Source organism: Curtobacterium sp. NPDC092190 (genome assembly GCF_044755625.1).
Classification (GTDB): domain Bacteria; phylum Actinomycetota; class Actinomycetes; order Actinomycetales; family Microbacteriaceae; genus Curtobacterium.
Genome location: NZ_JBIVRJ010000002.1, coordinates 1 through 227014, shown reverse-complemented (window position 1 = coordinate 227014; position 227014 = coordinate 1). Strand labels below are relative to the sequence as shown.

Genomic DNA, 227014 nt, shown 5'->3' with positions numbered 1-227014 from the left:
CCGCACCGTCGTCACCGAGTCGTCGTGCCAGCTCGGCGGGGGCGATCCGCGGCGGCTCCGCGACCGCCGACGCCGCGGGACGGACCGATCCCGGGCCGCGACGCAGGACGCTCTCGGTCCAGCGCCACCGACGGGCGTCCACCGTGAGCACCCGGCCGAGCAGCGGCTCGCCGAGCCCGGCGACCAGGGCGGTGACCTGCGCCGCCATCACCGCGCCCACTGCGCCGCACAGGGCGGGCAGCACGCCGTCCGCGGCGCAGGAGCCCTCGTCCGGCAGCGCCTCGGGGTGGAGGTCGTGGAAGTCGACCGGGTCGGCGGCGGCGTCGTGGAAGACCGAGACCTGTCCGTCGTAGCCGAGCGCGGTGCCCCAGACGAAGGGCACGCCCGCCGCGGCGCACGCGTCGGAGACGGCACGGGTGACCTCGACGCTGTCCGCCGCGTCGACCACCACGTCGTGGTCGGCGACGTGCTCGGGGCGGAAGCGCTCGGTCAGGGCGACGACCTCGACGACGGCGTCGACGCCGCGCACCCGGTCGGCTGCGCGCGCCGCCTTCGAGCGCCCCACGTCGGCGGCAGCGAACAGCGTCTGTCGCGCCAGGTTCGACGTGTCCACCGTGTCGTGGTCGACGATCGTGATCCGGCCGAGCCCGGAGCCGGCCAGGTACGTCAGGACGGGTGCGCCGAGCCCGCCCGCTCCGACGACGAGGACCCGGGCGCCGGCGAGCGCGTCGAGCGCCGCCTGCCCGGCACCGTCGAGCGCGGCCGTGCGCGAGGTGCTCCGCCGCCGGGCGGCGAGCGCTGCGGGGTCGGGCGTGGCTGGGTCGGGCGTGGCTGGGTCGGACACGGCGGGGTCGGACACGGCGGGGTCGGGCGTGGCGGGGTCGGGCGTGGTCACCGTGCGCGCTCCGGCTGCTCCGGCACCTCGACGGTGACCATCGTGGCCTTGACGGACGCGACCGCGACGGAACCGACCTCGAGCCCGAGGTCGCGGACGGCCTCGGCGGTCATCAGGGACACCACGCGGTTCGGGCCGGCCTGCAGCTCCACCTGGGCGACCACCCCCTCGACGACCAGGTCGGTGACGATGCCGACGAAGCGGTTCCGCGCCGAGCTGCGGACACCGGACGGGTCGTCGAGCCCGGCGTCACGACCGCGGACGTACGCGGCGAGGTCCCGCCCCTCGACCACCGTGCGGCCGGACGGGTCCTCGGAACGGGGCAGCGTGCCGGCGTCGACCAGGCGCCGGACGGTGTCGTCGCTGACGCCCAGGTACCGCGCGGCGTCTCGGATGCGGAGTGTCGTCATGGTGTCCGTGACCCTACGGCATGGCGAACTCTCACGGAGGGGACAGCGGTACGGGGCACGCGCCCAGCCGTGCGCGCTACCGTCGCGGGCGTGACTGCACCACAGACCGGCACCATCCACGTCCCCGCATCCGCCGGGGTCGCGCCGGTCCGTACCCGCCTGCGGTCCGCGTCGACGGCCCTGCGCATCGCAGCCGTCCGGACCCCGGAGCTCACCGTGGGCGCGCTCGGCGTCGTCACGGGTGCGCTCTTCGCCTGGGTACCCTCGGTCTGGTACGACGAGGCCGCGACGGTCACCAGCGCCACGCGCAGCTGGCCGCAGCTCTGGGCCGAACTCCACACCGTGGACGCGGTGCACGGGCTGTACTACGCACTCATCCACGCCTGGTTCTGGCTCGTGGGGTACACGCCGTTCACCCTCCGCTTCCCGAGTGCACTCGCCATCGGCGTCACCGCCGGGCTCGTCGTCGCACTCGGACGCCGTCTGGGTGGTCGTCGGCTCGGCATCGTCGCCGGGCTCGTGTTCCTCGCGATCCCCCGCGTGCAGTGGGCCGGGTCCGAGGGCCGCCCCTACGCCACCGTCACGACCCTGGCCGTCGCACTGACGCTCGTCGGCATCACGGCCGTCCGACGCACCCGGTCCGGCGCGACGCGGGCGTCGAGCATGCGCTGGTGGACCGCCTACGGGCTGCTCGCGGTCCTGGCCGTCTGCTTCAACGTGTACCTCGCGCTCGCCGTGGTCGCTCACGCGGCAGCCCTGGCCTGGACGTGGCTGGCCGAGCGCCGGTCGCGCACGTGGACCCGGCGGTCGGGCACCGGTGACCCGCTCGCGGGCCGCGTCGTCCTCGTCCGCTGGGTCATCGCCGCCGCAGCTGCCGCGCTCCTCGCGTCGCCGCTCGTGCTCGAGGTCACGGAGCAGTCCAAGCAGGTCGCGTGGATCTCGGGCATCACGCAGCGCACGCCGCGCCAGGTGTTCGCCACCTCGTGGTTCGGCGGGATCGACTCGTACGCCGCGGTCGCGTGGACGCTCCTCGTCATCGGTGTCGTCGTGTCCCTGGTCGCCGCACACCGCCGCGTCCCCACCGTCCGCGCGCTCCTCCGGGCGCAGGCGGTCCGGATCGCCCTGCCGCTGGCGCTGCTGCCGACCGGGGCACTCCTCGCCGCGACGGCACTCGGCAAGCACCTCTACTCCCCCAAGTACGCATCGCTGAGCATGCCGTTCGTCGCGCTCCTCATCGCGCTCGCGATCACCGCCCTGCGGCGGAAGGCCCTGATCGCCGCGCTGCTCGCGCTCTTCCTCGTCATCAGCGTCCCGAGCGCGATCGACGTCAAGACGCCCCGGTCGAAGCAGGAGTCGACCTGGGCGAACGCCGCGTCGATCATCGCCGCCGAGCGTGGGGCGAACACCGGTGCCAACGAGGGCGTGGTCTTCGGCAGCGTCTACGGGCACCCGACGTCCACCGCGGAGATCATCCGCGTCTCCTACCCCTGGGCGTTCACCGGGATGACCGACCTGGGCATCCGGAAGAACGGCGCCGAGACGGGCGTGCTCTGGAACGAGAACGGCGACCTGGCGTCGACGATCCCGGCACGCCTCGGTGACATCGACACCGTGTGGTTCGTCGGCGGCACCCCGAAGGCTCGCAACATCCAGCCGGAGACGACCGAGGTGCTCGCCGAGCACGGCTTCCACGTCGAGCAGAAGTGGCGGACCGGTCGGGTCGTCATCACGGAGTTCGTCCGCGACTGAGCCCCGACGGCACCGTAGGTCCGGTGGTCAGTCGGCACCGCGGGTCCGGTGGTCAGTGCACGACGCGGGCACCGTGCACCGGGCCGGTCGCCCGGAGCGCGACGAGCCCGGAGGCGCTGAGCTCGACCTGCACCTCGAGCGCAGCATCGCGGTCGGCGACCAGGAACGCGACCGTCGGGCCGCTCCCCGAGACGATGCCCGCGAGCGCGCCGGCCTTCTCCCCCACCTCGATCGTCGCCGCGAGCCCCGGCTGCAGCCGCATCGCGGGTGCCTGCAGGTCGTTGTGCAGGCAGTCCGCGAGCAGGTCCGCGTCGCCGGCACGGAGCGCCTGGAGCACGTTCGCCTCGACGACGGGGGTCGTGGGAGCCGGGCGGATGTCGGCCCGGTAGCGCTCCCGGTGCTCGTCGAGCGCCCGGTAGACAGCAGGGGTGGAGAGACCGTCCTCGCTGAGCGCGAGGACCCAGTGGAACTCCCCCTTGGCGAGCGCCGGGCTCAGCTCGTCGCCGCGACCCGTCCCCACGGCGGTGCCGCCGGCGAAGGCGAACGGGACGTCCGCGCCGAGTCGGGCCGCGAGCCGCAGCAGCTCGTCCCGCCCGAGGGCGGTGCCCCAGAGGGTGTCGCACGCGAGCAGGGTCGCCGCGGCGTCGGCCGATCCCCCGCCCATCCCGCCGGCGACGGGGACCTGCTTGTCGATGGTGAGCCGGACGCCGCCCCGGTGCCCGGCGGCCTCGGCCACGAGACGCGCGGCGCGGATCGCCAGGTTCGAGTCGTCGGTCGGGACCGCACTGGTGTCGATCGGTCCCGTGAAGCGCACGGAGAAGTCGTCGGCCGCTTCCGCGGTGACGTCCTCGTACAGCGACACCGCCTGGTACGCGGTCGCCACGTCGTGGTAGCCGTCGTCCTGCAGCGCGCCGACGGACAGGAACACGTTGATCTTGCCGGGAGCGCGCACCCGCACGCGGGTCGGTGCGGCCAGCGAGGTCATGCGTCCAACCTATCCTCCCCGCGCCGGGCCGCGGACTACGCCGAGGTCCCCGCCGCCACGAACCCGCGAGCCAGGTCGGCCAGGATGTCGTCCACGTGCTCCAGACCGATCGACAGGCGGATCATGCCCTCCCCGACGCCGGCGGCCGCGCGTTGCTGCGGGGTCATCTGCACGTGGGTCGTCGACGCGGGGTGCACGACGAGCGACCGGACGTCGCCCAGGTTCGACACGTGGTCGAAGAGCTCGAGCGCGGCGACGAACCGGCGACCGGCAGCGACCCCACCGGCGAGGTCGAACGCCAGCACGGCCGACGGCCCCTTCGGCACGTAGCGCTGCTGCAGGTGGTGCCACGGCGACGAGGGCAGCCCGGCGTAGTGCACGTGCTCGACCTGCGCGTGTCCGTCCAACCACGAGGCGACCGCGGCCGCGTTCGCCACGTGCCGGTCCATGCGCAGCGACAGCGTCTGGATGCCCTGCAGGACGAGGAAGGCGTTGAACGGAGCGATCGCGGGGCCGAGGTCGGCGGACAGCTTCGACCGGGTGCGCTGGATGAACGCGCGGCGGCCGAACTTCTCGGCGAAGGCCGTCCCGGCGAACCCGGACTGCTCGACCGTCGTGAGCTGCGGGTACTTCTCCGCCTGCGCCGCCCAGTCGAAGTTCCCGCCGTCGACGATGATCCCGGCGACGGCGCTGCCGTGGCCGGCGAGGTACTTCGTCGCCGAGTGCACGACGATGTCCGCGCCGTGCTCGATCGGTCGCACGAGGTACGGCGTCGCGATGGTGTTGTCGACGATGAGCGGCACCCCCGCGTCGTGCGCGACACCGGCGACCCCCGCGAAGTCCAACACGTCGCCGCGCGGGTTCGGGATGCTCTCGCCGAAGAACGCCCGCGTCTCCGGACGGACCGCGGCGCGCCACTCGTCGAGGTCCGTCGGGTCATGCACGAAGGTGAACGTGATGCCGAGGTCGCTCAGCGTCGAGTGGAAGAGCGTGTAGGTCGCACCGTAGAGCGACGCCGACGAGACGACGTGGGCGCCCGCCCGCGCGACGCCGAGCACCGCCAGCGAGGTCGCCGCCTGACCGGACGCCAGCGCCAGTGCTCCGACCCCGCCCTCGAGGTCCGCGACGCGTCGCTCCAGGGCCGCCGCAGACGGGTTGTTGACGCGTGTGTAGGTGTGTCCAGGTGCGTCGAGCATGAAGCGCGCCGCCGCGTCCTCGCCCGAGGGGTACACGAAGGCCGCGCTCTGCGCGATCGGGGGCACGTTCGCCCCGAAGCCCGGGTCGGCCGTGAAGCCGGCCCGGATCTGCCGCGTCTCGAACGCCCAGTCGTCCTCGGCCGCCATCAGGCGACCGGCTCGGCGGGGACGGCGGCGCGGACGAGCGGGATGACCTGCTCGCCGAAGCGCTCCATCTCCTCGGCCTGCGGCGAGAACTGCAGCAGGAGCGTGTCGACGCCGGCGTCCTCGAACTCGCGGATGCGGTCGGCGACCTGCTGCGGCGTACCGACGAACCCGGGGCGCAGACCGCGGTTCGACACCGAGTAGTCCTCGAGCGACGGCACGTGCTCGAGCTGCGACTTCGAGATGAAGTCCTGGTACGACTCGTACGCCTTCCCGTGGCGGACGTCGGTGATGCGGGCCAGCTCGGCCTGCGCCTCCTCCTCGGTCTCGCGGACGATCACGTACGCGGCCATGCCGAACGCCTCGAACGGTGCGGCGCCGGCGTCCTCGCGGCGACGCTTCATCTCGTCGATCTTCGTGCGGAGCTCGTCGACGGTGCCGCCGTGCGTCAGGTACGCGTCGGCGAAGCGGGTGATCGAGCTCTTGCCCGCCTCGCTCTCGCCGCCGGCGTAGATGCGCGGGGTGACCCGCGGCTTCGGCTCGAGGTGCGTGTTCTGCACGTCGTAGTACTCGCCCGTGAACGAGAACGGCGTCTCGGCCCAGAGGCCCTTGAGGATCGCGACGAACTCCTCGGTGCGCGCGTACCGGTCGTCGTGCTCGGAGAAGATGCCACCGTACTGGCGGGCTTCCTCCGCCCACCAGGCGCTCACGACGTTGAACGTGAAGCGACCACAGGAGATCTCGTCGATGGTCGCGGCCTGCTTCGCCGTCACCGCCGGCAGGTGGTAGCCCGGACGCATCGCGGCCATGATCTCGAGCCGCTCGGTCGTCGCGGCCAGGGCGGCCGCGAGCGCCCACGCCTCGAGGCTCGGCGCGGCCGTCCCCTTGATGTCGTTGAGGTTGAGCTCCGGCACGAGCGTCAGGTCGAAGCCGATCCGCTCGGCACGCTGCGCCAGCCGCTTCACGTAGTCGAAGGTGACGGGCATGTCCTCGTCCTCGACGTTGCGCAGCCAGCCGCCGAAGAGCGGGGTCCAGTATCCGAATCGCACGAGTGGTTCCTCAGGTGTGTCGTGACGGCCGGGAGGCGCGGGGCGGGCCCGCCACGAGCCTCCAGGCCGGTGGGTGGTGTCGTCTCAGGCCGTGGTCGCCGACGTGGCGTACGCCTGCTCGAGGAGCGCGCCGGTGAAGCGCGCGATCGCGCGCGGACCGGAGACCGGCGCGACCGCCTCGACGGCGGGGTTGTAGTTCGTGTTCGTGTTCACGTCGTAGACGACCGTGCGGCCGTCCGTGGTCTCCATGAACTCGACACCCGCGACCTGGATGCGCTGGTCGGCGAGGAACGTCCGGAGCTGCTGCACGAGCGGGTGGTGGGCCGTGACCTCGTCACGGATGCTGAAGGCGGCCGGTGCCCCGGTGCCGGTCGTCTCGGCGCCGGGCACGTCGCAGACGGCGCCGGCGATGGCCTGGGGCACCTCGCACGCGTCGGCCGGGCAGAGCTCGAAGCTGCCGGCGCTCGTGTCGACACGGACCGCGTAGACGAACTCGCCGCCGACGAACTCGGCTCGGGTGATGAAGGGCTCGCGGGCGGTCAGGAGCTCCTGGAGCAGCGTGATGCCGTCGACGGGGGCCTCGAACTCGGGGCTGTCGACGTACGCGTCGAACTCGGCGAGGGTGTCGAAACGGCGGACGCCGAGGCCCTTGCCGCCCTGGTTGTGCTTCGTGATGAAGGGGACGTCCTGCCCGTCCGTGAAGGTCCGCGCGGCGTCCTGCAGGGCGGCCGACCCGAAGACCGCGGTCGTGCGGGGCACGTCGAAGCCGGCGTCCCGGAGGAGCCCGTGCTGGGCGACCTTCGACACCTCGAGCTCGAGCACGTGGCTGCCGTTCACGACCGTCGCACCGGAGCGCTCGAGCCAGCCGAGCAGCGCGCGGGCGTACTCCTTGCTGTGCTCGTTGCCGCGGGTGTGGCTCGACGCGGACATCCGCGACCAGTAGACGCCCGGAGCCGGCTCGGCGGTCAGGTCGATGCTGCCCAGGGCACCGCCGTCGGTGAGCAGGAGTTCCTCGACCGGCACCCCTTCTGCCGCGAAGGCAGCGGCGAACGGCGGGAACCACTCGGGGTTCTCGTGGATGACGTACACGCGCGGAGTTGTCACCGGGCCACCCTAGGCACGCTCCCCCTGGGGGTGCCAGGTGTGTGACGCGGGATTGCGGCGTGCGTCCGCGCGCGGTCGCCTCGTGCCATCGCGGCGGGGTCACCTCGTGCCGGAGCGCCGGGTGTGCGAGGGTGGAACGCATGTCCTACCCCGCGTACGAGGAGACCGTCCGTCCCGGCCGTGTGATGACCGTCGTGGGGTGGGCCGTGATCGCGACCGCGGTCGGGATCGCGACGCTCGTGCTCGCGGTGCCGGCGGGGTGGCAGGACCAGCCGCCGTCGGCGTCGGACGTCGGCGTGCTGGTGGTCACCCTCGCCGTCACGGTCGCGCTCGGCATCGGGATGATGACCATGCGGATGACGGTGCGGGTCGACGAGGTGCTCGAGGTCCGTGTCCGCCCCTGGTGGTACCGGCGGCGCGTCGCCCCCGAGCAGATCACGTCGGCCGAGGTCGTGCACATGACGGGTGGCAACTCCGGCGGGCTCGGCATCCGGCTCGTCCCCGGCGGCACGGCGGTGCTGCTCGACGGCGGACCCGGCGTGCAGGTCGCGATCCGCGGGGCGCGGTCGCTGCGGTTCCGGTGCAACGACCCCGAAGCCGTCGTCGAGGCCCTGCGGGCACGGGGTGCGTCGGCGGACTGAGGATCAGCGCGCGACGCGGTCGGCGCCGAACTGCTGCGTGCCGACGACGCCGAGGAGCTCGAGCTTCTGCGCGTCCTCGCTCCCCGCGGGCGCGGTGAACAACAGGAGCGCCTGCGCCTGGTCGTCCGTGTGGAGCACCTGGCAGTCGACGGTGATCCGGCCGAGCTCGGGCTGCACGATGGTCTTGTCGTCCGACCAGCGGGTCGCGACCTCGTGGCGTTCCCAGAGCTCCCGGAACTGCGGGCTGCGGCGCTGCAGTTCGGCGACGAGCTCCGTCGCCCGACGGTCGCTCGGCCCCGCGAGCCCGACGGCCGCGCGGAGCGACGCGACCACGACCCGACCGAGCCGTTCGTGCTGTTCGGGCGCGTACTTCGCCTGCTCCGTCCCCGAGACGAACCAGCGCCACGCCTGGTAGCGCTCGTTGCCCGGCAGGTCGACGGATCCGCCGAGCAGTGCCCGAGCGAGCCGGTTCTCGACGAGCGTCTCACCGAGGTGGCTCACGACGATCGCCGGGGTGTCCTCGAGCCGGTCGAGCACGCGCAGGATCGCGGGGTCCACGTGGTCCGCGCGGTGCATCCGGACCGGCGCCGTGTGCCCGGCGAGGTGGAACAGGTGGTCGCGTTCGTCGAGGCTGCACCGGAGGGCCCGGGCGATCGCCGCGACCATCTGCTCCGACGGCTGCGGGCCCCGCTGCTGCTCGAGCCGCGTGTAGTAGTCGACGCTCATCCCGGCGAGTGCGGCGACCTCCTCGCGACGGAGTCCGGGGGTCCGCCGACGGTGACCGCTGCCGAGGCCGACGTCCTCGGGGCGCAGCAGCTCGCGGCGGCGGCGCAGGAAGTCGGCGAGCGTGGGGCGGTCCATGCCCCCATCGTGCCGTCTCGGCCGGAGCGGAGCCAGGGACCGCCGGTCCCCCGATGCCCGCGCCCTGGAGGAGCCCCGGGCGCAGGAGCATCGTGGTCGGCATGGACACCACGAACAGCACCGTCTTCATCTCCGGCGCGACCTCGGGCCTCGGGCTCGCCCTCGCGCAGCGCCTGCAGGCCGCCGGCAGCACCGTCGTCATCGGCGGCCGCCGCCAGGACCGCCTGGACGCCCTCGCCGCCGAGCACGGCTTCGGTACCGTCGCGATCGACGTCGCCGACGCGGACTCCATCGCGAGCGCGGCAGCGGACGTGACGGCCCGCTGGCCGGAGCTCGACACCGTCGTCACGATGTCGGGCATCATGCGCAACGAGGACCTGCGCGACCCCGGACACATCGACGACGCACTCGCGACCGTCCAGACCAACCTGGTCGGGACGATCCGGCTCATCGACGCCTTCCTGCCGCACCTGCTCTCCCGGCCGGCGGCGACGCTGATCACGGTGTCGTCCGGTCTGGCCTTCGTCCCGCTGACCGCGACCCCGACCTACAGCGCCACGAAGGCCGCGGTGCACTCGTACACGCAGGCGCTCCGGCAGCAGCTCGTCGGCAGCTCGGTGGCGGTGCTGGAGCTCGCCCCGCCGGCCGTGCAGACGGACCTGATGGGTGGCGCCGACTTCGGCGGGATGCCCCTCGACGCCTTCACGGACGAGGTGATGGGTCTGCTCGACTCCGGTGCCGCGCCGGAGATCCTCGTGCAGGACGTCCAGCCGCTGCGCTGGGCCGAGCGCGACGGGACGCACCAGCAGATCCTCGAGGCGATGGCCGGCCGCGGCCACTGAGCCACGCACCACGGGCGGATCAGCCCCGGGCGAGGAGACGTGTGCACGTCGACCGTCAGACCGGGGTCGGGGTCGGGGCCGGTGCGGGCACCGGCGCCGGCGGGAGCACGCTGCTCCGTCAGTCGACCTCGCCGGCGGCGCGCCGACGCCGGATCCGCGCGTCGAGCCCCCGGTTCAACGCCCAGAGCCCCAGCACGATGGCGGTGACGAGGAGCGACTCGGCCAGCGTCCGGTCCAGCGGTCCACGGAGCACCCAGAAGGCGCCCCCGGCCAGGACGGCGACCATCGCGACGGTGCCGATGGAGCTCCTCGCAGCCCGCGGCTCGGCCCCGGTGGACGCCCCGTCCTCGTCCTCGTCCGCGAGCTGGTTGAACCAGAGTCCCCACGCCGCCAGGCCTGCTCCGAACAGGGCGGCTGCCCACGCAGCATCGTCGCCGGCGTCACGGACGATGGCGACGACGGCGAGGACCGCGACGAGTGCACCGCCCGCGAGGAAGAAGAGCGTGATCGCCAGGGCGAGGCGTGAGGTCGGAGCGTGCACGCGGTCAGCCTAGGGCTCCGTCGCCGACACGACGATCACCGGGCCGGAGCAGTGACCCGACCGCCTGCCGTCAGGCGGCGGCGAGGACCGTCCGTCCGAGGCGCACGAAGTCGTCCGGCGACAGCGCCTCACCCCGAGCGGTCGGGTCGAGACCGGCCGCGGTCAGCAGCTCCGACGCACGGGCGCTGGACCCCAGGACCCCGGACAGGCTCTGCCGGAGCATCTTCCGGCGCTGCTGGAACGCCCCGTCGACGAGCTCGAAGACCTGCGCCCGCAGCGTCTCGTCCCCCGGGCGCTCACGACGGTCGAACCCGACGAGCACGCTGTCGACGTTCGGCACCGGCCAGAAGACCTGGCGGCTGATCTGCCCGGCGGTCGACCACGACCCGTACCAGGCGGCCTTGACGCTCGGCGCCCCGTAGACCTTGCTGCCCGGCCCGGCGGCGATGCGGTGACCGACCTCGGCCTGCACCATGACGAGCACCCGCTCGATGGTCGGGAAGGTCGCGAGCAGGTGCAGCAGCACGGGGACGGAGACGTTGTACGGCAGGTTCGCCACGACGTGCGTCGGGGCCTCGGGCAGTTCGTCGGCGGTCACCGCGAGCGCGTCCTGGTGCACGACCCGCAGGCGCGCGCCCGGCTGCATCGCCGCGACGGTCGCGGGCAGCTGGGCTGCGAGCCGACCGTCGATCTCCACCGCGGTGACGGACGCGCCGGTCTCGGTCAGCCCGAGGGTCAGGGAGCCGAGCCCCGGTCCGATCTCGAGCACGCGGGAGTCCGACGTGACCCGGCCGGCCGAGACGATGCGGCGCACGGTGTTGGCGTCGTGCACGAAGTTCTGGCCGAGCTTCTTCGTCGGGGTGACGTCGAGCTTGGCGGCGAGGTCCCGGATCTCCGCCGGGCCGAGCAGTGCGCCCACGACTACTGGTCCACCGTGACGGGCTCGGCGTCCCACGCACCGTAGACGAGCTCGGTCGTCGAGGCGATCTGCGCCGCGAGCATCGACGGGTCGGTACCGAGGGTCTCGGCCATCGACCGGAGCGTGAGCGGGATCAGGTACGGCGCGTTCGGCCGCCCGCGGTACGGCGTCGGCGTGAGGAACGGGGCGTCCGTCTCGATCATGACCAGGTGCCGCGGCGCGACCTGCAGGGCGTCTCGGAGCGACTGGGCGTTCTTGAACGTGACGGTTCCGGCGAAGGACATGTACCAGCCGCGCTCGGCGCAGAGCCGGGCGAGGTCGGGACCGCCGGAGAAGCAGTGGAAGACGGTCTTCTCGGGAGCGCCGACGCGGTCGAGCACCTCGACCACGGCCTCGTGCGCGTCACGGTCGTGGATCGTCAGCGCGAGGTCGTGCTCCTTCGCGATGCGGATGTGCTCCTCGAACGAGCGGACCTGTGCCGCGCGGCCGTCCTCGCCGGTGCGGAAGAAGTCGAGACCGGTCTCGCCGATCGCCCGGACGCGGGGCAGCGCCGCGAGCCGCTCGATGCCGGCGAGGTGCTCGTCGAGCAGCCCCTGCTCGTCGAGCACGGGCGCCTCGTTCGGGTGCAGCGCGACGGCGGCGAGCACACGGGGCTCACGCGCGGCGATCTGCGCCGACCACTCCGACGTCGCCAGGTCGGTGCCGACCTGCACGACGCCGCGGACCCCGACGCTCGACGCACGGTCGAGGTGCTCGCGGTAGTCGAGCGGACCGTCGCCGCCCTCACCGACGCCGTCGGCGATCTCCATGTGCGTGTGGTTGTCGTACACCGGCACCACGAGCGCCTGCGGCAGCGGTGGGTAGCTCAGGTCGCGCTTCGAGCCGCCGGACGCCCCCTCGCCACGCGCCCGGACGTGCGAGCCGTCCGCCGCGTCGGTCACGCTGCGCCCTGCTCGGGCTGCTGCTCGATGCGCGGGAACAGGCCGGACCCGAGCGGCACGACGGTTGCGGCGCCCTGCCACTCGTAGGCGCGGTCAACGCGCTGCTCGGTCACCGATCCGCCGGCACCGATCGACGCCCAGAGCTTCTCCGTCGCCTTCGGCATCACCGGGGACACGAGGACGTTCACGGTGCCGAGGCCGCGGAGCGCCGTCGCGAGGACGGTGCCGAGACGCTCGCGCGCCGACTCGTCCTTCGCCAGCGCCCAGGGCTCCTGCTCGGTGATGTACCCGTTCAGCGCGTCGACGAGCTCCCACACGGCGGCGATCGCCTCGTGCGGCGCGAAGGCCTCGACCGCGGCGTCCGCACGCTCGGTGACGGACACCGCGAGCGCGTCGATCGCCTCGTCCGACGGGGTCAGCTCGCCGCGCGACGGCACGGCACCGTCGAAGTACTTCTGCAGCATCGCGACGAGACGCGAGGCAAGGTTGCCGAAGCCGTTGGCGAGGTCGGCCGAGTACCGGGCGGAGATGTCCTCCCAGCTGAAGTTGCCGTCCTGCCCGAAGGTGATCGCGCGGAGGAAGTAGTAGCGGAAGGCATCCGAGCCGAAGGTGTCGGTGATCTCCGACGGCGCGATGCCGGTGAGCTTCGACTTCGACATCTTCTCGCCGCCGACGAGCAGCCAGCCGTGACCGAACACGCGCTCCGGCACGGGGAGGCCCGCCGCCATGAGCATGGCGGGCCAGATCACCGCGTGGAAGCGGGCGATGTCCTTGCCCACGACGTGCACGCTCGGCCAGAGGCGCTGGAACGCCTCGTCGTCGTCCGACCCGTAGCCGAGGGCGGTGACGTAGTTGAGCAGGGCGTCGAACCACACGTAGAGCACGTGGTCGTGGTCCCAGGGGATCGTGATGCCCCAGTCGAAGCTCGAGCGCGAGATCGACAGGTCGCGCAGGCCCTGCTTCACGAAGGAGACGATCTCGTTGCGGACGCTCTCGGGCTGGATGAACTGCGGGTTCGACTCGTACAGGTCGAGCAGGCGCTGCTCGAAGTCGCTCATGCGGAAGAAGTAGTTGCGCTCGGCGAGGACCTCGACGGGGATCGAGTGGATCGCGCAGACCTGCTGGCCCTCGTAGGGACCGGTGCCGGGCACGAGGTCGCTCGGCTGCTTGTACTCCTCGCACCCGACGCAGTAGAAGCCCTCGAACTCGCCGGCGTAGATGTAGCCGTCGTCGTACAGCTTCTGCAGGAACGCGGTCACGCCGCGCTCGTGCCGTTCGTCGGTCGTGCGGATGAAGTCGTCGTTCGCCACGTCGACCGTGTCGAGCAGCGGCTTCCACGCGTCGGTGACGAGCCGGTCGGCCCACTCCTTCGGGGACACGTCGTTCGCGCTGGCGGTCCGGAGGATCTTCTGGCCGTGCTCGTCGGTCCCCGTGAGCAGCCAGGCGTCGTCGCCCCGCTGCCGGTGCCACCGTGCCATGAAGTCCGCGGCGACCTCGGTGTAGGCGTGCCCGATGTGGGGCACGTCGTTCACGTAGAAGATCGGCGTGGTGATGCTGAACGAGGACCCGTCGGACATGCGGACCATCCTACGGGCGGGCCGGAGCCGCGTGACGCGCCCCGCGCGCCGCCTGTGGAGAACCGGACGGGAGGCGGGTGGCGGGCCCGCCCCGCGCCTCCAGACCGACTGTGGTCGGCCCTACCGCGCGGCGAGCGCGCCCTCGTACAGGTCGCGCTTCGACAGGCCGGTCGCGTCCGCGACCGCCGCGGCGGCCTCCTTCATGCGCGACCCGGCGGCGACCCGCTCGAGCACGAGCCGCACACCGTCCTCGATGCTCGTCACGTCGAGCGCGCCGGTCGAGCCCTCGACGACCACGCAGATCTCACCGCGCACCCCGTCGGCGGCCCAGGCGGCGAGCGCGGCGAGCGAGTCGCGGCGGACCTCCTCGTGCAGCTTCGTGAGCTCGCGGCACACGACCGCGCGGCGGTCGTCCCCGAACCCCGCGGCCATGTCGGCGAGCGTGTCGGCGAGCCGGTGCGGTGACTCGAAGAACACCATCGTCCGCTGCTCACCGGCCAGGGACGCGAAGAGACGACGGCGCTCCCCCGCCTTGCGGGTCGGGAAGCCCTCGAAGCTGAACCGGTCGGTCGGCAGGCCCGACACGGCGAGCGCCATGAGCACCGCGGACGGCCCGGGCAGGGCGGTGACGGTCACCCCGGCGGCCGCCGCGGCCTCCACGAGGGGGAAGCCCGGGTCGCTGATCGCGGGCATGCCCGCGTCGGTGAGGACCACCACGTCCTCGTCGCGGGCGAGCTCGACCACCTCGGCGGCCTTCGCGCGCTCGTTGTGCTCGTGGAGGGCGATCAGGCGCGGGCGGTTCTCGATGCCGAGCGCACGCATCAGGTGGATCGCGGTCCGGGTGTCCTCGGCGGCCACCACGCTCGCGTTCGAGAGGGTCTCGACGAGACGACGAGACGCGTCGCCGAGGTTGCCGATGGGCGTTGCTGCGAGGACGATCACCTCCCCATTCTGGTGCCAGGTCCGCCGTGGCGGCGATCCGTAGGATGCAGGCGATGACCAGCGAGCTGACCGACGACCGCACCGCCCTCGTCGACGGACCGGCCGGCTCCCGCCTCGACGACTGGTGGGGTCGGGTCCTCTCGACGTCGCGGCGGGTCGCCGTGTGGCGCTGGACGGGTCCGATCGCGGTGACGCTGCTGGCGGCCGTGCTCCGTCTGGTGGGACTCGGACACCCGCACTCGCTCGTGTTCGACGAGACGTACTACGTCAAGGACGGCTGGTCGATCGTGCACCTCGGCTACGAGGGCACCTGGCCGGCGAACTCCTCCGACGACGGCGCCCCGACGACCGACCAGCGCTTCGCGGACGGCGAGACCGACCTGTACTCGAGGGCGGCGGAGTTCATCGCGCACCCGCCGCTCGGGAAGTACCTGATCGGCCTCGGGATGCTGCTGTTCGGCGCCGACAGCTCGTTCGGGTGGCGGTTCACGGTCGCCGTGCTCGGCACCGCGACCGTGTTCCTGACCGCGGTCATCGCCCGCTCGCTGTTCCGCTCGACCGCGATCGGGACGCTCGCCGGCTTCCTGCTCGCGATCGACGGGCAGGCGATCGTGCTGTCGCGCGTGACGCTGCTCGACGGCATCCTGACGTTCTTCGTCGTGCTCGGCGCGGGTGCGCTGCTGCTCGACCGGAGGTGGACGCAGCGGCGGCTCGACGACTGGGTCCACCGCCGCGTGGACGGCGGCGGCGACACGCTCTGGGGGCCGGTGCTGGTCCGGCGGCCGTGGCTCGTCGCGATGGGCGTCGCCCTCGGTCTGGCGTCCGCGACGAAGTGGTCCGGCCTCTACTTCCTGGCGTTCTTCGCCCTGTACTCCGTGCTGAGCGACATGGTGATGCGCCGCCGGGCGGGCGTGACGTTCTGGTCCTCGAGCGCCTTCCTGCAGCAGGCGCCGGTGACGTTCCTGCTCACCGTGCCGGTCGCTGCCGTGACCTACCTGGCGTCGTGGACGGGGTGGTTCCGGACCTCCGGTGGGTGGGACCGGAACTGGATCGCCTCCGGCGGCGAGCGGTGGACGGGACTGCTCGCGTGGGTGCCGGACCCGTTCCAGAACTGGTGGCACTACCAGTCGGAGATCTACGGCTTCAACATCGGCCTGCACACCCCGCACTCGTACCAGGCGAACCCGCTGCTGTGGCTCGTCATGCAGCGCCCCACGTCGATGTACTACGTCGGGACGAACCACGGGCAGGAAGGCTGCTGGGCGGACCGCTGCGGCGAGGCGATCACCGGCATCGCGAACCCGTTCGTCTGGTACGCCTCGGTGATCGCGGCGGTCGCGCTGCTCGTGCTCTTCGTGCTGCGGCGCCGGTGGGAGTACGGCTTCGTGCTCATCGGTGTCGCGGGCGGGTACCTGCCCTGGCTGCTGTACACCGACCGCACGGTGTTCCAGTTCTACACGGTGGCGTTCGAGCCGTTCCTCGTCATCGCCCTGGCTGCGGCGATCGGACTCGTCGCCGGATCTCGGACCGACCCGCGGCCGCGGCGGACCCGGGCGTTGGTCTGGATCGGCGTGTACCTCGGTGTCGTCGTGCTCGCGTCGGTGTACTGGTACCCGATGTGGACCGGCTTGCAGATGCCGTGGGACTTCGTCCGGTCGCACTACTGGTTGCCGAGCTGGCTGTAGCGGTGCTGCCGAGCTGGCTGGAGCGGTGCTGCCGAGCTGGCTGGAGCGGTCCGGCCCTGGGGACGCGACCGCGCGGGACGCCGGTGGCGGCCGACCCGCTGTCGGCACGGAGGCGCGGTGCCCGACGGCCACGTGCCTCCCGTCCGGCGGGTGTCGCGTCCGGCGACCGTCAGGGCTGGCCGTGCAGGGCGCGCTCGATGGCGGCGCGGTCGAGCGGGGCACCGACCATGGGGTCGGTGGTGCCGCCGGGCAGCACGCCCTCGAGCACGACCTCGGCGTAGCGGCGCCAGGCGTCGGGGTCGTGAGCGCGTGTGGCGTCCGCGACGGCGCCGACCATCGTCGTGAGCATCGGCAGGTCGGCGTAGCTGAACCCGGCCCGCACCACCCCGGACGCCGCCGCTCGCTCGATGATGGTCGCGACCTGGCGCTCGAGCCGGTCCCGCTCGTGCACGATCGACGGCCGCGCCTTCCCCGCGCGGACGATGGCGTCCGCCAGGGCACGGTCGCGCGCGCGGAACTCGAACACGCCCGTCAGGTAGACGCGGAGGGCCTCGCGCGGATCGGTCTCCTGCGCGGCTCGGGCGGCGGCGGCGTTCATCGCCTCGAACTTGGTGGCGAGCAACGCCTCGATCAGGGCGTCCTTGTCGGCGAACCGGCGGTAGACGGTGCCGACGCCGACCCCGGCCTCGTGCGCGATGTCGTTCAACGTGACCGACAGGCCCCGCTCGGCGAAGCACCGGCGCGCGGTCTGCAGGATCAGCTCGCGGTTGCGCGCGGCGTCGGCGCGCAGAGGGCGCTCGAGGTCGTGCGCGGTGTCGGTGGTGCTCACGACGTCGACGGTAGTTGACGATTCTGGGAACAAACGGATGCGGTGGCTCCGTTTCGGTCTACACTCGACACAAACGGATGCACCACATCCGGTTCCACCTCCTCGCGAAGCGCTCGACGGCGCGTGCTCCGCCACCTCCACCCTTCTCCGAAGGAGGCTGCCGTGACGGCAGAACAGACCGTGCCGACCCCGACCGGGTCGGCACCGACGACGACCGGCCGTGCTGCCGGCACCACGACCGGCTCCGGCTCCGGCTCCGACAGGCCGAACCACCGCTGGATCGCACTGGCGGTCATCGCCCTCGCCCAGCTCATGGTCGTGCTCGACGCGACCATCGTGAACATCGCCCTCCCCTCGGCGCAGGCCGATCTCGGCTTCGGCACCGACCAGCGGCAGTGGATCGTCACCGCGTACTCGCTCGCGTTCGGCTCCCTGCTCCTGCTCGGCGGTCGCCTCGGTGACCTGTTCGGCCGGAAGACCACCTTCATCGTCGGCCTGGTCGGGTTCGCCCTGGCCTCGGTGCTCGGTGGTCTCGCCGACTCGTTCGGCCTGCTCGTCGCCGCCCGCGCACTGCAGGGCGTCTTCGGTGCCCTGCTCGCCCCCTCGGCGCTCGGCATGCTCACCACGACCTTCCGCGATCCGAAGGAACGCGGCCGGGCGTTCGGCATCTTCGGGTCCATCGCCGGCTCGGGTGCGGCGATCGGCCTGCTGCTCGGCGGCGTGCTCACCGAGTACGCGTCCTGGCGCTGGTGCCTCTACGTGAACGTCGTGTTCGCGGTCCTCGGGGTCATCGGTGCGCTCGTGTTCATGGCGAAGCCGCCGAAGGTCGAGCGTCCGCGCATCGACGTGGCCGGTGTGCTGACGATCACCGCGGGCCTGGTCGGCATCGTCTACGGCTTCTCGAACGCCGAGTCGAACGGTTGGGACGCCCCGCTCACCATCGTCATGCTCGCCGCGGGCGTCCTGCTCGTCGCCGCGTTCGTGGTCATCGAGACCCGCGTCGCGCACCCGCTCCTGCCGCTGCGCGTCGTCCTCGACCGCGACCGCGGCGGTGCCTTCATCGCGATCGGCCTCGTGGCGATCGGCATGTTCGGCATCTTCCTGTTCCTGACGTACTACCTCGAGCAGACCCTCGGCTTCAGTTCGCTGCAGACCGGTCTGGCGTTCCTGCCGATGCCGCTGTCGATCATGGTGTCGGCGACGCAGATCGGCGGGCGGCTGCTCCCCCGCGTCGGCCCGAAGGTCCTGATCTTCGCGGGCGGACTCGTCGCGGCGACCGGGCTCCTGCTGCTGCTCCGCACCGACGTCGACAGCACCTACGCGGGCACCGTCCTGCCGGCGCTGATCGTCATCGGTCTCGGCATGGGCACGATCTTCTCGTCCGCGATGAACACCGCGACGACCGGTGTCGCACGGGCGGACGCCGGCGTGGCCTCGGCGACGGTCAACACCATGCAGCAGATCGGCGGCTCGATCGGCACCGCCCTGCTCTCGACGATCTTCGCCGACGTCGTGAAGGACAGCCTGTCGGGCCTCTCGGCAGCACCGACGAAGCTGCAGCAGGCCCAGGCGGTGATCGACGGGTACCACGTCGCCTTCGGCATCTCGGCCGGGGTGCTCGTGCTCGTCGCCCTCGCAGGCGGGCTGCTCATCAACCGGCAGTCGGTGCGACTCGCGAAGCTCGAGCGCGCGGCGTCCGCGACCACGGGCAGCATCCCGGCAGCGGCGCACTAGCCGCCCCGCTCCCGCTACCCGAGCCGCTCCGCTCCGCGCCCGGTCCGCCCTGCCCTGCTCTGCCCCCGCTCTGCGACATCCCACGCGTCGATCGACGCGTGGGATGTCGTGTCCCCGGGGCCGGCCGAAGGAACGACCGACCCCGGCCGTTCCGGTGCGCACGGATTCGGCACACCCCGTGGTCCGGACAGCGGCGTTGCGCACTGTGTCGGTCCTCCTGCGGCACATCAGTGGCCCCGGTTACCCTGAGCGCCATGGCCCCCGTCCTGACCTCGCCGCTCGTGTCGACGCAGTGGCTCGCCGACCACATCGGTGCCGACGATCTCGTCGTCCTCGATGCCTCGGTGCACACCACCGGGGTCGGCACGGCGATGCACTGGCAGGCCGCCCGCGACGCGTACGAGCAGCACGGGCACGTACCGGGCGCCCGGTACGCCGACCTGGTCGACGACTTCTCGACGCCCGACGCGGACGTGCCCTTCACCCGCCCGACGGCGGAGCGTTTCGAGTCCGCCGCGAGTGGACTGGGCGTGACCAACGGCTCGACCGTGGTGGTCTACGACGACAGCGTCGGTGAGTGGGCGGCACGGCTCTGGTGGATCTTCCGGGCGTTCGGCTTCGACGACGTCGCGGTGCTCGACGGTGGGTTCACCAAGTGGCGGGACGAGGGACGACCCGTCCGCGTCGGACCGCTCCGTGGCAGCACCCGGTCGCCGTCCGCCGAGCCGTTCCTGGCCGGCGAGGAACGTCCCGTGTGGGCCGACCACGACCGTGTCCTGCGCGCCGTCCGCGGCGAGGAGCCCGCGGCGGTCGTCCTGGCGGCTCCCCCGTCGGCGCTGGGATCCGACCACCCCGGCGTGGTCCCCGGCAGCACGGCGATCACCACGGACGACGTGGTCGACCCCGACACCAACACCCTCCGCCGCGGCCCGGCACTCGCCGAGGTGTTCGCGCCGGTGCTCGACGCCGACGAGATCGTGACGTACTGCGGCGTCGGCAGCGCGGCCTGCGTCGACGCGCTCGCCCTGACGGTGCTCGGGCACGACCAGGTGAAGGTCTACGACGGCTCGCTCGCCGAGTGGTGGCGCCTCGAGCCGGAGCTGCTCGCGTCCTGACGCCACAACGTCGGCCACGCCGACCGCGCTGGCCGGGCCGACCGGGCTGGCCGGGCTGGCCGGGCGTCCGGGCCGTCCCCGCGGCACTAGCGTTGGCGCATGAGCACCAGACGCGCGGTCGTCCTCGGCGGTACCGGCGGGATCGGGTCGGCGGTGGTCCGAGACCTCCTCGACGTCTCCGGCCGCGGTGGCGACGACTGGCAGATCGACGTCGTGGCACGACACGGCGGTCCCGCAGCCGATGCGCTGACGGCGGCCGGCGCCTCCTTCGTGGCCGGTGACCGCCGCGACACGAGCGTGCTCCGCGAACTCCTGCGTCCCGGCGCCGACCTGCTCGTCGACACCGTGGGCGCGACCCGTGACGACGCCCTGCAGCTGCGACCGTTCCTCGACGACGTCGGCTCGACGGTGTTCGTGTCCTCGAAGGCGGTCTACGTCGACGACCGAGGGCGCCACGCGAACTCGGTCGGACGGCCGGTGTTCGGCGGCGCGGTCACGGAGCTCCAGCCGACCGTCGTCGCGGGCGACGGCGACCCGACCTCGCGCGAGGGCTACGGCGCCGCGAAGGTCGCCGCCGAACAGGTCCTGCTCGACCACGGCGCTCCCGTCACCGTGCTGCGCCCCTCGAAGGTGTACGGCGTCGGGATCGGCCGCCCCCGGGAGTGGTTCGTGGTGCGTCGCGCGCTCGACGGCCGGGAGCGGATCCTGCTCGCGGACCACGGACGCGGGGTCGACCACACGACGGCGGCGAGCGGGATCGCTTCGCTCGTGCGCCTCGTCGCCGACGCTCCGGACCGCCGGATCCTCAACGTGGCCGACGAGACCGCGCCCGACGTGCTGGAGATCGTGCGGACCGTGGCCGGGCTCGTCGACCACCGCTTCGACGAGGTCCTGCTCGACGAGGACGCCCCCGCCTTCGTCGGGACGACCCCGTGGAGCTCGCCGTCGCCGTTCGTCCTCGACACGACGGCGGCACGGGCGCTCGGCTGGCAGCCCCCGCGGTACGCCGAGGCGGTGCGGCCCGAGGTCGACTGGCTGCTCGAGACCGCGCACGCCGTGCCGGCCGGCGGCGACGTCCCCTGGGCGGAGGACCCGTTCTGGGAGCGGATGTTCGACTACGGCCCGGAGGACGCCGCCCTCGTGCTGCTCTCGCTCGGCAGGGGCTGAGCCGGTGCCCCGCTCGGAGGTCCTGTTCGTCGGCGGGCGTTCGGGCGTCGGCAAGTCGACCGCGGCCGAGGCGCTCCACGACCTGCTGGTGGCTGCCGACGTCCCGCATGCGGTCATCGAGGGCGACCTCCTGGACCTCGCGCACCCGGCTCCGCACGTGGCGCACCCCGCCGTCCGGCTCGCCGAGCGGAACCTGCGCGCGATGTGGGCGGCGTACCGCGAGCTCGGGCACCACCGGCTCGTCTTCACGAACACCGTGTCCGTGCTCGAGCACGAGCGGCTCGCCGCCGCGATGGGCGACGACCCGGTCGTCACCGCGGTCCTGCTCCGCGCCTCCGACGCCACCACCGCCGGTCGTCTGGCCCGGCGGGCGGGCGGCACGGTCCCGCATGCGCAGCTCGCCCACAGCACGGCGACGGCCGGGACGCTCGACTCGGCCGTCGCGGACACGGTCGCCCGGGTGGACACCGACGGCAGGTCTCCGCTCGAGATCGCACGACGGCTCGCGTCGCTCACGGGCTGGCTGCCCGGCTGACCGCCGGCCCGGGAACGGTGTCCCGGACTCCACGGCCCGCGCCTGTGGACGAGCACGACCTGTCCACCGGCCGCCGGATCGTCAGCACCGTCCAGCGCCCGCGGGGCAGGCTGGACGCATGAACGACAACCGGCTCGGAACGTCCGTCAGCCCGTACCTCCGTCTGCACGCCGACAACCCGGTGGACTGGCGGGAGTGGGGACCCGACGCGTTCGCCGAGGCACGGGAGCGCGACGTCCCGGTGCTCGTCTCGGTCGGGTACGCCACGTGCCACTGGTGTCACGTCATGGCGCGCGAGAGCTTCTCCGACCCCGAGATCGGCGAGCTGCTCCGTCGCGACTTCGTCGCCGTCAAGGTCGACCGAGAAGAGCGTCCCGACGTGGACGCCAGCCTCATGGCCTCCGCGAGCGCCTTCACGCAGCAGCTCGGGTGGCCGCTGACCGCGTTCACGACGCCCGAGGGGCGGGTGTTCTTCGCGGGGACCTACTACCCGCCGACCCCGGTCGGCCAGGTCGGGTCGTTCCGCCAGGTCCTCACGGCGGTGCTCGATGCCTGGACCCAGCGGCGGCACGAGGTGGACGCGAACGCGAGCGCGATCGCCGCGGCGATCGCGCAGGGGGCGCAGGCGGACGCCACCGCCCAGGGTGGCGAGCCGTCCGACGCAGACACGCCGCGCCTCCCGTCCGTCGACGCGATCCGCTCCGTGACCGCGCAGCTCGTCTCGGCGGAGGACACCACGTACGGCGGCTTCGGCGGTGCACCGAAGTTCCCGAGCGCGCCGCTCCTCGAGTTCCTCTCCGACGTCGCGGCCGACGGTGACGCCGCCGCACGCGGGTTGCTCGAGCGGAGCCTCCGGGCGATCCGGACGACCGAGCTGACGGACGCCGACGGCGGCGTGTTCCGGTACGCGACCAAGCGCGACTGGAGCGTGCCGCACTACGAACGGATGCTCTACGACAACGCGGGGCTGCTCGCGGTCGCCGGGGCCGAGCAGGCACGGGGCATCGCCGACTTCCTGCGCGACACGCTGCAACGGCCCGACGGCGCCTTCGTCGCGGCGCAGGACAGCGAGTCGACCATCGACGGGCGACGCGTCGAGGGCGACTGGTACCGGCTGCCACTCGACGAGCGCGGACAGTTCGACCCACCGCCCCTCGACGACCAGGTGCTGACGGGGTGGAACGGCCTCGCGATCCGCGGGCTCGCGCGTGCTGCGGCCCGGAGCGGTGACGACGAGTGCACCGCCCTCGCGCAGGGTGCCGCCGACGCGATCCTGGCCGCCCACGTGCGCGACGGACACGTGGTGGTCCGGTCGAGCACCGCCCACGGCACGTCTGCGGCGCCTCCCACGATCGAGGATGTCGGACTGCTCGCCGAGGGGCTGCTCGAGCTCGCGCTGCTCACCGGCGAGGTCCGGTACGCCGAGACGGCACGCGCGCTCGTCGACGACGGCCTCGCCGGTCGCTTCGAGGCTGATCCGGTCCTGCGGGCAGCCGGCACGACGACGGGTGAGCAGCCGCAGACGGCACTGCGGTCCGGCACCGTCGCACTGGCGGCGACCGCGGCGACACTGGCCGCACTCACCGGTGACCGGGCACTCCGGGACGCCGCGACGCGGCTCGTCGCCGACCGTGCACGCACCGGTACCGAGCGGCCGCTCGGCCACGCCGACGCCCTCGGGGTCGCGCTCGCCCTGCAGCGTCCCTCGCGTGAGGTCGTCGTCGTGTCCGGCCGCGACGACCCGATGCGGTGGACCGGCCTCGCCGCCCGCCGGCCGGGCACCGTGGTCGCGACCGTGACCCCGGACCAGGCGCGGGCGTGGGCCGCCGCCGGGTTCTCGCTGTTCGCCGGGCGGGACAGCGCAGCACCAGCCGCCTACGTCTGCCACGACCACGTCTGTGCGTTGCCGGCCCGGAGCGACGCCGCGCTCGCCGAGCAGCTCCGCTGACGACAGCCGCCGCACGGACCGCTATCCTGGAATGCTCATGTCTGCCACGCCCGTCATCACGTACCCGCCCGAACTGCCGGTGTCGCAGCGGCGGGACGACATCGCCGCCGCGATCCGTGACCACCAGGTCGTCATCGTCGCCGGTGCCACGGGCTCGGGCAAGACGACGCAGCTGCCGAAGATCTGCCTGGAGCTCGGCCGCGAGTCGATCGGGCACACCCAGCCCCGCCGGATCGCCGCCCGCACCATCGCCGAGCGCGTGTCCGAGGAGCTCGGCAGCGAGCTGGGCGACCTGGTCGGCTACCAGGTGCGGTTCACCGACAAGGTGAGCGGGAACACCCGGATCAAGCTCATGACCGACGGGATCCTCCTCAACGAGATCCACTTCGACCGTGACCTGGAGCGCTACGACACGATCATCATCGACGAGGCCCACGAGCGCTCGCTGACGATCGACTTCCTGCTCGGGTACCTGAAGCGGCTGCTCCCCCGGCGCCCCGACCTCAAGGTCATCATCACGAGTGCGACGATCGACCCGGAGTCGTTCTCGCAGCACTTCGGCGGCGCACCGATCATCGAGGTGTCCGGCCGGACGTACCCGGTCGAGATCCGCTACCGGCCGCTCGTCGCCGACGACGCCGCGGACGGTGACACCGGTGCGGACGAGGGCGACGACACCGACCCACGGACCGACGACAGCGGTGGCCGCGGTGGGAGCGCGGACGACCGCGACGTGCTCCAGGGCATCACCGACGCGCTCGACGAACTCGCGCGCGAGGACCCGGGCGACGTCCTCGTGTTCCTGTCGGGCGAGAACGAGATCCGTGACGCGCAGGAGGCGATCGAGGGCAAGCGCTACCCGGGCACCGAGGTCCTGCCGCTCTACGGCCGACTCTCCGCCGCCGACCAGCACCGCGTGTTCGAGCGCCGGACCACCCCGGGTGTCCGTCGCCGCGTCGTCCTCGCCACGAACGTGGCGGAGACCTCCCTGACGGTGCCGGGCATCAAGTACGTGATCGACACCGGCACCGCCCGCATCTCCCGGTACTCCCCGCGGGCGAAGGTGCAGCGGCTGCCGATCGAGGCGATCAGCCAGGCGAGCGCGAACCAGCGCTCCGGACGCGCGGGTCGCACCAGCGCGGGCATCGCGGTCCGGCTCTACTCCGAGGACGACTTCACGCGCCGTCCGGAGTTCACCGACCCCGAGATCCTCCGCACGAACCTCGCGGCGGTCATCCTGCAGATGATCTCCCTCGGCTTCGGCGACATCGAACGCTTCCCGTTCCTGCAGCCGCCGGACTCCCGGGGCGTCAAGGACGGCCTCGACCTGCTGCGGGAGCTCCGCGCGGTCGACCGCGACGGCCGGATCACCAAGTCGGGCCGACAGCTCACCCGGTTGCCGATCGACCCGCGGCTCGGCCGGATGGTGCTCGAGGCCGGTCGCCAGGGCGTCGGGCGCGAGGTCATCGCGATCGTCAGCGCCCTGAGCATCCAGGACCCACGTGAACGACCGCTCGAGAAGCGTGCCCACGCCGACCAGCTGCACGCCCGGTTCGCCGATCCGACGAGCGACTTCCTCACCCTGCTCAACCTCTGGAACCACATCGAGGACAAGCAGGAGGAGCTGTCGTCGAGCGCGTTCCGTCGCCTGTGCAAGGCCGAGTTCCTCAACTACTTGCGGATCCGCGAGTGGCAGGACCTGTACCGGCAGCTGTCCCGCGCCGCGAAGCAGGTCGACGTGCGGGTGGGCCAGTCGCGCTCCGAGGACGGCGACGCGGTGCACCGTTCGCTGCTCGCCGGGCTCCTCAGCCAGATCGGGCTGCGGGACAAGGAGAAGCGCGACTACCTCGGCGCGCGCAACGTCCGGTTCGTGGTGTTCCCGGGCAGCGTCCTCGCGAAGAAGCAGCCCGACGCCGTGATGGCCGCCGAGCTCGTCGAGACGAGTCGCCTGTTCGCCCGGACCGTCGGCCGGATCGACCCCGCGTGGGTGGAGCCGCTCGCCGGTGACCTGCTCAAGCGCACCTACGGCGAGCCGCACTGGGAGAAGAAGCAGGGCGCGGTCGTGGCGTACGAGCGCGTGACGCTGTTCGGTGTCCCGATCGTGCAGCGTCGCGGCGTGCAGTACGGGCGCGTCGACCCCGAGCACTCGCGCGAGCTGTTCATCCGCCACGCTCTCGTCGAGGGCGAGTGGGACGCGCAGCAGGCCTTCGACCGCGCGAACCGGAAGCTCCGCCGCGAGCTCGAGCAGCTCGAGGAGCGCACCCGCCGTCGCGACATCCTGTTCGACGACGAGCGTGTGTACGAGTTCTACGACGCACGGATCCCTGCGGACGTCGCCACCACGCGCGACTTCGAGGGGTGGTGGCGGACGACCCGTCGTGAGCAGCCGGACCTGCTCACGATGCGGCGGCAGGACCTGCTCGACGAGGACGCCGCCGAGGCCGCCCAGGACGAGCAGGAGTACCCGACGCAGTGGCGTTCCGGTGACCAGCGCCTGGCGATCAAGTACCGCTTCGAGCCGGGCGCGCAGGACGACGGCGTCAGCGTGCAGGTGCCGCTCGCGCTGCTCCCCCGCATGCGCGAGGAGGGCTTCGACTGGCAGGTCCGTGGCCTGCGGAAGGAGCTCGTCACCGCACTCATCAAGTCGCTGCCGAAGCAGATCCGGAAGAACGTCGTCCCCGCTGCCGACTGGGCCGAGAAGATCGTCGCCGAACTACCCGACGACGCTCCGATCGAGCCGACGGAGTCCTTCCGCGCGACCCTCGCCGCGGCGATCCAGCGGATGACGTACGTGCCGGTGACCGAGGCCGACTTCGACCTGTCCCGGGTGCCGGCGCACCTGCTGCCCACCTGGGCGGTCGTCGACGAGCGCGGCCGTCGGGTCGAGTCCGGCAAGGACCTCGCGGCCCTGCAGACGAAGCTGAAGGACCGGACGCAGCAGAGCGTCGCCTCCGCGACGGCGAGGGCAGCGGCCCGGCCGGGAGGCGCGGCGCGCGTCGCCGGGGCCTCCTCCGGCACGCAGGTGGAACGCTCCGGCCTCACCGCCTGGCCGTCCGACGACCTGCCGCAGGTCCTCGACACGAAGCAGGCCGGTGGCGTGATCCGTGCCTACCCGTCGCTGGTCGAGGAGGGCGACGGCCCCAAGGCGACGGTCGGTGTCCGCCTCCTGGCGACGCCCGGTGACCGCACTGTGAACATGCCCGCCGGCGTCCGTCGGCTCGTCATGCACGCCGTGCCCTCGCCGGTGTCGTACGTGCAGTCGCACCTCACGGCGCAGGAGAAGCTCGCGCTGGCCGCGAGCCCGTACGCGTCGACCGCGGCGCTGTTCGACGACGTGCTGGCCGCCGTCGTGGACGCGGGCATCCGACGCACCCACCCCGACGGCCTGGTCTTCACGAAGGCCGACTTCGAGACGGTCCGCGATGCCGTGTCCGCCACCGTCGTCGACACGATGTTCACCGCCGTGTCCGAGGTCGCCGCCGTGCTCACCGCGCAGCGGGCGGCCGACAAGGCGATGAAGCAGGCGAACTCGATGGCGCTCCTGCCGGCGCTGACCGACATGCGCCAGCAGGTGGAGCGCCTGGTCTTCCCGGGCTTCGTCGCCGTCGCCGGGCTCGACCGGCTCCGGCGGATCCGGGTGTACCTGCGGGGTGTCGAGGCCCGCGTGCAGAAGCTCCTGCAGAACCCCGGCCGTGACGCCACGTGGATGCGCGAGGTCACGGTCGCCACCGACCGCTACACCGACGCCGGTGGCGTGTTCCCGCCGTCGGTCGGGGCCCACGCCGAGCTCGTGCACGCACGGTGGATGCTCGAGGAGTTCCGCCTCAGCCTGTTCGCCCAGGAGCTCGGCACCGCCGAGACGGTCTCGCTGCAGCGGATCACGAAGACCCTGGCAGCCGCCCGCTGACGGGGCTCAGCCGACGCCCGTGGCGTCGGGGGCGTCGGGGGCCTGGTCCGCGAGGGCCAGCCCCTCGACCACGGTGACGTTCGGCAGCGCCGCCAGGGTCCGCCCGGGCAGGAACACCTTCGCCCCGCGGAGCCCGGCGCCGACGACGACCTCCGGAGCACCGAGCACGCGGGCATCGACGTACACCGGCCAGTCCGCGGGCAACCCGATCGGGGTGATCCCGCCGTACTCCATGCCGGTCAGCTCGACCGCCTGGTCCATCGGCGCGAAGCTCGCCTTGCGCACGTCCAGCAGCTTCTTCACGACCCGGTTCACGTCGAGCTTCGTCGACGCGAGCACCACGCACGCCGCGTGGCGGACCTCGTCGCCGCGCTTCCCCGCGACGACGATGCAGTTTGCGCCGCCCTCGAGCGGGTAGCCGTACGCCTCGGAGAACGCTGCGGTGTCAGCGAGGGCCGGGTCGATCGGCGCCGCCTGGATCGTCGACAGCAGGTCGCTCGGCAGTGCGACGAGCGCCTGGGCGACGGGGATCGCGAGGAACCCGGTGGCGACGAGGGCAGGGGAACGATCGAGCGTCGGCATGCCCCGAGCCTAGGGAGCAGCCGACGGACGGGCGATCAGGCGGTCAGGCGCGCTCGTCGATCGACCGGGCTCCCGGCACGGGCGGCGCCGGGTCGTCCGAAGCCTCCGGGTCGTCCGCCCGTGCCCACTTCACCGTCCACCGGACCAGCGGCTGCACGCGGTCCCACGCCGCGGCGATGTCGTCGAGGGAGCTCTCCAGCGGCAGGTGCACGAGCGCCGCGTAGTGCTGCATCCGGAGCAGGTCGATCCGCGGGTGGTCCACGTCGTACCCGCGCGGGGCGGTCTTCAGCGGCGGTCCGGCCAGCTCGTACCCGGCACCGGTCAGTTCGTCGAGCTCACGCTGCAGCGCGGCCGCGGCCTGCGGGTGCTCGTCGATGGTGGTGCGCGCTGCCCGCAGCTGTGCGCGGGACGGTTCGTAGAGTCCACCGCCGACCTGCAACCCGTCCGCTCCGGCACTGAGGTACGTGCCGCCCGCGGTGAGACCGGTGTCCTCGCGGTAGGGCCGCTCGTCCGGCGTGAAGCGCAGGTCGCGGTGCTGCCGGAGCACCCGTCCGGCACCGTAGCGGTGCTCGGCCTCGTGCAGGAGCGCCTCCATCGGCTCCTGCACGTGCCGTTCCCAGTCGTCGCGGTGCTCCTCGAACCACGACTTCTCGTTGTGCGCGGCGAGCCCGCGGAAGAACGTCGCGAGCGCTGGTGAGAACGGCGTCGAGGGCATGCACCACTGAACCGCCGTCCGGTGCACGCGCGTCGGGAGTCCGGGGGACGAGACTGGCCGGGTGGACCGACTCCGACCGATCGACCTCGACCAGTGGCCCCGCGCCGAGCACTTCGCGCACTACCGGCGGGAGCCCTGTGCGTGGGAGATGACCGTGGAGGTCGACGTCACCGCCTTCGTCGACGCCGCCCGGGCCGCCGGCGCGAAGACGTACCCGTCGCAGATCTGGGTGCTCGCGACGGTCGTGAACCGGCACGACGAGTTCCGGATGCAGCTCACCGAGGAGGGCCGGCCCGCGGTGTGGGACGTGGTGCACCCGACCTTCACCGTCTTCCACCCCGACACCGAGACCTTCTCGGTGCTCGTCACCGAGTACGACCCCGACGCACGGGCGTTCCACGACGCCGTGGTCGCCACGACCGAGCGGTACCGCGACGACCACCGCATGTTCCCGCAGGGCACCGGTCGCACCGACCTCTTCGACGTCTCGACGCTCCCCCGCACGTCGTTCACCGGCTTCGCGCTGCACTTGACGGGCGCCGAGGACCACCTGGCGCCCGTGATCACGCTCGGACGCTACCGGCAGGTGGACGGACGCACCCGCATGCCGATGGCGCTCCGGATCAACCACGCGGCGGTGGACGGCTTCCACGCCTCGCGCTTCGTCACCGAGGTCGAGGAGCTCTTCGCCGACCCGTCCTGGCTCGGCTGACCAGCACCGCGATCCGATCGTCCCCGTCCCCCGGACGCACACCCGACGAGCACCGACCGGGAGCACCGTGGCCGGCATGCACGACGACGAACTCACCGCCCTCGCGGTCGCCCGCGCCCTCGACAACGTCCACGACGGTGGCAAGCCCTTCGCCTGCCTGATCGTCCGCGACGGCGAGGTCGTGGTCGAGGCCGTCAACCACGTCGCCCAGACCGGCGACCCGACCGCGCACGCCGAGATCCGCGCGATCCGCGCCGCCGCCGAGCAGGGCATCACCGACCTCACCGGCCACGAGGTGTTCGTCACCGCGTACCCGTGCCCGATGTGCCTCGGCGCGCTGTACTACGCCCAGCCGGACCGCGTGGTCTTCGCCGCGACGCGGGAGCAGGAGGGCGAGCACTACGAGGACGGCAACCGCCTGATGACGCTCGCCACCTTCTACGACGAGTACGCGAAGCCCGTCGCGGAGCGCGCCCTGCCGAGCGAGCAGGGCCGGGTCGACGACCCGACGGCCCCGTTCCGCGAGTGGACCGCCCGCCACCCGTCCTGACCGGACGCCCGCCCGTCCACGCGCGCGACGCGACCGTACGACGGGTCGTCGCCACGCGACGCGCGTGACCCGGTGACGGACGGGAGGCCCGTGGCGACGCCGCCACGGGCCTCCCGTCCGGCACGGATCGCGACCCGGCTGCCGTGGCCGGGCCTTCAGGGAGCCGGCGTCAGCCGGTAGAGCACCTGCGGGCGGCCTCGACGGCCGTACCGGTGCGCCAGGTCGATGGCGCCCGTCGCGACGAGGTGGTCGAGGTACCGGCGGGCGGTGGCCCGCGAGGTGCCCGTCGCTGCCGCGACCTCGTCGACCGAGCGGGCGACCACGGGGTCGAGCGCCGTCACGACCCGACCGAGCGTGGTGGCGCTGACGCCCTTCGGGAGGGCGTCCTCGGGCGCTCGCGTCGCCGTGCGGTCGGGTCCGACCACGCGCACCGATCCGGTGGCGAGCAGCCGGTCGACGTCGCCCTGCCCCATCGGGACGTCGCGCTGCGCGTCCTCGCGGGACCGACGTTCGGCCGCGTAGGCGCGGAGCCGGTCCTGCAGGGCCTCGCGGTCGAACGGCTTCAGCAGGTACCCGACCGGGTGCGCGGCGAGCGCCTGCCGGACGGTGACCTGATCGCGGGACGAGCTGACGACCAGCACGTCGGTGTCGTCGACGCCAGCGACGTGCATGCGGTGCAGGACCTCGATGCCGCTGACGTCGGGCAGGCGCATGTCGAGCAGCACGAGGTCGACCCCGCGCTCCACGGATGCCAGCGCGGCGCCGCCGGACGCGACCGCCCCGACGACGGCGAACCCCTCGGTCGCGGCCACCCACCGGGTGTGGAGTGCGCGAGCGCCGGCGTCGTCGTCGACCACGAGCACGCGGAGCGCCGCCGTCACGACCCCGCCGCCATCTCGACGTCGAGTCGGGCACCGCCGAGCGCTGCCGACCGTCCGACGACCACGGATCCGCCGCGGTCGGTGGCGGTGCGTCGGACGAGTGCCAGGCCGATGCCGCGCCCGAGGCCGCTCTCGTCGGTCTTCGACGACCACCCGCGGGTCAGCACGCGGTGCGCGTCGGTCGGGTCGATGCCCGGTCCGTCGTCCTCGACCGTCACCGTCACACGCCCGTCATGCGAGCCGATGGTGCAGCTGACGGTGGCCGCCCCGGCCTCGGCGGCGTTCCGGCACAGGTTGGCGAGGACGAGCAGCACCGCGTCGTCGAGCACGACGTCGTCGGCGATCCGCAGGTCGAGCGTGGTCCCGGCCACGGCGAGCTCCGAGCGCACCGCCGCGACCGACGCCGTCGCCACCGCACCGCGGCGCGGCGACCCGGCGCCGCCGCCGCTGGTCAACCCGGGTGCCACGGCGTCGATGTAGGCCATCGCGTCCTCGTCGTCCCCCTGTTCGACCAGTCCGCGCACCACGTGCAGACGGGTGCCGAACTCGTGTGCCTGCTCGCGCAGCGCCTCGGTCGTCCACCGGACCTGCCGGCTCTCCGCGTCGACCGCGTCGGCTCGGCGGAGCCGTCGGGCGATCACGAGTGAGAGGAGCACGCTCGCGAGCGTCGCCGCGACGAGCGCGCCGGTGCTCCACGGGAGCAGGGTGCCGAGGGCCCGTTCCCGGTCCGCCGCGATGGTGGACTCGAGCACGCCGACCGCCACGACGCCGACGACCTCGCCCTCCGCGCCGACGACGGGCACCTTCGCACGCAGGGTCGTCCCGGTCGGGCCGGTCTCGGTGCCGACGAACTCCGCACCGCGGAGCACGGGCGCGATCGTCGTCTCGACGGGCTCACCGCGTTCCGCCGGGTCCGGGTGGGTGATCCGCACGCCGTCGTCGTCGGTGACCACGACGTACGAGACGCCGGCGGCACCCTCGACGAGCGTCGCGATCGGTTGCAGTGCCGCGGTGGCGGAGGCGAGGTCGTCGGCGTCGGCGGGCGCCCCGGGTGTGCCCCGGTCGGCGACCGACGCCACCGCGTCCCGCACCTCGGGCAGGTCGGCCAGGCTCGACGCGACGCCGGACACCTGGTCGACCACGGACGTGCGGATGGCGCGCTCCTGCACCACGGCCGCGACCCCGGTCGTGACACCCGTCGCCGCGAGCACGATGACGCTCGGCAGCGCGAGCACCGCGGTCCGCCGCAACCGCCCGAGACGAGCCCTGGTCACCGTGGCGTCCCCCTTCGGCCGCGACGCCGTGAGCGTCAATGAGCACATCTCCGCCGCCGGGTGCTCGCCCGGTCGGCGGCTGCCATCGTACTTCTCGACCTGCGGCACGACGACGTGCGCAGGAGGGAGCCAGCAATGCCAGAGCAACCAGTGCAGCCGGAGCAACCAGTGCCCGCGGAGCAACCAGTGCCGGAGCAGCCGACGACGGGGACGCCGGGTCCGCCGCGTGCCCGTCGCCCCGTCGCACGCGTGGTCGGGACAGCCGTCGCCGCGGTGTCCATCGCGGTCGCGGCCTTCGGCTCGGTGACGTCGGCAGCGGCCGGAGGCGACCCGACCCGGTCGGTGACCCTCGTGGCACCGGCGGCGGCCGGCGGCGGTTGGGACGGCGTCGCACGGTCCATGCAGCAGGCGCAGCGCGCGAACGGCATCGTCAACTCCGTCCAGGTGGTCAACATGCCGGGCGCCGGTGGCACCATCGCGCTCGGGAACGTCGCTCGGCTCGCCGGACAGACGGACACGCTGCTCGTCGGCGGGACGGGGCTCCTCGCGGCCGAGATCCAGTTCGGTTCCGCGGTCACCCACGACGACATCACGCCGCTCGCGGTCACCGTCGAGGAGTACGACGTCATCGTCGTCCCCGCCGACTCGCCGTACGAGACGCTCGACGACCTCGTCAGCGCCTGGCGCGAGCGCCCCGGCTCGGTGCCGTGGACGGGCGGCGGCTCGTTCGACCAGCTCGTCGTCACCGACCTCGCCGTCTCGGCCGGGATCGACCCGAAGGACACGAACTACATCCCGTCGGACGGCGGTGGCGAGGCCATCCAGGCGCTCCTCAACGGCACGGCGGCGGCGGCCTCGGGCGGGTACCCGGACAACATCGACCAGATCGAGTCCGGTCGTCTGCGCGCACTCGCGCTCGTCGCGGCGGAGCCGGTCGAGGGCATCGACATCCCCACCGCGGTCGAGCAGGGGCACGACGTCACGCTGACGAACTGGCGCGAGATCGCTGCACCGGGCGGACTCGACGACGAGCAGCGGGCGCAGCTGACCGACATCGTGCTGGACACGCTCGACACCCCCGAGTGGGCGGACGCCATGGAGCGGTACCACTGGACCGAGCGGATCATCACGGGTGACGAGCTCGACGCGTTCATCGACGAGGAGCGCGAGCGCATCACCGGGCTGTACGAGGAGCTGGGCCGATGACCCGTCCGAGCAACCCCACGTCGTCCTCCGCGGTCGTCGGACAGCGGCTCACGCTGCGGGCCGACCCCGGCCGCGTCGCCGCGGTGGCGAAGGAGCTGACCACCCCGGCGCTCTTCACCGCCTTCGCGGTCTACCTCGTCGTCGGCATCGTCACGATGGAGGTCCCCGACGGAACCGCGTTCCCCGGGCCCGCGGTGTTCCCCGGTATCGTCGCCGCCGCACTCCTGCTGCTGGCCGCCCTGCTGGTCGTCCGGTCCGTCCGGGCTGCGCGCGGCCGACGGGTCGGGTCCGACGGCACACCGTCGGAGGCCCGCACCGACACCGCCGTCCGCGCCGACGCGCACACCGCCGACACTGGAACGACCGGCACCTCGGTCGAGCAGCGCTCGGTCCGCGTCGACTGGCGCTCCCTGGCCTGGGTGGTCCTGTCCTTCGCCGCCTTCGCCCTGCTGCTCGGCGTGCTCGGGTGGATCGTCGGTGCCGGACTGCTCTTCCTCGGTGTCGCGAAGGGGCTCGGCGCCCCGGGGTGGCTGCGTCCGCTCGTCGTCGGTCTGACGGTGAGCGCGATCAGCTACATCGCCTTCGACATGCTGCTCGACCTGTCGCTGCCCTCGGGCATCGTCGGATGGGAGTACTGACGTGGACGTGCTCGGTCTCCTCGGTGACGGCTTCGCCGGCGCCCTGACCCCCGCCAACCTGCTCTGGGTCGTCGTCGGGTGCCTCCTCGGCACCGCGGTCGGCGTCCTCCCCGGCCTCGGCTCGTCGATGGCGGTGGCGCTGCTGCTGCCCGTGACGTTCTCGCTCGACCCGACCGCGGCGTTCATCATGTTCGCCGGCGTCTACTTCGGCGGGCTCTTCGGTGACTCCACCATGGGCATCCTGATGAACACGCCGGGCCAGGCCTCGGCCATCGCCTCGACGTTCGAGGGCCACAAGATGGCGCTGAACGGACGAGCGGCCCAGGCGCTCGCGACGGCCGCGATCGGCGCGTTCGTCGGCGGCATGATCGCCTCGGTCCTGGTCGTGTTCCTCGCACCGGCGCTCGCGTCGTTCTCGTCGAGCTTCGGACCCGCTGAGTTCTTCGCCCTGGCACTGTTCGCGTTCGTCACGACGTCGTCGGTCGTCACCGACGACGCACTGAAGGGCCTCGGCTCGCTGTGCCTCGGCCTCGGCATCGCGGTGATCGGCGTCGACGGCATCTCGGGTGCGCCGCGCTTCACGATGGGCGTGCCCGAGCTCTTCGACGGCATCTCGCTCGTCACGGTGACGGTCGCGGTCCTCGCGCTCGGCGAGGTCATCTACGTCGCGTGCCTGGCCCGACACCTGAAGGACGGCCGGATGGTGCAGGCGACCGGACGCCCGTGGCTCTCGAAGCGGGAACTGCGCGAGGCGGCGCCCGCCTGGCTGCGGGGCACCGCGATCGGGCTGCCCTTCGGCGTCGTGCCCGCCGGCGGGTCGGAGATCCCGACCTTCCTGGCGTTCGGGCTCGAGAAGCGTCTCGACGCCCGCCGGAAGGACCCGCAGTTCGGCACGGGTGCGATCCGCGGGCTGGCGGCACCCGAGGCAGCCGGCAACTCCACGACCGGCATGGCGATGGGTGCGCTGCTGTCCCTCGGCCTGCCGGTGTCGGCGACCGCCGCGATCATGCTCGCCGCGTTCCGCCAGTACGGCCTGCAGCCGGGTCCGCTGCTCTTCGACCGGTCCCCCGACCTGGTCTGGGCGCTGCTGGCGTCGTTCTTCATCGCGATGGTGGTGCTGCTCGTCATCAACCTCCCGTTCGCGATGCTGTGGGCGAAGCTGCTGCGGATCCCGCGGGCGTACCTCTACGCGGGCATCGCCGTCTTCTGCGGGCTCGGCATCTACGCGACGAGCGGTTCGGTCTTCGACCTGCTCATGCTGCTCGGCATCGGTCTCGTCGGGTTCCTCATGCGGGCCCTCGACATCCCGCTCGCACCGCTCATCATCGGGATGGTGCTCGGTCCGCTCGCCGAGACGAGCCTGCGGGACGCGGCGCTGAGCGCCGACGGGGACTTCTCGGTGCTGGTGGCCGGCCCCATCCCGATCGTGCTCTACGCGGTGCTGGCGGTCGTGGTCGCGGTCACGGTGACCGGCCGCGTCCGCGCCCGCCGTGCGGCACGGCGCGAGCTGGTCGACGCGTAGCCACGACCGAGCGTCGCCGGCCCGCGGCGCGCGGTCCGGGTCGGACCCGCCCCGTGTCGGACGGGAGGCACGGGGCGGGTCCTGCACCGCACCTCCCGTCCGTCACCGCGACGGACGGGAGGCACGTGGCGGCACCGCAACGCGCCTCCCGTCTTCCGGGTGGCGCGCTACGCTCGTCCCGATGCGCGCGACCGTGCGGGACGTGGCGGCCCTCGCCGGGGTCTCCCCGAAGACCGTCTCCAACGTGGTGAACGGCGGCGTGCCCGTGCGGCCGGCGACACGGGAGCGGGTCGAGCGCGCGGTCGCCGAGCTCGGCTACGTGCCGAACCTGTCCGCGCGCGGCCTGCGCAACGGACGCTCCGGCGCGATCGCCCTGACGCTGCCCGAGCTCGGCAGCGCCTACTCGGCCGAGCTCGCCCAGTGGTTCGTCGAACTCGCCCGCGAGCGCGGCTGGACGGTGCAGCTCGACCAGACCGGACACGACCCGGGACGTGAGCGGGACCTCGTCTCCCGGGCCCGGGCCCACCTGGTGGACGGCCTCGTGCTCAACCCGGTGTCGCTCAGCGCGAGCGTCCTGGCCGAGACCGAGGGGCTCCCGCCGACCGTCGTCATCGGCGAGGTCGAACCGGAGCACGTCGACCAGGTGCACGTGGACAGCCGCCGCGCCGCACGCGAGGTCACGACCCACCTGCTCGACCGCGGGCACCGTCGGATCGCGGTCGTCGGGGCCGCCCGTCCGACGGACGCCACCGCCACGAGCGAGCTGCGCGACCAGGGTCACGCGGATGCGCTCGGCGCGGTCGGCCTCGAGGTCGACCGCGCCCTGCGCGTGCCGCTGCCGACGTGGTCGACGAGTGCGGCGGCGACGGGGTTCGCGACCTGGCTGGACGCGCACCCGCTGCCGGACGCGGTGTTCGCGTACACGGACTCGATCGCCTTCGGCGTGCTGCACGTCCTGGCGGCACGGGGTGTCCACGTGCCGGAGCAGGTCAGCGTGGTGGGGTTCGACGACGTCGACGCCGCAGCCTTCGCGATCCCGGCGCTGACGACGGTGTCGTTCGACCGGCGGGCCTTCGCCACGGCGGCACTCGACCTGCTCACCCGACGCATCGCCGACCCGACGGCCGCTCCGGAGACCGTCGTCGTGCCGCACCGGATCGTCGAGCGCGCGAGCGTCGCCGCCCGCTGACCAGCCGGCAGCCGTCGCGCGCCCGTCGCGCGGCCGTCGCGGTGCAGTGCCGGACCGTCCGTCGCGGTGCCGGGTCGTCCGGCCGCCAGGTGGTGCGAAGTGCGCCCGCGCAACGAGGAGCACCTCGCGCCACGTGATTGCGTGGTTCGACGTGCTTCCGGTCGTGCGAGCGCACAGCGGCTGCACGCGAGCACACGCCGCCATCCCGACCGTCCGTCGCGGTGCTGGACCGTCCTGTCGACAGACCCGGGTACCGTGCGCCGCATGAGTGCCGACGACCCCGCGATGCCCGTGCTGACCGCGACCGTCCTGCAGTCCCCCGACCCGGTGCGCCTCGCGCGGTTCTGGGGTGCGCTGACCGGGTGGACCGTGCACGAGGACGGTCCGACCTGGCTCCGGGTGCGCCCGGCCGACGGCGGGGTCGGGCTCTCGGTGCAGTACGACGACGCCTACGAGGCACCGACCTGGCCCCCGGTCACGGGGACGCAGGGCATGCAGCTGCACCTCGACCTGCAGGTGGAGGACCTCCACGCCGCGACCGCCCGCGCGCTCGAGCTCGGTGCGACCGAGGCGGACTTCCAGCCCCAGGACGACGTGCGGGTGCTCCTCGACCCCGACGGGCACCCCTTCTGCCTGTTCCTGCCCGGCGCCTGACCGCGGCGGCAGCGGCGCGGCACGGCCCCGAGACTCGGCCAGGCGGACGAGACTCGCGGGCCCCGGGGACGAAAGTGTCCGTCAGCGCGAGTCTCGCGCACGGCCGCCGCAGGAACCGCTCGCGGCTCAGCCCGCTGTGCCCGGGCCCGCGGCCGCGTCGAGCACGACCTCGCGGGTCTGCTGCGCGCCGAGGATCCGGAAGTGCCCGCCGACGGGCACCCGCACGTTCGTGGCCCCGGCGAGCTCGCTGCCTCCCGGGATGAGCGTGTCGAAGACCCCGTACACGGACGTGATCCGGGCGTTCACGGCGAGGTCGCGTCCGAGCGCTGCGAGCACCGGGTCCGCCGCACGGAAGGCCCGCAGGTGCGGCACGGGCGCCAGTCGCGCGTACACGGACCCGCCGAACGGCGTCGACACCGCCACCATCCGGTCGATGCGCTCCCCCTCGGGCAGGGTCATCGCGTACTTGCCGATCAGGCCGCCCTTGCTGTGCGCGACGACCAGCACCCCGCGGAGGTCGTGCTCGTCGAGGTACGCCAGCACCTCGCGCGCCGACTCCGGCACGGGACGCAGGTTGTGCCGCAGGACGGGCAGCACGTGCACCGGGTGCCCGGCGTCGTGCAGGGCGTCCATCAGCGGGCGCATGAAGTGCCAGGTCTCGTAGACGCCGGGCACGACGACGACCGGCTGGCCGTCACCGGTCCGGTAGTCATCGGCGGTCGTCGGTCCGGTGCTCCGCAGCTGCCACCGCGCGGCGTACCACCAGTCGAGGGCGGCCCACCAGGCACGACGCAGCAGCGGCACACGGCCGGGAGGCACGGCCGCCGTCCCCGACGCCGCTCCCGCCCCCGGGGTGGTCCGGTCCGTCACCGTGCCGGCCCCGTCGTGGTGTCACCGGTCGACGGGCCACCGGTCGACGGGCCACCGGCTGCGAGGTCCTCGACGGTCTGCACCCGCCGGAACTCGTCGACCAGCCGCGCGAACGCGACGGGCTGCCGGTCCTGCACGTGGTGACCGCCGGGGAGCTCGACCAGGACACCCCGACGCGCTGCGGCCGCGAGCGCAGCAGCCCAGTCCCGTCGCCCGATCGGGTCGCGGTCGCCGCGCACGACGAGCACCGGCTGCGGGAGCTCCGGGACGGTGTCCTCGAGCCGGTAGCGGAGCATCGGTCGGAGCTGCCGGACGTACTGTCGCAGGCTCCGCAGGTAGTCGGTGAGCACGACGAGGTTCATCCGCGGGTCCTCGACGAGGCAGTCGCGTCCGAGGTCCGTCGCCTGCTGCAGCAGCGTCCGCCGCGCCGGGTCCACGACGGGCCCGACCAGGACGACCGCGGTCACCGTCTCGGCGTGCCGACGGGCTGCCTCGACGACGACCTGGGTGCCCATCGACTGGCCGACGAGCACGAGGTCCCCGACGCCGCGCGACCGGACGGCTCCGACCACCAGGTCGCCGAGCTCCTGCAGGTCGAGCGGGCGGCCTGCCGGGGGGAGCCCGCCGAAACCCGGCAGGTCGACCGCGATCGTGCGGTGGGTACGGGCGAGGTGGCGCTGCGTCCGGTCGAAGGAGCGGTGCGACATGCCGATGCCGTGCACGAGGACGACCGTCGGCGCGAGCGTGTCGTGCAGCCGCCCGGCCGGCGCGAGGCTCCGGAGCCGCACGGACAGCCCACCGACCTCGAAGGACTCCACCCGTGCGCGCACGGTGCGAACCTACCCGGCGCTCCCCGGCGCGGGATCAGCCTGATCGGCACGCATCTCTCGACGCGGGGTCGCGGCGGCCCTATGCTCCGCAGCATGCGCAAGGTGACCTCGGGGCTGTTCGCATCGGTCGACGGTGTGGTGCAGGACCCGTACGAGTTCCAGTACGACTCGTTCGACGCCGAGCTCGGGACCGCCATGACGGCGTGGATGGAGCGGACCGAGACGGTGTTGCTCGGCAAGCAGAGCTACCTGGAGTGGTCCGAGTGGTGGCCCCGGCACGAGGACGACCCGTTCGGCCGGTGGATCAACCCGATCGAGAAGCACGTCGCGTCGACCACCCTCGGTGACGACATGACGTGGCAGAACGCGCACCGGATCCAGGGCGACGTCGACGACTTCGTCCGCGACCTCAAGGCCGGCGAGGGCGGCGACGTCGCGGTCACCGGCAGCGTCACGCTGGTGCGCCACCTGCTGTTCGCCGGACTCCTCGACGAGCTGCAGCTCATGGTGCACCCGGCGATCGCCGGCGCCGGGCGGCGACTCTTCGAACCGACGGACCCGCCCACCCGCCTGCGCCTGGTGCAGAGCGTGGTGACCAGCAAGGGGAACGTGCTGAGCACCTACGCGCCGTTCGACGCCTGACGGCGGCGGGGCGTGCCTCCAGGCCGGACCGCGGGACCGCTCCATCGGCAGCCGGACGGGCAGGTGGACGGACGGGTGCCGAGACCGGCGTACCCTTCTGGGTGGCCGTCGACCGCACCACCCTGGAGAACACCATGTCCGAGGACACCCGCCCGCACGTCGTCATCGTCGGGGGTGGCTTCGCGGGGATCGCGGCCATGCGTGAACTCGCCGACGCGGACGTCCGGGTGACGCTCGTCGACCGCCACGTCTACAACATGTTCCAGCCGCTCATGTACCAGGTCGCCACCGGCGGCCTGAACGCGGGCGACGTGACGTACTTCCTGCGGAGCCTGCGGGCGAAGCAGTCGAACGCCGACTTCCGGCACGGACTGCTCACCGGCATCGACACCGAGCACCGCATCGCTGAGATGTCGGACGGCGAGCACCTGCACTACGACTGGCTGATCCTGGCGAACGGCGTCAACACGAGCTACTTCGGCACCCCCGGTGCGTACGAGTACGCCTACTCGATGTACTCCCGCTCGCAGGCACTCCGCATCCGCGACGAGCTGTTCACCCGCCTCGAGCAGGCCGCGGCCCAGCAGGGTCCTGACGAGATCCGCGTGGTGATCGTCGGCGGCGGCGCGACCGGCGTGGAGATGGCCGGCGCCCTCGCGGAACTCCGCGACCAGGCGCTCGTCGGCGCCTACCCGGAGATCGAGCGCGGCAACATCTCCATCACGCTGGTGCACCGCAGCGGCGAGCTGCTCAAGCCGTTCGCCCCGCGCCTCCGTCGGTACGCGGCCAAGGTCCTCCGGAAGCGAGGGGTCGTGCTCCGCCTGGACACGGGCGTCGCCGAGGTCAAGGAGGACGGGGTCGTCACCGCCTCGGGCGAGTTCATCCCCGCGTCGCAGGTCATCTGGGCCACCGGGGTCGCGGCGCACAAGGAGGTCTCCGGCTGGGGCCTCCCGCAGACCCACGGCGGTCGCATCCAGGTGAACGACGACCTCAGCGTCAAGGGCGTGGAGCGGATCTTCTCGGCCGGTGACATCGCGGCGCAGGACGACGCGCTCGCGCAGCTCGCCCAGCCCGCACTGCAGGGCGGCAAGCACGTCGCGCGCCAGGTGGTGCGGCTGCTCGACGGGAAGCCGACCGAGCACTTCAAGTACTTCGACAAGGGCACGATGGCGACCATCGGGACGAACGCCGCGGTGGCGCAGCTGCGCGGCGGCATCACGATGGTCGGCCCCGTGGCGTGGCTGGCGTGGGTCGCGGTGCACATCGCCTCGCTGCTCGGCAACGGCAACCGGCTGTCGACGCTCTCGCACTTCTTCGTCCGCTACCTGTGGTTCATGCGGAAGCGCTCGATCCCGATCGTCGGGGACGTCCGGCCGGTGCGCCCGAACGGCGACCGCGAGCCCGAGCCCTGGCAGATGCAGAAGGCCGAGTAGCGCCGCCGCGGGCCGGGCCGGGCCGGGCCGGCCCGCCGGCGCCGAGACTCGGCCCCGCGGACAGTTTCGCGGCGGTTGCGTCGCGAAACTGTCCGCTGTGCCGAGTCTCGCCACCGTGGTGACGAGCGCGGCGGGCGCGGCCGTCAGCGAGCGGCGGCGTGTGCGTACGCCCCTGCGGCGATGTCCTCGAGCAGGGACGGCCCGACGGGCTCCCACCCGAGCAACTCCTGCGTCGCGGTCGACGACGCCGACATCTCCGCGCTGAAGAACCCGCCGATGAACCCGAAGTGCGCCGACGCGTCCGACGGGTCGATGCTCGTGACCGGCAGCCCGAGCGCGTCGCCGATCGCTGCGGCGATCTCCCGCGTGGGGATCCCCTCCTCGGCGACGGCGTGCAACCGTGCGCCCGCGGGGGCCTGCTCGAGACCGAGTCGCACCATGCGGGCGGCGTCGTCCACGTGCACGGCCGCCCAGCGGTTGCTGCCGTCACCGACGTGGCCGGACACCCCGCGCTCGAGCGCGACCCCGGCCAGGTACGCGACGAAGCCGTGGTCGCCGACGCCGTGCGTGGTCGGGCTGAACCGCGCAGCGATCGCGCGGACCCCCTGGTCGACGAAGTCGAGCGCCCGGTTCTCGCTGCCACCGCGGGGGCTGTCCACGCCCGTGAAGGGAGACGGGTCCCGCTCCTCGGCGGGACGACCCGGAGCCAGGGCGGCGACCCCGGATGCCACCACGAACGGGCGGTCCGTGCCGACGAGGGCGTTCGCGAGGGTCTCGACGGCGGCGCGCTCGGTGGCGTTCGTCGCAGCCTGGTCGGACCAGTCGTGCTTGTTCGCGAGGTGCAGGACCCCCTCGGCACCGGCCGCACCCCGGGCGAGCGCCCCGAGGTCGTCGAGGTCGCCGCGCAGGACCGTGACGCCCTTCGTCTCGAGCGCCGCGGCCGCCGCGTCGGAGCGCGCGAGGCCGGTGACGTCGTGCCCGGCGGCGAGCAGGTCGTCGACGGTGTGGGAGCCGATCCATCCGGAGGCCCCGGTGACGAACACGTGCATGAGTGGTCCCTTTGTGGGGTGTCCGCGGCTTGATGTCACGGACTGGCATCACCGTAGCACTCGATGTCAGCGACTGTCATCAGTAGGATCGTCCCATGGCACGATGGCGATCGGGCACCCGGGAACGACTGCAGGCGACCGCACTGCAGCGCTTCGCCGAGCACGGCTACGACGAGACGACCGTCGCCGAGATCGCCGCGGCGGCCGAGGTCACCGAGCGCACCTTCTACCGGCACTTCGCCGACAAGCGCGAGGTGCTGTTCGCCGGGCAGGACGACTTCACCGGCATGTTCACCGACCCGATCGCCCAGGCCCCCGGGGGGACACCCGCCCTCGCCCTGGTCGGTCGCGCGCTCGACTCCGCGGCCGCGTTCTTCCCCGACGACCGTCGCGCGTGGTCCAGGGCCCGACAGCAGGTCATCGACGCCGTCCCCGCACTGGGCGAGCGGGAGCTCGGCAAGCTCGCGACCCTGAAGGTCCACCTGGGCGGCGCACTGCGCGCACACGGGATCGACGAGCCGGCGGCCACGATCGCCGCAGAGACGGCGGTCACGGTGTTCCACCTGTCCTTCACGCAGTGGATCGCGGACGGCGAGGACCGCGACTTCGCGACGATCGTGCACGAGCGGCTGGACGCACTGACCCGGATCCTGCACCCCGGATCTTGAGCGTGCTCTTACCCGGACAGGGCAAGCTCGTCGTCATCCGTTCGAACGATCCTCACAGGGAGGAACCGTGGCGACGAACACCCTCGCCCCCGAGCACGCCCACGCGGTCGACCGCAGCACACCGGTCGGCCGTGGGATCCGTGCTGCCCGGCCGACGCCGCCACCGCCGCTGACCCGCCGCGCTCCGGCCCTCGACGGGCTCCGGACGATCGCCATCGCCATGGTGATCCTGTACCACCTGCACGTGCCGCAGTTCGAGGGCGGCTTCATCGGCGTCACCGTGTTCTTCGCCCTGTCCGGGTTCCTCATCACGACGCTGCTGCTCGGCGAGCACCGGAAGACCGGACGCATCCGTCTCGGGACCTTCTGGCTGAAGCGTCTGCTCCGGCTCTACCCGGCCCTCGTCGCTCTCGTCGTGGTCGGGCTGCTCCTGTGGAACTGGGTCGGTGACTACAAGGGCGCCTCGTTCAGCCCCGGCGAGGCCGCGTTCATCGCACTGACCTACACCGGCAACCTCTTCCGATCCTTCTGGGACACCACGCAGGGCGTCTTCGCGCACACGTGGTCGCTGTCGATGGAGGAGCAGTTCTACCTGGTGTGGCCGCCCGTCCTGGTGCTCCTCTTCCTGGTCCGCTCCCGTCGACGCTGGCTCGTCCTCGGGCTCGGCGCGGTGATCGTGACGTGCTCGGTCGTCGCCGGCCTGGTGTACGCGAAGCCGAACAGCGGCGCGACGCCCGACGTCTACTTCTCCCCCGTGCTCGGGGTCGTCCCGCTGGCGACCGGCTGCCTGCTCGCGCTGCTGCTCGACGACGAGCGCATCCGCACGTGGGCCGCCGGGGTCGCCGGGCACGTCGCGACCTGGGCCGGGATCGTCCTGCTCGCCGGGACCATGCTGTGGATCGGCGACGACTGGGCGCAGCACGCCTGGACCTTCAGCGTCGTGCTGCCGCTCACGGGCGTCGTCTCCGCGGTGCTCATCGGCGGGCTCGTGTCGGTGCGGTCGCCGCTGTCGGCCGCACTCGCCTGGTCGCCGGTCTCGTGGTTCGGTCGGCGCGTGTCGTACGCCGCGTACCTCTGGCACCCGCTCGTCATCGCGCTCCTCGACCCCTTCGCCGTCGGGCCGTGGGGCAAGGTGCTCATGATCGCGGGCGCCGTCGTCGTGGCGGTCGGCGCCGCGTACGCCGTCGAGGTCCCCGTCGAGAAGGCACAGAAGCGCTTCCGCGAGGCCCGTCGGCTCGCCGCCGAGGACCGCGCCGAACGCGCACGCGTCACCACCTGACGACGTCGGCGAGCGTCCGCCGACGTGACGCACCGTCGGACGGGAGGCCCGTGGCGCGCCCGCCACGCGCCTCCCGTCCGACGACGCCTGGGTGGGTCGCCGCGACCGGTCCGTAGGCTCGCCTCCGTGACCACGGAACGCGTCGACGTGCTCGTCGTCGGGGGCGGGCCCGTCGGCCTGTTCGCCGCTGCGCTCCTCGAGCGGGCGGGCGTCACGGTCGCCGTCTGGGAGCGGCGCGACACCGAGCCGACGGGCTCGCGCGCGATCGGGATCCACCCGCCGTCGCTCGACGCCTTCGCCGCGATCGGCCTGGACACCGCGGTGCTCGCCGAGGCGGTGCTCGTCCGCACGGGCGTGGCCCGGAGTCGCGGACGGGAACTCGGGGCGCTGTCGTTCGACCGTGCCTCCGCGACGCACCCGTACGTCGCGACGCTCGACCAGCACCGCACCGAGGCGCTGCTGCGCGACCGGCTCGCGTCCGGGACGCTGCGGACGGGCACGACGGTGACCGCCCTGTCCCGCCGCGTCGGGGACGTCGTGGCGCACGGTGTCGGACCCGACGGTGCCCCGGTCGTCGTCGAGGCGGCCTTCGTCGTCGGCGCGGACGGCGCCCGGAGCGCGGTGCGGGACCTGGTCGGCATCGCGACCTCGGGCCGCGACTACCGCGACCGGTACGTGATGGGCGACTTCGCCGACCCCGAACCCGAGCAGGCCCGGTCGTCAGCACTGGTCGACGTCGGACCGGAGGGGGTCGTCGAGTCGTTCCCGCTGCCGGGTGGCAGGCGGCGGTACGTCGCCCTCGTGCCGGACGACCGCACCGCACCGGCCGGTGGCGAACCGGACCCGGACGCCGCCGCCCGCCTCGCCGCGATCGTCGCGGGACGCACCGGTGCCCGGCCCGACCCGGCGACGTGCACGATGACGAGCGGCTTCCGGGTGCGGCGGCGGGAGGCGTCGCACGTCGGTGTCGGACGGGTGGTGCTCGTCGGGGACGCCGCGCACGAGATCAGTCCGATCGGCGGCCAGGGCATGAACCTCGGCTGGCTCGACGCCGCCGCGCTCGCGCCACTGCTCGCCGAGGCCGTCCGTTCAGGCACGGACGGGCCGTGGCAGGAGTCCGCGAACGGGTACGCCGTCGGGCGGCAGGCCGCGGCGCGGCGGGCTGCTCGGCAGGCGGAACTGAACATGGCGCTCGGGCGTCCCACGGGCGTGCTCGGGTCGGTGGGGCGGGAGGCGCTGCTCCGCACCGTGCTCGCGCTGCCGAGCGCCGACGGGCTCGCCGGGGTCTACGCGATGCGGTGGGCCTGAGTCAGCCGGTGCCGATGCCGTTTCCGGTGCCAGTGCCGGTCCCGGTGCCGGTGCCGGTGCCAGTGCCTGTGCCGGTCCCGGTGCCGCTTCCGGTGCCGTCAGGCGATCAGTCGGGCGCCGGCGACGCCGAGCTCGACGACGAGGACGAGCGAGGACGCGATGACCAGGCGGAACAGTGCCCGCGTCGGACGACCGGCGAACACGAGGCGGATCCCGACCACCGCGAGCACGACGACCACGAGGGCTCCGACGACCGCCAGGACCGTCCCGGCCGTGCCGACGCCTCCGCCGGCGACCTGGCCGCCGAGCACCAGCGCCGCCGCGACGACGAGCGACCCGAACGCCAGCGTCCCCGCGCCCCGGAGCCCCAGCCGGTGGGGGAACCCACGGACGCCGGTCGCCTCGTCGTCGAGCAGGTCCGGCAGCACGTTGGTGCAGTGGATCGCGACACCGAAGACCGCTCCGGTGGCGATCGCCCACCACGCCGGCCACGAACCGTCGCCCCCGGCAGCGACGGACACGACCGGCAGCAGCCCGAACGCCACCACGAACGGCACGACGGACCAGACCGTCCGCTTCAGTCCGGCGTCGTAGGCCCAGCCGGCCGCGACGAGGACGACGTGGGCCACCGCGGCGACCGGGCCCAGGGCGAGCGACAGGAGCACGGCGACACCCGCGGTCGTCACGGCCGCGGTCCGGACGGTCCCGACGGGGATCAGTCCGCGGGCGACGGGCTTGTCACTGCGGCCGACGGCCCGGTCGCGGTCGGCGTCGATCCAGTCGTTGGCGAGGCCGATCGACAGCTGCCCGGCCACGACGGCGAGCGCCACGAGCACGACGAGCCACCACGGGTGCCCGACGGCCGCGGCGATCACCGCGGCGAGGACCGTCACCGTGACCGTCGGTCCGGGGTGTGACGACGCGAACAGCAGGCGGACGGTCGAGGGCCGGCGGGTGTCGCTCACACCGGCGAGCGTACGGACCGGTGGCTGCGCGAGTGCGACGACGGCCACGGCCCGCGCCGCACCGGGTGTCGATGCGACGCGGACCGTGCGGCGGTCAGGCCGCCGGGATCAGGCCGTTCGGGTTCAGCACGTACTTCGTCGCGGCACCCTTGTCGAACTCCTCGTACCCGCGAGGGGCCTCGTCGAGTCCGATCGGCTTCGCGTTGACGTTCTTCGCGATGCTCGTGCGGTCGTGCAGGATCGCCATCATCAGCTGCCGGTTGTACTTCATCACCGGGCACTGCCCCGTGGTGAAGGACAGCGACTTGGCCCACCCGGTGCCGAGGCTGAGCGACAGGGCGCCCTTCTTCGCGGCCTCGTCGACGCCGCCCGGGTCACCCGTGACGTAGAGCCCGGGGATGCCGAGTGCGCCGCCGGCGGCCGTGACGTCCATCAGGGAGTTGAGCACGGTGGCCGGGGCCTCGTGTCCGGCACCGGAGCCGTGCCCCTTCGCCTCGAAGCCCACGGCGTCGATGCCGCAGTCCACGAGGGGTTCACCGAGGATCTGGTCGATCTGGTCGGCCGGGTCGCCCTTCGTCAGGTCGACCGTCTCGCACCCGAAGCTGCGCGCCTGCGCCAGCCGGTCGGCGTTCATGTCCCCGACGATGACGACGCTCGCACCGAGCAGGAACGCGCCCGTCGCGGCGGCGAGACCCACCGGCCCGGCGCCGGCGACGTAGACCGTCGAGCCGACCTCGACCCCGGCGGTCACCGCACCGTGGAAGCCGGTCGGGAAGATGTCGGAGAGCATCGCGAGGTCGAGGACCTTCTCGAGGGCCTGGTCGCGGTCCGGGAACTTCAGCAGGTTCCAGTCGGCGTAGGGCACGAGCACGTACTCGGCCTGGCCGCCGACCCAGCCGCCCATGTCGACGTAGCCGTAGGCGCTGCCCGGGCGGTCCGGGTTCACGTTGAGGCAGATGCCGGTCTTCCGCTCCTTGCAGTTCCGGCACCGCCCGCAGGCGATGTTGAACGGGACGGAGACGATGTCCCCCACCTTGATGAACTCGACGTCCGGACCGACCTCGACGACCTCACCGGTGATCTCGTGCCCGAGCACGAGGTCCGTCGGAGCGGTCGTGCGGCCGCGGACCATGTGCTGGTCGCTGCCGCAGATGTTCGTCGCCACGGTGCGCAGGATCGCGCCGTGGTTCACCTTGCGTCCGACGTTCGCCGGGTTCACCCCGGGTCCGTCCTTGAGCTCGAACGTCGGGTAGTCGGTGTCGATGACCTCGACCTTCCCGGGTCCCTTGTACGCGACTGCGTGGTTGCTCGCCATGTGATCCTCCTCGATCGGTCGGCGGCGGCACGTGCGGGGAGCGCGCAGCACTGCAGTGCGCTCCTCGTCCCGTCGAGGGGCCGTCTCCGTCGACGGGTGATCCGGACTGTACCGCCCGTGTCCGAGGGCGACAAGGACGGTGCGCGACTACCGGATGACCACTCGTCGCGCACGTGCCAGGATGGCGCCGTGGGGTGGGACGACAGCGGGCTGAGCCCGGCGCAGGCGGCGTTCGTCGCGCAGGTGCTCCCCGGGGCGTCGATGGTGGCGGACGAGTCGTGGGGCCTCCTCGACACCCGGGTGCTCCACGTCCGGAACGGTGCCGGGGAGCACACCGTGAAGGCGTCCGGACCGGAGAACACGCACTTCCCGCGGGAGCTGACGGCGCACCGGCAGTGGACCGGGGCGCTCCTCCGTGGTGACGACACGGGCCGTCTGGTCGCCGCGGACGCCGAGAGCCGTGTGCTCGTGCTGGAGCGGGTCCCCGGGCACCTCGCGCTCGGGACCCCCGACGAGACCGCTGCGACCGTGCACCGACAGGCAGGCACGATCCTCCGCCGGCTCCACGACCAGGCGGCCCGCACCGATGCGGAGTACCTGACGGCCGAGACCGCGAAGGCACTCCGCTCCCTCGACGCCCCGCACCGCGTCGATCCGCAGCTCGAGGACCGCGCGCGGACGCTGCTCCGGTCGTCGACCCCGCGCGCCGCGACCCTGGTGCCGACGCACGGCGACTGGCACCCCCGGAACTGGATCGTGCAGGACGGCCGACTGCGTGCGATCGACTTCGGTCGCTTCGGGTTCCGCCCGGCCGCAGCGGACCTCACCCGCCTGGCGGTCCTGCACTGGGAGGACTCCCCCGAGCTCGAGCACGCGTTCTTCGCGGGCTACGGGTCCGATCCTCGTGACACCGACGACTGGCGCTGGCTCCAGCTGCGTGAGGCGGTCGGGACGGCCGTGTGGGCCTTCACGGTGCACGACGAGCGCTCCGAACGACAGGGGCACCGGATGCTCGAGAACGCCCTCGCCGCCTTCTGACCCGCCCGAGGTTCAGGCGGACGTTCCGGCGAGGGACCTCCGGTACCAGCGGTCGGAGTACGGCTCGTCGTTGAACGGCTCGACCCGCCGGTAGCCGAGCCGCTCGTACAACGCACAGGCCTCGGAGAGCTCCCCGCGGGTGTCGAGCTGGACCGTGCCGACGCCCCGCTCCGCGCACGCCCGCTCGGCGGCGCGGACCATGCGTCTCCCGATGCCCCGCCCGCGGGCCTCGCCCACGGTGAACACCTTGGTCAGTTCGGCGACGTCCCCGCGGAAGCGCGCGCCGGCACACGCGACCGGTCCCCCGTCGTCGAGGGCGACGAGGAGCACACCGGTCGTGCCCGTGAGGTCGTCGGAGGGCTCGTCGTGGAGTGCCTGGTCGACCTCGTCCTCCGTCGCGGGCCGGCCGTACCACCGCGAGGCGACCTCGGAGGTGTACCGGCGGAGGATGCGCACGGCAGCGGGCGCACCGGGGAGCACGGTCTCGATCGTCAGCACGGGGCGAGCGTACTGCCGCGGGTGAGCGCGCCGAGTCCTCCCGGGCGTACCGGGTGGTTCCTCGCCGGTCCTGGTGCGCCCGGCCGTTCCGGGCGTACCTGGTCGATCCGGGCGTACCTGGTCGTTCGTTCCCACCAGGTACGCCCGGTTCCACCTTCCATCGCAGCCGCTCTGGGAAGGAACGGGCAGCGCCCCGCCCACGCCCCCGCCCGAGCGACGTCAAGCGGCGGCTGCAGCCCGCGGGGCGCTCCGCCGCCGGCCGCCCAGGACCCCGGACGCCAGCGCGATCCCGAGCAGCACGACGAGCCCACCCACGGGCTCGTTCCACCGCAGCGGCTCGCCGAGCACGAGGACCCCGAGTCCCACCCCGACGACCGGCGTCAGGTACGTCACCGTCGAGGCCCGCCCGGCGCCCCACGCCCCGACCAACCGCGTGTTCCACGCGTACGCCAGCCCCGTGCCCACCGCGCCGAGCCCGACCATCGCGGCCACGATCCTCCAGTCCAGCTGCACCGGACCGGTCGCGATGACGGGCGCGACCAGCAGCATGAGCAGCGCCGCCAGCGTGAGCTGCACGGTCGCGACGGTGGTCGGGTCCTGCCCGCCGCCGACGCCGAAGCGGCGGAGCCACGCCAGACCGATGCCGTACGAGGCGGTCATGCCGAGCAGGGCCAGCTGCCCCGGCACGGTGGCGAGCACGGCCGGGTCGCCGATCAGGTCCCACGGTCCGACGAGCACCAGCACCCCCAGGACCCCGAGGGCGATCCCGCCGAGCTGTCGCCGACCCAGCCGCTCGGAGGGCACCAGCACGGCGAGCGCCAGCAGCGTCATGATCGGTGTCGTCGCGTTGTAGATGCTCGCCAGACCCGACGGCACCGTCTGCTCGGCCCACGCCATGAGCGACGAGGGCACCGCGTTCAGGAACACCGCGACGACGAGCAGGTGCCCCCAGACGCGCGGCTCGCGCGGCCACCGCCGTCGGGTGACGAGCAGCACGACGACGAGCGTGACCGCCCCGAGCACGGTGCGGACGGTCGCGACCTGCTGCGGTGCGAGGCCCTCGAGCCCGATCTTCGCGAAGAAGAAGCTCGAACCCCAGGTGAGGGCGACCAGGACGTAGAGGAGGGCGTTCACGAGCGCTAGCATCGGCCACGTCCGGCACATGTGTCGAACGACTGACCTGCATGACTGCATGAAGGACACGCATGACCCTCTCGATCCCGCAGCTCCGCGCCTTCGTCGCCACCGTGGACGCCGGCTCCTTCACGGGTGCGGCCACCACCCTCGGCGTCGGTCAGTCCGCCGTCTCGCACGCCGTCGCAGGGCTCGAACGCGAGGTCGGCGGGCCCGTGGTCCGGCGCGGCGGCGCCGCGGTCGCCACCCCGCTCGGCGACCGCATGCTGGCCCACGCCCGCAGCGTGCTCGCCTCGGTCGACGCCCTGGAGGCCGTGGTGCGGCCCGCCACGATCCGCGGCACCGTGCGCCTCGCCGCCGTCCCGACCGTCTGCCAGGGCCTGCTACCGCGGCTCCGCGAGCTGTGGGCAGTGACGCTGCCGGACGTCGACGTGCAGGTCTACGAGGGTGACGACGACGAGATGGCCGAGTGGCTCGAGGGCGGCACCGTGGACGCCGCCGTGCTCGTCGACCCGGTGCCGGCACCCCACGGGGGCGTGGTCGTCGCGCGGGACGAGATGGGCGCGGTCGTCCGGCGCGACCACCCGCTCGCGTCGAGTACTGCGCTGACGCTCGACGACCTGCACGAGGACTGGCTGGTCGCCGGCGGCGGAGGCTGCGAGCACCAGATCCAACGGATGCACGAGCTCGCCGGGCAACCGTTCCGCTGGGCACACCGCGTGCGGGAGATGAGCACGATGTTCGGGATGATCCAGCGGGGCGAGGGGGTGTCGATCGTCCCGACGCTCGGACGGGTGATGCTGCCGGACGACCTGGTGATGCTGCCCGTGGAGCCGCGGTACGTGCGGACACTCGTGCTCAGCGGACCCGGCTCGCGGCCGTGGCACCCGTTGGCCCGGGCCCTCGTCGAGGCGGTGTGACCCCGGCCGCCGCCGTTTGTCCGACCTTCGGCCGATCCGGCGCGGGTGCCGGGGTTCCTAGGCTCGGAGCCGTGACCTCGACCGTGCTCCGTCCCGTGCCCCTCGGCCGACGCGTGTGGGCGCAGTCGTGGCGACTCGTGCTCGCGGCACTCGTCGGGCTCACCGCGTTCAGCGCGATCTGGTCGACCCTCGACACCACACGGTGGAGCGAGGCCCGGCTCGGTGCGGCGTTGCTCGTCGACCTCGCCGTCGGGCTCACCGCGCTCGTCCTGGTCCCCTTCCGGCACCGGGCGCCACTGCTCGTCGGCGTGCTCGTCATCGCCGGCAGCACCGTGTCCACCTTCGCGGTCGGCGCGGCCGTCCTCGCGCTGGTCTCGCTCGTCACCCGGCGGCGCCCGGCCGAGATCGCGATCGGGAGTGCGGCGTTCGTGGCCGCCTCGATGTTCGGTGAGGGGCTGTACCCGATCGAGGACGCCACGCCCCTGTGGCAGGTGCTCGTCGCGGCCGTCGTGCTCACCGCCCTGCTCGTCGCGATCGGCATCGCGATCGGGCAGCGGCGGGCCCTGCTCGACGGGTTGCGCGAACGGGCCGCCCTGCTCGAGCGCGACCAGCAGCTCCGCGAGGACCGCGCCCGGGAGCAGGAGCGGGCGCACCTGGCCCGCGAGATGCACGACGTGCTGGGACACCGGCTGTCGCTCGTCGCCCTGCACGCCGGGGCGCTCGAGTACCGCGGCCGGTCGCTGTCGCCCGACGAGACGGTCGAGGCCGCCGGGGTCGTCCGGGCCGAGGCGCACTCCGCACTCACCGAGCTCCGCGACGTGCTCGGCGTGCTGCGGGAACCCGGGGACACCGCCGCGCTCGCCGGAGCCGCTCCCCCGCAGCCGACCCTGCGCGACCTCCCCGTGCTGCTCGATGAGGCGCGGTCCTCGGGCGCCGTGGTGTCGGCGACCGTCGACGAGGCCGTCACCGCCGCGCCGGACACCGTCGGGCGGCACGCCTACCGGGTGGTGCAGGAGGCGCTGACGAACGCCCGCCGACACGCTCCGGGGCAGCCCGTCACCGTCACGGTCGACGTGCGCCACGGTCCGGCGCTGCGCGTGCGGGTGGGCAACCCGACGGTGGGAGCCGCGAGCACCGGCGACGGCGCTCCCGGCGGTCACGGCCTGCGGGGCCTGGCGGAACGGGCCCGGCTCGTCGGTGGGACCTTCACGGCCGGTCGCGACGACGACGGCACCCACGTGGTCGAGGCGGTGCTCCCGTGGACGGTGTGAGCGCACCGATCCGGGTCGTCCTCGTCGACGACGACCACCTCGTCCGGGCCGGGCTCCGACTGCTCCTGAGCGGCGACGACGGCATCGAGGTCGTCGGCGAGGCCGGCGACGGACTCGAGGCCGAGGGCGTGATCGCCTCCGCAGCACCCGACGTCGTGCTCATGGACATCCGGATGCCCCGCTGCGACGGCCTCGTCGCCACCGAACGGGAGCTCCGGAAGCAGCCGGAGCTGGCCGTGCTCGTCCTGACCACCTTCCAGGACGACGACCTCGTGCTCGGAGCGCTGCAGCGGGGCGCCCGGGGCTTCCTGCTCAAGGACACCCCGCCGCACGACCTCGTCCACGCGGTCCGGACGGTCGCCGCCGGGCGGTCGATCCTGTCGCCGTCGGTGCTCGACCGCGTCATCGCCGTCGCGGCGAGCGCCCCGACCGGGACGGGACGTGGGACGGCCGCCGTCGCGACCGCCACGGCCGACGGGGCCGCCGAGCGCGCGCTCCTGGCGAGCCTGACCGACCGCGAGACCGAGGTCGCCCTCGCCGTGGCCGCCGGAGCCTCGAACGCACAGATCGCCGCGGACCTGTTCGTGAGCCTGGCGACCGTGAAGACCCACGTGGGGCACGTGTACGAGAAGTTCGGCGTCGAGAACCGGGTGCAGCTCGCCCTGGTCGTGCACGCCGCCCGTCGCGGAGCCTGAACACTCGTCGAGCACCCTCGGCAGGATGGACCGGTGCCCGAGATCCACGTGAAGACGTTCCGCGACCCCGACGAGGCGACCGCCGAGGCCGCCGGACTGGCCTGGCTCGCCGAGGCCGAGGAGACGGGCGGCACCCGGATCGCCCGCGTGCTCGACCACCCGGAGCCGACCGTGCTCCACCTCGAGCAGATCCGGGACGGCAGCCCGACGCGGGCGCAGGCCGAGCGCTTCGGTCGCTCGCTCGCGCGCACCCACGCCGCCGGTGCCGACCACTGGGGTGCACCCTCGCCCGGGTTCCCGACCCGCGGCGGCCTGCGGATGGGCCGGTCGCGGACGCCGTTCACGAGTGCCGCCGACGCACCGGCCACCTGGGGCGCGTTCTTCGCCGAGTACCGCATCCGGGACTTCGTGCAGCGCATCGTCGACCGCGGTGGCTTCGACGCTGCCGAGGCCGCGGTGTTCGACCGCGTGGCCGACCGGCTCGAGGACGGCACGCTCGGCTCCCCGCAGCCCCGGCTCGTCGGCGACGCTCCGGCGCGCATCCACGGCGACCTCTGGGCGGGGAACGTCCTGTGGCCCACGGGCTCCTCGGAACCGACCGGTGCGGCGCTCATCGACGCAACGCCGCACGGCGGGCACGCGGAGACCGACCTGGCACTGCTGGCGCTGTTCGGACTCCCCCGGCTCGAGACGGTGCTCGCCGGGTACGACGCCGAGTCCCGCTTGGCGGACGGCTGGCAGGAGCGCGTCGAGCTCCACCAGCTCGCACCGCTGCTGCTGCACGTGTTCCTGTTCGGCGGCTCGTACACCGACCACGCGTTGCGCGCCGCCCGCCGGTACGCCTGACGCCGCGGGGCGTCCACAGCGGCGGGGACGCAGGTGTGTCACCTACGCTGGCGCGATGGCGGTGGAGCAGACGGGTGGCCCGGTCCTCGCGTTGTTCGACGTGGACAACACGCTCGTGCACGGCGCGAGCGCCTTCCACCTGGTCCGTGGCCTCCGGGCCGCCGGACTGATCACCTTGCGCGACATCGTCAGCGCCGGGTGGAAGCACGCGCGGTTCAAGGTGCGCGGGGAGGACGACCGGCACCTCGCCGCGGCGCAGACCCGCGGGCTCGAGGTCATCACCGGCATCACCGTCACCGACATGGCCCGGTTGGCCGACGACGTGTGGGAGCGCCACACGGAACCGAGCGTCTGGCCGGAGACCGCCGCGCTCGCGCGGGAGCACCTCGCGAAGGGCCACCAGGTCTGGCTCGTCACCGCGACGCCGACGTTCCTCGCCGACGTGATCGCGCGGAGCCTCGGCCTGACCGGTGCCCTGGGCAGCGTGTTCGAGGTGCAGGACGGCGTGTACACGGGCCGCCTCGACGGGGCGTTCCTGCACGGCGAACAGAAGGCCGTCGCCGCCCGGGCGCTCCTGGCGAGGACCGGTGCCGACCCCGCGATCTGCTGGGCCTACTCGGACTCGCGGCACGACATCCCGCTCCTCTCGCTCGTCGGGAACCCCGTCGTGGTGAACCCGGACCAACAGCTCGCGACACACGCGCGCACCGCTGGGTGGCCGTCGATGCGGCTGCAGCGCGCGAGCATCCGCCAGGCCCGCCGACGGGTCCGCCGCGAGGCCGCCTCCGGCACCGGTACCGCTACCGACACCGGCACCGGCACCGGCACCGGCACCGTGCAGCGCTCTTAGGGAGCACCGAGGGAACACATCGGATCGGCCGACCCGGACCGGCGATCGTCGTCGACATGACCACCTACCCGACCCCCGCGACCGACCGTCCGGGCCGCGCCCACCCCGGTGGGAGCACCGCCGCCCGGGTCCGTCGACGCCAGCCCCTCGTCCGCCTGTTCGCCGGCGAGCGCGAGGACGCCCGCTGGCTCCGCCCGGCGTTCTGGGCGCTCCTCGTCCTCACCGCCGTCGTGTACCTGTGGGACCTCAGCATCTCCGGGTACGCGAACAGCTTCTACGCTGCCGCCGTGCAGGCCGGCACGAAGTCCTGGGAGGCGTTCTTCTTCGGTTCCCTCGACTCGTCGAACTTCATCACCGTCGACAAGCCCCCGGCCTCGCTGTGGGTGATGGTGCTGTCCGCCCGGGTGTTCGGCTTCTCGTCGACCAGCCTGCTGCTCCCCCAGGCGCTCATGGCCGTCGGCTCCGTCGCCCTGGTGTGGGGCACGGTCCGGCGGACCCTCGCCCGCCTCGGTGCGACGGCCGCGAACGTCGGTGCGCTGCTCGCCGGCTTCGTCGTCGCCGCGACCCCGGCCGCCGCGCTGATGTTCCGCTTCGACAACCCGGACGCGCTCCTCGTCCTGCTCATGACCGCGGGCGCGTACTGCACCGTCCGGGCGCTCCCGAGGGGCAGCTGGCGGTGGATCGCCCTCGCCGGTGTCGCCCTCGGCTTCGCGTTCCTGACGAAGATGCTGCAGGGCCTGCTCGTCCTGCCGGCGTTCGGCCTCGTGTACCTGTTCGCCGCACGCACGAGCTGGGGCCGGCGCGCGATCGGCCTCGGCATCGCCGCGGTCTCGCTCGTCGTGTCCGCGGGATGGTGGGTGGTCGCCGTGGCGCTCTGGCCCGCGGAGGCGCGCCCGTACATCGGTGGGTCGACCGACGACACGGTCCTCGACCTGGTGTTCGGCTACAACGGCCTCGGCCGGATCCTCGGCGGCTCGGGCAACGGCGGCGGCGGGGGCGGCACGGGCGGAGGCGGCACCGCGGGCTCGTCGTTCGGCGGTGCGACCGGGTTGGACCGCCTGTTCTCGTCCGAGATGGGCCTCGAGATCTCCTGGCTCCTGCCCGCCGCGCTCGTCGCGCTCGTCCTCGGCCTGGTGGTCGTCGGTCGTCGGCACCTCGCCGATCCGGCACGCGCCGGTCTGGTGCTGTGGGGCGGCTGGCTGATCGTCACCGGTCTGGTCTTCTCGTTCATGTCCGGCACGATCCACCCGTACTACACGGTCGCGCTCGCCCCGGCGATCGCCGGCCTGGTCGGCACCGGTGGTGCGCTCCTCTGGCACGCCCGCGAGCGTGTCACCGGTCGCCTCGGCCTCGCCGCGATGGTCGGCGGGACGGCGTTCTGGAGCTGGTGCCTGCTGAACGAGGACCCGACCTGGCTGCCCTGGCTCCGATGGGTGGTGCTCGTCGGTGGGCTCCTGTCCGCCGCGGCGATCGTCGTCGGCAGCGTGCCCACCCTCCGGAAGGCCGTCACCGTCGGCGTCCTCGCGGGCACCCTGTTCGGGCTGACCGGCACGACCGCGTACGCGCTCGCCACGACGACCGTCGCGCACTCCGGGTCCATCCCGAGCGTCGGCCCGGCGGGCAGGGGCTCCGGTGGGACGGGCGGCTTCCCAGGTGGCGGTGGACAGCCGGGAGGCGCGGGAGGCCCCGGCGGGTCGACTGACGGCACGCAGACGGACGGCTCGCAGGACGGTGGCGGCCCGGGCGGGCAGGGCACGCAGCAGGACGGGACGGACGGCTCCCGGCAGGGCCCGGGCAGCGGCGGGCAAGCGCCGACCGGCTCGGCTCCTGCGGGGACGGGCGACGGCGTCCCGACGATGCCGGGCAGTTCCGGCTCCGGCTCCGCGACCTCGGAGGACGGTACCCCGACCGGCGGCGGCGGCGGGATGGGCGGTGGCGGTGTGACGACGTCGTCGGCACTGACGAAGCTGCTCGCCGCCTCGGACGCGAAGTGGTCGGCCGCGGTGAACGGCTCGCAGTCGGCCGCGCAGCTCGAGCTCGACACCGACACCGCCGTGATGGCCATCGGCGGCTGGTCGAGCGACCCCGCGCCGACCCTGGCCGAGTTCCAGGCCTGGGTCGCGGCCGGTGACGTCGGCTACTACGTGTCCTCGGGCTCCGGCGGCGGGATGGGTGGCGGCTCGTCGACCGCGAGCGCGATCCAGGAGTGGGTCGCCGCGCACTACGAGGCGACGACCGTCGGCGGCCAGACCGTCTACGACCTGAGCGCGACGAAGTGACGGCATCGACGTGACCGACGACGAGGACACGGCGGTGGCTAGGCTCCGGTGCATGGCGGACCGACCACTCCGACGCACCGACGGCAACCCCGTCCGGGTCCTCGTCGTCGACGACGAGCACGCGCTCGCCGATGCCGTCGCCCTCGCGTTCGAGGGCGACGGCTGGGCCGTGCGGGCCGTGCACCGCGGACGGGACGTGCTCTTCGCGGCGCGGGAGTTCCTGCCCGACGTGGTCGTGCTCGACGTGATGCTGCCGGACATCGACGGCTTCGAGGTGCTCGAGCGGCTCCGGGACGCACGGGACCCCGTGCGGGTGCTGTTCCTCACCGCCCGGGACGCCCCCGAGGACCGGCTCGCCGGACTCACCTGCGGCGGCGACGACTACCTGACGAAGCCCTTCGGCATCGACGAGCTGCTCGTCCGTGCCCGCATCCTGGCCCGGACCGCACCGCAGGTGGTCGCGGCACCGGGGTCGTCCGCGGTCGTGGTCGGCGACCTCCGGCTCGACGAGGAGGACCGCTCGGTGCTGCGCGACGGCGAGCCGATCGAGCTCACACCGACCGAGTACGAGCTCCTCCGCCACCTCGCCCGGAACGCGAACCGGGTGCTGTCCCGCGAGCAGATCCTGGCGAGCGTGTGGGGCATGGACTTCGGCACGTCGTCGAACCTCGTCGACATGTACGTCTCGTACCTGCGGCGGAAGCTCGACGCCGGACACGAGCCGATGCTGCAGACGGTCCGGGGTGCCGGTTACGTGCTGCGGCCGACGACGTGAGCCGTCCGGACGGGGCGGGGCGTGCCTCCCGGCCGGTGCGCACCCCGTCGCTGCGCTGGCGGATCGTCGGAGCCGTGGCGCTGCTGCTCGTCGCGACGAACGTCGTCGTCGGCGCGGTGACCGTGATCGCGTACCGCGAGTACCTGGTCGGGCGGCTCGACGCGGAGCTGGCGACGGCGGCGGGACGGACCCCGGGCGGGCAGCCGCCGTCCGGACCGCCCCCGGAGTCCTCGGGCGGTCAGCAGGACCCGGACAACCGGTTCATCGGGGCGCCGGGGCAGGCGGCCGACACCGTCGTGGCGGTCCTGCGCGACGGTGCAGCCGTGCTCGCCGGGTACACGGACGGTGCCGGTGCGCAGCACGGTCTCAGCCGAGCGCAGGAGGCCGTGCTCGCGGACGTCGCACCGGATGCGACCCCCACGACGGTCTCGCTGGGGTCGCTCGGGGCGTACCGGGCGCAGGCGGTCACCCGCGGCGGCGACGTCTTCGTGACGGCGCTGCCCCTCGGGGACCTGCGCGCGTCGGTCGTCCGACTCGTCGTCGTCATCGGGAGCACCACGCTGCTCGCACTCCTCGTCGCGGCGTGGGCGCTGACCCTGGCCGTCCGACGATCGCTGCGTCCGCTCGAGCGGGTCGCCTCCGTCGCGTCGAGCGTCACCGCACTGGACCTCGAACGCGGCGACGCCGACATCGCCGCCCGGGTGCCCTCCGCGGACCTCGTGGTCAGCCGCGAGGTCGAACAGGTCGGCACCGCGCTCAACCGGCTGCTCGGCCACGTCGGCCGCGCACTGACCGTCCGACGGGACGCCGAGCGGGGCATGCGCACCTTCGTCGCCGACGCCTCACACGAGCTGCGCACGCCGATCGCGACCGTCCGCGCCTACGCCGAGCTGTCGGCCGGTTCGCAGGACGTCGCAGCGCTGCAGCGGAACGCCGAACGGATCGGCCGCGAGGCGGTGCGGATGGGCGACCTGGTCGAAGAGCTCCTGCTGCTCGCCCGGCTCGACGCCGCCACACACGACGGCGCGGCGCCCGACGCAGCGACACACGACGGCGCGGCGCCCGACGGCCCGGCGCCCGACGCCGCGGCCCTCGCCGCCCGGCCCGGGACGGTGCACGAGGAGGTCGACCTCACCGCCACGGTGCTCGAGGCCGTGATGGACGCACGAGCCACCGCACCCGACCACCGGTGGACGCTGCAGCTCGCCGACGACCACCCGCTGACGGTGTCCGGCGACCCGGGGCAGCTGCGGCGCGCCGTCACGAACCTGCTCGCGAACGCGAGGACGCACACCCCGGCGGGGACGACCGTCGTGGTGTCGCTGCAACGGGTCCCGCGCACCGGGGGCGGCGAGGCCGCGACGGGTGGGCTCGCTCGGCTGGTCGTGGCGAACGACGGACCCCCGATCGACGCCGAGGTCCTGCCGGTGCTGTTCGACCGCTTCACCCGGGGCTCGTCGTCCCGCTCGCGGGAGCACGGGACGAGCGGCCTCGGACTGGCGATCGTCCGCGCGGTCGTGGCCGCACACGGTGGGAGCGTCCGGGTCGTGTCGGAGCCGGGACGGACCGCGTTCACGGTCGACCTGCCGGAGGCCGGCAACCGATCCGACGCCTGACGATCCCGGTGCACGATCCCCACGGACCGCGAACCAGGATCGTCACGCGTACCTGCTCCCGCTTCCTCGTCTGCCACGGGTACGCTGCGGGCACCGGCGGAAGGGGAACGCGATGGACCAGCGACACGGCGACCTGCGGGACGGCGACCTGCGCAGCGGCGACCTGCGGGACGGTGACCCGCGCGGGACGGACCAGCGGTTCACCCGCCTGCCGGAGCGTGCCCGACCCGAGGACCTGGTCGTCGAGGTCCCGGCGTTCGAGGACGACCGACCCCAGCCCGAACCCGAGCCGCCGGCCGCCGCCCCCGAGCTCGTCGCCGCGACCCGCTTCGCGCAGACCTCGCACGCGATGCCGACGATCCGGCGGACGCAGACGCGCGCGGGGCTCTGGATCGCGGGCGTGCCGATCGCGGCGCTCGCCGTCGTCGCGATCGTGCAGATCGTGCTCGGCGTCACCGGCTTAGCCCTCCGACCGCTTCTTAGGGGCACCACAGGGTGCTGCTGCGGTCCGCATCGACGCGCTGCCGAGCCTGGGCGGCATGACGGAAGCAGCCACCCCCCACGACAGCAGCACCCCGCTCGACAGCAGCACCGCGCTCGACATCGACATCGTCGTGCCCTGCCACGACGAGCAGGGCACGCTCGCCGCCCACGTCCGACGTCTGCACCACTTCTGCCGGACGTCGTTGCCGCACACCTGGCGCATCACGATCGCCGACAACGCCTCGACCGACGACACCGGGCGCATCGCCGACGACCTCGCCGCGATGCTGCCCGAGGTGCACGCCGTCCACCTGCCGCTCAAGGGTCGCGGCCGTGCCCTCAAGGCGGTCTGGGCAGCGTCCCCGGCCGCCGTGCTCGTCTACGTGGACGAGGACCTGTCGACCGACCTCGCGGCGCTCGAACCGCTCGTCGCACCGCTGCTCTCCGGCCACTCCGACGTGGCGATCGGCACGCGGCTCGCGGGGTCCTCCCGGGTCGTGCGCGGCGGCAAGCGCGAGTTCATCTCCCGCTCGTACAACCTGCTCCTCCGGAGCACGATGGGCGTGTCGTTCTCCGACGCCCAGTGCGGGTTCAAGGCGATCACCCGCCAGGCCGCCGACCACCTGCTGCCCCTCTGCGAGGACGACGCGTGGTTCTTCGACACCGAGCTCCTGGTGCTCGCCGAGCACGCGGGGCTGCGCGTCCACGAGGTCCCGGTCGACTGGGTCGACGACGTGGACTCCTCGGTGCACATCGCGTCGACCGCAGCCGAGGACCTCAAGGGCATGTGGCGCGTTTCCCGCGGGCTCGCGACCGGACGCATCCCGATCGACCCGGTGTACGACGCCATCGGCCGGCAGCCCTTCACGACACCGCACCTGGGGATCGTCGGACAGCTCCTGCGGTTCGGGACCATCGGCGTGCTGTCCACGGTCGCCTTCGCACTGCTCTACGCGCTGTTCCGTCCCGCGATCGGTGCGCAGACGGCGGACTTCCTCGCGCTCCTCGTCACCGCGATCGGCAACACCGCACTGAACCGCCGTTTCACCTTCGGTGTCCGAGGGCGGGCGGGGGCCGGTGTCCACCACGTGCAGGGACTCGTCGTGTTCGGCATCGCCTGGGCGATCACCGCCGGGTCGCTCGTCCTGCTGCACACGACCGTGCCCGGGGCGTCGCACGGCGCCGAGGTCCTGGTGCTCACCGGCGCGAACCTCGTCGCGACCCTGGTGCGCTTCGTCCTCTTCAAGGCGTGGGTGTTCCGCACGCGGCGGCGTCCCGTGCTCGTGCGCCCCGGCGGCCCCACGGCAGCCGTCGCCGACGCTGCCGGCCCGCTCGCGACGACGGCGACCGCCGCGTCGGCGGCCCGGCGAGTCGACGAGCCGGCGGCCTGAGCCGCCGCAGCAGGCGGCGCGGCACGGCGCTCGCGGCACGCGGCACGCGGCACGGCGCTCGCGGCACAACCGGAAGCACGTCGCGCCACGGGATCCCGTGGCGCGAGGTGCTTCCGGTTGTGCGCAAGCAGACAGAACCGCGGGAGCAGAACGGCACCGGCACCGAGACCGGCACCGGCACCGGAACCGGCCGCGCACCGGACGGGAGGCGCGTGGCCGGACCGCCGCGCGCCTCCCGTCCGGCCGGTCTGTTGCACCCGCGGTATACCAAGCCGTAGCATCGGCTCACCGCACCACCCCCACACAGGGCCACGACCGCCACCACCGGTCCGCCCGCGGCGAGCGCTCCACCGATGCAGCCCTGGCCGTCCGCTGCCGGCTGAGCCCCACTGGACCCGCACGTGAACCCCTCCCCCTTCGGTCTGTACGACCCTGCCCGCGAGTCGAGCGACTGCGGCGTCGGCTTCATCACCCGTCTCGACGGGGTGCCGACCCACGACGTCATCGTCCGCGGCGACGAAGCGCTCTGCTCGATCCCGCACCGGGGCGGCAAGTCCGCCGAGGGCGTCGGTGACGGCGCCGGCGTGAGCATCGACCTGTCGGTGGAGTTCTTCAGCGCGATCACCGGCGAGGAGCTCGTCGCCGGGCACTTCGGCGTCGCGAACTGCTTCGTGCCGGCCGACCCCGACGAGCGTGCCGCCGCCGTGCAGACCGTGACCGACGCGATCGAGCACGAGGGCTTCACGCTGCTGCTCGTCCGCGACGTCCCCGTCGACCACTCGGTCGCCCGTCCCGAGGCCGAGCAGTACCAGCTGCCGATCGTGCAGTGGGTGTTCCGCGCGCCCGAGGGGTGGTCCCGCACCGACGTCGACGCCGCGGCGAACCGCGCCCTGCTCGCCGTCGAGCGCGTGTCCTACACGCAGGCGGCCGAGGCCCGTGCCCCGCACGCCGCGCTCTACCCGCTGTCGCTCAGTGCCCGCACGCAGATCCTCAAGGGCCGACTGAACTCGGGCGAGGTGATCTCGTACTTCCGCGACCTCACGGACCCGCGGCACTCGGTGCGCACGCTCTACTTCCACACGCGGTTCTCGACGAACACCGAGCCGCACCCGACCATGGCGCAGCCGTTCCGGTTGATGGCGCACAACGGTGAGCTCAACACCGACCGGAAGAACCGGCTGTCGGACGAGGCACTCGCCGCCGCCCGCACCCGCAGCATCGTCCGGCCTCCCGGACAGTCGGACTCGAGCCGGCTCGACCAGACCCTGCAGAGCCGCGTGTTCGACGACGGGCTCGAGATCGTCGAGGCCGTCGTCACGCTCATGCCGCCGGCGTGGGAGAACGACCGCACCCTGACGGCCGACGTCCGGGACATGCTCGAGTACTTCTCGCTGTACGAGGAGAAGAACGACGGCCCGGCTGCCGTGATCTTCAGCGACGGCGACGTCGTCGGCGCGCGGCTCGACCGACTGGGGCTCCGTCCTCTGCGGACCGTGCAGACGGACGAGTACCTCATGGTGGCGTCCGAGTCCGGCCAGGTGACGTTCCCGGCCGACGAGGTCGTGCACCGCGGTCGCATCGAGGCCGGCGGCATGCTCGTCGTCGACCACCGCACCGGGTCGGTGATGCGCACGGACGAGGTCCTGCGGATGCTCGCCGCCCGTCGCGACTACGGGACGCTGCTCGACGCCGCCCGCGTGCACCTCGACGACCTGCCGGCGCCGGCCTACGACCGCGGCACCAGCACGCTGGGCTACGACGGCGACCTGTCGCTCGCGGGCCGCTACGTGGCGTACTCGCTGAACCAGGAGAGCTTCCGGTTCATGCTCGACCCGATGCTCGCCACCGGCTCGGAGCGCATCTCGGCGATGGGCTACGGCAACGCCATCAACGCGCTGAGCGACACCGAGGGCGGCATGGCGAAGTACTTCTCGCAGCGCTTCGCCCAGGTGACGAACCCGCCGCTCGACTCGATCCGCGAGGCCGACGGCATGTCGATGCGGGTCGCCCTCGGCAGCAAGCCGGACGGTACGGGCAGCGCGTCCGGCACGTCGAGCCGGCAGATCGTCGTGGACTCCCCCGTCCTCGGGCACCTCGACATGGTCCGCCTGCGTGACCAGACGATCGTGCCGCTCGAACGGTTCGACATGCTCTACGTGCCGGTCGTCGACGACGAGCAGGCGAACGCGGACGCCGTCCGTACCGCGACCGAACGGCTCGCCGGTGCCGTCGTGGCCTTCGCCGAGCGCCAGGGCGGGATCGCGGTCCTGACCGACCGCTCGGTGTCGTCGACGCACGCACCCCTCCCCGTGATCCTCGCCGTCGCCGCCGTCAACCAGCGGCTCATCGAGACCGGTCTGCGCCTGCGGGTGTCCGTGGTCGCCGAGTCCGGCCAGCTGCCGTCCTCGCACCACGTGGCCACCGCCCTGGGCTTCGGGGCCTCGGCCGTGTACAGCCTGTCCGCCCGGCTCCGCGCGGAGGAGAAGTACCCCGCCGCCCCCGCACCCGCCGGCCAGCTCACCGAGACGGATGCCGCCCTCAAGCGCTTCCGCAAGGCGGCCGAGAAGGCGCTGGCGAAGACGATGGGCCGCGTCGGCCTGTGCACCGCCGAGAGCTACATCGGCGGCGAGTTCTTCGAGCCGAACTACCTCGACACCGGCGACGACCTGTTCGCCCGGGTCTTCCCGCACATGGCCGCTCCGGTCGGCGGTGTCGGCTTCGCCCGCATCGCCCAGGCGTCCACCGAGTGGCACGAGCGCGCGCGCTCGGTCGCCACCGAGGGCCAGGTCCCCCTGCTCGGCCTGTTCAAGGAGCGGTCGGACGGCGCCGGACACTCGTTCGGCGTCGCGAGCGTCCGCGGCTTCGGCGGCATGACCGAGGAGCGCCCGGCCTTCGAGCGCTCCGGTGACTCCGACGCGCTGCGGCTGCTCACGCTCCGGCAGCTCGACGACTCGTTCGGCATCTCGGACACGGCGTACCGGAACACCGGCTACGACCGGCTGAGCGACGCCGAGATCGACGCGCACCGCATCACGCCGGGCTACGTCACGTTCCTGCAGACCACGCACGACGAGCGTTCCCGCCGCCCGGCGGCCCTGCGCGACGTGCTCGCCCTGCCCGCCGACGTCACCGGCATCGACGAGGCGTCGGACTTCGCGCGCGAGCTCGGCCGCTTCTCGACCACCGGGAACGCGAGCATCACGGTGCGCGGGCTGTCCGGCTCGCGGTCTTCCTCGGAGGACGCCCTGCCGGGAGGCACGTCCCGCTTCACCCTGCGGCTCACCTCGACGGGGCCCACGGGCGCACTGCGCCACCGGGCCCTCGCGGACGGGCTCGCCCTGCTGCACCCCGGCACGGTCGACGTCGACGTCGTCGCCGACGACCAGGTGACGCTGCGCGCCACCGGTGCGGCCGCCGACCTGCTCGGCCTGCTGCAGCAGGCACCGGCGAGCGTCGACGTGGCCGAGGTCCAGCCCGCGCACGAGATCACCCGGACCCTGGCGTCCGGTGCGATGAGCCACGGCGCCCTCGTCGCGACCGCGCACGAGGCCGTCGCCCACGGCACGAACATGGTCGGCGGCATGTCGAACTCGGGCGAGGGCGGCGAGCACCACTCCCGCTACGGCACGATCCGCGGCTCGCGCATCAAGCAGTTCGCCTCGGGTCGGTTCGGCATCTGGGCGGGCTACCTGGCCGACCCGATGCTCGAGGAGCTCGAGATCAAGATCGGCCAGGGCGCGAAGCCCGGCGAGGGCGGGCAGCTCCCCGCACCCAAGGTCACGGTGGACATCGCCGCGGCCCGGGGTGGGACGCCCGGCGTCGAGCTCATCTCGCCGCCGCCGCACCACGACACGTACTCGATCGAGGACCTCGCGCAGCTCATCCACGACTGCAAGGCCGCCCGGGTCCGGGTGGTCGTGAAGCTCGTGTCCTCCGAGGGCATCGGCACGATCGCGGTCGGCGTCGCGAAGGCCGGCGCGGACGTCATCAACGTCGCGGGCAACACCGGCGGCACCGGCGCCGCGGCCGTCACGAGCCTGAAGTACGCCGGACGCTCCGCGGAGATCGGTGTGGCCGAGGTGCACCAGGCCCTCGTCGCGAACGGCCTGCGCCAGAAGGTCACGCTCCGCTGCTCCGGTGCGCACCAGACCGGCTCGGACGTCGTCACGAGCGCGCTGCTCGGCGGGGACTCGTTCGAGTTCGGCACGACCGCGCTCATGATGCTCGGCTGCGTGATGGCGAAGAACTGCAACGTGAAGTGCCCGGCGGGCCTGACCACGAACGCCGAGGCCTTCGAGGGCGACCCCCGAGCGCTCGCGCAGTACCTGCTCAACATCGCGCACGACGTCCGGCAGATCCTCGCGCGCCTCGGCCTGCAGTCCCTCCGCGAGGCCCGGGGGCGCACCGACCTGCTGCAGCTCCTCGACCACCCGGCGTCCGTCGGCCGGCTGGACGTGCGGAACCTGCTCGCGCAGGTGCCCGAGAAGGTCGTCACCGACCCCGAGTACCTCGAGAAGGACTACCGCACCGACGACGCCCTGATCGACCAGGTGCGGGCCGCGCTCGTCGACGGGCACGAGCACGCCCTGACCGTGGACGGCATCGGCCTGGGCAACGCCGACAAGTCGGTCGGCGGGCAGCTCGGGATCGACGTCGAGCGCATCCTCAACCACGAGCTGCGCGGCGTCGACCTGTCCGCGCACCCGGCGGTCACCACCGACGACCGCGGTCGCCGTCGCTTGGTCGACGGCGCGGTGACGGTCCGCACCCACGGCGCTGCCGGGCAGTCGTACGGCGTCTTCACGAACGACGGCACGACGCTCGAGCACACCGGCACGGCGAACGACGGTGTCGGCAAGAGCCAGTCCGGCGGACGCATCGTCGTCCGTGCCCCGGGCGGCGGGAGCGCCGAGCGCGGCGGCAACGTCCTCGTCGGCAACTTCGCGCTGTTCGGCGCCACCGGCGGACGCACGTTCGTCGAGGGCGAGGCCGGCGACCGGTTCGCCGTCCGGAACTCGGGCGCGACGGCGGTGGTGGAGGGCCTCGGCGACTTCGGCTGCGAGTACATGACCGGCGGCGCCGTGCTCAACCTCGGCGGCTACGGCAAGGGCCTCGGCAACGGCATGTCCGGCGGGTTCCTGTACCAGTACGACCCGTCGGGAGCGGTGACCGAGCGCGCGAGCACCGACTCGCTCCTCGTCTTCCCCGTCACGGAGGCCGAGCGCGGTGCGTTCCACGAGGCCGCGGCGAAGCTGCTGCTCGAGTGGCACCTCGAGGCCACCGGGTCCGCCCTCGCCGAGCGGCTGCTCGCGGACTGGGCGACCACTCGCGAGCACGTGTTCGTCGGGATGCCGCGCGCGCTCCTGCTCAGCCAGGACGCCGACGAGATCCTCGCCGCCGCGACGCGGAACGAGCTCCTCGACGAGCTCGCGACCTCGGTGGCGACGGACAAGCTCCGGGCGTTCAAGGTGGACTACCGCGACCAGCGGACGGTGCTCGACGGCCGCGCTCCGGCGCTGGGTGACCAGGGCGAGGACACGTTCTCGCTGCTGTCGTCGTACACGGTGCTCGGGGTGGCGCAGGACGTCGCGCAGGAACGTGTGCCGGGTGCCGCGCCGAGCGACCCCCGGGTGACCGAGGCGGTGCGGAACCTCGTCCTGACCGAGGACTTCCAGGTGAAGCAGCGCGTCGTGAAGTACCTCCGCGGCACGTTCGACCGGTTCGCCGACGACGAGCTCGCGACCCTCATCGCCGTCAAGCGGCTCGACGACGCCAAGCGTGCCCTCGCACAGCGGAACAACCGTAGCGCGGACATGCCCGGCACCACGGGGTGGATCATGCACCAGAACGCCAAGAACGCCGGCCGTGTCCGCGCCGCCCGCTTCGACGAGCTGCTCGCGACCGCGGCGCTCGAGGACATCGCCGCCCGCGCCCCGCAGGCCCCCGTCGAGGCGGTGTCGGCATGAGCACGCTTCCCCCCACCGGGCAGCTGATCCCGGTCGACGCCCCGTTCTCGGCAGCGCAGGAGTCGTGGCTCGCCGGGTTCATCGCCGGCATCGCGGCCGCGGGCAAGCGTGCCACCGGCGGTGCCCCGACCACGACGGTGGACGTGCTCTTCGGGACGCAGACCGGCAACGCCGAGTTCCTCGCCGACGAGCTCGTCGCCGGCGCGAAGGCGCGCGGGCTCGGCGGACGGGCGACACCGCTCGACGCCGTGACGCCGGAGCAGCTCGCCGGCATGTCGCACGTGCTCGTCGTCACCTCGACGTACGGCGAGGGCGAGATGCCCGACAACGCCGGCCTGTTCTGGGACGCGGTCCAGGCCTCGACGGTCCCCCGGCTCGAGGGGCTGCAGTACGCGGTGCTCGGGCTCGGCGACACGAGCTACGACGAGTTCTGCCAGGCCGGGAAGCTCCTCGACCTGCGGTTCGAGCAGCTCGGCGCGACCCGCATCCACGACCGCGTCGACTGCGACGTCGACTTCGAGGACCCCGCGGCGCTCTGGAGCGCGGCGGTCCTCGACCGGCTGGCGGCCGAGGCCGGAGCGCAGCCCGGGGCGGACGGCCCCGCCGCAGCCGCGACCACGTCGTCCGCCGCAGCGGGCGCGTCGGAGGCGGGCCGCGCCTCCCGGCCGGGATCGCAGTGGAACAAGCGCAACCCGTACCGAGCCCCGCTCGTCGTGAACCGGCTGCTCTCCTCGCCGCGCAGCGCGAAGGAGATCCGGCACGTCGAGTTCGACCTCGGCACCTCGGGCATCGAGTACCGCGCCGGCGACGCCCTCGCGGTGGTACCGCACAACGACCCCGCGCTCGTCGACCAGCTGCTCGAGCACCTCGGGGCCGACGGGGCCGCCGTGTTCGACGGACGGCCGCTCGCCGAGGTCCTGCGCACCGAGCGCGAGATCCGGACGCCGTCGAAGGACCTCGTGGCCGACCTCGTGCAGCGCGCACCGGCGTCGGAGCTCGCGGCGGTCGTGTCGCACTGGGACAAGCACGAGCTCGACCGGTGGCTCTGGGGCCGCGACGTCCTCGACCTGCTCCGGGACGCCGGTACCGCGGCGCCGTCGATGGAGGAGCTGCTCCCGAACCTCCGCGGGCTGCAGGCGCGGCAGTACTCGATCTCGTCGAGCCCGCTGGCGCACCCGGACCGCATCCACCTGACGATCGCGTCCGTCCGCTACGGCGACGCGCACCGGTCCCACGCCGGCGTCGCGTCGACGTACCTGGCCGACCGGGTGCAGGCCGACGGTGAGGTCGACGTGTACCTCCAGCCGAACGCCGCGTTCGGGGTCCCCGCCGACGGCGACGCCCCGATGGTGATGATCGGCCCCGGCACCGGCATCGCTCCGTTCCGCGGGTTCCTGCACGAGCGGGCAGCGGCCGGTGCGACCGGGCGGAACTGGCTGTTCTTCGGCGACCAGCACCGCGAGACCGACTTCGTGTACGAGGACGAGCTCACCGCGATGCAGGAGTCGGGCGTGCTCACCCGGCTCGACCTGGCGTTCTCGCGCGACCAGGCCGAGAAGGTCTACGTGCAGACGCGGATGCGCGAGCAGGCGGCGGAGCTCTTCCGGTGGCTCGAGGACGGGGCGCACGTGTACGTGTGCGGCGACGCCTCGCGCATGGCGAAGGACGTCGAGCAGGCGCTCCTGGAGGTCATCGCGACCGGTCGGGGCCGCGGGGACGACGACGCGCAGGCGTACCTGGCGGACCTGCGGCGCGCGAAGCGCTACGTCCGCGACGTCTACTGAGCGGCGCCGCCGCCGAGGCGTGCCCCGGCCGCCGAGGGACCGACGGCCGGGGCACCCGAGGGACGGTCACCCGGTGACGGCGACCGACTCCGCATCCCGCACGACGAAGAAGTCCGAGTACAGCGCGCACCCGTCCGGCTCGACCAGGAGACCCCTGATCCAGATCTCGTGTCGACACTCCACCTCGACGACCGTCCCGGCGCGGTCGTCGACCGTGTCCTCCGTCGCGGACATGCGGTTCCCTCCGTCCGCGGTCGCAGCCGGCCGGCTCCCTGACGCCGGCCGTGGGGACTGTGCGTCCCGCGGCACCCGTACCCTACGGAGGCGCCCGCGACGGCCGGAACCCGTTGACCCGGCTCCGCCGCTGTGCTACTCCGTGTCGCCGGCGGACGCGGACTCCGCCGCCCCCGGGACGACCGCCCGGGACCACGCGGAGTCCGCCGCGGTGCTCGTGTCCGGTGGCTCGGGCACGAGCACGAGCCCGGCACCGGAGGTCGCCGCCGCGTAGAGCTCCTCGAGCCAGCTGCGGTTGATCGCGGGCACCCGGCTGCCCGCGAAGGTGAACCGCAGGCTGACGTTCGGGTGCAGCCAGACGGAGCTGCGCCCGTCGCCGTGGAGCACGTCGTCCTTCCACGAGAACACGAAGCGGTGGTCGCGCCGCAGCATGTTCACGATGACGATCTGCAGGTGCGTGAGCGCGCGGTCGTCGACCCGCAGGTCGAGCACCTCACCGTCGTAGACGATCTGACCCATGAGGATCCTTCTACACCGTGCCGGCGAGCGAGGGCCGGGTGCGGGACGGACGGGAGGCGCGGTGCCGGCCGGCACCGCGCCTCCCGGCCGTCGTGGGGTCGCGTCAGTCCTGCGCGGTCGCCTCGTAGTGCCGCGCACCGCCGCGCACACCCGCGAAGCGGTACGGCGCAGCCGTGACGCGGGGCCGCTCGACGTCCTCGCTCGTGGCGGCACCGGCAGCGTGCAGCTCCCGGTAGGCGTCGACCGTCAGCGGGGTGCGCGCCGCGAGCAGTGCGCGGACCCGGCCCTCGCGGCGGTGGGAGCGGTGGTCGGGCCGGACGATCCCGGTGATGAGCTCCCCGACGCTGCCCGAGCCGTAGCTGAACAGGGCGATCCGCTCGCCGCCCAGGTCGTCGTCGAGGTCGAGCAGCGCCGCGAGGCCGATCCAGAGCGACGCCGTGTAGGTGTTGCCGGTCTGCTTGTTGTAGGTGAAGCCGATCGCGAGCTCGGACTCGTCGAAGGGCACCCCGACGTGCTGCGTGAGCTTCCGGTGCGCCTTGAGCGCCATCTTCGTGAACGGCTGGTGGTGGACGAAGCGCACGATGTCCTCGTACGCCGGGCCGCCCTGCGACGCCAGGTCGTCCCACGCCCCGACGAACGCGTCGACGTACGCGCTGACCGACAGCCGGCCGTCGACGAGCGCCGTCGAGCGGTCGTTCGGCCGCCAGAAGTCGTCGACGTCGGCGGTGAAGACGCCCGCGGCGGGCTCGATCTCGATGAGGTCGGGGTCCGCGGACACCAGGATCGCGGCGGCCCCGGCGCCCTGGGTGGGCTCGGCGGCGGTGTCGACGTCGTACCGGGCGACGTCGGCGGCGATGACGAGGACCCGCTCGTGGGGTGCGCGCGCGATGATGCCGAGGGCGAGCTGCACGGCGGCGGTCCCGCCGTAGCAGGCCTGCTTCAGCTCGACCACGCGGACGTTCTGCGGGAGGCCGAGGAGCCCGTGCACGTAGACACCGGCGGCCTTGGACTGGTCGACGCCCGACTCGGTCGCGAACAGCACCGTGCGGATGCCCTCGACGCCGTGGCGGTCGATGACCTCCTTCGCGGCGGCGGCACCCATGGTGACGATGTCCTCGTCGGGCGCGGGCACGCTGAACGCGTCCTGCCCGATGCCGACGTGGTACTTCGCCGGGTCGACGCCGAGCCGTTCGGCCAGGTCGTCGAGCTCGAGCACGTGGTGGCCGGTCGCGATCGCGATGTCGTGGATGCCGACGGACAGCGGTTGCCGTGCGTCGCGCTGCTGGGCGCTCATGCTGCACCTCCTGCGGGCTTCGACCCGCGACGTTCCATGGCGACGTGCGCCGCCATCAGCTCGCCCGGGTTGGTCTGGGCGGCGAGCAGGGACAGCTCACCGCAGAGCACCGTCGCCGCGCACAGGGCGGCCAGGCGGCGGGCGTTGGCACCGGGCTCCCGGTCCTCACGGCAGCCGAGGCGCACCAGGGCGTCCTCGACGACGGGCAGGTCCCCGCCCTTGCCGTTGCCGACCGTGCCGACGATGAGGTGCGGCAGCGCCGTGGAGAAGTAGAGGTCGTCACCGCGGGCCTCGGCGTAGGTGATGCCCTGCGAGCCCTCGACGATGTTGGCGGCGTCCTGCCCGGTGGCCAGGTAGAAGCCGAGGAGCATGTTCGCGTAGTGCGCGTTCGCGGAGCGCAGGGCCCCGGCGATGGTCGAGCCGACCAGGTTCTTCGCCACGTTGAGCTCCGCGATCCGCGCAGCGCTCGACCGCAGCCGCTTCTCGACGATCTCCCCCGGGATCACGATCTCGGCGATCGTGTTCCGGCCGCGACCGCGGATGCCGTTCACCGCGGTGGCCTTCTTGTCCGTGCAGAAGTTGCCCGAGACGCTGACGTAGCGCAGGCCCGGCTCCCACGCGAGGATCGCGGGCAGGAGCTTGTCCGCCGCCTGCGTCACCATGTTGTGGCCGGAGGCGTCGCCCGTGGTGAACGCGAAGCGCAGGAACAGCAGGTCGCCGACGATCTCGGGGTGCACCTCGATGAGCTTCGCGAAGCGGCTCTGCCCGGCGACGATCTGCTCGAGTTCGTCCTGGCGCGCGAGGATGCGGCCTGCCGCGATGTGCGCAGCGGCGGCGCTGTCGGCCTTCACGACGACCGAGCGGGTCATGCGCTCGTCGACGACGGTCGCGACGATGCCGCCCTCGACCATGCGCGAGATGCGGGCACCGCGACCGACGGACGGCCACAGCGGCGACTCGTACGTGGCGAGGGGCACCTCGTGCTCGCCCTCGACGGCGTTGCCGCTCACGCGGATCGGCCCCACCCACTTCGTGGGGACCGGGGTCAGCAGGTCGGTCATTCGACGCTCCCTTCGGGCGCTTGCACCGCGACGCTGAGGTGTCTGATGTCGTGCGCCTCCCAGGCGCGGTGGATGCCGGCGAGGTCGGTGTCCGCCGGGACGAGCGCGATGCCGCAGTCGCCGCCGCCGGCACCGGACGGCTTCGCCGCCCCGCCGGCCGACTCGACGACGTCGCACAGGGTCGCGAGCCGCTCGGTCTCGATCTGCGAGCCGACGGACGCGCCGAGGCGCTGCATGAGCACGCGGGCGCGCCGAAGGGCATCGAGCGTCATCGCCGCGTCGCCGGTCCGGAGGCCCGTGGTCAGGTCGTCGACGCAGGCTCGACTGTCGTCGAGGAACGCCTGGTACCCGCCGTTGCGGTGCTTCCGGACCACGCTGACGAGCTTCGTCGTCGACGCCGGCGAGCCCGTCCAGCCGACCAGGAGTTCGAGGTCCGCCGGCGCGGGCAGGCGCTGCACGTCGAATCCGGTCCAGGCGTCGGTGTCGTCGAGGATGGCGGTCACGGAACGGCTGTCGAGCATGGCCACCAGGCGCTCGCGGTCCGGTGCGCTGTAGCGGAGCCAGCCGCCGAAGGTGCTCGCGGCGAGGTCACCGCCGGACGCGCGCGGGTTGACCCGGACGGTCGCGAGCAGCGCGACCCGGAAGCGGTCCCGCTGCGAGAACCCGATGCCGTAGAAGCGGTCGAGTGCGCCGACCGTGGCGACGGTGACCGCGGCCGAGGATCCGAGTCCGAACTTCCGACCGCTGGCGTCGTCGAGCTGGCTCTCGATGCGCAGGTCGTGGAACCGTGGTGCGATCCCACGCTCGGCCCGGAGCTTCTCGACCAGGTCGATCGTCGCCATGACGTAGTCGTAGGGGTGGTGCTCGCGGTCCAGCGCCAGGCCGTCCTCGTCGCGGGTCCACGTCAGCGGGAGGTGCCCGTACTCCTCGGAGTGCACGCTCCCGGAGCCGTGGCCCTCGCGCACCCGGGCGGTGATGGCTCGGTCGAGGGCGATGAGCACGGACGGCTGCCCGGGCTCGACGACGGCGTACTCGCCCGCGACGAACAGCTTGCCGTGGGCGCGGAACTCGATCACTCGGCGGTCTCCTCCGGTCGGACGGCACCCACTCCGGGTGCCTCCGTCCCTTCGGAGCGGACGACCCGTGCGCCTGGTCCGGTGCCCGACTCGATGACGTCTCCGAGACCGGCGAGCGCCGTGGCGACGGCACCGCGGTCCTCGGGCTTCGTGAGCACCACGACGTTCGGGCCGGCGTCGGCGGTGGCGTACGCCTCGGTCCCGGCGGCACGGAGCTCGGCGACGGCGTCGAACACGGCGACGCTGCGGGCGTTCAGGTAGCGGATGGGCGGGAAGGCACCCTCGATCGTCGCGTGCATGCGGAGCGCGTTGCTCTCGGTGAGCTCCCCGATCCGGGTGAAGTCACCGGCGGCGCAGGCGTCGAGCATCTCCCCCACGGTCTCGGTCGTCGACGTCACCCACGCCGGGTAGAACGGCGAGGTCGCGATCGTCCGGCGCATCGCCTCGCGCGAGCCGATCGCCTTCTCGCCGGCGGAGATCGTCACCACGACCATGGCCATCGGCGGGGCGGGGACGCGCTCGGCGTAGGAGCCCTGATCGTCGCCGGCGTGCCAGACCGCGACGCCGCCGGGGATCGAGCGCGTGGCGGACCCCGAACCGCGTCGGGCGAGCCGGGAGAGGTCGCGCTCGGACAGGTCGAGCCCGTAGGCCGCCGACGCCGCGGTCGCGAGGGCCGCGAAGCCGGACGCGCTGGAGGCCAGCCCGGCGCCGGTGGGCACGGTGTTCTCGGAGACGACGGCCGCGCGGTCGTACGACCCGGCGAGCTCGCGCACGAGGTCGAGGAACTGCTGCACGCGGAGCAGCGCACCCTCGGGGGCCGCGCCGCCGTTGAGCACGAGCGAGTCGGCGTCCGCCGCGGCGTCGAGCGTCACGGTCGTCGTGGTCGGGAAGACGTCGAGGCCCATCGACACGCTGCCGGTGGCGGGCAGGGCGAGTTGCGCGTCGGCCTTGCCCCAGTACTTCACGAGCGCGATGTTGGGGTGCGCGACGGCGGTGGCGGTCATCAAGCGCGGGCTCCGATCGTGGTGGTCCAGGTCTCCGTCGCGCCCGCGGCACGGAGTGCGGCGGACACGCGGTCGGCGTGCTCCCCGTCCGCGACGAGCGCGAGGACGCATCCGCCGCGCCCACCGCCGGTGAGCTTCGCGCCGAGGGCGTCCGCACAGCGTGCGGCGTCGACGAGCCGGTCGAGGTCCGCGCTCGACACGTCGAGTTCGGTGAGCAGTTCGTGCGCGGCGTCCATCGTGGCACCGAGGGCCTGGGCATCGCCATCCTCGAGTGTCCCCCGTGCGCGTCGCGCGAGGGCGCCGATGGCATCGACGACGCCGTCGACCGTGGCGGGGTCGGCGTCGTGCCGTTCCCGGACGGCCGCGACTGCCTCGCGCGTGTGCCCCGGGACACCGGTGTCCGCGACGACGAAGGTGAACACCGCGCCGAGCGGGACGGGCTCGACCACGCCGCCCTCGAACCACACGGGCACCTCGGCGACGACCCCTCGGGCATCGAGTCCGGAGGGGCGGCCGTGGGCGACGCGCTCGCACTCCTGCACGAGTTCGTGGTGCTCCTCGGGGTCGAGGGTCCGACCGAAGACGTCGGCCACGGCGGCGGTCACGGCGGCGGCGACGGCGGCGCTCGAACCCATGCCCCGGGCGGTCGGCACGGCACTGTCGACCCAGACGTGCACGTGCTGCTCCTCGGCGCCGAGGTGCCGGAGCGTCGCGGTCACGGCGGTCACCGTCGGCAGCACCGCCGCCGGTGCGGTGTCGAGGGGTCCGGTGTGCACGGTCGACTCGAGCCGGCTGCCGTCGCCGGGTGCCACCGGGGTCACCGTCGCGGTCACCCGCACGTCGAGCACGGGGAGCACGAGCGCGGGTACGCCGTACACCACGGCGTGCTCGCCGATCAGGATCGTCTTGCCGTGGGACGACGCTGACCCGGTGCGGAGGCTGGGTCCTGCTCCCGGGGTCGCGGTGCTGTCGGTGTCGTTGCTGGTCATCGTGGCTCAGGTCAGCCTAACCGGCCGTGCGCGCGACCGCCCGGTGCCCGGCTGTGAACAACTTGGTTGTGCACAACCGAGTTGCGTGCCACACTGGTGGGCATGCCGGTGACCGACGAGATGGTGTGCTTCTCGCTCTACGCGGCGTCCCGGGCGACCACCCAGGCGTACCGCGCACTGCTGGAGCCCTGGGGACTGACGTACCCCCAGTACCTCGTCCTCGTGACCCTGTGGATCGAGGGCGACCAGACCGTCTCCACGCTCGGCGAGCACCTGCAGCTCGACTCGGGCACCCTGTCGCCGCTGCTCCGGCGCATGGAGCAGGCCGACCTGGTCCGCCGCGAGCGCCGCAGCACCGACGAACGCGTCGTGACGGTCACGCTCGGCGACCGCGGTCGCTCGATCCGCCCCGAGCTCGCGCACGTCCCCGCGCGCATCGCCGCCGGGATGGGCCTGTCCGACGAGCAGGCCGCCCTCGAGCTCATCGCGACGCTCCAGCGCCTGACGGCGACCATGCACGCCGCGGCCGACGACACCGGAACCACGACCACCGACGCCCCCACAGCGTCGGACGACTGACCCCACGAAGGAAGGAAGGACCCCCATGGACGTCCTCTACACCGCCGAGGCGCTCGCCACCGGTGAGGGCCGCAACGGCCACGTCGCCACCAGCGACGGCCGCGTCGAGCACGACCTCGCCATCCCGAAGGAGATGGGTGGCTCCGGCAACGGCGCCAATCCCGAGCAGCTCTTCGCAGCCGGCTACGCCGCGTGCTTCCACTCCGCGCTGCAGGGCGTCGCCCGCGCGCAGAAGGTGAAGATCACCGACTCGACCGTCGGTGGCCGCGTCTCCATCGGCCCGAACGGCCAGGGCGGCTACCAGCTCGCCGTCATGCTCGAGGTCGTCATCCCCGGCCTGGAGCACGACCAGGCCCAGGCCCTCGCGGACGCCGCGCACCAGGTCTGCCCGTACTCGAACGCCACCCGCGGCAACATCGACGTCACCATCGTCGTCTCGGAGGACTGACCCATGACCGACACCACCCCCACCACCATGCGCGCCGTCGTCCACGAGACCTTCGGTGAGCCGGCCGACGTCCTGACCGTCGCCGAGCGCCCCGTCCCGCAGCCCGGCCCCGGCCAGGTGCTCGTCCGCACGGTGCTCTCCCCCATCCACAACCACGACCTGTGGACGATCCGCGGCACCTACGGGTTCAAGCCCGAGCTCCCCGCGGCCAGCGGCACCGAGGCGCTCGGCGTCGTCGAGGCCCTGGGCGAGGGCGTCGACCGCCTGCAGGTCGGCCAGCGCGTCGCGGGCGGCACCTTCGGCGTCTGGGCCGAGTACTACGTCGCCGACGCCGCCGGGCTCGTCCCCGTGCCGGACGCCATGCCCGACGAGTCCGCCGCGCAGCTCGTCTCGATGCCGTTCAGCGCGATCAGCCTGCTGCACTCGCTCGACCTGCACGAGGGCGACTGGATCATCCAGAACGCCGCGAACGGCGCCGTCGGCCGCATGGTCGCCCAGCTCGGCAAGGCTCGCGGCATCAACGTGATCGGTCTGGTCCGTCGCGCCGAGGGCGTCGAGGAACTGCGGGAGCAGGGCATCGACCGCATCGTCGCCACCGACGCCGAGGGCTGGCAGGACCAGGTCCGCGAGCTCACCGGCGGTGCCCCGATCGTCGCGGGCGTCGAGTCCGTCGGCGGGAAGGCCGCGGGCGACATCGCCTCGGTCATGGGCGAGAACGGCACGCTCGTCGTCTTCGGCGCCATGGCGTCGCCGACGCTCGAGATCCCGTCCGGCAAGGTGATCTTCGGCCAGCTCACCGTCAAGGGGTTCTGGGGCGCCGTCGTCAGCAAGACCATGCCGGCCGAGCTCAAGGGCCAGCTCTTCGGCGAGCTCATCACCCGCGTGCTCGACGGATCGCTGACGCTCCCCGTCTCCGAGACCTTCGTCTTCGAGGACGCCCGCGACGCAGCGCGTGCCAGCGACACCGCCGGCCGTGTCGGCAAGGTGCTGCTGCGCCCGTAGCAGTGCAGCACCCCGGGACGGACGGGAGGCGCGGTGCCAGCTGGCACCGTGCCTCCCGTCCGTCGCGGTGTGCGCCGCAGGTCACATCGCCTCCTTCAGCCCCTTCCGCACCAGGAGCGCGTTCATCGGGTACGAGCAGACGAACCCGGCGACCATCGCGACCTGCATCGCGACCCAGAACTCGGGTGTCAGCACGCCGACGCGGCCACCGAGCACCGCCGGCAGCAGCGCGAACTGCAGCACCGCCATCGCGCCGTACATACCGACCTGCCACGCGGTGATGCTGAGGGTGTCGGCCTTCAGCGCGGCGACGAGCCCGTCCCGCCAGCCGAGCCCGCGCATCGGCGCAATCGCCGCGTACTGGAACGCGATACCGACGACGAACGCGATGACGAAGTCGATGATCCACCCGGCGAACATGCGGTCCTGGTAGAGCGTGCCGAGCCCGACGAGGGTGCCGAGGGCCGGGAAGGCGACGAGCCCGAACTCGCCGACGAGGTCACCGAGCGCACACCCGGCGCCGCAGTGGCTCGTGTCGATCGCGGTGCCCGCCCACCGGCCGTGACCGCCCACCGTCGCGCGGCCCCGGCGGAGGTAGAAGACCAGCCACACCACGCTGCCGAAGAGCATCGTCAGCGGCCAGACGAGCGCCATCACCCGCATGTGCGGCGGGTGCCGGACGACGTCGACCGCGACGACGAGCGCGCAGCCGACCGCCACCACGAGGAGCACCGCGCAGACCGCGGTCAGCGTCGTCGGCAGGTCGCCCACCTGCAGTTCGGTCATCGCATGCGCCTCCCGTGATCGTTGTCGCCCGACAACGGTGCACCGTACACACCCGGATCGGAGCCCCGGTCGGGCAGGCGTCCCCCGGCGTCCGTCCGCGTGGCAGCGCGGGCTACCGCTGCGCCTGCTCCGCGGCGACGGCGGAGACGTCGCCGGTGGGCAGCCCCTGCTCGACCTCCTCCAGGGTGCGACCCCGGCTCTCCGGCACGAACCTCCGGATGAAGAGCAGGGCCAGGACGCCGACCGCGGCGAACCCGAAGAAGGTGCCGGTGATGCCGGTCGCCGCGACGATCGTGGGGAAGGTCAGCCCGAGGAACGCGTTCGCGGTCCAGAGGCAGAACACGGCGATGCCCATGCCGAGCGCGCGGATCTGCGTGGGGAAGATCTCCGACAGGATCACCCACGTCGCGATGTTGAGGAACGTCTGCATCGAGCCGACGAACGCGACGACGAGGACCAGGATCACCCAGGGTCGAGCGGGGTTGCCCTCGACCAGGGTCATCGACGCGATGCCGATCAGGAAGTGGCACACTGTCGTCAGCGAGTACCCGATGACGAGCGTCGTGCGGCGGTCGATGCGCTCCATGTTGGCGAGGGCGACCACCCCGCCGACCACCGCGATGACCCCGGGAGCGATGTTCGCGATGAGGGCCGCCGACTCCTGGAAGCCGGACTCGACCAGGACGGTCTGCCCGTAGTACATGATCGAGTTGATGCCGGTGAGCTGCTGCGCGACACCGATACCGGACCCGACGAGCACGATCCGGACCAGCCTCCCGTTGCCGAGCAGCGTGCGCCACCCGCCGCCGTGCCGGGCCTCCGCCTCGCGCTCGTTCGCGCGCTCGATCGCCTCGAGTTCGGCGGTGGCGCGCTCCTCGGAGCGGACCTGCACGAGCACCGCGCGGGCTTCGCCGTACCGGCCCTTCGACGCGAGCCACCGCGGCGACTCCGGCACGCGCAGCATGCCGACGAAGAGCGCCACCGCAGGCAGGGCGCAGACGGCGAGCATGACGCGCCAGACGCCGTCGCCCTCACCCCAGAGGGTGCCGATGACGGCGTTCACCACGAAGGCGGCGAGCTGGCCGATCACGATCATGAGCTCGTTGCGGCCCGACAGCGATCCACGGATCTCGTACGGTGCGAGCTCGGCGAGGAAGACGGGCACGACGGTCGACGCCCCACCGACCGCGAGCCCGAGCAGGACCCGGCCGACGACCATGACCCCGAACGTCGGGGCGAGGACGCAGGTCAGCGTGCCGACGAAGAAGGCCACGGCGAGCAGGACGATCGTCCTCCGACGTCCCCAGCCGTCCGCGATCCGACCGCCGAGCACCGCACCGACCGCCGCGCCGAAGAGCAGCGAGCTCGTGACGACGCCCACGGTCAGGTCCGTCAGGCCGAGCTCCTGCTGCATCGGGAGCAGCGCCCCGTTGATCACACCGGTGTCGTAGCCGAAGAGCAGGCCGCCGAGGGTCGCGACGAGGGCCAGGACACCGAGACGGCGGCGGTGGGGGCCCTCCCCCACCGGGGGGAGGGCGACCTTCGGTGCTGTCGGCGCGGTCTCGACCATTGCGTGGCTCCTTCGTCGGGTGCCCTCGCGACGGTGCGCGCGGCGATCGTGTCCCGTTCCGTGTCCCGTCGACCGGACCGCTCACCCGTGCGGCCGGCCGATCCTCCGACCGGTCGGCGGAGGCCGGTGCTGCTCAGTCGGAGTCGGCCGGACCGTCGCCGAGCACGTCGCCGAGTGAGGCCATGCCGGCCCCGTGGTCGGTGTAGCGGCGGACGGTCCGTCGGGCCGCTGCACTCGCGGCCCCGCCGAGCGCCGGGTTGCGCCGCGCCGCGTCCGCCACCCGACCCGCGTGCCCGGCGGTGGACAGCAGGACGTTCGCCAGTGCGCGTGCGGCGCCGGACTCCGGGACCCCGGTGACCGTCCAGGCGCTCCGGAGCTGCTCGTCCGGTGTGACCCCGCGACGGGTGCCCATCCGGTGCCAGTCGGAGAGGGCGCCCTCGGTGCGCTCAGCGGCCCGCTCGACCTCTCCTGCTCGCCGGCGCTGGACCGCGCGGACGGCGTCGGCCGAAGCATCGTCCGTCCCGTGCTCGCGCCCCTCGACGGCGGCGGCACGCTGCCGGGCGGCCGTGTCGTCACCGCCCGCCTCGGCGATGCGAGCGGCGTGGGCGGCGGCTGCGGCGGCGAGGATGTCGTGGCGGTCCATGCCTCGACGGTAGCCGCTCGCGCCGACAGCTACGTCCCTCGACACATCCGCTCGCCGCCGCTCCCTGCCGCGCCGGGTCCGCCGGTAGCATCTCGAACCGAGGGGGAATCATGAACCGAACCGTTGCGACCGGTGCCACCGCTCTGGTCGTCGCCGTCGCGCTGTCCGGTTGCTCGCTGCTCGGCGGGTCCGACGGAGCGCTCCCGGCACCCTCGGCCCCGCCGACGGCGAGCCGGACGTCCACCCCGTCGCCGACGGTGACCGAGGACCCGGACGCCGCCCGGCTCGAGGCCTCGGCGACCCCGCGCGCGCCCACCCCGGTCGCGTCCGAGGCCGCCGTCCCCGACCCCGTGCTCACCCCGATCCCGGCCGGGACGGTGCTGACCGAGGGCGACGTCGCCTCACCGAAGGGCAGCATCCACTTCCACTACCGCGTGGTGGCGGACGGCGACGACACCTTCACCGCACAGTTCAGCGGCGTGACCTCGTCGCTGCCCGTCCCGATCGGGGCCGGGTTCTTCGAACGCGAGCGGACGGTGGGCGACGCACTGACCTACGCCGGCGTGGGCGACACCGTGCTCGGCGGTCCGACCCCCGCGCCGGTCGCGAAGGACGTGCCGCTCGACGGCTCGGGTGTCGACCCGTCGGGGCTCGTGACGCTCGTGGTGTCCTCGGCGGCCGACCCCGGCCAGGCCGACCTCCCGATCGAGATCGCGGCCGGCAAGGTGCTCGCGGTCGCGCCGGTGCGTTGGTCGGTCCCGGAGCGGCAGACGAACGTGCACCCGGTCGACGGCGGAGCACGGTCGAACGCCTCCGGTCCGGTCACGGCGGCGACGGCGTCCGGTGCGCCGCGCTCCTACACGGTCGCGCCGGACGACCTGATCGGCGACGTCGCGGCACGCTTCGGCATCAGCGTGAAGGCGCTCGTCTGGTTGAACGCCGACGTGCAGGTGTTCGGCGACGACCAGTACCTGTACGAGGGGACGACCCTCAACCTCGACCCGCTCGCGCGCTGACGCCGGCTGGTCGCACGCCCGCCGAGTCTCGCGCAGGCGGACGTGTTCGCGGCCCTCGAGCCGCGAAGGTGTCCGCGAGGCCGAGTCTCGGGGCCGAGGCCGCCCCGCGGCAAGCGCGACCACGCACCGGACGGGAGGCGCGGTGCCAGCTGGCACCGCGCCTCCCGTCCGTCGTCAGGTGCGTGGGCTACTCGCCGCGCAGCTCCAGGTACTTGGCGATGAGCGCCTTCGTCGAGGAGTCCTGCGACGCGAGCGCGTCCTGGTCGCCGTCGACCGCCGGGGCGATCTGCAGCGCGAGCTGCTTGCCGAGCTCGACACCCCACTGGTCGAACGAGTCGATGCCCCAGATGGTGCCCTCGGTGAACACGATGTGCTCGTAGAGGGCGATGAGCTGACCGAGCACGCTCGGGGTGAGCTCCGGCGCGAGGATCGACGTCGACGGCTTGTTGCCCGTGAAGGTGCGGGCCGCGACGATGCCCTCGTCGGTGGTGCCCTCGGCGCGGACCTCGTCGGCGGTCTTGCCGAACGCGAGCGCCTTGGTCTGCGCGAAGAAGTTCGCCAGGAACAGCGCGTGGACGTCCTGGCCCGGCTGCACGGCCTTGCCGTCGCCCGACTCGTCCTTGAGCGGACGCGCCGGCTTCGCGACGGTGATGAAGTCCGCCGGGATCACGCGGGTGCCCTGGTGGATGAGCTGGTAGAACGCGTGCTGGCCGTTGGTGCCCGGCTCGCCCCAGAAGACCTCGCCGGTGTCCGTCGTGACGGGCGAGCCGTCCCAGCGGACGCGCTTGCCGTTCGACTCCATCGTGAGCTGCTGCAGGTACGCGGCGAAGCGGTGCAGGTACTGCGTGTACGGCAGGACCGCGTGGCTCTGCGCGCCGAGGAAGTTCGTGTACCAGACGTTGAGCAGGCCCATCAGGACGGGGACGTTCTGCTCGAGCGGCGTGGTGCGGACGTGCTCGTCGACGGCGTGGAACCCGGCGAGGAACTGCTCCCAGTTCTCCTTGCCGATCGCGATGACGACCGAGGTGCCGATGGCCGAGTCGACCGAGTAGCGGCCACCCACCCAGTCCCAGAAGCCGAAGGCGTTCTCGGGGTCGATGCCGAACGCGGCGACCTTGTCGAGCGCGGTCGAGACGGCGACGAAGTGCTTGGCGACGGCGTTCGACTTCTCGTCGTCCGACGCGTCGGTCAGGCCGAGGCGCTCCCACAGCCACTGGCGGGCGAGACGGGCGTTGGTCAGGGTCTCGAGCGTGCCGAAGGTCTTCGACGCGACGATGAAGAGCGTGGTCTCCGGGTCGAGGTCGACGGTCTTCTCGTAGATGTCGGCGGGGTCGATGTTCGAGACGAAGCGCGCCTCGAGGCCCTCCTGCACGTACGGCTTGAGCGCCTCGTAGACCATGACCGGGCCGAGGTCGGAGCCACCGATGCCGATGTTGACGACGGTCTCGATGCGCTTGCCGGTGACACCGGTCCACGAGCCGTCGCGCACCTGCTCGGCGAAGGCGTAGACCTTGTCGAGCGTGGCGTGCACGTCGGCGTCGACGTCCTGGCCGTCGACCACGAGCGCCGGCTCGATGCCCCGCGGACGGCGGAGCGCCGTGTGCAGGACGGCGCGGTCCTCGGTCACGTTGATGTGCTCGCCGGCGAGCATCGCCTCGAAGCGCTCGGCGACGCCGGTGTCCTTCGCGACCTGGAGCAGGGCGGCGAGGATCTCGTCGTCGACGAGGCCCTTCGACAGGTCGACGGTCAGGTCGGCGGCCTGGAACGTGTAGCGCTCGGCGCGACCGGGGTCGCTGTCGAACCAACCGCGCAGGTCGGGGGTGAATCCGTCGGCGATGCCGGCGAGCTTCTTCCAGCCGTCGGTCGATGTGGGGTCGACGGGAGCGGATTCGGTCACTTCGGTCCTCCTGGGTACCTTCTGGACGTACTGGACCGCGGGTCACCGCAGCGCTGCGTCGCGGACCACGTCCGAGCGTAGTGCGCTCCGGCAGGTGGCGTGCACAGTCGCACGGGAGGCACCGCGCACGTCCGCCCCGGCGGTCACGTCGTCGGGACCGTCGGCGCTCCGGCGGTGGCCCGGAAGCGACGCAGGCGCAGGCTGTTCGTCACCACGAAGACGGACGAGAACGCCATCGCCGCACCCGCGAGCACCGGGTTCAGCAATCCCGCCATCGCGAGCGGGATCGCCGCGACGTTGTAGGCGAAGGCCCAGAACAGGTTGCCGCGGATCGTGCGGAGCGTCGCCCGGGACAGCCGGACCGCGTCCGCCACCACGGTGAGCCGACCGCTCACGACGGTGATGTCGCTCGCGGCGATCGCCGCGTCGGTGCCGGCCCCCATCGCGATGCCGAGGTCCGCCGCCGCGAGCGCCGCCGCGTCGTTGACCCCGTCGCCGACCATCGCGACCGTCCGCCCCTCGGCCTGCAGTCGCCGGACGGTCTCGAGCTTCGAGGCCGGGGTCGCACGCGCGTGCACCTCGTCGATGCCGACGCGGGCCGCGACGGCGCGCGCGGCGCCCTCGTTGTCCCCGGTGAGCAGCACCGGGCGCAGGCCGAGCGCGACGAACCGCCGGACGGCCTCCGGCGCCTCGGGCTTCACCGTGTCGCCGACGACGACGGCGCCGAGCACCGAGCCGCCCCGGCCGACGAGGACCGCGGTCCCGCCGTCCGACTCGGCAGCGGCGACCTGCACGGCCAGCGCCTCGTCCACCGGCAGGGCCCACGCCTCCGCCAGCCACCGGGCGGTGCCGACGACGACCACCTCGCCGTCGACCACGGCCTGCACGCCCGCGCCCGGCGTCGCGGCGAACTGCTCCGCGACCGGGACGTCGAGTGCGCGGTCCCGCGCGGCCCGGACGACCGCACGCGCCACCGGGTGCTCGGAACCGTCCTCGACCGCCGCCGCCACCGCGAGCAGCGGTCCGTCGGCGTCCGGTGCGCCGTCGACCGGCAGGATCGCCGTCAGGCGCATCTCCCCGGTCGTCACGGTGCCGGTCTTGTCGAGCACGATCGTGTCCACGGCGCGGGTGCGTTCGAGCGCCTGGGGGCCGCCGATCAGGATGCCGAGCTGCGAGCCACGACCCGTGCCGACGAGCAGCGCGGTGGGCGTCGCGAGCCCGAGGGCGCACGGGCAGGCGATGACGAGCGTCGCGACCGCGGCGGTGACGGCAGCGGTCAGGGACCCGCCGGCGACGAGCCACCCGACGAACGCGACCACGGCGAGGCCGATCACGACGGGTACGAACACGGCGGAGACCCGGTCGGCGAGTCGCTGCACCGCGGCCTTGCCGGTCTGGGCGTCCTCGACGAGGCGTCCCATCCGGGCGAGCTCGGTGTCGGCACCGACGGCGGTGACCTCGACCACGAGCCGACCACCGACGTCGATGGTCGCGCCGGTCACGCGGTCGCCGGGTCGCACCTCGACCGGGACCGACTCGCCGGTGAGCATGCTGAGGTCGACGGCCGACGAGCCCTCGCGCACGATGCCGTCGCTCGGGATCCGCTCCCCCGGTCGGACGACGACGACGTCACCGACGACGAGCGACGCGGCGGGCACACGGGTCTCGACGGGACCGGACGGCCCGTCGCGGAGCACCGACGCGTCCTTCGCGCCGAGCTCGAGCAGCGCGCGCAGCGCCGCCCCGGACCGCTGCTTCGCCCGGGCCTCCATGTACCGGCCGGCCAGGATGAAGACCGTCACGGCCGCGGCCACCTCGAGGTAGAGGTCGCTCGCCTCGGGGTCCGTGGCGAACCACGAGAAGGTCATGTGCATGCCGGGGGCACCGGCGTCGCCGAGGAACAGTGCGTACAGCGACCAGCCGAACGCGGCGACGACGCCGAGGCTGACCAGGGTGTCCATGGTCGCGGCGCCGTGTCGGGCGTTCACCCACGCGGCACGGTGGAACGGCAGCGCTCCCCAGACGGCGACCGGTGCCGCCAGTGCCAGGGCAGCCCACTGCCAGTTCGGGAACTGCAGGACCGGCACCATCGAGAGCAGGACCACGGGCAGCGCCAGCACGGCGGAGACGACGAGCCGCTGCCGCAGGGGCGCGGTCGCGGCGTCGGGGCCGGTGGCGTCGTCGACGTCGTCGGCAGAGCCCGGAGTCGGCTGCCGCACGTGGACGGTCGCCCCGTACCCGGCGGCCTCGACCGCCGCGACGAGCGCCGCGGTGTCGACCGTGTCCGGGTCGGTCACCGACACCTGCGCCTGCTCGGTCGCGTAGTTCACGGTCGCGGAGACGCCCGGCAGCTTGCCGAGCTTCCGCTCGACGCGGTTCGCGCACGAGGCGCAGGTCATCCCCGTGATGTCGAGCTCGACGACGCCCTCGCTCACCGGGACACGACCTCGTACCCCGCCTCCGCGATCGCGCCGCGGAGGGCCTGGTCGTCGATCCGGTGGTCGGACGTGACGGTGACGGACGACGACCCGCCGGGCACGAGGTCCACGGCGACGTCGGTCACGCCGACGAGCTCGGAGACCTCCTCGGTCACGCTCGCCACGCAGTGCTCGCAGGTCATCCCGGTCACGGCGACGGTCTCGGTGGTCATGGGTCCTCCTCGGTGTGTGGTGCGGTGGGGTCAGGAACGGACGAGTCGGGCGATGGCGTCGCTCGCCTCGCGGACCTTCGCGTCGGCAGCGTCGCCGCCCTCGGCCACGGCCTCGGCGACGCAGTGGCGCAGGTGGTCCTCGAGCAACGACAGGGCGACCCGTTCGAGCGCCCGGTTCGCCGCGGAGATCTGGGTCAGCACGTCGATGCAGTACGTCTCGTCCTCGACCATGCGCGCGATCCCGCGGACCTGCCCCTCCGCGCGGCGCAGCCGCTTGAGCAGGTCGTCCTTGTCCTCGATGTACCCGACGTGTGCGTGCGGTGCTGCTGGCATCCTGACCTCCATCCCCCCAACAGGGTACCCCCCTGGGGTATTTCGTGCTCGTCGATCCCTCGGGAGGCGCAGAGTTGTCTGAGAATTCGTCATTGAGGGGCGGGATCGCTCGTCGCTGCGGGCGAGGGTCGGCGTGCGCCGACGGATCCCCGCCGTGGCGCGGATCGAACCGGTACCCACCGGACGGGAGGCGCGTGTCGCGGCCGCCACGGGCCTCCCGTCCGGCAGCGCCCACCCGGGACGCGGAAGCGCGCATCCCGGACAGTGCTGGCATGATGCGCGGGTGAGCACCTCGTCGACGAACGGTTACCGCCGCCTGCGGTTCACCGAGAGCGACGGCACCGACTACGGCCGGATCTTCTCGGCCGAGTACAACGGCCGCGACCTCGGTACCGAGACCTACGTCGCCGAGGGCACCCGGTACGAGTACACGATCGTCGGCGACGACGACGTCACGCTCCGCACCATGCGCGCCGAGGGTGGACGGCGCGGTGGCGTGATCGGCCCGCGCAACGACCACGTCGTGTTCTGGCTCACCCGCGGACGACTCGAGATGCACTTCGCCGACCGGACGCGGGTGATCGAACCGGGGAGCCCCTACATCGCCTCGGCGTCCGAGGCGTACCGGTTCGAGTCCGCCGACACCGTCTACAACGGCCTGCACGTGTCGGACCCGTTCCTCCGGTCGGTCGGCGCGGAGCTCGGCTACCGTCTGCCGGACGGCCCCCTGCTGTTCGACCAGCAGGACGAGGCGATCGCCCGGCGCGAGCCGCTCCGCCGCCTGGTGCAGGACCTCGCGCCGGCGCTGCTCGACGACCGCGTGGTCGGTCCGATGCGCACGGCCCTGAACCGGCGGCTCGCGGTGGTCGTCCTCGACACCTTCCCGATCCGCAACCGGGGCCAGGACGTCCCGGTCGCGAACCGGCTGCGCGACGCGATCCGCCACATCGAGGCACACGCACAGGACCGACCGTCCGTCCCCGAGATCGCGGCCGCGTGCGGACTGAGCCAGCGCGGCCTGCAGGACGTCTTCGCGCGGACGCTCGGCACCACACCGAACCGGTTCATGCGCGACCACCGGCTCGACTGCGTCCGTCGTGCACTGCTGCGCGCCGCCGGCGACGAGGGCGTGACACCGGTCGCCCGACGATGGGGCTTCACCAACCCCGGCCGTTTCGCCGCGGCCTACCGGGAGCGCTTCGGCGAGGACCCCGCGGCGACCCTGCGCGGCTCACGGGCCGCGCGACCCGACTCCGGCCGGACGTCCTGGCGGGTCCGACGTGCCGTCGCGCACATCGTCGAGCACGCCGACGGCGACCTGACCGTCGACGAGATCGCGGACGCTGCGGGGGTGCGTCCCCGCCGGTTGCAGCAGCTCTTCCGACAGGAGTGCGGACTGTCGCCCATGGCGTACGTGCGCTCCGTGCGCTCCGTGCGGGACGCTGGGTCGCGCAACACCGGGGCCGGTATCGGCGGCACCGGCTGACCCTCCGCTGTCGGGGTACACGGAGAACCGGCGTTCTGGCGCTTTCCCTGGAAGGGCGCTGAATCACACCGGACCCGTGTGACGAATCTCGGTGTCAGCCCGTCTCATCCGTGAACAGCAACCGCTGGGAACGTGTCCCGGCGGGTTCTCGAAGGGAGACACCAATGGCTGACACCACCACCACCTCGACCACTCCGGCGACCGCCTCGGCGGCGTCGCGCTCGGCCGGCCAGAACGGTTCGGGTACTGCGGGCAAGACCACGATCGACGACACCGTCGTGTCGAAGGTCGCCGGCATCGCCGCTCGTGAGGTCAACGGCGTGCACTCGCTGGGCGGCGGCGCTGCCCGTGCGATCGGCGCGATCCGCGACGCGATCGGGCAGCGTGACCACGGTCAGGGCGTCAAGGTCGAGGTCGGCGAGAAGCAGGTCGCCGCGGACGTCGTGATCGTCGCGGAGTACCCGGTGTCGCTGCAGCAGGTCGCTGACGGTGTCCGTTCGTCGGTCGCCCGTGCGCTGGAGCAGATCGTGGGCATGGAGGTCGCCGAGGTGAACGTGACCGTCCAGGACGTCTTCATCCCGGGTGATGACGACGACAACGACGACAAGAAGGAGTCCCGCGTTGAGTAACACACTCGTCGGTGCGCTGATCGGCGCCATCCTCGCCGTCGTGGCACTGCAGTTCGGGTTCTGGGGCTTCGTCCTGGTGGTCGTGTTCGGTCTGGTCGGTGCCCTCGTGGCCGCGATCGTGACCGGGAAGATCGACCGCGGCGCCCTGACCGACGTGCTGACCGGACGCCGGAGCTCCCGGTGAGCGCCGGCCCGGTAGGAGTCGACGCGACTGCCGTCCCGGGCCGCGTCGAGATCACCGCACGAGCGCTGACGGCGCTGGCGCGGGCAGCCGCAGCCGAACAGCTCGGCGTGCCCGCGAAGCGTCTGCGCGTGGGACTCGACGACGACCGGGGGTCCATCGTCCTCGACGTCACGGGTCCCGTGCGCGAACAGGCCGACATCGTCGCCGCGGCTGCTGCCGCCGCTGACGCGGTGGGTCGCAGGGTGGGCGAGTTGGCGGGACGTCACGTGGGTCGGACCCACATCGAACTGACCGGGATCGTGCGTGAGCACGAGGGCCGGGTCCGGTAGGAGACAGAGCACATGAGCACCGAACAGCTCGAGAAGCGGCTGCGTCGTCGCAGCATCCACCGGTCCCGGTCCACCGCGGTCGCGATCACCCTGGTCGTCGTCGCACTGGTCGCGGCGTGGATCGGCACCGAAGCGGTCCTGAAGGCCATCGGGCAGCAGCCGCTGCTGGCGGACCCGCAGACCGTGGTCGACACCGCCCTCGAGCCCGACGCCGCGTTCACCACCATCATCGAGGTCATCGCCGCCGCCCTGGTGATCCTCGGCATCGTCCTGGTCGTGCTGGCCCTCAAGCCCGGCCGGCAGCCCCGGTCCGGGATCGACCGTGACCGTGGTGCGGTCGTGATCGACACCCGCATCCTGGCCTCCACCGCCGCGAACGCCGCCGCCCACGCAGCAGGCGTCCCGGAAGCCAACACGACCGCGTCCGCTCGTGGGCACCGCACCCAGGTGCACGTGGTGCCCCTGTCCGGCATCCCCGTCGACGCCAGCGCCGTCGAGCACGCCGTCGGGGACCGGCTCGGTCGCCTCGGCGGCAAGCACGGCTCGTCGGTGCAGGTCACCGTGGAACAGAAGGGAACCCTGGCATGACCACCACCAACCGCGGCTTCAACCGGGTCCTGCTGCTCCTGATCGGCCTGATCAGCATCATCGTCGGTGTCACCATCGGCGCCGGGGTCCTGCAACCCGTCCGCGACGCCCTCCAGCCCTACCTGACCCTGCCGCAACAGGTCACCGTGCCCGACCAGGCACTGTGGATCATCGCCGCGGTCTGCGCGGTGGTCATCGTCCTCGCCGTGATCGTGGTGTTCACTCGCGGTGGCGGCGGCACCAGCGTCGCGGTCCGGGAACGCTCCGGCGAGGACCAGGTCACCGTGAACGTCGCTCTCGTGCGAGACGTCATCGACCACGAACTCACCGGCGTCCACGACATCGTCGCCGCGAAGGTCGACACGTACCTGGTCAAGAAGACCCGCGCCGCACGCATCCGGGTCCACGTCCGCCGCGGCGGCGACGCGGTCACCGTCCTCGACGCCGTCGACCACGCCCTGACCACCCTCGACCAGACCCTCGGCCGACAGATCCCGGTCCTGGTCCACCTCACCGGCGGCACCCGCACCGCACTGGCACGCACCACCCGCGTCCAGTGACAGCACCCGGCGGACGACGCCGGACACGAACGCACCACCAGCACCACCGCAACCCGGTCGGACGAGGCAGACCGAGCCTCCCGACCGTCACCACCGGGCACCAGCCCACGAGCGAGAAGGGAACCCACCATGGGACTCGACGACAAGATCAAGAACGCCGCACAGGACCTGACCGGCAAGGCCAAGGAAGCCTTCGGCAACGCGACGAACAACGACGAGAAGGTCGCGGAGGGCAAGAAGGACCAGGCCGCTGCGAGCGCCAAGCAGACCGGCGAGGACGTCAAGGACGTCTTCAAGTAACAGCGGACCACGGCCGTCGCTCCCCGAGTGGAGCGGCGGCCGTCCTGTTCACAGAGGAGGAAGCCATGCAGCACGATCCGAACGCCCGGACGCAGATCACCGAGGTCGACCTGCCGCCCGAGCTGACCACCCCGCTCCCCGAGGATGCCGGGCCCCTGGTGGTCGCCGCCCGCACCGCGGCGGAGACGGCGCTCGGCGTGCCGGGCGTCCACCACCTGGGCGGGCTCGTCGCCCGCGCCGCCGACCGGGTCCGCTCGCAGCTCGGCCGCACCGCCGGAGCGCCCGGGGTGCAGGTCGACGACAACGACGGCACGCTCGACGTGACCGTGTCCGTCGTCATCAGCTACCCGCACCCGGTCCGCGAGGTCGCCGAGGAGGTCCGCCGCCAGGTGGCCGCCGCGGTGTCGCAGCTCGGCGCCGGACAGCCCACCTCGGTCGACGTCCGCGTGCTCGACGTGCACGGGCCCTTCGACGACGAGCCGACCCCTGTCAACCGCGCCCGAGAGGCTGTGGGCGACTCGGTGGACCGCACGAAGGAGGCCGTCTCGGGTGCCGCGGAGGACGTCCGCGGCGGTGCCGCCGAGGTCGCCGAGCGTGCACGGGACGCCGCGCAGGACGCGGCGGGTGCCACGCGCGAGGCCGCCGGTCGCGCACGTGACGCCGCCGGTGACGCCGTCGACCGGGCACGGGAGACCGCGGGGGACCTGCGCGAGCGGGCGTCCGACGCCGTGGACACCGCGCGTGCGAAGGCGGCCGACGCCGTCGACACGGCGCGCGAGACCGCATCCGACGCGGCGGAGCGTGCCGCGGAGAAGTCCTCCGACGCCGGCGACGCGGCGAAGCAGGCCGTCAGCGCGGCGAAGGACGCCGCGGCGGACGCCTCGCAGGAGGTCCGCGACCGCGCCTCCGGCGCTGCCTCGGCAGCGACCGACGCCGCGGCCGACGCGGGCGCAGCGGCCTCGGACGCCGCCGACTCCGCAGCGACCGCGACGCAGGACGCGGTCACCGCGACGCAGGTCGCAGCGGACGGTGCACGTCGCGAGGGCAGCACCGACGCCGACGAGCTGTCGGCCGAGAGCGCACCCGCCGCGGACGAGCAGGTCGCCGACGCACTGGACGAGGCGGCCGACCGCATCGAGCACGCCGCGGACGTCGTCCGCGACGAGGCCGACACCCGCCACGACCAGGCCGCCGCCCACCGCCGCGGCGACGGCGACGGCGACGGCGAGGCACAGCGATGACCGCGTGGGCGGGACGCCGGGGCACCACGGCCCGGCGTCCTCGCCCGCGCGGTGTCTGGACCACGTCGGGCATCGGCATCGTGCTGGTGCTCGCCGTGGCCCTCGGCGGGTACCTGCCGCTCGTCGGGTTCCTCGGCGGCGTGACCGCCACCACAGCGGGGCTCGTGCCGTTCCCGTTCGTCCGGATCGCCCTCGTCACCGTGCTCGGCCTGGTGGTGGTCCTCGCCCTGCTGCTCTGGGCGCTGACCCGACGGCACACGGTCACGTCGGTGTTCGCCGTCGTGCTCGCGGTCCTGGTCAGCCTCGCGGTCACGGCCTACCCCGTGGTGACGATCGCCATCGCCTCGGCGGACCGCGCGGGCGACGTGTGGCCGATCATCACCGAGCTCTGGCAGCGCTTCACCGGCTGACGGTCCGCCCGCCCGACGACCGGTCAGTGTCCGGCGGCGGCCGCCAAGCGGGCCAGGCCCTCGTCGATCGTGATCGTCGGGGACCAGCCGAGGTCGTGGCGCGTCCGTCGCTGGTCGAACCAGTGGGCGGTGGACAGCTGCTCGGCGAGGAACCGCGTCATCGGCGGCTCGTCCGCCCCCGGACGCACCCGCCACACCGCCTCGACCACGGACCCGGCTGCACGGGCGACGGCGGCGGGTACGTGCCGCCGCGGTGCGGGGACGCCGGACGCGGTGCAGATGCCGGCCAGGAGCTCCCCCACCGGCCGCGGCTCCCCGTTCGTCAGGACGTAGGCGTTGCCGTGCACGGCGTCGTCCGCCGCGTGCTCGAGCGCAGCGACCATCGCCGAGGCCGCGTTGTCGACGTAGAGCGTGTCGATGAGTGCGGCGCCCGAGTCGAGGAGCGGCAGCCGGCCGGCACGTGCCCGGTCGACGATGCGTCCGACCAGCTGCGTGTCGCCCGGTCCCCACACCAGGTGCGGGCGGACGGCGACGACCGCGAAGCCCGGCTCGTCGGCCGCCAGCGCGAGGAGCTCCGCGGCGCCCTTCGTCCGCGCGTAGTGCCCGCGGGCGGCCATCGGCTCGGCGGGGTCGGCAGCGGCGCCGGCCAGCGACGACCCGGTGTGCGCCACGGACGGCGACGACACGAAGACGAAGCGCCCCACCCCGGCGGCCCGCGCGGCGTCGAGCAGCGCGCTCGTCCCGGCGATGTTGACCCGCGCGAAGTCGGCCGGGTCCCCGGCGAGCGAGACCTTCGCCGCCAGGTGCACCACGGCGTCGACGCCCTCGACCGCGCGCGCGACCGCAGCGGTGTCCGTCATCGTGCCGAGCGAGTCCTGCACGCCGTCGACCCGGGACGGCCGACGCTGGAACGTGCGGACGTCGTGCCCGGCGTCCCGGACGGCGGCGGCGGTCGCCCGGCCGAGGAAGCCGCTGGCACCGGTGACCAGGACCCTCACGGGCGGGTCATCCGGCCGCCGCCGAGCACCGTCGTCGCCCATCGCGACAGCCGGGCGCGGTCGACCTTCGAGTTGTGCCGGACGTCCGTCGGCAGCACCGGGACGACGAGCACCGCGGCGAGCGGGACCCCGGCGGCGGCGCGGACGGCGGCGGCGAGCTCGGCCGACGCGAGGCCGGGACGCCGGGCTGCGGGGACGGTCTCGACCACGGCGACGACCTGCTGGGTGCCGGACGGTCCGGTGCCCGCGATGCCGGCGCGGCCGACACCGTCGACGCGCTCGATGCGCTGCTCGGGTCCGACGGGTGTCACGACACCGTGCGGAGTCGTCACGACGTGCTGGAGCCGGCCCTCGATCCACAGGCGCCCGTCGGCGTCGAGGTGCCCGACGTCGCCGGTACGGTGCCCGCGCGGGTCGTCGACCCCGAGCCGCGAGACGCGGTCCGTGCGCCAGAGTCGGTCGTAGTGGTCGCGGACGTGCGGGGCCGCGACGACCACCTCGCCCGTGACGCCGGCCTGCTCCGTGAGGTCTCCGGTCGGTGCGCCGTCGGCGTCGAGCGGCGCGATCCGCACGCGGACACCGACCGCCGGTCGACCGACGCAGATGCCGTCGTCGGGAGCGGAACCCGCCGACCGGATGCCGTCCAGGTCGACGTCCGTCATGAGCAGGCCCTCGGTCATGCCGTAGGGCGTGTGCGCCGCTGCGTTCGGCATGAGGTCGGTGGCCGCCCGGAGGAGCGCCGCAGGCACCGGTGCCCCCGCGGACAGGAACAGACGCACCCGACCGAGGGCCTCGCGGTCGCCGGCCGCCAGCGCCGGTGCCGTCGCGACGACGTTCGCCAGCGCTGCGGGTGAGAGGAACACCACGGTCGCGTCCACGGCGGCCACTGCGTCGGCCACCGCCGACGCCGTCAGCGTGCGCGGACGGGTGACGTCCATGTCCGGGGCCACCGACCGGGCACCGAGGGCGGGACCGAGCAGGGCGAACGGCGCGAAGCCCGCGACCAGCCCCGTGCCGACGCCGACACCGTACTGCGCCGCGAGGACGTCCCGCACCGCGGTGAGCTGCCCGTGCGTGTAGACGACGCCCTTGGCCGGACCGGTCGAGCCCGAGGTGAACAGGACGGCCGCGGGTGCGTCCGGCGACGGTGCAGCGGGCAGGCCTGCTCCGGCTGCGAGTCGTCGGGCGCCACGTCGGGCGACCTCGGTCAGGGTGTGCTCCACGCCGAGGACCGCTCGCGCGGGGGCCGAGAGCGCGACCGTCGCGATGCGTCGACCCGGCCACCCGAGTGCGCGCGCAGCGCCGAGACCGGGCAGCGCCCCGATCACCCAGTCCGGCCGGGCGCCGCGGACGGCGCGGGTGAGCCCGCGCAGACCGAGGCCGGCGTCCGCGACGACGACCACGGCACCGATCCGGACGCAGGCGTACAGGACGGCCGTCAGGTCGGCCCCGGGCGTGACGAGCAACGAGACGCGGTCGCCGGGACGCACGCCGAGGTCGGCGAGACCGACGGCGACCTCGCGGACACGGCGGGCGAGCAGCCGCCACGAGACCGTCCGCGGGCCGCCGGGAGCGGCCATCTCGACGAGCGCCGGGCTCGCGTCGTCCGCGAGGTCGTCGAGGGCTGCCCAGAGCGGTCGGTCGGTCGCGGGGCCCTCGGTGGTCGCATCGGTCGCGTCGCTCGCGTCGGCCGTCCGGGCGTCGGCCGTCCGGGCGTCGGCTGTCCGGGCGTCGGCCGGGAGGCTCGACTCGCCGCCGCCGGGCGCGTGCCCGTCCGGCAGGCGGTCGCCGAGCCAGTCGAGCACCGTGCCCGCGACGTCGGCGTCGTCCGGCAGCAGGTGACCGGCACCCTCGAAGCGGTGCACGTCGGCGTGCGGCAACCGGTCGGCCAGGTCGTCGAGGTACCGCTCGAGGAACACCGGGTCACGTGGTCCCCACATGACGAGCGCCGGGACCTCGAGCGCCGCGACACCGGCCGCGATCCGGTCGAGCTCGGTCGCGCTGGGGTGCGCGGCGTCGACGGGGATGTCCGCCACGAACCCGCCGATGCCCCCGCGGCGGGCTGCTCCGCGGTACGGCGCCCGGTAGGCGTCGGCGGTCGGCCGGTCGAGCGTCGGGTGGGCGATGGCGAGCGTCGTCTCGAGGAACGCGGGCGTCAGGACGGTGCCGCGACCGAGCACGCCGGGACGCAGGGCCAGCCGCAGCGGTGCGGGGATCGGGGCGTCGTCGGGCTGGTGCACGGCGGTGTTGCACGTCGCCACGCCCACGACGAGGTCGGGGTGGTCGACCGCCCAGCCGAGCGAGACGACGCCGCCCCAGTCGTGCCCGAGCGTGACGACGGGTCCGGCGAGTCCGAGCTCGTCGGTCAGGGCGCCGAGGTCGCGCACGCGGTCGGCCAGACGGCGCTGGTCGGCGGTGCGCTCCGAGAAGCCCATGTCGAGCTGGTCGACGGCGATCACGCGCCAGGCCGGGCCACCGGCCCGGGCGACGCTGAGCGTGCGGGCCGCGACGGACCGCCAGAGGTAGGACCAGGTGGGGTTGCCGTGCACGCAGAGCAGGGTGCCGACCGGGGTGACGCCGAGCGCCTCGAGCTGACCGGCCGTGTCGAGGAGGTGCCAGGTGCGCGCGGGGTGGTGCGTGCCTCCCGGCCGGCCGTCCGGCGACGCTGGGACGGTGACCAGACGGGACCAGGCCGGGTCGAGTCCGGGCAGGGGCGGCGGGAGCGTCGCCGGGGCCGTGCTGGCGGCGACGCGCGGGAGGCCGGACCTCACCAGCGCAGTTCCATCATCGCCGTGTTGATGCCGGAGCCGACGCCGCCCAGGAAGACGCGGTCACCGCGGGTGATGCCGCCGCGGTCGACCTCGTCGGCCAGGGTGATCGGGATCGACGCCGGGCCGACGTTGCCGTAGCGCTGGTAGGTGGTCGGGACCTTCGTGCGCGGGATGCCGATGGCCTCGACGAAGGCGTTCGTGTGCACGTCGGAGACCTGGTGGAGCACGTAGCGGTCCATGTCCTGCCAGTCGAAGTGCGAACGCGCCTCGGTCCAGGCGGCGACGACGAGCTCCATGCCGCCCTTCAGCAGCATCTTCGCGTCGGTGAACATGCCGTCCACGCTGCCGACGCACAGGTCGTACCACTGCGTCGCCGCGCGGGTGACGCCGCCGATGATGCGGTGCCCCTCGGGGTGGACGTCGGACGGGCCGAGCACGGCGGCCGCGGCGCCGGACCCGAGGGTCAGGCTCGCGAACTCGCTCATGAAGTCCTTGCGGTTCCGGCCACCCTGGTTCAGGCGGTCGATCGTGTTGAGCTGCACCTGGTCGGCGTCCTCGCCGTCCACGATGAGCGCGTACTTGATCTGCCCGGAGTCGATCATGCCCGCGGCGACGCTCATCGCGTTGACGAAGCCGAGGCACGCGTTCGCGATGTCGAAGTTGATGGCCGACGTCGGCAGCCCGAGCCCGTGGTGCAGGCGGACGGCGACGCTCGGCTCGAGGTGCGGACGGGTCACCGAGGTGTTGATCAGCAGACCGACGTCCTCCGGGCGGATGCCGGCCTCGGCCATCGCGCGACGGCCGGCGTCGATCGCGGCGTCCTGGAAGGTCTGCCCCTCGCCCCAGTTGCGGCGTTCGGTGACACCGGCGACACGCTCGAGCAGACCGGTCGGGAGACGGAGCCGACGGAGCGCCCCGCGGAGCTTCGCCTCGATGTCCGCGGAGGTCGTCACACGGTCCGCGACGGTCGTCGCCACCGACAGCAGCGACACGTTCTGGTGCTTCGCCGTGGCGTTGCCGGGGCGCTCCGGTTCGCTGCTCGTCGACTGGTCGACCGGTCGTTCCGTCATGATCGTCACCGACACATACTTCCGCATCCGACCTGGATGTGCGATCCGGGTGCGCTGGGCGGCACCGGTCAGGCGTCCTTCGGCAGCTTGCGGACCTTCGACCGGCGACGCCGACGGTCCGGGATCATCGACCGCATCTCCTCGAGCTTGCCGAAGCAGAGCAGGCGGTCGCTGGCCTGCAGCTCGACGCCGCTGCGGGGGTTCGGGATCACCGAGGCGCCGCGGTGCAGGGTCAGGACCGTGATGTCCCGGTCCCAGAGCCCGGACTCCTTGATGGTCTTGCCGACCAGGTCCGCGTTCGTGTGCACGAGGAGCTCGGCCACGCCGTAGCCGGTCGAGACGCTGAGGCGCTGACGGACGTCGATCTCCGGGAACGCGACCTGGTTGCCGATGAAGTCGATGATCGCGCCGGCGACGTCGAGGCCCGTCGCACGCTCGATGCCCTCGAGCCCCGGGGAGGAGTTGACCTCCATGACGAGCGGTCCGTCGTTGCCCTCGAGCATGTCGACACCCGCGACGCGGAGCCCCATGATCTGCGCCGAGCGCACCGCCGCCTCCTCGTACTCGGGGCTCAGGGTGACCTTCTCGACGGTGCCGCCGCGGTGCACGTTCGAGCGGAACTCGTCGCCGGAGGCACTGCGACGCATCGCAGCGACGACCCGGTCCCCCACGACCAGCGCACGGATGTCCCGGCCCCGGCTCTCGGAGATGAACGCCTGGATGAGCACGTTCTGCTTCGTGGAGTGCAGCGTCTCGACGATCGACTCGGCGACCTTCGCCTCGGGTGCCAGGATCACGCCGATGCCCTGCGTGCCCTCGAGCAGCTTGATGACGACCGGCGCCCCACCGACGCTGTCGATCGCCCCGCGGACGTCGGCACGGCTGTTCACGAACGTGGTCGCGGGCATGCCGATGTGGTGGCGGGACAGGATCTGGTTCGCCCGGAGCTTGTCGCGCGAGTTCGTGATGCCCGTCGCCGTGTTCGGCGTGTAGACGTCCATCTGCTCGAACTGCCGCACCACCGCGGTGCCGTAGTAGGTGATCGAGTTGCCGATCCGCGGGAGCACGGCGTCGTAGTCGCTGAGCAGCTTGCCCCGGTAGAGCAGGTCGGGCTCGTCCCCGGACAGGTCGATGGCGAACCGCAGGGTGTTGAGCACCTTGACCTCGTGGCCGCGATCGACCGCTGCGGCACGCAGACGCTGCGTCGAGTACGCGTGCGGGGCGCGCGACAGGATGGCGAGTTTCATCGGGGTTGCTCCACGGGGTCGAGACGTCGACGGCGACGCTCAATCAAAGCATGCGACAGGATGGGCACATGGCCCGGAACCCGACGATCGCAGGATGGCGTGAGTGGGCTGCCCTGCCCGGGCTGGACCTGCCCTGGATCAAGGTGAAGCTCGACACCGGGGCGCGGAGCTCGGCACTGCACGCGTTCGACCTCGAGGAGCTCCCCGGCGACCGCGTCCGCTTCTCGGTGCACCCGTGGCAGGACACCGACGCCGACGCCGTCACGCACGAGTGCGACGTGCACGACCGACGGATCGTCCGGAGCTCGACGGGGCACACGCAGGAACGCATCGTCGTGCTGACGCCGATCACGCTCGCGGGTCGCACGATCGACGCCGAGGTCACGCTGAGCAACCGCGACCAGATGGGCTTCCGCATGCTCGTCGGCCGCGAGGCGCTGCGCCAGGGCTTCCTGGTCGACCCCGCGCGGTCGTTCATGGCCGGCCGGGCCCCGAAGGAGATCCGGCGGCGCAACCGCGGTCGCGCCTGAGGCGCGGGGCCGCGCGTTCCGCACCACGGCGGACGGGAGGCGCGGGGCGGGTCGGATCCGCGCCTCCCGTCCGCCGCTCGGGTCGCGCTCCGCAGCCCGGATGACGCTCCGTGACGACGCCCGTTCCCCCGCCGAGGTGACGTGCCTACGCTCCACGCACCGGCCCAGTCGCCGGCGTCCCGGACCCGAGGAGACCGACGTGACCGACCAGACCATCGCCCGCCAGGTGGACGACTTCAACCAGGGCTTCACCACCCAGATCGGCCCGGAGCTGTCCGCGGTCTTCGACGGCGAGCAGGCCGACCTGCGCGCCTCGGGGGTGCCCGACGGGGTCGTCGGTGTCGGCGAGACCGCCCCGGACGCGCGACTCGTCACCCCGACCGGCGACGAGACGTCGTTCGCCGCCGTCCACGGCTCCACGCCGACCGTCGTCGTCTTCTACCGCGGCGCCTGGTGCCCCTACTGCAACATCACACTGCGCACCTACCAGCAGGAGCTCCTGCCGGCGCTGCGGGAGCGGGGCGTCCAGCTCGTCGCGGTCTCGCCGCAGACGCCGGAGGCCGCCGAGCAGTCGATCGCGAACGGGGAGCTGGAGTTCCCGGTGCTGACCGACCCGGAGAACGTGCTCGCCGGACGCTTCGGCATCGTCACGGAGCCGAGCGACGCCGCGCGGGCGGCGCACACGCAGCTCGGGTTCGACGTCGCCGACAGCAACGCCGACGACACCGCGGCGATCCCGTTCCCGTCGGTCTTCGTGATCGACGCGGACGGCGTGGTCCGCTCCGCTGACGTGCACGTCGACTACACGACGCGCACCGAGGTCGCGGACGTGCTGACCGCGGTCGACGCCCTGGTGGTCCCCGCGCCCTGACCGGCCGCTCGGCGCGGAGCCGACCGGGGCGGACGGGAGGCGCGGGCCGGGTGACGGACGTCCGTCACCCGGACCGCGCCTCCCGACCGCACCGCGGCGCGGCCGTCAGGGCAGGAGTGCGTACGCGACCGCGCGTGCGGTGGCGGAGTCCGCAGCGGGGTCGCGCAGGCGCATCGCCAGCGCACCCGAGACGACGAGCAGCAGCTGCTCGGCGAGCGCCGGGGCACGGTCGCCGACGAGCGGACGAGCCGTCTCCGTCAGCCGCCGTCGCAGGGTGTCGGTCTCGCGGTCGAGGACGGCGCGCAGGTCCTCCGGGGCATCGACGTACTCGGCAGCGGTGCCGAGGAAGGCGCACCAGCGGGAGCCCGTCGGGGTGGACCGGTACTCGTCGAGCGCGTCGAACACGGCGAGCAGGCGGCCGCGGTCGTCGGTCGCCCGCTCGAGGGCACGGTCCCACGTCGCGACCCAGTCGTCGTGTCGTCGGTCGAGCGCCGCGGCGACCAGGGCCTCCTTGCTCGGGTACCCGCGGTAGAGCGTCGCCGACGACACCCCCGCGCGTTCGAGCACCGCGTCGACGGGGGTCGCCGCGATCCCGCGGGTGAAGAACAGTTCCTCGGCGGCGTCGAGCACCCGTTGCTCGGTCCCTGGACGCATCGCCATGCAGCCAGCCCAGGGTCACAGAAGTGAAACGGTCGTTTTCGTTACCGACCCCCGTCCTGCTCGCGAGCGGGCTGGGGCTCGTCGCTGCGACCTACGGCCTGGTGCGCCTGGCGTTCGGGCTCTTCCTGCCGGACGTCCAGCGCGACCTCGGCTTCGGCGCGGACGTCGGCGGTGCGGTGTCCTCGGGCGCCTCGGTCCTGTACTGCACCGGTGCCGTCGTGGGGTTCCTGCTCGCCGACCGCGCCGCCCGGTGGCTCGTCGTGGTCGCGGCGCTCACCGCAGGCCTCGGCGCGATCACGACGGCGGCGAGCGCGACGACCGTCGTGTTCGGGGTGGCCGCCGTGATGGCGTCGTCCGGGGCCGGACTGGCGTCGCCGGCGATGGTGCAGCTGGTCGCCGGCCGGCTCGACGGCGCCGCACGCGACCGGGCCCAGGCGGTGGTGAACTCCGGGACGGGCCCGGGGCTCGTCGCGGCCGGGGTCCTCGCGCTCGTGCTGCTGCCGGACTGGCGCACCGCCTGGGCCGCCGCCGGCGTGGTCACGCTGCTGGTCGGTGCGGTGGTGTTCCTCGCGGCCGGACGCGGTGCACCGGACACGCGCTCCGCCCCGGCAGCGGCCCAGCGCTCCGCGCTCCGCGCGGCGCTCCCGGGACGGTCGTGGTTCGGCGCACAGGTCGTGCCGGTCGTGGTCGCGCTGCTCTTCGGTGCGGGCTCGGCGGTGGTCTGGACCTACGGCCGCTCAGCGCTCGTCGGAGCCGGCGTGCCGAGCGGACTGACGGTCGTCGCGTGGATCGCGCTCGGCGTCGGCGGGGCCTCGGTCGCGGTGACGGCGCGGTGGACGAGCGGGCTGCCCGCTGCCCGCCTGTGGCTGCTGACGACGACGCTCGCCGCCGTCGCGGTGCTCACGCTCGGACTGCTGCCCCACGTCGTCGGGGCCGCACTGGTGGCGTGCGCGCTGTTCGGGTGGGGCTACACCGCGGCGACGGGCGCGCTCATCGCCTGGACGACCGAGATCGACCAGGACCACGCGGCCGCGGGCACCGCGCTGCTCTTCGTGGTGCTCGTCGCCGGCCAGGCACTCGGAGCAGCGGCGGCCGGCGTGCTGGTCGGGCCCGCGGGCACGGCGACGACCTTCACCGCGGCAGCCGCCGTCGTGGCGGTCGCTGCCACCACACCGCTCGTCGCCGCCCGGCGGGAACTGCGGCCGACGGCGTCCACCCGGTAGCGTTGCCCGCATGGGGTGGACGAGGGAGGGGTGGGCCCGGTTGCCCGTCGGGCCGCGGGAGCACCGGCAGGACGCACTGCTCGCGCTCGTGCTCGGCGTCGGGTTGGCCGTCACGACCACGCTGTACGGCGCCGCCGGCGTCTACGAGGACGACCAGGCGCCGTGGTGGGTCTCCGCGCTGATGGTGGTCGCGAACGCCGCGCCGATCGCGTTCCGCCGCCGCTGGCCGATGACCGTCGCCGTCGTGTCCGCGCTGGCGTTCGCCGCGACACAGCTGCTCCACGTCCCCGAGATCATCCTCGTCAACTTCACCCTCTTCATCGCGCTGTACACGGTCGGGGCGTGGTGCTCGGACCGGATCCGCGCCGAGGTGGTCCGCTGGGTGATCATCGGCGGGATGTTCGCGTGGGTGTTCCTCGCGCTCTCGTTCGGGTGGGCGGTGCCGAACGCGCTGCCGAACGACGACGACGCCCTGATCCCGCCGTACATCGCGTACTCGCTCGTGAACATCCTCATCAACGTGCTGTACTTCGGCGGCGCCTGGTACGCCGGCAACCGGGCGTGGGCAGCCGCGGTGGCCAAGCACGACCTCGCCGAACGCACCGCGGAGCTCGCCGCCGAACGAGAGCGCACGGCCGCCCAGGCGATCACCCTCGAGCGCGTGCGGATCGCCCGCGAGCTGCACGACGTCGTGGCCCACCACGTGTCGCTGATGGGTGTCCAGGCCGGAGCCGCCCGACGCGTGGTCGGCCGCGACCCGGAGCAGGCGACCGCCTCGCTCACGGTGGTCGAGGACAGCGCACGCACCGCGGTCGAGGAGCTCCGCCGCATGCTGGGGACCCTGCGCGAGGACGACCCCGGCGCGAGCGCGACCGACACCGCGCCGAGCACGGCCGGGCTCGGTCGGATGCCGGAGCTGGTCGACGCCGTCCGCTCCTCGGGCCGGGACGCCGGGCTCGTCGTCGTCGGTGACGAGCGCTCGGTGCCGCCGACCGTCGGGGCCGTGGCGTTCCGCATCGCGCAGGAGGCCGTGACGAACGTCGTCAAGCACGCCGGCCCCACCGCCCGCGCGGACCTGCGCCTGCGGTACCTCGACGACGGCATCGAGGTCGAGGTCGCCGACGACGGACACGGCGCCGGCGCGGTCCGCGACCCCGGCGGCAGCGGGCTGGGCCACGTCGGCATGCGGGAGCGCGTCGCCGCCGTGGGCGGTCGCATCGAGATCGGGCCCCGCGCCCGGGGAGGGTACCTGGTACGGGCATGGCTGCCGACGACCTGACGATCGTGCTCGCGGACGACCAGGACCTGGTGCGTGCCGGCTTCCGCGTCATCCTGGAGTCCGAGCCGGGCTTCCGCGTGGTCGGCGAGGCCCCGGACGGCGGCGCCGCGGTCGAGGCGGTCGTCGCGCTGCGACCCGACGTCGTGTGCCTCGACGTCCAGATGCCCGGCGTCGACGGGCTCGAGGCGGCACGACGCATCGGCGCGCTCCCGGACCCGCCGGCGGTGCTCGTGCTCACCACGTTCGACGACGACGACGCCCTGTTCCAGGCGCTCGAGGCGGGGGCGAGCGGGTTCCTGCTGAAGAACGCCTCCCCCGAACGGCTGATCGACGCCGTCCGCACGGTCGCCGCCGGGGACGCCCTGCTCGCCCCCGACGTCACGCGCCGGGTGATCAGCCGCGCGACCGCCGGGCACGGCCCCACCTGCCCCGCGCACGCCGGCCACACGGCGTCCCCGGTCGACGACGGTGCGGTCGCCATCGCCGCCGCGGGGCTCACCGAACGCGAGGCCGAGGTCCTGCGACTGCTCGCGCGCGGCTGCAGCAACGCCGAGATCGCCCGCGCGCTCTTCGTCGGCGAGGCGACCGTGAAGACGCACGTGTCGAACGTCCTGCAGAAGACCGGCGTGCGCGACCGCATCCAGGCGGTCGTGTGGGCCTTCGAGCACGGCGTCTCCTCCGCGGCCTGACGGACACCGCTCCCCCGCGCGGTGGAGCCGGGGCGTCGGGAAGTCCCGCCTCCCGCCGGAGGTGGACAGCGCCTCCCGGACCGTAGCGTCGAGACGTCGGCGAGGACCGCCGGCGGAAGGGAACGGGCGATGCTCACCATCGAAGGCGTGACGAAGCACTTCGGCGACCGCCGGGTGCTCGACGACGTGGGGTTCTCGGTCGGCAGCGGCCGGCTGACCGGGTTCGTCGGCGGCAACGGCGCCGGCAAGACGACCACCATGCGGATCCTGCTCGGCGTGCTGCAGGCCGACACCGGGCGCGTGTCGATCGACGGCACCGAGGTCGGCCCGACCGACCGCCGCCGCTTCGGCTACATGCCCGAGGAACGCGGGCTCTACCCGAAGATGCCGGTCGCCGAGCAGATCACCTACCTCGCACGCCTGCACGGTGTCGACAAGCGGACCGCGGGGCAGCGGACCACCGCGCTGCTCGAACGACTCGACCTCACGCAGCACGCGAGCGACGCCGTCGAGAAGCTCTCGCTCGGTAACCAGCAGCGCGTGCAGGTCGCTGCGGCGCTCGTCCACGACCCCGAGGTCCTGGTGCTCGACGAGCCGTTCTCGGGCCTCGACCCGATGGCCGTCGACACCGTGCTCGGCGTGCTCCGCGAGCAGGCGGCGAGGGGTGTCCCGGTGCTCTTCTCGAGCCACCAGCTCGACGTGGTCGAGCGGCTGTGCGACGACGTCGTCGTGATCGCCGACGGGACGATCCGTGCCGCCGGCGCCCAGGAGGACCTGCGCCGCAGCGCCGGCCCCGCCGCGTGGGAGCTGCTCGTCGACGGCGACGTCGCGTGGATCCGCGATGAACCCGGCGTGACCGTGCGCGAGTTCGACGGCGGGTACGCGGTGTTCGAGGCCGACGATCCCACGGCGCAGCGCATCCTGCAGCGCGCCGTCCAGCACGGCACGGTGGGCTCGTTCGCCCCACGCGTACCCCGTCTCAGCGAGGTCTTCCGGGAGGTCGTCCGATGACCAGCCACTTCGTCGACGCCGTCCGGCTCGTGACCGTCCGCGAGATCCAGGCCCGCGTCCGCAGCAAGGCCTTCGTGGTCTCCGCCGCGATCCTGGTGCTCGCCGTCGTCGTGTCCGTCGTCATCGCGGGCATCATCGGCAAGGCAACCGCAGACGACACCACACCCGTCGCGGTGGTCGACGGCGTCTCGCTCCAGTCCACCGACGGCCTCGACGTCACCCCGACCACCACCGTCGCCCAGGCCGAGCGCCTCGTGCGGAGCGGTGACGTGGACGCCGCCGTCGTGCCGTCCGACGACACCCTCGGGTACAGCGTCGTCGGGCTCGAGGACACCCCGACCGACGTCGTCGGTGCCCTCAGCGTCACCCCTGCGGTGGAGCTCCTGCAGCCCGGCACGCTCCCGGCGGGCCTGGTGTCCGCCATCGGCATCCTGTTCGGCGTCGTCTTCTTCACCTCCGCCGTGACCTTCGGGTCGTCGATCGCGCAGAGCGTCGTCGAGGAGAAGTCGACGCGGGTGGTCGAGATCCTGATGGCCGCCATCCCGGCCCGTGCCCTGCTCGCCGGGAAGGTGCTCGGCAGCAGCATCATGGCGTTCGCGCAGATCATCGCCATCGCGATCGCCGGCGCCGTGGCCCTCGCGGTCACCGGGCAGGACAACCTGTTCACGTTGCTCGGCCCCAGCGTCCTGTGGTTCGTCGGCTTCTTCGCCGTCGGCTTCGTGCTCATCGCCGCGCTGTTCGCCGCGTCCGCCGTGCTCGTGTCCCGCCAGGAGGACGTCGGCAGCGTCACGATGCCCGTGATGCTCCTCGTGATGATCCCGTACATCCTCATCGTCTCGGCGGCGGACAACGAGACGATCGTCGGGATCATGTCGTACGTCCCGTTCAGCGCGCCGATCGGGATGCCGATGCGGATCTTCCTCGGGACCGCCGAGTGGTGGGAGCCGATCCTCTCGCTGCTGCTCGTCGCCGCGTCGGTCGTCGTGGTCGTCGCCGTGGGCGCGCGCATCTACGAGAACGCGCTGCTCCGGACCGGCGGACGGGTGAAGCTGACGGAGGCGATCCGCGGCTGACGTCGCCGCACGACGGACGGGAGGCGCGGCGCCGGCTGGCACCGCGCCTCCCGTCCGGAACGCAGCCGCGCCGGGCGCGGGGCGCCCCGCACAACCAGGAGCACGTCACGCCACGGAACCGCACGGCGCGACGTGCCTCCCGTTGTGCGGGAGCACGTCACGCCACGCGGACGCCGCCGGACGGGAGGCACGGGCCTGGACCGCACCGCGCCTCCCGACCGGAACGCAGCCGCGCCGGGCGCGGGGCGCCCCGCACAACCGGAAGCACGTCGCGCCACGGAACCGCACGGCGCGACGTGCCGTCCGCTGTGCGGGAGCCCGTCACGCCACGCAGGCGCCGCCGGACGGGAGGCACGGTGCCGGCTGGCACCGTGCCTCCCGTCCGGAACGCAGCCGCGCCGGGCGCGAGGCGCCCCGCACAACCGGAAGCACGTCGCGCCACGAAACCGCACGGCGCGACGTGCCTTCCGCTGTGCGGGAGCACGTCGCGCCACGCAGGCGTCGCCGACGCGACGGCTGACGCACGGTGCCGGCTGGCACCGTGCCGCCGGGCCCGTCAGAGCTGGCCGAGGGCCGCCTGCACGCCCAGGCTCGTCCCCGCGACGAGCACCCACAGCACGATGCCGAGCAGCATCGGCCGGAACCCGGCCCGGCGGAGCGCCGCGAAGTCCGTCGAGACCCCGACGGCCGCCAACGCCACCGTGATGAGGAACGTCGCCGCCGTCGAGAACCCCGGGGCCGCCGCCGCGGGCAGGACCCCGGTGGTCCGGAGCAGGACCACGACGAGGAAGCCGACCAGGAACCACGGGACCAGCCGCAGCACGCGGACGCCCCCGGCGCGACCCGTGCCGTCGACGGCGGCGTGCTGCGAGCGGGCGGTGCGGCGCGCCTCCAGGCCGGCGAGCCCGATCACGATCGGGATGATCATCAGGGTCCGCACGAGCTTGACGACGACGGCGGTGTCCGTCGCCTGACGGCCGTAGACCGTGGCGGTCGCGACGACGGAGGACGTGTCGTTCACGGCGGTCCCGGCGAAGACGCCGAACGCGTGCTGGGACAGGCCGAGCGCGTGGCCGACGAGCGGGAAGACGAAGACCGCGGCGATGTTGCAGAGGAAGATCGTCGACAGGGCGTAGGCGACCTCGGCGCTGGCGGCACCGACCACGGGGGTGACGGCGGCGATGGCCGATGCGCCGCAGATGCCCGTGCCGACCCCGATGAGCGTCCGGAGCGTGCTCGACACCCGGAGCAGCCGGCCGATCCCCCACGCCGCGACGAGGCACACCACGAGCGTGGTGAGCATCACGGGGAGGGTCTCGCCGCCGATGCGCAGGACCTCGCCGATCGACAGCTGTGCGCCGAGGAGCACGACCGCTGCCTGCAGGACGCGGCTCGACGCGAACTTCACGCCGGGCTGGAGCCCACCGAGGTCGGCTGCTCCGTCGTCCTGGGCCCGTCGACGCCGGACGAGCCAGCCGACCAGCGCACCGAGCAGGACGGCCGGCACCGGACCGCCGACGACCGGGACCGCGCGGCCGACCAGGGTCGCGGCGACGCCGATCACGACGGCGAGCGCGACACCGGGCAGGGCAGCGACGAGCGCCGGGCGGGACAGGGGCATGTGGACCAGCATCCCACCGTCCGGTGCCCAGGCGGTACGGGCAGGCTGAGGTGGTGGACCATCAGTCGGAGCCGTGGGTGCAGCGACTGCGCGACGGGGTCGTGCCGCCGCTGTGGCCGTTCGTCGCGGGCGCGCTCGGCCTGTTCGCCGTCGCGGTCGGCATGCTCGTCTTCGAGGCCCGGTTCGTCGACCAGGCGTCGCTCACCGGCCGCGGCTCGATCGCCGTCCTCCTGCCGCTGCTCGGCGCCGTGGGCTGCGTCGTCGCGCCGATCAGCGCCTGGCGGGACGGACGACGGGACCGACGTGCGCTCCGGCACGCGCACGGCCACGGCCGGGGTCGACCGGCGTTCCACCTCCCGGTCTCCGCGCGCGGGACCATCGCCGGACAGGACCTCCCCGACCCGCGCATCGCGCTCGTCACCGTCGACCGGAGCGGGCTGCTCGGCTGGTCCCCCGTGTCACCCGACCCGGTGGTGACGATCCCCTGGACGCGCGTCGCACGGATCGACCTGGCCACGAAGGACCACCGCGGACGACGGGAGGACTACGGGCTGTGGCTCACGCTGACGGACGGCGGACCGTTCGTCCTCGAACCGCGTTCGGCACTCGGTCGACCGTTCAGCGCGTCCCAGCCCCGGCTCGACGTCCTGCGGGACGTGCTGCGGGCGCTGCGCCCCGGGTCAGGGCCCGGGTCACGGCCCGGGTCCGGGTCCGGGTCCGCCGGTCGACGCGGAGCACCGCGCTGAGTGACAGGGCGGCGGGACGTCACCGGGCGGGCGGGACGTCTCCGGACATCTCAACGCGACCGGCAGCGTCGTCCCACGTGTACGTCGCGGTCGCTCGGCCGGAGGGGTCGGCGTTGCTGTCCGCACCCTGCGGGTAGCGGTACTCGACGCGGATCGCCCCCGCGGACTGCCGCGTCACCTGCGGGACGAACGGGTACTGCTCCTTCGTCGCCGTCCCCAGGTACGTCCCGTCGTGGAAGAGCAGGATCGCGACCGGCGAGCTCGCGGTGCCGTCGACGACGCTGACGGTCACCGCGGACAGCGCGGCGCAGCCGTCGTAGACCGAGGTGTCGGCGTTCGACGCGTCCCACCGCGCCGACTCGAGGCCGGCGGGCAGCGGGAGGTCGGCGATCGGACCAGCGGCGGCGGCGGCCCCGTCGGACGGTCCGCAGGAGGGTGTCGCGGTCGGCGTCGACGACGGGCCCGGGGTCCCGCTGCCCGTCGTCGACGACGAGGACGACGCCGAGTTCGAGGGCGTGACCGTCCGCGTGACGGTCGCGGTCGGGCCACCGCCGCCCCCGCCGGTGCACCCCGCGAGGGCGAGGGACGCCCCGGCGACGATCAGGAGCAGGCCGGCGGGACGGGAGTGACGTGTGGTGCGCATGGGACCACCCTGCCCGGCGCGCTGCCCGGATGTTCATCCCCCGACCGCACCGACGCCTGGAGACCCCACCGCCTGTCGGCGTACCATCCAGGCGGAAGCAAGGGCGGTTCCGAACACCTCCCGAGCACCGACCTCACGGGCCGGTCGAGTCAGACACAGATCAGAGCACGCCGTGACCGAACACCTCATCGAGTACGTCGCCCGCGACCGGACGGGCATCACCACCGTCGTCACCACGACCGGTGTCTTCGACGTCGACACCGTCATCGACCACATCCGCGCCGGGCACGCCGGCTACTACGTCGCCGCCGATTCGTGGAAGCGGACGCCGGTCCGGAGCATGTCGTTCATCGGCGGTTCCTACCTGTTCGCGAACTGGGACGGCTCGAAGCGGAACATGCTCCACGACCTCGCCTTCCGGATGCCGACCCGTGCGGTCGAGGTCGTCCAGCAGCCGCGGCGCTCGTGGCGACTGACGCGCGCCCTGCGCGGGCTGTTCTCACGGGCGGCCTGAACCGCCGGTACCCGGCTGCGGACGGACGGGAGGCTCGGTGCCGGTCGGCACCGAGCCTCCGTTCCGTCACGCCCCGCGTCGCGAGCCGCGCGGCTCGTCGTCAGACGTCGCGCTTCTTGACCGCGGCCAGGGCGAGGACACCGATCGTGACGACCCACGCTGCCAGGACCCCGCCGCCGGCCCAACCGTTCAGCACGACGCCCTCGGGTGCGGGCTGGCCCGCGGACCGCTCGTAGGTGTAGAGCTGGCTGCCGGCCTGGTCGGGCAGGAAGCGGGACACGTCGAGGAGCCACTGCTGGTCCACCAGCCCCGCGAAGAGCTGCAGCACGATCGGCAGGACGAGCAGCACGCCGAGCGCGATCGCGATGCCACCGGCGCTCGACCGGACCAGGAGGCCGATGCCGAAGGCGAGCAGTGCGATCCCCGTGACGTAGACCGACGAACCGAGGATCGGCATGAAGACGGCGGGGTCGGCCAGGTCGGCGTGCACGCCCTTGTCCGCCTGGAACAGCGCGACGAGCACGACCCCGATCCACGTCGCCGCTGCACTGACCACGAAGGTGGCCACGGCGAGGACGACGGCCTTGGCGAGGATCGCGCCGGTGCGCCCGGGGTCGGCCGTGAAGGTCGAGCGCACCTGCCCGGTGCCGTACTCACCCGTGATGATGAGGACACCCAGGACCGCGGCGACCAGCACGGTGAAGCCGACCGACGAGATGCTGAGGTTGACGATCTGGGCGTTCGCGACCGCCTGGGTCACCTCGGCGCCCTCGGGCAGACCGACGATCGGCGCGTAGAGCCCGAGCAGCGCACCGAGCCCGATGGTCAGCGCGACGATGATGGCGTAGCACCACCACGTCGACCGGATGCTGCGGAACTTGATCCACTCGCTGCGGACGAGTCGACCGAACCCGAGTCCGACGCGGTCGGGCATCGCGGTGGCCGTCGCGGCGCTCATCGTGCGACCTCCGCCTGGTACTCGACCTCGTCCTTCGTGAGGGCCATGTACGCCTCCTCGAGGCTCGCACCCATGGGGGTGAGTTCGTGGAGCACCGCGCCGGCACGGGCGGCGATGGTGCCGATCTGCTGTGCGTCGGGACCGACGACCACGAAGGCGCCGTCCTCGCGCGGGGTGATCGACGACGCCGCTGATCCCACGGCATCGAAGAGCTGGTCGGGGTGCGGGGTCCGGACGAGGGTCCGTGCGCCGCCGCCCTGTCCGCTGCCCGCGACGAACTCCGCGATCGGGGCGTCGGCCAGGACCTTGCCGCGGCCGAGCACGACCACGCGGTCGGCCGTCTGTGCCATCTCGCTCATGAGGTGACTGGAGAGGAAGACCGTGCGTCCCTCGGACGCCAGGTGCCGGGCGAGCTGGCGCACCCACACGACGCCGTCCGGGTCGAGGCCGTTGACCGGCTCGTCCAGGATCAGGGTCCTCGGGTCGCCGAGCAGTGCCGCCGCGATGCCGAGCCGCTGCCCCATGCCGAGGGAGAACCCGCCGACGCGCTTCTTCGCGACCGACTCGAGGCCGGTGAGCTCGATCACGTGGTGCACGCGGGACTTCGGGATGCCGTGCGTCGCCGCGAGCGAGAGCAGGTGGTTGTACGCGCTGCGCCCGGAGTGGACGGCCTTCGCCTCGAGCAGCGCGCCGACCTGGCGGAGCGGGTCGCGGAAGGACCGGTAGTCCTGGCCGTTCACCCGGACGCGTCCGGACGTGGGCGTGTCGAGGCCCATGATCATCCGCATGGTTGTGGACTTCCCGGCGCCGTTCGGCCCGAGGAAGCCGGTGACGCTGCCGGGACGGACGACGAAGGAGATGTCGTCGACGGCGGTCTTGGCGCCGTAGCGCTTGGACAGATGCTCGATCTCGATCACGTGGTCCACGCTATTTCCGGGACACCGTCGAGCGCGTCCCCCCTGGGGCGGAGACCCGGGGTCATCCCGCAGGAGGACGCCGCGCTGGAAGGACACCCGGACGGCGCACCAATCCGGCTGCGCACCTGCTCCGAAACCCCTGTACGACGACGACGCTGCCCCTGCGCGGTGACCCGGAGACGCCGTCGTGGAACGCATTCGGAAGGACCGCACCATGACCAGCAACGCAGCATCACCCCGTACCGGTTTCGCGTCGACCCTCGTCCAGAAGGGCGCACTGCTCTTCGGCGTCGTCTTCCTCATCGTCGGCATCGCCGGGTTCATCCCCGGACTCACGATGGACATGGGTACCATGTCCTTCGCCGGCAACAGCTCGATGGCCATGCTCCTCGGCCTGTTCCAGGTGTCGGCCCTGCACAACATCGTCCACCTGCTGTTCGGCATCGTCGGCATCCTCGCCGCCCGCTCCGCCGCAGGGTCGCGCTCGTACCTGCTCATCGGCGGCATCGTCTACGCCGTGCTGTTCGTCTTCGGCCTCTTCGTCGCCGGCATGGCCGGGGCTGCGAACTTCGTCCCGCTGAACAGCGCCGACAACGTCCTGCACGCCTTCCTCGCCGTCGCGATGATCGTCCTCGGCGTGCTCCTGCCCCGCGCCGGACGCACCACCCGCTGACCGACCCCGGTGGACCGCCCGGTGCTGGGCGGTCCACCGGACCAGCGGTGGCCTCCCCGGGGATCAGGGGTCATCGGACGCCCCCGTCGCAGCAGCGGCGGGGGCGTCGTCGTGTCCCCGGCGAACCCGGCGCAGCGCCGACCGCGCGCGCCAGAGGCGCAGCGCCGACCGCGCGCGCCAGAGGCGCAGCGCCGACCGCGGGCGCGTCAGAGGCGCAGCGCGAGGGCGTTCGCGGTCAGGCCGGCAGCCGTCCCGCAGAGCAGCACGGTGTCCCCGCGCCGGAGCCGACCGTCGTCGAGGCACCGCGCGAGCATGAACGGCACCGACGACGAGACCGAGTTCCCGAACGCCGCGACCTCGTCGACGTACTTGTCCGTCGGGATCCCGAGCCGGCGCATCGCGAGCCCGATCGCGCCGCTGGCCTGGTGCGGCACGACCAGGTCGACGTCGTCCAGCCCGAGACCGCTGCGCTCCCAGAACCGCGCGAAGAACCCGGGCAGGACCCGGAGCATCCCGGTCAGGGCGCGCCGGCCGTGCATGTCGAACAGGTAGTCAGCGGGGTCGCCGTCGGCGTACTGCTGCGCCGGGTACCGGGACAGGCCGCCCCGGAGCTCGGTGTCGTGGGCGTGCTCCGGCCAGGTCTGCTGCAGCGCCGACAGCACCCCCTGCTTCCCGTCGCCGCGCGTCAGCACCACCGCGGCCGCAGCGTCGGAGAACAGCTCGGCGGACTCCCGTTGCGCCGGGTCGAGGAAACGTGACCCGACGTCCCCGGAGACGATGAGCACCCGGTCGTGGTCGCCGTCCTCCAGGTAGCGGGAGGCGATGTCGAGTGCCGTGATGAAGCTCGTGCACGTCGAGTTCACGTCGAACGCGGCCGCTCGGGCGTCGGGCGCGACCCGCTCCGTCACGAGTGCCGCCGTGCAGGGGATCGGCTGCACGCCGGCGGCGCAGGCGGCGATCACGAGGTCGAGGTCGGCGGCGTCGATGCCGGCGTGCTCGATGGCCCGGGACGCTGCCGTGGCGAGCATGTCGAGGTGCGACACGTCGTCGGCGATGCGGTACCGGGTGACGGTGCGGGCACCGCTGCCGTAGGTGACCGTCCGGTCCGGCAGTGCCGTCCCCCACCCGGCGATGGCGCAGTGCTTCATGGTCCCCCTCGGTCCTCGTCGTCGTCGACGAGCAGGTCCACCCCGGTCCGGTGCTCGTCGTGGCTGAACAGCAGTCTGACACCTGCGCGCTCGAGGGCGAGCAGGCGCTCGGCGGTGTCGCGCTGCGATCGGGCGTCGTGGGCGACCGCACGCGGCAGGAGGCGCAGGTCGCGCTCGCGTCCGAGCAGGTCGCGGCTCCAGGCAGCGTCGCCCGCGAGCAGCACACGGTCCTCGACCAGGAGGCCGAGGTGCCCGTCGGCGTGCCCGGGCAGCCGGACGAGCCGCGTGCGACCGTCGCCGAACGGGTCGGCCGTCGACAGACCGACCGCCGCGAGCGGCCCGGTCGGAGCGGGGACGAAGGCGCTGTCCGGGACGACCTGCAGCCGGTCGACGAGCCCCGCGGGCAGCAGCCCCCGCAGCTGCCCGGCGAGCACCCGCGGGCGGGCGGTGCTCCGGGCCACGCCCTCGGAGACCAGCACCCGCGCGTGCGGCACGGAAGCCAGCCCGCCGACGTGGTCGGGGTGCAGGTGCGACAGGACGACGTGTGTGACGCCGTCCGTGTCGATCGCGTCGGCGAGTGTGCTGCCCGGGGGGACGACGGGCGGGAGCAGGCGTCGGTACAGCCACCCGGCGGCACCCGTGCGCCACGGCAGGGGTGCGTACCCGGTGTCGAACAGCACGGAGCGGTCCGGACCGGACCAGTGGAAGACGTTCGCGGGGAAGACCCGACGGCCACGGGGCGAACCGCGGAGCAGACCGTGCACGTCGTGGGTCGTCCACCCGCAGGCGGCGGCGCGCAGGGTACCGACCGGGCGCTCAGCCACGCGGCTGCCCACCGACGCGCCGGCCGGCGGGCGCGTAGCTCGCGAGTGCCTCGTCGAGCCCGACGACCGGCTGGTAGCCGAGCACCTGCCGAGCCCGGGTCAGGTCGAGGGTCTGCGAGTGCGTGATCGTCGTCACCGTGTACCGGGTGATCGGCGGCTCGGGCTGCCCGGGCAGCACCGTGCACACGGCCTCGAGCACGGCGGCCAGCGCGGACACCGGCCCGGCCGGCAGGTGCAGGTGCCGCGGCCGGACCCCGAGTCCGGCGAGCAGCTGGTCGAGGAGCTCGACGAACGGACGCGGATCCCCGTTCGTGATGTTGAACGCCAGCCCGGCGGCCCCGGGCACCTCGGCCGCGAGCCGGACGGCGTGCGCGACGTTCTCGACGGCGGTCAGGTCGACGAGTCCGCGTCCGCCGCGCAGGAGGGGCACACCGACCCGTTCGTGCACACGGAGCAGCCTCGGGACGAGTCCGGTGTCGCCCGCGCCGATGACGCCGCGCGGCCGCAGGACGACGATCTCGGGTCCGTCGGGGTCGCCGGTCGCGGCGCGGAGGAGCGCCTCGGCGTGCAGCTTCGAGCGGATGTAGTGGTTCATCGGGCGGCTCGGGTCGACCTGGTCCTCACGGATGTCGAGCCGGTCGCGCGGTGCGGCGTAGATGCCGGGCGACGACACGTGCACGAGCCGCCGCGCCCCGACGCGACGCGCGTACTCGAGCACCCGGGCGGTCCCGGTGACGTTGCCGTGCTCGAAGGCCGACCACGGGCCCCACGGCGAGCTGAGCGCCGCGCAGTGCACGACGACGTCGGCGGGGACGTCCGCGCGGGCGAGGTCGTCGAGGTCGCCGACGTGGACGTCCCCGGCGGGCAGCGCCGATGCCCGCCGACCGGACGCCGTGACGCGGTAGCCGTGCTCGCGCAGGGTCCGCACGACGTGACCGCCGACGAACCCGCTCGCCCCCGTGACCAGCGCGCGCTCCCCGGTGCCTGCTCCCCCCATGCCCCAGATCCTACGAGCCCGGCAGGAGCCGACGGCCCCTAGGCTCGGGGCGTGCGGATCGCGCTGGTCACCGACTACTACCTCCCGACACTCGGGGGCGTCCAGACGGCGGTGCGCTCCCTGGCCGAGGCCCTCACGGCGGCGGGACACGACGTCACGGTCTTCTGCCCCGACGACCCGGCGGGCCCCGCGCACTCGGCGGGCACGGCGCAGGCACCCGGCACCGCCACCGCCACCGTGCCGGCCGTCGTCGGCCTGCCCGTCTCCCCCGTGTTCCGCCCCGACGGCTACCCCTTCGCGTGGTCCCCGCGTCGCCTCCGCGCCCTGCTCCGCCGCGAGTTCGCCGCACGCCGGGTCGACGTCGTGCACACCCACTCCGAGATGTTCGCGGCGCTCGGCGGGATCCGGGCCGCGCAGGACCTCGGCATCCCGGTGGTGCACACGATGCACGGCCGCATCGACGTCTACACGCGGAACGTCCTGCCCGTGCCCGCCGTCACGACCGCGCTGCTCGCCTTCCTGCACGCGACGCAGGTCCCTCGCCGGGGCGTCCGTGTCGCGGCCGACACCCCGTACACCCGGACCCGGACGGCGCGGCGGATGTGGCGGGTCATGCTCGCGCAGTCCCGGGCGAGCGACCACGTCGTGGTCCCGTCGCGGCACTTCGCCGACAAGCTCGTCGACCGGGGCGTCCGGACCCCGGTGTCGGTCGTCTCGAACGGCATCGAGCCCGCGGTCCTCGACGCGATCGGACCGGCGACCGTCCGGACCAGGACCGCAGACGAGCCGCTCCGGGTGCTCTGGGTGGGGCGCCTGTCGCCCGAGAAGCGTCCGGAGGTCCTGGTCGAGGCTGCCCGCTCCTTCCCACCCGGCACCGTGGTCGACGTGCTCGGCGACGGCGTCGCGCGTGCTGCGGTCGCCCGGGCCGCGGCCGGCACCCCGGTCCGGCTGCACGGGTCGACCCCGCACGACGAGGTCCTCGCCGCCATGCGCCGTGCACACGTGCTCGTGTCGAGCTCCTCCGACTTCGACAACCAGCCGATGGTGATGCTCGAGGCCGTCGCCACCGGCCTGCCCGTCGTGCACTGCGACCCGGACCTCGCCGAGGTCGTCCCCGACGGCGGTGGCTTCACGACGCCCACACCGGACGCCGCGGGGATCGCGTCGGTCGTCCGACGGCTCCACGACGAGCCGGAGCATCTCGTGCGGGCGAGCGCCGCGCTGGTCGCGGCCCGCGACCGCGTCGAGCAGCGCGTCGACGAGCTGGTGGCGGTCTACGCGAGCGTCCTGCGGCCGTCCCGCACCACGTGACGGACGGGAGGCTCGGTGCCGGCCGACACCGAGCCTCCCGTCCGTCGTGTGGCCGCTCAGACCGTGGCGGACGCACCCTCGAGGGTCGCGGCGAGCGGGTCGAAGTCCTCGGGCAGCGACGCGATCGGCGCCACCGTCGACGCGACCTCGACGAACGCGCGGCGCGCGACGGACTCCTCGACCGCGACCATGGTGTCGAGCACGTGGTACCCGACCTCGCCGGTCGCGACGTGCGCACCGCCCCCGCGGATCGCCCGTGCCATGTCGAGCACGCCGAGGCCGCGGCCGACCGTCGGTTCCTCGTCGGAGAGGGTCTCCCACGCCTGCTCGATCGGGAACGACACGTCCGTGCCGAGCGGTCGTGCGATGCGGATCGGGTGTCCGCCACCGAAGGTGTTCGGGTCCGGGAGCACGATCGTGCCCTCGGTGCCGTTCACCTCGAAGACGCCGTGCCGGAACAGCGGGGTGTCGAACGACAGCAGCGACTGCGCGTTCCCGCCCTGCTCGAAGGACGTGAGCACCGAGAGGTGCGTCGGGACCTCGACCGGGAACTCCTGCCCGGCGTTCGGACCGACCACCAGCTGCCGGGTGCCGCGCGACCGGGACCCCGTCGCCACGACGGACGCGACCGGGCCGAGCAGGTGCACGAGCGCCGTGAAGTAGTACGGGCCCATGTCGAACAGCGGGCCGGCACCCTTCGCGTAGAGGAAGGACGCGTTCGGGTGGAACACGTCCGGTCCCTGCCACTGGAAGCTCGTGACGGCGGTGAGGGGGGTGCCGATCGCGCCGGCCTCGATCGCGCGCTTCGCGGTCTGCCACCCGGTGCCGAGGACGGTGTCCGGTGCGATGCCGAGACGCAGGCCGAGCTCGTCGGCGAGCGCCACGAGTCCGGCGGCGCTCTCGCGGTCGACGCCGATCGGCTTCTCGCTCCAGACGTGCTTGCCGGCGCGGAGTGCCGCCGTGGAGACCTCGACGTGCGTGGCGGGCAGGGTGAGGTTCACGACGATCTCGACGTCGGGGTCGGTGAGGACCTCGTCGCCGGTGCCCGACGCGGGGATGCCCCACTTCGCCGCCGACGCCGCGGCGCGCTCGGTGTCGATGTCGCCGATCCGGACCACCTCGACGTCCGGGAAGGTCGTGAGGTTCGTCAGGTACTGCTCGCTGATCATCCCGGCGCCGATGAAGCCGACGCCGACGCGGCCGGTGCGGGTCATGCGGACACCCCCGTGGTGGCGGTCTCGTCCGACCCGGCGAGCGCGGCCTGCAGCCAGCGGTACGACTGCTCGACCCCGTCGAAGATCTCCCCGTCGAAGCCGTCGAACTCGATGACGGCGTACTCGAGCGCCGGTGCTGCGGCGAGCGCCTCGGCCAGCCGGACGTCGCCCTGGCCGGCCGGGGTCTGGTCGGTCGGCACCTGCGCGGTGGAGATCCCCTCGCGCATCGGGCCGTCCTTGACGTGCACGGCGACGATGCGGTCGCCGAGCTCCTCGACGAAGGGCACGAGGTCGATGCCCGCGGCGGACGCCCAGTACAGGTCGAGCTCGAGCACGACGCGCGGGTCGAGCAGTTCGGCGAGCACCTGGAGCGCGGGCTTCCCGTCGATGCGCGGCCGGAGCTCGTGGTCGTGGTTGTGGTAGCCGACGCGCAGGCCGTGGACGGCGGCTTCCTCGGCGGCGGCGTTCAGCCGGGCGGCGACCCGCTCGACGCCCTCGCGGGTCGTCCAGTGGCCGGGACCGACGAACGGGTCGATGACGATCTCGATGCCGAGCGCCGACGCCTCGGCGAACGTCTCGGCGTGCGACGGGGCGGTCATCACCGTGCCGTCCGGCAGCGGGATCGACTCCTCGACCAGGAAGGCGTGGCCGGTGCGGGCGCTGATGCCGTGCGCGTCGAACGCCGTCCGGAGCTCGGCTGCGCGGCCGACGAAGGCGAACGCCTCGACGGTGTCGAACCCGATGCCGGCCAGGCGGGCGACGCCGCCGTCGAGGTCGGGCGCCAGCGCCTTGTCGACCGTGTAGAGCTGGAGGGAGATGCGGGGTGCCACGGTGGTCACCGGACCTTCTTGATCGGGAGGATGACGAGCGCACCGAGGAGCACGGCGACGCCGGCACCCCAGAGCATGAGCGTGTAGTTCTGGCCGCCGCCGAGGCCCAGCAGGAACAGGCCGACCGCCGGGGCGAGCGACTGCGGCAGGGCGTTGGCGATGTTGATGACACCGAGGTCCTTGCCCGGACGCTCGGGGTCGGGCAGCACGTCGACGACGAGCGCGGTGTCGATCGCTGCGTAGATGCCGAAGGCGAACCCGAGCACGATCTCCGCGAAGTAGAACCCGCCGACGCTGTCGACGTGCGCGAGGATCACCAGGCCGACCGCGGTGAGGGCGGTGGAACCCCAGACGAAGACCTTGCGGCGTCGGACGCGGTCGGACACCCAGCCCGAGACCGCGGCGCTGACGAGCAGGGCGACCGTGTACAGGAGCACACCGAACGCGACGGTGGCGGTGGCCTCGGCCAGGTCCTCGATCCCGATCTGCTCCTGCATGTACAGCACGCGGTACGTCGTGAACATGAACGTGCCGAAGGTGATGAGGAAGCGGCCCCACCAGGCGAGCCCGAAGTCGGGGTGCTTGATCGGGTTCGTCCAGAACGACGCGATCAGGGTGACCCAGCTGAAGGGCTTGGTCGTGGCCGGGAGCTCGTCGCGGGCCACGACCGCGTAGACGAGGATCACGACGATCGCCAGGATGCCCGGCGCGATGAAGAGGACCGGCAGGTTCCCGACCAGGTACACGGCGAGGTAGAGGCCGGCGAGGATCGCGATGTTCTGCGCGAGGGCGATGACGCTCGACGCCTTGCCGCGCTGGAACTCGGGCACGTTGTCCGCGAAGCTCGCGGTCAGGGTGGCGAGGACGGCGTTCGCGGCGACCTGGGCGAGCACCCACGCGATGGTGAGCTGCAGGACGTCCGGCGCGAACGCGAGCCAGGCCAGCGCGACGACGAAGACGACGACGCCACCGACCATCCAGGGCCGACGGCGACCCCAGCGCGTGCGGGTGCGGTCGGAGAGTGCCCCCGCCAGCGGGTTGGCGAGCAGGGCGCCGAGGGCACCGAACGGCAGGACCGACCCGACGATCGTCTCGGGGCTGTCCGGGTTCAGCACCGTCGCCTTGATCGCCATGCCCACGAACACCGGGGTGAGCAGGGCGGCGAAGAGGCCGAACTGGGCCAGGCTGAGTGCCCAGAGGTACTTCGGGCCGACCCGGACGGTGCTGACGTTCTGCGTGAGGCCCTCGACCGAGAACGCACGCGATGCGGCTGCGGGGTCGGTGCTCGTGGCTCCCGCGGCCGCGGTGACCGGCGGGTTCGCGGTACCGGCGAGACCGGACTGCGGTTCTTCCTTCGACGTCGGTGTCGACATGACTCCTCCTCGAGCCATCGGGGGCGGCGTGCCCTCTCGAATACCTAGTGCTGCTAGGTGATCAGGACAGTAACACCGAAAACCTTCCTCCGGAAGCTTTCTTTCCGACATGTGTCGGCGTCGGGCCCGCAACGCGCAACCCCGGCAGTTCCCCGCAACGCCCCACCGCTGCGAGCAGTCGCCGACGTTGCGTTCTGCACTTCTCCGTCGGTCCGCGGAACACCACGGGTCACCCGGACGTTGGCGCACTCGGCACCCGACGGACGGGTGCCGAGAACGAGCACCTGACGAAAGGCACGCACATGACCCAGACGGTCCTCCTCGAGGTCCAGCTGCGAGACGACGTCGCGCAGGACACGATCGACTCCGCGATCCGCGAGACCCTCGCCCAGACGGCGACCTTCGCCGGCAACGAGTCGCTCGAGGTCCTGGTCGACGACTCCGACCCGCTGCACCTCGTCGTGCTCGAGCGGTGGACGACGCCCGCCGACCACGACGCCTACGTCGCCTGGCGCGCGACCGACGAGGGTGCCCCGAGGGCCCTCGCGGCGATCGTCGCCGCGCCGCCCGTCACGCGGACGTTCGGCCGGACGCTCGACCTGGGCTGACGGATCAGCGCGAGCCCGGTCACGGTCGCACCGCCGGAGGAACGACGAGGACGCGCCGGCGCCCTGACCGGGCCGTGGCCGCCGGACCGCACTCACCCGCCTGCACCCCGGTCGCTCGGGCGTCCCGTGACCGGATCCGAGACGCGCACTCCCCGTGGCTCGCGGATGCGCCTGAGGGGTGAGCAGACGACCCAGACCACGGTGAGCAGGTTGCCCGCACACCCGATCGCGATCGCGGCCCTCGTTCCGAGGGCATCGCCGACGAGTCCGCCGAGCGCCGCCCCGACGGCGATGACCCCGTAGCTGATCCACCGCATGGTCGCGTTGACCCGCCCGAGCAGGTGGTCCGGCGTCCGGAGCTGCCGCAGGGTGAGCGCGACGACGCTCGAGAGCGCTGTCCCGGCACCGTTGCACGCGAACGCCAGCACGAGGACCGCCGTCGCCGTGGGTCGCGGCCAGTCGGGTCCGACGGCGGGCAGGGCGAACAGCGCGACGCACTCGACGGCAGCACACGCCACGAGGACCGGTCCGACACCCCACCGACGGACCGTCCTCGGCGCGGCAGCCGCCCCGACGACGGCGCCGACCGCGCCGAGGCTGAAGACCGCGCCGAGCTCACCGGCGGTCATGCCCAGCTGTCGGACCGCATGCACGGTGAAGAGGACGAGGATCCACTGCGCGAAGAGGTTGTAGATCGCAGCGAAGCCCACGAGGGAGACCAGGTACCGGTCCCTCCGCACGTGGTCGAGGCCGTCGCGGAGATCCCGGAGCACGCCGTGCCCGCTGGGTACCGGTCTGGCTTCCGGACGACGGATCCGAGCGAGCGCGACCGCCGAGACCACGTACGTCACCGCGTGCGCGAGGAGCGCCCACGGTGCGGTCAGGACCTGCACGAGCAGGCCCGCGATGCCCGGGCCACCCACCTCGGCGACGGACGACGTGGCCTGGAGCCGCCCGTTCGCCCGCTCCAGCTGGTCGCGCCCGGCGACCGTGGGGAGGAAGGACTGGTACCCGACCTCGAACGCCACCGTGCAGGCACCGAGCGCGGCGACCGCCACGACCAGCAGTGGGAGCGTCAGCGCACCCGTCACCGCGAGCACGACGACACCGACCGTCAGCAGCGCCCGCACCACGTCGGCGGCCACGAGGACCGGCCGCCTCCGGCACCGATCGATCACCACGCCGAGCGGGAGGGCGAGCAGCAGGAAGGGCACCCACCGGGCGGCACCGAGCAGCCCCGCCTCGCCGGCGGTGGCGTGGAGGACCACGACGGCGAGGAGCGGCACCGCGAGTTCACTGACCTGCCCGCCGACAGCGGACGCACCGAGTGCTGTCCAGAGGCGCGAGAAGTCGGCGCCGAGGCGTGGTGGACTAATGGCTCTAGAGTCATTCATGCATTAGACCCTGCCAGACCTTCGCTAATGGCGTACAGCCTCCACGCCCATTAGGCTGGGGGTATGGACGCACCCGCGAAGCCCGCGTTCCCGAAGGTCGCAGGCCACCTGGCCCTGGACCTCGTCGACACGGTCCACTGGCGCCTCGACGACGCGCGCTCGATCGACACCCTCCCGACGTTCGACGAACTCCTCCGCTGGTCCACGGAGATCGCCGGCTGCGCCGACCTCGGCGACCTCCGGGCCGCGGCGGCCGAGGTGCCGGACGTCGCTGCCCGGGAGCTGGCAGCGGTGGTCAGGCTGCGCGAAGCGATCTACGAGGCCGTGTTCCAGGGCTCGGACACGGCCGTCGACCTCGTCGCCTCCGAGTACGCCGGCGCCGTGCAGCGCTCGTCCCTGGTGCGCGATCCCGACCGGAGCAGTTGGTCGTGGTCGGTACCGACCGGCCTCACCGGTCCCCGCACGCTGATCGCCCGGCAAGCGCAGGACCTGCTCACCTCGGACCTCAGCCGCGCGCGCCAGTGCGGGGACGACGCCTGCGGCTGGGTGTACCTGGACACCTCACCGCGGCACAACCGCATCTGGTGCACCGCAGCCGGCTGTGGCAACCGCAACCGGGTCGCGCGGCACCAGGCCCGGAAGCAGCACTGACGACGCACCGGGGCGGACGGGAGGCACGGGACGGACCCGCACCGCGCCTCCCGTCCGCCGCTGGTCACGTCGCGGACGCGACCACCCGCTGCTCGGCCGGCTCGCGCCCGACGGTGACCGCTACCGACGCGCCCCGCACCTCGGCCCGGTACTCCCCCCGGAACCCGCGCACCCGCACCTGCCCGCGCTCGTCGGTGCGGAGCACCGTCGGCCCGGTCCACCACTCGTCCTTCACCAGGCGACGGAGCGCCTCGTACGACGGCTTCGGCGTCCCGTCCTCGCGGACCAGCCCGATCGGCGCGCCGAGCCAGGCGCCCGCGTCGGTGATGCCCCAGGAGGTGACCGCCTCGACCGCGGGGTGCCCCACCAGGCTCCGGTAGTGCCGCTCGACCTCGTCCGCCTGTCGGGCCTCACCCTCGGGCGTCGAGGGCCACGAGTCCACCACGTGGTCGTTCAGGTCCACGATGTCCGCGGGCATGAGGTCACCCGACACGAGCGAGGTCTCGGTCAGGTGCAGCGGCAGGCCGTACCGGGCGAAGCGGTCGACCATCGCGAGCATCGTCTCCTCACCCCAGTACCCCTGGTGCATGTGGGTCTGCAGCCCGATGGCGTCGATCTGCACGCCGGCCTCGAGCACGCCCTCGATCAGGCACTGGTACGCGCTCGACAGGTCGAAGTCGTTGAGCAGCAGGGTCGCGTGCGGGTTCGCGGCGCGGGCCTCCTCGAACGCCATCCGGATCGTCGGGATGCGGCCCTTCGCCCGGGCGAGCGGGGTGATGGCGTTGTCGCCGTTGTCGAACACGGGCATGATGACGACCTCGTTGATCGCGTCCCACGTGTCGACCAGCCCGGCGAGGTCGCCGACGTCACGGCGGATGCGCTCCCGCTGCAGCTGCTCGACCTCGTCGAGGGGCAGCCCGAGGAGCCAGTCCGGCTGCACGGTGTGCCAGACGAGCGGGTGCCCCTTGAGCGCGATCCCCCGGTCGCGGAACCACTCCGCGGTGCGCCGGAGCCGAGCGGTGTCCGGGCGCCCGCGCTCCGGCTCGAAGCGCCCCCAGTAGAACGGCAGCGTCGCAGTCGTGAAGACGTCAGCGTACAGGTCGGCGAGGCGTTCGAGGCGCTCCCGTCCGGCACCGTCGACCTCGTCGTTCGCCAGCTCCACGAAGTCGAACCCGATGTTGCCGAACCCGAAGGCGTGCCGGGTCTGCTCGACGGCGACCGCGACGTCCGGCAGCGGTGCGCCGTGGTGGTCGACGACCGTCAGGACGGTCTCGCCGGTGCGGTGCGCGACCGACTCGTGCTGGACTCCGTGCTCGACCATGGGCTGCTCCTCCGGCGGCCGCGTCGCCACCGTCGTCCGGTTTTGTTGCGCTGCCGAACATAGCTGGTGCTCGGCGGACGCGACAGCCCCGACCCCACCGTCGTCCGGAGACCGCGGTTCCCTGGGGGCCTGGCTGAACGGATCCGTTGCCCCCGGGCGGCTCCGCACGGCTGCTCCATCGACTGCCGCGGGACAGTCACCGCATGACGACGACGATCGACGCGGCCGCGGAACGCCCGGCCCGGTGGTGGCACCAGAGCCGGTGGGAGCAGGCCACCCTCACCCTGGGGGTGGTGCTCGGCGCGGTGCTCACGAGCTGGAACCTCGGCCGCGGCGGCGACCTGTCCTTCTACGCGAGCGCCGTCCGGTCCATGTCCGAGTCCCTGCCGGCCTTCCTCTCGGGCTCCTTCGACCCGGATGCGACCGTCACCCTCGACAAGCTCGCCGGCTTCGCGGTCCCCCAGGCGATCAGCGTGCACCTCTTCGGCATGTCCGCGGCCGCGATGGGCCTACCGCAGGTCGTCGAGGGCGCCGTCACCACGATGGCGGTGTCGGTGGTCGTGCTCCGCTGGCTCGGGGCCCGCGCCGGTCTGGTCGCGGCCGCGCTGACCGCCGCGACCCCGATCTTCGTGTCGATGTTCGGCCACCCGATGGAGGACGGCCTGCTCACCGCTGCGCTCGCCGTCGCCCTCGTGTGGTGGCAACGCGCCGCCCTGACCCGCACCTGGTGGCCGCTGCTGCTCGCGGGGCTGTTCGTCGGCGTCGGGTTCCAGGCCAAGATGCTGCAGGCGTGGCTGGTCCTCCCGGCGCTGGTGGTCGGCACCCTCGTCGCGACCGCCGGTCCGGGTCCGCGCTGGCGTCGGGCCGCCGGTCACCTCGCCGCCCTGGTGTCGGCGACGCTGGTCGCGAGCCTCGGGTGGTCGGTCGTCGTCGCCCTGCTCCCGACGGCCGACCACCCGTTCGTCGACGGCTCCACCGACGACAGCGTCTTCGCGATGGTCTTCGGCTACAACGGGGTCGACCGGTTCCTGCCGGGAGCCTGGCCGGGCGCCGTCAGTGCGCTGCGGACCGCGGGTGACGCGGCCGCGGACCGGTGGTCGCTCGCGGTCGGCCACGCGGCCGGACACCCGCTCCTGCAGTTGTTCTCGCCCCGCTACGCCTCGCAGGTCGGGTGGTCGTGGCCCGCTGCGCTCGCCGGGATCGTGCTCGGCGCGTTCCGCTGGTGGCCGCGACGCACCGTCCGGGAGGCCCGGGTCCCCTCCGCCACGCTGTGCACGCTGGTCGTCTGGCTGGCGACCGCGGTGGTGGTCCTGTCCGTCATGCACCTGCCGCACACCGCCTACGTCGCGGGCATCGGCGTGCAGCTCGCCGCCCTCGCCGCCCTCGGCTGGTGGGGAGCCGCCCGGCTCGCGGACGCTCCGGACCGCCGACTGCGGCTCGTCCCCGCCGGGCTGCTCGTCCTGCAGGGCGCCTGGTGGACCTGGCTCGCACGCACCTCGGCAGAGCCGGCGCTGCTCGCGACCGTCGCCGTCGGCACGACCGCCGCCGCCCTCGTCGTGCTCGGCGTCCGGAGCCGTCGGTCCGGGCCGGCGGCGACCGGACGAGCGCCGGGCGGGGCGGGGCGACGGACCGCGGCGGGCCTGCTCGTCGCCGCGGTCGTGCTCGGGCCCGCGTGCTTCTCCCTGCAGGCGCTCGACGCCGCTCGTGACGGGAGCCGTGCGGACGCCTCGGTCGGGCTCGGGCAGGGCATCGACGGCCGGAACGGGCAGCGGCCGCTCCGAGCGGTCGCCCTCGGGCGCGGTGGTACCGGCAGGATCGGCACCGACGACCGTCTCACTCCGGCAGCGGACGACGCCTTCACCGTCTCGCCGCCCGACCCGTGGGGCGGCGACACCGACCTGCCCCCTGCGGAGCGGGCACTGGTCACGGACGCCCGGCAGGCCGGTGGCGGTCGTGACGGCGCACCCCTGTTCCTGACCGACTCGTGGCAGGTCGCCTCCGATGTCATCGGGGCGACCGGCGACGAGGTCCTGACCGACGGCGGCTTCTCCGGCCAGGTGCCCGTCTTCACCACGGCGCAGATCGAGTCAGCGGTGCACTCCGGCCGCGAGCGCCTGTTCGTCGTGTCGGCAGACGCCCGGGCCTCCGACCCGGTCCGCCGGGCGACGGACGCACTCGGCTGCCGGGTGCTGCACCGCTGGGGCGCCGCGGTCGGCGTCCGGACGACGCCCTGGGGAGCCCTGCAGTCGTACGCGCTGGAGCGTTGCTCCTGACGACCCCGCTCCGTCCGGCTACGGTGCAGGGATGAGGGATGCCGAGGTCGCTCCGCACGACGCCGTCCTGCTGGCCGGGGGCCGGGCGTCGCGGATGGGCGGGGTCGACAAGACCGCGCTCGTCTCCGGCGGGCAGACGCTCTCGGGCCACGCGATCGCCGCTGCTGCCGGTGCCCGGACGGTGGTGCTCGTCGGACTCCGCGCCGGCCGCACCGCGCCGGCCGGCGTCGTGCAGGTCCGTGAGGACCCGCCCTTCGGCGGCCCGGTCGCCGCGATCGCCGCCGGACTCGCTGCCGTGGCCGACCCCGCTCCGTGGACGCTCGTGCTCGCGTGCGACCTGGTCCGGCCCGAGGCCGCCGTCGATCGGCTCGTGCGGGCGATCACGGGCGCCGGGGGCGCCGACGGGCTGGTGGCGGTCGACGAGGACGGGCGTCGGCAGCACCTGCTCGCGCTGTACCGTTCGGACGCGCTGCGCGCTGCGGTCCGGGCGCTCGGCGACCCGACCGGCGCGGCGGTGCGACGGCTGACCGGCGGCCTCCGGCTCGTCGAGGTCCCGCTGCCCGCCGCACTCTGTGCGGACGTGGACGAACCGGAGGACGCCGTGCGGGCCACGGCGGACGTTCGGCTGCTTGACTGACCGCATGACCACTGACGACGTCCTCGCCGCCTGGACCGCCGAGCTCGCCGAGGCGCTCGGCCTCCCCGAGGGCGCTGCGCTCGACCGCGACGTCGTGCTCGACCTCGCCCGTGACGCCGCGCACGGCGTGGCCCGTCCGGCTGCTCCGCTGACCACCTTCCTGGTCGGGTACGCCGCGGGGCTCCGCGGCGGGTCGGAGGCGGACCTGGCCGATGCCGCGGCGACCGCGACGCGGCTCGCGCTCGCGCACAGGGACACCCCGGACACGACCGACGGACCGGACGGACCCGAGCACACGGGCCGGATCGACGGCACCACCGGGTCCGACGCCCGGTGACGCTGGTCCTGCCGTCCTGGTCCGACGCCCGGCACGAGGCACACCGGCAGGGCGTCCGCCTCGCCGCCGACACCGCCACCGACCCGGGAGCCGGACCCGTCCGGCTCGACCTGGCGTCGGCGCTCGGCCGGACGCTCGCCGGCGACCTCGCCGCCCGCGGCGACGTCCCCGGGCACGACGGCGCAGCCATGGACGGGTGGGCCGTCGCGGGACCGGGGCCGTGGGTGCTCGGCGCGCCGATCGTCGCCGGAGCGGTCCCCTCCGACGTGCCGCTGCCGACCGGGCACGCCCGACCGATCACGACCGGGGCACCCGTCCCGCCCGGCACGGAGGCCGTGGTGCGGTCCGAGGACGCCACGGTCGGCGACGGCCGGTTGGTCCGCCACACGCCGTCCACCCGCCGACACGTCCGACCGGCGGGCGAGGAGGTCACCCGTGACCAGGTGCTGTTCGCCGGCGGCACGGTGCTCACGCCGCCGCGTGCAGCGCTGGCAGCCGCCTCGGGGGTCGACGACGTGCGCGTCGCGCCGGTCCCGACCGCCCGGGTCGCGGTGCTCGGCGACGAGGTCGTCGGTGCCGGGGTCCCACGACCCGGACAGGTCCGCGACGTCTTCTCGCACACCCTGCCCGCGGTGCTCGGGACCTTCGGTGCCGACCCCGTCTCTTCGGACCGCGTGCCGGACGACCCCGACACCACCGCCCGCGTGCTCGACGCCGCTCGCGAGCGCCTCGTCGTGAGCACGGGCGGCACGGCCGGTTCGTCGACCGACCACGTCCGCGGTGCGCTCGCCCGGATCGGGGCCGAGCTGCTCGTCGACCGGGTCGACGTGCGTCCGGGACGACCGATGCTCCTCGCCCGCCGGGGCCCGACGGTGTTCCTGTGCCTGCCAGGCAACCCGATGGCCGCGATGGTCGGCCTCGTGCTGCTCGGTGGACCGCTCGTCGCCGGACTGCTCGGACGGCCGCTCGAGCCGGTGGGACGGGTGCGGCTCGCGGTCGACGTGCCCAACGACCGGCCGGGCGCGCTGGTGCTCGCGTACCGCGCGACGCCCGAGGGCGCCGTCCCGGCGTCGCACCAGACCTCGGCGATGCTGCGGGGCCTGGCCGACGCGGACGGACTGCTGGTCGTCCCGGCCGGGGGCGGCGTGGCGGGCGAGGACGTGCCTCCCGTCCGGCTGCCGTGGTGCTGACGGGCGCACCGGACGGTCCGACAGCGGGCCTGAGGACCGCCACAGGACGGCGTGCGGGAACCGCACCGCCCTGGCGGGTGCCGGGCACGGGTGGTAGACCCGGAGCATGAGCCGGATCACGGCGCGGAAGCGCGTCACCCGCATCACCGTCGCGACGTCCCGGTCGGTGCGCGACGACCTGCTGGCCGTCGAGGAGCCGCTCGAGATCCGCGTCGGCGGGAACTCGCTCGCGATCACCATGCGGACGCCCGGCAACGACGTCGACCTCGCCGCGGGGTTCCTGGTGTCCGAGGGCGTGATCGCCCGGGGTGACGACTTCGCCGCCGCCCGGTACTGCGCCGGGGCGACGGACGAGGGGCTCAACACCTACAACGTGCTCGACGTGACGCTCGCACTCGGCGTCCCCGCGCCGGACCCGAGCCTGGAGCGCGCGTTCTACACGACGAGCTCGTGCGGCCTGTGCGGCAAGGCCAGCATCGACGCCGTGCGCACGACCTCGCAGCACAGCGTCCTGCACGACGACCTCGTGCTCGACCCGGCGCTCCTCGCGACGTTCCCCGACCGGCTGCGCGAGGCCCAGGACGTGTTCGAGAAGACCGGCGGACTGCACGCCGCGGCGCTGTTCGACGGCGCCAGCGGGCGGATGCTCGTGCTCCGCGAGGACGTCGGTCGGCACAACGCCGTCGACAAGGTCGTCGGGTGGGCCGTGAAGGAAGGACGGCTGCCCCTGCGCGGCACGGTCCTCATGGTCTCCGGCCGGGCGAGCTTCGAGCTGACGCAGAAGGCCTCGATGGCCGGGATCCCGGTGCTCGCCGCCGTGTCCGCGCCGTCGTCGCTCGCGGTCGACCTGGCGAAGGAGGTCGGCATCACGATCGTCGGCTTCCTGCGCGGCCAGAGCATGGTCGTCTACAGCCGCCCCGAACGCATCACCGAACCAGCACCAGCCCCTCGAGAGACCGTGAGCGCACCGTGACCGAACAGCCCCCGAAGGACGACGTGACCGACGCCGAGATGACGGTCGGCGAACCGAAGGAGTGGGCCGCAGGCGTCCCCGGCGTCCTGCACTCGATGGCCCCGGCGATCGAGCAGCTGGGCGTGGCCCGCACCGCCAAGCTCATGCTGAACCTGAACCAGAAGGGCGGGTTCGACTGCATGAGCTGCGCCTGGCCGGACCCGGACAAGCGCAAGACCGCCGAGTTCTGCGAGAACGGCGCCAAGGCGGTCGTGTGGGAGGCCACCCCGCTGCTCGTGCCGCGCACGTTCTGGTCCGAGCACTCGGTCCACGACCTCGCCGACAAGACCGAGTACTGGCTCGGACAGCAGGGCCGCATCACCGAACCCGTGTGGAAGCCCGCGGGGAAGGACCACTACGAGCCGGTCAGCTGGGAGCGGGCGTTCGGGATCATCGCGGACAAGCTGAACGGGCTCGACTCCCCCGACCAGGCGTCGTTCTACACCTCCGGGCGCACCTCGAACGAGGCGGCCTTCGTCTACCAGCTCTTCGTGCGCGCCTTCGGCACGAACAACCTGCCCGACTGCTCGAACATGTGCCACGAGTCGACGAGCCTCGCGATGGCGGAGGTCGTCGGTATCGGCAAGTCGACCATCGCCTACGACGACTTCGAGGAGACCGAGCTCATCATCGTGATGGGCCAGAACCCCGGCACGAACCACCCCCGGATGCTCACCGCGCTCGAGGACGCCAAGGAGAACGGCGCCGAGATCGTCGCCGTCAACCCGCTCCCCGAGTCGAGCCTGAAGCGCTACAAGAACCCGCAGAAGGTCCGGGGCATCGTCGGCCGCGGGACCGAGATCGCCGACCAGTTCGTGCAGATCCGGCTCGGCGGTGACATGGCCCTGCTGCAGGCGCTCGCGAAGCGCGTCGTGCAGGCCGAGCTCGCTGCCCCCGGCACGGTCGTCGACCACGCCTTCATCGCCGAGCACACCAGCGGGTACGAGGCGTTCGTCGAGCACGTCCTGCGGGTCGACGACGACGAGGTCCTCCGCGCCACCGGCCTGACCACCGAGGAGATCGACGAGCTCGCCGAGCGCTACATGCGCTCCGAGCGGACGATCATCACGTGGGCGATGGGCATCACGCAGCACACCAAGGCCGTCGACACGATCAAGGAGATCATCAACCTCCTGCTCCTCCGCGGGAACATCGGTCGACCCGGCGCCGGTGCCTCGCCGATCCGCGGGCACAGCAACGTGCAGGGCGACCGGACGATGGGCATCTGGGAGCAGATGCCGGACTCGTTCCTCGACGCCCTGGCGGAGGAGTTCCACTTCGAGCCGCCCCGCGAGCACGGGGTCGACGCGCTGAAGGGCATCACGGCCATGCAGCGCGGCGAGATCAAGTTCTGGATGGGGATGGGCGGCAACCTCGTCGCCGCGATCTCCGACAGCCAGCTCGCCGAGGCGGCGTTCCGCGGCACCGAGATGACGGTGCAGGTGTCGACGAAGCTGAACCGGTCGCACGCCGTCGTGGGCGAGGAAGCCCTGATCCTGCCGACGATGGGCCGCACCGAGATCGACGTGCAGGCTGCGGGTCCGCAGTTCGTCTCGGTCGAGGACACCGTGTGCTCCGTGCACGGCAGCCACGGGCAGGTCCCGCCGGTCGCCCCCGGGCTGCTGTCCGAGGTCGCGATCGTCTGCGAGCTGGCGAAGGCCACGCTCGGCGACCGCGTCGCCGTCGACTGGCAGGGCATGCGGGACGACTACGACGTGATCCGCGACCACATCAGCCACGTCGTCCCCGGCTTCGACGACTACTCCCGCCGCGCCGCGAGCAAGGAGGGCTTCGTCCTGCCGAACGGTCCCCGCGACTCCCGGACCTTCGCCACGAAGACCGGCAAGGCGATGATCACCCTGAACGAGCTCGAGCACGTGGAGCGCCCCGAGGGCACCCTGCTGCTGCAGACGCTGCGGTCGCACGACCAGTACAACACGACGATCTACAGCCTGAACGACCGGTACCGCGGCATCAAGAAGGGCCGCCACGTCGTCTTCGTGAACCCGGACGACCTGGTCGAGCTCCGGCTGCAGGACGGCGACCGGGTGGACGTCGCGACGGTGTGGGACGACGACGTCGAGCGCGTGCTGCGCGACTACCGGGTCGTCGCGTACCCGAGTGCTCGCGGGTGTGCGGCGGCGTACTTCCCCGAGGCGAACGTGCTCGTGCCGCTCGACAGCGCGGCGAAGGGCAGCAACACCCCGGTGTCCAAGGCCGTGCCGGTGCGGCTGACGCGGGTGGCGGTGCCCGCGGGCGTGTGAGGCACGCGGACGGCGGCTCGTGACACGCGTCCTGCGACGAGACCGCTGTCGTTCGACAGCCGCGACGTCGCGGAACGCGCACCGCTGACGGACGGGAGGCACGGTGCCAGCCGGCGCCGTGCCTCCCGTCCGCCGCGGTGCCGGGTCAGGGCTCCGGGTGCTCGCCCTGCCAGATCGTGTCGACGGCCTCGAACTCGCGCGGGTAGCACTGGGTGTCGTAGACCTCGATGCTCTCCGACGCGATGCCGTACCGGTACCAGGGCCCGTCGCCGCCCGGTGTCGAGCGCGACAGGCCGTCCGCGGCGTACGTGAGCGGGACGACGGCCATCGGGTGGCCGGCCTGCGCCATGCACGCCTGCAGCCGGTTGAACGCCGTCGTGTACTCCTGCAACGTGACGACCCCGTCGTCGGTCTCGGCGTCCTGCTGCGGCGACGGTCCCGCGATCGTCGCCCGCTCCGTCCACGACGTCCACAGCGCCCACCGTGCCGATCCCGAGGCCGCGACCGTCACCCGCACCGCCCCGTCGTCGACCGGCAGGAGGCCCACCGTGACCGGATCGCGGCCGTCGCGCGCGGGGGTGCAGGACTCGCCGCCGACCGGGGTGCCGTCGACCTCGACGCGGAAGCTCCCGGCATCGAGGCAGGTCCACGCGACGGTGAGTGCGTCCGCACCGCGGGGCGGATCGACGACCGTCGTCGTCCGGTCCCCGTGCGCCACGAGGAAGACCGGGTCCCCGAGCACGCGCGCGTGGTCGCCCTCCTCGACCTGGTACCGGGCGGAGATCGCCAGCCCGGTCTCGACCGCGGCGTCGGGGTCCGCGCCCGGCAGCGCCGCTGCGGTGAGGCCGCCGGTCAGCCCGCCGCCGACCACGAACGCGGCGAGGACGGCGAGCACGGTGGCACGCGTCGGGCGTCGGTGACGGGCCGGGGCCGTCCGCGGAGCACCGGTGCGGTCGACCTCCGCGACGAGCGCGTCGCGCATGGCGGTCAGGCGGGGGGAGAAGTCGTCGTTCACAGTGCGCCTCCGAGGGGTTCCGCTGTGGCTGTGTACCGCTTGTGGAGCCGGGCCTTCGCCCGGTGGAGTCGGGACTTGACGGTCCCGGGGGCGACGCCGAGCACCGCCGACGCCTCGCGCTCGCTGAGTCCCTCGAGCACGCAGAGGGTCAGGACGCGCTGGTCGTCGAGCGACAGCCGCCCCATGGCCGCGACCGCACCGCCGTCGCCGAACTGCTCCGCTGGGTCGGGCGCCGGCTCGGGTGCCGGGAACCGGCCGAGGAACGCCCGGTGCCGGTGCGCCGACCGGGTGACGTTGTGCGCGGTGTTCGTCGCCGTGACGAGGAGCCACGGCAGGAGCGAGTCGTCGACGAAGCGGACGTGGTCGCGGCGCCGCCAGGCCTCGAGGAAGGTCATCGCGACGACGTCGTCCGCGTCGGCCGGTGCTGCTGCCGGGACGAGGCCGACGGCATGTCGCCGGAGCCTCGCGGCGTGCCGGTCGAAGACCCTGCCGAAGGCCTGCCCGTCCCCCGCGAGGCTCAGGGCCCAGTCGACCCGGTCCCCCGTGATCTGGTTCATGTCAGGTGGTGTCCGCACCGGCGCGATCGGTTCCCGGCTCGGCGTGTCGCGCGCTGGCGCTGCGTGATCAGCGCTGGTCGGCGGCCTCGCGCGGCTCCGTGATCCGCTCCCCGGTCTGCGGGTCCCAGCCGATGGTCCTCGGTTCCTGCGCACGCGGGCGTCGCTCCCAGCGAGGGAACCACGGGCGTGCCGACGGCAGGGACAGCAGCACGGCAGCGGCGACGACGGCGACCGGCTCGAGCGTGGGCCAGTCCGCGCTCCCGACGGCCACGGCGATCACGACGTCCACCAGGGCGAAGGCACCCAGCACCCCGAGCCACACCCGTGCGGTGCCGGAACCGCGCCACGTGAGCAGGGCCGCCCAGGCGAGCAGCGCGCAGATGCCGATGCCGAGCACCCCGCCGACGAGTGCCGCGGGCAGCGCACCGGGTTCGTCCTGCGCCAGACGCACCGCACCGATCGCGACGGTGACGATCCGCACGACGAGCACGACCGCCCAGATCGCCACGGCCGCGGTGACCACCGTCGGTCGGCGCCCCGGTCGTCCAGCACCCTGCACTCGTTGCTCCGTCATCTCGGGTCCTCCGGTCGCGTCCGTGCTCGTCACTTCCGCACCGTGACGGTACCGGACCCGGTCCGGAGCGAGCCAGCCCCCGAGACGGTCACCGCGCGCGGACCGGTCGTCGACGACCGGGACACCGACCAGGCGAACGCGGCGCGTCCCTGCCCGTCCGCCGTCGCGCGGCCGACCTGACGACCGTCCACGCGGAAGGACACGGACTCGCCGACGCGGAACCCGCTCGACACGAGGGTGACGCGCTTCCCCCGCTGCACGGTCGCGCTGGTCGCCCGGACGGTGGTCGGGGCGGCGAGCGCCTCGGCGCACGCGTCACCGGCCTTGCCGACAGCAGGTGCCGACGCGAGGACACGACCACGCTCGTCCACCACACCGTCGTCCTCGCGCACGGTGAGCGTGCCGGTCACGTCGCCGAGCACCGCTCCGCCCCGGGTGTTGCTGACGGTCATCGGGTAGTCGGTCGTGCGGTCGCTGGACGCGCGCCGGTCGCCGAGGACCGGCACCGCGACGGTCCGGCACTGCTCCCCGGGGCGGAACGTCACGCGCCGCATCGTCGGGACGACGTGGTCGTCGTACGCCTCGGCGAGGTCGAAGTACGCCGTCGTCGACCGCTCGGCCGGGCGGGACAGCACGACGGCCGCGCGGACGGTACCGCGTCGGGACCCCTCGTCGACGACGCGGTCGGCGATCCGGACCGTCGGGCGGTCGACGACCCGCGGGGCGCCGAGCGAGGAGGCGGGCAGTGCGGACAGGTCGCTGAGGAGCACACCGCCGTTGCCGGACGGCACGTCGACGGTGACCTCGCGGACGGCGGTCAGGTCGACGCCGGCGAAGGCCGCGAGCGGCACCTGCGCCTGCTGGAGCAGGGTCTTGCGCGGTGCGTTCCGCGTCCCCGGCAGGCGCTGCCCGGCGCGGCTGACGTCCGCGAGCCGCTGCGTCGCGACGTGCCCGGCAGCGTCACGGACGCTGAGCGACACGTCCGCGTTCGTCCGCGAGGTGTCGTCGGGCGCGATCCGCACCGACAGGGCCGAGAGGCCGCTGAGGTCGCCCCGTGATGCCGGCACGGCGACGTGCACCTGACCGCCGGTGGGCGTCCGCGTCGGGGCCACGTGCAGCGACGGTGTCGCGGGGACCGCCGGAGCGAGCCACGCGGGCGTGAAGTCGGGGGCGTTCGACGACGAGGAGACGCACGCGGGCAGCGCCGGCCGGGACTCGACGTCGGTGACGCTCGCGCACGTGACGGCGGTGACCTGCCCGGTCGTCGTGACGCCCGCCGCCGCGGACTCGAACAGCGCGAGGTCACGGCGTCCGGCGCCGGGCAGCGACGCCGACACGCGGATGTCCGCCGTCCCCAGCGCGGCGGGCTTCCGTCCACTGCCGTCGAAGTACGGCAGGAACTGCTGCTCGTCACCCAGCGTGAGGCGGAAGAACCCGCTCACCAGGCTCGCGCCCACGGCGGACTGGGCGTCGGCCGACAACCGCGTCGTGTGCTCCGCCTCCGGCCCGCACACCGCGTCGGCGTCGTCCCACCAGTCGTCGGACGACGCGAGCGGGTACTTGCCGGGCGTCCACGTGGTGTTGAAGAAGTTGTGGTTCGCGCCCATGACGAGGATCGATGCGCGCAGGACGTCGTCGCCGTAGGACGTGCGGGAATCGTCGAAGAAGTGCTGGCCCTGCAGGTCGGAGACGTCGCCGTCACAGTACGGCAGCACGACGGCGGTGTCGGTGTCCGGCAGCGTCATGCGTCCGAAGTCGGTGGGCGCGAGGGGCATGACGGCCCTGATGCCGAACGGCGCCGGACGCTGCTGGTTCAGCAGGGCGGCCCGCACGACGCCGTCCCCGCCGCGGGAGTGCCCCATCAGCCCGACGTCGTCCAGGTCGAGCCGACCCACGAGCAGCGGCGACAGTCGGGGCTCCTGCCCGGCGTCCGCCCGTCGGAGCAGGTCCAGGTGGTCGAGCACGAGCTGCCCCCGGGCCAGTGCACCGCCGTCGTCGGCGTACGTGCCGTCGAGTGCGTTGACCGCGTTCGCCGAGATCGACACGACGACGTACCCGTTGCTCGCCAACGCGTTGCCGGCCGCGTCGTACCCGAGGTGGCTGGGGATGTCGGTCTGCCCGCGGCCGCACGGCCAGCCGGCGTCGGTCGGGGTTCCGCCCACGCATGCCTCGTGGCGTCCGTGCAGGAAGACCACGACCGGTCGCTTCCCCGTGGCGCCCTCCGGCACGTACACCGCGGCACGCATCTCGCCCTTGCGTCCGCCGAGTCCGCGCAGCCGGACCGCCTGGTCGCCGAGGTCGTAGTCCGCCCGGGCGACGGCGTACGGTCCGGCCGCGGCGGGATCGGCGTCGATCGGTGCCGGTGCATCGGTCGGGGCGGCCTGCGGCGCGACGGCCTGCTCGGTCGCGGCGGGGGCGGAGGCGTCGACGTCGCTCGTCCAGGCGAGTGCGACGTCCGACGCCCGCGCGACCGCCGGATCGGTCGTCGTGACGGAGACCTGCCGCTGGTCGAGGCTCGTGCGGGCGACGCCGATCTCCTGACCGTCGACCACCAGGACCGGTGCCGCTGCCCGGACCGGCAGGGGTGCGTCGAGGTCGAGCGTGACGTCGTACCCGCCGGCAGCGGGCGTGACCGCCCAGTCCTCGCCCTGCGCGACGGGGGCGGCAGCTGCGGGGCCAGCGGGGTCGGCGTGCGCGGGCGTCACGAACGCGCCGCCCAGGACGGTGGCGATCGCCAGCACGGCGGCGGCGCGGACCGCGGACGGTCGCTTCGGGTGTCGGGTCACGGATTCCCCCAGGTTCGGCTGCGGGGAGCGCCCCGCTGCTCGAAACCTAGGGCCGCGGGGCGTCCGGGCGGATCATCCTGCGGGATGACGCGCGGTCGTCGTCCGGCCACCGTCGGCGGGGCCGCACGGGATGACGGACGGGAGGCGCGGTGCTCGCTGGCACCGCGCCTCCCGTCCGTCGGTCAGGCACCACGTGGCGGTCGCGTCCGTTCAGACGGATGCCTCCGTCCCGCGCACCTTCCCCACCACGACGTCGACGATCCCCGCGACGAGCGCCGCCGCGACGAAGACCAGGGAGACCCCGAGGCCGAGCGGCAGGCCCTGCGAGTAGTCGCCCTTCGTGCTCGCGAGCGACGAGTAGAACACGCTGCCGACCGCGGCGATGCCGATCGCCGAGCCGACGCGGGCTCCGACCTGGATCAGGCCACCGGCGGACCCGCCCTGCTGGACCGGTACCTCGGAGAGCGTGAGCGTCTGGTTCGGCGAGATGGTCAGGCCCGACCCGATGCCGGCGACGAGCAGCGGCAGCACGAGCCACCAGCCGAGGTCCGGCCCGTAGTGGTCCGCGACGACCCAGATGACCGCGCCGAGGCCGATGAGCACCAGCACGGTGCCGACCACGATGAGCTGCCGACCGAAGCGGTGCACGATCCGGCCGCCGACGGTCGACGCGATGCCCGAGCCGATGGCGAACGGCACCGAGGCGACACCCGCGAGCAGCGCGGAGTACTGCAGGCCCGACTGCAGCGCCAGGGTCAGGACGAAGAACAGCGGGGTGAACCCGGCGAAGTAGACCGTGGCGAGACCGACCCCGAGCGAGAACGACCGACGGCGGAACAGCCGCAGGTCGACCACGGGCTCGTGGTCCCGGCCGTAGCGGCGCTCCCAGACCACGAACAACACCGCGAACACGACCGCGGCGACGATGAGCCACCACTTGGCGTTGCTCTTCCACTGCTCCGACTGCACGAAGGGCAGCAGCAGCGCGACGACCGCGGCGCCGAGCAGGACGATCCCGACCGGGTCGAAGTCGTGCTTCTGGCCGCGCTCCGCCTTCGGCGTGGTGGGCAGGTAGCGGAAGGCGAGCAGGATCGTGACGAGCCCGACGGGCAGGTTCACGAAGAAGACGAAGCGCCACCCGTTCTCGGTGCCGAACGCCGTGATGAGCAGGCCGCCCACGAGCGGACCGATCGCGGTGGCGATGCCGACGGTCGCGCCGAACAGGCCGAAGGCGGTGCCGCGCTCCTTGCCGCGGAACAGCTGCTGGATGAGCGCGGTGACCTGCGGGGTGAGCAGACCGCCGGCCAGGCCCTGCACCAGGCGGGCGACGACGAGCACGAACCCGTTCGGGGCGAAGCCGCAGAGCGCGCTCGCCACCGTGAAGAGTGCGACACCGACGACGAACATGCGGCGACGGCCGACGGCGTCACCGAGCCGGCCGCCGGGCACGAGCAGCAGTCCGAACGCCAGGGCGTACCCGGACAGGATCCACTGGACGGCCTCGGGGGTCGCGCCGCTCAGGCCGCTCGAGATGGACTGGAGTGCGACGTTGACGATCGACACGTCGAGCAGGACGATGCCGCCGCCGAGCAGGCAGATGACGAGTGCCTTCCACCGGTTCGGGTCCGGGGCGTCGTCCTGCTGCTGCGCCGGTCGTCCGCCGGTCGGCTGCTGCTGGTCGGGGTGCTGCTCGGGGTGTTGCTCGGCCTGCGGTCCCGAGGGCTGCTCGGCGCTCGCGGCGTGGTGCGCGGTGTGGTGCGCGACGGTGGGAGCCGCATCGGGCTCGACGGGTCTGCGGTGTTCGGCTGCCATGACGATGCCACGCTAGGCCGGGCCCTCGGGGCGATCCGCAGGCTGTGCGGTTCTTGTCCCCCGATCCGACCCGCGGACGCCGAGGACACCGCGAACACCTCGGACACCTCGGACACCTCGGACGCCCCGGACGGGCCGGAGGGGCCGGAAGGTCAGCGCCCCGTGCGCTGCAGGCCGTCCGCCGCCCTCCCCAGGAGCCAGTTGAGCGCCCAACCGAGCACACCGACGACCGGCACCAGGACGATGACGAGCGTCCAGACGATCTTCACCGCGTCGCTCCGGCGTCGGTCGCGCCAGACCTGCACCAGCGCCAGCACGTCCAGGGTCAGCAGCAGCACGAGCACCAGCACGTGGGCACCAGCGAGGTTCTCGAACACGTCGTCCTCCTTCGTCGTCGGAGGTCCCACGCTAGGACGCGCCCCGTGTCGGTCGCGTCCTCCGCGAGGACGACCTCACTCCACCCTGGTCGGCGTCGACCAGACTGGAGCGATGGAGTCGTGCACGTTCTGCAGCATCATCGCCGGCGGGGAACCGGTCACCTGGGTCGAACGCGAGGAGCACGCCGTCGCCTTCGCTCCGCTCCCGGCGTCGGCGCTGGCGCCCGGGCACACGCTGGTCGTCCCGGTCGCCCACACCGCGGACCTGCTCAGCGCCGACCCCACCTCGCTCGCAGCCTGCACGGCGCTGGCGCGACGGGTCGGCCTCGCCCTGCGGGGTGCCCTCGGCGCGACCGGGACCGTCCTCCTGCAGGCCTCCGGCACCGACGCCGGGCAGAGCGTGCCGCACCTGCACTTCCACGTGGTGCCCTGCTGGCCGGACGACGGCACGACGCACTGGCCGGAGCCGCCGTCGGCGCACGTGCACGACGGCGATCCGTACGCCGACCTGCGGGCGATGTTCGAGTAGGCGCGGCACCGGATGTCATCCCGGAGGAGCACGTCGGTCCTCCGCTGTGCCGATCCCGCCGTGGGCCGCGGTGCGCTGTGATCGTCCCAGACACGAAAGGCTCGACATGCCCCGCTCCACGATCACCGCTCCCCTCGCCGTCGGCGTGCTCGCCCTCGGCGCCCTGACGCTCACCGGCTGCTCGGCCCTCGGCGACCTCGCCCACGACCGGGTGACCTCCGAGGCCTCGACCCGCGCCGACCTCGACTCCGCACCCGACTGGCTGCCCTCGGACGCCAGCGACATCACCTCGGTCGCGGGCACCGGCGGGAAGGGCTCCGACGCGACCCCGACCACGCTGGTCTTCACGAGCACCGACGGTGTCACCGACGACGCCTGCCGCACGACGCCCCGGCAGTCCGCGCCGACGATGGACGTCGACGGTGCGCCGGACGTGTACGAGGCCACCTCGGTACTGCGGTGCGGCCCGTGGTCGATGACGTCGACGGGTGACCGCTGGGTCGCCTGGACGCCGAACCCGGGCGACGGCGGGTCCTGACGTGCCCCGTCGCCGCGGCCGCCACCGACGCACGAGGACGCGGCGCGCCCGTCCGTTCGGCGAGCACCGCGCCACGGTCGCCGTCGCGGCCCTCTCCGCCGGCCTCGGCGCCCTCGTCGTCACCGGCGCCGAGGCCGCGCACCGGATCGTCGAGCTCGGCGAACGCACCGGGTCGAGCGCCACGGTGGCCGCGATCCTGCCCGTCGTGGCGTGGGTCTTCATCGGGATCGCCCTGTACGTCAGCGCCGTGGTCGCGTCCAACACCTGCGCGACCGTCATCGCCGGCCGCACCCGCTCGCTCGGACTGCACCGTGTCCTCGGTGCCACCGGTCAGCAGCTCCGCTGGCAGGTCACCCGGACCGGGGCGACCTGCGGGATCGTCGGCGCCGCCGTCGGCACCGTCCTCGGCGCGGTCGTCGCGGACGCCGCGCTCGCCGTCGCCGCGGCCGCGGACGTGCTCCCGCCGCTCGGCGTCGTCGCCCCGCCGTCCCTGGTCCCGATCGGGCTCCTGGTCGCGGTCATCACGACGGTCGCGTTCCGCATCGGCTCCCGCGCCGTCCTCACCATCTCCCCGCTCCGCGCGCTCGAGGCCGGCGTCGAGGCCGCTCCCGGCACGACCCGTTCCGTCGGCCGCACGGTGACCGCGAGCACGCTCTCCCTGCTCGGCACGGCGGGGCTCGGCGTCGCCGTGGTGCTCGGCGCGACGAGCGTCGACTCCCTGCTGCTCGCGGTGGCCTGCGGTGCCCTGTCGTTCACGGGCGTCGTGGTCGCCGCCCCGGTGCTGCTCCCCGCCGTCCTGCGGATCGCGGCCGCCGCGTCCGCCCGGTCGGTCGTGCCGGCGATGGCCGCACGGAACTCGCTCCGGGCGCCGAAGCGCACCGCCCGCGCGACGGTGGGGCTGCTCATCGCGGTGACGCTCATGGCCACGTTCGCCGTCGGGTTCTCGACCTACGCCAGCATGCTCCAGGGCCAGGCCGCGGACGACCCCGAGTACTACCGCGGGATCCAGGAGCAGTTCGACCAGCTCGCGGTCATGTTCACCGGCCTCGTCGGCGCCGCCGGGGTCATCGCCGCCGCCGGGGTCGTCGCCGTCACGGCCCTGACGACCGCGCAGCGGGGACGTGAGCTCGGACTGCTCCGGGTGGTGGGCGCGACGCGGCAGCAGGTCCGCGCGCTCGTCCTCGCGGAGACGGCGATCACGGTCGCGGTCGCGGTCGTGCTCGGCGGGCTGCTCGGCACCGCGTACGGCTGGGCCGGGGCGTACACCCTGCTCGGCGCGACGAAGGGTGCGGAACTCATCGCGCCCGTCGTGCCGCTCTGGCTCGTGGTCGTCGTGGCGGTCGGCGCTGCGGGCACCGGGCTCGCCGCTGCGCTCGGCCCGGCGGCACGAGCCGTGCGGGCGGCCCCGGTGACCGCGCTCCGGTACGAGTAGCGCCCGACGGGGCCGGGGGGGTCGCGGGATCAGACGGCCGCCCGGCGCACGAGCTCCCGGAGCCGCTGCTCGACCTCGTCGGTCCACTCGACGACGGCGAACGAGGTCGCCCACATCGCGCCGTCGTCGAGCGTGGCGTCCTCCTGGAACCCGACGGTCGCGTAGCGCGCACCGAACTTCGAGGCCGGCTGCACGAAGGTGACGACCTTGCCGTCCCGCGCGTACGACGGGAACCCGTACCAGGTCTTCGGGTCGAGCTCCGGAGCGACCTCGGTCACGAGCACGTGGTAGCGCGCGGCCAGGACCTGGTCGAAGCCCTCGAGTGCCTCGATCGCGGCCGTGCACGCCTCGCGCTCGGCCTCGCGCTTCGCGGCGCCCTTCAGCCCGCGCGTCGCCTTCCGTTCCGCTGCTGCCTGCTGCATCGCGGCTCGCTCCGCGTCGCTGAACACCTCGGCCATGCCCGTCTCCCTCACCGATCCGCCCGGTCCGCGACCGGTGCTGACGGCATCCTGGCACCGCCGGTGCGGACCGCGCCACCCGGCGGACGGGAGGCACGGTGCGGGTCGACCACGAGCCTCCCGTCCGTCCCGGCGCACGCCCGTGGCCCACGGACGACAGGAGCGCGCCGGTCCGAGGACCGACGCGCTCCTGTCTGCGCTGGGCTGGGTGTCAGCGGGTGGTGCGTCCGGCGCGGGGCAGGAGCACGCCGAGGACGATCATCGCGACGGCGAGGAAGGCGTGCAGGACGTTGTCGGCGCTGTTCAGCGGGACGAAGTTCGCAGCCCCGGCCATGCCGGCGACGAAGAGGCCGAAGACGAACAGCACGGCGTAGACGATGCCGCCGATGAGCAGGTACGAGCGCGAGCCCGCGGCCGAACGGGCGGCGAGCAGGCCGACGATGCCGAACAGCAGGTGCACGATGTTGTGGAGCACCGACACCTGGAACAGGCCGAGGAGCATGGCCATCGAGCTGTTGCCGGCGAAGGACAGCGTGCCCATGTCCATCGTGAGTCCGGGGATGAAGCCGGCGATGCCGACGATGAGGAAGACGATCCCGAAGAGCAGTGCGCCCTTCTGGACGAGGGTCGAACCGGTACGGGGGGTTGCTGCGCTGGACATGTGGTCTCTCCTTGTGTGCGAGGACCGGGTCGTGGTTCCGGTCGGGGACGTGACGCGTGTCACGCTCGGTTGCCTTTCACGGTAGACATGCAGCCTGCTCTCGGTTTCCCCCCGTCCGGGGGCACGCGCCGAACGGACTGGACCCGTCGTACGGTGGGAGGGTGCGTGGACTCGACTGGGACGGCTACCGGAACGTGCGGGACCTCGGCGGGCTCCCCACCCCGTCGTCCCCGACCGGTGCGACGCAACTCGGCCGGATCGCACGCGGTCCGCGCCGCGAACTGCTCACGGACCGGGGCTGGCAGGACGCACGCGTGTGGGGGCTCCGGTCGGTGGTCGACCTGCGGTGCGCCGACGAGGTGGGGCGTCGCGACGGCGATCCCCTCGTCGCTCCGGACGCCCTCACCGGCATCACCGTCGTCGCGGCCCCGACCGAGGACCAGGACGACCCGGAGTTCCGCGAGGTGTGCTTCCCGATCCTCGATTCCCCGGAGTACTGGCGGCACAACTGGCGGATCCTGCCCGACCTGGTGCTCGGTGCGCTGCGGGCGATCGCGGACGCGCCGTCCGGGGTGCTCGTGCACTGCAGTGCCGGGCGCGACCGGACGGGCATGATCAGCACGCTGCTGCTCGCGAACGCCGGCGTCCCGCCGACGGTCGTCGCCGAGGACCACGCAGCCTCCGTCCGCGCGATGGCCGGCACCGGGACCCACGCTCCGGGTGACCGCCAGGCGACCTGGGATGCGGACCAGGTGACCGAGTGGCTCGCCACCGTCACACCGATCGTCGAGGACGTCGCCGCCGACGTCGACGCGGCGTTCGTCGCCGTCGGTGCCGACGACGACCTGCGCGCACGGTTGCGCGCCCGACTCACCACGCCCTGACCACGCGGGAGCCGTCGGACGGGAGGCACGGTGCCGGCCCGCACCGCGCCTCCCGTCCGTCAGCTGCGCCCCGCCGTCGACTGCTCAGGTCGGTCGTGCGGTCACGGTCCGGGGACGGTGACGCGGACGGCGCTGATCCGCCCGGCGCGCGTGCGCGCCGTGGTGTCCGGGTCGTAGCTGTCGGCGGTGGCGAGGTAGAGGGTGCGACCGTCCTCGCCACCGAGCGCGCAGTCGATCGCGCACAGGCCGGGGGCGTCGATGCGGTCGGTGACCTCGCCGCCCTCGACGACGCGGAGGAACTCCCCCGTGTCCACCGAGCAGACCCAGATCGCGCCCTCGGCATCGACCGTGCTGCCGTCCGGCGTGACGCCCTCGGGTAGTGCCGCCCACTCGCGGCGGCCGGTGAGCGACCCGTCCGGCTCGATGTCGAACGCGGTCAGTCGACCACCCCAGGTCTCGCTGACCACCAGGGTCCGCGTGCCGGGGAGCACGTTCGCGCTGTTCGGGAACACCAGGCCGTCGGCGGCGAGCCGAGCGGAGCCGTCCTGGTCGACGACGTAGAGCGGTCCCGGACGGAGCTCCTCGCCGCCGTACAGGTCGTAGCCGAACGCGCCGACGTACGTCCGGCCGGTCGCCTCGTCGACGACCAGGTCGTTGAGGAGCGAGGGTTCGGTCGACGACAGGTCGGCGAACGGCTCGTTCGAGCCGTCGGGACGCACGACCTGGATCGTCCGGGCGTTCATGGCACTGACGATCAGCCGGCCGTCGGCGAGCCACCCGAGGCCGGACGACTGGCCGGCGATGGTCGTCTCGAGGCGCGGTCGCGCGTCCGCCGCACCGGGGTCGACCGAGAAGACCTCGCCCGTGTGCATGTCGGAGTACCAGAGCCGGCCGTCGTGCCAGCGGTTGCCCTCGGGGAAGCGGATGCCGGAGACGACCTCGGTCGCGGAGTCGATGGTGGTGTGCACCCGTCCAACCTGCCACTCGGGACTGGCGGTCACCTGGCGCTCGTGGCCGGGGTCCAGCCGAGCTCGGGGCCGAGCCGACCGGCCATGTCCTCGATGATCTGCGCGTAGTCGTCGGGTGCGAACGAGAACGGCAGCGCGAAGGCCACCTCCGTCGCCACCTGGTACCCGGCGTCGGCGCGGAGTCGATCGGCGATCTCGGCCGAGCTCCCGACGAGGTCGGCGGCGAACAGCAGCTTCCCCGGCCCCTGCGGGACCCCGACCCGACCGGCTCGCGCCGCGGCGTAGGCCCGGTACCGCTCGACCTGCTCCGGCGTCGCCGAGTCGGTCGGGATGACCACGAGGCCCTGCGAGACCCGTGCCGCAGCAGGGTCCGGGTGCGCGTCGAGGTAGGCGTCGACCTGCGCGCGCTGGTTCGCGGCGAAGTCGGTGCCGACCTCGCTCCGGGTCACGCTCGAGGTGAGCAGGTGGAAGCCGTGCTCGGCCGCCCACACCGCGGACCGCGTGCTGCCGGTGCCGTACCAGATCCGGTCGGCGAGCCCCGGGCTCTGCGGTTGGACGGTCGTGGCGAACTCCTCGATCCCCCGGCGCTCCACGGTCGCCGTGACGTGGTCGCCGCGCACGAGGTCCCGGAATCGCAGGAGTCGGTCGTTGCCGAGGTCCTCGTGCTCGGCGGTGTCCGGGTGGATCGCGTCACGGTAGAGGTCGTAGTGCATGGGCGTCCCCACGGAGAAGCCGGGCTGCAGCCGACCGCCGAGCAGCACGTCCACGGTGCCGAGGTCCTCGGCGAGGCGGAACGGGTTCTCGGCGCCGATCGGGGTGACCGCGGTGCCCAGGGCGATCCGCGAGGTGCGCTGCGAGGCGGCGGCCGTGATCGCCACGGGCGACGAGATGCCGTGCTGCAGGTGGCGGTGCCGGAGCCAGGCACTGTCGAAGCCGAGGGCCTCGGCTCGCTCGATCACGCGGAGCGTCTCCTCGTGGCCGTCGGCCGGGCGCACGGGGTCGAACGAGCCGATGGTCAGGAAGCCGAGGCGCTCGAGGGGCCGGTCGTCGGAGGGCATGCTCCGATCGTCGCAGACCGGGGCGCGGGGCGTCGGTGGTCCCGACGTATCCTGGCTGCATGAGCATGGAAGGCGCTGCCTGGAGCTCGCTGTACAAGATCTCGTCCGCGAAGGACGCCGGGCGGGGCTTCTCCCGCGAGTCGCTCCGACGGATCATGACGTTCGCCGTGCCCTACAAGGTGCAGCTCGTGGTGTTCATCGCACTGTCCGTCGTGGGGGCGTTCCTCGCGGTCGCGACGCCGGTGCTCGCCGGTCAGGTCGTCGACGTCATCGCGGCCCGCGGCGCCGTGTCGACGATCGTCTGGTTGGCCCTGGTCATCGCGCTCGTGGCCGTCGCCGACGCCGCGTCGTCGCTGCTCACCCGCTGGTACTCGGCGCGGATCGGCGAGGGCGTCATCCTCGACCTCCGCACCGCGGTGTTCAACCACGTGCAGAAGATGCCGATCGCGTTCTTCACCCGCACCCGCACCGGCGCCCTGGTCAGCCGGCTCAACAACGACGTCATCGGCGCGCAGCAGGCCTTCAGCGGGACGCTCTCCGGCGTCGTCACGAACTCCGTGGCACTCGTGCTGACCCTCGTCGTCATGCTCAGCACCTCGTGGCTGGTGACGGTCATCGCCGTCGTCATGCTCCCGGTGTTCCTCGTCCCCGCACGCCGGATGGGCAGCCGCCTCGCCGCACTCCGCCGCGAGGCCGCCGACCACAACTCCGCCATGAGCACGCAGATGACCGAGCGGTTCTCCGCACCCGGCGCGACGCTCGTCAAGCTGTTCGGGCGCCCCGACGAAGAGGCCGAGGAGTTCCGCGTCCGCGCCGCCCGCGTGCGGGACATCGGCGTCCGCACCGCGATGCTGCAGTTCGTCTTCGTCACCGCGCTCATGCTCGTCTCGGCGCTCGCGCTCGCACTCGTGTACGGGCTCGGCGGCACGCTCGCCCTCGGTGGCCAGCTGAACACCGGCGACGTCGTCACCCTCGCACTCCTGCTCACCCGCCTCTACGCACCGCTCACCAGCCTGGCGAACGCGCGCGTCGAGATCATGAGCGCCGTCGTGAGCTTCGAGCGCGTCTTCGAGGTGCTCGACCTCCGGCCGCTCATCCAGGAGAAGCCCGACGCCGTCACCCTGCCCGACGGTCCCGTCGCGGTCGAGTTCGACGACGTCCGCTTCGCCTACCCGTCCGCCGACAAGGTCTCCCTCGCCTCGCTGGAGGAGGTCTCCACGCTCGACACCCGCGGCGGTGACGAGGTCCTGCACGGTGTCTCGTTCCGGATCGAGCCCGGGCAGACCGTCGCCCTGGTCGGGTCCTCCGGCGCGGGCAAGTCCACGATCGCGCAGCTGCTCTCCCGCCTGTACGACGTCGACAGCGGTGCCGTCCGACTCGCCGGTACGGACGTGCGCGACGTCACCTTCGCGTCACTGCGGCACACGATGGGCATGGTCACGCAGGACGGGCACCTGTTCCACGAGACGATCGGCGCCAACCTGCGCCTGGCCCGACCCGAGGCCACCGACGACGAGGTGTGGGACGCCGTCCGACGTGCGCGCCTCGAACCGCTCATCCGGTCGCTGCCCGACCAGCTCGACACCATGGTCGGCGAGCGGGGCTACCGACTGTCCGGCGGCGAGCGCCAGCGCATGACGATCGCCCGGCTCCTGCTCGCGCAGCCCCGCGTCGTGATCCTCGACGAGGCGACCGCCGCGCTCGACTCCACGTCCGAGGCCGCCGTGCAGGCCGCCCTGAGCGAGGCACTCGACGGTCGCACGGCGATGGTCATCGCGCACCGGCTGTCGACCATCCGGAGCGCGGACCTCATCCTGGTCATCGAGGACGGCTCCGTCGTCGAGCGCGGCACGCACGAGGAACTCCTCGCTGCCGGCGGGCGGTACGAGGAACTGCACCGGACCCAGTTCGCGGTCCAGGCGGACCAGGCGCCGGACCCCGCTCCGCTGCGCGGGAGCGGCATCCGCTGACGGCGCGACCGCAGCGTCCTGTGACGGGCTGCGGGCGGACGAGCGGTCGCGCCCAGCGCCGGTCCGGAGGCGCGTGGTGCGCGCGCCCCGCGCCTCCCGTCCAGCGGCGCCGCGGTCCGCGGCCGTCAGCCGCTCCGTGCCCGGGACCGTGTTCGGGGCACGTCGGTGACGATCGCGGTGAACGAACCGCGGCATCCGTGCACCGGGATCGTCACGCGGCCGACGGAACGTGGCCGCCCCGTACTCGGCTCCCGGCTCGCTCGGTGCGACGAGGCGCAGGATGGCGCCGTGTCGTCGCTCACACCACGGGGACGCCGTCGAGATGCAGGGCAACGGGGAGTGACGAGCGGCGGAGATCCTCGACGGATCAGTGCGGCCCGAGCAGCTCGACCCCGTAGCTGACGACGACCGCCCGCAACTCCTCCAGGTACGTCTGCGCCTGTTCCGTCAGGGGCACCGAGGAGTGCGCGATCCACCCGATCTCGATGCGCTCGTCGACGTCGAGCGGGATGGCGACGATCTCCGGGTCGAGGTCGTCGCTGATGAGCCCGGTCGAGATCGTGTACCCGCCGAGACCGATCATGAGGTTGAAGATCGTCGCCCGGTCCGACACCCGGATCTCCCGCTTGCTCGACATCGTCGACAGGATCTCCTCGGCCAGGTAGAAGGAGTTGTTCGCACCCTGGTCGAACGTCAACCGCGGCAGTTCGGCCAGGTCGTCGAGCGTCGCCCGCTCCTGCGACGCCAGCGGGTTCCGTCGGGCGACGAAGACGTGCGGCTGCGCGACGAAGAGCGGCGTGAACACGACCCCGGCGTCCCGCATGAGCTTGCCGAGGACCTGCCGGTTGAAGTCGTTGCGGTAGAGGATGCCGAGCTCGCTCCGCAGCGTCCGGACGTCCTCGATGATGTCCCACGTGCGGGTCTCGCGCAGCGAGAACTCGTACTGGTCGGCGTCGGCGCCCTCGACCATCCGCACGAAGGCCTCGACCGCGAACGAGTAGTGCTGGGCCGACACCCCGAGCAGCCGGCGCGACGCCTGGCGCCCGACGTACCGCTGCTCGAGCAACGACACCTGCTCGACGACCTGGCGGGCGTACCCGAGGAACTCGACGCCGTCGACGGTGAGCACGACCCCACGGGCGGACCGAGTGAAGAGCGGCCGGCCGATGCGCGCCTCCAGGTCCTTCATCGCAGCCGACATGGTCGGCTGCGAGACGTAGAGCAGGTCTGCGGCCGCGCTGATCGATCCTTCGGAGGCGACCTCGATGAAGTACCGCAGCTGCTGCAGGGTGATGTCGTTCGCAACGCGAGCCATAGGAACAGACTATGCGACCGCATAGCGTCTCGGTATTACCTGATGACCCGCGCCTCCCGTCATGATCGGAGGACCCTTCCCACAGTGCCCGCGGGCGCTCGACGACCGGACTGCGGACCATGGCGAACGACATCACCTTCAGCATCAGCAGGACACGCTTCGACGAGGACTACTCCCCCGCCGAGAGCTCGCGTCTGACGACGAACTTCGCGAACCTGGCTCGCGGTGCGCACCGGCAGCAGAACCTCCGCAACGCGCTCGCGCTCATCGACGGGCGCTGCAACGACCTCGCCGGCGACGCGGACGGCGACCGCTACCGGGTCGAGCTCGACATCGTGTCGGTCACGATGCAGTTCGAGGACCGCGGACAGGTCGAGCACTTCCCGCTGATCGAGGTGCTCGATGTCACGATCGTCGACCAGCACTCCGGCGAGCGCCACCAGGGCATCGTCGGCAACAACCTCTCATCGTACCTGCGGGACCACGACTTCGCCGTCCGCCTGCCGTCGGCGCCCTCGCTCCCCGCCGACTTCGGCCAGCTGCACGGGCAGCTCTTCCAGCACTTCCTGCGGTCGGACGCGTTCCGGTCGGAGTTCGACGCGGAGCCCGTCGTCTGCATCAGCGTCTCGACGAGCCAGACCTACCGGCAGACCGGGTTCGTCCACCCGGTCCTCGGCGCGGAGTACGAGCACGAGCACTCGTCGCTCACCGACGACTACTTCGGCCGCATGGGCATGCAGGTCCGGTACTGCATGCCGCCGGGGTCCACGGCACCGCTCGCCTTCTACTCGCGCGGCGACGTCCTCACCGACTACTCGGACCTGCAGCTCATCGGCACGATCGCCACCATGGAGACGTTCCAGAAGATCTACCGGCCGGAGATCTACAACGCGAACGAGGTCGCGCCGAGCACGTTCCGCCCGACACTCGAGCACCACGACTGGACGTCGACCGGCATCGCCTACGACCGCGAGGAACGCAGCCGCCTCGGTGTCACGCAGGGCCGGTGGAGCGAGGAGCACCTCGTCACACCGCACCGCGACTTCCTCGATCGATGGCTCGCCGAGCAGACCACCCTCACCGGCGGGACCGCACCCGCCGCCCTCGCCCACTGACCGACTGGACCCCCACGCGCATGAGCACGCTCCTCCCCACCTCGATCGTCGGCAGCCTGCCGAAGCCCTCCTGGCTCGCCGAGCCCGAGCGACTCTGGTCCCCCTGGCTGCTCGAGGGTGACGCCCTCGTCGAGGGCAAGCAGGACGCGCTCCGCTCCGCTGTCCACGAGCAGGAGCGCAACGGCATCGACATCGTCAGCGACGGCGAGCAGACCCGGCAGCACTTCGTCACCACCTTCATCGAGCACCTCGACGGCATCGACCAGGAGCGCAAGGAGACCGTGCGCATCCGCGACCGCTACGACGCCGCCGTGCCCACGGTCGTCGGCGCGGTGAGCCGCCCGGAGCCGGTGTTCGTCGAGGACGCGAAGTTCCTCCGCGCGCAGACCGACCGCCCGATCAAGTGGGCGCTCCCCGGCCCGATGACCATGATCGACACCCTCTCCGACCAGCACTACAAGAGCCGCGAGAAGTTGGCGTGGGAGTTCGCGACGATCCTCAACCAAGAGGCACTCGAGCTCCAGGAGGCCGGCGTCGACGTCATCCAGTTCGACGAGCCCGCGTTCACCGTGTTCCACGACGAGGTGCAGGACTGGGGCGTCGCCGCACTCGAACGCGCCGCTGAGGGCCTCAGCGCCGAGACCGCCGTGCACATCTGCTACGGCTACGGCATCGAGGCGAACAACCGGTGGAAGGAGACCCTCGGCGCCGAGTGGCGGCAGTACGAGCGGTCCTTCCCGCTCCTGCAGCAGTCCTCGATCGACATCGTCTCCCTCGAGTGCATCCACTCCCACGTCCCGCTCGAACTCGTCGAACTCATCCGCGGCAAGAAGGTCATGCTCGGCGCGATCGACGTCGCCACCGAGCAGGTCGAGACGCCGGAAGAGGTCGCCGCAGTCCTCCGCCGCGCCCTTGACCACGTCGACGCCGACAAGCTCATCCCGAGCACGAACTGTGGCATGGCGCCGCTGGCGCGCGGAGCGGCCCTGCAGAAGCTCGGTGCGCTCTCGGCCGGCGCGGACATCGTGCGAGCCGAGCTCGCGAGCGTCGCGGTGCCGGCAGTGCGGTAGCGGCGCGGCTCCAGACCGGTCTGGAGGCACGGCTCGGTCCCTCGACGAACGTGACGATCGACTGCTTCGCCTGCTCAGGGCTCTTCCCGCAGCGCTCGGGCCCGCCGCGCGACCACTGACACAAGCAGGTCAGGCTGGGAGCGTTGACTACGCCCATGATCACCAAGAGCACGATCCACGAGGTCGAGAACGCGCCCGTCAAGGACCGCGACGGCGCATCCGTCGGCAAGGTCGCGCAGGTGTTCCCCTCCGCCGAGGACGGCAGCGCCGCGTTCGTCAGCGTCGCGACCGGACTCCTCGGGGGTCACACCGTGCTCGTCCCGGTCGAGGACGCCACGTTCGACGGCACCGACCTGCACGTCGGCTACTCGAAGAGCGCGATCAAGGATGCCCCCTCCCCGGGAGCAGGGAACAGCGTGACCGACACCCAGGCGAATGCCGTCCGCAAGCACTTCGGGCTGTCCCCGGCGGGCAAGGCGACCGGCGACATGGGCGACCCGCACGAGAACCTCGACCAGGCCGGTACCGGTCCGGCGGGCGCTGACGACACCGAGGGCGCGGGAGCGACGCCGCCGGCATGAGCCGCACCAGGACGAGCGACGACCGCGACGCCTTCGCATCGGAGGTGCGTGGCACCTTCTTCCGCGCGGTGGATCCACGCTTCCGCGCATCCGTCATCGCAGGGTCACGGTCCGCAGGTCGGTACTCACGACCTGACGAGCCCACGCTGTACCTCAGCTCGTCCGTCGCGGGCGTGGAGGCAGCGCTCGTGGCGCATCCGGACACGCGCGCCACGGAGCCGGTGATCGTCGAGGTGGACGTGGTGGCGCCCCGGATCGTCGACCTTCGCGACGCGACCGCTCGTGCTGCGGCCGGGGTCGACCTCGAGGACGCGACCGCGCCGTGGCAGCAGGTCGTGGCCGACGGAGGCGTCCCGGCCTCGTGGAGCGTCCGAGACCGCATCGTGGCGCTCGGCGCTGACGGCCTCATCGATCCGTCGCGGAAGCGCCCGGGTCTCTGGCACCTCGTGTTGTTCCGCTGGAACACCGACGACGCACCCCAGGTCCAGGTCAGCGGTGCCACCGGTGCGGCCGACGCTGCAGCGCTCTGACACCCGCTCACCCCGGCTGGGTACGGTCGAACGATGCTGTGCACGTGGGTGTCCCATCCCGAGGTGACCGTCGACGCAACCGTCCGGATCCAGGACTGGGGCCTGTCGCAGGTCGGACGCGCCCGCGCCGCACGCATCGCGACGCTGTTCCCCCAGCCCCTCCGCATCGTCAGCAGCAGCGAGCGGAAGGCCCTGGACACCGCGGAGATCATCGCCGGACAGTCGGACTCGGAGTTCGAGATCGACGAGGACCTCGGCGAGATGGACCGCAGCGCGACCGGCTACCTCGACCCGAGCGAGTTCGAACCGACCGTCGACGCGTTCTTCGCCGAACCGCAGCGGTCCGTCCGTGGTTGGGAACGCGCGATCGACGCCCAGAGCCGTGTCGAGCGCGCGGTCCGACGCATCGCGGCACAGACACCCGAGCGGAGCATCGCGTTCATCGCTCACGGCGGGGTCGGCGCACTCCTGCTGGCGAGCCTCCGACGCGAGCCCATCAGCCGCGCACTCGACCAGACCGCGATGGGCAGCTCCTTCGCCTTCGACCCGCAGGACTGGACGGCGCTGTCGTCGTGGGAGCACATCCGCTGAAGCAGGCCGACGGGGCAGGTCCGGCGGCGGCAGATCAGGTCGAGAGCAGTACGCTGCCGTCAGGGGAACGCGAGGGGGGAACCGTGACCACAGATCATCGGGAACGAGCGACGGCCGGGCAGCTCGAGTGGCCCGCGGTGTCCTGGCCGGGGCTGCCGTAGATGGACCACAAGGACACGCGCTCAGGCCTCCCGTACGACTCATGGCCGGAGTCGGAGGTCGACGACCAGCGCACCATCGCCCAGGTCAACAGCAGCCGGAAGGCCTTCCGCACCACGGCCAGGGCCGGCTTCATCATCGCGCCGGCGATGTTCCTCCTCCCGCTCGTCTACCCGCTGCTCGGCCTCGGGTGGCACTTCCTGCCGATCATCTGCATGACGGCGGCGTGGGCGGTGCTCGTCTCCGCGTGCTCGTTCGCCGCGATGACCACCACGGAGCCAGCAGGTCACCCCTGGGTGCACCAGGTGTGGGCGGTACCCGCGGCCGTCCTCGCGATGTTCCCCGGCGGCATCGCCGCCTTCGCGCTGTACGGGTCGGTCGTCGCAACGGTCCACCAGGCAACGAAGTGACGGGCGGGCGCCGCTGCACCCGCAGGACCCGCGCCTCCCGGCCTGGACCGGAGGCGCGCGAGCGCCGCTGACCCGAACGGTGTGCTGCACCAACCGTTGCTCGGTCGACGTGGACGCTGCTGGCGTTCGTCGGTCTGGTCCGACGACGGGGAAGGTGGCGACGATGCCGCTCAGTGCCCCTCGTGGACTGTTCCCCACGAAAGCCGCCCCCGAGCTCGTCGGACCGCGGCCCGTCCTTCCCGGAGTCATGGCAACGCAGCACTGAGCTGACCGACACGGCCGAGCGATCGGGGTGTTCCTGACCGCGAGCTCGATCGGGACAGCACTCTTCCCGCTCACCCTCGGACTGCCGCGACCATGAGGACATGGAACCGTCCGGCGCCCGTGGCTCGGGAGGGTTCTGTCCGATCAGCAAGTGCTTGCCAAAGTGGCAAGCGTGTGCCAGGTTGGAACCGAGAGGGGAACACCATGGACAACCAGCACAGCATCAGCCCGGCAGAGGCGCGGACGCTCCTCGACACCGCCGATCGCCTCAGTCGACGAGCGCACGAGTCCACCCGGTGGCCGTACGTGACGTTCATCCTCGCGCTCGGCTTGGTGACCTCGTTCGGGACCCTCGGGATGGGCCTGACGACCGGCTCGGCCTTCGGCCTCACCTACGTCGGCACACTCGCCGCCTTCTTCGCGTTGATCGTGTTCTTCGCGGTGTCCATCCGCGGGCGAGCGGCCTTCGCGCGGAGCCGTCGATGGACGATCTACATCGCGAGCTGGTTCGTCACCTACGGGGCTGCGATCGCCGTCGTCGCCTGGGCGCACGGATCCGTCCTGTGGTCCGGGATCACGTCCGGAGCGATCCTGGCGGTCACGATGGCCTGCGCGTCGTACGAGGCACGACGATGACGACGACGAACCAGGCACCGGTCCATCCCCGTCACCGGCTCGACGGGCACTTGCTGAACCCGGTCCGCTTCTCGATCATGGCCGCACTCGACCGTGCCACCACGCTGGGGTTCCGCGAGGTCCGCGACGCCGTCGAGGTCACCGACTCGGCGCTGAGCAAGCAGGTCGCGCTCCTCGAGACGGCGGGGTACGTCGCCGTCGGGAAGGCCTTCACGGGGAAGACCCCCCGGACGTCGCTCACCGTCACACGCGAGGGCCGGACGGCGTGGCGTACGCACCTCGCAGCGCTCCAGGAGATCGCCGACCCGTCCTGATCCCTGCGGTCGTCGCTCACGCGGCACGGGACGAACCTCCTGGAGCGGCCGTCCGCTCCGCTACTGTCGGTGCGGACGGCGGGGAGGCCAGAGTGCACCGAGAAGCGGTCGACACGTTGCGGAACGACGGGGTGTACTTCGACCCACTGTGGCGGATCGAGGTGCGCCTCACGACGACCGAACAGCGTCTCCTCCACACCTGGCCGGTGCGGCGTCTCGCCTTCATCGCCCACGCAGGAGCCGCGTCGATCACGACGGTACAGACGTACTCCCGCCTCGAGCACTCGCTCGGCGTACTCGCACTCGTGGCCCACTTCGCGCCCGAGCACCAGCCCGCACGCACCGCTGCGTTGCTGCACGACGTCGGCCACCTCCCGTTCAGCCACACGCTCGAGGGCCTCGCAGGTCTCGACCACCACGACCTCACCCGACAGCGGATCACCGCGTTGTTCGCCACCGATGCAGCACTCGGCGGCGATGCCGGGACGATCATCGCACTCGACGACGGCAGCATCCCCTCGCCGCTCACGGCGTCGCACGGCGGCCTGAAGCTGGACCACCTCGACTCGTTCCTCCGCAGCGGACAGGCCCACGGGCGCACACGATCAGCACCGCACGAACTCCTGCGACGGCTACATCTGCGCGACGGTGCCGTCGATGCCGATCCGGTCGATGCGGTCGAACTGGCGGACCTCGCGATCAGCGAAGCACTCGCCCGGAGGAGCGCGGCGAACCTCGTGCCCGTCGCCGTCATGCGGGGCCTGGTGAGCCGCCTCTTCGACACGGGAGCCCTCGAACCGACCGAGTTGGCCAGCATGACCGACGACGAACTGTGGTCAGTGCTCCTCTCCACCGCTGTGACCCGTGCCGACGCAGCGTCGTTGCGACGGCATCCTCAGCGGTGGCAGCTTCGCCATCACAGCGACGACAGTTGCGGCGAACCCTTCTCGCACGTGGTCCGACGCAGCTACCTCGACCTCCCCAGGAGTGGCGGTCGCATCACCTCCGACCCGCGCGTCGCCGCCTTGCAGGAGGACCTCCCGATGTGGGTGAGCGCGAAGCGGAGCGACGATCGGACCCACGTCGCCTGAGCCGAACCGCGCCCGGTGGTGGATCGGCCGCGGACGGACCGGCTGTGCGCCTCGTGCAGTACGGGTGGGAGCCGACACGAGCCACGGGCCCCCACCGGTAGGGCGTCCCGCAGATCCGCGCCGCCTAGACTCCCCGATCGTCGTCGCGGTCCCCGTCAGGACAGTCACCGGACGGGCTGCGGAGGAGGCTTCCGGTCAGTCCGACGATGAACGGACGAAGAGGTAGTCGGGACGTGGCACATCGAGTGATCCGCTGTAGAAACCGAGTGCTCCGTTGGTCGGGTAGCCCTGGCGCACGAAGTGGTCATCGAAGTAGAACCGGATGCCGGGCGAGTCACCGTCGGCCACCGTCCATCGTCCGGAGAAGCTCGCCGAGTCCTCGCCGTTCGCACAACCCGGAGGGCTCGTCGCAGCGTTGCCGGTTCGGCACGCGAGGTCGATCGGGATGTTGCGCGCTGTGTACGTCCGGTCCGCCGACACGGTGAACTCCGTCGCTCCGTCGCCGTCTGCACCCTCGAGCACCCAGGTGCCGGTGTAGTCCTCCGGCTCGGGCTGTGCCATGACGGTGCAACCGGTCAACAACAGCGTCAGCACCGCGATCGACGTCGCGATGCCCGCCGAGTGTCTCGTCACCACTTCACCTTCTCCTTCCACGTGAACCGCTCCGTCACCCGTGAGAACGGCCCGTGGTCTCCAGCGGCTCGGTTCAACGCGTCGTAGTCGAGCCCGGGGATCCGCAGGGCCGAGCCGAGCGTGGTCTCGTTCGTTGCCGTGTACTCGACCACGGCGGTCCCGTCGTCGCCCTTCGACACGACCCTCGCATCCACGTCGTACGTCCCGAGGGCAAGGAGAGTCCGGTCCCGTTCGGACGCCACCGGCCAGGTGACGACTGTGCGGATGTCTCGCAGGAGGTTCTGGTTCGTCAACGACGCGGGTCCCGCCTGGTAGCCGTACCCGGTCGCGACGCCTGTCTCCTTCAAGTCGTCGAGGATGTCCCTGCGCTGGTCACCCGGCAGCTCGTTCTTCACGACCTGCGTCATCTTGCTGTCCGATCCGTAGAGCAATGTCCGGGGTGACGTGCCAGTCGCCCACCCGAACAGCATCTCGCCCTGCCCACTCGTCAGGACGGTCCCGGCGTAGAAGTCCGCCGCCATGCCGACGGGGATGCCGACCATCGGGAGCGGACTGAGCGCGCCGAGGACGACGCCGGGACCTGGCCTGCGTGGGTCGAGGAGTGACATGCCGAGCAGCCATGACAATGCGTGTGAGGCGTGCAGGTCCCCGTCCATGGAGAAGGCACCGTTGTTCGACAAGTGGTACGAGATCCCGAGCAAGCCTTGCCGGCCAGCTGCGTACGCCGCGAGTTCAGCGTCCGTGATCGGTCGGAGTCCGGTCGGGTCGGTCTGGTTGACCGGATCGTTACCAGCGAAGGCGTACGGGTTGTCGGCCCAGGCCGCACCTGCCACCGGGGGCAGGGGATCTGGGGACAGGAACGACCGTGCCGACGGGTCGTACGCTCGCGCTCCGCTCAGTTCGAGCCCAGCGACCATGACGGTGCCGGTCTGGCTGACCTCGATGCCGTCGGGGAGGCTCGGTGACGTCGCGACGTCGGCCGAGGACCACGGGTCGTGCATCTGCGCAGAGCGCGCCTGGCGCCAGCCTGAAGTCGACCAGATCCCGTCGACACCGAGCATCCCCGGTACGGAGACGATCGGAACCTCACCGATCGACAGCAGGGTGGGCACGGGGGCCGTCGGGTCCCAGCAGAGCGTCGTTCCGTCGACCTCGGCGAGTTCACCGAGAGCGTTCACCCACAGGTCGAAGCGCTTCACGCCTGCCCCGTCTTCACGCACGACGGCGCGGAGCTGACCGAGCTCGTCCCACTCGTACGTCGTGGTGCCGTCGTCGGTTGCGGCGAGGACACGCCTGCCCGAGCCGTCGTACTCGAACCGGACGACCGCGGTCCCATCGCCGCGGCGTTCGGCCCGCAGGAGCGCTCCGGCAGGATCGTGCAGGTACGAGGTGTTCCCGGACGCGCTTCGCTCCTCGAGCATCCGGCCGGACCGGTCGTAGGTCCAGGTCGACGCAGTCGTCCCGGTCGCGGCCACCAACTGCGACGCCTCGTCGTACTCGTACGTCACGGTCTTGCCGTCCGGATCGCGCACAGCCGTGACACGCCCTCGGCTGTCGCGCTCGAGCGTGGTCGCCCGCCCGCCTGACGTGTGCCCGACGACGAAGCCATCGCGGTACTGCCACGACTGACCCACGGACCCGGCGACGACCTCGGTCAGTCGGCCGTCACCGTCGTGTCGGAACGAGGCGTCGGGGAAGCCGGGTCGCCTGATGCCGGTCAGGATGCCCGCACGACCGCGGTCGTACTCGGTCCTGACTCCGTCTGGCGTGGTCATCGCGCGCTGATTGCCAGCGGCGTCGTACTCCCATCGGGTCGTCGTGCTCCGCCCGGCACGACTCGTCGTGCGCCGGACCAACTCCTGCCGGGCGCCGTACTCCAGCCGGTGCACGGTCTGCTCACCGTCGGGGTGGGTCATGTCGGTGATCGTGACCGATCGGCCGGACTCGTTCCGCGCGACTGCCGCAACGAGTCGGCCGTCCTGACGAACCTCGGCCAGCCGCCCAGCTGGGTCGTGCCCCCAGGTGGTCGTGTGGCCATCGGGATCCCTGCGGGCTGTCGGCCGGCCGGCCGCATCCCGCGTCCACGCCACGGCGCGGCTCATCGAGTCGGTCGTGGATGAGACGTCACCGCACCCGGTCCAGGTGGTCAGCGTGCGCCCGCCAGAGGGGCTGATCTCCTGTGTCACTCGTCCGAGGACGTCTCGGTGGAAGGTCGTGGAGTGCCCGAGCGCGTCGTCGACCGCGACCGCCTGCCCGGCAAGGTCCCGGGTGATCGTCCGTCGACCGTTGGTCGGGTCGTCGACAGTGACCAGGCGTCCGGCAGGGTCGTGACCGTACCGCGTCGTCCCGATGCCGGGCACTCGTTCCGCAACCAGCCGTGAACAGGCGTCGTACTCGAACGTCGTGACGGCGCCCGAGGGCTCGATGCGTTCCACGATCCGCGAGTCCGCATCGTACCGGAGCATCGTCCGGCCACCATCTGAGTCGGTCCACGCCGAGAGCCGGCCGCAGACGTCGTACTCGATGGTCGCACGGTCACCGAGCGGTGAGGCCCCGGCGACGACGCGGCCCGCGAGGTCGAGGTCCAAGAACGGTACTGACGCACGACGGTCTGTCTGCTCGACGACGGAGCGGACACCGGTGGGATCGATCCGGGCCGTGGGGCGCCCGATGGCGTCGTACTCCCGGAGCCATCGCCCACCTTCCGGATCCGTGACCTCCTGCAGTCGCGAGAGCCCATCGTGGAGCATCGTCCAGCGGGTACCGTCTGGCTGGAGGAGTTCGTGCACGTTCCCCAGACGGTCGTACTGGATGTCGCTCGCCCGTCCGAGCGGATCCGTGGCGCGCGTGAGGCTTCCACTCGCTCCGTACTCGTAGGTCGTCTGCCCACCAACCGGATCGACGACCGAGGTGACACGACCACCAGCGTCGCGTTCGAGCTTCCACACGGACCCATCCGGGGCCTCACATGACGTCACGCGGCCCGCAGGATCACGCTTGAAGCGCGTTCGGTGTCCCATGGGTGTGGTGGTCGTGACGACGTGACCAGCGTCGTCCCGCGTGTACCGAGTCGTCGCGCCCAGCGCGTCCCTGACGGCAACGAGATCACCCGAACGGTCGTAGTCGTACGTCAGCACGACACCTGCCGGATCCTCGACGCGGACGAGCAGGTCGTCCACCCATGCCAACGTGAAGCGGGCACCCCGTTCGTCGACGACGTGCGAGGGCGACGTCGCAGAAGAGTCGGCGTACTCGTACGAAACCCTTCCCCCATGGCGCTCGACGCGGTGCACGCGGTCGTGATCGTCGTGGGCCACGAGCGTGTCGGTCCCGTCCTCGGCCAGGGTCCGAGTGAGGCGTCCACGGTCGTCGTACGTGTGGACCGTGACTGACCCGTCACGCGCGGTCGAGGCAACCAGGTTCCCGTGCTCGTCGTGGCTCAACGATTGTCGTCGACCATCTGAGTCGGTGATCGAGACCACACGACCGTGACGATCGGACGTCCATGTGTTCGAGCGCGTGCCGTCCTCGTCGGCGACGGACGTGACTCGTCCGGGGAGGTACGCGAACCGGATCGTGCGCCCCTGCGGCGTCGTCTGCAGGACCACCCGACCGTGCTCGTCGTAGGTGTTCGCACACTCGACGACGCCGTCCGCAGCGGTCACCCGCTCGATCCGACCGTCGACGTCCCACGAGTACGTCCGTGTTCCGCCGGGACCCGTCACCGTTCTGAGTGCACCGTCGTCGGCGTACTCGTACGTGACCGTCCGGCCGTCGGACGAGCGCGCCGAACGGACCAGCCCGTCGAGGTGCAGGAGGTCGATGAACCGTCCGCGTCGGTGCTGGAGCCGCACGAGCCTCTCGTCGCCGTCCCGCACGGCTCTGGTGGTCGCCGCGGTCCCGGTACCGGTCGCGATCCACAGCCCGCTGGTCGTGAACGACCACCAGGAGCCGGCATTGTCGCGGACGACGAGGAGTACCTCACGGTCGGCCGTCGAACCCGCCGAAGGGTCGGGTTCTGGTGCCAGCCACAGGTTCTCTCCGACGGCACGGACCGCTGTGTCGCCCCGGGTCGGGAACGTGCTCCGTCGTCCGTCGTGGTGGACCAACTCGACGTGGTCGGCGAGGACTTCGAGGCGCTGGTCGAGGACCGAGGACCAGCCGCGACCGAAGGACCCACCGACGACGTCGAACGAGTTGTACATCCGCGTGAGCTCGAAGCCCTCAGCGCCTCCGGCGAAGGAGAGGTCACGCTCCAGCTCGACGAAGTTGCCGGTCGCCGTGTTCACGGGGTCGGCTGCGAAGCCACTGGTGGGGACCGCGCCGAGCAACGAGGGCTTGCCGAAGGCGAGGTCGGTCCGCGTCCTGCCCACCCCTGCCGCCAGGAGCGCGGCCAGGAGCGAACTGTCGTTCAGCGAGACGACATCGCCGCTCGCCCCGGCTGCCTCGAAGGCGGCTGCGACCGTGTTCGCCCAGTCCACGTCGCCTTCGTTCGCGGCCGACCAGGCCCGGAAGCCCGCGAGGAGCGGCGACAGGTCGACGCGGCCGAAGTCGCACCTCTGGGTGAAGCCCGCCAGGGCAGCCGCTATCCGCCCCGGCAGCGCCTGCACGCTGCCGTTGAGGGAGCTGGTTCCGGAGGCGAACGATCGGAGATGGTCCGGTCGCGCAGACGAGACACTGCCCCCGGTACCCGGACCGGCGCCCGGCGGCGGCGTGCTCCTCGTGCGCGCCTTGTAGCTCGTACTCGGGAAGGCCGGAACGTCGACCCTGCCACTGCTCGGCGGGGGTTCCTCACCGAAGATCTGGTCCCATGTGCTGTCGACGATGTCGGCCCGGCGAGCCATCACGCGATCCCGCCAGGCACGGGCCTCGCGACGACGGGTGTTCTCGGCGCGCGCGGCATCGCTCAGCGCACGGATGCCGCTCGCGACCTCGCCGAGCTTCGTGGTGAGCTCGCGCGCATCCTCCTGGGCGATCTCCGCGTTCGACCGGAACGTCTCTGCGAAACCGCCTGCGAAGTCGGTGCCGGCCAGCACGACGAGCGCCGCGCGCGACGGAGACTGAAGCTCCACCGTTGTCTTCGCCAGGTCGCACTGCCGTGCGAGGTCGTCGGCCGCGGCGAAGTCGTACGTCAGGTCCGGCAGCGCGTACGCGGTCAGGTCTGTCGGTCCAGTCACCGTTGTGTCCCCCCATGGAATCCGGTGTTGTCTCAGTCGAACCTAACGCAGGCTTGTCGCCCGTGCCGCTGATCCTCGAGGGAACCGGCCCGATGGATCGGACCACCTGACTACGGTGCTCGTACCGTGGCGAGGACCGGCTTCATCGTCGGGACGGTGATGGTCCCCCTCCCGCTCGCCAACGCCCTGCTCGACCGCGGGTGGGACTCCCTGCCGATCATCGCTATGACGGCCGCGTGGGCCGTGCTGGTGTCCGCGTCCTCGTTCGCGGCGGCGGCCACGAAGCCGGGTGGCCATCCCTGAGTGCACCAGCTGTGGCCCGTCCCCGTCGCGGTCATCGCGATGGTCCCCGGCGTCGCGATCACACTCCTGCTGGACGGGTGGCTCGCGTCGACGGCCCAGCACGCGACCAGGCGACGGGCGGATGCGGTCGCGCCTGCGGGATGCGCGCCTCCAGGTCCGGACGGGAGGCGCGGTGGCGGTCAGTCCCGCCGCTCGCGTCGCCGCGCGTAACCCTGGTACCGGGCGTTGATCAGTCCCAGGGACCGTCCGCGGTTCCGAGGTGCTCTGCACCGAGCGGTGTGATCGGCAGTGCCGCGAGGCTCGCGATCCCCACCTGCAGGAGCGCCGCTCGTGAGGTCCCGACGCGTCCGATCGCCCCCATCCCCTCGATGACCGCGCAGAAGTAGGTGCCGAGCGCCTCGGCGTCGGCGTCGGCCTCGACCTCGCCGGCCGCCTGCGCGTCCACGATGCAGGCCGTGTAGCCAGCGCGGATGGTGTCGAAGGCCTCGGTCACGGTGGCGGCCACCTCGGGGTCCCGAGCCGACAGCTCCACCGCCGCGCGGAGCAGCAGGGACGGCGGAGCCTGCGCAGCCCCGTGCTCGACCGCAGCGGAGACCAGCTGCGTCCGGATCCGCGCGATCGGGTGCTCGGCGCTCCGCAGGACGGACTGCACGACCTCGACGGCGTCGGCGGTGTCGCTGAGGAACGCGCGCATGAAGAGTTCCTTCTTGCCGCCGAACGTGTTGTACAGGCTCTGCCGACCGAGCCCCGTCGCCGCGAGCAGGTCGTCGAGCGACGTGCCGTCGAACCCGGACTCCGCGAACGTGCGCCGGGCGCGCTCGACCACGTCGGCCTCGTCGAACTTGCGCGGTCGGGGCATGCGGACTCCTCGGAAGTCGTTGTTGACTGATCAGTCAAGCACGGCGTACCGTTCTGGACCAAGCAGTCAACAACACGTTCAGGAGGTCATCATGACAGGAACACTGCAGGACAAGACCGCACTCGTCACGGGCGGGACGTCGGGCATCGGACTCGCGGTCGTGCGCCGCTTCGTCGCCGAAGGAGCTCACGTCTTCATCACTGGCCGGCGGCAGGAGGCGCTCGACGCACTGCGCGAGGAGTTCGGCGACGCGGTCACGCCGATCCGGGCGGACGCTGCCCAGCCGACTGACATCGCGACGGTCTTCGCCGCGGTCGCCGAGCGTGGTCGCGGTCTGGACGCCGTGCACGCGAACGCCGGCGGCGGGGAGTTCAAGGCACTGGACGCCGTCACCGCCGAGGACTTCGAGGCGACGTTCGGCACCAACGTCCGCGGGACCACCTTCACCGTCCAGGGCGCGCTGCCGTTCCTGCGCGAGGGCTCGGCCGTCGTGGTCACCGGTTCGACGGCGGCGTCCGGCACCGAGCCGTCGTTCGGCCTGTACGGGGCGTCGAAGGCAGCGATCGCGACCCTCACCCGCACGTGGGCGGCCGAGCTCGCACCGCGCGGCGTCCGGATCAACACCGTCGTCCCCGGGCCGACGGAGACGCCGGGTCTCGCGGGCCTCGCCACGGGCAGCCCGGACGCGATGCTCCAGCAGATGGCGAGCGGGATGCCGTTCGGTCGACTCCTCCGTCCCGAGGAGGTCGCCGCCACGGTGCTCTTCCTCGTGTCCGACCAGAGCTCGGGGATGACGGGGAGCGAGCTCCTCGTCGACGGCGGCAGCAGCATCGCCTGATCCACGGGTCGGCCGGGTTCCGGGCCGCCGGTCAGGACCGAGACGGATGCGCCGTCTCCTCGGTCAGTTCGATGTAGTCGACGGCGAGCCGTTCGACCGCTCGACGGAACGAAGGACCGGGCCCGGCGCCTCGTGCGTCGAGTTCATCGAGCTCGTCGTCGACGAGTGCGAGCTGCTGTGCACCCTGGGGCCCCTCGTGGCCGATCTCCCGGTGCACCCAGGACGCGAAGGTGCGGAGCGTCCAGTGCCCGAGGAGGAACCGGTGACTCGCGACACGCAGCGCGAGGAGCGGCACGTCGTCACCCGTGAGGTCCACGGGGCGCACCCCGGCCTCGACGAGTGCCGCCTGACCGAGCTCGACCGCGTCGGAGGTGGCGGCGCCGGAGTACAGGGAAGCGAGTGCGACGAGCGCGTCACCGTCGTGTCCTGACGCCACGAGCTCAGCCGCGAGGGCGCTCACCTCGTCGGTCGAGACCATCCCGAAGGCGAGAGCCGCATTCGCTTCCCGCAAGCTCGAGATCGTCGGACGGAACAACCCGCCGGTGCTTGACGTCGCGGGCCCTCCCCGATCGACCGGTCGGTCGTCGCTCGGAGGAGTGCGCAGCACTGCTGACCGAGGCTCCACCAGACCGCGAGGGACCTGAGCGAAACAGACCGTCGCCCCCGTGGATGGCTGGCCGTGACCGTGCTCGTGGGCGCACTCGCTGCACATCGTCAGCGATTCGTCCGGGTCCATCGAGTGTTCAGCCCACGGGTGCTCGCACTCCGGACAGGCCGTGGTCCGCAGCCGCTTGACGGCGTACCGGTGGTCGAGGACCACCGGTGCGGCCGTGCTCCAGGGCCGCCAGCGCCCCCAGCGACGCACCGCGATCGGTGTCGTCCCGACCTCGAGCAGCGCCTGGCTCTGCACCGACGTCGTCACGACGATCCGGGCGGGGGCGACCCCGACGAGCGTCACGGTCGTCGGGGTCACCTCGACCCGGTCGAGCACGAGCTCACCGGTCCCACCGACGGAGTCAGCGGAGACGTCGACCGCGTTGGGGACCGTCAGCGTCACCGGCAGACGAGCCGTCCCCACGCTCGTGCCGTGTTCGACGGCCCAGCCGCGCAGCACCACCCGCCCGTCGGTCACCTGCGCGTCGCCGACGTCGAAGGTCCCATCATCGAGCATCGCGAGGTCACGCAGGGGCACGGCGCGATCCTCCCATCGTGACGCCGGTCGCGACAGAGCGGTGCCGGTCGCGCGTCACGCGGGCGGCTACGGTGTGCGCGAGCTTCTCCGGCCGTACGCGGAACCCCCTCCTTCGCTGCCGGCGGGCATCGAAGCGAGTCGCCACCTGCTGCGCCTGCCGGATGAACCGGGAGATCTCGTGGGGCACCTGTCCCTCCACCCCGACCGCGTGTACGACGTGGAAGGGCCGTGAAGGCAGCGGCGTCGGGTCCGTCCCCGTCCAGGGGTTGCGGGCGTTGAGCGTCCGGTTGGGGATCCCCTACCGGGACGCGATCGCGACTCAGAGCGAAGTCAGGAGGACGACACGGAGCGACGCTGCTCACAGCACGGGTCGATGAGCGTCTCGTGAACGACCGTCTGTGAACAGGTACTCCTGATATCACGAGTTGCCCATTGAGCAACATTGCCCAATGGGCAACTGTGCTCTAGGTTGGTGTCATGACAGACGAGGTCTCGCTCCGTGAGCAGAAGAAGGCAGCGATCCGTGACGCGTTGAGCGTGACCACCGTGCTGCTCGCCCGGGAGCGGGGGCTCGACAACATCCGTGTCGAGGACATCGTCGGTCGGGTCGGAGTGTCGAGGCGGACGTTCGGGAACTACTTCTCGAGCAAGGAAGACGCGATCGCGGACCGCCACGTGCAACGCGTGCGCAAGGCAGCCGACGATCTGCTCCAGCGGCCACGCGAGGAGCCGTTGTGGACTGCCATCACGGAGGCGCTGCTCGCGCCGTACGAGGCAGGAGAGACGACGACCCCGTCCCGGGAGGAGCAGAGCGGGCTGCTTGCAGTGCTGTCGACGCCGGGCATGCAGTCAGCCGTCGACCGAGGTGCTCGCGCAGCGAACGCAGTGTTCGCGGCCGCCGTCGCGGCCCGCTCAGACGCAGCACCGGAAGATCCCGTTCCTGGTCTGGTGTCCGCCGCTGCGCTTTCGACCTTGTTGACAACGCTGGAGTCCTGGGCGGCGCGCCCGGAGCCACACCCCCTCCAGCCGTTCCTCCGAGCTGCGTTCCAACTCCTCGGCGACGGTTTCGGCCACCTCCGCTGACCACTGATCCCACACTCTTCGTCAGAAGGAAGACCATCATGTACGACGTCGTCATCGTCGGAGGCGGACCCGTGGGCATCTTCGTCGCCTGCGAGCTGAAGCTCGCGGGTGTGAACCCCCTCGTCCTCGAACGCCTCCCCGAGATCAACCAATGGGACAAGGCGCACGGCTTGACCGGGCAGGTCGTCCGACTACTGGATCACCGCGGCTTGTTCGAGCGGTGCGCTGGGAGGGCCGTCCCGGAGCCGGCTCCGAGCTTCTTCTTCGGAGCGCTGCCGTTGCCGCTCCACACGCTCGGCGACCGCAACCCGATGTACCTGCTCCACATCAACCAGCGCGACCTCGAGAGCGTGCTCAACGACCGCGCAGCAGAACTCGGCGTCGAGATCCGTCGCGGCGTCGAGATGTGCTCCTTCACCCAACACGACGACTCCGTCATCGTCGACCTTGTCGACGTCGCGAGCGGAGCAGAGAGCACCGTGTCGGCGCAGTACCTCGTTGGTAGTGACGGGGCGCGGAGCACTGTGCGGAAGCTCTCCGGTATCCGCTTCCCCGGCAACACCGACCACCACGTCGTGGATCGCACAGCCCTGATCGCACCAACTGAGCAGCTGACGCCCGCCAGCCCCGGGAAAGTGCATGTTGCGGGTCTGGGAGCGATCGCGGACAGCTTCCACCGGACCGAAACCGGCGTCGTCACCATCGCCCTCCGTGACCCGGAGCACCCGCTGGTCTACACCGCGGAATGGGAGGACCAGCCTGACCGCAGCTTCCCCGGTGAGGGAGCAGCCATGACGTTGACCGAGATGGAGGACAGCCTCGAGCGCGTCCTCGGCGTCCGCCTCGACCTCCACGCGCCAGCCGACGGTGAGCCGACGTTGCTGCGTCGTCTGACCGGTCGGAACACCCGCGTCGCGGACCGCTACCGCGACCGGCGGATCTTCCTCCTCGGCGATGCCGCACACGTGCACTCCGCCGCCGGCGGACCCGGCCTGAACCTCGCGCTGCAAGACGCGGCGAACCTCGCCTGGAAACTCGCCGCCAGCCTCCACGGCTGGGCCCCCGCGGGCTTGCTCGACACCTACGAGACAGAGCGCCGCCCGCTCGGGCAACGCGTCTTCATGCAGACCCAAGCGCAGACCGCGCTGATGGCGCCCGGCTCGGATGTCACAGCCCTCCGCGACCTCTTCGCCGAGATGCTCGCCGACACGACCACCGTGCAGCGCGTCGCAGATCTCCTCGCCGGCTCGGACGTCCGCTACGACATGGGTCCCGCGAACCCCGACGGCCCTACCGGATGGTTGGCACCGTCAACACAGGTCGAACTCGCCGACGGGACCCTCCGCAGGATCCCGGAACTGCTCCGCACCGCCCACCCCATCGTGCTCGACGCGACCGGCGGACTCCGCCACGCCATCGCCCCATGGAACGACCGCGTGGACTACGTGCCGCTGGCCGCAACGAACGAACAGACCTCGATCCTGATCCGACCCGACGGATTCATCGCCTGGTCCCACACCGATCCCGCCTCCCTCACAGAGGCACTTGCCGCATGGTTCGGAACACCCGACCACGGCTCTGCTGGAACGGTGTGAAGCGTGAACCTCGACGTGATCGGAGCCGCGATCGTCTCGATCAGCGGCGCGCTCTTCGCGACCGCTTCGAGCTGGTGTCTGATCGGTCTCTTCCTCGGAACACGAGCAAAGCCTGTGCTCCCAGCAGCTTCCAGAGCCCACCTGTTCACGTCGGCATCGACGGTCTTCGCCGGGCTCGTGGTCCACATCATCGGATTCTTCCCCGAAGCCTTCGTGCTCATCTACGCGGGTGCAACGTCAACGCTTGTCGCCGTCTTCGTCGCACGTACGACGGAACGCACTACTCCCCGCCGGGTCACGGGACCAGCACTACTCACCGCAAGCGGGATCGTCGCGCTCACCATCGGGCTGCTCATCTGACCGCTGAACAGTCCCAGGGCGAAGGCACGTACGCATGAACGCGTCGTTCGGCGTCCTCACCTACACCCGTCTCTCCGCGGAGCGAGTCCGCCCCGTCGTCGTCCGTCCGACGATCGATCATCGGACGCTCGAGGGCGTGAGTTCTCTGGCGCTCGGGCTTTGACACCGATACCGTGCTCGACCTGACTGCGACGGGCATCGGCGGGCTCTTCTTCCGGAGTCGAGATCCGGAAGCCCGCGCCGCGTGGTACCGGAAGCACCTCGGCATCGACGCCGGCGCGGACACCTTCTGGCGGCAAGCAGCCGGTGTGACGGTCTTCGCACCGTTGCCTGCTGACAGCGACTACTTCGCCGCCGACCAGCCCCTCATGCTCAACATCAGGGTGACGGCACTCGACGAACTGATCCGCCGTCTCGAAGCGGACGGCATCGCGGTCGAGCGCCGCGCCGAGTGGGAGACAGAGTACGGGCGCTTCGTCCGTGTGCACGATCCAGAGGGACTGCCGCTCGAGCTGTGGGAAGAGAACAGTTAGCGTCTGCCCTGGTGGAGTTCGGTTGCATGGTTCCTCTGGAGTCGACCATGTGGCCCTGATCAGGGGAGCGACTGCCCGGTTGGCGATCGTCTACCGGTCGATGCGTGCGAGCCAGTCGCGGATCAGGGCGGCGGTGATTCCGGGTTGTTCGAGGTGCACGTTGTGTCCAGCACCGTCGAGGACGACGAAGCTCCCTCGCGGGTAGTGGTCCCGGAGTGCGAGCCCGTCCTCGTAGCCGACGACGTCGTCCTGCCGACCGAACAGGTGCAGCGCCGGAGCGGTGAACGGTTCCGGGTGGCGCTCCTCCGGCACGGCATCGAGTGCGTAGTCGGCGGCGATACGGTCCATCACAGCAGGGTCGGCACCACGGAGACCCGGCAGCACGTACCGCTCGAACGCTCTGAACGCGGCGGCGTCCTGGATGACGCTGACCTCCTCGAATGCTGCTCGCGCATCGCCGGCGGCCTCGAGGACGGACGGTTCGGTGTACAGCACGGTGCGCTCGGGGACAGCACGGTCTGCGTGTGCCGGATGCACCACACCCGCCAGGGTCGCGATGCCGAGGACGTGGTCTCGGCGTTCGTGGGCGACGTGTCGGGCGATCATGCCGCCGAAGGAGTTCCCGATGACAGCGAAGGGCTCGTCGCCGAGGTGGTCGTCGATGTCGGCGAGGACCTCGGCGGCCACGTCGACCGCGCTCGTCGCGGTCGCGGTCACAGCGGCGGCTTCAGCCCACGGCAGGTCGAGGAACACCAGCCGCCACGGCAGACCCTGCACCGCGTCCGCCAGCGGCAGCATGATGCGGTGGTCCACCCCGAAGCCGTGGAGGGCGACGAGCGGACGACCAGAACCAAGGACTCGCGCGATCACCCAGCAAGCCTACGAGTAGCCAGTACCGACAGTTGATCGGTGAGCGAAGCGGACTCCGGAGCGGATCGCGGAGCGCCGCACCCGCGCCGCCCCGTGCTGCTCGACCGCTTCGAGCGTCGCCCCGTGGCGTTCGAGCGTCGCGACCGACCCCGCATTGTCTTCGAGACAGAACGCCACCACGGGATCGATCCCCAGTGAAGCGGCGCGAAGCAACACTTCACCGAGCGCCCACGTCGCGACACCTCGCCCGCGGGCGGACGGCCGGATCCCGTACCCGATGTGACCGACGCTCTGCACGCGCTCGTCATCAGCAGCACGGAGCGCGATCCCACCGAGGACTTCCCCGTCTTCGACGATCCACCACAGCTCGGTCGGGCCGTGCTCGATCCGAGCGACCCAGTCGCGGAAGCCGTCGACCGTGTTCACCTCATCGTCCGAGGTGATTCCGAAGCCGTCTTCGTGCAGCCCGGGACCCCACTCGCGACGTGCTTCGCTCCGCTCCTGGAACAACTCCGCACGCGGTCTCACCAGCTCGAACACACCTCATCCTTGCAACCAGACAGGGCGGACACCAGAAGCGCAGTGGTGCGATGGGGAGCACGCACCGTGACCGACAGACGGTCCTGGACCGGACTCGATCGCACGTGTGGGCAGCTTCGCTCCGTGTCGTCGGAATCGCTTCCTTCGGTGTCGGGACGTCGCGGGTGCGCGAGACGGCCCGCGTGACTTGGGGTTCGGGTGCATAATGGTGGTGTCTTCGGACCCGGTAGTGGGGCTTGCCGGACCCAACCTCGACAGTTGTCGACAACAGTCCCTATCTCAGCTGGTCGCGCTTCTGCGCGCCTGAGGTAGGGAGTGTCATGACAGCACCAATCGGTTCCGGACCGGTCGTCGTCGGCGTCCTGCCCGGCCTCGCTCCGGGGGTCATCGAGGTTGCGTCGTCTATCGCGCGGCGCTTCGGTACGACGCTGGTGTGCGTCAGCGTGGATGCATCGCTCTTCGATGCCGGTACGCGCTCGGACGGGTCGGTGATGGTGGAACCGATCGACCCTGACACCGCTGACACGACACCGCAGGGCTTGTCGGACAGTGACAAGGCGGCAGTACGTGCTGCCGCAACGACCTACGGCGTCGACGTCACGTTCGTCCCGGGTGTCGGGGATCCGAGCCGGGCACTGTCGCAGGTGGCCGAAGACCGCGACGCGGCGATGCTGGTCGTCGGGGCCAGGACGGGAGCGGGTCGAATCGCGGAGTTCTTCACGGGGTCGGTCGCGGTACGGCTGACCCATCAGCAGCACCGTTCAGTGCTCGTAGTGCCCGTTGATCCGGTCGGGTTCGATGCCCCACTGCCGTGGGACACCCCGTGACCGGCCAGCTTGTTCTGCTCCGCCACGGACAGAGCACTGCGAACGCTGCCGGTACCTTCACCGGCTTGCGAGACGTCGCGCTGACCGAACAGGGCAGCGCCGAAGCGAATCGGGCTGGGTTGCTACTTCTGCATGCCGGCATCCGACCGGACCTCGTGCTCACGTCGACGCTCGAGCGGGCGCTCCACACGGCGGAGCTCGTCACCGACGTCCTCGGACGTGATGCGCCGATCGAGTCGACGTGGCGGTTGAACGAGCGGAACTACGGCGCCCTCACCGGCATGTCCAAGCAGAATGCGCAAGCGGCGTTGGGGGCGGAGCAGTTCTTCGCTGTTCGTCGGACCCGCACGGGACGGCCACCACGCATGTCGATCCGCGCGTGGCTGGCGCTCCGGCGGACGCCGGCGCTTCGTGGACTGCCGTGGGCGGCACTTCGTCGAACCGAAACACTCTCCGACGTCATCCGCCGGGTCCAACCCGTCCTGTCGCACAGCATCACCCCGGCACTCCGCGACGGGCAGACAGTGCTCGTCGTCGCGCACGGCAACTCACTGCGGGCACTGTGTGCCTGCATGGACGGCCTAACTGACGGTGAGCTCGCGGACCTGAACCTCCCCACGGGCGAACCCCTGATCTACCGGTTCGACGGCGACGGTGGGTTCTGTCCGCGGGGTGGGGAGTACCTGCATCCGGCAGCACGAGCAGCAGCGGCAGCGGTCGCTGCGGAAGGTGGAACATGACCTCCCGAACGGACACGCAGCTGCCCGATGGGCAGCTCCCGCCCGACCCAGACATCGACGCCAACGACCCGGAACGTATCGACCGGCCAGTGCATCTGCGGTGGCGGTACCTCGGTGTCGTCGCACTCGGCGGCGCCATCGGTACCGCCGCACGCGACGGACTCAGCACCGCGTTCCCCGCTCAGCAGGAGGTGTCCTGGGCGATCTTCTGGATCAACATCGCCGGCGCGCTCCTACTGGGTGTGCTGCTGGAACACCTCGCGCATCGCGGACCTGACGAGGGTCGCCGCCGGACACTGCGCCTGCTTCTGGGAACCGGTGTCCTCGGCGGGTTCACCACCTACAGCACCCTCGCGACCAGCACCGCGGTGTTGTTCCTCGCTGGCCGCGGGTTGGCCGGCACCGGGTACGCGCTCCTGACGGTCCTCGCCGGCGCGATCGCCACCGGTAGCGGCCTCGCGATCGCGGGTTTGGTCCGACCGAACGGGGCCACATCATGAGCGCCCTGGCCTTCCTCAGCGTCGCGGTCGCTGGCGGTGTCGGCGCGGCCGCACGGTTCTTCGTGGATGGTGCGATCAACCGGGGTCGGCAGTTCCGGCTCCCGGTCGGGACGCTGACGATCAACATCACCGGCTCGTTCCTGCTGGGCTTGATCACCGGCGCCGCCGGTCACCTCGGCGCCACCCCCGTCGCGGTGCTCGGAACAGGGCTCATGGGTGGCTACACCACGTTCAGCACCGCCAGCTTCGAGACCGTCCGCCTCGCACGCACTGGCCGCACCACCGCGGCTGCCGTGAACGGGCTCGGGATGCTCGTCGTCTCCGTCGCCGCAGCCGCCGGGGGCGTCACCCTCGGCACCCTCACTTGACCATCCGACTGGGAGACGAACAGCTCATGCACTTCGACATCACGATCGAGATCCCCCGCGGCAGCGGCAACAAGTACGAGGTCGACCACGCCACCGGACGGATCCGCCTGGACCGGGCGGTGTTCACCAGCATGGTGTTCCCGCAGGACTACGGCTCGATCGACGACACTCTCGGCGATGACGGCGACCCCCTCGACGCGCTCGTGCTGCTGCCCCGGCCCACGTTCCCCGGCGTCGTCATCGACGTCCGCCCGGTCGGGATGCTCCGCATGGTCGACGAGAACGGCGGCGATGACAAGATCCTCACCGTCCCCGCCGGAGACGTCCGCTTCGACCACGTCCAGGACATCTCCGACGTCGCCGAGCCGGTCCTGGCGGAGATCGAGCACTTCTTCGCCCACTACAAGGAGATCGAGCACGGCAAGCACGTCACCACCAACGGGTGGGCGAACCGTGTCGACGCCGAAGCCATCATCCGCGCCGCACAGGAACGGTTCACCCCGCACCCCTGACCGGCACCCGCGCACCCGACACCATCCAGTGCGCGCCCTGAACCGCCGTGGGGAGGCAACTGGCGCCCAGTGATCGCCAGGAGGTCGTCCCTCCGCCTCCCCGCGGCCCACACCCGCACGACCAACCCGAAAGGCGACAACCGCCGTGAACGACTACATCAGCAACGTCCACCACACCACCCACCATCAGGGCGAGTACGTGACCCACACCAGCCGCCCCGTCACCATCAGCAGCCTGCACGGCTCCCGGATCCTCGACTCCCGCGGCTACCCGACGATCCAGGTGCGTCTCGAGCTCGAGGACGGCACCGTCGTCACCGGTGACGCCCCCGCAGGCGCATCCACTGGCGCGCATGAGGCTGTCGAGCTTCGCGACGGCGGCAGCAGCTACGGCGGCCGCGACGTGAGCCAGGCACTGCACCTCATCACGACGGACGTCGCACCGATGATCACCGGCCAGTCGTGGACCTCGATCGGGCAGGCCGACGCCGCCCTCGCTGCCCTCGACGGCACCCCGAACCACCGCCGGCTCGGCGCGAACAGTGTCGTCGCGACCTCGATCGCGATGGCACGCGCTCTCGCCGCCGCAGCGGAGCTGCCGCTCTGGCGTTGGATCGCAGACGTCACCGGCAGCACGCCCCGCCTGCCCGTCCCGCACTTCAACGTGCTCAACGGCGGAGCGCACGCAGCGAACGCGCTCGACTTCCAGGAGTTCATGATCGCCCCGGTGAACGCCGAGACCATGACCGACGCGGTTCGGATCGGATCGGACGTCTACCACGCGCTGGCGGCACTGGTCCGGGAACGGTTCGGCAGTCTCGGTCTCGGGGACGAAGGCGGCTTCGCCCCGTCGATCGCCGCGCCCGAGGAGGCCCTCGACCTCCTCGTCGCCGCGATCAGTGCCGCCGGTTACGAGCCCGGCGTGGACACCGTCGCGATCGCACTCGACCCGGCGGCGAACGAGTTCGCGCTCGGTGACGGTAGCTACCGGGTCGTGGACCGCCGGCTCGACCGCGCAGGCATGGTCGACTACTACCGCGACCTCATCAGCCGGTATCCGATCCGGAGCATCGAAGACGGCTTCTCCGAAGATGACCACGGCGGCTGGAAGGCGATGTCGTTCGCGCTCGGCGACATGCTCCAGATCGTCGGCGATGATCTCTACGTCACCGATCCGCAGCGCATCCGCGACGGTGGGAAGGACGGGCTCTCGAACGCGGCGCTCATCAAGCCGAACCAGATCGGCACCGTCTCCCAGACCCTCGACGCGATCGGCGTCGCACGCTCGCTCGGGATGCGGAGCATGGTGTCGCACCGGTCCGGCGAGACCACCGACACGTTCATCGCGGACCTCGTCGTCGGCACCGGAACCGGACAGATCAAGTCCGGCGCACCCGCCCGCGGAGAACGCGTCGCCAAGTACAACCGGCTCACCGAGATCGCGGAGAACAATCCGGAGCTGCCCTACGGGCTGCGCTGACCCCGACCGGTCACCTCGTGGGCGACGCGCAGGAAAGCAGAACCAGCTGGCTGAGGCTCTCCCGACCAGATCGCCCGCAACGGCCGGGCAAGTGGCGGCCCAGCGAGCGGGACCCGCACCAGCGACCCGTCGTTGATGTCGGCGGCGACCGTGCGAAGGCTCATCACCGCCGGTGCAATTCCAGCCTGCGCGTTCGCCCGGATGATGCTCGTGGTCTCCAGCACCGCGGCCGGAACCGACATGCTCAAACCGGCCTCCCTGAGCCATGCGGCGAGGGTCGCGCGAGTTCCGGAACCTTCTTCCCGCAGGAGCAGAGCCGTCGCCGCCAGGACCTCCGCAGTGATCCCGGTCGACCGAGCCCAGGGATGTTCCGGCGCAACGACGACCGCGAGCTCATCGTCCGCGATCACCTGCGCGGACACACCTGCCGCCGTCACCGGGGTCTCCGTGAACCCGAGGTTCGCGCCACCCGACTGCACGAGGTCCGTCACCGCGGCGGAGTTGCCCGCGATCAGGCGCACCCGCACGTCGGGTTCGCGGCGGCGGAATTCGAGCAGCCAGCCCGGCAGCAGCAGCTCCGCGATCGTCTGTGACGCTGCGACGACGAGCGAACCCGTGGGAGTCCGCAGCGCAGCCACTCCTGCTTCGAGGTGGCGAGACGCGTCGAGGACCGGTCCGGCCAGCCCGACGACGAGCCTGCCGGTCTCGGTCAGCACCGACCCCGTGGTCGAGCGGTGCACCAACAAGTGACCGACCATGCGCTCGGCGACCCGGATCCGAGCAGACACTGCCTGTTGCGTGACGCCGAGCGCTCCAGCGGCAGCGGAGAGGGAGCCGGTCTCGGCGACGCGTGCGAGCACGTCGAGTGTGTCGAGGTCGAGGGTTCGGTCCGTGAGTCGCCGTAGTGCCACAATCATTGATTGTGCCCTGCCAAGAGGTTCCGGGTACCGCCAGAGGCAGGATTCGCGCAGGCTTGGCCCATGACAACGCTCCGCACGGACCCTGCACCCGCGAACGGTAGCCAGCTGCCCCAACGGCCGCAGACGGCGTTGTTCCGTGACCTGGAGCGGCCAGGCCTGATCGTGTCGAATCTCACACCGAACTGGTTCGCGTCGATCATGGGCACGGGGATCGTCGCTGTCGCAGCTGCGTCACTGCCGCTGCAGTTCCCCGGGCTGCGCCTCGCGGCGACGGTCGTGTGGGCGATCGCCGCGGTGCTCCTCGTCGCCCTCACGACCGCGACGGTGCTGCACTGGATCCGCTACCGGAGCACTGCAGCCGGGCACCAGCTCAACCCGGTGATCTCGCACTTCTACGGCGCACCACCGATGGCGTTCCTCACCGTCGGCGCCGGGACACTCCTGCTCGGCAAGGACTGGGTCGGCCTGCCCGCCGCCGTCACCATCGACTGGGTCCTGTGGACCATCGGCACCATCGGAGGACTGCTCACGGCAGTGCTCGTGCCGTACCTGGCGTTCACCCGCCACGAGAACAAGCCCGACTCCGCGTTCGGCGGCTGGCTGATGCCGATCGTCCCGCCGATGGTGTCCGCCTCCACCGGTGCGCTCCTGCTGCCGTACGCCCCCGCCGGGCAGGCGCGGGAGACGCTGCTGTGGTCCTGCTACGGCTTCTTCGGCCTCAGCCTCATCACGTCGCTGGTCGTGATCACGCTGATCTGGAACCGTCTCGCGCAGCACAAGGTCGGGGCCGCCGGCATGGTCCCGACTCTGTGGATCGTCCTCGGGCCGGTCGGACAGTCGATCACCGCGGTGAACCTCCTCGCATCGAACGCCCCCACCGTTGTCGATGCGAGTACCGCGCATGCCCTGCTGGTCGTGGCGCTGGTGTACGGGTTCGCGATGCTCGGCTTCGCGCTGCTGTGGACCGTCATCGCCCTCGCGATCACCATCCGCACTGCCCGCGAACACTTGCCGTTCAGCCTGACTTGGTGGTCCTTCACGTTCCCCGTCGGGACCTGCGTCACCGGCCTGAACGGGCTCGCCCTGCACTCAGGCCTGACCGTCGTTGCCGTCCTCGCCGTCATCTACTACGCCGGCCTCGTCGCCGCATGGATCACCGTTGCCCTTCGCACCTTTCACGGATCCGTCATCCGTGGCACCCTGCTGGCACCGCCACAGCCGGCATGAGTACCCCCGAGGAACTCGCTGACGTTCGATCGCTGAACGGTCTCGCGGAGACGTGGCGGACCGCGCCCGACGGCAGCCGACGGTTCGTCCCGAGCTTCGACCCACGATCCGGCGGCAGATTCAGCCGTGTCCTGGTCCTGATGCAGTCGCCTGGCCCCCAGACCATCGCCGCAGCGCACGCAGCGATCTGCAGCGAGGACAACCCGGGCCCGACCGCGGCCGCGTTCCGAGCAGCCCGTATCGAGTCCGGACTCGCACGCGGCGAGTACGTCCGCTGGAACCTTGTCCCATGGGAACTGCCCGACCGCGTGCGACTCGAGGACATCGACGAGGGGCGGCATGCCCTCGCCACACTGCTCGCGGCCCTCCCCGCTCTCACTGCGATCGTCACGTACGGGGCCGTTGCCCTCGACGGCGTCATGCGACACTTCACCCTGGACGAGCACCCCCGACTCCTTCCGGTCATCGCAGCACCACATCCGTCTCCCGCCAACGGCCGCCACCGATCGGAACAACACCTCCGTTCCGTGCAAGCACTCCGGCTCGCCGCGCGAGCGCGGCAGACGTAACAAATACGAACGATTCCGCTACAACTATCCGTACCGGCGCTCAGTCCGGGTGCGAGGCGCCGTGTCTTGTAGCGGAACCCAGTCCCAGAATCTACGTGCCGCCACTACCCCTCCTGGTCGAGTTTCGCTACGTTCTCTTCATGGGTCACCTTCTCGGGTATGCGCGCGTGTCCACCACAGACCAGGACGCGTCGCTGCAGATCGACGCGCTCAACGCCGCTGGCTGCTACCGCGTGTTCGTCGACACCATGTCCGGGTCGCTCCAACACCGGCCCGAGCTCGACAAGCTCCTCGACCAGCTCCGCCCCGGCGACACTCTCGTCGTCTGGCGACTCGACCGGCTCGGCCGGTCCATCCGGCACCTCATCGATCAGCTGCACGCTCTCGCCGAGCGCGGCATCGGGTTCCGGTCCCTGCAGGAGACCATCGACACCACCTCGCCCGGCGGCCGGCTCGTGTTCCACGTCTTCGCCGCGTTGGCGGAGTTCGAACGGGACCTCATCAAGGAACGCACCAACGCCGGCCTCGCCGCCGCTCGAGCCCGCGGCCGCACCGGCGGCCGACCATCTCGGCTCTCCGCGGACCAGGTGCGCACCGCACGCCGGCTCTACGAACAGCAGGACATGACCGTCGCGCAGATCGGCGACGTGCTCGGCGTTAGCCGCACCACCATCTACCGTGCACTCGCGAAGCACGCCGAGCCCGTCGCGGCGCGACGAACCAAGCCTTCCCCAACGATGTAGCTGGCTATGGACGCGAGCGAGCGGTGGGGCATCCTTCGACTGCACGTCGAGGACGCCATCCCGCTCGCCACCCTGGCCCGCACCACGGGCGTCGCTGAGCGCACCCTGCAACGCTGGTTGGCCCGCTACCGAACCGGCGGATACCCGGCTCTCGCCGACGGCACCCGCACCGATCACGGCGCCCGACGGACGGCACCGGAACTGGTGCGCCTGATTGAGGGGCTCGCACTCACCAAGCCACGACCTTCGATCGCCACGATTCACCGCCAGGTCGACAATTACTGCACCAAACGAGGTCTCTCAGCGCCGTCGTACTCCGTTGTGCGGTCGATCGTGAACGGGCTTGATCCCGGGATGGTGACGCTCGCGCTTGAGGGGCCCGCGTCATATCGGGACAAGCACGAACTGCTGCTCCGACGTCGTGCGGATCGCCCCAACGCGATCTGGCAGGCGGACCACACGATGCTCGATCTGCTCATCGTCGGACCCGACGGCAAGCCCGAACGGCCGTGGTTGACGGTGATCCTCGACGACTACTCCCGCGCGGTCTGCGGGTACATGGTGTTCCTCGGCGCCCCATCCGCCGCGAACACCGCGCTCGCGCTCCGGCAAGCGATCTGGCACAAGCCGGAACCGGACTGGCCTGTCTGCGGGATCCCAGACGTGCTCTACACAGACCACGGGTCCGACTTCACCAGCCACCGAATCGGCGACACCGCCGCCGTGCTGCACCTCCGCATCATCCACTCGCAGGTCGCTCGCCCCCAGGGCCGCGGGAAGATCGAGCGGTTCTTCGGCACCATCAACACCGAGCTGCTCCCAACGCTCCCCGGCCACCTCGCACCCGGATCCTCGGCGCCGGCGCCGACGCCGGCGCTGGATCTCGCCGGTGTCGACAGTGCCATCAACACGTTCATCCGCCGCTACAACGCCCGCATCCACCGCGAGCTCCGGAAGAGCCCACTGGAAGCGTGGATCGCAGACGGGTGGCTGCCACGAATGCCGGACTCCCTCGAGCAGCTCGACGGGTTCCTGCTCACCGTCCCGACCACGCGTGTCGTGCAACGAGACGGCATCCACTTCGAAGGGCTCCGCTACACCGCAACCACTCTCGCACCCTTCGTGGGCAGCACCGTCAGCGTCCGGTACGACCCCCGCGACGTCACCGAGATCCGTGTCTTTCACCGCGACGCGTTCCTGTGCACCGCGATCAGTACCGCGCATCAGACCGAGACCATCAGTCTCAAGCAGATCCAGGCCGCCCGGAACGCGCAACGAAGAGCCCTGCGCGGGCAGATCCGCGAACGCATCGCGATCGTCCGCCCCACACCCGATGATCACACCCCACCAGCACCCGCACCGGCACCGGATCAACCGCGACTGATGACCTACGAGGAGGACCGGTCATGACGAGCCAGTTCATCATCACGAAGGAACACCGTCGGTTCGCGGAGTTCGCCGACGCCGTCCGGAAGCAGAACACCATCGGCGTCTGCTTCGGCCCCGCTGGCGTCGGCAAGACCCTCTCCGCACGCCGCTACGCCCACTGGGACAGCATCGGCCCGTTCATCGCCAGATGGGCCGCACGCAGCGAAGACGACACGAAGATCTACGCCGCCGCCCACCGAGCCCGCACCGTCTTCTACACGCCCGAGGTCTCCGCCACGATGCGCGCCCTGCAGGACGACCTCCGGCACGACATGCTCCGCACCGAACGCTGCATCGAGGAACACCTCCTGCTCCAGGGTCGCCACTTCGACCACGCACACGGCCCCAACCCGTCCCTGCTCGAGCTGATCATCATCGACGAGTCCGAACGCCTCACCGGCAACGCGATCGAGTGGCTCCGCGACCAGTACGACCGCACCGGCATAGCGATGATCCTCATCGGCATGCCCGGCATCGAGAAGCAGTTCAGCCACTACCCGCAGCTCTACAGCCGCCTCGGTTTCGCCCACCAGTACCGTCCGCTCGGCCACGACGAGCTGCTCTTCGTCCTCGAACGTCAATGGCGCAAGCTCGGCAAGACGCTCGACCCCGACGACTTCACCGACGCGCAAGCCATCGCCGCCGTCGAACGCATCACCCGCGGCAACTTCCGGCTCCTTGAGCGCCTCCTCCCTCAGATCCAACGCGTCCTGAAGATCAACGAGCTCGACGTCATCACCAACGACGTCGTCGAGGCCGCCCGCAGCACCCTCGTCATCGGCACCACCTGACCCGACACCGATCGCAGCGAAAACGACGACACAGAGCGAGGCTGCTCACAATCGCACGCGAGACACGCTCAGTGACCGCCTGTCTCACTCGACCCGTCCGGAATCGTTCTCGGTGGAGGGGCGCCTTCCGGACACGTTCGCGGCGCGGGAAGAACGAGAACGCCCCGCCGGCCGGAGCCAGCGGGGCGTCCTCACGAGTCAGACCGGGATCAGAAGTCCCAGTCCTCGTCCTCCGTCACGACGGCCTTGCCGATGACGTACGACGAGCCCGACCCCGAGAAGAAGTCGTGGTTCTCGTCCGCGTTCGGCGACAGCGCCGACAGGATCGCCGGGTTCACGTCCGTCGTCTCCTTGGGGAACATCGGCTCGTAGCCCAGGTTCATCAGCGCCTTGTTGGCGTTGTAGTGCAGGAACTTCTTGACGTCCTCGGTCAGCCCGACACCGTCGTAGAGGTCCTGCGTGTACTGCACCTCGTTCTCGTAGAGCTCGAAGAGCAGGTTGAACGTGTAGTCCTTGATCTCCTGCTTGCGCTCCTCGGAAGCGCCCTCGAGGCCCTTCTGGAACTTGTACCCGATGTAGTACCCGTGCACGGCCTCGTCGCGGATGATCAGGCGGATCAGGTCGGCGGTGTTGGTGAGCTTCGCCCGGCTGGACCAGTACATCGGCAGGTAGAAGCCGGAGTAGAACAGGAACGACTCGAGCAGCGTCGAGGCGACCTTGCGCTTCAGGGGGTCGTCACCCGTGTAGTAGTCGAGGACGATCTGGGCCTTCTTCTGCAGGTTCGGGTTCTCCGTGGACCAGCGGAAGGCGTCGTCGATCTCCGGCGTCGAGGCGAGCGTCGAGAAGATCGACGAGTAGCTCTTCGCGTGCACCGACTCCATGAACGCGATGTTCGTGTAGACGGCCTCTTCGTGCGGGGTGATCGCGTCGGGGATCAGGCTGATCGCGCCGACGGTGCCCTGGATCGTGTCGAGCAGCGTCAGGCCGGTGAAGACCCGCATGGTGAGCTGCTGCTCCTCCGGCGTGAGCGTGTTCCACGACTGCACGTCGTTCGACAGCGGCACCTTCTCGGGCAGCCAGAAGTTGTTGACCAGCCGGTTCCAGACCTCGACGTCCTTGTCGTCCTGGATGCGGTTCCAGTTGATGGCACTGACCGCGCTGATCAGCGGGATGGACTTGCCCGTGGCGTGGACCGGGTCGGTGAGGGTCATGGCTTTCTTCCGGGTGGTGGTGGACAGGACGATCGGACGGACTGGAGGCGCGGGGCGGGGCCCGCCCCGCGCCTCCAGGAAGAGAGCAGCAGCTCTACAGCATGCAGCTGACGCAGCCCTCGACCTCGGTGCCCTCGAGGGCGAGCTGGCGCAGACGGATGTAGTAGATCGTCTTGATGCCCTTGCGCCATGCGTAGATCTGGGCCTTGTTGATGTCGCGCGTGGTGGCGGTGTCCTTGAAGAACAGCGTCAGCGACAGGCCCTGGTCGACGTGCTGGGTGGCAGCCGCGTAGGTGTCGATGATCTTCTCGGCACCGATCTCGTACGCGTCCTGGTAGTAGTCCAGGTTGTCGTTCGTCATGAACGGCGCCGGGTAGTAGACGCGGCCGAGCTTGCCTTCCTTGCGGATCTCGATCTTCGACGCGATCGGGTGGATCGACGACGTCGAGTGGTTGATGTACGAGATCGACCCGGTCGGCGGGACGGCCTGCAGGTTCTGGTTGTAGATGCCGTGCTCCTGGATGGACGCCTTCAGCGCCTTCCAGTCGTCCTGCGTCGGGATCGTGATGTTCGCGTCGTCGAACAGCGAGGCGACGCGCTGGGTCGCCGGCGTCCAGGCCTGGTCGGTGTACTTGTCGAAGAACTCACCCGACGCGTACTTCGAGTCGCGGAAGCCGTCGAACGTCTCCCCCGTCTCGATCGCGATGTTGTTCGAGGCGCGCAGGGCGTGGAACAGCACCGTGTAGAAGTAGATGTTCGTGAAGTCGATGCCCTCTTCGGAGCCGTAGAAGACGCGCTCACGAGCGAGGTAGCCGTGCAGGTTCATCTGGCCGAGGCCGATGGCGTGCGACTTGTCGTTGCCGTCCTCGACGGAGCGGACCGACGAGATGTGCGACATCTGCGAGACCGAGGTCAGGCCGCGGATCGCAGTCTCGATGGTCTTGCCGAAGTCCGGCGAGTCCATCGTCAGCGCGATGTTCAGCGAGCCGAGGTTGCAGGAGATGTCCTTGCCGATCTCCTTGTAGGACAGGTCCTCGTTGAAGGTCGTCGGGGTGTTGACCTGCAGGATCTCCGAGCACAGGTTGGACATGTTGATCCGACCCTTGATCGGGTTGGCCTTGTTCACCGTGTCCTCGAACACGATGTACGGGTAGCCCGACTCGAACTGGATCTCGGCGATGGTCGTGAAGAAGTCACGCGCCTTGATCTTCGTCTTCTTGATGCGCGAGTCGTCGACCATCGCGCGGTAGTTCTCGGAGATCGGGACGTCGCCGAAGGGCATCCCGTAGACCTTCTCGACGTCGTACGGCGAGAACAGGTACATGTCCTCGTTGTTCTTCGCGAGCTCGAACGTGATGTCCGGCACGACGACACCGAGCGACAGCGTCTTGATGCGGATCTTCTCGTCCGCGTTCTCACGCTTGGTGTCGAGGAACTTCATGATGTCGGGGTGGTGCGCCGACAGGTAGACGGCACCGGCACCCTGACGCGCGCCGAGCTGGTTCGCGTACGAGAAGGAGTCTTCCAGCAGCTTCATCACGGGGATGATGCCCGACGACTGGTTCTCGATCTGCTTGATCGGGGCGCCGGCCTCGCGGATGTTGGAGAGCAGCAGGGCCACGCCACCGCCGCGCTTGGAGAGCTGCAGCGACGAGTTGATGCCGCGCGAGATCGACTCCATGTTGTCCTCGATGCGGAGGAGGAAGCAGGAGACGAGCTCGCCGCGCTGGGCCTTCGCGGTGTTGAGGAACGTCGGGGTCGCGGGCTGGAAGCGGCCGGCGATGATCTCCTCGACGAGGTCGATCGCGAGCTGCTCGTTGCCCTGCGCGAGGCCGAGGGCGGTCATCACGACGCGGTCCTCGAAGCGCTCGAGGTAGCGCTTGCCGTCGAACGTCTTGAGCGTGTAGCTCGTGTAGTACTTGAACGCACCGAGGAACGTCTGGAACCGGAACTTCTTGGAGTACGCCAGGTCGTTGAGCTGCTGGATGAAGTCGAGCGAGTACTGCTCGATCGTCGCGGCTTCGTAGTACTCGTTCTCGACCAGGTAGTCGAGCCGCTCCTTCAGGTTGTGGAAGAAGACGGTGTTCTGGTTGACGTGCTGCAGGAAGAACTGCTTGGCGGCCTCACGATCCTTGTCGAACTGGATGTTCCCGTCCGCGTCGTAGAGGTTGAGCATCGCGTTGAGGGAGTGGTAGTCCATCCCCGTCTGCGGCGACGTCAGATCGACGTCTGCAACTGCTGCGTCCAAAATGCATCCAATCCTGAGTTGACCGCCTGCACGTCGTCAGGCGTTCCGAAGAGTTCGAAGCGGTACAAGAGCGGGACGCCGCACTTCTCGGCGATGACGTCCCCGGCGAGGCCGTAGGCCGCGCCGAAGTTCGTGTTCCCTCCGACGATCACACCGCGGATGAGCGAGCGGTTGCGTTCGTCGTTGAGGAACTTGATGACCTGCTTGGGGACCGCGCCCTGACCGTTGCCGCCACCGTAGGTGGGCAGCACGAGTACGTACGGCTCGTCCGCGTGGAGGAACGGGTCGCTCGGGAGGAGCGGGATGCGGTCCGCGTCACGGCCGAGCTTCTCGACGAAGCGGGCCGTGTAACCGGACACGCTCGAGAAGTAGACGAGGCGACTCATGTGCGCGCTCCTTGTGAGAGGTGCGGACAGCAGATCAGGGGTGGCCCGTCGGAGGTGCTGCGCGCCTCCCGGCCGGCGGAGCTGCGGGCCCCGGTGACGGGACCCGCACGGCTCACGCGAGTTCGGCGCTGAGCGTCGCGATCTTGTCGGGACGGAAGCCCGACCAGTGGTCGTCGTCGGTCACGACGACGGGGGCCTGCATGTAACCGAGGCTCTTGACGTGCTCGAGCGCCGCTTCGTCGGCGGAGACGTCGAGCACCTCGTACTGGATGCCCTTGTTGTCGAGCGCGCGGTACGTCGCGGTGCACTGGACGCAGGACGGCTTGGTGTAGACGGTGACGGCCATGATCTCCCCTGGTTCTTGCTGGGTGTTTCGTGCTGTGGAGGGTGGTGCTGATGCCTGTGCGCAGACGAGTCCGGGAGGGGCCGCTGCGATGGCATCCACACTACATCTAGTGGCTGGCTGCGTCACCGACCACAAGAGGAAGTGTTACAGCCGTGTAGTTCTCCACAAGCCCCTCCACAATGTGAACACCTCGGGGAGGCCCGTGATTCCGCCAGTCTGCGACCGACCACCGACACTTGCCCACACCCGTGGACAGCGTCGATCCACATGTGTGGAATCGGCGCGTCGGCGTGTCGCGGGAGCGTCCACCGAGCACCGCGAGCAGCCGGTCTGTCCACAGCACCCCCGGACGGGTGACGGCCCGATCCGTCCGGTCGGTACGCTCGTCCCGTGAGCGCCTACGGACCCCTGCTGAAGACCCCCGGAGTCGGTCGCGTCATCGCAGCACAGCTCACCGCGCGCTTCCCGTTCGGCATGCTGTCGCTCGCCTACCTGCTGCACGTCGAGCACGTGTTCCACTCCTACGGCGCCGCGGGGCTCGTCCTCGCGACGACGAGCATCGGCCAGGCGATCGCCGGTCCGCTCACCAGCCGCTGGATGGGCAGCTGGGGCATGCGGCCGGTGCTGGTCCTGACGAGCGCCGTCGCCCTGGCGAGCATGGTCGTGATCGCGTTCGTCACGATGCCGCTCTGGGGGTACGTCGTCGTCGGGTTCCTCGGCGGTCTGGCGGTCCCGCCCGTGCAGCCCGCGGTGCGCACCATCTACCCGAAGATGGTGACCTCGTCGCAGCTCACCCCCCTGTTCTCGCTCGACGCCAGTGCGCAGGAGCTCATCTGGGTCGCCGGCCCGGTCATCACCACGTTCGTCGCGACGCAGGTCGGCACGGTGCAGGCGATCGTCGTCGCCATGGTGTTCCTGGTCGTGGGCGGCGTGTGGTTCATCGCCTCCCCCGAGCTCGGTCGCGTCCGCATCCCCCGGTCGAAGCGGGCGTTCGGTGTCGTGCTGAAGCGGCCGTCGGTGATCGTCGCGACGCTGACCGGCCTGCTGCTCATCGGCGCGTGCTCGGCGGTCGAGGCGAGCGTCACCAGCGTCTTCGGAGAGGGCAGTCCGAACGCCGGCATCGTCCTCGCGGTGTTCGCGGTCGGGTCGCTCGCCGGCGGCCTCGCGCTCGGGCACCGACCGATCTCGAAGAACACGCTCTGGGCGCGCATGTCGATCGTCTTCGTCGGGCTCGCGCTCGCGGTCGGCGGCACCGACTTCTGGTGGCTCTGCCTGGCCCTCGTCATCGCCGGCGCCGGCATCGCACCGGCACTCGCGGTCATGTTCGGCTCGGTGTCCGCGACGGTCAAGTTCTCCGACACGGCCGAGGCCTACGGCTGGATGGGCACCGGCCAGCTCATCGGCGCCGCGGGCGGGTCCGCCGTCGCGGGCTTCCTCATCGACGCGAACGGCCCGACCGGCGGCATGACCGTCGGAGCGGTGATGGCGGCGGCGGGGGTCGTCCTGCCGCTCGTGACGAAGCGGTGGTTGCCCGACCTGCGCGGCCGCGACGCGAGCCCCCTCCCCGACACCGAGCCGGTCACGCTGCCGAGCTGACGGCCGGGAGGCACGACGCACCCCCGCCCCGATGGGCAGGATGGGTGCATGGTCACCTCCTTCCCCCTCCGCGACGGCCGGTCGATCCCCGCGATCGGGTTCGGCGTCTACAAGGTCGACGACGCCGAGGCGGAGACCGCCGTCCGCCTGGCGCTCGACGCCGGGTACCGCCACGTCGACACGGCCGAGATGTACGGCAACGAAGCCGGCGTCGGGAAGGCGATCCGTGCCTCCCGGCTGGACCGCGACGACGTCTTCGTGACCACCAAGGTGTGGAACGACCACCAGGGGCGCGACGCGACCCTGCGGGCGTTCGACGCGAGCCTCGAGCGGCTCGGACTCGACGCCGTCGACCTGTACCTCATCCACTGGCCGGCGGCGGCGAACGGCCGGTACGTCGAGACGTGGCGGACGCTCGTCGAGCTGCGCGAGCAGGGTCGGGCGCGGAGCGTGGGCGTCTCGAACTTCCAGGTGCCGCACCTGCAGCGGGTGGTCGACGAGACGGGCGAGGTGCCGGCCGTCAACCAGGTCGAGCGCCACCCGTGGCTGCCGCAGCGCGAGCTGATCGAGTTCCACGAGGAGCACGGCATCCGGACCGAGGCGTGGTCGCCGCTCGGACGTGGGCGGCTCGTCGACGACCCGGTGCTCACGCGGATCGCGGACGCGCACGGGGTGAGCGTGGCGCAGGTGCTCGTGCGGTGGAACGTGCAGCAGGGGGTCGTCGTGCTGCCGAAGTCGGTGACGCCGTCGCGCATCCGGGCGAACATCGACGTCGACGGGTTCGAGCTGACCGACGAGGACCTGACCGCGATCGCCGGTCTCGAGAACGGACAGCGGACCGGGTCGCACCCGGACTCGGTGTCCTGATGCCGTCGCCGTCGCCGTCGCCGGGGATCTAGAGCGTGTCTCCTGAATGGTGGGTCCAGGCGATGACGGCGTTGAGCACGACGGCTGAGCGGTAGACGATCGCGAGGTCGTCGTACCTCGTCGCCAGGGCTCGCCATTGCTTGAGGCGACAGAAGCCACGCTCGACGACGTTCCGGTTCCTGTAGTCGATGCGGTCGTAGGTCACGGGTCTCCCGCCGCGGGAACCACGCCGTTTCCGGTGTCCTTGCTGGTCGCGAGGCTCGGGGATCACGGACTCGATACCGCGGTCGCGCAGGTGTTGCCGGATCGCGTTGGATGAGTACGCCTTGTCACCGCGGAGCCGGTCCGGTCGGGTCCGCGGCCTGCCGACCGGACGGGCCACTTCGAGCGCTGCCAGCAGCGGCAGCAGCATCGGTGAGTCGCCGGCTTGTCCGGGCGTGATCAGGGTGACCAGGGGCAGCCCGTGGCCGTCGACGAGCTGGTGGACCTTCGTGGACAGGCCGCCGCGGGAGCGGCCGCATCCGTGATCAGGCGGCTCGAGCGTCCGCAACCGGACGGCCACGTTTGCCTGTCGGACTCGGCATGAACGACTGGATCGAAGACCACTGAGCATCGGAGAGCAGCTGGAATCATGTCACCACTACAGCGCGCCAGCGCTCTACCTGATCTTCAGCAGACACGCCCTAGTGCGTTGCAGCGGGAGTACTGGCGTGGGCTTCTTCCGATGTGGGGTCTTCGCTCTGCGCTCGCTTGCCGGAATTCCGGGTCAGGAGACCGGCGATCGTCGCGGCGAGGAAGAGCGCGGCGGACACCAGGAAAGCGGTCTGGTAGGCGGCAAGCGTCGTCGCACCTGTCGGTGTTCCCGAACCCTCTGTGAGGAGAGCAGTGGCGTAGACGGTGTTCAGCAGCGCGACGCCGAGAGCTCCGCCCAGCTGCTGCGTCGTGTTGATCGTGGCGCTGGCGACTCCGGAGTCAGCGTCCGTGACGCCGTTCAGCGCGGCGTTGTTGATCGCAACGTACGTCACACCGAGTCCGAGGCCCATCAGGATCTGGGAGGGCAGCACAACGGTGATCCAGGATGACGGGCCGATCGTGGTCAGCCACGCCATGCCTGCGGTAGCGAGGATGAGGCCGCCGACGATGAGGGGCTTGGCTCCGATGCGGGGCAAGAGGGATGAGGACAGCGTGGCACTCGCGACGATGCCGATGCTGAAGGGGAGGAACGCAAAGCCGGTCTGCAGCGGTGTGAAGCCGAGGGAGAGCTGCAGGTAGTAGGTGAGGAACAGGAACATACCGAACACCGCCGCGTTGGCAAGGAAGCCGGCAGAGAGCGCGCTGGCGCGGGTGCGGTTCGTCAGGATCCGTAGTGGGAGCATCGGGTTCTTCACCTTCGCCTGCACGAACACGAAGGCTGCGAGAAGCACGACGGCGCCGATGAGCGAGGCGATCGTGACGGCGCTGGTCCAGCCCGCGCCGGGTTCGGCGGCGTAGGTGAACCCGACGACGAGGAGAGCGGATCCGGCGGTGACGAGCACCGCGCCGAGAACGTCCAGGCGGCGCGAGCTCCCGGCGTGGCTCTCCCGAACGGCCCACATCGCCGTGATCACGGCGACGAGGGAGATCGGCACGTTGATGAACAGCGTCCAGCGCCAGTTGACGAATTCGGTCAGGACCCCGCCGAGGAGCAGACCGACTGCACCGCCAGCCCCCTGAACGGCCCCGTACGCGGCAAACGCCCGTGCTCGCTCACGCGGGTTGGTGAACGTGACGTTCAGCAAGGACAAGGCTGCGGGTGCGAGGGCTGCGGCGAACACACCCTGGGCGGCGCGAGCGGCGAACAGCATCTCTGGCGTTGAAGAGAGACCACCGATGGCGGACACGATCGCGAAGCCGATGAGCGAGATGACCAGGGTCTTCTTGCGCCCGACGATGTCCGCGATCCGACCGCCGAGCATCAGGAGCCCGCCGAAGGTGATGGCGTAGGCGGTCACGGCCCAGACGCGGTCAGCGTCCGAGATCCCGAGTTCCTGCTGCGCCTCCGGCAAGACGATGTTGATGATGGAGGCGTCGAGCACGACCATGAGGCTGGCCAGTGTGATCGCGACGAGGGCGAACCACTTCCGTGGGTTCTCCGGTGCGGACGGCGGCGGGGCGGTGACGGGTGAATCTGACACGTGGTGGTCCACTACTTTCGGGCAGGCCAAGGAGGCCCGAGGTGACGGGGAGGGTGGGGCAAGCACGAAGCACGAACCGGCTTCGGTTGGTCGGTCAAGGACGCTGGGCGAAGATGACGTTGTCAGCGACGTCGGCGCGCTGCCCGTCAGGGCCGGACGCCTCACGCCACGCGGTCTCCTGCCGCACGATGCGCAGGTCTTCACCGAGGCCCAGCCGGGTCACCGCCTCGTTCGCGGTGGGGAACTCCTGGTCGTGGGCACCCCAGGACCATGGTGCCGATGACGCGTGGTCGATGACGACGAGGTACCCGCCCGGGGACAGGACTTCGGATGTGCGACCGATGATCGCGTTCCGGTCGATGTCCACTGGCGTGTGGAAGTAACAGGCGTACACCAGGTCGAACGGGCCGGCGGGGATGTCTCGAGCAAGATCCTTCCGGAAGGCACTCAGGCGCGGGCCCAACTCACTGCGCTGCGCTGCGTCGGTGACGCGTGCAATGGCGGTCGCGGAGACGTCTACCGCAGTGACGTGCCAGCCGTTGGAGGCGAGCCAGAGCGCATCCCCACCGTGTCCGCATCCGAGGTCCAGAGCACGAGCCGGGACAGGAGCCAGGTCATCCAGGACTGCAGCGAGGACTGCGTTCGGCCGGGTCCCCCAAGACGGGTCCATGCCCTGGTAGTGGGATTCCCAGAACCGCTCGCTCGGCGTGGTGTCCTCGCTCATCGCGTCTCCGCCTTCGCGCTGCCGCGGAGTGCGAGGCGGACGTCGTCGAGGACGAGAGCGTGGTTCACCGCGCCTGCGGCGAGGGCCGCGGTGCCGATGGAGACAGGGACGTTGGCCATCGCGTTGACCACGTTCCCGGCCGCCCACACCCCGTCGACGCTCGTCCTCCCGCTGGGGTCGACGGTGGCGAAGGACCCCCAGGGGTGTTCAGTGCGCTCGACCTCCAGCTGTCGCAGTGCCGCGTCCTGTGGGATCAGACGCGGTGCGGTGAAGATCGCGTCGAGCTCGATGGTCCGTCCATCGTCGAACTCCACGCCGGACAGCTGGTCACCTCGGGACAGCACACGCGTGACTCGCCCATCCTCGATCTGGATGCCGCGGGCGTCGAACGCCGCCTGGTCCTCACCGGTCGGCGCATCCGTGTCGTGTGCGAGGTAGATGATCTGGTCGGACCACTGTCGCAACAGTTGCGCTTGGAAGATGCTGCCGGGGCCGGTAGCCAGGATCCCGATCCGTCGGTCGCGCACTTCGTACCCGTCGCAGTACGGGCACGCCGCGACACCGCTGCCCCAACGCTCGGCGAGGCCATCAACGTCAGGCAGTTCATCGCTGGCACCCGTCGCCACAAGGAGCGCCCGCGCCAGCACGGTCCGGGAGTCATCGGTCTCCACCGCGAACCCGTCGCCCTCGTGACGGGTCGTCACAGCCGGAGTGTCCCAGATGGCACCGCCGTGGGCTTCGACTTCGGCCCGACCTACCGCGAGAAGCTCCAGCGGAGGTTTCCCGTCATGACCGAGGACACCGTGCATGTGGGCGGCGAACCTGTTCCGGGGTGCCCCCGCATCGAGCACAAGCACCTTGCGGCGCGCACGTCCGAGCATCAGCGCTGCGCTGAGGCCAGCACTACCGCCACCGAGTACCACGACATCCCACTCGAATCTGCTCACGTGATGACCCTGCAACACGGTGACCAGAACCTCAAACTGATTTGCGAGAATCGCAAAGGCGGGAGAGGCTGTACGGTATGGGACACGACGACCTCGATGCGGTGATGGACGGGCTCGGCGCGCGGCTGAGGGAGCAGCGGACGAGACGGGGCCTCCGGCTCGCCGACGTGAGCGAGATCACGGGAGTCTCGATCAGCATCCTGTCCAGGCTCGAATCAGGGGTCCGCGCTCCAAGCCTCGACGTGCTGCTGAAGATCGCCCGCGTCTTCCAGGTTCCTCTCGACGAGCTCGTCGGCGCGCCCGCATCCGGTGATCCACGTGTGCACCCCAAACCGGTCCGTCGCCACGGGATGATCTACCTTCCCCTCACCACGAGGCCGATCGGGGTTCAGGCCTTCAAGGTGATCCTGCCGGGTCGTGAGCCGGACGCGCGGATCTGCCAGAAGACCCATGTCGGCTACGAGTGGGTGTTCGTTCTCACTGGGACGCTGCACCTGCAGATCGGCTCGACACTCACGGTGCTCGATGCTGGAGAGGTGGCCGAGTTCGACACGGCAGCGCCGCACGGCATGGCCAGCGGCACGACGAACCCGGTCGAGGTCCTGACCCTCTTCAGCGCACAGGGCGAGCAGCTGCACATCCGCGACGCCTGACCGTCGAGACTGCTCGCCAGGGTTGACGGTCGAACACAGAGAACCCGCGGTGTGGCGCCTTGCCGACCGCGTCACCTACGAGCGCGGGGCAGGGTTCCCAGGAGCGCCGAAGTTGATGAGCTCAGGAGGGCGTCCCAGAGACAGAGATGCCGCACCGCAATCTCCGGTTGGTCGGCCTACGCGGTGTGACCTGCAACGCGGAGTGGGCACAGGGCAGAGCTGCCCTGTGCGGACACCCTCCGTGCGGCGTGTGCCGTCGGGGCCGGCGTTGTGCTCCACGAGTCGAGCCAACCGCCGTTTCGTCACCTGTCAACGTATGTTGACGTGCCGTATCGGGCCGCGCCTCCGCGTCCCCTGACAAGAGCTCCTTCCGGTCAGCGAACTTCGTTGAAGCGAGGTCTGCTGGCCGAACCCGCGTTCACGACGCCACACGCGGCAGCCCCGAGTGGGCGCAAGTCGGACCCGTCACCCGACGACATCAACGCCGTTGTGCAACGGCGATCGTCGCTGCACCCGCACCCGAGCGGACGGCCAGTCGACGCCGCCGGCGCTACAGACAGGATCGGTCCGACCTACCAAGACTTCTTCACCAACGGAGATGCCAGTGGTACGCGCGTCCGTTCGGCTGGGGTCCAGAGAAATCGCACCGGACTGATCTGCCGACGACTCGGTTTGAACATGCGCTTGACTCCCGGCTCGGCGGGCGGGCCCCGTTCCCGAGTGACCAGGGCCTGCGTGCCTACTGCTTCGGCGTCCTGCCGGTCATCTGCCGACGGCAAAGTGTTCCTGCACCGCGGCCGCCGGCAGCGTGTCTTCATATACGGCGACGTTGTCGAGGTTGCCCTTGAAGTGGAATGTCGTGTGGTTGCCGGGCCAGCCGTTGAGGTTGTCGAAGCCGATCCGCCACCACCCGGTGCTGACCTCTGCTCTGGCGTTCGAGCTCGCGGCGACCTGTTCGCCGTCGACGTACAGCCGCATGCCCGACGCGTCCATGGTCGCGGTGGCGAGGTGCCAGACGCCGTCGTTCAGGCCGGCTGCGGAGCTGATCGCGATGTTGGTGCCGTTGTAGGCGCCGAAGTGCACGGCGCCCTCGTCGGAGAGGTAGAGCTGTCGGTCGTACTTGGTGGACTGGTCCGAGCGGAGGTTGCCGAAGCCGAGGAGCATCCCGCCGGTCGTCGTCGTGGTCCGGAACCACGTTTCGATCGCGAAGATCTGCGGTGCATCGACCGCCGCGTCCGTGATCACCTGCCCCCGCACCCCGCCCGTCAGCAGGGACGGACTGTCCCCGGCTCGGCAGGTGCCCGGGGCGAGCGAGACTCCCGAGGTGAGGGTGCCGTGGCGACCGTTCCCGGATCCGTCGGCCGCGGAGGTGCCGGGGGCGTCGTCGAACCGGTAGGTCAGGTACGTGTGTGCGAACGGCGCTCGCTGCAGACACGGGAACGTCGCGGTGGCGAGCCGGGTACCCGTGTTCGCCGCGGTGGCCGTGAACGCTGCGCGAGCGGCATCGTCCACCACGATCACCACGGCGAGGACGGCGGCGAGTGCACCGACGAAGACCACGCTCCGGGCACGTTCCGCGCGGACGGACCGCCGTCGTCGCCGACCGTGCCCGACCGCACGGGTCACCTCGGGTCCGCCTGGGCTGCCCAGGCGGGACGAGAGCACGAGGGCGCCCCCGAGTCCGAGCGTCGCCGCGGCGAGCCTGCCGACGTCGTGCTCGCGGACCCACAGTGCAGGGAGACCGACCAGCGGGACCCGGAGCACACCGACCCCGCGGACGTCCTCCGGCTCCACCGTCCGGGCATCGGGCGTGGGGTTCGCGTCACCGCGGAGTTGCAGGGAACCCGACGGCGTCCGCGCGACGAGTCGGTGCAGCAGCAGCGCTTCCGGGTGGTCGGGGTCCTCGACCAGCAGCACCTGCCCGATCGTCACCTCCCGATCGTGGACCGGCATCGCGACGACCACGTCACCTGGGAGGATCTTCGGCGCCATGGATCCCGACACCACCGTCGTGGGGGTCCACGCCCATGACGCAGGCAGCGCTGCCCAGAGCAGGAGGCTCACGGTGACCACGAGGACCGTGCGGCCGAGCAGTGCCGCAGCGAACACCACCCAGGTCGAGGCGGAGGCGTGCCCGGATCGTGTCACCGCGACAGCCGAGGGCTGTTCGCGTCGTCCGTCCGGACGCAGGGTGACGTCGGCCACGGCCGGGCTCAGGAACTCTGCGCTTCCCAGGTGAGACCGATGCGCGCGGTCCCGTTCTGGGCAGAGTTCGGCGTCGCGGCGTCGAGCGCGACCGTCACCTGGTACGTGCGCGACTCGGAGGAACCGCCGGCGGTGCGCCAGGTGCCGATGCCGTTCGAGAACCTCGTGGCGGTCGATCCGAGGTCGGCGAGGGAGCCCGACCAGACCGCGGCGGGCGAGAGCGGGGTGAAGCCGCTGCACTTGCCGAAGGACCCGCCGGTGCCCTCGGTGACGGTGACGTGCAAGGAGCTCGACAGTGCGTTGGTGGTCGCCGGGTCCGTGCCGTACAGCTTCACCGTCGAGGGGAGTGAGCCGGTCGACGTGACGACGATGCACGATGTCCGCGTGTCACCGGGCTGCAGCCCGGAGGCCGTGAAGAGCGCGGTGTCGGAATCGTCGTCACTGAGCGAGACGGACCCGGCAGACCAGGTGTTCGGGGCGTTGCTCGTCGTGGCCGAGAAGGCGGCGTAGGACGCCTGGGCGATGACGAGGCCGGAGGCCAGGACAGCCGTCGGGACGACGGCGAGGGCGATGGTGCGGCGTGCTCGAGACGTGAGGTGCACGGGGTTCCTTCGGGGAGGGCGCCACACCGTCGTCGGTGGACGCGAGCATGTGCAGGACGAGGGAGCGCGGATCGACTCCCGGTGCGGGGCGCGGCGGGGCCGTGCTGTCGGTCCCCGCCGCGCCCGGAGATGGTCAGACGCGGCCGAGCATCGCCTCGTTGAGGATGGTGCCGCCGAGCATCCAGCCGCCGTCGGCGACCTCGTCGAGGATGACGAGCGTCGTGGGTCGGGCTCGCTCGCCGTAGACGTCGACGATGGCGTCGGTGACGGCGTCCTGCAGCTTCTTCTTCGACTCCGGGGTCAGGGTGTCAGCGGGGACCTTGATGTTGGCGAAGGGCATGGTGTTCCTCTCGGTGGGGTGTCCCGGACGTTCCGGGGGTCAGAGCGCGGCGTTCGGGGACAGGAGGTCCTCGATGCCGACGCGGTGGTAGAACTCGGATCGGATGCGGTCGGCGACCGCCGAGACGACCTCGCTGCCGTCACGGGAGGGGTCGACGTGGGTCCGGAACGGGCGGGCGCCGTCGGCCAGGCCGACCACGCGCACGATCTCGTCGGCGACGTCCTGCACGTCGGCGTCGGCCGGCACGATCGCGGCGAGGCGGTCGGTCAGGTCGCGCCGGAGCGCCCCGTACTCCGTGTCGTGTTCGTCGACGCGGGCGGTGTCCGTCGGGACGGCGGCGTTCGTGAAGTGGTTCGTGCCCGAGGTGAAGGCGCCCGGGACCACGATCGTGGTGTCGATGCCGAAGCGGATCAGTTCCGCCGCGTAGCTCTCGGCCAGGGCGTCCATGCCGGCCTTCGCCGCGAAGTACGGCGCCAGGAACGGCGGGTGGCCGCCGCGGGTGGCCGAGCTGCCGACCCAGACGACGAGTCCGGACCGGCGCGCCCGCAGGTGTGGCAGGACGGCACGTGCGACGCGCTGGGCGCCGACGACGTTGACGTCGTACAGGGCGGCGAACTGTTCCGGCGTGAACGCCTCGGCCGGACCGTAGGCCATGTGGCCGGCGTTCTGCACCAGCACGTCGATGCGCCCGTGCGCACGGATCACGGTGCTGACCGCCTCGTCGACGGACTGCTCCGACTGCACGTCGAGCTCGACCGCGCCGAGCTGCAGGCCCTCGCGCACGGCGAGGTCGTCGAGCGCGGCACGGGCGGGCGCGTTCCGGCCGTCGACCGCACGCATCCCGGCGACGACGACGTGCCCCGCCCGCGCGAGCGACTCCGCCGTCAGCCGGCCGAAGCCGCTCGACGCGCCCGTGACGAGGACGACCCGCGGCGTCGGCATCAGACCATCCCGCCGTTGGCGCGGATGGTCTGGCCGTTGACCCAGTGCCCGTCGGGCCCGGCGAGGAACGCGACGACACCGGCGATGTCCTCCGGCATGCCGAGCCGTTCGAGGGGCGGGACCTTCGCCAGGGTGTCGATCTGGTCCTGCGTCTTGCCGTCGAGGAACAGCTCGGTCGCCGTCGGCCCCGGGGCCACCACGTTCGCCGTGACGTCCCGGCCGCGGAGCTCCTTCGCGAGGATCATCGTCATGCCCTCGACCGCGCTCTTGCTCGCGACGTAGGCGCCGTAGGTCGGGAACTGCGTCCCCACGACCGACGTCGACATGCCGACGAACGCCCCGCCGGCCCGGAGACGACGGGCAGCCTGCTGCGCGACGACGAAGGTGCCGCGGATGTTCGTCCGGTGCAGTGCGTCGAGGACGTCGAGGTCCTGGTCGGCGATCGTCGACAGCGCAAGGCGGCCGGCGGAGTGCACGACGACGTCGACGCCGCCGTGTTCGGCCTCGACCCGGTCGAACATCGCGGCCACGGCGTGCTCGTCCGCGACGTCGGCCTGCACGGCGACGCCACGGCCGCCCGTCCGCTCGATCTCGGCGACGGTGTCCTCGGCGGCGGCCGTCCCGCTGGCGTGGTTGACGACGACCGTGAAGCCGTCCGCGGCGAGCCGGATCGAGACGGCGCGGCCGATGCCGCGAGAGCCGCCGGTGACCAGGGCGACGCGGCGAGGAGTGGTGCTCATCGTCTGTCCTTTCAGTGATACGCGCAGAGCATTTCGGCGCTACGGCAGAACGTAGCACGGTTACGATCATCGATACAACCTGCGCTACGATCACTGCATGGCCCGATCTGACGAAGCGCTCCGCAGCGCCCTGCTCCGCGCAGCGGAGGACCAGCTGGTCACTGCCCCCGACGGGGACGTCGCCACCCGAGCGGTCTGCGAAGCGGCCGGCGTGACCCAGCCCGTGCTCTACCGGATCTTCGGCGACAAGCGCGGGCTCCTCGACGCCCTCGCCGAGACGGGCCTGCAGCGGTACACCGCTCGGAAGGCCGAGCTCGAGGTGTCCGACGACCCGGCAGCGGACCTGCGCCACGGATGGGACGACCACCTCGCGTTCGCTCGGGAACACGCCGCCCTCTACCGGCTGATGTTCGCCCCACGGCCGTGGGCGAGCAGTTCCGCGCGGGACGGCCTGACCGCGCTGCTCGAACGGACGCTGACCCGGTGCGCGGCCGCGGGCCTGCTCCGCGTCGACGTCCCCGTCGCAGCGACCATGCTGCTCGCCGCCAACGTCGGACTCGCACTCCACCAGATGACCACGACGGCTCCGGACACTGCCGACGACGACGCACTCCGGGACGCGGTCCTCGACGCCGTCCTCATCGAGGCGTCCGCCCGCGACCAGGACGACCTCGACGCGGCTGCTCGTCGCCAGCTCCGCGCCCGGCTCGACGACGACGGGTCGGACGCGTTGCTCCCCGAGGAGACCGCACTCATGCGGATCTGGCTCGACCGACTCGACCACGAGGCCGACCACGAGGCCGACCACGAGGCCGACCACGGCCACGAAACCGACCACCACCAGGACCACGAAGGCACCCGATGATCTCCACGTTCCTCGCCGAACACGCCCCCCTCGTCCCCATCGGGTTCTGGGTCGCCCTCGCCGTCGCCACGGGGGTCGCCTGGCTGCTCCACCGTCTGCGGCTCCGCGGCGTCCTGCTCGGCCTCTCCGGCCTGTCGTTCGTCGCCGCCCTCGTGCTCACCCTGCTCCCCGACGGTGCCCGCTCTGGCGGCGTCACCTGCACCGTGCAGTTCTCGGTCCCGTTCCAGGGCATCGACACCCTCGCCAACATCGCGCTGCTGCTGCCGCTCGCGCTCTTCCTCAGCGTGGCGACGAACCGGCCACTCACCGTCCTCGCCGGCACGGTCGCCCTCTCCGTCGCCATCGAGGTCGTGCAGGCCCTCGCACCGGCACTCGGCCGGCGATGCGACACCAACGACTGGTTCATGAACACCGTCGGAGCACTGCTGGGCGCGGTCATTGCTCTGACCATCCATGCGATCGACCGGCGGCGGCGCGCCGCTTTCGTCCTGGACTGAACCGCTGCCGGATCACGACAGGCGCTGACCGGTCGATGTCCGTCCTCGATCAGGGTGCGATGTGCGCGTGCTCACCTGCCGCAGCAAGAATGGTGAGCCCCCCCGACAGGCCTGCCGTCAGCTGCACCGATCGTGTGCGGGATCATCCTCGGCCGAGTCCCTGCCACTTGCGGAACCCGGCGACGCGCGACGCGTCGGGGCGCTGACCGAGGATCAACAACACGTTGCCCAGGCTGTAGGCGTGGAACGCGGACGCGCACGCGAGGAACGCCGTCCACCGTTCCGCGTCGCGCAAGCTCTCAACCTGCGTCGCGATCGACTCGTGGAGTGCGGCGGCCTGCGCCTTCTTCTCCTCGATGGTGCGGCGGGGCGTCGAGGTCTTCTCGGCCGGACGGCGGGCCGCGGTCTTGGTGGTGCGTGTCGTGGTGATCATGGTTCCTGCTCCTGGGTCGATCGGGGATGATGGGCGGAGCGGGAGGGACCTAGAGCGTGTCTCCTGAATGGTGGGTCCAGGCGATGACGGCGTTGAGCACGACGGCTGAGCGGTGGACGATCGCGAGGTCGTCGTACCTCGTCGCCAGGGCTCGCCATTGCTTGAGGCGACAGAAGCCACGCTCGACGACGTTCCGGTTCCTGTAGTCGATGCGGTCGTAGGTCACGGGTCTCCCGCCGCGGGAACCACGCCGTTTCCGGTGTCCTTGCTGGTCGCGAGGCTCGGGGATCACGGACTCGATACCGCGGTCGCGCAGGTGTTGCCGGATCGCTTTGGATGAGTACGCCTTGTCACCGCGGAGCCGGTCCGGTCGGGTCCGCGGCCTGCCGACCGGACGGGCCACTTCGAGCGCTGCCAGCAGCGGCAGCAGCATCGGTGAGTCGCCGGCTTGTCCGGGCGTGATCAGGGTGACCAGGGGCAGCCCGTGGCCGTCGACGAGCTGGTGGACCTTCGTGGACAGGCCGCCGCGGGAGCGGCCGAATCCGTGATCAGGCGGCTCGAGTCCCGAATCCGTGTGATTCGATGGTTCCCCCTGTGGTGCGGGCGATGTTCGTGGCGTGCTGATGCGCGCGAGCGATCGTGGAGTCCACTGACAACGACCGGTCCACCGCCCCAGCCTGGTCCGCGGACGCTGTCACCGCGGCGAGGACCCTGTCCCACGTGCCGTCGCCTGCCATCCGGCGATGCCACTTCCACACCGTCTGCCACGGCCCGAACACCTCGGGCAGGTCACGCCACGCGATCCCGGTCCGATACCGGTACACGATCCCCTCGACCATGCTCCGAGCGTCCGCAAACGGACGGCCACGTTTGCCTGTCGGACCCGGCATGAACGACTGGATCGAAGACCACTGAGCATCGGAGAGCAGCTGGAATCATGTCACCACTACAGCGCGCCAGCGCACTACCTGATCTTCAGGAGACACGCCCTAGCCCCGGCGGTCCTCCTCGGACTGCCACGGCAGGTTCAGGTCGCCCGGCTCGGGCTCGACGTCGCCCGCGTCGTCCGCACCGCCGGTGCCGGGTGCCGCCACCACGCGGGACGGGTCGATGCCGTCCTGCTCGAGGTCCTCGCGGCTGCGCTGCTGCGTCTGGGACGCGACCGTCTCCCGTTCGCTCGACGGGCTGTAGGACGTGTCGGCGGCACGCTGCTCGCGGTCGCTCACGCCGTCGACGTCGTCGCTGTGCGCCGCGTCGCGGAGTTCGTCGTTGCGGGCGCGGTCGTCGGACTCGTCGGGGCCGGGCACGTTCGGGATGCTGTCGCTCATGCCCCGCACAGTAGGCCGGGGCTCCTGGTACCGGTTCGGTCACGACGGCCGTGATCCGGTTCGCGCTCGGGTACCGTCGTCCCGACGAAGGGGGTCGGACGATGGGTCGGACGAGGGCACGGGGCACGGCGGCCGTCGCACTGGTGGGGATGAGCACGCTGCTGTTGGCTGGCTGCTCGCTGTTCGGCGACGACGCCCCGCTGCCGGCGCCGACCGGCCACGCTGCGCCGAGCGCCTCCGCGACGCCGGGGCCGTCGGCGGGTCGGCTGCCGCGGACGACACCGCCCAGCCCGTCGCGGCGCCGCAGGCGGTGCCGGCCGGCACGGTGGTCGCGGAGACCGACGCGGTGTCGAAGACCGGCGACACGTCGATCCACGTCCGGGTCGTCGCGAACGACCACGGCACGTTCGACGCGGAGCTCTCCGGCTACCGCACCACCCAGCCGCAGCCGATGTCGGTGGAGTTCCGGCGCACGGCGCAGTACGGGGACGGCTACGACGCCCGAGCCGTGGGCACGACGAGGTGGGGCGCGCAGGCCCAGCCCCCGGCCACCGTCAGCCTGTCCGGAGCAGGGGCGGACCCGGACTGGCTGCGCACCGTCGTCCTCGTGCCGGACCAGTCCGACGGTGACGACAGCGACCGCCCGTGGGTCCACAAGGTGCTCGCGATCGGCACGCTGTCCTGGTCGATCCCGGATCCGGAGCCGGGTCTCCACGTCACGCTCGGCACCGCTCGCCCGGGTGCCTACGGCTACGCGTTCGACGCCGCCGACGAGACCCTCCGCGGCACCACCGGCACCCCGGTCAGCTACCGCGTCAACCAGGGTGACGACCTGACCACGATCGCGAAGCGCTTCGGGATCACCGTCGCCCAGTTGCGGTGGCTGAACCCGCAGATGGAGACGGAGGGCGACGACTGGGTGATCAAGGGGACCCTACTCAACCTCGACCCCGCCACGCGCTGATCTGGTGTGCGTCCGTCGGTCGGCTACGCTCGACCAGCACCCCGCACCACCCAGGAGGCCACATCGTGACCATCGTCGCCGCCGCAGACGGCTCCGCCCTCGGCAATCCCGGACCGGCCGGCTGGGCCTGGTACGTCGATGACGACCGCTGGGCAGCCGGTGGATGGCCGCGGGCGACGAACAACATCGGCGAGCTCACGGCCGTGCTGCAGCTGCTCCGCGCCACGAAGGACACCGGCGAGCCGCTGCACATCCTCTGCGACAGCCAGTACGCGATCAAGGCGTGCACGGAGTGGCTGGCCGGGTGGAAGCGCAAGGGCTGGCGGAAGGCCGACGGCAAGCCCGTGCTGAACGTCGAGATCATCAAGGAGCTCGACGCCGAGCTGCAGGGCCGCAAGGTCACCTTCGAGTGGGTCCGCGGTCACGTCGGCCACGAGATGAACGAGGCCGCGGACGTCCGTGCCCGCGGCGCTGCGACCGCCTTCCAGAACCGCACCGAGGTACCGACCGGTCCGGGTTGGCCGGACACCGTCGTCCCGCCCGCTCCGGAGCCGGTGCAGGTCGAACCGCCCGCCACCCTGTTCTGACGAGCCACACGCCCTGTCGGGCTGCACGACGACGGGCCGCACGACGACGGGCCGCACGACGACGGGCCCGGGCGATGTCCTCGCCCGGGCCCGTCGTCCGCTCGGGACGTGCGCTCAGTAGGTGCCGTCGCGACGGTCCTGCCGGGTGATCTGCTCCCCCGACGCCGGGTCGACGCCCGACCGGGTGGTGGTCGTGGTCCGACGCCCGCCGAACCCGACCGCCAGGCTGATGATGAGCAGCACGACGCCGGCGGCCATCAGGATGTAGCCGATCAGGCGCAGGTCGATGCCGGCGATCTGGTAGTCGACCGCGAAGGCGACGATCGCTCCGATGACGATCAGGGCGATGCTCGATCCGATGCGCATGACGGGTCCTTCCGTGGTGCCCCGTCCCGGGTGTCCGGGGCTGGCGTCGAAGGTACCCGGACCGCGGCGGCGAGGTTCCGTGTGACCGCCGAGCGAGGCCGCCCTCAGTCGACGTCGACCTCGGCCCAGCCGTCGAACCGGCCGATCTCGGTGACGCGCACCACGGCTTCGCCGGTCTCGTCGGACGCGTCCAGGTCGATCGTCGCCGAGAACCCGAAGTCCTTGTCGCCCTCGGGGTCGGCGAAGATCTGCCGTGCCCGCCAGGTCCGACCCGGCCCGTGCTCGTCGAGCACCAGGTACGCCATCGACCGGGCGTCCCCGTCGGTCCCGATCGCGTCGTGCTCCTCGTAGTACTCCTCGAGCACGGCGTCCCACTCCTCCTGCCCGAACCCTGCGGCCCCGTCGAGCGCGGCGAGCCCGGCAACGTCGTCCGCCGCCGCGAGCAGCACCCGCTGGAACAGGGCGTTCCGCACGAGCACCCGGAACGCCCTCGGGTTGCCGGTGAGCCGGGCGGGCTGCGGCGGCGCGATCTCGTCGTGTTCCGCGGCGGCCTCCGCGACGGAGCCGTTGACCAGCGCCTCCCACTCGTCGACGAGCGAGGAGTCGGTCTGCCGCACGACCTCGCCGAGCCACTCGATCAGGTCGTCGAGCTCGGGCGTGCGCTGTTCCTCGGAGATGGTCTGGCGCATGGTGCGGTAGGCGTCGGACAGGTACCGGAGCACGAGTCCCTCGGAGCGGGTCAGCTGGTAGAACCGCACGAAGTCGCCGAAGGTCATCGCCCGCTCGTACACGTCGCGCACCACGGCCTTGGGCGACAGCGTGAAGTCGAGCACCCACGGCTGTTCGGCCGCGTAGGCCTCGTACGCGGCGGTCAGCAGTTCGTCGAGCGGCTTGGGCCAGGTGACCTCCTCGAGCAGCTCCATCCGCTCCTCGTACTCGATGCCCTCGCGCTTCATCCGGGCGACCTCCTCGCCGCGCTCCTTGAACTGCTGCTGCGCGAGGACGGCGCGCGGGTCGTCGAGGGTCGCCTCGACGACCGACACCATGTCGAGCGCGTACGTCGGGGACTCGGGGTCGAGCAGTTCGAAGGCGGCGAGTGCGAACGGCGACAGCGGCTGGTTGAGCGCGAAGTTCACGGGCAGGTCGACGGTCATGCGGTAGCGCCCGTCGACCTTCTCGATCACGCGGGCGTTGATCAGCGTGCGGGCGATCGACAGCGCGCGTCGGGCCATCGCGAGCTGCCGGGAGCGCGGCTCGTGGTTCTCGAACACGAGCGAGCGGACGTCGGCGAAGGCGTCACCCCCGCGGGCGACGACGGCGAGCACCATCGCGTGCGTGATCCGCATCCGGGACACCATCGGCTCGGGCTCGGCGGCGATGAGCCGGTCGAACGACGCCGGCCCCCACGAGACGAACCCCTCCGGCGCCTTCTTCTTCTTGACCTTGTTCTTCTTCTTCGGGTCGTCCCCGGCCTTGGCGACGGCCCGGGCGTTCTCGATCTCGTGCTCCGGCGCCTCGGCCACGACGTCGCCCTCGGTGTCGTAGCCGGCTCGTCCGGCTCGTCCGGCGATCTGGTGGAACTCGCGGGCGGACAGCTGCCGCATCCGGGAGCCGTCGAACTTCGTCAGCCCGGTGAGCAGCACGGAGCGGATCGGCACGTTGATCCCGACCCCCAGGGTGTCGGTGCCGCAGATCACCGGCAGCAGGCCGCGCTGGGCGAGCTGCTCGACGAGCCGGCGGTACTTCGGCAGCATGCCCGCGTGGTGCACGCCGATGCCGGCCCGGATGAGTCGTGACAGCGTCTGCCCGAACCCGGCGCTGAAGCGGAACCCGGCGATCGCGGCGGCGATCTCGTCCCGGCGTTCGCGCGACGCCACCTTCACGGACATGAGCGCCTGCGCCCGTTCGAGCGCAGCGGCCTGGGCGAAGTGCACGATGTAGACCGGCGCCTTCCCCTCCTCGAGCAGACGTTCGACCGTCTCCTGCACCGGGGTCAGCACGTACTCGTACGACAACGGCACGGGCCGCGAGACGCCGGTGACCCGTGCGGTCGGGCGCCCGGTCCGGCGCGACAGGTCGTCGGCGATGGTCGTGACGTCGCCGAGCGTCGCCGACATGAGCAGGAACTGCGCGCGCTCGAGCACGAGCAGCGGCACCTGCCACGCCCAGCCGCGGTCGGGGTCGCCGTAGAAGTGGAACTCGTCCATCACCACGACGTCGACCTCGGCGTCCGGGCCCTGGCGGAGCGCGGTGTTCGCGAGGATCTCGGCGGTGCAGCAGATGATCGGGGCGTCCGCGTTGACGCTCGAGTCACCGGTCACCATGCCGACGTTCTGCGCGCCGAACAGGTCCACGAGCTGGAAGAACTTCTCGGAGACGAGGGCCTTGATGGGCGCCGTGTAGTAGCTGCGCTTGCCCTCGGCGAGCGCGGCGAAGTGCGCCCCGGCCGCGACGAGGGACTTGCCGGTGCCGGTCGGCGTGCTGAGGACGACGTTCGCGCCGGAGACGAGCTCGATGAGCGCTTCGTCCTGCGCCGGGTAGAGCGGTCGTCCGCCCGCCTCGGCCCAGTCGGCGAACGCCTGGTAGACCGCGTCGGGGTCGACGGCGCCGTCGACCGCCGCCGGCAGGGCGGCGAGGAGCGGCGGGGTGGTGGTGACGTCGGTCATGCGCCCATCCTCCCAGGTGGGCGGTGACCGGCAGACGAGCCGGCGGCGGACGGGAGGCACGGGGCCGCTCCGCCACGCATCCGGCGTCCGCACGCACCGACCGCAGGTCGCAGGCCGGAGACGAGTCGCGCCTCCCGTCCGGCGCCCTGTCGGGAATCGATGCGCGCGCATAGACTCAGACCGTGCGCGAACTCGGCTTCCTCTCCTTCGTCCCCAACCACGGCGGCACCGCCGGTGCTGCTGCCGCCCTGGAGGACGGTCTCCGCCTGTTCGAGACGGCCGAGTCGCTCGGGTACGGCACCGGCTGGGTCCGGGGCCGCCACTTCGAGCCCTTCCTGACCAGCCCGATGACGTTCTTCGCGGCGGCCGCCCAGCGCACGAGCACCATCGGTTTCGGCACCGCCGTCCTCGGCATGCGGTACGAGGACCCGATCCGTCTCGCCGAGGACGCCAGCACCGTCGACCTGCTCAGCGACGGTCGGGTGCAGCTCGGCATCAGCACCGGGATCGCCGGGTACGGCCCGATCCTCGACCCGGTGTTCGGCGGGTCGGAACGCAGCTTCCGCGACGAGGCCGAGGTGCGTGCGGCGCGGCTGCTCGAGGTCCTGCAGGGCGAGCCGCTCGGCACCGCGGGGAAGGGCTACGAGAGCATCCCCGCCGGTGCCGACCTGGCCCTCCAGCCGCTGTCGCCCGGCCTGCGCGACCGCGTCTGGTGGGGCGGCGGCAGCAGGGGCACCGCGGTCCGCACGGCCGAGAAGGGCCTGCTGCTGCACTGCTCGACGCTCAACACCGAGGACACGGGCGCCCCGTTCGCCCAGGCACAGGCGGACCAGCTCGCCGCGTACCGCGACCGCTTTGACGAGCTGCAGGCCGCCGGCGAGCACCCCGGCCGCACGCCGAAGGTGGCGGTCGGTCGGATCGTCGTCCCGCTGCTCGACGACCGCGACCGCCGGGTGCACGAGGAGTTCCTCACCGCTTACGCGAGCGGGATGGACGACGAGGGGCGCCCCCTGAGCGGTCCGCCGTTCCGGTTCAGCAGGATCGTGTCGGGCGGTGTGGACGAGATCGTCGACACCCTGGCGGCAGACCCCGCGGTCCAGGCGACCGACGAGCTGGTGATCACCCTGCCGGCGAACGGTGACGCCGCGGCGCACGAACGCATCCTGCGGGTCGTTGCCGAGGAGATCGCCCCACGGCTGCCCTGAAGCGCGCCGACCGCTGGAGCCAGGCACCCGGCCGGGGCTCGAGTCGGGGTGGTGAGGTCCGACGAGCCCCGGGCCGGATGACCATCTCGTCCCTGATCCGTACGGGATGGTGGCACTACTCTTTCACTTTCTGAAGGATTTGTCATCATCACTTCCCCGGGAACGGGCACATGGCCAGTTGCGCACGACAACCCCTGGTCAGAAGCGGAAAGGTACGCTCTCGTACCTTTGCCCACAGGACGACGAATGCGCCCCCGCGCGGACGCGGGGACGCATTCTGGACGCACCGGGATCGACGGGGTTCCACGGCCGGATCAGGAGGCCGCTTCGCTCACACGACGATCCCTCGGTGGTGCGCGCGCCGACGGTAACCAGCCGACTGGCGCGGATTCATGCTACTGAACGCATCCACGACCGTGCGGAAATCGGCTCACTCCAGTTCGAGGGCCGCGGAACCGGCCAGGTCCGCGACCGAGGCACCGACGTGGAGCTCGAACGTCCCGGGCTCGTAGCGCCAGGCGCCGTCCCAGTGTGCGAACGCCCGGGCCGGAACCTCGATCGACACCTCGGTGGACTCCCCTGCCCCGAGCCGGACGGGCGCGAAGCCGACGAGCCAGCGAACGGGACGGTCGACCGACGACTCCGTCCGCGAGGCGTAGACCTGCACGACGTGCTTCCCGGCACGGTCGCCCGTGTTCGCCACGGTCGCGGTGACGATCGCGGCGTCACCCTCCGTCACGGTCGGCGACGCGGCCACGCCGTCGATCGTCCAGGTGGTGTAGCCCAGGCCGTGACCGAACGGGTAGGCGGGCTCGGTGCCGGCGCGCAGCCAGGCACGGTAGCCCACGTGCACGCCCTCGTCGTAGGCGACCTTGCCGTCGACCGGCGTGACGTCCTGCACCGGGACGTCGGCGAGGGTCGCCGGCCAGGTGGTGGGCAGGCGCCCGCCGGGCTCCGCGGCACCGGTCAGGACGTCGGCCAGCGCGTTGCCGTACTCCTGCCCGCCGAACCAGGTCAGGAGCACCGCGGCGACGTCGTTCCGCCAGGGCATCTCGACCGGCGAACCGGAGTTCACCACGACGACCGTGTTCGGGTTCACGGCGGCGACGGCACGGACCAGCTCGTCCTGGTGGCCCGGCAGCGCGAGCGACGAGCGGTCGTAGCCCTCGGACTCGACCTTGCTGTTCGTCCCGACGACGACGATCGCCACGTCGGCGTCGCGGGCCGTCGCGACCGCGGCCTCGACGAGTGCGGCGGGGTCGGCGTCGCTCGGCTCGGTACCGAACTGGTAGGCGAGCACACCGCCCAGCGCCTCGTCCTGCACGATGTCGTGCTCGATCCGGATCGCGAGCTGCTGCCCGGCCTCGACCGACACCGGCACCGAGCGCGCCGGCGGGTTGAGGAACGCCGCACCGAGCTGGTCCCCCTCGACCGGCACGGTCTCGTCGAGCAGGAGCTCGCCGTCGATCCACATGCGCGAGCGGCCGGCGGCACCGATGCCGATCCGTACGGTCCCCGTCGTCTCGGCGGTGTACGTCGTGGTGACGTCGAGTCGGTCGGACTCCCGGATCGGGGCGTCGCCGCCGAACCAGAACAGCGCGGTGGCACGGCGGTCCTCGACGAACAGCTCCTCGCCGCCCTTGACGAACGCCACCCGTGCGCCGGGCTCCCCCGTGGCCGGGTTCGTGATGCTGGACAGCGGGAACTCCGCGATGCCCTCCTGCACCACGGCGCCGATGGCGTGGTCGACCGTCGCGCCGGGGAAGGCCGCTCGGATGCCCTCGATGGGCGTGACGACGTGCTCCGGCACCACCGTCGCAGAACCGCCGCCCTGCGTGCGGGCCTGGTCGGCGTTGTGCCCGAGGAGCGCGATCCGCGACACCCCGGACGCATCGAGCGGCAGGATCCCGGTGTTGCGGACGAGGACGGTGCCCTCGGCCTCGGCCGTCCGCACGAACGCGACGCCGTCCTCGACGTGCACCGGCTGCGCGGCCACGGGCTCGAAGCCCTCGAGCGCGCCGACGCGGGCGGCGAGGGTCAGGATGCGGCGGACCTTGCGGTCGACGGCCTCCATCGGGACCTCGCCCGACTCGACCGCCTGCAGCAGGGGCCCCTGGCTCCACCAGGGGTTCGGCCCGGGCATCGCGACGTCCTGCGACGCCTTCGCCGACTCCACCGAGCGGACGCCGGTCCAGTCGGACACGACGATGCCGTCGAAGCCCCACTCCGAGTTGAGCGGTGTCTCGAGCAGGTCGTTCTCGGACGCGGTGACGCCGTTGATCGCGTTGTAGGACGACATGACCGCCCAGGCGTGCGCCTCGGTCACGGCCTTCTCGAACGCGAGCAGGTACAGCTCACGGAGTGCACGGTCCGACACCTCCGTCGACGCGGTGAACCGGTCGGTCTCGTAGTCGTTCGCGATGTAGTGCTTCGGGGTCGCGGCGACGCCGTTCTCCTGCACGCCGTCGACGTAGGACGCGGCGAGGTCGCCGGTCAGCAGCGGGTCCTCGCTGAACGCCTCGAAGTGGCGACCACCGAGGGGCGAGCGGTGCAGGTTGATCGTCGGGCCGAGGACGACGTCGACGCCCTTCCGGCGGGCCTCGACCGCCGCGGCGGCACCGTAGCGCTTCGCGATCGCGCGGTCCCAGCTCGCCGACAGGGCGGTGGCGGACGGCAGGTTGAGCGACGGATCGCGCTCGTCCCAGACCTCGCCGCGCACGCCGGACGGACCGTCGGACATCAGGATGCGGCGCAGCCCGATCTTCTCGACCGGCCAGGTCGTCCAGAAGTCGCGCCCGGTCAGCAGCTGGACCTTCTCCGCGGTCGTCAGCTGTCCGACGAGCGCGGCGATGCGCTCGTCCAGCGGCGACGCGGCGGTCGGCCGGGAGGCGCGGGTGGTGTCGTCCACGGTGGTCACGATGGTCGGTCCCTTCGTTGTGCGACGCAGGCGACGGGGCAGGACCTCCGCGCGCCATCGTCGGCGGCTGCGGGCAGCGTAGCACCCAAAACCTATCGGGAGTAGGTTTGTTGGGTCTCGAACCCGCTGTACGCTCGCGCCATGGCACGACGGGGTTCGTACGCGAAGGGGATCGCGAAGCGCGAGGAGATCCTCACGGTCGCGCTCGACCTCGTCGCGCAGCAGGGGTTCCGGCGCACGAGCATCAAGGACATCGCCGACGCGGTCGGGCTCACCCAGGCCGGGCTGCTGCACTACTTCGACTCGAAGGACGACCTCTGGGTGGAGATCCTCCGTCGCCGCGACGAGGTCGACCTGGCGCACGACTGGGGCACCGCCGCCGAGGACCCCGGTGCGTTCCTCGCGGCGATCGTCCGGCACAACACCGAGGTCCCGGGCCTCGTGCAGATGTTCGTCAACCTGTCCGCCGCCGCGGCCACCGACGACGAGCACCCCGCGCACGAGTACTTCCGCGAGCGCTACGAGCGCAGCCGGAGCGACTTCGCCCGGGACTTCCGCACCATGCAGCAGGACGGCCGGCTCCGCTCCGACGTGGACACCGAGCAGCTGGCGAGCGTGCTCCTGGCGATCTCCGACGGCATGCAGATCCAGTGGCTGTACGACCCGTCGCGGGATATGGCCGACCACGTCGAGCTCGTCGCACGGCTCGCGGTCGCACAGTCCGTCACGCCCGCCCCGGCCTGACGCCGGCACCCCGGCCCGCCGCGCTCCCGCCGCGCTCGACCGCTCCGGCCCCGGGCTGCGTCGGCCGCATCGCCTGCGTCGCCTGCTTCGCCTGCTTCGCCTGCGCCGCCCGGACAGGTACCGCCAGTGCCTGGTCCCCGCTCGGGCGCGCACGGCAGGATGGGGTCCGGCCGACCAGGCCGTCCGACGACGATGTGGAGTGACGCGATGACGCGTGTTGTGGTGACCGGAGGCAGCGGGAAGCTCGGACGGGCGGTCGTCCGCGACCTCGACGAGCACGGGTACGACGTGGTCCTGCTCGACCGGGTGCCCTCCCCCGACAAGCCGGAGCGGGTGCCCTTCGTCCGCATCGACCTGAGCGACTACGGCCAGGTGCTCGGGGCGCTCACGGGCATCGACGACCGCTACGACCGCGTCGACGCCGTGGTGCACCTCGCCGCCGTACCGGCCCCCGGACAGGTGCCCGACGTCGCCCTCATCACGAACAACGTGACCGCGTCGATCAACGTCTTCCACGCCGCCCGTGTCGCCCGGATCAAGAACGTCGTGTGGGCGTCGAGCGAGACCCTGCTCGGCATCCCGATGGGCGAGCACCACCCGCCGTACCTGCCCGTCGACGAGGAGTTCGCGGTCCGCCCGCAGTCCTCGTACTCGCTCGGCAAGGCGGTCGAGGAGGAGATGGCCCGCCACTTCACCCGCTGGGACCCGGAGCTCAAGATGATCGGGCTGCGCTTCTCGAACGTCATGGACGAGACCGACTACCCGTCGTTCCCGTGGGACGCCTCCCCCGAGGCGAAGACCTTCAACCTGTGGTCGTACATCGACTCGCGCGACGGTGCGCTTGCCGTGCGGCGGTCGCTCGAGGCCGAGCTCACCGGGTTCGAGGCGTTCGTGATCGCAAGCCCCGACACCGTGATGGACACCCCGACGATCGAGCTCGTGGAGCGCTTCGTGCCGGACATCGAGCGCCGTGCGGACATCGACGGCACGAGCTCCCTGCTCTCGAGCGAGAAGGCCCGCGAGCTCCTCGGCTACGCCCCCGAGCACACCTGGCGGAACCACCGCTCGCGCTGACCGGAGGGAGGCGCGGGGCGGCCTCAGGACGTCGGCGCGAGCAGCAGGCCGTCCAGCACCAGGTCGCGCACGCGCGGCAGCAGGTCTGCCACGAGCGCGTCCTCGTCCACGCCGGTGATCTGCGCGATGGCGCCGACGATCGCCGCGACCGACAGCTCCCCGTCGCAGGCACCCACGAACGCGGCGAGCGCCGTGTCCGCGTCCACCCGACGGCCGAAGCCACCGCCCTGCACGAGCGTGATCACGGTCGGGTCGTCGTTCCCGGGCCAGTAGTGCCGCTCCTCGGTCACGTCACCGGCGACCCGCAGATGGGCGGCGGCGAGCGCCTCGTCGTCGTGCGCCTCGAGCCACCCGGTGGCGTCGAGCACCCGTGCGACCGTCGCGCCGAGCCCCACGGGGTTGGAACCGAGCGCCTCGGGGACCCGCTCGGTGCGGCGGAGGCGAGCCGTACCTCCCGGCCGACCGATCTCCGTTGCCGACGCCGACGCACGCCGGACGACCACGTACCCGAAACCGACCCCGGTGACCCGCCGGGTCGCGAAGTCGTCGAGCCAGGCGTCCACGAGCCGGTCGAACCCGTCCGTGCCGGGCTTCGTGCCGCCGTCGCGGATCCAGGTCTCGGCGTAGGCGGGCGGGTCCTCGCGCTCCCGCTCGACGACCCACAGGTCGAGGTCCTCGGCGTCCGCGAACCACGAGCGCACCCGGTCGAGCCCGTCGACGCCCCAGCGGTACTCCCAGTTGCCGAGCAGCTGCGCGGTCCCGCCGGGTGCGAGGTGGTCGGCGAGCCCGCGGAGCACGGTCTCGACGAGCGCGTCGCCGACCATGCCGCCGTCGCGGTACTCGTAGGAGGGCACGTCGTCGCGACGCGGGGTGATGACGAACGGCGGGTTCGACACGATCCGGTCGAACCGCTCGCCCGCCACCGGCTCGTACAGCGACCCGAGCCGGAACTCGATGCCGTCGATGCCGTTGAGCGCCGCGTTGAACCGGGCGATGTCGAGCGCACGGCGGGAGATGTCCGTGGCGACGACCTCGTCGGCGAAGCGACGGGCGTGCATGGCCTGGATCCCGCACCCGGTCCCGAGGTCGAGCACCCGTCGGACCGGCACCGGGACCTGGAGCCCGGAGAGCGTGGTGGTCGCGCCGCCGATGCCGAGCACGTGTTCCTCGCCCAGTGCGGTGCCGAGCGCGAGCTCCCCGAGGTCGGAGACGATCCACCAGCTGCCGGCGCCGAGGTCGTCGACGAAGGCGTAGGGCCGCAGGTCGACGGTCGGGTGGACCAGGAGGTGGTCGGCGTCGGGAGCACCGGCGTCGTCCGTGTCGTCGTCGATCCGGAGCAGACCGGCCGCGAGCACCGCGTCGAGCCCGGCCGTCGGGAACGCCTGCTCGGCATCGCTCCGGTCGACCGGCAGGCCGAGCACGAACAGCGTCGCGAGCGTGGTCAGCGGCGTGGTGTCCCGCGCGGCGAGCGCCCGCAGCGCGGCGACCCGGGAACCGCGGTGCAGCGATGCAGCGGCCTCGGTGCCCCAGAGTGCGTCGATGCGGTCGACGGTGAAGCCCGCGGCGTCGAGGTCGGCGGCGAGCGCCGTCGTCACCGCGGGGACGGTCGTGATCGTCGGGAGCTCGTGGGCGATCGGACCGCGGGGCCGGCCGGTCACGCGGGGACCTCCTCGCGCATGACGGTCGCGGGGACCTGCCACGCGGCCACCAGGTCGAGGAGCCCGGGGAAGCGCTGCTGCACGTCCTCGACCCGGACCCGGCTCGACCGCGTCAGTCCCTCCTGGTGCTGCTCGAGCAGGCCGGCCTCGCGCAGGACGCGGAAGTGGTGCGTCAGCGTCGACTTCGGTCGGTCGACCCCGACCCACCCGCAGCTGCGGACGCCACCGGCGGCGTCGACCAGGTAGCGGTGCAGGATCGTCAGCCGGATCGGGTCGCTCAGTGCGTCGAGCACGACGGGCAGGTCCATCTCGGCGACGGTCGGCTGCGGCAGGCGTTCTGGGGCGACGACGGAGTCCACGGGCGCGGCGGGCATGCGACGACGGTAGCACCGCGCTGGCAGTAGTACGACTTGCGTCGTACTGGTGCACTGCTGTACGAATGCTGTCGTACAGCAGTCGATCCGGCCGGAAGGTGCCACCATGCAGTCAGCACGCGGAGTCGCGGGGTTCTGGATCCTCGCCGCCATGCTCTTCGTGGCGATGGCCTCGTCCTCGGTCCCGTCGCCGATCTACCCCGTCTACGCCGCCGAGTGGGACCTCACGCCGCTCATGCTCACGGGGGTGTTCGCGATCTACGTCGCCGGACTCCTCGTCACCATGCTCGTCGCCGGTCGGCTGTCCGACCACGTCGGCCGGAAGCCCGTGCTCGTCGCCGGCGGACTGCTGCTCGTCGTGTCGCTCGTGCTGTTCACCGGCGCCGACGGGTTCACGGCCCTCGTGGTCGACCGGATCGTGCAGGGCGTCGCGGTCGGGCTGCTCATCGGCGCCCTCGGTGCAGCGCTCATCGACAACTCGCTCGAGCGCTTCCCCTCGCTCGCGGGCGTGCTGAACGGTGCCGTCCCACCCTTCGCCCTGGCGACCGGCGCGGTGTCGAGCGGCGCCCTCGTGGAGTGGGGCCCGGCACCGGAGCAGCTCGTCTACGTGCTCTTCGGTGCGCTCCTGCTGCTGCTCGTCGCCGCCCTGGTCGTCGTGCCCGAGCGGGTCACGCGCCGACCGGGTGCACTCCGCTCCCTCCGCCCGACCGTGTCCGTCCCGCGGGCGTCGCGGGCGCTCTTCCGCGGCGTCGCCGGGGCGCTCGTCGCCAGCTGGGCACTGGGCGGGCTGTTCCTGTCGCTCGTGCCGTCGGCCCTCGGCGCGGTGTTCGGCATCCACGACCACTTCGCAGCCGGGGCTCTCATCGCCGTCGTCACCGGCGTCGGCGGACTCACCGGTCTCGCCATCCAGCGCCTCGACACACGTCGGAGCCTGTTCCTCGGGCTCGTCGCGCTCATCGTCGGCCCGGTCGTCACCGTGACGTTCGTGTTCGCGCACTCGCTGCCCGGGCTCGTCGTCGGCAGCGCGATCGCGGGCGTCGGCTTCGGCGCGGGCTTCCAGGCACCCCTGCGGATGCTGCTCGCCACCGCGGCGCCGACGCACCGCGCCGGACTCCTGTCGTCGGTCTACATCGTCAGCTACCTGGCGTTCGGCGTACCCGCCGTCGTCGCGGGACTCGTCGAACCGGCGTTCGGCTTCGTGCCGGTGCTCGCCGGCTACGGCGCCTTCATCGTCCTCGCCGCGGCGATCGCCCTCGTGCTGCAGCTCGCGTCACGCAGCGCGGCCGGGGTCGAGGAGCGCGCCGCCGAGGCCGTCGAGCGCACCGCGACCGGTTCCGTCCGGACCGTCGCCGAGTAGCGCTGCGCGAGGGCTAGTGCCCGGCCCGCGCCCGGTTCGGTCGCTGTGCGCGGACCCCGGTGCTGCGGTGTGCGTCGGCGTGCGCCGCGTCGACGTCGGCCTTGCCGCGGTCGGCCGCCCTCCGCAGCCACTGCGGTCCGTGCGCCTTCGCCCAGTCCCAGAAGCGGTGGAGCTGCGCGCGCAGCCACGTGATGATGCGGTGGAAGAAGTGGAACTCGCTCGCCAGGATCGTCAGGCCGATGAAGACCACGAGCCACCCCGGACCGGGCAGCGGCACGAGGATGAGCCCGATCACCACGACGAGTCCGCCGACGATCCCGACGAGCACCTTGTAGAACAGGTGCCACCCCGGCCGCGCGTGGATCCAGGCGCGCATCCGACGGAACCACCGGAAGCGGTGGTGCCGGTCGTCGGCGTCGGTCTCGGGAGCCGTGGTGTCGGCACGCACGACCGCGTCGGGTCGCTCGTGGGTGTCGTCCATGGCGGCAACCTAGGGCGCGCGGCTGGGAAACGGCGGCGCAACCGGTCCACGCGACGTGAGCGGTGGGACGGGCGGACACCGCGCCTCCCGGCCGTCACGGGCCTCGACCCACCGGCGCCCTCGTTCCGTCGAGACGCCGCGGTCTCGTCGCGACGGCGTCGGATGCAACGGCGTTCTGCGCGCCCCGCGGCGTCTCGCGCAGCCGGGGCCGTGTCGCGCACGCCGCTGCCCCGTCAGCGGGCCCCGTCTGCCTGGAGGCTCGTCACGCGTGCGCGACGCACGTCGCGGCCCACGGGACCGCGGCGAGACGGGCCTCCGGGATCGGTTCGCCGCCGACGGCGCACCGCCCGTAGGTGCCGGCGTCGAGCCGCGCGAGCGCGGCGTCGACCAGGCGTATGCGTTCCCGGGCGTCGTCGCGCACCGCACCGAGCGACCCGCGCTCCCAGGCGAGGGTCGCACCCTCGGGGTCGTGCTCGTCGTCCGCGTTGGCGTCCTGGCGCGCGTCGCTGACGTCCCGCATGCTGCGCTCGACGTCGGCGAGCAGCCGCTCGTTGCGCCGCCGTTCGTCGGTGAGCGCGGTGCGGGGGTCGTCCATGCCGACGACCGTAGTCGCGTCGGAATGCGGCCGCAGCAGCATGCGTTCGCATCGGCATGACGAAGATCGGGTTCCTGTCCTTCGGGCACTGGCGCGACGTGCCGGGCTCGCGTGTGCGCAGCGGCCGCGAGGCCCTCGTGCAGGCGATCGACCTCGCCGTCGCGGCCGAGGAAGCGGGCGTCGACGGCGCGTACTTCCGCGTGCACCACTTCGCTCCGCAGCAGGCGGCGCCGTTCCCCCTGCTCTCGGCGATCGCCGCCCGGACCAGCCGCATCGAGATCGGCACCGGCGTGATCGACATGCGCTACGAGAACCCGCTCTACATGGCCGAGGAAGCCGCGGCCACCGATCTCATCTCGGGCGGCCGACTGCAGCTCGGTGTCTCGCGGGGATCACCCGAGACCGCCCTCGCCGGCTACCAGCAGTTCGGCTACGTGCCCGAGGCGCACGACACCAGCGGCGGCGACATGGCACGCTCCCACACCGACGTGTTCCGTCGTGCGATCGCCGGCGAGCCGATGGCACACGCGAACCCGCAGATGACCGGGTCGGCCGGGTCGCTGTCGGTGTCCCCGCTGTCGGACACGCTGCCCGACCGGATCTGGTGGGGTGCCGGGACCCGCGCGACCGCCGAGTGGACGGCCGAGCAGGGCATGAACCTCATGTCGTCGACCCTGCTCACCGAGGACACCGGCGTGCCGTTCGACCAGCTGCAGGCCGAGCAGATCGAGCGATTCCGGACGACGTGGCGCGAGATGGGCTGGGAGCGGACGCCCCGGGTCTCGGTGTCGCGCAGCATCATCCCGATCACCGACGACGAGTCGCGGCACTACTTCGGCGTGCGGGCGCAGGTCGAGGGGCAGGACCAGGTCGGGCACCTCGACGGCGGGCTCGCCCGCTTCGGTCGCTCCTACATCGGGGAGCCGGAGCAGCTCGTGGCCGAACTCGCCGCCGACGCCGCGGTCCGGGCTGCCGACACCGTGCTCGTCACCGTGCCGAACCAGCTCGGCGTGGACTTCAACGCCCGGCTGCTCGCAGCGACGAAGGCCGTCATGGACGAGGTCGACGCCGCGACCGTCCCCGCGTAGGTCGGGTCGTCCGGCTCACGCCCCGGCGGGCGCTTCCGGCCAGAGCATGCGGAAGCGCTCGCACAGCACCGGCATGTCCGGTTCGTACCCGCGCGGGTTCTCGGAGTGCTCACGCCAGTAGCGCTCGTGCGCCGCGCGCCAGTACGCGAGGGTGCGGTCCCCCTCGCCCTCGGCGCGGGCGTGCTCCTCGCCGACCTGGTCGAACGGGACGACCCGCAGGTCCGTCGTCTCGATCACGGCCCGGGGCTCGCCCCGCCCGTCGAGGATGACGCTGAGCTCGCCGACCTCGGGCAGCGGGTCGCCCGTCGCCTCGTAGTCCCACATCGACGACGCCGTGCCGTCCTTGATCCCGCGGAGCACCAGGTCGAGCAGTCCGTCGGCGTGGTCCGGCGTCGCGCCGAACGCCCACGCCTCCGGCACGGCCTCGGGCAGCTCCGGTGCCTCGTCGCGGCGGGCGGCCCAGAAGGCGGACAGGGTCTCGGCGTCGGCGGTGATCACCGCACGACCGTAGCGCAGGTGCGACCGGTCCCCCTTGTTGCCGACACCCGCTGTGGGACTGTGGCCCTGCCTCCCGGCTGCGTAGCGTCGACCTGCACCATCCACCGCACCCTCGAGGAGCACCCCGTGACGCTGCCGGCCGCCGGCTGGTTCCCGGACCCCCAGGACGCCCACCGCCTCCGGTGGTGGGACGGCCACGCGTGGGGCGGGGCGACGCGGGTGCTCCCGGCACGGCAGGAGCCCGTCGCACCGGTCGTCGTCGCACCGGTCGGGCCGTCGTTCTCCGTCGAGGGTGCAGCGGTGCGCACCGGGTCGTGGGCGTCCGGCGGGTCCGTGCAGCGGGTCGGGGCGGCGGCGCTCGTGGCGGTCCTGCTCGCGGTCGTGTCGATCGTCTGGAACCCGGTCGGCATCGCGAGCACGCTGGCCGTCGTCACGGGCGTCCTCGCGATCGTGCGTCCCGGCGCGACCGGCGGCTGGCGGGCGCTGTGGCGGAGCGCCGCGGCGAGCGCCCTCGTGGTCGCGGTCGCCACGGGCGTGGTCGCTGCGTCCGCGCAGTTCCACCTGTTCTGAGCGCTGCGGGCGCAGCGCTACCGCCGCGCCCGCGGCGCTCGCGCGCTCGGCGCTCGGCGCTCGGCGCGCCGCGCGCCGCACCACGGGAAGCACGTCGCGCCAGGGTTCTCCATGGCGCGACGTGCTTCCGGTTGTGCCCGAGCACGTCGCGCCGCACGTCACCCCGGCCCCGCCTCCGGCCCCGGTCGGCCGCCCGGCAGGCCGGCCGGCAGGCCGGCAGGCCGGCCGCAGCGCTACCGCCGCGCCCGCGGCGCTCGGCGCGCCGCACCACGGGAAGCACGTCGCGCCACGGTTCTCCATGGCGCGACGTGCTTCCGGTTGTGCCCGAGCACGTCGCGCCGCACGTCACCCCGACCCCGCCTCCGGCCCCGCCCGGCCGGCCCCGGCCCCGCCCGGGCGCAGCGCTACCGCCGCGCCCGCGGGTGCGCCGTCTGGTAGACGTCGCGCAGCATGTCGGCCGTGACGAGCGTGTAGATCTGCGTCGTCGCGACGCTCGCGTGCCCGAGCAGCTCCTGCACGACCCGCACGTCCGCGCCGCCCTCGAGCAGGTGCGTCGCGAACGAGTGCCGGAACGTGTGCGGTGACACGTGCGCCGCCAGTCCGGCCCGCTCCGCCGCCGCCTGGATCACGAGCCAGGCGCTCTGCCGCGACAGCCGCGCACCACGGGCGCCGAGGAACAGCGCCGGGGTCGACGGCCCACGCGCCGCGAACACCGGCCGGGCCCGGACGAGGTAGGCGTCGACCGCGGCCCGCGCGAAGCTGCCGAGCGGCACGATGCGCTGCTTGTTCCCCTTGCCGGTGACCTTCACGACCGCGAGCCCGTCGCCCTCGTCGTCCTCGGGGTCGGACAGCGTCGCGACGTCGTCCACCGACAACCCGACGGCCTCGGAGATGCGCGCTCCCGTGGCGTAGAGCAGCTCGAGGAGCGCCCGGTCCCGCAGCTGCACGGGGTCGTCGTCCGCCGAACCCGCGGCGCCGAGCAGTCGCTCCATGTCGTGCACCGAGATCGCCTTCGGCAGCCGTGACGGCGCCTTCGGTGGCCGGACGGCCGTGGCGGGGTCGAGCGGCAGCCAGCCCTCGGCGGCCGCGAACGCGGTGAAGGACCGCACCGAGCTGAGCATCCGGGCGACCGACCGGGGCGCGAGCGGTTGCTCCGGTCGCGAGGTCAGGTGCGTGACGAACCCGGCGACGTCCGCGCGGGCGAGGCGTGCGACGTCCGTCAGCGCCTCCGCTCCCCCGGCCCGGTCCGCGCCCGCGGAGTCGACCGCCGGCGTCGAGGCGAGCCACTCCGCGAAGACCGCCAGGTCCCGCCGGTAGGCCGCCACCGTGTGCTGCGACAGTCCCCGCTCGACGGCGACGTGCCGCAGGTAGGTGTCGGTGGCACGGTCGAGGGGGATCACCCGACAAAACTAGTGCGGGACCGCCCTGCGGAGTTCGTCAGTGCAGCCCGGCGTCCGGCTCGCCGAAGCGGCAGGCGGTGAAGGTCACCGTGAGCCCGGCCCGGGTGGGTGCGGCGCAGAACAGGCCGGCCGACACGACGGCGTCCGGGTCGAGGTGCGCGACCCGCACCAGCCGGGGCTCCTCGCCGTCGGCCCAGGCCCGGACCGTCACGGCGTCACCGGAGCGGCTCGCGCGCACCGTCACGACCCGCCCGGTCCAGGACGGCACGGGCGCGACGGACCAGTCGGACGTCCCGTGCGTCACGACGGCCCCGACCTGCGGCAGCCCGTCGGAGAACTCCACGCCCGCCTTCACCCACTCCTGCTCGTCGACCCGCAGGAACACCCCGGCCTGGTCGAACTGCTCCGCGAAGTCGAGGACGAACGAGACCTCCACGGCGAACGCGCCGTCGGTGGGTCGGAGGAGCGCGTGCTCCGAGTCGTGGACGAACCCGTACGAGGTCGTCCGCCAGGCATCGCTGCCCTCCTCCGCGGTCACGAGCAGGGCGGCACGATCGACGACGGGTTCGACGGCGACGGGCTCGTGCGTCCAGAGCCCGTCCCGCAGCAGGGCACCGAGCCCGCTGTCGGCCGTCACGCCGTCGCGTCCCGCTCGACCGCGTCCCGCTCGACCGCGCCGCGCTCGACCGCGCCCCGCTCGATCGCATCGACCGCGAGGGTCGCGACGACGAGCGCCGAGTTCTGCAGGCGGCCCGCGAGGATCCCCTCGACGAGCTCCGCCCGCGGCACCCATCGGGTCACGATGTCCGCCTCCTCGGCCTCACGCTCGAACGCGGACGCCGTCGCACGGACCCCACGGGCCCGGTAGACCTGGATGAACTCGTCGCTGCCGCCCGACGAGGTGTTGTACCGGACGAGGGGCTCCCAGTGGTCCGCCTCGAGGTCGGCCTCTTCCCCGAGCTCCCGCTGCGCGGCGGTGAGGTGGTCCTCGCCCTCGTGGTCGAGGAGCCCGGCCGGCAGCTCCCAGTCGCGCAGCTGCACGGGGTGGCGGTACTGCTGGATGACGAGCACACGGCCCTCGTCGTCCTCCGCGAAGACGGCGACGGCGCCCGTGTGGTCGATGTACTCGCGGACCATGTCGTGCCCGTCGTAGTCGACGTGGTCACGGCGGACGTCCCAGACGGCACCCTCGTACACGACGGTGGAGTCGGTGACCTCGTACGAGGCGTGTTCGTCGGCGATCGGTGCGTCAGCGGCAGTCACCAGCCCATCCTGGCACGCGGCTCCGTCAGCCCTCCCCGGGACGGACGGGAGGCGCGGTGCCAGCTGGCACCGCGCCTCCCGTCAGCGACAGCGCGCGTTCAGCGACAGCGCGCGTTACGCGACGACCTCCGCCGACTCCTCGGCCGGGTCGAACAGGCTGGACGCCTCGTGGCGCGCGATCGCCGCGTCCACCAGCCCGGCGAACAGCGGGTGCGCGTTCGTCGGACGCGAGCGCAGCTCCGGGTGTGCCTGCGTGGCGATGTAGAACGGGTGCACGTCGCGCGGCAGCTCGACGTACTCGACCAGGGTGCCGTCGGGCGAGGTACCCGAGAACACCAGGCCGGCGTCCGCGATCTGCTGACGGTAGGTGTTGTTCACCTCGTAGCGGTGACGGTGGCGCTCCGAGGCCTCGGACGCACCGTAGAGCTCGGCCGCGAGCGACCCGTCGGTGAAGTGCGCCGGGTACAGGCCGAGGCGCATCGTGCCGCCCATGTCGCCACCGGCGATGATGTCGACCTGCTCCGCCATGGTCGCGATGACCGGCGTCGAGGTCTCCGGGTCGAACTCGGTGCTCGACGCGTCGGTCAGGCCGGCCTCGTGGCGGGCGTACTCGATGACCATGCACTGCAGGCCGAGGCACAGGCCGAGCGTCGGGATGCCCTGCTCACGCGCGAACCTGAGCGCGCCGAGCTTGCCCTCGATGCCGCGGACTCCGAAGCCGCCGGGGACGCAGATGCCGTCGACGTCACCGAGCTGCTTCGCGGCACCCTCGGGCGTCGTGCAGTCGTCGGACACGACCCACTTCAGCGTGACCTTCGCATTATGGGCGAAGCCACCGGCGCGCAGGGCCTCGGTGACCGACAGGTAGGCGTCCGGCAGGTCGATGTACTTGCCGACCAGGGCGATCGTCACGTGCTTCTTCGGCTCGTGCACCGCGTCGAGGACCGGGTTCCACGCCGACCAGTCGACGTCGTGCGCGTCGAGCTTCAGCGCGTCGATGATGACCTGGTCGAGGCCCTGGTCGTGCAGCAGCGTCGGCAGGTCGTAGATCGAGGGGACGTCGACCGCGTTCACCACGGCGTCCTCGTCCACGTCGCACATGAGGGCGATCTTGCGCTTGTTCGACTCCGACACCGGGCGGTCCGAGCGGAGCACGAGGGCGTCCGGCTGGATGCCGATCGAGCGGAGCGCGGCGACGGAGTGCTGCGTCGGCTTGGTCTTCTGCTCGCCCGAGGCGCTCATGAACGGCACGAGCGACACGTGCACGAAGAACACGTTGTTGCGGCCGAGCTCGTGGCGGACCTGGCGGGCGGACTCGATGAACGGCTGGGACTCGATGTCACCGACCGTGCCGCCGACCTCGGTGATGATGACGTCGGGCTGCGGGTCGTTCTCGGCCTGCTCGCGCATCCGACGCTTGATCTCGTCGGTGATGTGCGGGATGACCTGGACGGTGTCGCCGAGGTACTCGCCGCGCCGCTCCTTGGCGATCACGCTGGAGTACACCTGACCGGTCGTGACGTTCGCGGCCTGCGACAGGTTGATGTCGAGGAAGCGCTCGTAGTGCCCGATGTCGAGGTCCGTCTCGGCACCGTCGTCGGTCACGAAGACCTCGCCGTGCTGGAACGGGTTCATGGTGCCCGGGTCCACGTTGAGGTACGGGTCGAGCTTCTGCATGACGACCTTGAGGCCGCGCGCCGTGAGCAGGTTGCCGAGGCTGGCCGCCGTCAGGCCCTTGCCGAGGGACGAGACGACCCCGCCGGTCACGAAGATCTGCTTCGTGACCTTCGGGGTCGAGGTCGAAGAATTGGTTCCGCCGCTGAGAGTGTCCGCCACGGGGTTCCATCGTACGTCAGAACTGCCGGGAGGCGCGACCCGCGTTCGCCGCGGGCGTTGCGCCCGCCGACCGGTCACCCCCGCCGTCCCCGCAGGACGCAACGTCGGCGACTGTGCGCAGCGCTGTACCGCTGCGCGGAGCCGCCCTCGTTGCGTGTTGCGGACGAGGGCGGAGGGACGGGGCGGGGCGTGCCTCCAGGCCGGACCGTTGGCTAGGCGCGCTGGCCGGCGACGTCGAGGAGCTCGCGCGCGTGCTCGATGCCGCTCGCGCTGTCGCCCAGGCCGGAGAGCAGGCGGGCCATCTCCTGGAGCCGGTCCTCGCCCTCGAGCCGGCGCACGCTCGACGAGGTCACGGCGCCGCTGGCGTCCTTGACGACGTTGAGGTGGTTGTTCGCGAACGCGGCGACCTGGGCGAGGTGCGTGACGACGATGACCTGCGTCCGCTCGGCGAGCTTCGCGAGCCGCCGACCGATCTCGATCGCCGCGGCTCCGCCGACGCCGGCGTCGACCTCGTCGAACACGAAGGTCGGGACGGTCGTGCTGCCGGCCATGACGACCTCGATCGCGAGCATCACGCGCGAGAGCTCGCCGCCGGACGCGCCCTTGCCGATCGGGCGGGGGTCGGTGCCGGAGTGCGGCTGGAGCAGGATCGCGACCTGGTCGCGCCCGTGTCGGCGGTACTCGCCGCCGTCGGTGACCTCGACCACCAGGGTCGCGCCGGCCATCGCCAGCGTCCGGAGTTCCGCGGTGACCCGCTTCGCGAGGTCGCCCGCGGCCTTCGTGCGGGCCGCGGTCAGCGCGGCGGCCGTCTGCGCGAGGGCCTGCTCGTCCTGCTCGACGCTCTGCTGCAGCGCGACGATGCGGTCGTCGTCACCGTCCAGCTCCAGCAACCGGTCGCTCGCCCGCTGGCCGTACGCGATCACGTCGTCGACCGTCTCGCCGTACTTGCGCGTCAGGTTCGCCAGGAGTGCCCGGCGTTCGTTGACGAGCTCGAGGTCGTGCCCGGCGTCCGGCTCCAACGAGCCGAGGTAGCTGGACAGGCCGGCGGATGCGTCCGAGGCCTGGATCCCGAGTTCGGTCAGCTGCTCGAGCACGGGCTGGAGGGCCGGGTCGGACCCGGCGACGCGCTCGACGGCCCGGCGTGCCGCCTCGACCAGTCCGACGACGTCGGCGACCCCGTCGAGGGACTCGCTGGACAGTGCCTCGTGGGCGGTGCCGGCGGCCAGGCGGAGCTCCTCGAGGTTGCCGAGGCGTTCGGCGCGTTCGGCGAGCTCGACGTCCTCGCCGGGCTGCGGGTCGACCGACTCGATCTCGTCCGACGCGGCGCGGATGCGTTCGGCCTCGGCGACGCGGTCGTCGCGGTCCCGCACGAGCGTCTCGAGCTCGCCGGCGTGCGCCTGCCAGGTGTCGTAGGCGGCGACGTAGGCACCGAGTGCCCGCTGCACAGCCCTGCCGCCGAAGCCGTCGAGGGCGGCGCGCTGCGCCGAGGCCGACGTCAGGCGGATCTGGTCCGACTGCCCGTGCACGGTCACCAGCTGGTCGGCGAGCTCGCCGAGCACCGCGACCGGGGCACTGCGGCCACCGACCGTCGCACGGCTGCGGCCCTCCGCCGAGACCGTGCGGGTCAGGATGAGCTCGCCGTCCTCGACGGTCCCGCCCGCGTCCTCGACACGCTCCGCGACGGCGGCGTGGTCCGGGACGTGCCAACGCCCCTCGACCACCGCGCTGGAGGCGCCGCGGCGCACGGAGCCGGCATCCGCCCGGGCACCGAGCAGCAGCCCGAGCGCCGTGACGATCATGGTCTTGCCCGCACCGGTCTCGCCGGTGACGACGGTGAAGCCGGGTCCGAGCTCGAGCGTGGTCTCGCCGATGACGCCGAGGTCGGAGATGACGATCTCCTCGATCATGCGTCGTCCTCGGTCGCCGGACCGCGCCAGCCCGCGACGGGCAACTGGAACTTGGCGACCAGCCGGTCGGTGAAGGGCGCGTCCTTCAGCCGGGCGACCCGGACGGGGTCGGGCGATCGACGGACCTCGACCCGGGCACCCGGCGGCAGGTCGTGGGTGCGACGGCCGTCGCACCACAGGACACCGACGCCGCTCGTGCGCCGGAGGACCTCGATCGCGAGGGTGCAGTCCGGCCCGACGACGATCGGACGCGAGAACAGGGCGTGCGCGCTGAGCGGCACCATGAGCAGGGCGTCGACGTCCGGCCAGACGATCGGGCCGCCGCCGGAGAACGAGTAGGCCGTGGACCCCGTGGGGGTGGCGACGACGACGCCGTCGCAGCCGAAGGACGACAGCGGCCGACCGTCGACCTCGGTGACGACCTCGAGCATGCGCTCGCGGGAGGCCTTCTCGATCGTCGCCTCGTTCAGCGCCCACGACGAGTAGACGACCTCGTGCCCGACGACCACGTCGACCTGGAGCGTCACACGCTCCTCGACCTTGTAGTCGCCGACGAGGGCACGCTCGACCGTGGCCCGCAGCCCGTCGCGCTCGCTCTCGGCCAGGAAGCCGACGTGTCCGAGGTTCACGCCCACGATCGGGGCGCGCGTCCCCCGCACGAGTTCGGCGGCACGGAGGATCGTGCCGTCCCCGCCGAGGACGATGACGATCTCGAGGGCGTCGGCCTGCACGTCGACACCCAGGATGTCGACCTGGCCGACCGAGGCCTCGGCCCGTCGGACGTCGGCGTACTCGTCGAACGGCATCACCGGGGTGAGTCCGGCGGCGTGCAGCAGGTCGCAGACCTCGACGGCGGCGTCGATGGAGTCCTGTCGGCCCGTGTGGGAGACGAGCAGGATGTGCCGGTCGTCGTCGCTCATGCAGCCCCTTCGGTGAGTTCGGTGGCCCGACCGATCCACGCTGTCGGGTTCCCCCATCCTGCCGGATGACCCCCGACACCACGCTGGAAGTGCGCGAGGTACTCGTGGTTGCCGTGCGTGCCGACGATCGGCGATGCGGTCAGCCCGACCGTCCCGAGGCCCGCGTCCCACGCCGACCAGAGCACGTTCATGAGCGCGTCGTTCCGCAGGGCGGGGTCGCGCACGATGCCCTCGCGCACACCACCACGGCCGACCTCGAACTGCGGCTTCACGAGCAGCACGAAGTCGTCCGCGGGCACGGCGACCGCCAGCACGGGCAGGACGATGCGCAGGGAGATGAAGGACAGGTCCCCGACGACCAGGCTCGTGCGGGGCGCTGCGTCGTCGAGCGCCGCGTAGGTGTCCGGCGTGAGGTCACGGGCGTTGCACCCCTCGACCACACGCACCCGCTCGTCGATGGCGACCACCGGGTCGAGCTGACCGTGCCCGACGTCGAGGGCGACGACGCGGGCGGCTCCGTGGTGGAGCAGCACCTGCGTGAATCCTCCGGTACTGGCGCCCACGTCGAGCACGACGCGCCCGCTCGGGTCGACGTCGAAGGCCTCGAGGGCACGGACGAGCTTCCGCGCCGCACGCGACACCCACTCGTCCTCGGTGTCGACGACGAGCTCGGCGTCCGGCGCGACCGGGGCCGACGGCTTCACGACCGCCGTGCCCCCGACCGTCACGCGGCCGGCCTGGACCAGCTTCGCCGCGGCAGTCCGTGACCTGACCAGCCCGCGGGCGGCGAGCAGTGCGTCCAACCGGACCGGGCGGGCCTCGTCGTGCTCAGGCACCGGCACCGCCGTCTCCTCGTCCGCTCCCCCACACCTGCGTGGCGCCGGCAGCGCGACCCGAGCTGTGCCCCTGCGGTGCCTGGCCGCTCTCGAGGCGGGTGCGCAGGTCGTCGTGCAGCGCGGCGAAGGCGTCGGCGCGCTCGGGCAGGGGCAGCGCCTCGGCAGCCGCGGTGCGTTCCGCGAAGCCATCCGGCTGCTGCGCGGGCAGTCGGTGCTCGCCCGGCTGCTGCTGCTCGCCCGGTTGCTGCTGCTCACCCTGCTCCTGCTCGGGCGGCTGCTGCGGGTGGGGCACGTCGGTCACGCTACTCGCCGCCGTACAGCTTCGGGTCGACGTCGAGGCCGTAGATCGCCAGTCCGGACTCCCAGATCAGCGCCGCTCCGGCGCGGAGCAGGTCGATCGGGGTCCCGCTGTCGAGCACCCGGACGACGTGCCCGTGCATCGCGACCGTGGCGCCGCCGACCGTGACGTACCGGGTGCCGTCCGGGTCCTGCCGCCGCACCGTCACCGGGTACGGCTCGGACAGCCCACGGAGGTCCTGCAGGACGTACGTCGGACGCGAGCGCTGGTCGGCCGCGAGCACCTGCTTCGCCTGGTCGATGCCCGTCAGTACGAGCACGCTCGGGATGCCGGCGTCGTTCGCGCCCTTGATGTCCGTGTCGAGCCGGTCGCCGATGAACAGCGGGTGCTCGCCGCCGAAGCGGGCGATCGCGGCGTCGAAGATCGGTCGCTCCGGCTTGCCCGCCACCACCGGCATCCGCCCGACGGCCTGGTGCACCGCGGACACGAGCGTGCCGTTGCCGGGCGCGATGCCACGCTCGACCGGGATCGACCAGTCCATGTTCGTCGCCACCCACGGCACGTCCGGATCGGCGAGGGCGAAGGAGGCCTCTGCCAGGTGCGTCCACCCGAGGTCCGGCGAGAACCCCTGGATGACCGCTGCCGGAGCGTCGTCGGCGCTCGTCGTCACGGTGAAGCCCGCCTCCTCGACGATGCTCGTCAGCCCGAGGCCGCCGGTGACCAGCACGGTGGACCCGGCCGGCACCAGCGTCTCGAGCAGCCGCACGCCCGCCTGCGACGAGGTCACGACGTCGTCGGCGGTCACCTCGAGGCCGTAGCCCTCCAGGTGCTCCGCGACGTCGGACGGCCGACGAGAGGCGTTGTTCGTGATGTAGCCGACCCGAGCCGTCAGCGACGCCCGTGTCAGGGCCTCGACAGCGTGCGGGATCGCGTTGCGTCCGCGGTACACGACACCGTCGAGGTCGGTGAGGACGACGTCCACACCGTCCGTCGGCGGCCTCGGGACGTCAGTCGGCTGCGGAGCCGTCGACGTCGCGGGGGTTGTCGTCGTCGATCTCGCCGAGGTCGTCGTCGGGGTCGACGTCGTCGCCGAGCTGGTCGGTGTCGTCGAGCGCTCCGGTCCCGTGCTCGTCACCGGCGACGGACTCGTCACCGACGACGGCGTCGTGCTCGTCGTGTCCTTCGACTTCTTCCTCGACCACATCGACAGTCTCCCATGCGTTCTCGTCGGCGATCTCGGCCAGGGCGGCGGCAGCCCGGTCGACCCGCGCCCACCACTCGTCGGCCTCGTCCTGGCGGCCGAGCTCCTCGAGCGTGGCCGCGTAAGCACTGTAGAGGGCCGGCGACCAGCTGTACGCCGTGGTCGGGTCGAGCTGCGGGATCTCGAGCTCGCCGAGCGCGGCCGTCGGGTTGCCCAGGTCGATCCGGGCACCGGACATCGCGATCGCGAGCTCCACCTGCACCGCCGTGTCCAGCGCGGCGCGGTCGACCGACCGGCCGAGCTCGAGCGCCCGCTCCGGACGTCCGAGACCCCGCTCGCAGTCGACCATCATCGGCAGCTGGTCGTTCTTGCCGGAGATGCGACGGTAGGTGCGCAGCTCACGGAGCGCCGTGGCGAAGTCGCCCGTCCGGTACGCGGTGATCGCCGCGGTCTCGCGGACGACCGCCACACGACCGGCTCGACGCGCAGCGCTCAGCGCGTGCAGGTTGGCCGTCTCCGGGTCCTCGTCGACGAGCAGCGCCGCCATGACGAGGTGCTTCGCGACCCACTCGGCGTTGTCCTTGCTGAGCGTCTTGAGCTCGGCGCGGGCAGCCGGGTCGAGGTCCCGCGGCGAGACGCTCTCGTCGATCTCGGGGTCCTCGTGTCGCGGACGGACGGAACGCGTGCCGTACGGGTCACGGTCCTCCCAGTCGTCACGGGCAGCCTCGCCGAAGCGTGCGCCGGCATGACGGGAGCCATCGCCGAACCGAGGGCGGTCGCCCCGGTCGTCGTCGCGGCGGGGGCGGTCGTCGCCACCGCGGAACGGACGACGCTCACCACCGTCACGCTGCGGACGACGGTCATCGCCACCACGGAACGGACGACGGTCATCGCCGTCACGCTGCGGACGGCGATCGTCGCCACCACGGAACGGACGACGGTCATCACCGTCACGCTGCGGACGGCGATCGTCGCCACCACGGAACGGACGACGCTCGCCACCGTCACGCTGCGGACGACGGTCGTCGCCACCACGGAACGGACGACGCTCGCCACCGTCACGCTGCGGACGACGGTCATCGCCGCCACGGAACGGACGACGGTCGTCGCCACCGTCACGCTGCGGCCGACGGTCGTCGCCACCACGGAAGGGCGCGCGGTCGTCACGACCACGGAAGGGACGATCACCATCACGCTGCGGACGACGGTCGCCACCGTCACGCTGCGGACGACGGTCGTCGCCACCACGGAAGGGCGCGCGGTCATCGCGACCGCGGAAGGGACGATCACCATCACGCTGCGGACCACGGTCGCCACCGTCACGCTGCGGACGACGGTCGTCGCCACCACGGAAGGGCGCGCGGTCATCGCGACCACGGAAGGGACGATCACCATCACGCTGCGGACGACGGTCGTCGCCGCCACGGAACGGACGGCGGTCACCATCACGGCCCGGGCGGTCAGCGCCTCGAGGACCGTCACCGCGGGGCGGACGCCCCGTACCGTCGCGGTCACCCTGCCGAGCCGGCCGACGGCCACCGTCACTGAAGGACCGGTCGCCCTCGCGGAAGCCCCGACGGTCGTCACGATCACTCCGGCCGGCGTCGCGGGCTGGACGGTCACCGTCCCGTCGCGCACGATCCCCCTCGCGACGCTCGAAGTCGCGCGGCCCGGACGACCAGCGGCTGCCTTCGCGCCGCTCCCCGCGATCCCGGTCGTTGCGCTGCTGCTCGTCGTCGTTCGCCACCGTTGCTCCTCATCGCGTGCCCGTGCTCGAATGCGCCGGGCGATCGTCCGCTGTGTCGTTGTGGGGGGGTGCCGCACGGTCGTCCGTGCCCACTGCTGGGCCCAGTCCATCACGAACCGGACCGCGAGTCGAGCGACCTACGGCGGAAACAGATGTGGCCACCGGCCTCCACGAGAACGAGGGTCTCCCCTACGAGTTCTCGATGGAGGGCCGATGGCCACATCACTTACGTTGAGTCCGGCGGCGTCCTACTCTCCCACAAGGTCCCCCTTGCAGTACCATCGGCGCTGAGAGGCTTAGCTTCCGGGTTCGGAATGTGACCGGG

217 protein-coding genes and 1 rRNA gene (1 of these 218 cut by a window edge) are annotated in these 227014 nt (G+C 72.2%); 110 read left to right on the top strand and 108 right to left on the bottom strand.

Features of this window, described 5'->3' with window-relative positions; genetic code table 11:
* Both ACIQFY_RS05245 and ACIQFY_RS05240 read right to left on the bottom strand, forming a co-directional pair.
* Positions 1 to 895, bottom strand: the 5' portion of a protein-coding gene (locus tag ACIQFY_RS05245; protein ID WP_400338601.1) for a ThiF family adenylyltransferase. It extends 269 nt beyond the left edge of the window; the window shows 895 of its 1164 coding nt (coding positions 1-895); its start codon is at positions 893 to 895; its stop codon lies off the left edge, out of view.
* The gene (locus tag ACIQFY_RS05240; RefSeq protein ID WP_066655894.1) at positions 892 to 1305 is read right to left on the bottom strand and encodes a molybdopterin-binding protein; all 414 of its coding nucleotides are present in this window, start codon (positions 1303 to 1305) and stop codon (positions 892 to 894) included. Before ACIQFY_RS05240 ends, ACIQFY_RS05245 begins: the two co-directional genes overlap by 4 nt.
* Before the next feature lie 90 nt (positions 1306 to 1395).
* Between ACIQFY_RS05240 and ACIQFY_RS05235 the strand changes: the two genes are divergently transcribed.
* Positions 1396 to 3054, top strand: coding sequence for a glycosyltransferase family 39 protein (locus ACIQFY_RS05235; protein ID WP_326496915.1), 1659 nt, complete (start codon positions 1396 to 1398; stop codon positions 3052 to 3054).
* 52 nt (positions 3055 to 3106) lie between these two features.
* Here the strand turns inward: ACIQFY_RS05235 and ACIQFY_RS05230 are convergent, their stop codons facing one another.
* The 4 genes from ACIQFY_RS05230 to ACIQFY_RS05215 form a co-directional block, all read right to left on the bottom strand.
* Entirely contained in the window at positions 3107 to 4039 is a 933-nt protein-coding gene (locus ACIQFY_RS05230) for a 4-(cytidine 5'-diphospho)-2-C-methyl-D-erythritol kinase (protein WP_066655898.1), read from the bottom strand.
* A gap of 35 nt (positions 4040 to 4074) precedes the next feature.
* On the bottom strand, positions 4075 to 5382 hold the full coding sequence (locus ACIQFY_RS05225; RefSeq protein ID WP_400338598.1) for an O-acetylhomoserine aminocarboxypropyltransferase/cysteine synthase family protein: 1308 nt from the start codon (positions 5380 to 5382) through the stop codon (positions 4075 to 4077).
* Entirely contained in the window at positions 5382 to 6428 is a 1047-nt protein-coding gene (locus ACIQFY_RS05220) for an LLM class flavin-dependent oxidoreductase (RefSeq protein WP_209685568.1), read from the bottom strand. The genes ACIQFY_RS05225 and ACIQFY_RS05220 overlap by 1 nt, the downstream gene beginning before the upstream one ends.
* 84 nt (positions 6429 to 6512) lie before the next feature.
* Positions 6513 to 7532, bottom strand: coding sequence for a RimK family alpha-L-glutamate ligase (locus ACIQFY_RS05215; protein ID WP_066655905.1), 1020 nt, complete (start codon positions 7530 to 7532; stop codon positions 6513 to 6515).
* A gap of 140 nt (positions 7533 to 7672) precedes the next feature.
* Between ACIQFY_RS05215 and ACIQFY_RS05210 the strand changes: the two genes are divergently transcribed.
* Positions 7673 to 8173, top strand: a complete 501-nt coding sequence (locus ACIQFY_RS05210; protein WP_066655907.1) for a hypothetical protein — start codon at positions 7673 to 7675, stop codon at positions 8171 to 8173.
* A 3-nt stretch (positions 8174 to 8176) separates the two neighbouring features.
* Here ACIQFY_RS05210 and ACIQFY_RS05205 read toward each other — a convergent pair whose 3' ends face one another.
* Positions 8177 to 9034, bottom strand: a complete 858-nt coding sequence (locus tag ACIQFY_RS05205; protein WP_400338596.1) for a helix-turn-helix transcriptional regulator — start codon at positions 9032 to 9034, stop codon at positions 8177 to 8179.
* A gap of 101 nt (positions 9035 to 9135) precedes the next feature.
* Here ACIQFY_RS05205 and ACIQFY_RS05200 point away from each other — a divergent pair, with 101 nt between their 5' ends.
* Entirely contained in the window at positions 9136 to 9876 is a 741-nt protein-coding gene (locus ACIQFY_RS05200) for an SDR family oxidoreductase (protein WP_209685562.1), read from the top strand.
* A gap of 118 nt (positions 9877 to 9994) precedes the next feature.
* Here ACIQFY_RS05200 and ACIQFY_RS05195 read toward each other — a convergent pair whose 3' ends face one another.
* From ACIQFY_RS05195 to rsmI, 5 genes are all read right to left on the bottom strand, one after another.
* A complete protein-coding gene (locus ACIQFY_RS05195) occupies positions 9995 to 10417 on the bottom strand; it encodes a hypothetical protein (RefSeq protein WP_400338594.1) in 423 nt (140 codons plus the stop codon).
* A 70-nt stretch (positions 10418 to 10487) separates the two neighbouring features.
* Positions 10488 to 11336: a 16S rRNA (adenine(1518)-N(6)/adenine(1519)-N(6))-dimethyltransferase RsmA gene (gene rsmA, locus ACIQFY_RS05190; protein ID WP_400338592.1), complete on the bottom strand. Its 849-nt coding sequence runs from the start codon at positions 11334 to 11336 to the stop codon at positions 10488 to 10490.
* A gap of 2 nt (positions 11337 to 11338) precedes the next feature.
* A complete protein-coding gene (locus ACIQFY_RS05185; RefSeq protein WP_066655919.1) occupies positions 11339 to 12277 on the bottom strand; it encodes a TatD family hydrolase in 939 nt (312 codons plus the stop codon).
* On the bottom strand, positions 12274 to 13854 hold the full coding sequence (metG, locus tag ACIQFY_RS05180; protein WP_251154467.1) for a methionine--tRNA ligase: 1581 nt from the start codon (positions 13852 to 13854) through the stop codon (positions 12274 to 12276). Before metG ends, ACIQFY_RS05185 begins: the two co-directional genes overlap by 4 nt.
* A 120-nt stretch (positions 13855 to 13974) precedes the next feature.
* The gene (gene rsmI / locus ACIQFY_RS05175) at positions 13975 to 14796 is read right to left on the bottom strand and encodes a 16S rRNA (cytidine(1402)-2'-O)-methyltransferase (RefSeq protein WP_326496908.1); all 822 of its coding nucleotides are present in this window, start codon (positions 14794 to 14796) and stop codon (positions 13975 to 13977) included.
* A 53-nt stretch (positions 14797 to 14849) separates the two neighbouring features.
* Here rsmI and ACIQFY_RS05170 point away from each other — a divergent pair, with 53 nt between their 5' ends.
* Positions 14850 to 16481, top strand: coding sequence for a dolichyl-phosphate-mannose--protein mannosyltransferase (locus ACIQFY_RS05170; RefSeq protein ID WP_400338589.1), 1632 nt, complete (start codon positions 14850 to 14852; stop codon positions 16479 to 16481).
* Between the two features lie 169 nt (positions 16482 to 16650).
* On the opposite strand, the gene ACIQFY_RS05165 is transcribed toward ACIQFY_RS05170, so the two are convergent.
* Complete coding sequence (locus ACIQFY_RS05165) at positions 16651 to 17310, bottom strand: TetR/AcrR family transcriptional regulator (protein ID WP_271826667.1); 660 nt, start codon at positions 17308 to 17310, stop codon at positions 16651 to 16653.
* Positions 17311 to 17472: 162 nt separating this feature from the next.
* On the opposite strand from ACIQFY_RS05165, the gene ACIQFY_RS05160 reads away from it, so the two are divergent.
* The 6 genes from ACIQFY_RS05160 (at position 17473) to hrpA (ending at position 27716) form a co-directional block, all read left to right on the top strand.
* Positions 17473 to 19044, top strand: a complete 1572-nt coding sequence (locus tag ACIQFY_RS05160; protein ID WP_066655925.1) for an MFS transporter — start codon at positions 17473 to 17475, stop codon at positions 19042 to 19044.
* 254 nt (positions 19045 to 19298) lie between these two features.
* Positions 19299 to 20159, top strand: coding sequence for a sulfurtransferase (locus ACIQFY_RS05155; protein WP_400338587.1), 861 nt, complete (start codon positions 19299 to 19301; stop codon positions 20157 to 20159).
* A gap of 99 nt (positions 20160 to 20258) precedes the next feature.
* Positions 20259 to 21326 carry an NAD(P)-dependent oxidoreductase gene (locus tag ACIQFY_RS05150; RefSeq protein ID WP_066655929.1) on the top strand — a complete coding sequence of 356 codons (1068 nt, stop codon included), beginning with the start codon at positions 20259 to 20261 and terminating at the stop codon, positions 21324 to 21326.
* Between the two features lie 4 nt (positions 21327 to 21330).
* A complete protein-coding gene (locus ACIQFY_RS05145; protein WP_400338585.1) occupies positions 21331 to 21861 on the top strand; it encodes an ATPase in 531 nt (176 codons plus the stop codon).
* Positions 21862 to 21979: 118 nt separating this feature from the next.
* Positions 21980 to 23809, top strand: coding sequence for a thioredoxin domain-containing protein (locus tag ACIQFY_RS05140; protein WP_400338583.1), 1830 nt, complete (start codon positions 21980 to 21982; stop codon positions 23807 to 23809).
* A gap of 37 nt (positions 23810 to 23846) precedes the next feature.
* On the top strand, positions 23847 to 27716 hold the full coding sequence (gene hrpA, locus ACIQFY_RS05135; RefSeq protein WP_400338581.1) for an ATP-dependent RNA helicase HrpA: 3870 nt from the start codon (positions 23847 to 23849) through the stop codon (positions 27714 to 27716).
* 6 nt (positions 27717 to 27722) lie between these two features.
* Here the strand turns inward: hrpA and ACIQFY_RS05130 are convergent, their stop codons facing one another.
* Both ACIQFY_RS05130 and ACIQFY_RS05125 read right to left on the bottom strand, forming a co-directional pair.
* On the bottom strand, positions 27723 to 28298 hold the full coding sequence (locus ACIQFY_RS05130) for a YbaK/EbsC family protein (RefSeq protein WP_326496901.1): 576 nt from the start codon (positions 28296 to 28298) through the stop codon (positions 27723 to 27725).
* Between the two features lie 43 nt (positions 28299 to 28341).
* A complete protein-coding gene (locus ACIQFY_RS05125; RefSeq protein ID WP_400338579.1) occupies positions 28342 to 29013 on the bottom strand; it encodes a TIGR02453 family protein in 672 nt (223 codons plus the stop codon).
* Positions 29014 to 29074: 61 nt separating this feature from the next.
* On the opposite strand from ACIQFY_RS05125, the gene ACIQFY_RS05120 reads away from it, so the two are divergent.
* Both ACIQFY_RS05120 and ACIQFY_RS05115 read left to right on the top strand, forming a co-directional pair.
* Positions 29075 to 29725, top strand: coding sequence for a CatA-like O-acetyltransferase (locus ACIQFY_RS05120; protein WP_209685540.1), 651 nt, complete (start codon positions 29075 to 29077; stop codon positions 29723 to 29725).
* Between the two features lie 76 nt (positions 29726 to 29801).
* Positions 29802 to 30275 carry a nucleoside deaminase gene (locus ACIQFY_RS05115; protein ID WP_400338577.1) on the top strand — a complete coding sequence of 158 codons (474 nt, stop codon included), beginning with the start codon at positions 29802 to 29804 and terminating at the stop codon, positions 30273 to 30275.
* Positions 30276 to 30430: 155 nt separating this feature from the next.
* Here ACIQFY_RS05115 and ACIQFY_RS05110 read toward each other — a convergent pair whose 3' ends face one another.
* Both ACIQFY_RS05110 and ACIQFY_RS05105 read right to left on the bottom strand, forming a co-directional pair.
* On the bottom strand, positions 30431 to 31156 hold the full coding sequence (locus ACIQFY_RS05110) for a response regulator (protein ID WP_400338575.1): 726 nt from the start codon (positions 31154 to 31156) through the stop codon (positions 30431 to 30433).
* A complete protein-coding gene (locus ACIQFY_RS05105) occupies positions 31153 to 32430 on the bottom strand; it encodes an ATP-binding protein (protein ID WP_400338573.1) in 1278 nt (425 codons plus the stop codon). The genes ACIQFY_RS05110 and ACIQFY_RS05105 overlap by 4 nt, the downstream gene beginning before the upstream one ends.
* A 249-nt stretch (positions 32431 to 32679) precedes the next feature.
* Between ACIQFY_RS05105 and ACIQFY_RS05100 the strand changes: the two genes are divergently transcribed.
* The 5 genes from ACIQFY_RS05100 to ACIQFY_RS05080 all read left to right on the top strand — a co-directional run bounded on the left by ACIQFY_RS05100 (position 32680) and on the right by ACIQFY_RS05080 (position 37639).
* Complete coding sequence (locus ACIQFY_RS05100; RefSeq protein WP_066658604.1) at positions 32680 to 33636, top strand: tripartite tricarboxylate transporter substrate binding protein; 957 nt, start codon at positions 32680 to 32682, stop codon at positions 33634 to 33636.
* Positions 33633 to 34274 (top strand): tripartite tricarboxylate transporter TctB family protein, encoded by a 642-nt coding sequence (locus ACIQFY_RS05095; protein WP_400338571.1) that lies wholly within the window; start codon positions 33633 to 33635, stop codon positions 34272 to 34274. The genes ACIQFY_RS05100 and ACIQFY_RS05095 overlap by 4 nt, the downstream gene beginning before the upstream one ends.
* A 1-nt stretch (position 34275) precedes the next feature.
* Positions 34276 to 35796 carry a tripartite tricarboxylate transporter permease gene (locus ACIQFY_RS05090; RefSeq protein WP_209685533.1) on the top strand — a complete coding sequence of 507 codons (1521 nt, stop codon included), beginning with the start codon at positions 34276 to 34278 and terminating at the stop codon, positions 35794 to 35796.
* Positions 35797 to 35977: 181 nt separating this feature from the next.
* On the top strand, positions 35978 to 36985 hold the full coding sequence (locus ACIQFY_RS05085) for a LacI family DNA-binding transcriptional regulator (RefSeq protein ID WP_400338569.1): 1008 nt from the start codon (positions 35978 to 35980) through the stop codon (positions 36983 to 36985).
* Positions 36986 to 37249: 264 nt separating this feature from the next.
* Entirely contained in the window at positions 37250 to 37639 is a 390-nt protein-coding gene (locus tag ACIQFY_RS05080) for a VOC family protein (protein ID WP_235426366.1), read from the top strand.
* Positions 37640 to 37765: 126 nt separating this feature from the next.
* Here ACIQFY_RS05080 and ACIQFY_RS05075 read toward each other — a convergent pair whose 3' ends face one another.
* Entirely contained in the window at positions 37766 to 38509 is a 744-nt protein-coding gene (locus tag ACIQFY_RS05075) for an esterase/lipase family protein (protein ID WP_400338567.1), read from the bottom strand.
* Positions 38506 to 39339, bottom strand: a complete 834-nt coding sequence (locus ACIQFY_RS05070) for an alpha/beta fold hydrolase (protein ID WP_400338565.1) — start codon at positions 39337 to 39339, stop codon at positions 38506 to 38508. Before ACIQFY_RS05070 ends, ACIQFY_RS05075 begins: the two co-directional genes overlap by 4 nt.
* A 93-nt stretch (positions 39340 to 39432) precedes the next feature.
* Between ACIQFY_RS05070 and ACIQFY_RS05065 the strand changes: the two genes are divergently transcribed.
* Both ACIQFY_RS05065 and ACIQFY_RS05060 read left to right on the top strand, forming a co-directional pair.
* The gene (locus tag ACIQFY_RS05065; RefSeq protein ID WP_326496892.1) at positions 39433 to 39981 is read left to right on the top strand and encodes a dihydrofolate reductase family protein; all 549 of its coding nucleotides are present in this window, start codon (positions 39433 to 39435) and stop codon (positions 39979 to 39981) included.
* Positions 39982 to 40082: 101 nt separating this feature from the next.
* Complete coding sequence (locus tag ACIQFY_RS05060) at positions 40083 to 41414, top strand: NAD(P)/FAD-dependent oxidoreductase (protein WP_235426368.1); 1332 nt, start codon at positions 40083 to 40085, stop codon at positions 41412 to 41414.
* Positions 41415 to 41557: 143 nt separating this feature from the next.
* Here ACIQFY_RS05060 and ACIQFY_RS05055 read toward each other — a convergent pair whose 3' ends face one another.
* The gene (locus ACIQFY_RS05055) at positions 41558 to 42463 is read right to left on the bottom strand and encodes an SDR family oxidoreductase (RefSeq protein ID WP_326496891.1); all 906 of its coding nucleotides are present in this window, start codon (positions 42461 to 42463) and stop codon (positions 41558 to 41560) included.
* A gap of 95 nt (positions 42464 to 42558) precedes the next feature.
* Here ACIQFY_RS05055 and ACIQFY_RS05050 point away from each other — a divergent pair, with 95 nt between their 5' ends.
* The 3 genes from ACIQFY_RS05050 to ACIQFY_RS05040 all read left to right on the top strand — a co-directional run bounded on the left by ACIQFY_RS05050 (position 42559) and on the right by ACIQFY_RS05040 (position 45718).
* Positions 42559 to 43131: a TetR/AcrR family transcriptional regulator gene (locus ACIQFY_RS05050; protein ID WP_326496890.1), complete on the top strand. Its 573-nt coding sequence runs from the start codon at positions 42559 to 42561 to the stop codon at positions 43129 to 43131.
* Positions 43132 to 43198: 67 nt separating this feature from the next.
* Positions 43199 to 44410 (top strand): acyltransferase, encoded by a 1212-nt coding sequence (locus tag ACIQFY_RS05045; RefSeq protein WP_326496889.1) that lies wholly within the window; start codon positions 43199 to 43201, stop codon positions 44408 to 44410.
* A gap of 126 nt (positions 44411 to 44536) precedes the next feature.
* Positions 44537 to 45718 carry an FAD-dependent oxidoreductase gene (locus tag ACIQFY_RS05040; protein WP_400338562.1) on the top strand — a complete coding sequence of 394 codons (1182 nt, stop codon included), beginning with the start codon at positions 44537 to 44539 and terminating at the stop codon, positions 45716 to 45718.
* A gap of 98 nt (positions 45719 to 45816) precedes the next feature.
* Here the strand turns inward: ACIQFY_RS05040 and ACIQFY_RS05035 are convergent, their stop codons facing one another.
* Both ACIQFY_RS05035 and fdhA read right to left on the bottom strand, forming a co-directional pair.
* Entirely contained in the window at positions 45817 to 46683 is an 867-nt protein-coding gene (locus ACIQFY_RS05035) for a UbiA family prenyltransferase (RefSeq protein ID WP_066658628.1), read from the bottom strand.
* A 94-nt stretch (positions 46684 to 46777) separates the two neighbouring features.
* Entirely contained in the window at positions 46778 to 47998 is a 1221-nt protein-coding gene (gene fdhA / locus ACIQFY_RS05030; protein ID WP_251154445.1) for a formaldehyde dehydrogenase, glutathione-independent, read from the bottom strand.
* 189 nt (positions 47999 to 48187) lie between these two features.
* On the opposite strand from fdhA, the gene ACIQFY_RS05025 reads away from it, so the two are divergent.
* Positions 48188 to 49036 carry an aminoglycoside phosphotransferase family protein gene (locus ACIQFY_RS05025; protein WP_326496886.1) on the top strand — a complete coding sequence of 283 codons (849 nt, stop codon included), beginning with the start codon at positions 48188 to 48190 and terminating at the stop codon, positions 49034 to 49036.
* Positions 49037 to 49048: 12 nt separating this feature from the next.
* Here ACIQFY_RS05025 and ACIQFY_RS05020 read toward each other — a convergent pair whose 3' ends face one another.
* Positions 49049 to 49534 (bottom strand): GNAT family N-acetyltransferase, encoded by a 486-nt coding sequence (locus tag ACIQFY_RS05020; RefSeq protein ID WP_326496885.1) that lies wholly within the window; start codon positions 49532 to 49534, stop codon positions 49049 to 49051.
* Positions 49535 to 49753: 219 nt separating this feature from the next.
* Positions 49754 to 50668 carry a DMT family transporter gene (locus ACIQFY_RS05015; protein WP_326496884.1) on the bottom strand — a complete coding sequence of 305 codons (915 nt, stop codon included), beginning with the start codon at positions 50666 to 50668 and terminating at the stop codon, positions 49754 to 49756.
* A 71-nt stretch (positions 50669 to 50739) separates the two neighbouring features.
* On the opposite strand from ACIQFY_RS05015, the gene ACIQFY_RS05010 reads away from it, so the two are divergent.
* The 11 genes from ACIQFY_RS05010 (at position 50740) to ACIQFY_RS04960 (ending at position 69544) form a co-directional block, all read left to right on the top strand.
* Complete coding sequence (locus ACIQFY_RS05010) at positions 50740 to 51588, top strand: LysR family transcriptional regulator (RefSeq protein WP_400338559.1); 849 nt, start codon at positions 50740 to 50742, stop codon at positions 51586 to 51588.
* Positions 51589 to 51659: 71 nt separating this feature from the next.
* On the top strand, positions 51660 to 52859 hold the full coding sequence (locus ACIQFY_RS05005; RefSeq protein ID WP_326496882.1) for a histidine kinase: 1200 nt from the start codon (positions 51660 to 51662) through the stop codon (positions 52857 to 52859).
* Positions 52847 to 53554 carry a response regulator transcription factor gene (locus ACIQFY_RS05000; protein ID WP_326496881.1) on the top strand — a complete coding sequence of 236 codons (708 nt, stop codon included), beginning with the start codon at positions 52847 to 52849 and terminating at the stop codon, positions 53552 to 53554. Before ACIQFY_RS05005 ends, ACIQFY_RS05000 begins: the two co-directional genes overlap by 13 nt.
* Positions 53555 to 53587: 33 nt before the next feature.
* Positions 53588 to 54400: a fructosamine kinase family protein gene (locus ACIQFY_RS04995; RefSeq protein WP_400338556.1), complete on the top strand. Its 813-nt coding sequence runs from the start codon at positions 53588 to 53590 to the stop codon at positions 54398 to 54400.
* Between the two features lie 55 nt (positions 54401 to 54455).
* Complete coding sequence (locus ACIQFY_RS04990; protein ID WP_400338554.1) at positions 54456 to 55250, top strand: HAD family hydrolase; 795 nt, start codon at positions 54456 to 54458, stop codon at positions 55248 to 55250.
* Positions 55251 to 55306: 56 nt separating this feature from the next.
* A complete protein-coding gene (locus ACIQFY_RS04985) occupies positions 55307 to 57529 on the top strand; it encodes an ArnT family glycosyltransferase (protein ID WP_400338552.1) in 2223 nt (740 codons plus the stop codon).
* A 52-nt stretch (positions 57530 to 57581) separates the two neighbouring features.
* Positions 57582 to 58304 carry a response regulator transcription factor gene (locus ACIQFY_RS04980; protein ID WP_400338550.1) on the top strand — a complete coding sequence of 241 codons (723 nt, stop codon included), beginning with the start codon at positions 57582 to 57584 and terminating at the stop codon, positions 58302 to 58304.
* Between the two features lie 35 nt (positions 58305 to 58339).
* A complete protein-coding gene (locus ACIQFY_RS04975) occupies positions 58340 to 59920 on the top strand; it encodes a sensor histidine kinase (protein ID WP_400338548.1) in 1581 nt (526 codons plus the stop codon).
* 539 nt (positions 59921 to 60459) lie between these two features.
* A complete protein-coding gene (locus tag ACIQFY_RS04970) occupies positions 60460 to 61794 on the top strand; it encodes a glycosyltransferase (RefSeq protein WP_400338547.1) in 1335 nt (444 codons plus the stop codon).
* Positions 61795 to 62195: 401 nt separating this feature from the next.
* Positions 62196 to 67760: a glutamate synthase-related protein gene (locus ACIQFY_RS04965; RefSeq protein WP_400338545.1), complete on the top strand. Its 5565-nt coding sequence runs from the start codon at positions 62196 to 62198 to the stop codon at positions 67758 to 67760.
* The gene (locus ACIQFY_RS04960) at positions 67757 to 69544 is read left to right on the top strand and encodes a sulfite reductase subunit alpha (protein WP_400338543.1); all 1788 of its coding nucleotides are present in this window, start codon (positions 67757 to 67759) and stop codon (positions 69542 to 69544) included. Before ACIQFY_RS04965 ends, ACIQFY_RS04960 begins: the two co-directional genes overlap by 4 nt.
* Positions 69545 to 69610: 66 nt before the next feature.
* Here the strand turns inward: ACIQFY_RS04960 and ACIQFY_RS04955 are convergent, their stop codons facing one another.
* The 7 genes from ACIQFY_RS04955 to mvk form a co-directional block, all read right to left on the bottom strand.
* Positions 69611 to 69778: a hypothetical protein gene (locus ACIQFY_RS04955; protein WP_209685778.1), complete on the bottom strand. Its 168-nt coding sequence runs from the start codon at positions 69776 to 69778 to the stop codon at positions 69611 to 69613.
* 135 nt (positions 69779 to 69913) lie between these two features.
* Complete coding sequence (locus tag ACIQFY_RS04950) at positions 69914 to 70297, bottom strand: ATP-dependent DNA ligase (protein ID WP_066656011.1); 384 nt, start codon at positions 70295 to 70297, stop codon at positions 69914 to 69916.
* Positions 70298 to 70400: 103 nt separating this feature from the next.
* Complete coding sequence (locus ACIQFY_RS04945; RefSeq protein ID WP_326496872.1) at positions 70401 to 71591, bottom strand: hydroxymethylglutaryl-CoA synthase; 1191 nt, start codon at positions 71589 to 71591, stop codon at positions 70401 to 70403.
* Positions 71588 to 72652: a hydroxymethylglutaryl-CoA reductase gene (locus tag ACIQFY_RS04940; RefSeq protein WP_326496871.1), complete on the bottom strand. Its 1065-nt coding sequence runs from the start codon at positions 72650 to 72652 to the stop codon at positions 71588 to 71590. The genes ACIQFY_RS04945 and ACIQFY_RS04940 overlap by 4 nt, the downstream gene beginning before the upstream one ends.
* Complete coding sequence (locus ACIQFY_RS04935; RefSeq protein WP_400338540.1) at positions 72649 to 73728, bottom strand: phosphomevalonate kinase; 1080 nt, start codon at positions 73726 to 73728, stop codon at positions 72649 to 72651. The genes ACIQFY_RS04940 and ACIQFY_RS04935 overlap by 4 nt, the downstream gene beginning before the upstream one ends.
* Positions 73725 to 74732 carry a diphosphomevalonate decarboxylase gene (gene mvaD, locus ACIQFY_RS04930; protein ID WP_400338538.1) on the bottom strand — a complete coding sequence of 336 codons (1008 nt, stop codon included), beginning with the start codon at positions 74730 to 74732 and terminating at the stop codon, positions 73725 to 73727. The genes ACIQFY_RS04935 and mvaD overlap by 4 nt, the downstream gene beginning before the upstream one ends.
* Entirely contained in the window at positions 74732 to 75721 is a 990-nt protein-coding gene (mvk, locus tag ACIQFY_RS04925; protein WP_400338536.1) for a mevalonate kinase, read from the bottom strand. The genes mvaD and mvk overlap by 1 nt, the downstream gene beginning before the upstream one ends.
* 102 nt (positions 75722 to 75823) lie before the next feature.
* On the opposite strand from mvk, the gene ACIQFY_RS04920 reads away from it, so the two are divergent.
* The 3 genes from ACIQFY_RS04920 to ACIQFY_RS04910 are packed head-to-tail and all read left to right on the top strand — an operon-like array spanning position 75824 to position 77750.
* The gene (locus ACIQFY_RS04920) at positions 75824 to 76300 is read left to right on the top strand and encodes a MarR family transcriptional regulator (RefSeq protein WP_326496869.1); all 477 of its coding nucleotides are present in this window, start codon (positions 75824 to 75826) and stop codon (positions 76298 to 76300) included.
* A gap of 25 nt (positions 76301 to 76325) precedes the next feature.
* Positions 76326 to 76748, top strand: a complete 423-nt coding sequence (locus ACIQFY_RS04915; RefSeq protein WP_066656027.1) for an organic hydroperoxide resistance protein — start codon at positions 76326 to 76328, stop codon at positions 76746 to 76748.
* A gap of 27 nt (positions 76749 to 76775) precedes the next feature.
* Positions 76776 to 77750 (top strand): zinc-binding dehydrogenase, encoded by a 975-nt coding sequence (locus tag ACIQFY_RS04910; RefSeq protein ID WP_326496939.1) that lies wholly within the window; start codon positions 76776 to 76778, stop codon positions 77748 to 77750.
* Between the two features lie 81 nt (positions 77751 to 77831).
* Here the strand turns inward: ACIQFY_RS04910 and ACIQFY_RS04905 are convergent, their stop codons facing one another.
* The 3 genes from ACIQFY_RS04905 to ACIQFY_RS04895 all read right to left on the bottom strand — a co-directional run bounded on the left by ACIQFY_RS04905 (position 77832) and on the right by ACIQFY_RS04895 (position 80749).
* Positions 77832 to 78536, bottom strand: a complete 705-nt coding sequence (locus ACIQFY_RS04905; protein WP_209685788.1) for a DUF4396 domain-containing protein — start codon at positions 78534 to 78536, stop codon at positions 77832 to 77834.
* Between the two features lie 112 nt (positions 78537 to 78648).
* Positions 78649 to 80106 carry a sugar porter family MFS transporter gene (locus ACIQFY_RS04900; RefSeq protein ID WP_400338533.1) on the bottom strand — a complete coding sequence of 486 codons (1458 nt, stop codon included), beginning with the start codon at positions 80104 to 80106 and terminating at the stop codon, positions 78649 to 78651.
* Positions 80107 to 80239: 133 nt separating this feature from the next.
* Positions 80240 to 80749 (bottom strand): hypothetical protein, encoded by a 510-nt coding sequence (locus tag ACIQFY_RS04895; protein ID WP_066656042.1) that lies wholly within the window; start codon positions 80747 to 80749, stop codon positions 80240 to 80242.
* Positions 80750 to 80859: 110 nt separating this feature from the next.
* Here ACIQFY_RS04895 and ACIQFY_RS04890 point away from each other — a divergent pair, with 110 nt between their 5' ends.
* Positions 80860 to 81765 (top strand): LysM domain-containing protein, encoded by a 906-nt coding sequence (locus ACIQFY_RS04890; RefSeq protein ID WP_400338531.1) that lies wholly within the window; start codon positions 80860 to 80862, stop codon positions 81763 to 81765.
* A gap of 187 nt (positions 81766 to 81952) precedes the next feature.
* Here ACIQFY_RS04890 and pgi read toward each other — a convergent pair whose 3' ends face one another.
* From pgi to ACIQFY_RS04870, 4 genes are all read right to left on the bottom strand, one after another.
* Complete coding sequence (gene pgi, locus ACIQFY_RS04885) at positions 81953 to 83662, bottom strand: glucose-6-phosphate isomerase (RefSeq protein ID WP_400338530.1); 1710 nt, start codon at positions 83660 to 83662, stop codon at positions 81953 to 81955.
* 143 nt (positions 83663 to 83805) lie between these two features.
* The gene (locus ACIQFY_RS04880) at positions 83806 to 86097 is read right to left on the bottom strand and encodes a heavy metal translocating P-type ATPase (protein WP_400338528.1); all 2292 of its coding nucleotides are present in this window, start codon (positions 86095 to 86097) and stop codon (positions 83806 to 83808) included.
* Positions 86094 to 86312, bottom strand: a complete 219-nt coding sequence (locus ACIQFY_RS04875; protein WP_400338526.1) for a heavy-metal-associated domain-containing protein — start codon at positions 86310 to 86312, stop codon at positions 86094 to 86096. Before ACIQFY_RS04875 ends, ACIQFY_RS04880 begins: the two co-directional genes overlap by 4 nt.
* Positions 86313 to 86342: 30 nt before the next feature.
* Positions 86343 to 86645, bottom strand: a complete 303-nt coding sequence (locus tag ACIQFY_RS04870) for a metal-sensitive transcriptional regulator (RefSeq protein WP_066656058.1) — start codon at positions 86643 to 86645, stop codon at positions 86343 to 86345.
* 283 nt (positions 86646 to 86928) lie between these two features.
* On the opposite strand from ACIQFY_RS04870, the gene ACIQFY_RS04865 reads away from it, so the two are divergent.
* The 9 genes from ACIQFY_RS04865 (at position 86929) to ACIQFY_RS04825 (ending at position 92372) form a co-directional block, all read left to right on the top strand.
* Positions 86929 to 88131, top strand: a complete 1203-nt coding sequence (locus ACIQFY_RS04865) for a helix-turn-helix domain-containing protein (protein WP_400338524.1) — start codon at positions 86929 to 86931, stop codon at positions 88129 to 88131.
* A gap of 164 nt (positions 88132 to 88295) precedes the next feature.
* A complete protein-coding gene (locus ACIQFY_RS04860; RefSeq protein WP_209685804.1) occupies positions 88296 to 88760 on the top strand; it encodes an Asp23/Gls24 family envelope stress response protein in 465 nt (154 codons plus the stop codon).
* Complete coding sequence (locus ACIQFY_RS04855; RefSeq protein WP_400338522.1) at positions 88753 to 88944, top strand: hypothetical protein; 192 nt, start codon at positions 88753 to 88755, stop codon at positions 88942 to 88944. The genes ACIQFY_RS04860 and ACIQFY_RS04855 overlap by 8 nt, the downstream gene beginning before the upstream one ends.
* Positions 88941 to 89273 (top strand): hypothetical protein, encoded by a 333-nt coding sequence (locus ACIQFY_RS04850; RefSeq protein ID WP_251160829.1) that lies wholly within the window; start codon positions 88941 to 88943, stop codon positions 89271 to 89273. The genes ACIQFY_RS04855 and ACIQFY_RS04850 overlap by 4 nt, the downstream gene beginning before the upstream one ends.
* A gap of 12 nt (positions 89274 to 89285) precedes the next feature.
* Positions 89286 to 89861, top strand: coding sequence for a DUF6286 domain-containing protein (locus ACIQFY_RS04845; RefSeq protein ID WP_400338520.1), 576 nt, complete (start codon positions 89286 to 89288; stop codon positions 89859 to 89861).
* Entirely contained in the window at positions 89858 to 90421 is a 564-nt protein-coding gene (locus ACIQFY_RS04840; RefSeq protein ID WP_400338518.1) for a hypothetical protein, read from the top strand. Before ACIQFY_RS04845 ends, ACIQFY_RS04840 begins: the two co-directional genes overlap by 4 nt.
* Before the next feature lie 129 nt (positions 90422 to 90550).
* A complete protein-coding gene (locus ACIQFY_RS04835; protein ID WP_066656081.1) occupies positions 90551 to 90721 on the top strand; it encodes a CsbD family protein in 171 nt (56 codons plus the stop codon).
* A 65-nt stretch (positions 90722 to 90786) separates the two neighbouring features.
* Positions 90787 to 91962: an Asp23/Gls24 family envelope stress response protein gene (locus ACIQFY_RS04830; RefSeq protein ID WP_400338516.1), complete on the top strand. Its 1176-nt coding sequence runs from the start codon at positions 90787 to 90789 to the stop codon at positions 91960 to 91962.
* Complete coding sequence (locus ACIQFY_RS04825; protein ID WP_209685812.1) at positions 91959 to 92372, top strand: MFS transporter permease; 414 nt, start codon at positions 91959 to 91961, stop codon at positions 92370 to 92372. Before ACIQFY_RS04830 ends, ACIQFY_RS04825 begins: the two co-directional genes overlap by 4 nt.
* 23 nt (positions 92373 to 92395) lie before the next feature.
* Here the strand turns inward: ACIQFY_RS04825 and ACIQFY_RS04820 are convergent, their stop codons facing one another.
* The 4 genes from ACIQFY_RS04820 to rimK form a co-directional block, all read right to left on the bottom strand.
* A complete protein-coding gene (locus ACIQFY_RS04820) occupies positions 92396 to 93370 on the bottom strand; it encodes an NAD-dependent epimerase/dehydratase family protein (RefSeq protein ID WP_326496856.1) in 975 nt (324 codons plus the stop codon).
* Positions 93367 to 96141, bottom strand: coding sequence for an alpha/beta fold hydrolase (locus ACIQFY_RS04815; RefSeq protein WP_326496855.1), 2775 nt, complete (start codon positions 96139 to 96141; stop codon positions 93367 to 93369). Before ACIQFY_RS04815 ends, ACIQFY_RS04820 begins: the two co-directional genes overlap by 4 nt.
* Positions 96138 to 97211, bottom strand: a complete 1074-nt coding sequence (locus ACIQFY_RS04810; RefSeq protein WP_066658652.1) for a 3-oxoacyl-ACP synthase III — start codon at positions 97209 to 97211, stop codon at positions 96138 to 96140. Before ACIQFY_RS04810 ends, ACIQFY_RS04815 begins: the two co-directional genes overlap by 4 nt.
* Before the next feature lie 68 nt (positions 97212 to 97279).
* Positions 97280 to 98458, bottom strand: a complete 1179-nt coding sequence (gene rimK / locus ACIQFY_RS04805) for a 30S ribosomal protein S6--L-glutamate ligase (RefSeq protein WP_058727301.1) — start codon at positions 98456 to 98458, stop codon at positions 97280 to 97282.
* A gap of 68 nt (positions 98459 to 98526) precedes the next feature.
* Here rimK and ACIQFY_RS04800 point away from each other — a divergent pair, with 68 nt between their 5' ends.
* Together ACIQFY_RS04800 and ACIQFY_RS04795 are read left to right on the top strand one after the other, a co-directional pair.
* Complete coding sequence (locus ACIQFY_RS04800; protein WP_066656091.1) at positions 98527 to 98988, top strand: RimK/LysX family protein; 462 nt, start codon at positions 98527 to 98529, stop codon at positions 98986 to 98988.
* Positions 98989 to 99187: 199 nt separating this feature from the next.
* On the top strand, positions 99188 to 99859 hold the full coding sequence (locus ACIQFY_RS04795) for a peroxiredoxin-like family protein (protein ID WP_400338512.1): 672 nt from the start codon (positions 99188 to 99190) through the stop codon (positions 99857 to 99859).
* A gap of 105 nt (positions 99860 to 99964) precedes the next feature.
* On the opposite strand, the gene ACIQFY_RS04790 is transcribed toward ACIQFY_RS04795, so the two are convergent.
* Positions 99965 to 100519: a TetR/AcrR family transcriptional regulator gene (locus ACIQFY_RS04790; RefSeq protein ID WP_400338510.1), complete on the bottom strand. Its 555-nt coding sequence runs from the start codon at positions 100517 to 100519 to the stop codon at positions 99965 to 99967.
* Positions 100520 to 100542: 23 nt separating this feature from the next.
* Here ACIQFY_RS04790 and ACIQFY_RS04785 point away from each other — a divergent pair, with 23 nt between their 5' ends.
* The 5 genes from ACIQFY_RS04785 to ACIQFY_RS04765 all read left to right on the top strand — a co-directional run bounded on the left by ACIQFY_RS04785 (position 100543) and on the right by ACIQFY_RS04765 (position 105794).
* Entirely contained in the window at positions 100543 to 101742 is a 1200-nt protein-coding gene (locus ACIQFY_RS04785) for an MFS transporter (RefSeq protein WP_400338508.1), read from the top strand.
* A 10-nt stretch (positions 101743 to 101752) separates the two neighbouring features.
* Entirely contained in the window at positions 101753 to 103021 is a 1269-nt protein-coding gene (locus tag ACIQFY_RS04780; protein WP_209685822.1) for a sensor histidine kinase, read from the top strand.
* Positions 103003 to 103710, top strand: coding sequence for a response regulator (locus ACIQFY_RS04775; protein ID WP_400338506.1), 708 nt, complete (start codon positions 103003 to 103005; stop codon positions 103708 to 103710). Before ACIQFY_RS04780 ends, ACIQFY_RS04775 begins: the two co-directional genes overlap by 19 nt.
* Positions 103711 to 103839: 129 nt before the next feature.
* A complete protein-coding gene (locus tag ACIQFY_RS04770) occupies positions 103840 to 104721 on the top strand; it encodes an ABC transporter ATP-binding protein (protein WP_400338505.1) in 882 nt (293 codons plus the stop codon).
* Positions 104718 to 105794 carry an ABC transporter permease gene (locus ACIQFY_RS04765; RefSeq protein ID WP_400338503.1) on the top strand — a complete coding sequence of 359 codons (1077 nt, stop codon included), beginning with the start codon at positions 104718 to 104720 and terminating at the stop codon, positions 105792 to 105794. Before ACIQFY_RS04770 ends, ACIQFY_RS04765 begins: the two co-directional genes overlap by 4 nt.
* A 556-nt stretch (positions 105795 to 106350) precedes the next feature.
* Here ACIQFY_RS04765 and ACIQFY_RS04760 read toward each other — a convergent pair.
* Complete coding sequence (locus tag ACIQFY_RS04760) at positions 106351 to 107415, bottom strand: YeiH family protein (protein WP_251160710.1); 1065 nt, start codon at positions 107413 to 107415, stop codon at positions 106351 to 106353.
* A gap of 53 nt (positions 107416 to 107468) precedes the next feature.
* On the opposite strand from ACIQFY_RS04760, the gene ACIQFY_RS04755 reads away from it, so the two are divergent.
* Positions 107469 to 108161: a hypothetical protein gene (locus ACIQFY_RS04755; protein ID WP_400338501.1), complete on the top strand. Its 693-nt coding sequence runs from the start codon at positions 107469 to 107471 to the stop codon at positions 108159 to 108161.
* A gap of 19 nt (positions 108162 to 108180) precedes the next feature.
* On the opposite strand, the gene ACIQFY_RS04750 is transcribed toward ACIQFY_RS04755, so the two are convergent.
* Positions 108181 to 108804, bottom strand: a complete 624-nt coding sequence (locus ACIQFY_RS04750; protein ID WP_400338500.1) for an LppP/LprE family lipoprotein — start codon at positions 108802 to 108804, stop codon at positions 108181 to 108183.
* A 172-nt stretch (positions 108805 to 108976) separates the two neighbouring features.
* Here ACIQFY_RS04750 and ACIQFY_RS04745 point away from each other — a divergent pair, with 172 nt between their 5' ends.
* On the top strand, positions 108977 to 109318 hold the full coding sequence (locus ACIQFY_RS04745; protein WP_066656115.1) for a hypothetical protein: 342 nt from the start codon (positions 108977 to 108979) through the stop codon (positions 109316 to 109318).
* A gap of 100 nt (positions 109319 to 109418) precedes the next feature.
* Here ACIQFY_RS04745 and ACIQFY_RS04740 read toward each other — a convergent pair whose 3' ends face one another.
* Both ACIQFY_RS04740 and ACIQFY_RS04735 read right to left on the bottom strand, forming a co-directional pair.
* Positions 109419 to 110276, bottom strand: coding sequence for an ABC transporter permease subunit (locus tag ACIQFY_RS04740; RefSeq protein ID WP_400338498.1), 858 nt, complete (start codon positions 110274 to 110276; stop codon positions 109419 to 109421).
* Entirely contained in the window at positions 110273 to 111193 is a 921-nt protein-coding gene (locus tag ACIQFY_RS04735) for an ABC transporter ATP-binding protein (RefSeq protein WP_209685835.1), read from the bottom strand. Before ACIQFY_RS04735 ends, ACIQFY_RS04740 begins: the two co-directional genes overlap by 4 nt.
* 214 nt (positions 111194 to 111407) lie before the next feature.
* On the opposite strand from ACIQFY_RS04735, the gene ACIQFY_RS04730 reads away from it, so the two are divergent.
* Positions 111408 to 111866: a DUF4383 domain-containing protein gene (locus ACIQFY_RS04730; protein ID WP_326496845.1), complete on the top strand. Its 459-nt coding sequence runs from the start codon at positions 111408 to 111410 to the stop codon at positions 111864 to 111866.
* A 206-nt stretch (positions 111867 to 112072) separates the two neighbouring features.
* Here ACIQFY_RS04730 and ACIQFY_RS04725 read toward each other — a convergent pair whose 3' ends face one another.
* The 3 genes from ACIQFY_RS04725 to ACIQFY_RS04715 are packed head-to-tail and all read right to left on the bottom strand — an operon-like array spanning position 112073 to position 114835.
* Entirely contained in the window at positions 112073 to 113014 is a 942-nt protein-coding gene (locus tag ACIQFY_RS04725; RefSeq protein ID WP_400338495.1) for a 3-oxoacyl-[acyl-carrier-protein] synthase III C-terminal domain-containing protein, read from the bottom strand.
* The gene (locus tag ACIQFY_RS04720) at positions 113011 to 113838 is read right to left on the bottom strand and encodes an MBL fold metallo-hydrolase (protein ID WP_400338493.1); all 828 of its coding nucleotides are present in this window, start codon (positions 113836 to 113838) and stop codon (positions 113011 to 113013) included. The genes ACIQFY_RS04725 and ACIQFY_RS04720 overlap by 4 nt, the downstream gene beginning before the upstream one ends.
* The gene (locus ACIQFY_RS04715; RefSeq protein WP_400338491.1) at positions 113831 to 114835 is read right to left on the bottom strand and encodes an NAD-dependent epimerase/dehydratase family protein; all 1005 of its coding nucleotides are present in this window, start codon (positions 114833 to 114835) and stop codon (positions 113831 to 113833) included. Before ACIQFY_RS04715 ends, ACIQFY_RS04720 begins: the two co-directional genes overlap by 8 nt.
* A 51-nt stretch (positions 114836 to 114886) precedes the next feature.
* On the opposite strand from ACIQFY_RS04715, the gene ACIQFY_RS04710 reads away from it, so the two are divergent.
* Complete coding sequence (locus ACIQFY_RS04710; RefSeq protein WP_400338489.1) at positions 114887 to 116146, top strand: glycosyltransferase; 1260 nt, start codon at positions 114887 to 114889, stop codon at positions 116144 to 116146.
* Positions 116147 to 116202: 56 nt separating this feature from the next.
* On the opposite strand, the gene ACIQFY_RS04705 is transcribed toward ACIQFY_RS04710, so the two are convergent.
* Genes ACIQFY_RS04705 through ACIQFY_RS04695 form a run of 3 tightly spaced genes read right to left on the bottom strand, consistent with a single transcriptional unit; the run spans position 116203 to position 119563 of the window.
* Positions 116203 to 117360: a Gfo/Idh/MocA family oxidoreductase gene (locus tag ACIQFY_RS04705; RefSeq protein ID WP_311206640.1), complete on the bottom strand. Its 1158-nt coding sequence runs from the start codon at positions 117358 to 117360 to the stop codon at positions 116203 to 116205.
* Entirely contained in the window at positions 117357 to 118199 is an 843-nt protein-coding gene (locus ACIQFY_RS04700) for a sugar phosphate isomerase/epimerase family protein (protein WP_400338487.1), read from the bottom strand. Before ACIQFY_RS04700 ends, ACIQFY_RS04705 begins: the two co-directional genes overlap by 4 nt.
* On the bottom strand, positions 118196 to 119563 hold the full coding sequence (locus tag ACIQFY_RS04695; protein WP_066656135.1) for an MFS transporter: 1368 nt from the start codon (positions 119561 to 119563) through the stop codon (positions 118196 to 118198). Before ACIQFY_RS04695 ends, ACIQFY_RS04700 begins: the two co-directional genes overlap by 4 nt.
* A 302-nt stretch (positions 119564 to 119865) precedes the next feature.
* Between ACIQFY_RS04695 and ACIQFY_RS04690 the strand changes: the two genes are divergently transcribed.
* Positions 119866 to 120171, top strand: coding sequence for a putative quinol monooxygenase (locus ACIQFY_RS04690; protein ID WP_066656138.1), 306 nt, complete (start codon positions 119866 to 119868; stop codon positions 120169 to 120171).
* Positions 120172 to 120263: 92 nt separating this feature from the next.
* Here ACIQFY_RS04690 and ACIQFY_RS04685 read toward each other — a convergent pair whose 3' ends face one another.
* Positions 120264 to 121565, bottom strand: a complete 1302-nt coding sequence (locus ACIQFY_RS04685; RefSeq protein WP_400338484.1) for an MFS transporter — start codon at positions 121563 to 121565, stop codon at positions 120264 to 120266.
* 63 nt (positions 121566 to 121628) lie between these two features.
* On the opposite strand from ACIQFY_RS04685, the gene ACIQFY_RS04680 reads away from it, so the two are divergent.
* Positions 121629 to 122216, top strand: a complete 588-nt coding sequence (locus ACIQFY_RS04680) for a CGNR zinc finger domain-containing protein (protein ID WP_400338482.1) — start codon at positions 121629 to 121631, stop codon at positions 122214 to 122216.
* 64 nt (positions 122217 to 122280) lie between these two features.
* On the opposite strand, the gene ACIQFY_RS04675 is transcribed toward ACIQFY_RS04680, so the two are convergent.
* Positions 122281 to 123537, bottom strand: a complete 1257-nt coding sequence (locus tag ACIQFY_RS04675) for an endo-1,4-beta-xylanase (protein ID WP_400338480.1) — start codon at positions 123535 to 123537, stop codon at positions 122281 to 122283.
* A gap of 203 nt (positions 123538 to 123740) precedes the next feature.
* Between ACIQFY_RS04675 and ACIQFY_RS04670 the strand changes: the two genes are divergently transcribed.
* The 6 genes from ACIQFY_RS04670 to ACIQFY_RS04645 all read left to right on the top strand — a co-directional run bounded on the left by ACIQFY_RS04670 (position 123741) and on the right by ACIQFY_RS04645 (position 131250).
* A complete protein-coding gene (locus ACIQFY_RS04670; protein ID WP_400338478.1) occupies positions 123741 to 125810 on the top strand; it encodes a glycosyltransferase family 39 protein in 2070 nt (689 codons plus the stop codon).
* Positions 125811 to 125841: 31 nt separating this feature from the next.
* Entirely contained in the window at positions 125842 to 126447 is a 606-nt protein-coding gene (locus ACIQFY_RS04665) for a molybdenum cofactor guanylyltransferase (protein WP_400338476.1), read from the top strand.
* A 4-nt stretch (positions 126448 to 126451) separates the two neighbouring features.
* The gene (locus ACIQFY_RS04660) at positions 126452 to 126784 is read left to right on the top strand and encodes a DUF6457 domain-containing protein (RefSeq protein WP_326496832.1); all 333 of its coding nucleotides are present in this window, start codon (positions 126452 to 126454) and stop codon (positions 126782 to 126784) included.
* The gene (locus ACIQFY_RS04655) at positions 126781 to 127974 is read left to right on the top strand and encodes a molybdopterin molybdotransferase MoeA (protein ID WP_400338475.1); all 1194 of its coding nucleotides are present in this window, start codon (positions 126781 to 126783) and stop codon (positions 127972 to 127974) included. Before ACIQFY_RS04660 ends, ACIQFY_RS04655 begins: the two co-directional genes overlap by 4 nt.
* Before the next feature lie 106 nt (positions 127975 to 128080).
* Positions 128081 to 128947, top strand: coding sequence for a formate dehydrogenase accessory sulfurtransferase FdhD (gene fdhD, locus ACIQFY_RS04650; protein WP_066656158.1), 867 nt, complete (start codon positions 128081 to 128083; stop codon positions 128945 to 128947).
* Between the two features lie 38 nt (positions 128948 to 128985).
* A complete protein-coding gene (locus ACIQFY_RS04645) occupies positions 128986 to 131250 on the top strand; it encodes an FdhF/YdeP family oxidoreductase (RefSeq protein ID WP_400339219.1) in 2265 nt (754 codons plus the stop codon).
* A gap of 145 nt (positions 131251 to 131395) precedes the next feature.
* Here ACIQFY_RS04645 and ACIQFY_RS04640 read toward each other — a convergent pair whose 3' ends face one another.
* From ACIQFY_RS04640 to ACIQFY_RS04615, 6 genes are all read right to left on the bottom strand, one after another.
* A complete protein-coding gene (locus ACIQFY_RS04640) occupies positions 131396 to 132265 on the bottom strand; it encodes a hypothetical protein (protein ID WP_400338473.1) in 870 nt (289 codons plus the stop codon).
* Positions 132262 to 132822, bottom strand: coding sequence for an RNA polymerase sigma factor (locus ACIQFY_RS04635; RefSeq protein ID WP_400338471.1), 561 nt, complete (start codon positions 132820 to 132822; stop codon positions 132262 to 132264). The genes ACIQFY_RS04640 and ACIQFY_RS04635 overlap by 4 nt, the downstream gene beginning before the upstream one ends.
* Positions 132823 to 132889: 67 nt before the next feature.
* Positions 132890 to 133396: a hypothetical protein gene (locus ACIQFY_RS04630; protein WP_326496829.1), complete on the bottom strand. Its 507-nt coding sequence runs from the start codon at positions 133394 to 133396 to the stop codon at positions 132890 to 132892.
* A 29-nt stretch (positions 133397 to 133425) separates the two neighbouring features.
* Positions 133426 to 136182, bottom strand: a complete 2757-nt coding sequence (locus tag ACIQFY_RS04625; protein WP_400338469.1) for a hypothetical protein — start codon at positions 136180 to 136182, stop codon at positions 133426 to 133428.
* A 210-nt stretch (positions 136183 to 136392) separates the two neighbouring features.
* A complete protein-coding gene (locus tag ACIQFY_RS04620; RefSeq protein WP_400338467.1) occupies positions 136393 to 137994 on the bottom strand; it encodes an MFS transporter in 1602 nt (533 codons plus the stop codon).
* Between the two features lie 152 nt (positions 137995 to 138146).
* Positions 138147 to 138371 (bottom strand): PLDc N-terminal domain-containing protein, encoded by a 225-nt coding sequence (locus ACIQFY_RS04615; protein WP_400338465.1) that lies wholly within the window; start codon positions 138369 to 138371, stop codon positions 138147 to 138149.
* 112 nt (positions 138372 to 138483) lie between these two features.
* On the opposite strand from ACIQFY_RS04615, the gene ACIQFY_RS04610 reads away from it, so the two are divergent.
* The 3 genes from ACIQFY_RS04610 to ACIQFY_RS04600 all read left to right on the top strand — a co-directional run bounded on the left by ACIQFY_RS04610 (position 138484) and on the right by ACIQFY_RS04600 (position 140870).
* Positions 138484 to 138900 (top strand): HIT family protein, encoded by a 417-nt coding sequence (locus ACIQFY_RS04610; protein ID WP_209685867.1) that lies wholly within the window; start codon positions 138484 to 138486, stop codon positions 138898 to 138900.
* Positions 138901 to 139006: 106 nt separating this feature from the next.
* Positions 139007 to 139438 carry a hypothetical protein gene (locus tag ACIQFY_RS04605; protein ID WP_400338463.1) on the top strand — a complete coding sequence of 144 codons (432 nt, stop codon included), beginning with the start codon at positions 139007 to 139009 and terminating at the stop codon, positions 139436 to 139438.
* 1 nt (position 139439) lies between these two features.
* Complete coding sequence (locus tag ACIQFY_RS04600) at positions 139440 to 140870, top strand: FtsX-like permease family protein (RefSeq protein ID WP_400338461.1); 1431 nt, start codon at positions 139440 to 139442, stop codon at positions 140868 to 140870.
* A gap of 29 nt (positions 140871 to 140899) precedes the next feature.
* On the opposite strand, the gene ACIQFY_RS04595 is transcribed toward ACIQFY_RS04600, so the two are convergent.
* Positions 140900 to 141328: a hypothetical protein gene (locus ACIQFY_RS04595; protein ID WP_326496823.1), complete on the bottom strand. Its 429-nt coding sequence runs from the start codon at positions 141326 to 141328 to the stop codon at positions 140900 to 140902.
* Between the two features lie 211 nt (positions 141329 to 141539).
* The gene (locus tag ACIQFY_RS04590; protein WP_066656188.1) at positions 141540 to 141989 is read right to left on the bottom strand and encodes a DUF4383 domain-containing protein; all 450 of its coding nucleotides are present in this window, start codon (positions 141987 to 141989) and stop codon (positions 141540 to 141542) included.
* Positions 141990 to 142150: 161 nt separating this feature from the next.
* Between ACIQFY_RS04590 and ACIQFY_RS04585 the strand changes: the two genes are divergently transcribed.
* Complete coding sequence (locus ACIQFY_RS04585) at positions 142151 to 142873, top strand: tyrosine-protein phosphatase (RefSeq protein ID WP_400338458.1); 723 nt, start codon at positions 142151 to 142153, stop codon at positions 142871 to 142873.
* A gap of 101 nt (positions 142874 to 142974) precedes the next feature.
* Here ACIQFY_RS04585 and ACIQFY_RS04580 read toward each other — a convergent pair whose 3' ends face one another.
* The gene (locus ACIQFY_RS04580; RefSeq protein WP_400338456.1) at positions 142975 to 143841 is read right to left on the bottom strand and encodes an SMP-30/gluconolactonase/LRE family protein; all 867 of its coding nucleotides are present in this window, start codon (positions 143839 to 143841) and stop codon (positions 142975 to 142977) included.
* 29 nt (positions 143842 to 143870) lie between these two features.
* Positions 143871 to 144899 (bottom strand): LLM class flavin-dependent oxidoreductase, encoded by a 1029-nt coding sequence (locus ACIQFY_RS04575; RefSeq protein ID WP_400338455.1) that lies wholly within the window; start codon positions 144897 to 144899, stop codon positions 143871 to 143873.
* 59 nt (positions 144900 to 144958) lie between these two features.
* On the opposite strand from ACIQFY_RS04575, the gene ACIQFY_RS04570 reads away from it, so the two are divergent.
* Positions 144959 to 146869, top strand: coding sequence for an ABC transporter ATP-binding protein (locus tag ACIQFY_RS04570; RefSeq protein WP_066656205.1), 1911 nt, complete (start codon positions 144959 to 144961; stop codon positions 146867 to 146869).
* 367 nt (positions 146870 to 147236) lie between these two features.
* On the opposite strand, the gene ACIQFY_RS04565 is transcribed toward ACIQFY_RS04570, so the two are convergent.
* The gene (locus ACIQFY_RS04565) at positions 147237 to 148184 is read right to left on the bottom strand and encodes a LysR family transcriptional regulator (protein WP_066656220.1); all 948 of its coding nucleotides are present in this window, start codon (positions 148182 to 148184) and stop codon (positions 147237 to 147239) included.
* 119 nt (positions 148185 to 148303) lie between these two features.
* On the opposite strand from ACIQFY_RS04565, the gene ACIQFY_RS04560 reads away from it, so the two are divergent.
* The 9 genes from ACIQFY_RS04560 to ACIQFY_RS04520 all read left to right on the top strand — a co-directional run bounded on the left by ACIQFY_RS04560 (position 148304) and on the right by ACIQFY_RS04520 (position 154945).
* Positions 148304 to 149299, top strand: coding sequence for a putative oxygenase MesX (locus ACIQFY_RS04560; protein ID WP_326496819.1), 996 nt, complete (start codon positions 148304 to 148306; stop codon positions 149297 to 149299).
* A gap of 20 nt (positions 149300 to 149319) precedes the next feature.
* Positions 149320 to 150369 (top strand): methionine synthase, encoded by a 1050-nt coding sequence (locus tag ACIQFY_RS04555; protein ID WP_326496818.1) that lies wholly within the window; start codon positions 149320 to 149322, stop codon positions 150367 to 150369.
* Positions 150370 to 150524: 155 nt separating this feature from the next.
* Positions 150525 to 150950, top strand: coding sequence for a PRC-barrel domain-containing protein (locus tag ACIQFY_RS04550; RefSeq protein ID WP_326496817.1), 426 nt, complete (start codon positions 150525 to 150527; stop codon positions 150948 to 150950).
* Positions 150947 to 151480, top strand: coding sequence for an RES family NAD+ phosphorylase (locus ACIQFY_RS04545; RefSeq protein WP_400338452.1), 534 nt, complete (start codon positions 150947 to 150949; stop codon positions 151478 to 151480). Before ACIQFY_RS04550 ends, ACIQFY_RS04545 begins: the two co-directional genes overlap by 4 nt.
* Before the next feature lie 63 nt (positions 151481 to 151543).
* Complete coding sequence (locus ACIQFY_RS04540) at positions 151544 to 152071, top strand: histidine phosphatase family protein (RefSeq protein ID WP_326496815.1); 528 nt, start codon at positions 151544 to 151546, stop codon at positions 152069 to 152071.
* A gap of 161 nt (positions 152072 to 152232) precedes the next feature.
* Entirely contained in the window at positions 152233 to 152640 is a 408-nt protein-coding gene (locus ACIQFY_RS04535; RefSeq protein ID WP_326496814.1) for a hypothetical protein, read from the top strand.
* 468 nt (positions 152641 to 153108) lie between these two features.
* On the top strand, positions 153109 to 153540 hold the full coding sequence (locus ACIQFY_RS04530) for a chemotaxis protein CheY (protein WP_326496813.1): 432 nt from the start codon (positions 153109 to 153111) through the stop codon (positions 153538 to 153540).
* Positions 153537 to 153854: a transcriptional regulator gene (locus ACIQFY_RS04525; protein ID WP_326496812.1), complete on the top strand. Its 318-nt coding sequence runs from the start codon at positions 153537 to 153539 to the stop codon at positions 153852 to 153854. Before ACIQFY_RS04530 ends, ACIQFY_RS04525 begins: the two co-directional genes overlap by 4 nt.
* Positions 153855 to 153946: 92 nt before the next feature.
* Positions 153947 to 154945, top strand: coding sequence for an HD domain-containing protein (locus ACIQFY_RS04520; RefSeq protein WP_400338449.1), 999 nt, complete (start codon positions 153947 to 153949; stop codon positions 154943 to 154945).
* 195 nt (positions 154946 to 155140) lie between these two features.
* On the opposite strand, the gene ACIQFY_RS04515 is transcribed toward ACIQFY_RS04520, so the two are convergent.
* Together ACIQFY_RS04515 and ACIQFY_RS04510 are read right to left on the bottom strand one after the other, a co-directional pair.
* On the bottom strand, positions 155141 to 155578 hold the full coding sequence (locus tag ACIQFY_RS04515; RefSeq protein ID WP_400338448.1) for a hypothetical protein: 438 nt from the start codon (positions 155576 to 155578) through the stop codon (positions 155141 to 155143).
* A complete protein-coding gene (locus tag ACIQFY_RS04510; protein WP_400338447.1) occupies positions 155575 to 160755 on the bottom strand; it encodes a DUF6531 domain-containing protein in 5181 nt (1726 codons plus the stop codon). Before ACIQFY_RS04510 ends, ACIQFY_RS04515 begins: the two co-directional genes overlap by 4 nt.
* 126 nt (positions 160756 to 160881) lie before the next feature.
* Between ACIQFY_RS04510 and ACIQFY_RS04505 the strand changes: the two genes are divergently transcribed.
* Positions 160882 to 161058, top strand: a complete 177-nt coding sequence (locus tag ACIQFY_RS04505; RefSeq protein ID WP_209685901.1) for a hypothetical protein — start codon at positions 160882 to 160884, stop codon at positions 161056 to 161058.
* A 229-nt stretch (positions 161059 to 161287) separates the two neighbouring features.
* On the opposite strand, the gene ACIQFY_RS04500 is transcribed toward ACIQFY_RS04505, so the two are convergent.
* Positions 161288 to 161917, bottom strand: coding sequence for a TetR/AcrR family transcriptional regulator (locus ACIQFY_RS04500; protein WP_326496808.1), 630 nt, complete (start codon positions 161915 to 161917; stop codon positions 161288 to 161290).
* Positions 161918 to 162008: 91 nt separating this feature from the next.
* Here ACIQFY_RS04500 and ACIQFY_RS04495 point away from each other — a divergent pair, with 91 nt between their 5' ends.
* Positions 162009 to 162755, top strand: a complete 747-nt coding sequence (locus ACIQFY_RS04495) for an SDR family oxidoreductase (RefSeq protein ID WP_326496807.1) — start codon at positions 162009 to 162011, stop codon at positions 162753 to 162755.
* 31 nt (positions 162756 to 162786) lie between these two features.
* Here ACIQFY_RS04495 and ACIQFY_RS04490 read toward each other — a convergent pair whose 3' ends face one another.
* Complete coding sequence (locus ACIQFY_RS04490) at positions 162787 to 163947, bottom strand: hypothetical protein (RefSeq protein ID WP_400338444.1); 1161 nt, start codon at positions 163945 to 163947, stop codon at positions 162787 to 162789.
* A gap of 477 nt (positions 163948 to 164424) precedes the next feature.
* On the opposite strand from ACIQFY_RS04490, the gene ACIQFY_RS04485 reads away from it, so the two are divergent.
* From ACIQFY_RS04485 to ACIQFY_RS04470, 4 genes are all read left to right on the top strand, one after another.
* Positions 164425 to 165030 carry a TetR/AcrR family transcriptional regulator gene (locus ACIQFY_RS04485; RefSeq protein ID WP_326496805.1) on the top strand — a complete coding sequence of 202 codons (606 nt, stop codon included), beginning with the start codon at positions 164425 to 164427 and terminating at the stop codon, positions 165028 to 165030.
* Positions 165031 to 165068: 38 nt separating this feature from the next.
* Positions 165069 to 166625 carry an FAD-dependent monooxygenase gene (locus ACIQFY_RS04480; RefSeq protein ID WP_326496804.1) on the top strand — a complete coding sequence of 519 codons (1557 nt, stop codon included), beginning with the start codon at positions 165069 to 165071 and terminating at the stop codon, positions 166623 to 166625.
* Positions 166626 to 166628: 3 nt separating this feature from the next.
* Positions 166629 to 166985: a hypothetical protein gene (locus ACIQFY_RS04475; protein ID WP_326496803.1), complete on the top strand. Its 357-nt coding sequence runs from the start codon at positions 166629 to 166631 to the stop codon at positions 166983 to 166985.
* Positions 166986 to 167158: 173 nt separating this feature from the next.
* On the top strand, positions 167159 to 167518 hold the full coding sequence (locus tag ACIQFY_RS04470) for a VOC family protein (protein ID WP_326496801.1): 360 nt from the start codon (positions 167159 to 167161) through the stop codon (positions 167516 to 167518).
* Positions 167519 to 167608: 90 nt separating this feature from the next.
* On the opposite strand, the gene ACIQFY_RS04465 is transcribed toward ACIQFY_RS04470, so the two are convergent.
* Complete coding sequence (locus tag ACIQFY_RS04465) at positions 167609 to 168388, bottom strand: alpha/beta hydrolase (RefSeq protein WP_326496800.1); 780 nt, start codon at positions 168386 to 168388, stop codon at positions 167609 to 167611.
* Between the two features lie 9 nt (positions 168389 to 168397).
* On the bottom strand, positions 168398 to 168928 hold the full coding sequence (locus ACIQFY_RS04460) for a GNAT family N-acetyltransferase (protein WP_326496799.1): 531 nt from the start codon (positions 168926 to 168928) through the stop codon (positions 168398 to 168400).
* 320 nt (positions 168929 to 169248) lie between these two features.
* Here ACIQFY_RS04460 and ACIQFY_RS04455 point away from each other — a divergent pair, with 320 nt between their 5' ends.
* The 6 genes from ACIQFY_RS04455 to eno all read left to right on the top strand — a co-directional run bounded on the left by ACIQFY_RS04455 (position 169249) and on the right by eno (position 173355).
* On the top strand, positions 169249 to 169755 hold the full coding sequence (locus tag ACIQFY_RS04455; RefSeq protein WP_060915497.1) for a universal stress protein: 507 nt from the start codon (positions 169249 to 169251) through the stop codon (positions 169753 to 169755).
* Positions 169752 to 170495: a 2,3-diphosphoglycerate-dependent phosphoglycerate mutase gene (locus tag ACIQFY_RS04450; protein WP_055960826.1), complete on the top strand. Its 744-nt coding sequence runs from the start codon at positions 169752 to 169754 to the stop codon at positions 170493 to 170495. The genes ACIQFY_RS04455 and ACIQFY_RS04450 overlap by 4 nt, the downstream gene beginning before the upstream one ends.
* A complete protein-coding gene (locus ACIQFY_RS04445) occupies positions 170492 to 170995 on the top strand; it encodes a CrcB family protein (RefSeq protein WP_239539765.1) in 504 nt (167 codons plus the stop codon). The genes ACIQFY_RS04450 and ACIQFY_RS04445 overlap by 4 nt, the downstream gene beginning before the upstream one ends.
* Positions 170992 to 171363, top strand: coding sequence for a CrcB family protein (locus tag ACIQFY_RS04440; RefSeq protein WP_055960823.1), 372 nt, complete (start codon positions 170992 to 170994; stop codon positions 171361 to 171363). Before ACIQFY_RS04445 ends, ACIQFY_RS04440 begins: the two co-directional genes overlap by 4 nt.
* A 26-nt stretch (positions 171364 to 171389) precedes the next feature.
* On the top strand, positions 171390 to 171875 hold the full coding sequence (locus tag ACIQFY_RS04435; RefSeq protein ID WP_055960822.1) for an inorganic diphosphatase: 486 nt from the start codon (positions 171390 to 171392) through the stop codon (positions 171873 to 171875).
* Between the two features lie 145 nt (positions 171876 to 172020).
* Positions 172021 to 173355 (top strand): phosphopyruvate hydratase, encoded by a 1335-nt coding sequence (eno, locus tag ACIQFY_RS04430; RefSeq protein WP_083393829.1) that lies wholly within the window; start codon positions 172021 to 172023, stop codon positions 173353 to 173355.
* On the opposite strand, the gene ACIQFY_RS04425 is transcribed toward eno, so the two are convergent.
* A complete protein-coding gene (locus tag ACIQFY_RS04425) occupies positions 173340 to 174272 on the bottom strand; it encodes a LysR family transcriptional regulator (RefSeq protein ID WP_208385475.1) in 933 nt (310 codons plus the stop codon). The genes eno and ACIQFY_RS04425 overlap by 16 nt on opposite strands.
* Before the next feature lie 165 nt (positions 174273 to 174437).
* On the opposite strand from ACIQFY_RS04425, the gene ACIQFY_RS04420 reads away from it, so the two are divergent.
* From ACIQFY_RS04420 to ACIQFY_RS04400, 5 genes are all read left to right on the top strand, one after another.
* Complete coding sequence (locus tag ACIQFY_RS04420; protein ID WP_240614499.1) at positions 174438 to 175502, top strand: TDT family transporter; 1065 nt, start codon at positions 174438 to 174440, stop codon at positions 175500 to 175502.
* Between the two features lie 140 nt (positions 175503 to 175642).
* Positions 175643 to 176071 carry a uracil-DNA glycosylase gene (locus tag ACIQFY_RS04415; RefSeq protein ID WP_228506156.1) on the top strand — a complete coding sequence of 143 codons (429 nt, stop codon included), beginning with the start codon at positions 175643 to 175645 and terminating at the stop codon, positions 176069 to 176071.
* A 140-nt stretch (positions 176072 to 176211) separates the two neighbouring features.
* Positions 176212 to 176814: a recombinase family protein gene (locus tag ACIQFY_RS04410; RefSeq protein ID WP_055960814.1), complete on the top strand. Its 603-nt coding sequence runs from the start codon at positions 176212 to 176214 to the stop codon at positions 176812 to 176814.
* 6 nt (positions 176815 to 176820) lie between these two features.
* Entirely contained in the window at positions 176821 to 178224 is a 1404-nt protein-coding gene (locus ACIQFY_RS04405; protein ID WP_071301383.1) for a Mu transposase C-terminal domain-containing protein, read from the top strand.
* On the top strand, positions 178221 to 179033 hold the full coding sequence (locus ACIQFY_RS04400; RefSeq protein WP_055960810.1) for an AAA family ATPase: 813 nt from the start codon (positions 178221 to 178223) through the stop codon (positions 179031 to 179033). The genes ACIQFY_RS04405 and ACIQFY_RS04400 overlap by 4 nt, the downstream gene beginning before the upstream one ends.
* A gap of 209 nt (positions 179034 to 179242) precedes the next feature.
* Here the strand turns inward: ACIQFY_RS04400 and nrdF are convergent, their stop codons facing one another.
* From nrdF to nrdH, 4 genes are all read right to left on the bottom strand, one after another.
* Positions 179243 to 180244 carry a class 1b ribonucleoside-diphosphate reductase subunit beta gene (nrdF, locus tag ACIQFY_RS04395; RefSeq protein ID WP_058725585.1) on the bottom strand — a complete coding sequence of 334 codons (1002 nt, stop codon included), beginning with the start codon at positions 180242 to 180244 and terminating at the stop codon, positions 179243 to 179245.
* Between the two features lie 94 nt (positions 180245 to 180338).
* Entirely contained in the window at positions 180339 to 182444 is a 2106-nt protein-coding gene (gene nrdE, locus ACIQFY_RS04390; protein WP_209685910.1) for a class 1b ribonucleoside-diphosphate reductase subunit alpha, read from the bottom strand.
* Positions 182445 to 182461: 17 nt separating this feature from the next.
* A complete protein-coding gene (gene nrdI, locus ACIQFY_RS04385; RefSeq protein WP_209685912.1) occupies positions 182462 to 182878 on the bottom strand; it encodes a class Ib ribonucleoside-diphosphate reductase assembly flavoprotein NrdI in 417 nt (138 codons plus the stop codon).
* A gap of 112 nt (positions 182879 to 182990) precedes the next feature.
* Positions 182991 to 183224: a glutaredoxin-like protein NrdH gene (gene nrdH, locus ACIQFY_RS04380; RefSeq protein WP_058727719.1), complete on the bottom strand. Its 234-nt coding sequence runs from the start codon at positions 183222 to 183224 to the stop codon at positions 182991 to 182993.
* 390 nt (positions 183225 to 183614) lie between these two features.
* Between nrdH and ACIQFY_RS04375 the strand changes: the two genes are divergently transcribed.
* Positions 183615 to 184820, top strand: a complete 1206-nt coding sequence (locus ACIQFY_RS04375) for an MFS transporter (protein ID WP_066656297.1) — start codon at positions 183615 to 183617, stop codon at positions 184818 to 184820.
* Positions 184821 to 184868: 48 nt separating this feature from the next.
* Positions 184869 to 185687 carry an aldo/keto reductase gene (locus tag ACIQFY_RS04370; RefSeq protein WP_066656298.1) on the top strand — a complete coding sequence of 273 codons (819 nt, stop codon included), beginning with the start codon at positions 184869 to 184871 and terminating at the stop codon, positions 185685 to 185687.
* 28 nt (positions 185688 to 185715) lie between these two features.
* On the opposite strand, the gene ACIQFY_RS04365 is transcribed toward ACIQFY_RS04370, so the two are convergent.
* The 4 genes from ACIQFY_RS04365 to ACIQFY_RS04350 all read right to left on the bottom strand — a co-directional run bounded on the left by ACIQFY_RS04365 (position 185716) and on the right by ACIQFY_RS04350 (position 189532).
* Positions 185716 to 186300: an IS5 family transposase gene (locus tag ACIQFY_RS04365; RefSeq protein WP_268746753.1), complete on the bottom strand. Its 585-nt coding sequence runs from the start codon at positions 186298 to 186300 to the stop codon at positions 185716 to 185718.
* A 70-nt stretch (positions 186301 to 186370) separates the two neighbouring features.
* Entirely contained in the window at positions 186371 to 187861 is a 1491-nt protein-coding gene (locus tag ACIQFY_RS04360; RefSeq protein WP_144411374.1) for an MFS transporter, read from the bottom strand.
* 94 nt (positions 187862 to 187955) lie between these two features.
* Positions 187956 to 188585 (bottom strand): bifunctional 2-polyprenyl-6-hydroxyphenol methylase/3-demethylubiquinol 3-O-methyltransferase UbiG, encoded by a 630-nt coding sequence (locus ACIQFY_RS04355; RefSeq protein ID WP_066656302.1) that lies wholly within the window; start codon positions 188583 to 188585, stop codon positions 187956 to 187958.
* Positions 188582 to 189532 (bottom strand): NAD(P)/FAD-dependent oxidoreductase, encoded by a 951-nt coding sequence (locus tag ACIQFY_RS04350; RefSeq protein ID WP_200884113.1) that lies wholly within the window; start codon positions 189530 to 189532, stop codon positions 188582 to 188584. Before ACIQFY_RS04350 ends, ACIQFY_RS04355 begins: the two co-directional genes overlap by 4 nt.
* Before the next feature lie 77 nt (positions 189533 to 189609).
* Here ACIQFY_RS04350 and ACIQFY_RS04345 point away from each other — a divergent pair, with 77 nt between their 5' ends.
* Positions 189610 to 190185: a helix-turn-helix domain-containing protein gene (locus tag ACIQFY_RS04345; protein ID WP_066656309.1), complete on the top strand. Its 576-nt coding sequence runs from the start codon at positions 189610 to 189612 to the stop codon at positions 190183 to 190185.
* A gap of 762 nt (positions 190186 to 190947) precedes the next feature.
* Here the strand turns inward: ACIQFY_RS04345 and ACIQFY_RS04340 are convergent.
* The 5 genes from ACIQFY_RS04340 to ACIQFY_RS04320 all read right to left on the bottom strand — a co-directional run bounded on the left by ACIQFY_RS04340 (position 190948) and on the right by ACIQFY_RS04320 (position 195014).
* Complete coding sequence (locus ACIQFY_RS04340; protein WP_144411376.1) at positions 190948 to 192333, bottom strand: LamG-like jellyroll fold domain-containing protein; 1386 nt, start codon at positions 192331 to 192333, stop codon at positions 190948 to 190950.
* Positions 192334 to 192398: 65 nt separating this feature from the next.
* Positions 192399 to 192992, bottom strand: coding sequence for a hypothetical protein (locus ACIQFY_RS04335; RefSeq protein WP_066656325.1), 594 nt, complete (start codon positions 192990 to 192992; stop codon positions 192399 to 192401).
* Between the two features lie 133 nt (positions 192993 to 193125).
* A complete protein-coding gene (locus tag ACIQFY_RS04330; RefSeq protein ID WP_066656327.1) occupies positions 193126 to 193332 on the bottom strand; it encodes a tautomerase family protein in 207 nt (68 codons plus the stop codon).
* 39 nt (positions 193333 to 193371) lie between these two features.
* Positions 193372 to 194274 carry an SDR family oxidoreductase gene (locus ACIQFY_RS04325; protein ID WP_066656329.1) on the bottom strand — a complete coding sequence of 301 codons (903 nt, stop codon included), beginning with the start codon at positions 194272 to 194274 and terminating at the stop codon, positions 193372 to 193374.
* Positions 194274 to 195014 carry an SDR family oxidoreductase gene (locus ACIQFY_RS04320; protein WP_066656331.1) on the bottom strand — a complete coding sequence of 247 codons (741 nt, stop codon included), beginning with the start codon at positions 195012 to 195014 and terminating at the stop codon, positions 194274 to 194276. The genes ACIQFY_RS04325 and ACIQFY_RS04320 overlap by 1 nt, the downstream gene beginning before the upstream one ends.
* A gap of 97 nt (positions 195015 to 195111) precedes the next feature.
* Between ACIQFY_RS04320 and ACIQFY_RS04315 the strand changes: the two genes are divergently transcribed.
* Both ACIQFY_RS04315 and ACIQFY_RS04310 read left to right on the top strand, forming a co-directional pair.
* The gene (locus ACIQFY_RS04315) at positions 195112 to 195879 is read left to right on the top strand and encodes a TetR/AcrR family transcriptional regulator (RefSeq protein WP_081985077.1); all 768 of its coding nucleotides are present in this window, start codon (positions 195112 to 195114) and stop codon (positions 195877 to 195879) included.
* Positions 195876 to 196376 carry a VanZ family protein gene (locus ACIQFY_RS04310; RefSeq protein ID WP_066656333.1) on the top strand — a complete coding sequence of 167 codons (501 nt, stop codon included), beginning with the start codon at positions 195876 to 195878 and terminating at the stop codon, positions 196374 to 196376. The genes ACIQFY_RS04315 and ACIQFY_RS04310 overlap by 4 nt, the downstream gene beginning before the upstream one ends.
* Before the next feature lie 142 nt (positions 196377 to 196518).
* Here ACIQFY_RS04310 and ACIQFY_RS04305 read toward each other — a convergent pair whose 3' ends face one another.
* From ACIQFY_RS04305 to ACIQFY_RS04295, 3 genes are all read right to left on the bottom strand, one after another.
* Positions 196519 to 196809 (bottom strand): hypothetical protein, encoded by a 291-nt coding sequence (locus tag ACIQFY_RS04305; RefSeq protein WP_066656335.1) that lies wholly within the window; start codon positions 196807 to 196809, stop codon positions 196519 to 196521.
* A gap of 49 nt (positions 196810 to 196858) precedes the next feature.
* Positions 196859 to 197699 (bottom strand): IS5 family transposase gene (locus tag ACIQFY_RS04300; RefSeq protein ID WP_400338431.1). Its coding sequence is split into 2 segments (ribosomal slippage): positions 196859 to 197395 and positions 197397 to 197699, totalling 840 coding nucleotides; the frame shifts between segments, so codons are not numbered across the junction.
* 99 nt (positions 197700 to 197798) lie between these two features.
* The gene (locus tag ACIQFY_RS04295) at positions 197799 to 198137 is read right to left on the bottom strand and encodes a hypothetical protein (RefSeq protein ID WP_066656341.1); all 339 of its coding nucleotides are present in this window, start codon (positions 198135 to 198137) and stop codon (positions 197799 to 197801) included.
* A gap of 310 nt (positions 198138 to 198447) precedes the next feature.
* Here ACIQFY_RS04295 and ACIQFY_RS04290 point away from each other — a divergent pair, with 310 nt between their 5' ends.
* Both ACIQFY_RS04290 and ACIQFY_RS04285 read left to right on the top strand, forming a co-directional pair.
* On the top strand, positions 198448 to 199101 hold the full coding sequence (locus ACIQFY_RS04290) for a LysM peptidoglycan-binding domain-containing protein (RefSeq protein WP_400338429.1): 654 nt from the start codon (positions 198448 to 198450) through the stop codon (positions 199099 to 199101).
* 65 nt (positions 199102 to 199166) lie between these two features.
* Complete coding sequence (locus ACIQFY_RS04285) at positions 199167 to 199688, top strand: ribonuclease H (RefSeq protein ID WP_066656346.1); 522 nt, start codon at positions 199167 to 199169, stop codon at positions 199686 to 199688.
* Between the two features lie 114 nt (positions 199689 to 199802).
* Here the strand turns inward: ACIQFY_RS04285 and ACIQFY_RS04280 are convergent, their stop codons facing one another.
* Both ACIQFY_RS04280 and ACIQFY_RS04275 read right to left on the bottom strand, forming a co-directional pair.
* A complete protein-coding gene (locus ACIQFY_RS04280; protein WP_066656348.1) occupies positions 199803 to 200054 on the bottom strand; it encodes a DUF6458 family protein in 252 nt (83 codons plus the stop codon).
* A 104-nt stretch (positions 200055 to 200158) separates the two neighbouring features.
* The gene (locus tag ACIQFY_RS04275; RefSeq protein WP_066656349.1) at positions 200159 to 202720 is read right to left on the bottom strand and encodes an RNA helicase; all 2562 of its coding nucleotides are present in this window, start codon (positions 202718 to 202720) and stop codon (positions 200159 to 200161) included.
* A gap of 182 nt (positions 202721 to 202902) precedes the next feature.
* Between ACIQFY_RS04275 and ACIQFY_RS04270 the strand changes: the two genes are divergently transcribed.
* On the top strand, positions 202903 to 203925 hold the full coding sequence (locus ACIQFY_RS04270; protein WP_400338426.1) for an LLM class flavin-dependent oxidoreductase: 1023 nt from the start codon (positions 202903 to 202905) through the stop codon (positions 203923 to 203925).
* A 430-nt stretch (positions 203926 to 204355) separates the two neighbouring features.
* Here ACIQFY_RS04270 and ACIQFY_RS04265 read toward each other — a convergent pair whose 3' ends face one another.
* The gene (locus tag ACIQFY_RS04265; protein WP_400338424.1) at positions 204356 to 206833 is read right to left on the bottom strand and encodes a beta-glucosidase; all 2478 of its coding nucleotides are present in this window, start codon (positions 206831 to 206833) and stop codon (positions 204356 to 204358) included.
* A gap of 150 nt (positions 206834 to 206983) precedes the next feature.
* On the opposite strand from ACIQFY_RS04265, the gene ACIQFY_RS04260 reads away from it, so the two are divergent.
* Together ACIQFY_RS04260 and ACIQFY_RS04255 are read left to right on the top strand one after the other, a co-directional pair.
* Positions 206984 to 207586, top strand: a complete 603-nt coding sequence (locus tag ACIQFY_RS04260; RefSeq protein WP_209685936.1) for a TetR/AcrR family transcriptional regulator — start codon at positions 206984 to 206986, stop codon at positions 207584 to 207586.
* Between the two features lie 207 nt (positions 207587 to 207793).
* On the top strand, positions 207794 to 208660 hold the full coding sequence (locus ACIQFY_RS04255) for an NAD-dependent epimerase/dehydratase family protein (RefSeq protein WP_400338421.1): 867 nt from the start codon (positions 207794 to 207796) through the stop codon (positions 208658 to 208660).
* A 23-nt stretch (positions 208661 to 208683) separates the two neighbouring features.
* Here ACIQFY_RS04255 and ACIQFY_RS04250 read toward each other — a convergent pair whose 3' ends face one another.
* Complete coding sequence (locus ACIQFY_RS04250) at positions 208684 to 210318, bottom strand: methyltransferase (RefSeq protein WP_400338419.1); 1635 nt, start codon at positions 210316 to 210318, stop codon at positions 208684 to 208686.
* Entirely contained in the window at positions 210315 to 210692 is a 378-nt protein-coding gene (locus ACIQFY_RS04245; RefSeq protein ID WP_066656359.1) for a helix-turn-helix transcriptional regulator, read from the bottom strand. Before ACIQFY_RS04245 ends, ACIQFY_RS04250 begins: the two co-directional genes overlap by 4 nt.
* A gap of 106 nt (positions 210693 to 210798) precedes the next feature.
* Between ACIQFY_RS04245 and ACIQFY_RS04240 the strand changes: the two genes are divergently transcribed.
* Positions 210799 to 212049, top strand: a complete 1251-nt coding sequence (locus tag ACIQFY_RS04240; RefSeq protein ID WP_066656361.1) for an MFS transporter — start codon at positions 210799 to 210801, stop codon at positions 212047 to 212049.
* A gap of 13 nt (positions 212050 to 212062) precedes the next feature.
* Here ACIQFY_RS04240 and ACIQFY_RS04235 read toward each other — a convergent pair whose 3' ends face one another.
* Both ACIQFY_RS04235 and ACIQFY_RS04230 read right to left on the bottom strand, forming a co-directional pair.
* Entirely contained in the window at positions 212063 to 212530 is a 468-nt protein-coding gene (locus ACIQFY_RS04235) for a TIGR02611 family protein (RefSeq protein WP_235426374.1), read from the bottom strand.
* Positions 212531 to 212792: 262 nt separating this feature from the next.
* On the bottom strand, positions 212793 to 213125 hold the full coding sequence (locus tag ACIQFY_RS04230) for a TraR/DksA family transcriptional regulator (protein WP_400338416.1): 333 nt from the start codon (positions 213123 to 213125) through the stop codon (positions 212793 to 212795).
* Between the two features lie 56 nt (positions 213126 to 213181).
* Here ACIQFY_RS04230 and ACIQFY_RS04225 point away from each other — a divergent pair, with 56 nt between their 5' ends.
* Positions 213182 to 214213 carry an LLM class flavin-dependent oxidoreductase gene (locus tag ACIQFY_RS04225; RefSeq protein WP_285844780.1) on the top strand — a complete coding sequence of 344 codons (1032 nt, stop codon included), beginning with the start codon at positions 213182 to 213184 and terminating at the stop codon, positions 214211 to 214213.
* Between the two features lie 15 nt (positions 214214 to 214228).
* Here the strand turns inward: ACIQFY_RS04225 and ACIQFY_RS04220 are convergent, their stop codons facing one another.
* The gene (locus tag ACIQFY_RS04220) at positions 214229 to 214708 is read right to left on the bottom strand and encodes an ASCH domain-containing protein (protein ID WP_400339216.1); all 480 of its coding nucleotides are present in this window, start codon (positions 214706 to 214708) and stop codon (positions 214229 to 214231) included.
* A gap of 129 nt (positions 214709 to 214837) precedes the next feature.
* Between ACIQFY_RS04220 and ACIQFY_RS04215 the strand changes: the two genes are divergently transcribed.
* On the top strand, positions 214838 to 215281 hold the full coding sequence (locus tag ACIQFY_RS04215) for a DUF2510 domain-containing protein (RefSeq protein WP_066656369.1): 444 nt from the start codon (positions 214838 to 214840) through the stop codon (positions 215279 to 215281).
* A 404-nt stretch (positions 215282 to 215685) separates the two neighbouring features.
* On the opposite strand, the gene ACIQFY_RS04210 is transcribed toward ACIQFY_RS04215, so the two are convergent.
* The 11 genes from ACIQFY_RS04210 to rrf form a co-directional block, all read right to left on the bottom strand.
* Positions 215686 to 216678, bottom strand: a complete 993-nt coding sequence (locus ACIQFY_RS04210) for a site-specific tyrosine recombinase XerD (protein ID WP_066658700.1) — start codon at positions 216676 to 216678, stop codon at positions 215686 to 215688.
* Positions 216679 to 216718: 40 nt separating this feature from the next.
* Positions 216719 to 217318 (bottom strand): DUF1349 domain-containing protein, encoded by a 600-nt coding sequence (locus ACIQFY_RS04205; protein ID WP_308301857.1) that lies wholly within the window; start codon positions 217316 to 217318, stop codon positions 216719 to 216721.
* Positions 217315 to 217944 carry an NUDIX hydrolase gene (locus ACIQFY_RS04200; protein WP_251155667.1) on the bottom strand — a complete coding sequence of 210 codons (630 nt, stop codon included), beginning with the start codon at positions 217942 to 217944 and terminating at the stop codon, positions 217315 to 217317. Before ACIQFY_RS04200 ends, ACIQFY_RS04205 begins: the two co-directional genes overlap by 4 nt.
* 114 nt (positions 217945 to 218058) lie before the next feature.
* The gene (locus ACIQFY_RS04195; protein WP_066656378.1) at positions 218059 to 219780 is read right to left on the bottom strand and encodes a CTP synthase; all 1722 of its coding nucleotides are present in this window, start codon (positions 219778 to 219780) and stop codon (positions 218059 to 218061) included.
* A 212-nt stretch (positions 219781 to 219992) separates the two neighbouring features.
* Entirely contained in the window at positions 219993 to 221687 is a 1695-nt protein-coding gene (recN, locus tag ACIQFY_RS04190) for a DNA repair protein RecN (RefSeq protein WP_066656385.1), read from the bottom strand.
* Complete coding sequence (locus tag ACIQFY_RS04185) at positions 221684 to 222607, bottom strand: NAD kinase (protein WP_066656388.1); 924 nt, start codon at positions 222605 to 222607, stop codon at positions 221684 to 221686. Before ACIQFY_RS04185 ends, recN begins: the two co-directional genes overlap by 4 nt.
* On the bottom strand, positions 222604 to 223449 hold the full coding sequence (locus tag ACIQFY_RS04180) for a TlyA family RNA methyltransferase (RefSeq protein ID WP_400338412.1): 846 nt from the start codon (positions 223447 to 223449) through the stop codon (positions 222604 to 222606). Before ACIQFY_RS04180 ends, ACIQFY_RS04185 begins: the two co-directional genes overlap by 4 nt.
* A complete protein-coding gene (locus ACIQFY_RS04175) occupies positions 223436 to 223735 on the bottom strand; it encodes a hypothetical protein (protein WP_235426377.1) in 300 nt (99 codons plus the stop codon). Before ACIQFY_RS04175 ends, ACIQFY_RS04180 begins: the two co-directional genes overlap by 14 nt.
* Positions 223736 to 223745: 10 nt before the next feature.
* Positions 223746 to 224723: an HAD-IIA family hydrolase gene (locus ACIQFY_RS04170; RefSeq protein WP_066656392.1), complete on the bottom strand. Its 978-nt coding sequence runs from the start codon at positions 224721 to 224723 to the stop codon at positions 223746 to 223748.
* A gap of 25 nt (positions 224724 to 224748) precedes the next feature.
* Positions 224749 to 225489, bottom strand: coding sequence for a hypothetical protein (locus ACIQFY_RS04165; RefSeq protein WP_066656394.1), 741 nt, complete (start codon positions 225487 to 225489; stop codon positions 224749 to 224751).
* A 1435-nt stretch (positions 225490 to 226924) separates the two neighbouring features.
* Positions 226925 to 227014, bottom strand: a 5S ribosomal RNA gene (gene rrf, locus ACIQFY_RS04160); the annotation flags it as partial.

Bases quoted from the DNA above. Each gene is read 5' to 3' on its own strand.
- ACIQFY_RS04800 (WP_066656091.1), top strand. From the start codon at position 98,527: ATGGCCCGGAACCCGACGATCGCAGGATGGCGTGAGTGGGCTGCCCTG.
- ACIQFY_RS04765 (WP_400338503.1), top strand. From the start codon at position 104,718: ATGACCAGCCACTTCGTCGACGCCGTCCGGCTCGTGACCGTCCGCGAG.
- ACIQFY_RS04330 (WP_066656327.1), bottom strand. From the start codon at position 193,332: ATGCCCTTCGCCAACATCAAGGTCCCCGCTGACACCCTGACCCCGGAG.
- ACIQFY_RS04950 (WP_066656011.1), bottom strand. From the start codon at position 70,297: ATGGGTCAGATCGTCTACGACGGTGAGGTGCTCGACCTGCGGGTCGAC.
- nrdF (WP_058725585.1), bottom strand. From the start codon at position 180,244: ATGACCCTCACCGACCCGGTCCACGCCACGGGCAAGTCCATCCCGCTG.
- ACIQFY_RS04825 (WP_209685812.1), top strand. From the start codon at position 91,959: ATGACCGCGTGGGCGGGACGCCGGGGCACCACGGCCCGGCGTCCTCGC.
- ACIQFY_RS04435 (WP_055960822.1), top strand. From the start codon at position 171,390: ATGCACTTCGACATCACGATCGAGATCCCCCGCGGCAGCGGCAACAAG.
- ACIQFY_RS04455 (WP_060915497.1), top strand. From the start codon at position 169,249: ATGACAGCACCAATCGGTTCCGGACCGGTCGTCGTCGGCGTCCTGCCC.
- ACIQFY_RS04870 (WP_066656058.1), bottom strand. From the start codon at position 86,645: ATGCCAGCAGCACCGCACGCACACGTCGGGTACATCGAGGACAAGGAC.
- ACIQFY_RS04665 (WP_400338476.1), top strand. From the start codon at position 125,842: ATGAGGGATGCCGAGGTCGCTCCGCACGACGCCGTCCTGCTGGCCGGG.
- ACIQFY_RS04645 (WP_400339219.1), top strand. From the start codon at position 128,986: ATGACGGTCGGCGAACCGAAGGAGTGGGCCGCAGGCGTCCCCGGCGTC.
- ACIQFY_RS04570 (WP_066656205.1), top strand. From the start codon at position 144,959: ATGAGCATGGAAGGCGCTGCCTGGAGCTCGCTGTACAAGATCTCGTCC.
- ACIQFY_RS04185 (WP_066656388.1), bottom strand. From the start codon at position 222,607: ATGAGCGACGACGACCGGCACATCCTGCTCGTCTCCCACACGGGCCGA.
- ACIQFY_RS04545 (WP_400338452.1), top strand. From the start codon at position 150,947: ATGAGCCGCACCAGGACGAGCGACGACCGCGACGCCTTCGCATCGGAG.
- recN (WP_066656385.1), bottom strand. From the start codon at position 221,687: ATGATCGAGGAGATCGTCATCTCCGACCTCGGCGTCATCGGCGAGACC.
- ACIQFY_RS05140 (WP_400338583.1), top strand. From the start codon at position 21,980: ATGAACGACAACCGGCTCGGAACGTCCGTCAGCCCGTACCTCCGTCTG.
- ACIQFY_RS04990 (WP_400338554.1), top strand. From the start codon at position 54,456: ATGGCGGTGGAGCAGACGGGTGGCCCGGTCCTCGCGTTGTTCGACGTG.
- ACIQFY_RS04305 (WP_066656335.1), bottom strand. From the start codon at position 196,809: ATGATCACCACGACACGCACCACCAAGACCGCGGCCCGCCGTCCGGCC.
- ACIQFY_RS04400 (WP_055960810.1), top strand. From the start codon at position 178,221: ATGACGAGCCAGTTCATCATCACGAAGGAACACCGTCGGTTCGCGGAG.
- ACIQFY_RS04500 (WP_326496808.1), bottom strand. From the start codon at position 161,917: ATGCCCCGACCGCGCAAGTTCGACGAGGCCGACGTGGTCGAGCGCGCC.
- ACIQFY_RS04750 (WP_400338500.1), bottom strand. From the start codon at position 108,804: ATGCGCACCACACGTCACTCCCGTCCCGCCGGCCTGCTCCTGATCGTC.
- ACIQFY_RS04740 (WP_400338498.1), bottom strand. From the start codon at position 110,276: ATGAGCGCCGCGACGGCCACCGCGATGCCCGACCGCGTCGGACTCGGG.
- ACIQFY_RS04605 (WP_400338463.1), top strand. From the start codon at position 139,007: ATGCCCCGCTCCACGATCACCGCTCCCCTCGCCGTCGGCGTGCTCGCC.
- ACIQFY_RS04845 (WP_400338520.1), top strand. From the start codon at position 89,286: ATGAGCACCGAACAGCTCGAGAAGCGGCTGCGTCGTCGCAGCATCCAC.
- ACIQFY_RS04415 (WP_228506156.1), top strand. From the start codon at position 175,643: ATGCAGTCGCCTGGCCCCCAGACCATCGCCGCAGCGCACGCAGCGATC.
- ACIQFY_RS04680 (WP_400338482.1), top strand. From the start codon at position 121,629: ATGGACGCACCCGCGAAGCCCGCGTTCCCGAAGGTCGCAGGCCACCTG.
- mvaD (WP_400338538.1), bottom strand. From the start codon at position 74,732: ATGACCGCCACCGCCGTCGCGCACCCCAACATCGCGCTCGTGAAGTAC.
- ACIQFY_RS04770 (WP_400338505.1), top strand. From the start codon at position 103,840: ATGCTCACCATCGAAGGCGTGACGAAGCACTTCGGCGACCGCCGGGTG.
- ACIQFY_RS05125 (WP_400338579.1), bottom strand. From the start codon at position 29,013: ATGCCCTCGACGCCGTTCTCACCAGCGCTCGCGACGTTCTTCCGCGGG.
- ACIQFY_RS04830 (WP_400338516.1), top strand. From the start codon at position 90,787: ATGCAGCACGATCCGAACGCCCGGACGCAGATCACCGAGGTCGACCTG.
- ACIQFY_RS04705 (WP_311206640.1), bottom strand. From the start codon at position 117,360: ATGACCCGCACCGGCCGCGTCGGCGTCGGCTTCATCGGCGCCGGGATG.
- ACIQFY_RS04595 (WP_326496823.1), bottom strand. From the start codon at position 141,328: ATGGCCGAGGTGTTCAGCGACGCGGAGCGAGCCGCGATGCAGCAGGCA.
- ACIQFY_RS05240 (WP_066655894.1), bottom strand. From the start codon at position 1,305: ATGACGACACTCCGCATCCGAGACGCCGCGCGGTACCTGGGCGTCAGC.
- ACIQFY_RS05210 (WP_066655907.1), top strand. From the start codon at position 7,673: ATGTCCTACCCCGCGTACGAGGAGACCGTCCGTCCCGGCCGTGTGATG.
- ACIQFY_RS04635 (WP_400338471.1), bottom strand. From the start codon at position 132,822: ATGAACCAGATCACGGGGGACCGGGTCGACTGGGCCCTGAGCCTCGCG.
- ACIQFY_RS04355 (WP_066656302.1), bottom strand. From the start codon at position 188,585: ATGAGCGAGGACACCACGCCGAGCGAGCGGTTCTGGGAATCCCACTAC.
- ACIQFY_RS04730 (WP_326496845.1), top strand. From the start codon at position 111,408: ATGACCAGCAACGCAGCATCACCCCGTACCGGTTTCGCGTCGACCCTC.
- ACIQFY_RS05150 (WP_066655929.1), top strand. From the start codon at position 20,259: ATGAGCACCAGACGCGCGGTCGTCCTCGGCGGTACCGGCGGGATCGGG.
- ACIQFY_RS04480 (WP_326496804.1), top strand. From the start codon at position 165,069: ATGTACGACGTCGTCATCGTCGGAGGCGGACCCGTGGGCATCTTCGTC.
- ACIQFY_RS04835 (WP_066656081.1), top strand. From the start codon at position 90,551: ATGGGACTCGACGACAAGATCAAGAACGCCGCACAGGACCTGACCGGC.
- ACIQFY_RS05170 (WP_400338589.1), top strand. From the start codon at position 14,850: ATGACCAGCGAGCTGACCGACGACCGCACCGCCCTCGTCGACGGACCG.
- ACIQFY_RS04875 (WP_400338526.1), bottom strand. From the start codon at position 86,312: ATGACCACCGAGACCGTCGCCGTGACCGGGATGACCTGCGAGCACTGC.
- ACIQFY_RS04530 (WP_326496813.1), top strand. From the start codon at position 153,109: ATGGACAACCAGCACAGCATCAGCCCGGCAGAGGCGCGGACGCTCCTC.
- ACIQFY_RS04550 (WP_326496817.1), top strand. From the start codon at position 150,525: ATGATCACCAAGAGCACGATCCACGAGGTCGAGAACGCGCCCGTCAAG.
- ACIQFY_RS04280 (WP_066656348.1), bottom strand. From the start codon at position 200,054: ATGCGCATCGGATCGAGCATCGCCCTGATCGTCATCGGAGCGATCGTC.
- ACIQFY_RS04670 (WP_400338478.1), top strand. From the start codon at position 123,741: ATGACGACGACGATCGACGCGGCCGCGGAACGCCCGGCCCGGTGGTGG.
- ACIQFY_RS04565 (WP_066656220.1), bottom strand. From the start codon at position 148,184: ATGGCTCGCGTTGCGAACGACATCACCCTGCAGCAGCTGCGGTACTTC.
- ACIQFY_RS04525 (WP_326496812.1), top strand. From the start codon at position 153,537: ATGACGACGACGAACCAGGCACCGGTCCATCCCCGTCACCGGCTCGAC.
- ACIQFY_RS04610 (WP_209685867.1), top strand. From the start codon at position 138,484: ATGGAGTCGTGCACGTTCTGCAGCATCATCGCCGGCGGGGAACCGGTC.
- ACIQFY_RS04955 (WP_209685778.1), bottom strand. From the start codon at position 69,778: ATGTCCGCGACGGAGGACACGGTCGACGACCGCGCCGGGACGGTCGTC.
- fdhA (WP_251154445.1), bottom strand. From the start codon at position 47,998: ATGGCGAGCAACCACGCAGTCGCGTACAAGGGACCCGGGAAGGTCGAG.
- ACIQFY_RS04905 (WP_209685788.1), bottom strand. From the start codon at position 78,536: ATGACCGAACTGCAGGTGGGCGACCTGCCGACGACGCTGACCGCGGTC.
- ACIQFY_RS04775 (WP_400338506.1), top strand. From the start codon at position 103,003: ATGGCTGCCGACGACCTGACGATCGTGCTCGCGGACGACCAGGACCTG.
- ACIQFY_RS04440 (WP_055960823.1), top strand. From the start codon at position 170,992: ATGAGCGCCCTGGCCTTCCTCAGCGTCGCGGTCGCTGGCGGTGTCGGC.
- metG (WP_251154467.1), bottom strand. From the start codon at position 13,854: ATGTCCGACGGGTCCTCGTTCAGCATCACCACGCCGATCTTCTACGTG.
- ACIQFY_RS04425 (WP_208385475.1), bottom strand. From the start codon at position 174,272: ATGATTGTGGCACTACGGCGACTCACGGACCGAACCCTCGACCTCGAC.
- ACIQFY_RS05085 (WP_400338569.1), top strand. From the start codon at position 35,978: ATGCGCGCGACCGTGCGGGACGTGGCGGCCCTCGCCGGGGTCTCCCCG.
- ACIQFY_RS04370 (WP_066656298.1), top strand. From the start codon at position 184,869: ATGGTCACCTCCTTCCCCCTCCGCGACGGCCGGTCGATCCCCGCGATC.
- ACIQFY_RS04945 (WP_326496872.1), bottom strand. From the start codon at position 71,591: ATGAGCGCCCAGCAGCGCGACGCACGGCAACCGCTGTCCGTCGGCATC.
- mvk (WP_400338536.1), bottom strand. From the start codon at position 75,721: ATGACCAGCAACGACACCGACAGCACCGCGACCCCGGGAGCAGGACCC.
- ACIQFY_RS04225 (WP_285844780.1), top strand. From the start codon at position 213,182: ATGACGAAGATCGGGTTCCTGTCCTTCGGGCACTGGCGCGACGTGCCG.
- ACIQFY_RS04895 (WP_066656042.1), bottom strand. From the start codon at position 80,749: ATGGACCGCCACGACATCCTCGCCGCCGCAGCCGCCGCCCACGCCGCT.
- ACIQFY_RS04345 (WP_066656309.1), top strand. From the start codon at position 189,610: ATGGGACACGACGACCTCGATGCGGTGATGGACGGGCTCGGCGCGCGG.
- ACIQFY_RS04790 (WP_400338510.1), bottom strand. From the start codon at position 100,519: ATGGCGATGCGTCCAGGGACCGAGCAACGGGTGCTCGACGCCGCCGAG.
- ACIQFY_RS05050 (WP_326496890.1), top strand. From the start codon at position 42,559: ATGGCACGATGGCGATCGGGCACCCGGGAACGACTGCAGGCGACCGCA.
- ACIQFY_RS04915 (WP_066656027.1), top strand. From the start codon at position 76,326: ATGGACGTCCTCTACACCGCCGAGGCGCTCGCCACCGGTGAGGGCCGC.
- ACIQFY_RS05010 (WP_400338559.1), top strand. From the start codon at position 50,740: ATGACCCTCTCGATCCCGCAGCTCCGCGCCTTCGTCGCCACCGTGGAC.
- ACIQFY_RS05095 (WP_400338571.1), top strand. From the start codon at position 33,633: ATGACCCGTCCGAGCAACCCCACGTCGTCCTCCGCGGTCGTCGGACAG.
- ACIQFY_RS04590 (WP_066656188.1), bottom strand. From the start codon at position 141,989: ATGTCCAGCGCAGCAACCCCCCGTACCGGTTCGACCCTCGTCCAGAAG.
- ACIQFY_RS04810 (WP_066658652.1), bottom strand. From the start codon at position 97,211: ATGACGGAACGACCGGTCGACCAGTCGACGAGCAGCGAACCGGAGCGC.
- ACIQFY_RS04275 (WP_066656349.1), bottom strand. From the start codon at position 202,720: ATGACCGACGTCACCACCACCCCGCCGCTCCTCGCCGCCCTGCCGGCG.
- nrdH (WP_058727719.1), bottom strand. From the start codon at position 183,224: ATGGCCGTCACCGTCTACACCAAGCCGTCCTGCGTCCAGTGCACCGCG.
- ACIQFY_RS04685 (WP_400338484.1), bottom strand. From the start codon at position 121,565: ATGAATGACTCTAGAGCCATTAGTCCACCACGCCTCGGCGCCGACTTC.
- ACIQFY_RS04860 (WP_209685804.1), top strand. From the start codon at position 88,296: ATGGCTGACACCACCACCACCTCGACCACTCCGGCGACCGCCTCGGCG.
- ACIQFY_RS04920 (WP_326496869.1), top strand. From the start codon at position 75,824: ATGCCGGTGACCGACGAGATGGTGTGCTTCTCGCTCTACGCGGCGTCC.
- ACIQFY_RS04485 (WP_326496805.1), top strand. From the start codon at position 164,425: ATGACAGACGAGGTCTCGCTCCGTGAGCAGAAGAAGGCAGCGATCCGT.
- ACIQFY_RS04535 (WP_326496814.1), top strand. From the start codon at position 152,233: ATGGACCACAAGGACACGCGCTCAGGCCTCCCGTACGACTCATGGCCG.
- ACIQFY_RS05115 (WP_400338577.1), top strand. From the start codon at position 29,802: ATGCACGACGACGAACTCACCGCCCTCGCGGTCGCCCGCGCCCTCGAC.
- ACIQFY_RS04900 (WP_400338533.1), bottom strand. From the start codon at position 80,106: ATGGTCGAGACCGCGCCGACAGCACCGAAGGTCGCCCTCCCCCCGGTG.
- ACIQFY_RS04690 (WP_066656138.1), top strand. From the start codon at position 119,866: ATGACCCAGACGGTCCTCCTCGAGGTCCAGCTGCGAGACGACGTCGCG.
- ACIQFY_RS04840 (WP_400338518.1), top strand. From the start codon at position 89,858: ATGACCACCACCAACCGCGGCTTCAACCGGGTCCTGCTGCTCCTGATC.
- ACIQFY_RS04715 (WP_400338491.1), bottom strand. From the start codon at position 114,835: ATGGGGGGAGCAGGCACCGGGGAGCGCGCGCTGGTCACGGGGGCGAGC.
- ACIQFY_RS04780 (WP_209685822.1), top strand. From the start codon at position 101,753: ATGGGGTGGACGAGGGAGGGGTGGGCCCGGTTGCCCGTCGGGCCGCGG.
- ACIQFY_RS04405 (WP_071301383.1), top strand. From the start codon at position 176,821: ATGGACGCGAGCGAGCGGTGGGGCATCCTTCGACTGCACGTCGAGGAC.
- ACIQFY_RS05080 (WP_235426366.1), top strand. From the start codon at position 37,250: ATGAGTGCCGACGACCCCGCGATGCCCGTGCTGACCGCGACCGTCCTG.
- ACIQFY_RS04365 (WP_268746753.1), bottom strand. From the start codon at position 186,300: ATGCTCAGTGGTCTTCGATCCAGTCGTTCATGCCGAGTCCGACAGGCA.
- ACIQFY_RS04310 (WP_066656333.1), top strand. From the start codon at position 195,876: ATGATCTCCACGTTCCTCGCCGAACACGCCCCCCTCGTCCCCATCGGG.
- fdhD (WP_066656158.1), top strand. From the start codon at position 128,081: ATGAGCCGGATCACGGCGCGGAAGCGCGTCACCCGCATCACCGTCGCG.
- ACIQFY_RS04960 (WP_400338543.1), top strand. From the start codon at position 67,757: ATGAGCACGCTTCCCCCCACCGGGCAGCTGATCCCGGTCGACGCCCCG.
- ACIQFY_RS04675 (WP_400338480.1), bottom strand. From the start codon at position 123,537: ATGGTCGAGCACGGAGTCCAGCACGAGTCGGTCGCGCACCGCACCGGC.
- hrpA (WP_400338581.1), top strand. From the start codon at position 23,847: ATGTCTGCCACGCCCGTCATCACGTACCCGCCCGAACTGCCGGTGTCG.
- ACIQFY_RS04630 (WP_326496829.1), bottom strand. From the start codon at position 133,396: ATGACGGAGCAACGAGTGCAGGGTGCTGGACGACCGGGGCGCCGACCG.
- ACIQFY_RS04235 (WP_235426374.1), bottom strand. From the start codon at position 212,530: ATGGACGACACCCACGAGCGACCCGACGCGGTCGTGCGTGCCGACACC.
- ACIQFY_RS04560 (WP_326496819.1), top strand. From the start codon at position 148,304: ATGGCGAACGACATCACCTTCAGCATCAGCAGGACACGCTTCGACGAG.
- ACIQFY_RS04445 (WP_239539765.1), top strand. From the start codon at position 170,492: ATGACCTCCCGAACGGACACGCAGCTGCCCGATGGGCAGCTCCCGCCC.
- nrdE (WP_209685910.1), bottom strand. From the start codon at position 182,444: ATGGACTACCACTCCCTCAACGCGATGCTCAACCTCTACGACGCGGAC.
- ACIQFY_RS05205 (WP_400338596.1), bottom strand. From the start codon at position 9,034: ATGGACCGCCCCACGCTCGCCGACTTCCTGCGCCGCCGCCGCGAGCTG.
- ACIQFY_RS04295 (WP_066656341.1), bottom strand. From the start codon at position 198,137: ATGAGCGACAGCATCCCGAACGTGCCCGGCCCCGACGAGTCCGACGAC.
- ACIQFY_RS04245 (WP_066656359.1), bottom strand. From the start codon at position 210,692: ATGCCCGCCGCGCCCGTGGACTCCGTCGTCGCCCCAGAACGCCTGCCG.
- ACIQFY_RS04970 (WP_400338547.1), top strand. From the start codon at position 60,460: ATGACGGAAGCAGCCACCCCCCACGACAGCAGCACCCCGCTCGACAGC.
- ACIQFY_RS05225 (WP_400338598.1), bottom strand. From the start codon at position 5,382: ATGGCGGCCGAGGACGACTGGGCGTTCGAGACGCGGCAGATCCGGGCC.
- ACIQFY_RS05130 (WP_326496901.1), bottom strand. From the start codon at position 28,298: ATGCCGACGCTCGATCGTTCCCCTGCCCTCGTCGCCACCGGGTTCCTC.
- ACIQFY_RS04410 (WP_055960814.1), top strand. From the start codon at position 176,212: ATGGGTCACCTTCTCGGGTATGCGCGCGTGTCCACCACAGACCAGGAC.
- ACIQFY_RS04910 (WP_326496939.1), top strand. From the start codon at position 76,776: ATGCGCGCCGTCGTCCACGAGACCTTCGGTGAGCCGGCCGACGTCCTG.
- ACIQFY_RS04165 (WP_066656394.1), bottom strand. From the start codon at position 225,489: ATGGCGGCGCTGCTCGTCGACGAGGACCCGGAGACGGCCAACCTGCAC.
- ACIQFY_RS04890 (WP_400338531.1), top strand. From the start codon at position 80,860: ATGAACCGAACCGTTGCGACCGGTGCCACCGCTCTGGTCGTCGCCGTC.
- ACIQFY_RS04725 (WP_400338495.1), bottom strand. From the start codon at position 113,014: ATGAAGCACTGCGCCATCGCCGGGTGGGGGACGGCACTGCCGGACCGG.
- ACIQFY_RS04255 (WP_400338421.1), top strand. From the start codon at position 207,794: ATGACGCGTGTTGTGGTGACCGGAGGCAGCGGGAAGCTCGGACGGGCG.
- ACIQFY_RS05055 (WP_326496891.1), bottom strand. From the start codon at position 42,463: ATGCACGTGTTCGTCACCGGGGCCTCCGGATGGATCGGCTCCCACACC.
- ACIQFY_RS04940 (WP_326496871.1), bottom strand. From the start codon at position 72,652: ATGACCGACCTGCTGACCCCGGTCCCCACGAAGTGGGTGGGGCCGATC.
- ACIQFY_RS04230 (WP_400338416.1), bottom strand. From the start codon at position 213,125: ATGGACGACCCCCGCACCGCGCTCACCGACGAACGGCGGCGCAACGAG.
- ACIQFY_RS04985 (WP_400338552.1), top strand. From the start codon at position 55,307: ATGACCACCTACCCGACCCCCGCGACCGACCGTCCGGGCCGCGCCCAC.
- ACIQFY_RS04695 (WP_066656135.1), bottom strand. From the start codon at position 119,563: ATGTCGACACCGACGTCGAAGGAAGAACCGCAGTCCGGTCTCGCCGGT.
- ACIQFY_RS04315 (WP_081985077.1), top strand. From the start codon at position 195,112: ATGGCCCGATCTGACGAAGCGCTCCGCAGCGCCCTGCTCCGCGCAGCG.
- rimK (WP_058727301.1), bottom strand. From the start codon at position 98,458: ATGAAACTCGCCATCCTGTCGCGCGCCCCGCACGCGTACTCGACGCAG.
- ACIQFY_RS04240 (WP_066656361.1), top strand. From the start codon at position 210,799: ATGCAGTCAGCACGCGGAGTCGCGGGGTTCTGGATCCTCGCCGCCATG.
- ACIQFY_RS04660 (WP_326496832.1), top strand. From the start codon at position 126,452: ATGACCACTGACGACGTCCTCGCCGCCTGGACCGCCGAGCTCGCCGAG.
- ACIQFY_RS04495 (WP_326496807.1), top strand. From the start codon at position 162,009: ATGACAGGAACACTGCAGGACAAGACCGCACTCGTCACGGGCGGGACG.
- ACIQFY_RS05200 (WP_209685562.1), top strand. From the start codon at position 9,136: ATGGACACCACGAACAGCACCGTCTTCATCTCCGGCGCGACCTCGGGC.
- ACIQFY_RS04620 (WP_400338467.1), bottom strand. From the start codon at position 137,994: ATGGCAGCCGAACACCGCAGACCCGTCGAGCCCGATGCGGCTCCCACC.
- ACIQFY_RS04575 (WP_400338455.1), bottom strand. From the start codon at position 144,899: ATGCCCTCCGACGACCGGCCCCTCGAGCGCCTCGGCTTCCTGACCATC.
- ACIQFY_RS05155 (WP_400338587.1), top strand. From the start codon at position 19,299: ATGGCCCCCGTCCTGACCTCGCCGCTCGTGTCGACGCAGTGGCTCGCC.
- ACIQFY_RS04320 (WP_066656331.1), bottom strand. From the start codon at position 195,014: ATGAGCACCACTCCTCGCCGCGTCGCCCTGGTCACCGGCGGCTCTCGC.
- nrdI (WP_209685912.1), bottom strand. From the start codon at position 182,878: ATGAGTCGCCTCGTCTACTTCTCGAGCGTGTCCGGTTACACGGCCCGC.
- ACIQFY_RS05065 (WP_326496892.1), top strand. From the start codon at position 39,433: ATGCGCAAGGTGACCTCGGGGCTGTTCGCATCGGTCGACGGTGTGGTG.
- ACIQFY_RS05230 (WP_066655898.1), bottom strand. From the start codon at position 4,039: ATGACCTCGCTGGCCGCACCGACCCGCGTGCGGGTGCGCGCTCCCGGC.
- ACIQFY_RS04325 (WP_066656329.1), bottom strand. From the start codon at position 194,274: ATGCCGACGCCGCGGGTCGTCCTCGTCACGGGCGCGTCGAGCGGCTTC.
- ACIQFY_RS04760 (WP_251160710.1), bottom strand. From the start codon at position 107,415: ATGCCCCTGTCCCGCCCGGCGCTCGTCGCTGCCCTGCCCGGTGTCGCG.
- ACIQFY_RS04260 (WP_209685936.1), top strand. From the start codon at position 206,984: ATGGCACGACGGGGTTCGTACGCGAAGGGGATCGCGAAGCGCGAGGAG.
- ACIQFY_RS04555 (WP_326496818.1), top strand. From the start codon at position 149,320: ATGAGCACGCTCCTCCCCACCTCGATCGTCGGCAGCCTGCCGAAGCCC.
- ACIQFY_RS04980 (WP_400338550.1), top strand. From the start codon at position 57,582: ATGGCGGACCGACCACTCCGACGCACCGACGGCAACCCCGTCCGGGTC.